At 40.5% G+C, this 188,221-nt stretch carries 149 protein-coding genes, 1 tRNA gene and 2 pseudogenes; 83 read left to right on the top strand and 69 right to left on the bottom strand.

The annotated features are described in order from the left end of the window. The first annotated feature begins 215 nt into the window (after window positions 1–215). Together H6G18_RS06525 and H6G18_RS06520 are read left to right on the top strand one after the other, a co-directional pair. Window positions 216–1,202, top strand: coding sequence for an McrB family protein (locus H6G18_RS06525; RefSeq protein ID WP_190406277.1), 987 nt, complete (start codon window positions 216–218; stop codon window positions 1,200–1,202). Continuing rightward, on the top strand, window positions 1,180–2,784 hold the full coding sequence (locus H6G18_RS06520; RefSeq protein ID WP_190406276.1) for a DUF2357 domain-containing protein: 1,605 nt from the start codon (window positions 1,180–1,182) through the stop codon (window positions 2,782–2,784). The genes H6G18_RS06525 and H6G18_RS06520 overlap by 23 nt, the downstream gene beginning before the upstream one ends. 90 nt (window positions 2,785–2,874) lie before the next feature. Here the strand turns inward: H6G18_RS06520 and bchH are convergent, their stop codons facing one another. Beyond that, the gene (gene bchH, locus H6G18_RS06515) at window positions 2,875–6,588 is read right to left on the bottom strand and encodes a magnesium chelatase subunit H (RefSeq protein ID WP_190406275.1); all 3,714 of its coding nucleotides are present in this window, start codon (window positions 6,586–6,588) and stop codon (window positions 2,875–2,877) included. 326 nt (window positions 6,589–6,914) lie between these two features. Here bchH and H6G18_RS06510 point away from each other — a divergent pair, with 326 nt between their 5' ends. The 3 genes from H6G18_RS06510 to H6G18_RS06500 all read left to right on the top strand — a co-directional run bounded on the left by H6G18_RS06510 (window position 6,915) and on the right by H6G18_RS06500 (window position 12,494). Further along, window positions 6,915–8,651: an ABC transporter ATP-binding protein gene (locus tag H6G18_RS06510; RefSeq protein ID WP_190406284.1), complete on the top strand. Its 1,737-nt coding sequence runs from the start codon at window positions 6,915–6,917 to the stop codon at window positions 8,649–8,651. A 221-nt stretch (window positions 8,652–8,872) separates the two neighbouring features. After that, window positions 8,873–10,657 carry an ABC transporter ATP-binding protein gene (locus tag H6G18_RS06505; RefSeq protein ID WP_190406274.1) on the top strand — a complete coding sequence of 595 codons (1,785 nt, stop codon included), beginning with the start codon at window positions 8,873–8,875 and terminating at the stop codon, window positions 10,655–10,657. Between the two features lie 1,126 nt (window positions 10,658–11,783). After that, on the top strand, window positions 11,784–12,494 hold the full coding sequence (locus H6G18_RS06500; protein ID WP_190406273.1) for a LabA-like NYN domain-containing protein: 711 nt from the start codon (window positions 11,784–11,786) through the stop codon (window positions 12,492–12,494). Between the two features lie 331 nt (window positions 12,495–12,825). On the opposite strand, the gene H6G18_RS06495 is transcribed toward H6G18_RS06500, so the two are convergent. The 8 genes from H6G18_RS06495 to H6G18_RS06465 all read right to left on the bottom strand — a co-directional run bounded on the left by H6G18_RS06495 (window position 12,826) and on the right by H6G18_RS06465 (window position 18,987). Beyond that, the gene (locus H6G18_RS06495) at window positions 12,826–14,427 is read right to left on the bottom strand and encodes an FHA domain-containing protein (RefSeq protein WP_190406272.1); all 1,602 of its coding nucleotides are present in this window, start codon (window positions 14,425–14,427) and stop codon (window positions 12,826–12,828) included. Next, entirely contained in the window at window positions 14,424–14,552 is a 129-nt protein-coding gene (locus tag H6G18_RS25180; RefSeq protein ID WP_313954422.1) for a DUF6760 family protein, read from the bottom strand. The genes H6G18_RS06495 and H6G18_RS25180 overlap by 4 nt, the downstream gene beginning before the upstream one ends. Before the next feature lie 5 nt (window positions 14,553–14,557). Then, complete coding sequence (locus tag H6G18_RS06490; RefSeq protein ID WP_190406271.1) at window positions 14,558–14,950, bottom strand: phage tail assembly protein; 393 nt, start codon at window positions 14,948–14,950, stop codon at window positions 14,558–14,560. 22 nt (window positions 14,951–14,972) lie between these two features. Beyond that, complete coding sequence (locus H6G18_RS06485; protein WP_190406270.1) at window positions 14,973–15,320, bottom strand: hypothetical protein; 348 nt, start codon at window positions 15,318–15,320, stop codon at window positions 14,973–14,975. A gap of 13 nt (window positions 15,321–15,333) precedes the next feature. After that, complete coding sequence (locus H6G18_RS06480; protein WP_190406269.1) at window positions 15,334–15,828, bottom strand: phage tail protein; 495 nt, start codon at window positions 15,826–15,828, stop codon at window positions 15,334–15,336. Window positions 15,829–15,848: 20 nt separating this feature from the next. Beyond that, window positions 15,849–16,313 carry a phage tail protein gene (locus tag H6G18_RS06475; RefSeq protein ID WP_190406268.1) on the bottom strand — a complete coding sequence of 155 codons (465 nt, stop codon included), beginning with the start codon at window positions 16,311–16,313 and terminating at the stop codon, window positions 15,849–15,851. Between the two features lie 133 nt (window positions 16,314–16,446). Beyond that, window positions 16,447–18,114 carry a phage tail sheath family protein gene (locus tag H6G18_RS06470; RefSeq protein ID WP_190406267.1) on the bottom strand — a complete coding sequence of 556 codons (1,668 nt, stop codon included), beginning with the start codon at window positions 18,112–18,114 and terminating at the stop codon, window positions 16,447–16,449. 30 nt (window positions 18,115–18,144) lie between these two features. Further along, a complete protein-coding gene (locus H6G18_RS06465; RefSeq protein ID WP_190406266.1) occupies window positions 18,145–18,987 on the bottom strand; it encodes a Pvc16 family protein in 843 nt (280 codons plus the stop codon). Window positions 18,988–19,764: 777 nt separating this feature from the next. Here H6G18_RS06465 and H6G18_RS06460 point away from each other — a divergent pair. From H6G18_RS06460 to H6G18_RS06375, 18 genes are all read left to right on the top strand, one after another. Further along, entirely contained in the window at window positions 19,765–20,877 is a 1,113-nt protein-coding gene (locus H6G18_RS06460; RefSeq protein WP_190406265.1) for a sensor histidine kinase, read from the top strand. Between the two features lie 19 nt (window positions 20,878–20,896). Further along, window positions 20,897–21,574 carry a LuxR C-terminal-related transcriptional regulator gene (locus H6G18_RS06455; protein ID WP_190406264.1) on the top strand — a complete coding sequence of 226 codons (678 nt, stop codon included), beginning with the start codon at window positions 20,897–20,899 and terminating at the stop codon, window positions 21,572–21,574. A gap of 43 nt (window positions 21,575–21,617) precedes the next feature. After that, a complete protein-coding gene (locus tag H6G18_RS06450) occupies window positions 21,618–23,774 on the top strand; it encodes a substrate-binding domain-containing protein (protein WP_190406263.1) in 2,157 nt (718 codons plus the stop codon). Continuing rightward, complete coding sequence (locus H6G18_RS06445; RefSeq protein ID WP_190406262.1) at window positions 23,752–24,339, top strand: FHA domain-containing protein; 588 nt, start codon at window positions 23,752–23,754, stop codon at window positions 24,337–24,339. The genes H6G18_RS06450 and H6G18_RS06445 overlap by 23 nt, the downstream gene beginning before the upstream one ends. Before the next feature lie 219 nt (window positions 24,340–24,558). Beyond that, window positions 24,559–24,798, top strand: a complete 240-nt coding sequence (locus H6G18_RS06440) for a hypothetical protein (RefSeq protein ID WP_190406261.1) — start codon at window positions 24,559–24,561, stop codon at window positions 24,796–24,798. Then, entirely contained in the window at window positions 24,798–25,322 is a 525-nt protein-coding gene (locus tag H6G18_RS06435) for a phage tail protein (protein ID WP_190406260.1), read from the top strand. Before H6G18_RS06440 ends, H6G18_RS06435 begins: the two co-directional genes overlap by 1 nt. Window positions 25,323–25,345: 23 nt before the next feature. Further along, complete coding sequence (locus H6G18_RS06430) at window positions 25,346–30,346, top strand: beta strand repeat-containing protein (RefSeq protein WP_190406259.1); 5,001 nt, start codon at window positions 25,346–25,348, stop codon at window positions 30,344–30,346. Between the two features lie 42 nt (window positions 30,347–30,388). Then, the gene (locus H6G18_RS06425; protein ID WP_190406258.1) at window positions 30,389–30,928 is read left to right on the top strand and encodes a CIS tube protein; all 540 of its coding nucleotides are present in this window, start codon (window positions 30,389–30,391) and stop codon (window positions 30,926–30,928) included. Window positions 30,929–30,998: 70 nt separating this feature from the next. Further along, entirely contained in the window at window positions 30,999–32,738 is a 1,740-nt protein-coding gene (locus H6G18_RS06420; RefSeq protein ID WP_190406257.1) for a VgrG-related protein, read from the top strand. A 47-nt stretch (window positions 32,739–32,785) separates the two neighbouring features. Further along, entirely contained in the window at window positions 32,786–33,304 is a 519-nt protein-coding gene (locus H6G18_RS06415; protein ID WP_190406256.1) for a PAAR domain-containing protein, read from the top strand. Between the two features lie 109 nt (window positions 33,305–33,413). Next, on the top strand, window positions 33,414–33,821 hold the full coding sequence (locus H6G18_RS06410; RefSeq protein WP_190406255.1) for a GPW/gp25 family protein: 408 nt from the start codon (window positions 33,414–33,416) through the stop codon (window positions 33,819–33,821). Between the two features lie 113 nt (window positions 33,822–33,934). Then, on the top strand, window positions 33,935–36,136 hold the full coding sequence (locus H6G18_RS06405) for a putative baseplate assembly protein (RefSeq protein WP_190406254.1): 2,202 nt from the start codon (window positions 33,935–33,937) through the stop codon (window positions 36,134–36,136). 47 nt (window positions 36,137–36,183) lie between these two features. Beyond that, window positions 36,184–37,215, top strand: coding sequence for a phage tail protein (locus H6G18_RS06400; RefSeq protein WP_190406253.1), 1,032 nt, complete (start codon window positions 36,184–36,186; stop codon window positions 37,213–37,215). A 45-nt stretch (window positions 37,216–37,260) separates the two neighbouring features. After that, a complete protein-coding gene (locus tag H6G18_RS06395) occupies window positions 37,261–38,460 on the top strand; it encodes a DUF4159 domain-containing protein (RefSeq protein ID WP_190406252.1) in 1,200 nt (399 codons plus the stop codon). 3 nt (window positions 38,461–38,463) lie between these two features. Continuing rightward, window positions 38,464–40,467, top strand: a complete 2,004-nt coding sequence (locus H6G18_RS06390; RefSeq protein WP_190406251.1) for an ATP-binding protein — start codon at window positions 38,464–38,466, stop codon at window positions 40,465–40,467. Between the two features lie 93 nt (window positions 40,468–40,560). Continuing rightward, window positions 40,561–41,532, top strand: a complete 972-nt coding sequence (locus tag H6G18_RS06385; RefSeq protein ID WP_190406250.1) for a hypothetical protein — start codon at window positions 40,561–40,563, stop codon at window positions 41,530–41,532. Between the two features lie 145 nt (window positions 41,533–41,677). Next, the gene (locus H6G18_RS06380; protein ID WP_190406249.1) at window positions 41,678–42,445 is read left to right on the top strand and encodes a hypothetical protein; all 768 of its coding nucleotides are present in this window, start codon (window positions 41,678–41,680) and stop codon (window positions 42,443–42,445) included. 113 nt (window positions 42,446–42,558) lie between these two features. Beyond that, a complete protein-coding gene (locus H6G18_RS06375) occupies window positions 42,559–43,551 on the top strand; it encodes a hypothetical protein (protein ID WP_190406248.1) in 993 nt (330 codons plus the stop codon). A gap of 35 nt (window positions 43,552–43,586) precedes the next feature. Here H6G18_RS06375 and H6G18_RS06370 read toward each other — a convergent pair whose 3' ends face one another. Further along, the gene (locus H6G18_RS06370) at window positions 43,587–44,537 is read right to left on the bottom strand and encodes a hypothetical protein (protein WP_190406247.1); all 951 of its coding nucleotides are present in this window, start codon (window positions 44,535–44,537) and stop codon (window positions 43,587–43,589) included. A gap of 371 nt (window positions 44,538–44,908) precedes the next feature. On the opposite strand from H6G18_RS06370, the gene H6G18_RS24530 reads away from it, so the two are divergent. Then, window positions 44,909–45,940, top strand: coding sequence for an eCIS core domain-containing protein (locus tag H6G18_RS24530; RefSeq protein ID WP_199311570.1), 1,032 nt, complete (start codon window positions 44,909–44,911; stop codon window positions 45,938–45,940). A 257-nt stretch (window positions 45,941–46,197) separates the two neighbouring features. On the opposite strand, the gene H6G18_RS06360 is transcribed toward H6G18_RS24530, so the two are convergent. After that, on the bottom strand, window positions 46,198–47,472 hold the full coding sequence (locus tag H6G18_RS06360) for a DUF4255 domain-containing protein (RefSeq protein WP_190406246.1): 1,275 nt from the start codon (window positions 47,470–47,472) through the stop codon (window positions 46,198–46,200). A gap of 403 nt (window positions 47,473–47,875) precedes the next feature. On the opposite strand from H6G18_RS06360, the gene H6G18_RS06355 reads away from it, so the two are divergent. From H6G18_RS06355 to H6G18_RS06335, 6 genes are all read left to right on the top strand, one after another. After that, window positions 47,876–49,927, top strand: a complete 2,052-nt coding sequence (locus tag H6G18_RS06355; RefSeq protein ID WP_190406245.1) for a serine/threonine-protein kinase — start codon at window positions 47,876–47,878, stop codon at window positions 49,925–49,927. A gap of 263 nt (window positions 49,928–50,190) precedes the next feature. Continuing rightward, window positions 50,191–52,428, top strand: coding sequence for a hypothetical protein (locus H6G18_RS06350; protein ID WP_190406244.1), 2,238 nt, complete (start codon window positions 50,191–50,193; stop codon window positions 52,426–52,428). A 13-nt stretch (window positions 52,429–52,441) separates the two neighbouring features. Continuing rightward, window positions 52,442–54,721: a COG1470 family protein gene (locus H6G18_RS06345; RefSeq protein WP_190406243.1), complete on the top strand. Its 2,280-nt coding sequence runs from the start codon at window positions 52,442–52,444 to the stop codon at window positions 54,719–54,721. A gap of 429 nt (window positions 54,722–55,150) precedes the next feature. After that, window positions 55,151–56,443, top strand: a complete 1,293-nt coding sequence (locus H6G18_RS06340) for a glycoside hydrolase family 10 protein (RefSeq protein ID WP_190406242.1) — start codon at window positions 55,151–55,153, stop codon at window positions 56,441–56,443. After that, window positions 56,427–56,555: a hypothetical protein gene (locus H6G18_RS24995; protein WP_277875572.1), complete on the top strand. Its 129-nt coding sequence runs from the start codon at window positions 56,427–56,429 to the stop codon at window positions 56,553–56,555. The genes H6G18_RS06340 and H6G18_RS24995 overlap by 17 nt, the downstream gene beginning before the upstream one ends. Window positions 56,556–56,599: 44 nt before the next feature. After that, complete coding sequence (locus tag H6G18_RS06335) at window positions 56,600–58,252, top strand: RluA family pseudouridine synthase (protein ID WP_190406241.1); 1,653 nt, start codon at window positions 56,600–56,602, stop codon at window positions 58,250–58,252. A gap of 62 nt (window positions 58,253–58,314) precedes the next feature. Here the strand turns inward: H6G18_RS06335 and H6G18_RS06330 are convergent, their stop codons facing one another. Further along, window positions 58,315–58,806, bottom strand: coding sequence for a hypothetical protein (locus H6G18_RS06330; RefSeq protein ID WP_190406240.1), 492 nt, complete (start codon window positions 58,804–58,806; stop codon window positions 58,315–58,317). 261 nt (window positions 58,807–59,067) lie between these two features. Between H6G18_RS06330 and H6G18_RS06325 the strand changes: the two genes are divergently transcribed. From H6G18_RS06325 to H6G18_RS06305, 5 genes are all read left to right on the top strand, one after another. Continuing rightward, the gene (locus H6G18_RS06325; RefSeq protein WP_190406239.1) at window positions 59,068–60,561 is read left to right on the top strand and encodes an FAD-dependent oxidoreductase; all 1,494 of its coding nucleotides are present in this window, start codon (window positions 59,068–59,070) and stop codon (window positions 60,559–60,561) included. Window positions 60,562–60,825: 264 nt separating this feature from the next. Then, window positions 60,826–61,866 (top strand): agmatinase SpeB, encoded by a 1,041-nt coding sequence (speB, locus tag H6G18_RS06320; RefSeq protein ID WP_190406238.1) that lies wholly within the window; start codon window positions 60,826–60,828, stop codon window positions 61,864–61,866. Window positions 61,867–62,341: 475 nt separating this feature from the next. After that, window positions 62,342–62,656, top strand: a complete 315-nt coding sequence (locus H6G18_RS06315) for an RNA recognition motif domain-containing protein (RefSeq protein ID WP_190406237.1) — start codon at window positions 62,342–62,344, stop codon at window positions 62,654–62,656. A gap of 223 nt (window positions 62,657–62,879) precedes the next feature. Next, window positions 62,880–64,469 carry a M48 family metallopeptidase gene (locus H6G18_RS06310; protein WP_190406236.1) on the top strand — a complete coding sequence of 530 codons (1,590 nt, stop codon included), beginning with the start codon at window positions 62,880–62,882 and terminating at the stop codon, window positions 64,467–64,469. 166 nt (window positions 64,470–64,635) lie between these two features. Further along, on the top strand, window positions 64,636–65,418 hold the full coding sequence (locus H6G18_RS06305; RefSeq protein ID WP_190406235.1) for a COP23 domain-containing protein: 783 nt from the start codon (window positions 64,636–64,638) through the stop codon (window positions 65,416–65,418). Between the two features lie 109 nt (window positions 65,419–65,527). Here H6G18_RS06305 and H6G18_RS06300 read toward each other — a convergent pair whose 3' ends face one another. The 3 genes from H6G18_RS06300 to H6G18_RS06290 all read right to left on the bottom strand — a co-directional run bounded on the left by H6G18_RS06300 (window position 65,528) and on the right by H6G18_RS06290 (window position 68,398). Continuing rightward, the gene (locus tag H6G18_RS06300) at window positions 65,528–66,337 is read right to left on the bottom strand and encodes an EndoU domain-containing protein (RefSeq protein ID WP_190406234.1); all 810 of its coding nucleotides are present in this window, start codon (window positions 66,335–66,337) and stop codon (window positions 65,528–65,530) included. 104 nt (window positions 66,338–66,441) lie between these two features. Next, window positions 66,442–67,437: a ketol-acid reductoisomerase gene (ilvC, locus tag H6G18_RS06295; RefSeq protein WP_190406233.1), complete on the bottom strand. Its 996-nt coding sequence runs from the start codon at window positions 67,435–67,437 to the stop codon at window positions 66,442–66,444. A gap of 106 nt (window positions 67,438–67,543) precedes the next feature. After that, window positions 67,544–68,398, bottom strand: coding sequence for an aldo/keto reductase (locus tag H6G18_RS06290; RefSeq protein WP_190406232.1), 855 nt, complete (start codon window positions 68,396–68,398; stop codon window positions 67,544–67,546). A 177-nt stretch (window positions 68,399–68,575) separates the two neighbouring features. Between H6G18_RS06290 and H6G18_RS06285 the strand changes: the two genes are divergently transcribed. The 4 genes from H6G18_RS06285 (at window position 68,576) to H6G18_RS06270 (ending at window position 76,068) form a co-directional block, all read left to right on the top strand. After that, window positions 68,576–69,472, top strand: coding sequence for a DUF4349 domain-containing protein (locus H6G18_RS06285; protein ID WP_190406231.1), 897 nt, complete (start codon window positions 68,576–68,578; stop codon window positions 69,470–69,472). Between the two features lie 155 nt (window positions 69,473–69,627). Then, window positions 69,628–71,160 carry a SagB/ThcOx family dehydrogenase gene (locus H6G18_RS06280; protein WP_190406230.1) on the top strand — a complete coding sequence of 511 codons (1,533 nt, stop codon included), beginning with the start codon at window positions 69,628–69,630 and terminating at the stop codon, window positions 71,158–71,160. 591 nt (window positions 71,161–71,751) lie between these two features. Beyond that, the gene (locus H6G18_RS06275) at window positions 71,752–74,565 is read left to right on the top strand and encodes a PAS domain S-box protein (protein ID WP_190406229.1); all 2,814 of its coding nucleotides are present in this window, start codon (window positions 71,752–71,754) and stop codon (window positions 74,563–74,565) included. A 6-nt stretch (window positions 74,566–74,571) separates the two neighbouring features. Next, window positions 74,572–76,068 carry a hybrid sensor histidine kinase/response regulator gene (locus H6G18_RS06270; protein ID WP_190406228.1) on the top strand — a complete coding sequence of 499 codons (1,497 nt, stop codon included), beginning with the start codon at window positions 74,572–74,574 and terminating at the stop codon, window positions 76,066–76,068. 37 nt (window positions 76,069–76,105) lie between these two features. On the opposite strand, the gene H6G18_RS06265 is transcribed toward H6G18_RS06270, so the two are convergent. The 4 genes from H6G18_RS06265 to H6G18_RS24990 all read right to left on the bottom strand — a co-directional run bounded on the left by H6G18_RS06265 (window position 76,106) and on the right by H6G18_RS24990 (window position 80,968). After that, entirely contained in the window at window positions 76,106–78,652 is a 2,547-nt protein-coding gene (locus H6G18_RS06265; protein WP_190406227.1) for a DUF3769 domain-containing protein, read from the bottom strand. A gap of 177 nt (window positions 78,653–78,829) precedes the next feature. After that, the gene (locus H6G18_RS06260) at window positions 78,830–78,946 is read right to left on the bottom strand and encodes a photosystem II reaction center protein I (RefSeq protein WP_190406226.1); all 117 of its coding nucleotides are present in this window, start codon (window positions 78,944–78,946) and stop codon (window positions 78,830–78,832) included. A 559-nt stretch (window positions 78,947–79,505) separates the two neighbouring features. Further along, entirely contained in the window at window positions 79,506–80,201 is a 696-nt protein-coding gene (locus tag H6G18_RS06255) for an acyltransferase (protein WP_190406225.1), read from the bottom strand. 638 nt (window positions 80,202–80,839) lie between these two features. Next, window positions 80,840–80,968, bottom strand: a complete 129-nt coding sequence (locus H6G18_RS24990) for a hypothetical protein (RefSeq protein ID WP_277875571.1) — start codon at window positions 80,966–80,968, stop codon at window positions 80,840–80,842. A 794-nt stretch (window positions 80,969–81,762) separates the two neighbouring features. Between H6G18_RS24990 and glgP the strand changes: the two genes are divergently transcribed. Next, a complete protein-coding gene (glgP, locus tag H6G18_RS06250; protein WP_190406224.1) occupies window positions 81,763–84,327 on the top strand; it encodes an alpha-glucan family phosphorylase in 2,565 nt (854 codons plus the stop codon). A gap of 86 nt (window positions 84,328–84,413) precedes the next feature. On the opposite strand, the gene H6G18_RS06245 is transcribed toward glgP, so the two are convergent. Next, entirely contained in the window at window positions 84,414–85,151 is a 738-nt protein-coding gene (locus H6G18_RS06245) for a DUF429 domain-containing protein (RefSeq protein WP_190406283.1), read from the bottom strand. A 116-nt stretch (window positions 85,152–85,267) separates the two neighbouring features. Here H6G18_RS06245 and H6G18_RS06240 point away from each other — a divergent pair, with 116 nt between their 5' ends. Together H6G18_RS06240 and H6G18_RS06235 are read left to right on the top strand one after the other, a co-directional pair. Next, window positions 85,268–85,516, top strand: a complete 249-nt coding sequence (locus tag H6G18_RS06240; protein WP_190406223.1) for a helix-turn-helix domain-containing protein — start codon at window positions 85,268–85,270, stop codon at window positions 85,514–85,516. Further along, on the top strand, window positions 85,513–86,247 hold the full coding sequence (locus H6G18_RS06235; protein WP_190406222.1) for a restriction endonuclease: 735 nt from the start codon (window positions 85,513–85,515) through the stop codon (window positions 86,245–86,247). The genes H6G18_RS06240 and H6G18_RS06235 overlap by 4 nt, the downstream gene beginning before the upstream one ends. On the opposite strand, the gene H6G18_RS06230 is transcribed toward H6G18_RS06235, so the two are convergent. Next, window positions 86,210–87,403, bottom strand: a complete 1,194-nt coding sequence (locus H6G18_RS06230; RefSeq protein ID WP_190406221.1) for a DNA cytosine methyltransferase — start codon at window positions 87,401–87,403, stop codon at window positions 86,210–86,212. The genes H6G18_RS06235 and H6G18_RS06230 overlap by 38 nt on opposite strands. 53 nt (window positions 87,404–87,456) lie before the next feature. Beyond that, window positions 87,457–88,395 (bottom strand): prolyl aminopeptidase, encoded by a 939-nt coding sequence (gene pip / locus H6G18_RS06225; protein ID WP_190406220.1) that lies wholly within the window; start codon window positions 88,393–88,395, stop codon window positions 87,457–87,459. Window positions 88,396–88,570: 175 nt separating this feature from the next. On the opposite strand from pip, the gene trpS reads away from it, so the two are divergent. From trpS to H6G18_RS06195, 6 genes are all read left to right on the top strand, one after another. Further along, entirely contained in the window at window positions 88,571–89,578 is a 1,008-nt protein-coding gene (gene trpS / locus H6G18_RS06220; protein ID WP_190406219.1) for a tryptophan--tRNA ligase, read from the top strand. A 107-nt stretch (window positions 89,579–89,685) separates the two neighbouring features. Continuing rightward, window positions 89,686–90,615 (top strand): methylenetetrahydrofolate reductase, encoded by a 930-nt coding sequence (locus tag H6G18_RS06215; protein ID WP_190406218.1) that lies wholly within the window; start codon window positions 89,686–89,688, stop codon window positions 90,613–90,615. Between the two features lie 168 nt (window positions 90,616–90,783). Next, window positions 90,784–91,917 carry a DUF262 domain-containing protein gene (locus tag H6G18_RS06210; RefSeq protein WP_190406217.1) on the top strand — a complete coding sequence of 378 codons (1,134 nt, stop codon included), beginning with the start codon at window positions 90,784–90,786 and terminating at the stop codon, window positions 91,915–91,917. Next, the gene (locus H6G18_RS06205) at window positions 91,914–93,032 is read left to right on the top strand and encodes an AAA family ATPase (RefSeq protein ID WP_190406216.1); all 1,119 of its coding nucleotides are present in this window, start codon (window positions 91,914–91,916) and stop codon (window positions 93,030–93,032) included. The genes H6G18_RS06210 and H6G18_RS06205 overlap by 4 nt, the downstream gene beginning before the upstream one ends. A gap of 3 nt (window positions 93,033–93,035) precedes the next feature. Further along, window positions 93,036–93,995: a hypothetical protein gene (locus H6G18_RS06200; protein ID WP_190406215.1), complete on the top strand. Its 960-nt coding sequence runs from the start codon at window positions 93,036–93,038 to the stop codon at window positions 93,993–93,995. 150 nt (window positions 93,996–94,145) lie between these two features. Further along, window positions 94,146–94,868, top strand: a complete 723-nt coding sequence (locus H6G18_RS06195) for a Uma2 family endonuclease (protein ID WP_190406214.1) — start codon at window positions 94,146–94,148, stop codon at window positions 94,866–94,868. A gap of 6 nt (window positions 94,869–94,874) precedes the next feature. On the opposite strand, the gene H6G18_RS06190 is transcribed toward H6G18_RS06195, so the two are convergent. From H6G18_RS06190 to H6G18_RS06175, 4 genes are all read right to left on the bottom strand, one after another. Beyond that, window positions 94,875–95,726 carry an oxygenase MpaB family protein gene (locus H6G18_RS06190; protein ID WP_190406213.1) on the bottom strand — a complete coding sequence of 284 codons (852 nt, stop codon included), beginning with the start codon at window positions 95,724–95,726 and terminating at the stop codon, window positions 94,875–94,877. A gap of 42 nt (window positions 95,727–95,768) precedes the next feature. Next, entirely contained in the window at window positions 95,769–96,899 is a 1,131-nt protein-coding gene (locus tag H6G18_RS06185; protein WP_190406212.1) for a CO2 hydration protein, read from the bottom strand. A 116-nt stretch (window positions 96,900–97,015) separates the two neighbouring features. Further along, window positions 97,016–98,518 (bottom strand): NADH-quinone oxidoreductase subunit M, encoded by a 1,503-nt coding sequence (locus H6G18_RS06180; RefSeq protein ID WP_190406211.1) that lies wholly within the window; start codon window positions 98,516–98,518, stop codon window positions 97,016–97,018. A 121-nt stretch (window positions 98,519–98,639) separates the two neighbouring features. Next, the gene (locus tag H6G18_RS06175; protein ID WP_190406210.1) at window positions 98,640–100,496 is read right to left on the bottom strand and encodes an NAD(P)H-quinone oxidoreductase subunit F; all 1,857 of its coding nucleotides are present in this window, start codon (window positions 100,494–100,496) and stop codon (window positions 98,640–98,642) included. Between the two features lie 658 nt (window positions 100,497–101,154). On the opposite strand from H6G18_RS06175, the gene H6G18_RS06170 reads away from it, so the two are divergent. The 10 genes from H6G18_RS06170 (at window position 101,155) to rpsU (ending at window position 110,146) form a co-directional block, all read left to right on the top strand. Continuing rightward, the gene (locus H6G18_RS06170) at window positions 101,155–101,463 is read left to right on the top strand and encodes a carbon dioxide-concentrating mechanism protein CcmK (protein ID WP_010995042.1); all 309 of its coding nucleotides are present in this window, start codon (window positions 101,155–101,157) and stop codon (window positions 101,461–101,463) included. Between the two features lie 216 nt (window positions 101,464–101,679). Beyond that, complete coding sequence (locus H6G18_RS06165; RefSeq protein WP_039748664.1) at window positions 101,680–102,024, top strand: carbon dioxide-concentrating mechanism protein CcmK; 345 nt, start codon at window positions 101,680–101,682, stop codon at window positions 102,022–102,024. A 6-nt stretch (window positions 102,025–102,030) separates the two neighbouring features. Beyond that, entirely contained in the window at window positions 102,031–102,336 is a 306-nt protein-coding gene (locus H6G18_RS06160; protein WP_010995040.1) for a EutN/CcmL family microcompartment protein, read from the top strand. 132 nt (window positions 102,337–102,468) lie between these two features. Beyond that, entirely contained in the window at window positions 102,469–104,130 is a 1,662-nt protein-coding gene (locus tag H6G18_RS06155) for a ribulose bisphosphate carboxylase small subunit (protein ID WP_190406209.1), read from the top strand. A 135-nt stretch (window positions 104,131–104,265) separates the two neighbouring features. Next, a complete protein-coding gene (locus H6G18_RS06150) occupies window positions 104,266–105,030 on the top strand; it encodes a transferase (protein ID WP_190406208.1) in 765 nt (254 codons plus the stop codon). Between the two features lie 46 nt (window positions 105,031–105,076). Continuing rightward, a complete protein-coding gene (locus H6G18_RS06145) occupies window positions 105,077–105,859 on the top strand; it encodes a carbon dioxide-concentrating mechanism protein CcmK (RefSeq protein WP_190406207.1) in 783 nt (260 codons plus the stop codon). A gap of 420 nt (window positions 105,860–106,279) precedes the next feature. Further along, window positions 106,280–107,236, top strand: a complete 957-nt coding sequence (locus tag H6G18_RS06140) for a LysR family transcriptional regulator (RefSeq protein ID WP_190406206.1) — start codon at window positions 106,280–106,282, stop codon at window positions 107,234–107,236. 132 nt (window positions 107,237–107,368) lie between these two features. Beyond that, window positions 107,369–109,027 carry a mucoidy inhibitor MuiA family protein gene (locus H6G18_RS06135; RefSeq protein WP_190406205.1) on the top strand — a complete coding sequence of 553 codons (1,659 nt, stop codon included), beginning with the start codon at window positions 107,369–107,371 and terminating at the stop codon, window positions 109,025–109,027. A gap of 336 nt (window positions 109,028–109,363) precedes the next feature. Then, window positions 109,364–109,708: a hypothetical protein gene (locus H6G18_RS06130; protein WP_190406204.1), complete on the top strand. Its 345-nt coding sequence runs from the start codon at window positions 109,364–109,366 to the stop codon at window positions 109,706–109,708. A 261-nt stretch (window positions 109,709–109,969) separates the two neighbouring features. Further along, the gene (gene rpsU / locus H6G18_RS06125; protein ID WP_190406203.1) at window positions 109,970–110,146 is read left to right on the top strand and encodes a 30S ribosomal protein S21; all 177 of its coding nucleotides are present in this window, start codon (window positions 109,970–109,972) and stop codon (window positions 110,144–110,146) included. Window positions 110,147–110,410: 264 nt separating this feature from the next. Here rpsU and pth read toward each other — a convergent pair whose 3' ends face one another. The 3 genes from pth to psbH form a co-directional block, all read right to left on the bottom strand. Further along, entirely contained in the window at window positions 110,411–111,052 is a 642-nt protein-coding gene (pth, locus tag H6G18_RS06120) for an aminoacyl-tRNA hydrolase (protein ID WP_190406202.1), read from the bottom strand. Window positions 111,053–111,088: 36 nt separating this feature from the next. Next, window positions 111,089–111,364 (bottom strand): TatA/E family twin arginine-targeting protein translocase, encoded by a 276-nt coding sequence (locus H6G18_RS06115; protein WP_190406201.1) that lies wholly within the window; start codon window positions 111,362–111,364, stop codon window positions 111,089–111,091. A gap of 414 nt (window positions 111,365–111,778) precedes the next feature. Next, window positions 111,779–111,967 carry a photosystem II reaction center phosphoprotein PsbH gene (gene psbH / locus H6G18_RS06110; protein WP_190406200.1) on the bottom strand — a complete coding sequence of 63 codons (189 nt, stop codon included), beginning with the start codon at window positions 111,965–111,967 and terminating at the stop codon, window positions 111,779–111,781. An 85-nt stretch (window positions 111,968–112,052) separates the two neighbouring features. Between psbH and psbN the strand changes: the two genes are divergently transcribed. Further along, window positions 112,053–112,184, top strand: a complete 132-nt coding sequence (gene psbN, locus H6G18_RS06105) for a photosystem II reaction center protein PsbN (protein ID WP_190406199.1) — start codon at window positions 112,053–112,055, stop codon at window positions 112,182–112,184. Window positions 112,185–112,375: 191 nt separating this feature from the next. Here psbN and H6G18_RS06100 read toward each other — a convergent pair whose 3' ends face one another. Beyond that, complete coding sequence (locus H6G18_RS06100) at window positions 112,376–115,537, bottom strand: alpha-mannosidase (protein WP_190406198.1); 3,162 nt, start codon at window positions 115,535–115,537, stop codon at window positions 112,376–112,378. Window positions 115,538–115,805: 268 nt separating this feature from the next. Here H6G18_RS06100 and H6G18_RS06095 point away from each other — a divergent pair, with 268 nt between their 5' ends. After that, on the top strand, window positions 115,806–117,347 hold the full coding sequence (locus tag H6G18_RS06095; protein WP_190406197.1) for a hypothetical protein: 1,542 nt from the start codon (window positions 115,806–115,808) through the stop codon (window positions 117,345–117,347). 70 nt (window positions 117,348–117,417) lie between these two features. Then, on the top strand, window positions 117,418–117,714 hold the full coding sequence (locus tag H6G18_RS06090) for a hypothetical protein (protein ID WP_190406196.1): 297 nt from the start codon (window positions 117,418–117,420) through the stop codon (window positions 117,712–117,714). A gap of 5 nt (window positions 117,715–117,719) precedes the next feature. On the opposite strand, the gene H6G18_RS06085 is transcribed toward H6G18_RS06090, so the two are convergent. Further along, the gene (locus tag H6G18_RS06085) at window positions 117,720–118,664 is read right to left on the bottom strand and encodes a lysophospholipid acyltransferase family protein (RefSeq protein ID WP_190406195.1); all 945 of its coding nucleotides are present in this window, start codon (window positions 118,662–118,664) and stop codon (window positions 117,720–117,722) included. A 160-nt stretch (window positions 118,665–118,824) separates the two neighbouring features. Here H6G18_RS06085 and H6G18_RS06080 point away from each other — a divergent pair, with 160 nt between their 5' ends. The 3 genes from H6G18_RS06080 to H6G18_RS06070 all read left to right on the top strand — a co-directional run bounded on the left by H6G18_RS06080 (window position 118,825) and on the right by H6G18_RS06070 (window position 121,505). After that, window positions 118,825–119,667 (top strand): alpha/beta hydrolase, encoded by an 843-nt coding sequence (locus H6G18_RS06080; RefSeq protein WP_190406194.1) that lies wholly within the window; start codon window positions 118,825–118,827, stop codon window positions 119,665–119,667. A 31-nt stretch (window positions 119,668–119,698) separates the two neighbouring features. After that, complete coding sequence (locus tag H6G18_RS06075; RefSeq protein ID WP_190406193.1) at window positions 119,699–120,529, top strand: metallophosphoesterase; 831 nt, start codon at window positions 119,699–119,701, stop codon at window positions 120,527–120,529. Window positions 120,530–120,677: 148 nt separating this feature from the next. Beyond that, the gene (locus H6G18_RS06070; protein WP_190406192.1) at window positions 120,678–121,505 is read left to right on the top strand and encodes a metallophosphoesterase; all 828 of its coding nucleotides are present in this window, start codon (window positions 120,678–120,680) and stop codon (window positions 121,503–121,505) included. A 559-nt stretch (window positions 121,506–122,064) separates the two neighbouring features. Here H6G18_RS06070 and H6G18_RS06065 read toward each other — a convergent pair. Both H6G18_RS06065 and H6G18_RS06060 read right to left on the bottom strand, forming a co-directional pair. Then, complete coding sequence (locus H6G18_RS06065; protein WP_313954420.1) at window positions 122,065–122,733, bottom strand: hypothetical protein; 669 nt, start codon at window positions 122,731–122,733, stop codon at window positions 122,065–122,067. Window positions 122,734–123,167: 434 nt separating this feature from the next. Beyond that, on the bottom strand, window positions 123,168–123,779 hold the full coding sequence (locus H6G18_RS06060) for a J domain-containing protein (protein ID WP_190406190.1): 612 nt from the start codon (window positions 123,777–123,779) through the stop codon (window positions 123,168–123,170). 208 nt (window positions 123,780–123,987) lie between these two features. On the opposite strand from H6G18_RS06060, the gene H6G18_RS06055 reads away from it, so the two are divergent. The 3 genes from H6G18_RS06055 (at window position 123,988) to H6G18_RS06045 (ending at window position 125,960) form a co-directional block, all read left to right on the top strand. Beyond that, window positions 123,988–125,064 carry a tocopherol cyclase family protein gene (locus H6G18_RS06055; RefSeq protein ID WP_190406189.1) on the top strand — a complete coding sequence of 359 codons (1,077 nt, stop codon included), beginning with the start codon at window positions 123,988–123,990 and terminating at the stop codon, window positions 125,062–125,064. Between the two features lie 33 nt (window positions 125,065–125,097). Beyond that, window positions 125,098–125,171 (top strand) — tRNA-Arg (locus tag H6G18_RS06050). Window positions 125,172–125,453: 282 nt separating this feature from the next. Continuing rightward, on the top strand, window positions 125,454–125,960 hold the full coding sequence (locus H6G18_RS06045) for a YdcF family protein (RefSeq protein ID WP_190406282.1): 507 nt from the start codon (window positions 125,454–125,456) through the stop codon (window positions 125,958–125,960). Window positions 125,961–126,069: 109 nt separating this feature from the next. Here the strand turns inward: H6G18_RS06045 and H6G18_RS06040 are convergent, their stop codons facing one another. The 7 genes from H6G18_RS06040 to H6G18_RS06010 all read right to left on the bottom strand — a co-directional run bounded on the left by H6G18_RS06040 (window position 126,070) and on the right by H6G18_RS06010 (window position 133,391). After that, complete coding sequence (locus H6G18_RS06040) at window positions 126,070–126,363, bottom strand: DUF2288 domain-containing protein (protein WP_190406188.1); 294 nt, start codon at window positions 126,361–126,363, stop codon at window positions 126,070–126,072. A 120-nt stretch (window positions 126,364–126,483) separates the two neighbouring features. Then, window positions 126,484–127,521: an AI-2E family transporter gene (locus H6G18_RS06035; RefSeq protein WP_190406187.1), complete on the bottom strand. Its 1,038-nt coding sequence runs from the start codon at window positions 127,519–127,521 to the stop codon at window positions 126,484–126,486. Window positions 127,522–127,615: 94 nt separating this feature from the next. Further along, window positions 127,616–128,254, bottom strand: coding sequence for a lysophospholipid acyltransferase family protein (locus tag H6G18_RS06030; protein WP_190406186.1), 639 nt, complete (start codon window positions 128,252–128,254; stop codon window positions 127,616–127,618). 250 nt (window positions 128,255–128,504) lie between these two features. Continuing rightward, the gene (gene fabD / locus H6G18_RS06025) at window positions 128,505–129,386 is read right to left on the bottom strand and encodes an ACP S-malonyltransferase (RefSeq protein WP_190406185.1); all 882 of its coding nucleotides are present in this window, start codon (window positions 129,384–129,386) and stop codon (window positions 128,505–128,507) included. A 101-nt stretch (window positions 129,387–129,487) separates the two neighbouring features. Beyond that, a complete protein-coding gene (locus H6G18_RS06020) occupies window positions 129,488–130,480 on the bottom strand; it encodes a beta-ketoacyl-ACP synthase 3 (protein ID WP_190406184.1) in 993 nt (330 codons plus the stop codon). 197 nt (window positions 130,481–130,677) lie between these two features. After that, on the bottom strand, window positions 130,678–131,703 hold the full coding sequence (plsX, locus tag H6G18_RS06015; RefSeq protein ID WP_190406183.1) for a phosphate acyltransferase PlsX: 1,026 nt from the start codon (window positions 131,701–131,703) through the stop codon (window positions 130,678–130,680). A gap of 212 nt (window positions 131,704–131,915) precedes the next feature. Next, window positions 131,916–133,391 (bottom strand): leucyl aminopeptidase, encoded by a 1,476-nt coding sequence (locus H6G18_RS06010; protein ID WP_190406182.1) that lies wholly within the window; start codon window positions 133,389–133,391, stop codon window positions 131,916–131,918. A 531-nt stretch (window positions 133,392–133,922) separates the two neighbouring features. Here H6G18_RS06010 and H6G18_RS06005 point away from each other — a divergent pair. Both H6G18_RS06005 and H6G18_RS06000 read left to right on the top strand, forming a co-directional pair. Then, window positions 133,923–134,213 (top strand): DUF5132 domain-containing protein, encoded by a 291-nt coding sequence (locus H6G18_RS06005; RefSeq protein ID WP_190406181.1) that lies wholly within the window; start codon window positions 133,923–133,925, stop codon window positions 134,211–134,213. A gap of 348 nt (window positions 134,214–134,561) precedes the next feature. Then, entirely contained in the window at window positions 134,562–135,740 is a 1,179-nt protein-coding gene (locus H6G18_RS06000) for a Na/Pi cotransporter family protein (protein WP_190406180.1), read from the top strand. Between the two features lie 161 nt (window positions 135,741–135,901). On the opposite strand, the gene H6G18_RS05995 is transcribed toward H6G18_RS06000, so the two are convergent. From H6G18_RS05995 to H6G18_RS05985, 3 genes are all read right to left on the bottom strand, one after another. After that, a complete protein-coding gene (locus H6G18_RS05995; protein ID WP_190406179.1) occupies window positions 135,902–136,948 on the bottom strand; it encodes a hypothetical protein in 1,047 nt (348 codons plus the stop codon). 159 nt (window positions 136,949–137,107) lie between these two features. After that, window positions 137,108–137,938, bottom strand: coding sequence for an alpha/beta fold hydrolase (locus H6G18_RS05990; RefSeq protein ID WP_190406178.1), 831 nt, complete (start codon window positions 137,936–137,938; stop codon window positions 137,108–137,110). A gap of 366 nt (window positions 137,939–138,304) precedes the next feature. Next, window positions 138,305–139,030: a lysophospholipid acyltransferase family protein gene (locus H6G18_RS05985; protein ID WP_190406177.1), complete on the bottom strand. Its 726-nt coding sequence runs from the start codon at window positions 139,028–139,030 to the stop codon at window positions 138,305–138,307. A gap of 380 nt (window positions 139,031–139,410) precedes the next feature. Here H6G18_RS05985 and metG point away from each other — a divergent pair, with 380 nt between their 5' ends. The 3 genes from metG to lptC all read left to right on the top strand — a co-directional run bounded on the left by metG (window position 139,411) and on the right by lptC (window position 143,122). Next, window positions 139,411–141,003 (top strand): methionine--tRNA ligase, encoded by a 1,593-nt coding sequence (metG, locus tag H6G18_RS05980; RefSeq protein ID WP_190406176.1) that lies wholly within the window; start codon window positions 139,411–139,413, stop codon window positions 141,001–141,003. 175 nt (window positions 141,004–141,178) lie between these two features. After that, entirely contained in the window at window positions 141,179–141,808 is a 630-nt protein-coding gene (locus H6G18_RS05975; RefSeq protein WP_190406175.1) for a LabA-like NYN domain-containing protein, read from the top strand. 156 nt (window positions 141,809–141,964) lie between these two features. After that, complete coding sequence (gene lptC / locus H6G18_RS05970; protein ID WP_190406174.1) at window positions 141,965–143,122, top strand: LPS export ABC transporter periplasmic protein LptC; 1,158 nt, start codon at window positions 141,965–141,967, stop codon at window positions 143,120–143,122. On the opposite strand, the gene H6G18_RS05965 is transcribed toward lptC, so the two are convergent. The 8 genes and pseudogenes from H6G18_RS05965 to H6G18_RS05930 all read right to left on the bottom strand — a co-directional run bounded on the left by H6G18_RS05965 (window position 143,091) and on the right by H6G18_RS05930 (window position 154,775). After that, the gene (locus tag H6G18_RS05965) at window positions 143,091–143,432 is read right to left on the bottom strand and encodes a hypothetical protein (protein WP_190406173.1); all 342 of its coding nucleotides are present in this window, start codon (window positions 143,430–143,432) and stop codon (window positions 143,091–143,093) included. The genes lptC and H6G18_RS05965 overlap by 32 nt on opposite strands. Before the next feature lie 81 nt (window positions 143,433–143,513). After that, complete coding sequence (locus H6G18_RS05960) at window positions 143,514–147,404, bottom strand: AAA-like domain-containing protein (protein ID WP_190406172.1); 3,891 nt, start codon at window positions 147,402–147,404, stop codon at window positions 143,514–143,516. A gap of 70 nt (window positions 147,405–147,474) precedes the next feature. After that, on the bottom strand, window positions 147,475–148,101 hold the full coding sequence (locus H6G18_RS05955) for a type I restriction endonuclease (protein WP_190406171.1): 627 nt from the start codon (window positions 148,099–148,101) through the stop codon (window positions 147,475–147,477). 87 nt (window positions 148,102–148,188) lie between these two features. Continuing rightward, a complete protein-coding gene (locus H6G18_RS05950; RefSeq protein ID WP_190406170.1) occupies window positions 148,189–149,811 on the bottom strand; it encodes an AAA-like domain-containing protein in 1,623 nt (540 codons plus the stop codon). A gap of 108 nt (window positions 149,812–149,919) precedes the next feature. Next, window positions 149,920–151,239 carry a D-alanyl-D-alanine carboxypeptidase/D-alanyl-D-alanine-endopeptidase gene (locus H6G18_RS05945; protein WP_190406169.1) on the bottom strand — a complete coding sequence of 440 codons (1,320 nt, stop codon included), beginning with the start codon at window positions 151,237–151,239 and terminating at the stop codon, window positions 149,920–149,922. Between the two features lie 216 nt (window positions 151,240–151,455). After that, complete coding sequence (locus H6G18_RS05940; RefSeq protein WP_190406168.1) at window positions 151,456–152,526, bottom strand: LOG family protein; 1,071 nt, start codon at window positions 152,524–152,526, stop codon at window positions 151,456–151,458. Between the two features lie 402 nt (window positions 152,527–152,928). Then, a pseudogene (trxA, locus tag H6G18_RS05935) lies at window positions 152,929–153,276 on the bottom strand (thioredoxin); the annotation flags it as partial. A gap of 335 nt (window positions 153,277–153,611) precedes the next feature. Next, window positions 153,612–154,775 (bottom strand): GuaB3 family IMP dehydrogenase-related protein, encoded by a 1,164-nt coding sequence (locus H6G18_RS05930; RefSeq protein ID WP_190406166.1) that lies wholly within the window; start codon window positions 154,773–154,775, stop codon window positions 153,612–153,614. Window positions 154,776–155,063: 288 nt separating this feature from the next. On the opposite strand from H6G18_RS05930, the gene H6G18_RS24590 reads away from it, so the two are divergent. The 5 genes from H6G18_RS24590 to H6G18_RS05910 all read left to right on the top strand — a co-directional run bounded on the left by H6G18_RS24590 (window position 155,064) and on the right by H6G18_RS05910 (window position 161,313). Further along, window positions 155,064–155,237, top strand: coding sequence for a hypothetical protein (locus H6G18_RS24590; RefSeq protein WP_206757208.1), 174 nt, complete (start codon window positions 155,064–155,066; stop codon window positions 155,235–155,237). A 148-nt stretch (window positions 155,238–155,385) separates the two neighbouring features. Then, window positions 155,386–157,800: an endonuclease MutS2 gene (locus H6G18_RS05925; protein WP_190406165.1), complete on the top strand. Its 2,415-nt coding sequence runs from the start codon at window positions 155,386–155,388 to the stop codon at window positions 157,798–157,800. 672 nt (window positions 157,801–158,472) lie between these two features. Continuing rightward, complete coding sequence (locus tag H6G18_RS05920; protein ID WP_190406164.1) at window positions 158,473–159,078, top strand: DUF3038 domain-containing protein; 606 nt, start codon at window positions 158,473–158,475, stop codon at window positions 159,076–159,078. A gap of 25 nt (window positions 159,079–159,103) precedes the next feature. Continuing rightward, complete coding sequence (locus H6G18_RS05915) at window positions 159,104–160,759, top strand: DUF4335 domain-containing protein (protein WP_190406163.1); 1,656 nt, start codon at window positions 159,104–159,106, stop codon at window positions 160,757–160,759. 269 nt (window positions 160,760–161,028) lie between these two features. Then, window positions 161,029–161,313: a YiaA/YiaB family inner membrane protein gene (locus tag H6G18_RS05910; protein WP_190406162.1), complete on the top strand. Its 285-nt coding sequence runs from the start codon at window positions 161,029–161,031 to the stop codon at window positions 161,311–161,313. A 108-nt stretch (window positions 161,314–161,421) separates the two neighbouring features. On the opposite strand, the gene H6G18_RS05905 is transcribed toward H6G18_RS05910, so the two are convergent. The 3 genes from H6G18_RS05905 to H6G18_RS05895 are packed head-to-tail and all read right to left on the bottom strand — an operon-like array spanning window position 161,422 to window position 162,518. Beyond that, entirely contained in the window at window positions 161,422–161,883 is a 462-nt protein-coding gene (locus tag H6G18_RS05905) for a ferredoxin (protein ID WP_190406161.1), read from the bottom strand. Then, window positions 161,883–162,269 carry a DUF1257 domain-containing protein gene (locus H6G18_RS05900; protein ID WP_190406160.1) on the bottom strand — a complete coding sequence of 129 codons (387 nt, stop codon included), beginning with the start codon at window positions 162,267–162,269 and terminating at the stop codon, window positions 161,883–161,885. Before H6G18_RS05900 ends, H6G18_RS05905 begins: the two co-directional genes overlap by 1 nt. A 39-nt stretch (window positions 162,270–162,308) precedes the next feature. Then, on the bottom strand, window positions 162,309–162,518 hold the full coding sequence (locus tag H6G18_RS05895; RefSeq protein ID WP_190406159.1) for a DUF2997 domain-containing protein: 210 nt from the start codon (window positions 162,516–162,518) through the stop codon (window positions 162,309–162,311). Window positions 162,519–162,987: 469 nt separating this feature from the next. On the opposite strand from H6G18_RS05895, the gene H6G18_RS05890 reads away from it, so the two are divergent. Beyond that, window positions 162,988–165,039 carry a hypothetical protein gene (locus tag H6G18_RS05890; RefSeq protein WP_190406158.1) on the top strand — a complete coding sequence of 684 codons (2,052 nt, stop codon included), beginning with the start codon at window positions 162,988–162,990 and terminating at the stop codon, window positions 165,037–165,039. 24 nt (window positions 165,040–165,063) lie between these two features. On the opposite strand, the gene H6G18_RS05885 is transcribed toward H6G18_RS05890, so the two are convergent. Next, the gene (locus tag H6G18_RS05885) at window positions 165,064–165,939 is read right to left on the bottom strand and encodes an alpha/beta fold hydrolase (protein ID WP_190406157.1); all 876 of its coding nucleotides are present in this window, start codon (window positions 165,937–165,939) and stop codon (window positions 165,064–165,066) included. A gap of 145 nt (window positions 165,940–166,084) precedes the next feature. Then, window positions 166,085–167,164, bottom strand: a complete 1,080-nt coding sequence (gene rfbB, locus H6G18_RS05880; protein ID WP_190406281.1) for a dTDP-glucose 4,6-dehydratase — start codon at window positions 167,162–167,164, stop codon at window positions 166,085–166,087. A 584-nt stretch (window positions 167,165–167,748) separates the two neighbouring features. On the opposite strand from rfbB, the gene H6G18_RS05875 reads away from it, so the two are divergent. From H6G18_RS05875 to H6G18_RS05865, 3 genes are all read left to right on the top strand, one after another. Next, complete coding sequence (locus H6G18_RS05875; protein ID WP_190406156.1) at window positions 167,749–167,886, top strand: hypothetical protein; 138 nt, start codon at window positions 167,749–167,751, stop codon at window positions 167,884–167,886. A gap of 174 nt (window positions 167,887–168,060) precedes the next feature. Beyond that, a complete protein-coding gene (locus H6G18_RS05870) occupies window positions 168,061–168,507 on the top strand; it encodes a tellurite resistance TerB family protein (protein WP_190406280.1) in 447 nt (148 codons plus the stop codon). Window positions 168,508–168,753: 246 nt separating this feature from the next. Next, window positions 168,754–170,109 carry a UDP-N-acetylmuramoyl-tripeptide--D-alanyl-D-alanine ligase gene (locus H6G18_RS05865; protein WP_190406279.1) on the top strand — a complete coding sequence of 452 codons (1,356 nt, stop codon included), beginning with the start codon at window positions 168,754–168,756 and terminating at the stop codon, window positions 170,107–170,109. Window positions 170,110–170,283: 174 nt separating this feature from the next. Here the strand turns inward: H6G18_RS05865 and H6G18_RS05860 are convergent, their stop codons facing one another. Genes H6G18_RS05860 through menA form a run of 3 tightly spaced genes read right to left on the bottom strand, consistent with a single transcriptional unit; the run spans window position 170,284 to window position 173,682 of the window. Beyond that, window positions 170,284–171,759 (bottom strand): 2-succinylbenzoate--CoA ligase, encoded by a 1,476-nt coding sequence (locus tag H6G18_RS05860; RefSeq protein ID WP_190406155.1) that lies wholly within the window; start codon window positions 171,757–171,759, stop codon window positions 170,284–170,286. 40 nt (window positions 171,760–171,799) lie between these two features. Further along, window positions 171,800–172,768 carry an o-succinylbenzoate synthase gene (locus H6G18_RS05855; protein WP_190406154.1) on the bottom strand — a complete coding sequence of 323 codons (969 nt, stop codon included), beginning with the start codon at window positions 172,766–172,768 and terminating at the stop codon, window positions 171,800–171,802. Window positions 172,769–172,776: 8 nt separating this feature from the next. Then, complete coding sequence (gene menA, locus H6G18_RS05850) at window positions 172,777–173,682, bottom strand: 2-carboxy-1,4-naphthoquinone phytyltransferase (protein WP_190406278.1); 906 nt, start codon at window positions 173,680–173,682, stop codon at window positions 172,777–172,779. A 345-nt stretch (window positions 173,683–174,027) separates the two neighbouring features. On the opposite strand from menA, the gene H6G18_RS05845 reads away from it, so the two are divergent. Next, entirely contained in the window at window positions 174,028–175,443 is a 1,416-nt protein-coding gene (locus H6G18_RS05845; protein WP_190406153.1) for an isochorismate synthase, read from the top strand. A gap of 82 nt (window positions 175,444–175,525) precedes the next feature. Here H6G18_RS05845 and glgA read toward each other — a convergent pair whose 3' ends face one another. The 3 genes from glgA to H6G18_RS24985 form a co-directional block, all read right to left on the bottom strand. Next, window positions 175,526–177,004: a glycogen synthase GlgA gene (gene glgA / locus H6G18_RS05840; protein WP_190406152.1), complete on the bottom strand. Its 1,479-nt coding sequence runs from the start codon at window positions 177,002–177,004 to the stop codon at window positions 175,526–175,528. 202 nt (window positions 177,005–177,206) lie between these two features. Next, a complete protein-coding gene (locus H6G18_RS05835; protein WP_190406151.1) occupies window positions 177,207–178,979 on the bottom strand; it encodes a B12-binding domain-containing radical SAM protein in 1,773 nt (590 codons plus the stop codon). 226 nt (window positions 178,980–179,205) lie between these two features. Next, window positions 179,206–179,340 (bottom strand): hypothetical protein, encoded by a 135-nt coding sequence (locus H6G18_RS24985; protein ID WP_277875569.1) that lies wholly within the window; start codon window positions 179,338–179,340, stop codon window positions 179,206–179,208. A 229-nt stretch (window positions 179,341–179,569) separates the two neighbouring features. Here H6G18_RS24985 and H6G18_RS05825 point away from each other — a divergent pair, with 229 nt between their 5' ends. Next, complete coding sequence (locus H6G18_RS05825) at window positions 179,570–180,010, top strand: SRPBCC family protein (RefSeq protein ID WP_190406150.1); 441 nt, start codon at window positions 179,570–179,572, stop codon at window positions 180,008–180,010. A gap of 25 nt (window positions 180,011–180,035) precedes the next feature. Here H6G18_RS05825 and H6G18_RS05820 read toward each other — a convergent pair whose 3' ends face one another. The 7 genes and pseudogenes from H6G18_RS05820 to H6G18_RS05790 all read right to left on the bottom strand — a co-directional run bounded on the left by H6G18_RS05820 (window position 180,036) and on the right by H6G18_RS05790 (window position 187,515). Continuing rightward, a complete protein-coding gene (locus H6G18_RS05820) occupies window positions 180,036–180,854 on the bottom strand; it encodes a SirB1 family protein (protein WP_190406149.1) in 819 nt (272 codons plus the stop codon). Window positions 180,855–181,044: 190 nt separating this feature from the next. Then, window positions 181,045–181,251 carry a phycobilisome linker polypeptide gene (locus H6G18_RS05815; RefSeq protein WP_067765577.1) on the bottom strand — a complete coding sequence of 69 codons (207 nt, stop codon included), beginning with the start codon at window positions 181,249–181,251 and terminating at the stop codon, window positions 181,045–181,047. Window positions 181,252–181,463: 212 nt separating this feature from the next. Further along, complete coding sequence (apcB, locus tag H6G18_RS05810; RefSeq protein WP_190406148.1) at window positions 181,464–181,952, bottom strand: allophycocyanin subunit beta; 489 nt, start codon at window positions 181,950–181,952, stop codon at window positions 181,464–181,466. A gap of 65 nt (window positions 181,953–182,017) precedes the next feature. Further along, window positions 182,018–182,503: an allophycocyanin subunit alpha gene (apcA, locus tag H6G18_RS05805; RefSeq protein ID WP_190406147.1), complete on the bottom strand. Its 486-nt coding sequence runs from the start codon at window positions 182,501–182,503 to the stop codon at window positions 182,018–182,020. A 421-nt stretch (window positions 182,504–182,924) separates the two neighbouring features. Continuing rightward, window positions 182,925–186,323 (bottom strand): phycobilisome rod-core linker polypeptide, encoded by a 3,399-nt coding sequence (locus H6G18_RS05800; RefSeq protein WP_190406146.1) that lies wholly within the window; start codon window positions 186,321–186,323, stop codon window positions 182,925–182,927. Window positions 186,324–186,792: 469 nt separating this feature from the next. Then, a pseudogene (vapC, locus tag H6G18_RS05795) lies at window positions 186,793–187,208 on the bottom strand (type II toxin-antitoxin system tRNA(fMet)-specific endonuclease VapC). Beyond that, window positions 187,198–187,515 carry a hypothetical protein gene (locus tag H6G18_RS05790; protein WP_190406145.1) on the bottom strand — a complete coding sequence of 106 codons (318 nt, stop codon included), beginning with the start codon at window positions 187,513–187,515 and terminating at the stop codon, window positions 187,198–187,200. Before H6G18_RS05790 ends, vapC begins: the two are co-directional and overlap by 11 nt. Between the last annotated feature and the right edge of the window lie 706 nt (window positions 187,516–188,221).

The following is a 188,221-nucleotide window of genomic DNA, read 5'->3' as shown; positions in this document are numbered from 1 at the left end:
AATGAATTTATAATCACTGTTAAACTAAAATATTTTAATCCTTCGCCCAAAATCTAACATATTTTGGGCTATTTTTATTGGCTTTTTCTTAACATTCAACACTTCTGGGAATTAAGATATTACCTCTAATTGTTGTATTTCAAAAATGTGATGCTACACAAACAGTAATTGAAGATTTACGAATTGCAATAAATTTATTTGAGAAGGAAAATGATGTGGAAAATTATGAAGAAGCGCAGGGTCGTCTCAATACTGTTCATCCAGGCTATTCAGAACCGGAATTTACGGTAATTTACCAAGATATTTTGTCTAAAAAACTACAGATATCTGAAAATATCCTCCGCCGTTATCATTTGGCTCTCAAAACAAGAAAATTTGTCATTCTGTCTGGAATCAGTGGAACAGGAAAAACTTGGTTAACTAAAGCCTATGCTGATGCTATTAATGCTAAACATAGTTTAGTCGCTGTAGCTCCCAATTGGAATACTAACGAAGACTTATTAGGATATTTCAGTACTATAGATAAAACATATCACTATACAGAATTTACTGAATTTTTAGAGGAGGCAAATAAAGAATATGAAAAAGCCAAAGCTAATAAACACACACCCAGACCTTACCATCTCGTTTTAGATGAAATGAACCTAGCGCGAGTAGAGTATTACTTTGCAAAGTTTCTCTCAGCTATGGAAGTACGTATGCGAGAGGGAGTAGCTGAGATTGAACTTGCAGTTAATAAAAAATTATTATTACCTCCTAACTTTTATTTGATTGGCACAGTTAATGTAGATGAAACTACTCATAGCTTTGCTGATAAAATCTATGACCGAGCGCAAATGATTGAACTTGAGATTTATCGAGATGATTTAGAAAAGTATTTGAGTGACGTGGATTATCGAGATATTTTGATGCAAATTTGGGATAATATACACGAAGTTGCGCCTTTTGCTTATCGGACTATTGACGAAATTAAGACCTATGTAAAAGAGGCAGCAGTATTAGGCGTATCTAAGGAAGAAGCTTTAGACGAACAGTTGTTACAGAAGATACTACCAAAAATAAAAGGTGCAGATGACAGAGTAGAAAAAGCACTTAAAGCATTTGTGAAAACTGCTGAAGAAAATAAGTTTAATCTCAGCCTTGCTAAAGCTAATAAAATGCTTGCCACATTTGAACAATATGGATTTACATCATACTTCTAAACTTGTTTTTCTCAACCATGACGGTAAAAAGATAAAAGCTCCTTTAGAATGGCAACCAGCTTATTTAGAAGTTCTCATACCTTTAGAAAATCGGCGAGAGGTGCAGGTTTACTTACAAGGACAAAAACTCCCATTGTATCTAATGGAATTAGCTGGACAAGACCGAGTATTAGCTGATTGGAAACGTTCAAACCCTGGCTATTATAAAATCCAGCTTGAGTATCAGAATGATATTAAAGAAAAAATTATCACAGTTCTGCCTCAGAAAATTAGCAGTGAAGCTTTTGCTCAAATGTTAGAAGACCTTGATACTCGTCTTCCAACTTCAGTTGCAATAGGCTTACAAAAAGCAGGTGCTTTAGCTGGGTTAAAACTACCACAACTGCATGAACATACTTTAGCTCAAGAAATGGTGATTTTACGCCGAGCTATTAAAGGTACAATAAATAGACCAGGGTTAACTAAAATTTTATCTAGCCTTGCGAAAGATCATCATAAAGTTCTAAAAACTAATCAAGTCTGGGTAAGAAAAGAGCAAGTTCGTAAACCATCAAGCAGTAATCTTATTCACGCTTTTTCTAAAGGTCATAACTTAGATAAAAATGGGCAACCTATTCGTCTACTTGATACAAGAGTTGAACACAGTGTAGATGTTTACGAAAACCAATTAGTGAAGTTATTTTTTGAATTAGTAAGTTTAAGACTAAGAAGAGTAAAAAATGCTTGCGAAGCCAATGATAATCATTTGCTTTTAGATGAAGCAACCACTTTAACGTCTGAACTTAAAAAAGCTAGACATAAAGCTTTGTTTCTCAATGAAGTTAGCCAACTTAAATATTTACCTACTCAAATAACAATGGTTCTACTAAAAGTTCCTGCTTATCATGCTGCTTTGGAAGGATACCTGGAATTTATTAGAAGCCCAGCAGTATATTTAGATAATCCCGACTTAAATACACCTTTGGAAAACCTGGACAAACTTTATCAGATTTGGGGAACTTTATGGGTAATTGTCATACTGTTGGAAGTTGCCGAACAAACAGGATACAACATAGAAGAACAACGTTTAGTAGGTAAAGATAAAACGGGAATTTTTGTTAGAGTTTTTCCCAATGGTCAACCAGTCCTTGTGTTAACTCATCCACAACATAAAACTATAGTTAAACTAATTCCTGAACGAACATATAGTACAAGTGGCGAACTCTACAGTTCTAGCTACACAAAACGTCCTGATATAGCTTTAGAAATACAGCTTTCAGATGGTTCACATTTTGTTTATATATTTGATCCCAAATATAAATTTGAAAGCGAAAATCCAGACAATATAAGTAGAGAAAGCAAGCCAACAAGACAGGATATCGACAAAATGCACGCTTACAGCCATGCAATTCGAGATAGAGACGGTCGGCAAGTTGTAAATTATGCTGCTATTCTTTACCCTGGTTTTTATATGCCTTACCCTGAAGCAAAAATTGAGGCTTTACCAGCTTATCCAGGTAATGAAGATGAACTTAGAACACATTTGCATCGGATTTTAACTCAAGCTTTGATTGGCGTTGCTGAATCAAGTTATGAATTTTGATGTATTCAAATCTTAAACTCCTTAATGTCTCTGCGCCTCTGTGTGAGATAAATCATGCCATTAATCAGCAACGCCTTTTCTCAAACTGAACTAAACTGTCACGCCTTCTAATTGTTCATCAGTCAATTCATACAACTGACGCAACTTATCTAACTTATCTTTGTCGGCTTCCCAAAAACCACGCCCGGATGCTTCCAACATTCGGCTGAGAATATTACGAAAAGCTTCTGGGTTGGCTTGGCGTAATTTTTCTGCCATTTCTGGGTCTAAAGCATAAGTATCAGCAGCTTGGTCATAAACCCAATCATCTTGAAAATCAGCAGTACCACCCCAACCAATTAAGGCTGTCATGCGTTGGGAAATTTCATAAGCACCACCAGAACCCTGACTCGCCATTGCTTGCGCCCATTTGGGATTTAGTAACTTAGTCCGGTATTCCATCCGCAATAAATCCTCTAAGTTACGGGGTGTGGTGTCTTTAGAGAAACTTTCCACAAAGCTAGTAGTAACTTTCTTACCGCGTTGTTTTTCGGCTGCTTTTTTCAAACCGCCCGTATTGGCGTAATATTCCTGTATATCGGTTAAACCATATTCTACCGAATCTATTTCTTGAACGATGCGATCGCTCGTCTTCAACAACTGCTGTAATACTTCTGGTCTAGCTTGTCCTTTATCTTGTCTGCCATAGCTAAACACATTGCGACTTTGCCAAGTATTACCTAACTCTTCCCCAGAGTCCCAGTTACCATCCACAACTCTATCATTTACCAAAGAACCAAAATCACCCGCAGGGTTAGAAAATAATCTCGCGGAAACATTTTCTACACCTTGGGCTTTTAAAGCTAAGGCGTGTTTTTTAATAAAATTCTGGTCTTCTGGTTCATCTGCATCAGTAGCCCTTTGAAATAAATCATCTAATAATTCGATGATGTTGACGAAACTATCCCTAAAAATTCCCGACAGATTTCCTAAAACATCAATGCGCGGATGTCCGACCTCTGCTAAAGGCTTCAATTCATAACGCACAATCCGACCTGTTCCTTCTTTCACAGGTTCAGCACCGACTAATTCTAAGAGAATCCCTAAAGATTCGCCTTTAGTTTTAATCGCATCCAATCCCCACAATAAAACTGCTACTGTTTCCGGATATGTATGATGTTCTTGTAAATGCTGGGCGATGATTTTTTGAGCAATTTCTCGACCCCGTTCATAAGCTGCGGGGGATGGCATTCTATAGGGGTCTAACGCGTGAATATTTCTCCCTGTAGGTAACACACCAGCACCATCTCGTAATAAATCACCTCCCGGTGCTGGGGGAATATATTCACCATTTAATCCGCGTAATAAATTAGTTAATTCATCTGTTGTTTGCATTAACAAATCGGTGATTAACTTTTCCATTTCTGGGTTTTTGGCTTGTTCTTCACCAAAATAAGCTTCGAGATAAGATGCTAATTCTTCTTGATTTGGTGCTTCACCTAATGTATGCAAACCAGAGGAAAATAACCGAGTTTCTAAAACTTGCAAATACTCATATAATTTCACCAGATAATCATCAAAAGCATGAGCGCTAAACATCCTGATATTTTCAGGAGTGAAGGGAATACCCAAACGTTTGGCATCTTCAAATGGGCAATCTGCATCTAAACCAGTATCAACAATCTTTTTACAAATCGCTTCTTTGAGAACATAATTCTTTTTGGGGTCTTCTCGATATTCCGCAATTAAATCGCGCAGTGTAATTAATTCTTTATATAAACCAGCGCGACCATAGGGCGGTACATTGTGAGAGATTAATACCCCATAACCGCGACGCTTGGCCAAAATTGACTCAGAAGGATTATTCGCCGCATATATATATAGATTGGGCAAATCTCCCAACAAAATATCCGACCACGAATAACCAGTATTACCCAAAGGAGAGCCGGGTAACCATTCTACAGTACCGTGCATTCCAAAATGGACTACAGCATCAGCTTGTAGGTCATTTTGCAACCATTTGTAAAAAGCTGCATATTGGGGATGGGGTGTTAAATCACGTTCAAACATTAACCGCATAGGGTCGCCTTGTATTCCCAAAGGTGGCTGGACACCTATCCACACATTTCCTAACTGCACACCGCCAACATGGAGTTCATCACCGTAGGTTTTAATTCCGCTACCTGTCAAAGACTTCCATTGTTTTTCGATACGGGAAGTGCGGAGATATCCCAACCATTTTTCTAATTTACGGGAATTAACAGTGTTAGCTGAGGAGGGAAAAGGCTTATTTTTTTCCCATCGTTCCATCTCCTCATCCGTTTCCTTCACCAGACGAATTAAGTCTTCCCCATCTTCTGGAATATCACCGACGTTATAACCTTGGTCTTTGAGGGCGTGGAGTAATTTAATCAGACTGCGGGGAACATTTAATAATGCAGCCGTACCCGTAGCACCATAACCAGGGGGAAAGCCATATAAGATGATGGCAATTTTACGTTCTGCTGGGGGTGTTTGACGTAAAGAAATCCAGGTTTTGACTCTACCAATGAGACGCTGTACCCGTTCAGGAACTAAATAAATATCTTCACCCACCAACCCACCAAGGGGAATGGTATCAATTGCACCGTCTAATTCTGGTAAGGCGTATAACACGACGCTTTGCAAACCACCCACACCTTGACGTGTCCAGGAGTGGATATCTTGAATTAATAAAGGTGCAGCGACGATGTAAGGGACGTTTTTAGCAGTCAGGATGCGCTTGGCTACTTCTACCTGGCGACCAGCTTCCATTGAACCAGCCGGGCCACCGACAAGGGGAAAGCCAATGGTGGAAACAATTGCATCAACTTTGACGGCTTCTGGAGATAGTGAGGGTGTGGCGATATTACCTATTTGTCGTTGCTGAAATTCGTAGTCGGTCGTCATCCAATCCCGTACTGCAACGTGTCCTTCAACACCGTTGATGAATATGGGTAAGGGGATTAAACCTGCATCTTCAAAACGGCGAATCAGTTGGGGAATATATGGTTGTTTGGTGATGACGTGTTTACGGTAAAGAAGAATACCAACAACTGTATTTTTTTCCCCTCTGCCCCCTGCCCCCTGCACCCCTGCCTCTTCCCCTGCCCCCTGCACCCTGCCCCCTTGCCTCTTTTGATACCATGCCAAATATTCACGGGGGGATTCAAAAAACCCTGGATAATCGGGATGTAATAAACCTATGTTGGGGGTTTCGATTGGTGGGGGAATGTCGCCAATTTTTAAATCTAAATATTTTTCCGCCAGTGTCCAAAATAGGGATGCAACATTTTCAGTCCCGCCAGCGTTCCAGTAACCATAGATAATTAACCAGTTGCGTAAGTCTTGGACTTTCTGCACTGGGACAAACTTGAGGAGTTTGGGGCCGATTTTTAAAAAACTAATATAACCAGCAAGTTTGTCTTCTTCCCGCCCATTGCTGAATTTGTCAAGAATAAATTTAACAGGTTTGGGCATACCTTTGGGTTTATCACCAATGGCGAAAGCACCCAGTTTAGTTAAACTCATCAATTCTAAAGCTGACTCAAATACTAGACGGATAGGAATTTGGGAAATGCGATCGCGCAACCACACAACTTGGTCATAATCAAATAACAGGCTACCAAAAAACACATCCGCGCCTTGTAATGCTGCTTCCACTTCCTGACGCTTGCTGGTAATATCGCGATCGCTAAATACGCGAATATCCAAATCAGCACAGCGAGAATTAGCCAAGGAAGCTGCTTTTCTGTACAAGTCAGCGTTAAATGATTCAAATCCAGCAATCAAGACGATGCGTTTCATTCCCGTAAGCCAAGAAATATTTCTTTACTTAAAATTTTACATAAAGCTATTGACAATTGGACACGTCGCTTATCCACGAATTCAAAATTCTAAAATAATGACTTAAGACTCAGCACTCTCCAAGTTTTGGCATTTTGGCACACTTGGTAATTATCAGATTGGTATTGTGAGATTCACAAATGTCTTTGTGCGACCATACAGACTTGCAGAATCCCTCGGTTAATCACCGGGGTCTTTTTTTTTAACCTTTGTAGGAGATAATTTTTAAAATATATCAGGGATAAATTCCAGTGGTTCCACAATCAGAACTTCAGGAAAATTCATCAATGCAAGCCATCCAGCGTGTATTGGGGAGTTTGCGGAATTATAGATTGATTTCTCTGGGGGCTTTGTTGAGTCTTTTGCTGTTGACAGTAGCAAATGCGCTTACCCCCCAATTATTTCGCTGGGGAATCGATCAGGGCATTGTCCAAAAAGACTTACAGATAGTATTTTACAGCGCCGCCTGGATGGTAGTTGCAGCGATCGCTCGCGGTGTGTTTAATTTTGGTCAAAGCTATTTGGCGGAGGCTGCTTCCCAAGGTGTAGCTTATGACCTGCGAAACAAGATTTTCAGCAAGATTCAAAATCTCAGTTTTAGCTATCATGACCAGTCACAGACTTCTCAACTCCTAACCCGTGTCACCAATGACATTGAACAAATTCGCACCTTTATCGGTACTAGCTTGATTCAGGTCATTGGCGGAGTGGTGACATTGGTGACTATTGCGGTAGTTTTGCTGGTGATGAATTGGGAGTTAGCACTAATTACCTTAACAGTAGTACCAATTTCTGCATGGTTGATGGCGCGATTCCTCTCCATCAATAACCGAATATTCCGGCAAGTACAAGAACAGCTAAGTGACCTGAATACTGTATTACAAGAAAACCTGATTGGAATCAGAGTAGTAAAAGCCTTCGTGCGGGAGTCGTCGGAAAGGGCGCGTTACACCAGCCTCAATGATGACTTGGTTACAGCTAACATGAAGACTATCCGTGCCATCCGTAATACCTTCCCGTTTATATTTTTACTAAGTAATTTAGTGACGCTGGCGGTGTTTGGCTATGGTGGGGCGCAGGTAATTGGCAACAGGTTTTCCATTGGCGAACTAGTGGCGTTTAACTCCTATCTAGTATTGATTCTGCAACCGATTTTACTGATTGGCTTCGCTGCACCTGCGATCGCCCAAGCGGCTGCTTCTGCTGAACGAATCTACGAAGTGGTAGATGCAGCAGTTGATATCCGCGATCGCGCTGATGCCGTCCCATTTGAAACTTGTGGTGGTAGAATCACCTTTGAAAATGTCTCTTTTCGCTACCCTGGTGCCACAACTGAAGCACTTAAGGGTGTCTCTTTTGAAACCAAGCCTAAAGAGTTAATCGCCATTTTGGGCATGACAGGTTCTGGCAAAAGTACAGTTATGAACCTAATTCCCCGCTTTTATGATGTCACTAGGGGCGCAATTCGCATTGATGGGCGAGATGTGCGAGATTTTACCCTGAAAAGCCTCAGAACCCACATTGGCATTGTATTTCAAGAAACTACCCTATTTTCAGGAACCATCCGCGAGAATATCGCCTACGCCAAACCCAAAGCGCCATTAGAACAGGTGATTGAGGTCGCAAAAACTGCCCAAATTCATGATTTTATTACTAGTCTGCCCGATGGCTACGAAACCATTGTAGGTGAACGGGGTGTTGGTTTATCTGGTGGACAAAAACAACGAATAGCGATCGCCCGCACCTTACTAACCGATTACAGTATCCTGATTTTGGATGATAGTACCTCTGCTGTCGATGCCAAAACTGCCGCCGAAATTCAAGCCGCCCTCGATGACATGATGCGGCAAAAAGCTTGTGTAACTTTTGTTGTCGCTCAACGCATCAGTACTGTGAAGAATGCTGATCGTATTTTTCTCATAGATAAAGGACGATTAGCAGCCCAAGGTACTCACGAAGAATTGATGCAAACAAGCCCACTCTATGGCGCGATTTTGGAATCTCAAGTCAAGAAGAGGGTGTAGGGGGGTAGGGGAGGCAGGGGAGGCAGGGGAGGCAGGGGAGGCAGGGGAGGCAGGGGGAGATATAAGAAGTAGTAATTGTTTACTCATTACTCATTACTCATTACTCATTACTCATTACTCATTACTCATTACACATTACACATTACTCATTACTCATTACTCACTACTCATTACACATTACACATTACTCATTACTCCTAACTCATTACTCATTACTCCCTATGAGAACAACTACTCCAGTTATTGCACCTGAGCAACCAGCGACTAAGCAATTATCTACCTTACGGCGCTTTTTACGATACCTGCGACCTTTCCGCAAAGAAGTTCCCATTGCTTTGAGTTTAGTATCAATTGGCGCTGCTACCCAGGCGATCGGGCCGTTTTTACTTGGCTGGTCAGTTGATAACCTAATTATCAAAGGGGATTTACAAGGGTTACTACTGCTATTAGTACTACTAGGACTGACTTACGGCTTTGGTATCTGGGCAATCCGTGGTCAAATTATTCGCGTCGGCTGGATTATGCAGCGATTGCTGGCTCAACTGCGGCAAGATATTTTTATTAAAATCCAAAGTTTGCCAATGAGCTTTTTTGACCGTAGTGAAGCCGGCGATTTGATGAGTCGTCTGCTAAATGATGTTAACACCGTTAATCAAGCGTTTGGACAAACTGTCGCCCAAATGTTAGGTAATACCTTCAGTTTGGTCGGCATTGTGATTGCTATGCTTTCGATCAACTTACAACTCGGCTTGTTGAGTAACCTAGTTGTCCCTCTGATGATTTTTACCACTAGCTTATTTGCCCGGTGGGCTAGGACTAAATTTCGCGTCACAAGGCAAACAATCGGGGAACTTTCCGCCAAGTTGGAAGAAGATATTGGCAGTGTGCGAGAAGCACAAGCGTTTAATCGTGTGCATATCAACATTGCAGAATTTGATGTTCTCAACGCCGCTAATCGTGATGCCAACGTTGAAGCTGTAGCAATTACGGCAGCATTTTTACCATCGATTGATTTTCTCAACACCTTAGCTACAGGAGGTGTCCTGGCCTATGGTGGCTATCTCGCTGTTACGGGAGCAGCAACAGTCGGTGTAGTGACATCCTTTTTACTTTACGTCCAGCAATTCTTTCGCCCCATTCAAATCCTCAGTCAGTTTTACACCCAAGCTCAGTCTGCTTTTGCCGGATTAGAGAGAATTTTTCTTTTGTTAGATGAACCTTCGCAACTTCAAGATGCACCCGATGCCATGCAAATGCCGCCTATTCAAGGTGAAGTGACATTCGAGGATGTCAAGTTTGGTTATAACCCAGAACAACTGGTTCTCAAAGGAGTAGATTTACACGCTAATCCAGGACAAATGGTGGCATTAGTAGGGGCAACTGGTTCTGGTAAAACTACAATCATTAACCTGATATTGCGTTTCTATGATGTGTCCGACGGTGCAGTCAAAATTGATGGTATTGATGTGCGTAGTGTGACGCAAGCCAGCCTACGCCGTCAGATTGGAATTGTTCTACAAGATAATATTTTGTTTAGTGGTACTGTGGCTGAAAATATTGCTTTTGGCGCTCCTTATGCGACTCAAGCCGAGATTGAAGCGGCTGCACAAATGGCGAATGTGCATGAGTTCATTACCTCGTTACCACAAGGTTATACAACTAAGTTGGGTGAACGGGGTGCGCCTCTCAGCCAAGGACAAAGACAACTGATTAGTATTGCTCGTGCAGTGTTAATTAACCCCCGCATCCTGATCCTTGACGAAGCAACCAGCAGTATAGACACCCGTACAGAAGCACTAGTACAAGATGCGATCGCCCGTTTATTACAAGGTCGTACCAGCTTTGTTATTGCCCACCGTCTCAGCACCGTCACCCAAGCTAATCAAGTATTAGTGATTCAGCAAGGTCAAATTGTCGAACGGGGTACTCACGCAGAACTTGTTAGCCAACAAGGGGTTTATGCTAATCTCTATGCTCTGCAATTGGGTGCGACAACAACACAATGACAAAAATACAAGTTTATCTGCATTATTTATCATGTGAAACATCAAAAAAATAACCTCTGGGTTATACACCGCAGAGGAGATTAGCAAAGACATCTAATTGTGGACTAGTCTGCATATATATTTAACTCTTTAATTCCATATCTCTCCTCCATCTGGGGGAGCAAACAAAGTTAAGTTGATTAGTGATGAGCAGTACAAAACTTAGAATACTGGTATTACATTAATTTAGGCGATCGCTTAATATGTAAGAGATTATTTATAAAGCCAAAATAAAATTTCTGTAGGGTGTATTAGAGGATGTTTGAAACGTCATGATTGATGTATCAAATATTTTTTACCCCACCCTAACCCTTTCCCAGGAAAGGAGAGGGAACTAGTAGTTCACCAACCTAAAATTGCTAGGCTAAGGCAAGCAGGGGGAGCAGGGGAAGTAGAGGGAGCAGGGGGAGAAAGAGATTTTTTTGCTGCTATTGACCTTGCAAAGTTAACTTGGCAGACTACTAGATTTTCCGGGGGATTAAGGGGGGTAAGAGTTCCATTAAAATCACAGCTAACCACTTTTCAAACAGCCTCTAAGCTCCCAAATTATTATTAAAAAAATCTAAATAAGCTGAAAAAGAAGTAAATACCTATTGCTTTTTCCAGGAATCTCACAGGAAAACTATCTAAGTTGCATTAAAAAATATAGCAATATATTGTATATTATCAAAGCTTAAATAGTAATTTATTTTTGTCAATGAATCAACATAAAGATGTAAAGATTACTTTAATGTAAGCCTTTTTTAAGAGAGAGGTACAATAAGAAGAGATGCCAATGGCTTATGCCTTGGTTGACCATGATAGCTAACTATTCACCCCCAATTGCTTGCACTTTGTGGCAAGTTGATGTGCTGTAGTGGTAGGAGATGGGCAGCATATCTATGGTCAAAGGGGATATCTCGTAAAACTTGTCCTGAAAAGAGTTTAATACTCTGGGTCATTAAACTTTGGAATCTACACATTTAGCCCGATTTGAGTGTAGTTCAAGTGACTGAATATCATTTATTCTTTTGCTGATTAATCAGCACAGATGGTCTATTGCCAATTGCCTCAAAAGCTTCGCCAGATTTAAAATCCAGAGGACTCAATGACTAACTCTAGTTTTACGAAAGGAAAAAATTCATATAACCACCAAGCGGAAGAACCGCATTTACCGACAAAAATACACATAAAAAATGGTAGCAAAAATGAAGTTTCTAGGCAGCGAGAACCTAGAAATGATGTGTCTATCACCAATGACTTGAATCGTGGTCGAGTCGCTATTTTTATTGATGGTACCAACTTATTTCATGCCGCTTTACAACTCGGTATTGAAATTGATTACCTCAAATTACTTTGTCGTCTAACTGCGGGTTCCAGATTATTAAGGGCATTTTTCTACACTGGAGTTGATATATCTCGACCAACTCCTACACGTCAACGCACCAATGATAAACAACAGGGTTTTCTCTTTTGGATGCGTCGCAATGGCTATCGTGTTGTCACCAAAGAACTCCAAGCCACAGACAACACCAAAAAACCTAATTTGAATGTAGAAATTGCTGTAGATATGATCACCTTAGCTCCTCACTACGATACAGCTGTCTTAGTTAGTGGTGATGGAGATTTAACCTATGCAGTCAATGCGGTCAGCAGTACAGGGGTTCGGGTAGAAGTTGTAAGTCTGCGAACCATGACTAACGACTGTTTAATTGATGTTGCTGACTATTTTATTGACCTCGATAGCATTAAACAATATATCCAGAAGGATTCTCATCTAGGATATGGCTATCGGACGTTATCTAATTCGAATCTTTAGGCTTTAAAACAGAATTTAGGAGTCAGAATTATTGCGTATAGGTGCAAATGCTATGCGTATCCATGAGGAAAATCAGTAGTGGATTGGTATTGTTTCCCGTGGTCAATCACTACTGACTAATTTTGACTTCTAAATTTTTCTTCAATTATTTATGCCAAAGCTTCAGGTAAATGGAATTGATTTGTTTTATGGCAACAATAATCTCTGATTTGCTGAGAACGTACACAAACTGCTTTTATTTTTCCACATTCCACCTAACTTTTTACGGAATGTGGATTATTAGGCATTAAATCCACCACAATAAACGAATGGGTGGATTTTTTCTTTTATCTTAATCCTTCATATTTTTAATATAATGTAAAATTGCCTCTGCTGTTGGAACGTTAGTTGCTAGTAAAATCTGGTTAATATTACATATTCTCAAGAGAGCTTCTTCATTGCTCTGACCAGGTTGAGGAACGATAAAATCTCTGATGAAAATAACGGCTAAGATATCCCCTGAGTTAACTAATGAATTAATGGTTTGATATCCTCCAGAAGTCGCTGGAGGGATTTCTTGAGTAATTTTTACACCCGCTTCTTGCTCTAAGACTTTACTGACAGATGGCCACGTAATTGTCAGACAATGGGATAAAAATTCTTGATGTTGAGCTACTAAATCAGCAAGTTCTGATTTCTTTGTTTCGTGAGCTACTAAGACTATTTGCTTTTCATTGATAATTTGGGGTAGGTTAAAAATTTCTTCTTTTGAAGCCTCTTCTGGCTGAAATTCTGGCTCTGGGAATTCTTCTAGAGACTCATTAACAGATTCCACCGCTTCACTTATTAGCTCAGATGTCAAAATAGAATCCTCTTCAGACACAACACTTTCTTCTAATTCTTCTGCTAAAGATGACTCCAATTGTACATTTTCGTCGCTGATAATCGCTTCATTTTCAGTAACAGCTTCTGGAGTTTCTATTTCACTAATATCTTCAGCAACAGCTTCTGGAGTTTCTATTTCACTAATATCTTCAGCAACAGCTTCTGGAGTTTCTATTTCACTAATATCTTCAGTAACAGCTTCTGGAGTTTCTATTTCACTAATATCTTCAGCAACGGCTTCTGGAGCTTCTATTTCACTAATATCTTCAGTAACAGCTTCTGGAGTTTCTATTTCACTCCCCGACTCCTGATTAAAAATATCTCGTGGCTGAACTATAGTATATTCTGGAGTTTCTTCGCTAGTTTCTGAAACTTCTATTTCACTTGTATCTGTAGCCACTTCTTCCGCAACTGGTGTATCTATATCTAGAGCTTCATCATTATCCTCATCCTCTCTGACTATTTCTGGAGATCGAATTGCACTTTCTGGTGTACTTATATCCTCAGCCTGAATGAAAGTAGGTTCTTGAGCTAATTCTAATTCGTCTTCAATTTGACTAATTTCTTCAGCTATAGCAATTGGAGAATCAACAGATATATTACTAACTTCTGGAACTTCTAAAGAAACTTCACTGACTACTTCTGCTCTTTCATCTTTCACAGAAGAACTGACAGCATTTTCATTAGCTCGCCAGTTAGAAAACATTGAAGGATTGATAATTCTTACTACCGTCTCTGCGGACTGTGGTAGAGGAGCATCTTCTTTAATCACTAAAACAAAATCTCCGATGCGGATAATATCCCCATCCTTCAAAATGTATGATTGATTTTTCTCGGTCAACTTTCCATTAACTATGGAACCGTTTCTACTACCGAGGTCGCAGAAGTAGTAATTTCCTGCTTGTGAAAAGAATTTAGCGTGTAGACGACTGACATCAGAGCTATCAAGAATTAAATCAGCATCAGTAGAACGACCTATTAAGTATTCCTTACCTCGTTTAGTTACTAAAACAAGGTCAATTTCTTCAAATTCGCTTTGTGTTGGAGAACTAGAGATTTGAATTTTCATATCAATTTTTGGTTAATTTTATTAATCTCTGTGAGCCATCGCTGACGAGCGCTATGCTCTAAACTCAAAATATCATTTTGTGACCAATGAAAATGATACGCAATAAAAGCTACCTCCTCATATATGATGTCTAAGGGGTAGCTAATGACTCCCCCGCTAATTCCAAGCTCACTGAAAACTCACTATTACAATAGGGACACTGAGTCGGGATGTGTGGTTTTCCTAGCTGATTAATGCGGTTATAAAATTCTCTCAGATAAGAAATATCACGTAATAGTAGACCTTCTAGTAATTCTGGACTAACAGAGTTGAAACTACCTAAGCGGGAAATTACCTGTGAGAGCATGACTAAAAAGCCGTAAGCAGGATTCTCCCGAACTTTAGGTTCTTGTTGCACTAAAATCTCATCTTTTGCAGTGGCTAAACGCATTATTCCATGACGATGTACTCGATTTTGAGTATCTGTGAATCCACGTGGAAGAGTGAAGGTAAATTCAGTGCAGAGTGTTGTCTTACGACCCATAAGTAATTATCGTGAATTTTTGCTAGTTATGAACAAGTAATTCTGAGGAATTTGCAGTTTCTTCTGGCTGGTAAGTTACATTTTCTAAGCCATTAATTTGGCGATAAAAATCTTGTAGATAACTTAAATCCTGACTAAAAAAGTTTTCTACTATTGCAGGACTAACTTCCGATAAAGCGCCTAAGCAACTAATCACCCGCGACAAAATAATAATTGTTGCATAAGCCGGATTAGCTTTAACACGGGGATCACGCAAAGGAGAAATTTCATCTATTGCTGTTGATAAACGCATAACGCCTTGGCGATGGAGATTACCTTCAGAGTCTAGATATCCCTTAGGCAGTGTAAATTCAAACTCTGTTGCAAACATATTATTCTCCAAATTATTTCACCCGTTTAAATTCCTCGAAAGCAACCTCTAATTCTTCAATTTCTATTTCACTGCTACGGGCGTTGACATCAGCAATTTTATAACCACAAGGCCAAGCACCTTCTAACTCAAATCTGGCTAATTCTTCATTGCCTTGGCTGTAAATAGATAAAGAAAGTAGTTTTCTTTTGTTAGACCATTGACCATTTTGTACATCTTCAAACCACTTCCAAAAATCAGTAGAGTTGATCATTCCTCTACGAAGAGTGAGGTTGCCACTTTTGACATTGCCAGGAATTTTGGTTGTTACTACCATACCTTTATTTTGTCCAGTGGCTCCCCACTTTTGAGAAGTGACCTGGGTGACTTCAATGACATTCTGCGTTCTTTTAAAGCCTTGACATTCTAAAAAGAAAGCATCAGCATCTCTTTGTCCGTCTAGTTTTAGCTCTAAGTAGAAACGATGAGCTGTCAGAATTTCAGAAATATTGTCAGAGCCGTTAGCCACTTTTTTAAATTTTTGAAAATTTATTGTACGCGTTCAATACCTTCATGAACTAACTCCAGGGTTTCTGTAGCCATTTCTCCACTAGAAGCTGTTAAGGTGGGGCCTGTATATTTGACTGGATAGCAGTATTTAATTGCCCAATGGGCAGCTATCTGATTCTGCTGATCATAGGCGTATATATTACCTTCTTTACGATTGTCTCTCCACTGACGAGCATCGCCCATATCTTCATTGCACTGTTTGTACCAGGTATAAAGTTGTATGTCTTTAGTTGCAACCAACTTAATTGTAATGTTAGTGAATTTTACAACTGTTGGAGTAGCTTGACGAACTAAAGCAGACCGATTTCCAGAACCATGAATTTCTTGAGCAGGGGTATTTTCCACACCTAAACCGCTAAGTTCTTTAATGAATTTATCCTGAATTCCCTGGGCTTGAAAATAAAACTTACAAGCGGTTAATAATTCACCAGTATTAGGTGCCATATTGATTCTCCTGATTAATGGCTAATTGTTGGGTCAATTTGAATGATTCGTTGCGATACCAATTTGTAAGCAAGTTAAGTAATTAAGAAAGTCGGGTGGCTTTCTGATAACAAATTGGTATTAGAGGTTTGTCTTAGGATTGGTCGTCTTCTATGCCATTCCATTGACTGATGCGTAAGATGACAAATTCAGCAGGTCTGACTGGACAAACACCGACTTCAATATACAAACGACCAAGTATTCTGGTTTCTGGTGGGTTTAATTCTTCATCACATTTGACATAAAATGCTTGTTCTGGAGTAGATCCAAACAAAGCTCCTTCACGCCAAATCCGCTCTAAGAAGTTGCTAACGGTACGTCTGACCCTAGCCCACAAATCTTCGTCGTTGGGTTCAAAAACTACCCACTGAGTACCCAATTCTAAGGATTTTTCAATATAGCTAATCAGTCGGCGAACGCTAATGTAGCGCCATTCTGTTTTATCTGGCTCAACTAGTGTTCTGGCTCCCCAAATCCGAATACCTCGATTGGGGAATCTGCGAATGCAATTGATTCCCAGGGGGTTCAAGAGTTCTTGCTCACGGAAGTTAGTATCATAGGCTAGACCAATGACACCTCTTGGTACTTCATTTGCAGGTGCTTTGTAAACGCCTCTGGTTTCGTCAGTGCGTGACCAAACACCCATAACATGACCGCAAGGAGGGATAAAAATGGGATTACCACGATCGCGGGGATTAGGTACTTTAATCCAGGGATAATAAAGCGCTGCAAACATCGAACGACGGTTAAAGCGATTTTGCAACCACTCCACTACTTGTTGAGGTTTGACAAATTCAGAAGGTGGATCAATGATGACCATGCGGTTAGGGGGATTGGGAATATCACCATTAGCAGAACCTTCGCACATACTAATCATGAGTTCCATGATCCCGTGGACTTGATCCAAGTTCATCACCTGCGCTTCATAGGCCCGCATCAAATCAGGACAGGCCAGCATTGTGATTTCATCAATTTCAAAAATACCGCGTACCCCTGTGCGGTCGTCGCGTATCCCCTCTAAGTCACTGGAAAACCTATCTGGTGGGGTAGCAACAATTGGTGGTGCTATTTCGTATTGACCGTTCCCAGGACGACGAGCTAGGGGCTGTCCGCTTTGAGAAATGTCTTCCACAACAACATACATGGAGTTTCTCAAAGCGGCGATCGCATAGGTGGCGATCGCTCCATTAGGGTCGCGGTTCATTGTCAAGTGATCATATTCTTCGAGGGTTTCATTCCCTCGTCGAATCTGCACTTTAAAATATTCACCTGTATTTGGTGGTGGGCTACCTTCCGTACCTTCCGGTAAGGCACGAGGCACACCATCACTAATTAAAATAGTGATTGTTCCCCCGGCTATTTGCTCTGGGCGCAGGCTAAAGCGCAAGCATGGTCGATTACCTCGACCTGTGATTCGCAGGCTGGTAGGTTGGGGTTCTGGGGGTTTGCTCGCTCCTGGTAACTGCGTACCGATACTTGTAACCCAACAGCGCCCACCACCATTCATAAAATAGCCGTATACTGCAAAGGGCAAATAGGCATTGAAATCGGTGAAGCCATCAGAATTAGCACGGGCAAAGTAGTTGAGATATTGCGTCCAATTGGTAATCAGCATGGGCTTAAATAACTCAGCCCCACCACGTATGTCTTCTGTAAAGCCAACAAAACCAGCTACAGCCGTACTGACACCCTCAATTGGCCTGCTACCTCTGTCTATTTCTTCTATATAGACACCAGGAGCAAAGTAATCAAGTCTAGCCATGCGAATATCTCCAAGTGTGTGAAAAGCTAATTAAGCAGGAGTTAGTGAGATTTCTTTGAAAGTACAACTTGGACTATCCACCAATACATTGACGTTTTGGGGTAGATATCCTGGGCAATTAAGCGCCAAAACATAGTTACCAAAACGCAAATTTTCAAAATAAAACAGCCCTTCTTTATTGGTGGTTGTGGATTTTTGTGTTCCCGTCACCTTAACTTCTGTTTCTAAAAGTGGCAGATGGGTAACTGCACTTTTGACTGCTCCGGCGATCATTACCTGTCTAGCGATCGTCTCAATACTGCCGTTTTCAGTTCCAAATTCATTATGCAGTCGAATAATTCGCTCCCACACTAAAGGTACTGAAGCAGCTTGTGGCTCAACAGGTACGGATACCATCAAATACAACGCTGGACGTAGAGGTATGGTAAGAGCGCTCCATAAAGACCCAGCCTCTATTTGTGGTTCTAGGGAAACAGTCATATTCAAATTGCCGTAACCGCGCAATTCTGGAACCAAAAACTCTTCTCTGAGCGCACGATGGCGCAGCAGCAAAGTCAAAGCTTCACTCAGCAGCTGATGCTCGCCTAAAGCTGTTCTATCCCAAGCTGTTAGTAGCAATGAGATATCAAACCAACTAGGAGACCAATTCACAGATGCAGATTGTAAAGCTCTTGTCAGCTTGCGTTCCACTTGTTTTCCTGAATGTTGGAATTGCTTACTCTCACGAATGTCATAAATATACAAGTTGAGAGTCGGCCCTCCAGTCTCTTCCTTGCGATTGCTAGGATGACTAAACTCAATTTGCTCTGTGCTGACGAGCGAGGTTCCTCCGGCTAAAATTTCTGCTAAGGTTTGAAGAACAAAAATAAGCATAGAGCTGTTCTCCTGTTAGCTAACCTCAATTGTTAACTAACTTAGATGTACTTAGACTATCTAGATCAACCTACGGAAGTTAATTAGACTTTTGTCGATATTTTTTGCGGACGTTGACTAGACTTTGGTCGATATTTGCCACTTTACAAAGAAACACTTGAGGTTTTGACAACCCCCATTAGGGCGCTTCCCACTAAAAATGTGCGATCGCTGTGTAAGCTAAGAGATGAGGAGGAACAATGTTAAGACTCAGGCAAACGTCCGTGTCGCGGTTCTGGGATGGTGCTTGCCTTGTTGATGATGATGATTGACAAACAATATAGCAATTCCCAATTACATGGGTTAAATTACACCCTAAACTCAATAAGATGACCTCACTAAAATGAGAAACGCTATATTTGTTTTTTATACGGAAATAGAAAATTGTAATTTATAAAAAAATACAGATTTATGTCAAAAGACTGTATGATTTTAATTTAAATATAATTACCTAAACTAAATTTTACCTAATATCTTTATAAATCCTTAAGCAAACACGAAAATCTCAGAAAAAAATTACTATAAAATGTTGGGTATAGTGAAAATGCTATTATTACTCGCGTACTTCCAGTAATAGTAATTTTCTTGATATCGTGTTCTGCAAACGTTAAGTAATAGGAGGGCAGTAAAATTTTATAAAAAATGTTTCTAATTTTCTTGATTTTGCATAATTTTCTGTACATCATCGACAAGTAAAGGAAGACAGTAAACTTTTTATTGTAAAGAGCAAGTGGAGCTATGACTTTAAGCTTTTCTCTTCAGAAGCTAGAAGGTAATTCAGGTAATTTACATCAATTAAACATCCAAAATTTTTGTCAATTACAAGCAGAACAGCTAACCAGTCATTATCCAATTTTATGTATTCGTATTGTCTACTACAATTCATTATTAAAGACACATCAAGAAGTTATTAGCTATAACAAAGACCAGCTAATTTTCCCTCCTAAAAAATTAGCTTATTTGAGGTCAGAGTCATGGATGAAAACACTTCCACACACTTTGGAATTAGAAGAATTTGAATTACCAGATTTACCTGAGTTTATTTCTTATGTCTGCCCCATAGGATATAAAAATCAAAAACCAGAATATATTCAAATCATAGCCCATGAAAGTCTATCTTTAAATTTACAAAAATACGTTATTAATGCAGCTATTCTCTTAAATAGATATGCTGATATTTGTCAAGAAAATGAAAGACAAAAATTGGAAATCAAATTATTAGAAAATGTCTTGCAGAAAATTGGTCATCAAGTACGTAATTCTTTGTCGTTAATTGGGCTATATGCACATAATTTATACTTAGGTTTAGAAGAAATTTGTTGGCAAGAACAAGCGAAAATTATTTGCAAAAGTATAGAAGATTTAGATACTAATCTCACCGATTTAATTTCTTGCGGTCAAAGTGCAAACTTAAGTATAGCACCTCAAGATTTAAGAAGTTTAGTAGTTGAAACCATTAAATACTTGCAACCTTTGATTGCTCAAAAAAATTTAACAATTAGCATTCCAGAAACATCTACTATGCTGTTGCTAGATCGCTTACAAATGAAACAAGTATTCGACAATATTATTAGCAATGCAATTCAATATAGTCCTAGTTTGGCAACTATTAATTGTAATTGGCAGATTTTCAATGAAGAAGTCTTAATTAAAATTTCTGATCAGGGAGCAGGAATATCTCAAGAGGATATACCAAAAATATTTAATCCTTTTTATTCTCGTCGTCAAGGAGGTACAGGGTTAGGTTTAACTATTGCTAAGAAAATTGTTTTAGATCATCACGGCCACCTTTGGGCGCAAAATTTACCAGGAGGAGGAGCAGTATTTTCCATAATTCTGCCCCGAAAATAATGTTAAGGAAGTGCTGAAGATGGCTCAAGAAAAAAAACTTTCGATTTTACTTGTGGATGACGAAGAACTGTTTCGTCAAGGGTTGCGTATTCTCCTGAGTTTTTATAATACTGGTGGTGCTTTAGCTGTAGAAATTGTAGGTGAAGCAAATTCTGTAGAGCAAGCTTTAAAACTGACAATTCAGAAAAATCCAGATTTAATTTTACTAGATTTAGAACTGGGTGTAAGTGATGGAATTGCAGCCATGATAAGTCTTAAGGAAATTGCTTATAGTGGCAAGATTTTAGTATTATCTGCACATCAAGAAGATGACTGGATTTTCCAAGCTATGCAGAAAGGAGCCGCAGGTTATGTATTTAAAAATCAGGTAGCAAGTCAATTGTGTGAGGCGATTAAGACTGTAATTAGGTCTGAAATTTACTTACCTTCAGATGTAGCCAGTGGTTTTTTCCGTCGTTTTCAGGCTTATGCTGATTCTTCTTTAAAAGTCTGTCATCAGTTGCATTTAACAGAACGGGAACAAGAAGTTTTACACTGGTTAACTCAAGGTGCTTCTAATGAAGAAATAGCTAAAAACTTATATGTGACTGCTGCTACTGTTAAGTCTCATCTTACAAGTATTTTTGAAAAATTAAAAGTTACTAGTCGGACTCAAGCTATTATAGTCGCTCTCAAGTTAGGTCTAGTTCAAGCTTAATATCCAAGTCAGCAATTATCGTTGTTTACTCAACACGTTTTACATGGCTGTAATTGAATCTTTTTACCGAGAATATCCCTGTTCCTACAATGCTCCGTTAAATTGCGATCGCCCCTTACAAACGGCGCAGCAAATACAGGGTGCTAAATTTTGTTTAGAATGTGGTTTTCCGGCGACTTTACCCCAGGAAGCAGAGATTAAAGGAAGTCGCGGTAGTTATCAAATAACTCAGTTTTTAAGTGTACGGGGTCGAGGACGTTTATACTCGGCGATCCAACTTAAAGACAAACAGCCTGTAATCATTAAAGAATACTTGCTACCCAATCGTTGTTTTAATCAAGAGGAGACAACGCAGCGTCAAGAAACCTTCAAACGCATAGGGGGGGTAAATTTAGCTGATGGGAGAATTCAGAACTTTCGTTTAGTACAAACTTGGGAAGCGATCGCTGATGAAAAAGGAGAACGTTGCTATTTAATTACCAAAGATACAAAAGCCAGTCAAACCTTAAAACAATACTTAACAGAAAATGGGGCAATGACACCATCTCAGATGCGTGAATTTCTCAATCAAGCCCTACAAACTCTGGTGTTTTTACATACTCAAAAACTCCGCTTTCCTTCCAATCAAATACAACAAGGATTAACACATGGCAATATTAATTTAGATAGCATACTAATTAAAATAGAAAAAAATCAACAATTTTATATATATTTTTGTGATTTAGCTATTTGGGAAAATTTATTTATTCCATCCGCAATTACTTTCCCAGATACCAAAAAACCAGAACAAGATTTAGAAGCACTAGGATTAGTAGGTTTTTATCTATGGGTAGGAAGAACCACAAATTATTCTTCTGGTCAACTTCTCGACCCGAAAGAATCACAAATATGTCCCAACAATGATAATTACTTAAAACAATTTCTCTATCGCTTAATGGGACTAGATCAGCCTTTTGAAAATGCTGAATCTGCTCGCCAAGCTTTACTAAAACTTCCCCAAGCAAATGATATTAATAATTTACAACAATCATCTGCACATCAAGAAACAGAAAACTCTTTTCGTTCACGGATAATTTGGTTAATAATTCTGGCTTTATTGTTATTAGCAGGAGGAATTTGGTATTACTTCTGGCAACGTCAGCCATCAGATGAAAATAAGTATTTAGCATGGAATTCATTAATAGATACCTTCTCTGATGTTAGTAATGTTCCGCCAGGGAAATTTACTTACACGGGAGAAATCAATGGTACGTGGAGTTCCATTTTAAAAGAAAGACCAAGTAGCGAGAGACGCTTACAAGATTTATTAACAAAGCCAAAACCAGAAGTAGAAGCAACATTTAACTATCAAGAAGTCCAATCCAAAAATTTGCCAGATCGGAGTCAACCCATAGAAGAAGTCCGAAATGGACAAAAGTATTTTGCAATTACAAGTTTGGCAGATCAAATAACAGATGACCTAGATAGAAAGCAAGTCTCCTATGATGGTTTATTGGTATTTGTGGCTTTTAATAAGAAAAACTTTAATCTTCCTCAAGCTTTGGATGGAAACATTACTCTTGAGCAATTGCGTCAAATATACACAGGTAAGATTACTAATTGGCGACAAATAAATACTAATCTTCCCAATCTTGTAATACAACCTTACGTACCAAATGAACCAGAAGCAATACACCAATTTCAAAGAATAGTTATCGGAAAAAACGCTCAAGACATAGCTTTATTTGCAGAGATAATTAAAAAAATACCTCCTGAGAGTACAGAAACAACTCAGAACCGAATTCGCACCGCAAGAGGACAAGCTACAGGTATCATCGGTTTTGGTGTATTAAGTAAAACTTGGAACCAGTGTTCAGGCTATCCCCTAGCAATAGTAGATAGTAATAACCAAACCAGTCAGCCTCTATTTCGGTTACGCGAGAATCGTCCAATTAAACCTTCTGATGACTTGTGCGATAAAGCAAATTATTTTGATGTTGAAACCTTTCAAATAGGTAAAACTTCTACCTATCCTTTGGGCTACCCCCTTTATGTGGTGTACCCTAAAGATGACAGTCGCCGTGCTGCGGGTTCTACTTTTGCTGATCTGTTAAAAACACGTCAGGGGCAATGTTTACTAAATAAAGTAGGTATTGTGCCTTTACAACCTATGCCAGATTATATAATAAGAAACTCTTATGCCTGCAAATCGTTGCCCTAATCCAAGTTGTGAATACTTCAACCGTGCTTTACCCAATAATGCGAGGGTTTGCCCTTGGTGTTCCACTCCCTTGGGTAACGTAATTCCCTCCACGCCTAGCCAACCACCTGTTCAACCAACACCACCTGTCCCAGAACAACCACCATACCAAACTCCTCCTAGCTATTCCACTCAATATCAGCAACGGTCTTATATTCCACCAACATCCCCAGTTTATAACCCACCACCGCAGACACTACCCCTTTTAAAGCTGGTTCACCCTACAGGAAGAGAATTTCGCTTATCAGGAGAAGGGGGTTACATTGGTCGTTGCAGTCAAAGTATGCCTATTCCACCAGAAATTGACCTGACCGGAATTCCTAACGAAGAGATAGTTTCTCGTCGTCATGCAAGGGTTTTTTGGGATTGGTCACAAAATGCCTACATGATTGTTGACATGAGTACAAATGGTATTTATTTGAATGGTAATCCCCTTAATCCTGGTGTTGCATACCGCCTACTCAATGGAGATTATTTGCAACTAGGTCAAAACAATCTAGTAAATTTTACAGTGGCTTTGATGTAAAAAATTTGTTTAAATTCTTTACAGAATTGGCTTGTGGTGATATTTTCAACCTCACTTCTCGACACGTAGAGGTGAGGTTTTTCGTGACTTCATAGCTTTGTTGAAGAAGAAAGTTCGACTTTTGTCTAGTTTATTGTGCAAATCAAGTTCGACTTTTGTCTACTTTTGATTATCAAGCAGTAGCTTTAGCCTAGATTTGAGGAAAACTTATATCTAGCTATGAAATCAGAAGACAGCTTAACTTTTTTTCAGCCTATTGCAGACGTAGGTGGAACAACAGGATACGCAGGTATTTCCGCCATCTCTGATCCTAGCAAAGTGGCTAAAGTAGCAAGTAAATACCTGGCAGATTCATTGTTATTGAACAAACTCACCAAGCGTGTTCACGAACTCTTGTTAGAAGATATGCGATATCAGAGGGAGAGGGTAAATAATTATGGACAGCACAGGTGGTTGTGATGGCTGGAAACGGTACTAATAATGGCAATATTGCTCACGAGTTAAATTATGTTACTACAAATCGGTTTTATGTGGAGATAGATAGTGCGATCGCTGCATCTTTTACCGAATGCTCAGGATTTAACGTTCAAATTCAAAAAAAGATTCTTCACGAAGGAGGAGTTAACGACCAACAAAGAGTTTATTTGGGATATGCAGAATTTTCCGATGTCACATTGAAACGCGGTGTTACTGACCACCCAGGCTTTTGGAATTGGATTAACGAAGTATTTGATGAAAAAAGTGCAACATCTAGACGCAACGTTAATATTCTGGTTTTCAATCAGGCTGGTGAAACCATGATGAGTTGGACATTAATAGGTGCTGTACCCATAGCTTGGAAAACACCAACATTACAAGCCGATGGAAATGCAGCTGCGCTGGAAGAATTAACTTTAGCTTATGAAGGATTAAAAGTAGGAAAAAATAAAGGTGGAGGTAATCCGACAACACGATTAACTTCAGGATTTTTTCAATCTCAGTAATTCACTATTTTCCAACAATCACTATGCAAATTATTCAACCTATGTTGGGAACACAAGTGAATAGACTTGGCTTAGGAGAATACTTATCTCAACCTAATAAACTTATTTGGCATGAGCAAAGTAGTTTTAATAAACTCATTGCAATTCATTCGCCTTTGGTCATATATTCCAATTTTTTACTACCTCGTAAATACGTATCACTACCAAATACAATAGTACATTGGAATAATTGGAATCATCAAACTAGCGAACCAGAAATGCCCTTATTTGATGAACCGGAACCCTTTAATACAGATTCACAAGAAAATACTGAATTAATTAAAAATAATATTAATAATATATTACAAATAGAACCCAAAAACGACAGTGATATTTCTAGCCAAATTGCAACAGAAATAAATTATCAATCTCAATTGCCAGATAAGCAACACAAAAAAGAGCAGCCAAAACCACAGAAAAAAAATCAATCTAAATCAAAATATTCAACTAAAAAATCAAGTAAATCATCTTTACCTAGCAAGCATAAATTTTCTGATATCATCACACCAAACACCAAAAGTATTCAACCAGAATTTCCAGAATTCATATCTGTACAAGATTCCAATATCACCACACCAAACACCACAATCATTCAACCAGCATTTTCAGAATCAGCAGCATCAATCACCGAAGAAGTTACCACAGATAACTTAGCAGTAACATCCTCTGACAATTCTGATATCGCCACACCAACCTCCACAGTCATTCAACCAGCATTTCCAGAATCAGCAGCATCAATCACCGAAGAAGTTACCACAGATAACTTAGCAGTAACATCCTCTGACAATTCTGATATCGCCACACCAACCTCCACAGTAACATCAACTGACAATTCTGATATCGCCACACCAAACGCCACAATCATTCAACCAGCATTTCCAGAATTCACATCTGACAATTCTGATATCACCACACCAAACTCAACAGTCATTCAATCAGCATTTCCAGAATCAGCAGTATCAACAACTAGAGCAGTTACCAAAGAGACCTTAGCAGTAACATCAACTGACAATTCTGATATCGCCACACCAAAATCCACAGTCATTCAACCAGCATTTCCAGAATTCACATCTGTACAAGATTCCGATGTCAGCACACCAAACGCCACAATCATTCAACCAGCATTTCCAGAATCAGCAGCACCAATCACCGAAGAATTTACCACATATAACTTAGCAATAACATCATCTAACAATTCTGATATCGCCACACCAAACGCAACAGTCATTCAACCAGCATTTCCAGAATCAGCAGCATCAATAACCGAAGAAGTTACCACAGATAACTTAGCAACAACATCATCTAACAATTCTGATATCGCCACACCAAACTCAACAATCATTCAACCAGCATTTTCAGAATTCATATCTGTACCAGATTCCGATATCACCACACCAAACTCAACAGTCATTCAACCAGCATTTCCAGAATCAGCAGCATCAATAACCGAAGAAGTTACCACAGATAACTTAGCAGTAACATCATCTGAGAATTCTGATATCGCCACACCAAAATCCACAGTCATTCAACCAGCATTTCCAGAATTCACATCTGTACAAAATTCCAATATCGCCACACCAAACTCCACAATCATTCAACCAGCATTTCCAGAATCAGCAGCACCAACAACTGGAGAATTTACCAAAGATAACTTAGCAGTAACATCATCTGACAATTCCGATATCGCCACACCAAACGCCACAATCATTCAATCAGCATTTCCAGAATCAGCAGCACCAACAACTGGAGAATTTACCAAAGATAACTTAGCAGTAACATCATCTGACAATTCCGATATCGCCACACCAAACGCCACAATCATTCAACCAGCATTTCCAGAATTCACATCTGTACAAGATTCCAATGTCGCCACACCAAACTCCACAATCATTCAACCAGCATTTCCAGAATCAGCAGCACCAACAACTGGAGAATTTACTACAGATAACTTAGCAGAAATACCGTCTAACAACTCTGATATCACCACACCAAACGCCACAATCATTCAACCAGCATTTCCAGAATCAGCAGCACCAATAACTGGAGAATTTACTACAGATAACTTAGCAGAAATACCGTCTAACAACTCTGATATCACCACACCAAACGCCACAATCATTCAACCAGCATTTCCAGAATCAGCAGCACCAATAACCGAAGAAGTTACCACAGATACCTTAGCAGTAACATCCTCTGACAATTCTGATATCGCCACACCAAACACCACAATCATTCAACCAGCATTTTCAGAATCAGCAGCATCAATAACCGAAGAAGTTACCACAGATAACTTAGCAGTAACATCATCTGATAATTCTGATATCGCCACACCAAAATCCACAGTCATTCAACCAGCATTTCCAGAATTCACATCTGTACAAGATTCCAATATCGCCACACCAAACTCCACAATCATTCAACCAGCATTTCCAGAATCAGCAACATCAATAACTAGGGAAGTTACCACAAATCACTTAGCAGTAACATCATCTGATAATTCTGATATCGCTACACCAAACTCCACAATCATTCAACCAGTATTTCCAGAATCAGCAACATCAATAACTAGGGAAGTTACCACAAATCACTTAGCAGTAACATCATTTGATAATTCTGATATCGCCACACCAAACTCAACAGTCATTCAACCAGCATTTCCAGAATCAGCAGCATCAACAACCGAAGAAGTTACCAAAGATACCTTAGCAGTAACATCGTCTGATAATTCCAACATCGCCATATCAAACTCAACAGTCATTAAACCAGCATTTCCAGAATTCACATCTGACAATTCTGATATCACTACACCAAACTCAACAGTGATTCAACCAGCATTTTCAGAATCAGCAGCATCAACAACTAGAGAATTTACCACAGATAACTTAGCAGAAATACCGTCTAACAACTCTGATATCGCCACACCAAACTCAACAATCATTCAATCAGCATTTACAGAATTCACATCTGGCAATTCTGATATCACCACGCCGAAATCAACAGTCATTCAATCAGCATTTCCAGAATCAGCAGCACCAACAACTGGAGAATTTACCAAAGATAACTTAGCAGTAATATCGTCTGACAATTCCGATATCACCACACCAAACTCAACAGTCATTCAACCAGCATTTCCAGAATCAGCAGCATCAACAACCGAAGAAGTTACCAAAGATACCTTAGCAGTAACATCGTCTGATAATTCCAACATCGCCACATCAAACTCAACAGTCATTAAACCAGCATTTCCAGAATTCACATCTGACAATTCTGATATCACTACACCAAACTCAACAGTGATTCAACCAGCATTTTCAGAATCAGCAGCATCAATCACCGAAGAATTTACCACAAATAACTTAGCAGTAACATCCTCTGACAATTCCGATATCACCACACCAAACTCAACAATCATTCAACCAGCATTTCCACAATCAGCAGTACCAATCACCGAAGAATTTACCACAGATAACTTAGCAGAAATACCGTCTAACAACTCTGATATCGCCACACCAAACGCCACAATTATTCAACCAGCATTTCCAGAATTCACCTCTGTACAAAATTTCGATATCACCAAACCAAACTCAACAATTATTCAATCAGTATTTCCAGAATTCACCTCTGTACAAGATTCCGATATCACCACACCAAACTCCACAGTCATTCAACCAGCATTTCCAGAATCAACCTCACCAATAACCGAAGAATTTACCACAAATAACTTAGCAGTAATATCATCTGACAATTCTGATATCGCCACACCAAACGCCACAATTATTCAACCAGCATTTCCAGAATTAGCAGCACCAATCACCGAAGAATTTACCACAAATAACTTAGCAGTAACATCCTTTGACAATTCCGATATCGCCACACCAAACTCCACAGTCATTCAACCAGCATTTCCAGAATTAGCAGCACCAATCACCGAAGAATTTACCACAAATAACTTAGCAGTAACATCCTCTGACAATTCCGATATCGCCACACCAAACTCCACAGTCATTCAACCAGAATTTTCAGAATCAACATTACCGAACAATAATGTTTTTAAGAATTTACCAGCACCTCAAGGTTTTGCTACAGGTGGACAGGTAACACAGTTAAATCTTGAAAATAATCAACGGATAGCACCTTCGGATACTGTAGCTGCTATGCTCACACCTGGAGAGTTTGTAATTAATGCAAGGGATGCACAAAGCAACCTTCCTCTTTTACACCATATTAATCAAGGTGGTAAAGCGGAGAATATCCTTCCCAACCTACAAACATCTACATCTAATTTTCAAAAAAAAGAAGAAACAAAATCTTTAGAAACATCACACAAACATGATTCTGTTTCAGAAATAAAATTACCACAAAAAAATGATGATAATCACTTATCTGATGTTGCTACTTCTTTCATTCCTTCTTCCTTGGGTCTGGATATTACAAAGCAAAGGTCTTCTATACTTAGTTCTCCATCTTTAAATAGGTTTGAAAATAAATCTACGGGTATAAGTAAACAATCTTCGCTGAATTACTCATCTTCTCCCATGATTTTCCGCAAAGCCAACTCTAGTTCTACTAGTAATACACCTCATGAAATACCTAATCAGTGGTCGAATATTGAAGAATTATTAAATGCCAATAATAAGGAATTTACTACTTTAAACTTTAGCAATGGAGAATCAAGTTTACAAAAGCCAGAATCTTCTTATTCCGTCAATTCTCAAGTTTCAAACTTAGTATCAGATTCTAAAATAGTTCCTACAAAAAACCTTCCATCACCTAAAGGCTTTGTTGCTGGTGGAGAAGTGAAAGCACCGGACATATCTACGGAAACCGCAGCAATAACTAAAACTATCAAAAGGCCTACTAATTCTGTAGATGATGATGAAAATGCCTTAGAAGCTTTAGCTCATGAAATTTATTTTCGGTTGAGACAAAAATTAGAAATTGAACGAGAACGTGAAGGCATTTATCTAGGTCGCTTACCTTGGTAAATATTAAATAAATCATGTTATTTTTTTAGGAGCAAATATTAAATGACAGTCCCAGCATTTTTTATTCCTCAAAAGCTACAACCACAACTTGAGAAAGCAAAACTTGTAGCTTACAATGGCGAAGCTGATGATATTGAGTTAATGTTTAATCCTACGGAAATTACTTTTTCTCGAACTGTTACTTGGCAGAAACATCGAGGTAATAGAGGAGAGAGTTTATTGCCTAAAGTCAATTTCTCAGGTGTAGAACCTTATCAGTTCACATTGAAGCAATTGCTTTTTGATACTTATGAAACTAAAGAATCAGTAATGAAATATATCAATATTATTAAGCAAGGTGTAGAACCTATTGATCAGTTAAAGGATGAACGTCCTCCTGTTTATATATTTACTTGGAAAGATGAATATTTTTATTGTGTAATGAATAGCCTATCTTACACCTTAACAATGTTTTTGACTGATGGTACACCAGTCAGAGCAATGGTAGATATTTCCTTAGAGGAAGTAGATCCTAATCATGTTACCAACGACAAACCACCTGCTCCCACTGGTAGTAATCGCCAGCAAGATGCTCGGATTTAATGAGCTAAAGAATATTTTCATTCTTCACAGACTCAGAGTTTGATATGTTGTAGTAGTTTGGTTTTAATGTATGTCCAAAAGTCTCTATTTATGTATACCAAAAGTAGAATTAGGGGGAACCCCTGCTTCTCCTGAGCTAATCAAAGATTTATTGCAAATTACTGTGGAAGAAAGTCTTCATCTACCAGCTATGTTTACCTTAGTAGTACACAATAGCTATCTTCCTACAAAAGAGGATGCGAATTATAAACCTTGGCGACATGAGAATTTATTTGAGATTGGTAAAAAGATCAAATTAGGTTTTATTTCTAGTACTACTCAAGCCGAAAAATTCAACAAAGAAAAAGAAGATTTTTTGATTGAAGGTGAAATTACAGCAATTGAAGTTCATTTTAATGAAAAATCTGAAGCACCGATTATTGTTCGTGGTTATGATATGTCCCATCGTCTTCACAGAGGTCGTCATAATCGGTCTTTTTTGAATGTCACAGATGATGATATTGTACGTAAAATTGCTCAAGAAGTAAGTATACAAGAAGGAAAAATAGACTCTACTGGTGAAGTACATGAGTATGTCTTCCAAGGAAACCAAACTAATATGGAGTTTTTGCGAGAGAGGGCTGCTCGTATTGGCTTTGAACTGTTTATTAAAGAAAATAAAATAAATTTTTGCAAACCAGAAGCTAAAGACGAAGAGGAAGTTCTAGAACTAAAATGGCTAGATAAAATCAGTAGCTTTAGTACTCGTGTTACCAGCGCAGAACAAGTAAGTGCTGTAGAAGTGCGTAGCTGGGACTATACTCAAAAAAAATTAATTACTTCGACAGCCACATCAGAAAGAGTGATTACTAATACAGGTAATCAGCTAGGAAGTAATAGTTGTAATAAATTTAATCTCTCACAACCACCTAAAATGACTGTTGTGGATAAACCAGTGTTCTGTGCTAAACAAGCTGAGACAATGGCCCAAGCTTTGTGCGATGAATTGGGTGGAGAATTTGTTTATGCAGATGCGAAAGCTGAGGGTAATCCCAAAATTCGCCCAGGAAAAACTGTGACCTTGGAAAATATGGGCGATCGCTTTACCGGTAAGTACTATATTACAGCAACACGCCATTTCTATACCCAGCGAGTTTACACCACAGATTTCAGTGTCCGGGGACTGCGCTCTAGTAATTTATTTACTACTGTTTCCTCACAAACACGCTTACAACCTGGTCAGACCTTTTTGGTAGGAATAGTCACCAATAATCAAGACCCCCAAGGATTGGGTCGAGTTAAAGTCAAATTTCCTACCCTCACAGAGGAACATGAAAGTTATTGGGCGAGAGTTGTCGCTTTAGGCGCAGCAAATCAACGAGGATTCGACTGTTTACCAGAAATAAATGATGAAGTTTTAGTTGGTTTTGAACATGGTGATATTCATCGACCTTATATTATTGGCGGTGTTTGGAATGGTCAAGACTCTCCACCGGAAAACGTCAAAGACACAGTAATGGGAGGGAAAGTCAGGCTACGAACTTTTAAAACACGTGTAGGACATAGTTTGCAATTTGTCGAAGAAGATAAAGCCAGTAGCAAAACAGGTATTTGTATCAAAACTAAAAATGGACACAAAATATATCTTAATGACAGCGAATCCTTTATAGAAATTATGACTGATGGCGGTCATAAAATTAAAATGAACGATACAGATAACTCTGTGTCAATGACATCTACAGGAAGTTTATCAATAGATGCTGTGGCAAATATTAATATTACAGCCGGGGGAGAAATTAACATTAACGGGCGTTTGATTCGTCTTAACTAGAAATTTAATTTGTATTCATCCTGATAACTGCAAGCAAGGAGATTGTTATGTCTCAAGGTAAACCAGCAGCAAGAATTACTGACTTTGTAGCCCACCCTTTACCACCAGTATTAACAGGAGGTCCAGGTAGCATGAATGTCTTGATTGGGTCTTTACCAGCATGGCGAGGTATACCCATAACAGCCGCAACAACTTTGCGGACAGCAAAAACAACTTCTGATGCCCTTGTTAAAGCTGCTGAAGCTGCATCAAAAGCTGCCTCCGGTACACCTGCTGCACCTGCTGCGATAGCGGCTGAACAAGCTACAAAAGCAACAGCCTCTATCACCATGAGTACTGCTATCAATGCTGCGGCAGCATCTCTTCCACCTAGTATGGCTGATATTCATATCTGTGCTACACCTTTGCCCGTACCGCCTCATGGGCCTGGTGTTGTCATTGACGGTAGCAAAACTGTACTCATTAACAACCTGCCTGCTTGTCGTGTGGGAGACAAAATTCTCGAAGCGTTAGGGCCGATGAATAGAATTACTAGAGGAGATTCTACTGTTTTAATTGGAGGTTAAAAATTATTAATGGTTACGCGAAGTGTAGTAAATTGAGGAATTTTTGAGATTGTTAATTGAGATTTTCTGGATGTGAATTCATAGTTTTAAGTAGCAAGGACTGCTGGAAATGTCAGATACTCAACAGAATGCTTATTTAGGGAAAGGTTGGGCTTTTCCACTGCAATTAAATTTGCAAGGGGGCATAAATTTTAGTAATGAAGAGCAGAAAGTTAAAGAGTCAATTTGGATTATCCTCCGCACTGGCGTTGGTGAACGAGTCTATCGACCTGATTTTGGTTCACGGTTATCAGAACTGGCATTTGCACCTTTAAATAGTGATACACTGCTGCGAATTCGTATTTATGTTTTAGAAGCATTAGAGAGTTGGGAACCAAGGATTATTATCAATGAAGTTCTCACAGAACCCGACCCGATTCGTGGCAGAGTTGACATTAATATCAAGTATCGGCTGAAGAAGTATTCTGATATTCATAATTTTGTTTATCCTTTTTATTTGCTAGCACCTGGAGAATAATTTGTAATTTGTAACTAGCATAGATTGGCAAAAATTTAATTCCAATTTTCTCAAACAGGATTATAGATTTAAACTCGTGTTTCTTAATTTTTAATTTGTCTATTGGTGTAACTGTGAACTTCGATTTTTTACCTAAATTACCTACTTCCAACTTAGACGATCGCACCTTTGATGATCTGGTGGAAGAGTGTATTATGCGTATCCCGCGCTACTGCCCAGAATGGACAGACCATAACCTCAGTGACCCAGGAATTACCCTAATTGAATTATTTGCTTGGTTAACTGACCAGATGTTACTGAGATTTAACCAAGTACCGCGTAAAAATTATGTTGCTTTTCTAGAATTATTAGGTATTCGTCTCCAACCCCCCGCCCCAGCACACACAGAATTAACTTTTTATTTAAGTTCCGATTTACCAGAAACTTACACAATTCCCGTAGGTATCGAAGTCTCTACTGTGCGAACAGAGACTACACAAGCTATTACTTTTAGTACAGACCGCCCTTTAATTATCAGCAAACCCCGTCTTCAGTACATCTTAAATGCTCAATCTGTGGAAGAAATTCCCCAATCTCTGAGAGAAAGATTCACAAGTACTTGGGATCGTCAGTCTGATGGCTACTGGGAAGGTAGCGAACAATCAGTATTTGAGGAAGAACCCCAGCCTGGTAACTGTTTTTACTTAGTGATCAATTCTAGTGATCCTCTTGATGGCAATGTTATTGAAATCATCTTCCAAGGAGCTACGGCTACCCCTACTGGTATTAACCCCAATCAGCCACCACGACATTGGGAAGCCTGGGACGGAGAATGTTGGCAACCAGTTTTATACCAAGAAGTAGACGATAAAACACGGGGCTTCAGCTTTTATGAAATCGCCCAACAAGGAGGAAATCCCGCCCAAGGAGCAGAAGTCCGCCTACATTTACCTCAAATTTGGCCGGAAACAAATTTTACTGCTTATCGTGGGCGTTGGCTGCGTTGCGTCTTGACACCCTTAGATAACAATCAATCAGGTTACAACCGTCCACCACGCATTACTGGTTTAGGTGTGCGGTCAGTTGGCGGTACAGTACGGGCTAGTCAGAGTAGCCTAATTCAAGATGAACGTTTGGGAATCAGTAATGGTAAGCCAGGACAGACCTTCCAATTACAGCAATCACCGATTTTAGAACGCCGAGAAAATGAGTACATCATCGTCATTCCCCCTGGTGGTTTACCGCAAAGATGGCAAGAGGTGAGAGATTTTGCCGACTCTGGGGCGCAAAACCTACATTACACCATCGATTCCATCACAGGTACAGTCCAATTTGGCCCCCTAACTCGTGAACCCAGCCAACTCAAACGCGAAACACTAATTCGCTCCCAAATACAGCAAGCCAGATATGAACAAACTTTTGTGCAAGTTAGCGATTTAGAAAATCAGACTTTAGAACATCAATACGGCGCAGTTCCCCCTCGTGGTTCAGAAATTAGAATGGTTACTTATCGTACAGGGGGAGGTAGACAGGGTAATGTTCAAAGCGGCGCACTCCAGTTTTTGAAATCTGCGGTTCCCTATGTAGCTAACGTCATCAATCATAAATCAGCGATTAATGGTGCAGATGCTGAGTCACTAGAACAAGCAGCTATCAAAGCTCCCAGGATTTTACGCACCCGTGACCGCGCAGTTACAGCCGAAGACTTTGAAATTTTAACTCAACAAGGTGGTGCAGGTGCGATCGCTCGCGTTCGTTGTTTACCTGCAAATACCAACAGACAAGCTGGTACAGTTGGTTTACTCATCGTTCCTCAAGCCAATACAGATGCAATTACCCAAGGACAAGGTATAGCCCCAGAACAGTTTGCCCTCAGCCCTGCTCTCCAAGAGCAAGTTCTCCACTACTTAGACGAAAGACGGTTGTTAGGTGTACAAATACAATTGCAAGAACCAGAATACGTAGGTGTGTCTGTACAGACCGAAATAGCCCTAGAACCTGCCTATGATAATCCTTTTGCCCAGCAAGAAATCCTGCTTAATTTAAGAGTTGCCCTGTATAAATATTTAAATCCCTTAACGGGAGGCACAGATGGTAAAGGCTGGCCTTTTGGGCGACCAGTTTACACATCAGATATTGTGGCATTATTGCAACAAGCTCCGGGTGTACGTTTTCTCGGTGCAGTCCTCCTATTTCCTATCCGCAAACAAGGCGATACATGGAGACGGCAATCTTCACCAGAACCCCTAATTGACCCAGGAATCGAAGGATTAGTCTGTTCTTGGTCTGATAATAATCTGCGTTCCGGTCATGTAATCAATATTGTCAATCGATAAAAAGGGAGGGTTCTCCCCTGGCTCTTACTTAAAAAAGGTATCGTGCTATGGTTCAAAGTCGTTCTACCCCTGCTGTCAAAATTGATTTAACTCCCATGCAAATACCGGAGGCAGTACCAGAAGCAGGTTTGGCAGCATTTACAATGGCGGAAGGCGTAAATGTCACTGGACACAGTTTACTATTACATCCTGGGCAGCCAAGCGAGATGGTAGTGCAGATCAAAAATTTGCAACAACGTCCCTTGCGGTTGAATTTGAGAGTTGAAGGAGATTTTCCGGCTGAATGGTATCGAATTGGGACAGAAGGTAACGAAATTGCCCCTGGAGAACAGATGCAGGCCGTGGTTTATTTCCAAATACCTGTAACATTTTTTGAAGATCAGCAAGCGATCGCCCCAGGAAAAAAAGATAAATTAACTCTTAACTACCACAACTTTATTGTCATACATCTAGACCCAGGTACAGACGACGAACACATTGAGAAAAGCGACCCATTTGGCTTATATATCCGCCCTTGGTCTGTTTACATGGAATTTCTGCCCATCCTCTATCGAGAAGTAGACTTTATTGGTCGCTTCATGAAAATATTTGAGCAGACCTATCAACCAGTCGTAGACAGTTTCAATATCATGTGGGCTAACCTAGACCCCTTAACAGCACCACAAGCCCTATTACCATTCTTAGCTCATTGGGTAGCTTGGCCAATAGATTCTGGGTGGGATTTAAACCAACAGCGTCGTTTAATTCGCCGTGCAGTAGAACTCTATCGCTGGCGAGGAACCCGTAAAGGATTACGTCTTTATTTACATCTTTATACAGGATTACCTTTAGACGAAAATTTACCCAACGAAGCAGATAAACACATCAGTATCACAGAACCTTTTGGCAAAAGTTTTATCATCGGTGAAGCTGAACTAGGCAATGCAGTCCTAGCAGGTGGAAAAGCATACCACTTCGTCGTGCGCTTACGACCAGAAGTTCCTAATACCATACACGAGCAATTAATTAGACGCATCATAGAACAAGAAAAACCAGCCTTTTGTACTTATGAATTAACTATAGAAAATCCTCACAGCTAAAACCTAGCCCAAATTACGAATTATAAATTTCTCTTACAAAAAATAATGTCCCACCCATTCCCCCCACCAGAAATTAAACCATTTGAACGCCTACAAGCCTCCGATGGCTTATTAATAAATGCTGAACGCTGGAGTAAGGCCCATGATTACCATCGGTTGCGGCAAAATACCCATTATCAATGTTTAAATCAACCAGGAATTGTTTGCGGTTTAGGCGTTAGAGATATTCCTGCACCCAGTAAAGTTGAAGCCAAATATAGAGATGGGCGCTGGGTACAAATTCAGCCAGGAATTGCTATTGATTTAGCTGGAAATCTCATTGTTGTACCCACAGCTTATGATTTTCCCATTGATTTAGAAGTAGCCAGTTCTGAGCCAATTATGGTCTATTTAGTAGTGAGCTATATAGACCCAGATGAATTGCGACGTACACAGCAAAGAGATATCGTTCAAGAAGCTTATCGGTTTGACCAAAGGAACTCTACACCTAATATCTCAGAAATAGAAATTTGCCGCATTCTTCTACAACCAGGACAGAAAACAATTGCCCAACCTGCTGATGTTTTTTTTCCTGGTTATAACAATATAGATTTACGTTATCGTCGTCAGGCACAAGCACGCCCCCAAGCAATTGTGAGGATAGCGCAAGTAAATCATAGCGATGCCGAATGCGCCCGGAATTTTTTCAATCTTTCCTATTTGTTGCAATCGGTAGAACCTTTATACCTTTATTTGCGCGGTAATGATGAACCAGGACAGGTTAGTTTAGCCGAAAATATTCAAGAATATGATTTACTTTATCTGACTGGACAGCAGGCATTATCTTTAAATAGTCTCGAACTTGATTATTTGAAAAAATATTTAAATACTGGAGGAATACTTTTAGTTGATGCCCCAGCAGACGCTAATGGATTAATAGATAGTACTCGTGCTTTAGCAGAACAGTTAGAAAATCCCTTAAAACCTTTAGGAGAGTTACGCCGTGACCATCCTTTAAGAACAAGACCTTTTCTATTTGCTGCCTTACCAATAGTTAATCAACGACAAATAGAAATATTAACTGGTGGAGGAATTATTTTAATAATTGGAGATTTAGCAACAGCTTGGGGATTAGATAGAGAACTAACCTTACCCAGACTAGTGATTCGTACAGCCCAAGAATTAGGAATTAATATTCTTTCCTTTGCGTGGAGAAGAAGACAGTTAATCGGTTTGCAACAAGAGGATAACACTGGGCAGTGGTAAACCATGAACGCAACAACTAACAATGGTGAGGCTAACAATCTTACCTATTTAATCACAGCGATCGCTAAAATCCGCAAGACTTTGTTGCAACACGCCGACCCAAGTTTACTGGAGGATTTTATCGATGAAGAAATCCCAACTTCCGAAAATCCATTAGAAAGTTTAGATTCATCTCCTGAAGCAAACCGCTTAGAACGGCTTTGCACCATTTTTCAGTTAAGTGAATTTGAAAGCAATCTACTATTGCTGTGTGCAGGTGTAGAACTAGATGCCAGTTTTGGCGTGCTTTGTGCTGCGGCTTGTGGAAATGAACAACGCACTTATGCCACCTTTGGCTTGGCGATGACATTGCTAGACGGTCTGCATTGGAGTGCCTTTACTCCTGCCGGTTCTCTGCGGCGGTGGCGGTTAATTGAAGTCGGTTCCGGTAGTGAACTCATGACCAGCCCACTACGAATAGATGAGCGCATCTTGCATTATTTAAATGGTGTGCAGCATCTTGATGAACGTCTGTTAGGCATAGTAGAACCTGTGGCAGTTACAGATAAATTGGTAACATCTCAATGGCAGTTAATGGAAAAAATGGTTGCTGCTTGGTGGGTGGAAATCCATGATTTTTTAAAGTTACCAATACTACAACTATGTGGGAATGAAGTAGCTAGTAAACGACCAATAGCTGCTGTAGCTTGCCAGTACTTAGGGTTGAACCTATATACAATTGCTGCCCACAACATACCCACAAACCCCGCAGATTTAAATAAGTTTAAGCTACTTTGGGAACGGGAAGTGGCATTAACAAGTAGCGTGCTGTTGATTGATTGTGATGACTTGGAGACAGCAGACACCGCCAGAGAAGGAGCCATTACCTACCTGTGCGAATTCCTCCGTTCTCCTGTAATTATTGCTACTATAGAACGCAAGCGATCGCGTTTACGACCCCTGTTAGTTTTTGATATTGAACGCCCGACAACCAAAGAACAGTACACTCTTTGGGAGACAGCTTTGGGAACCACTACCGAATCGATGAATGTTCAGATTGATCATTTAGTCTCACAATTTAACCTCAGTGTACCCGTAATTCAGGCTGCTTGTTCCCAAGTCCGCGTTCAATGGCAACAAGTACAGGAAACTCAAATAGAAGCCAAATTTCATGATCTTCTTTGGGATAGTTGCCGCGCCCAAGCCCGCCCCAAATTGGATGATTTAGCACAAAGAATCGATTCCATCGCTGACTGGGGAGATTTAGTTTTACCAGAGGCGCAAATTCAAGTTTTGAGAGATGTTGCCACCCATGTCAAGCAACGGGCTAAAGTCTACGACCTCTGGGGTTTTGGCAGCAAAAGTAACCGAGGACTAGGTATTAGTGCTTTATTTGCTGGTTTAAGCGGTACGGGTAAGACAATGGCAGCAGAAGTGTTAGCCCAGGAGTTACGCCTAGATTTATACCGTATTGATTTAAGTGCGGTGGTGAGTAAGTATATCGGGGAGACAGAAAAGAATCTAGGACGGGTATTTGATGCCGCAGAATTGGGGGGAGTAATATTACTATTTGATGAAGCCGATGCTTTATTTGGTAAGCGTACCGAAGTCAAAGATTCCCATGACCGCCATGCCAATGTGGAGGTCAGTTATCTATTGCAACGCATGGAAAGTTATCGCGGACTTTCGGTACTGACAACTAACTTAAAGAGTTCCTTAGATCAAGCTTTTCTGCGCCGTATCCGCTTTGTTGTCCAGTTCCCGTTCCCAGACTCTATTCAACGAGCAGAAATTTGGCGCCGGATTTTCCCCAAAGCAACACCCACACAAGGTTTAGAGCCGCAGAAGTTGGGACAGTTGAATGTTGCGGGTGGAAATATTCGCAGTATTGCCTTAAATGCAGCGTTTTTGGCGGCTGATGCCGGGGAAGTGGTGATGATGCAGCATCTCTTGCAAGCAGCTAAGAGTGAGTATATCAAGTTAGAACGCACACTTACGGATACTGAGATTAAAGGCTGGGTTGAGTAGATGGTGTGCATTTTAATAGATAATTTGAGTTATGTAGCTTCCGTTTAATGTGGAAATAAAAGATTATTTTTTAACTCCAATCAAGGTAGTCCTATGATTAGCCGCCCCCGCATTCCCAATCGTACTGCCAGAAAAGAAACTCTAGATTCATCAAGCGCTTCAACTCAGGGAATGTTTGAGCCGCGATCGTTTGTGGTGCAGGCACAAAGGGAAAAAAATTCACAACAACCTGATATTAAGACATCATTAGTACAGGCTGAACGTTATGGGCATCACATCAGTAAAATACCGCCTACAGGCTGTTCAGCTTCAACAGTAATACAGCAGCAGCCTAATCTCATGGCATCTGACAAGCGGGCAGAGCAATATGGTCATTCTACAGATGTTTTAGTTGAGCCAGTACCAATGGCAGCCATCAAAGCACCAGTTCAATTGACAAAGCCCAAAACATTAAGACGAGAAGACGATTTTTTAACTGAACATCAGTTTCAGAAAAATGGCAAAACAAATAAGAAATCCTACATATCTATGGAAGAAAATGATAGAGGAAGCATTATACCAGCCAATTTAACAGGAAATGCAAGTATTTACGACCATATACAAGGAGGTATAGACCAAAAAGCGAAAAGTCCATTTACATCTTTCTCTCCTGGCGAACACAAAGGTGCAAAACCTTATGGAAAGTACGAAGTAGAAGTCAATTTAGATACTTTAAAAAAAGATGCAGATAAATTAGGTGTTAAAGTTCATGATAATTCTCAAATTCAAAAACATATTCAAGAGGATATACACAAACGGACTAAGCATAAAGTAGAAGGTGTCATACCACATAAAGACATTGATAGTTATGTACAAGGGCAAAAATTAAGTAAAAACAAGCAAAAACCATTAACAAATAGGTTGCAAGCTCTTGCCAATACACATAGAGACCAAGAAGTACTAGTAGAGGGAAAGATACCTAGTCAATATGTCCGTAGAATTGGTCTAAGAATGGATGAATATTCTAAATTAAAACAAGAATTGGCACAGAAGGTGGAAGGCAGAAATAAGAGACTTAAAAATTAGAAAATAATCTAATATATCCTGTTGTATATGTATCTTGCAGGCATAAACTCTTCTAAACGGCCATTTGATGCACAAAACCTTTCTGGTAAGCAAGGTACTAAAAAACAAAAAATCTAAAGTATCCACTGCTATTCAGGGTATTTCTATGCAAAGCCGGCTCAACACCCCAAATAAGAAATTACAAAAAGAAACATCTGCTTTCTCAACTAATCCAAATCAGGGAATGTTTGAGTCGCGCTCTTTTGTGGTGCAGTCGAAAGAGTCTATGAGTAATCAACCTGACTTGAAGACATCTTTGATGCAGGCAAAAAAATATGGACATAACCTCGGTCAAATAGTATTTACAAACGTTTCCAACCCGGAAGTAATTCAGCAAAAGTGTGCCAGGGAAATACCGGAAAATAAGACATCATCCATAGAACCAATACAAGCAGCAAATCCTGATAAGAGAAAAAACAGAAGAATAGATTATCCTACCTGGAGTCTAGATCAAATGGCGGAAAAAGCACACAACGAAAATCGAACTCCAAAGTATGCCAGACATTCTACAACTGCGGTGGGTATCCCTATTACGCATACAGGCTTCGGCGTACCTACCATATCTCAACAGCGCGGTAATAATAAAACAGTTAATGATTTAAAGGAACAGTTCAGTGAAAGAGGTTTACAAGAACCCCAGATTGTAACTAACCTGGATAGCGGACAACACGCAGATCCATTTGCAGTTTATAATGCCTTTGCTGGCGATTTTGAAAATACTGATGACTTAGCACTATCTGTGCTGCTTGGTGTAAGCAAAGGTCGCTGTAATGATTGCAATGATGCTATTAGCGATTTCCCAATAGTGATGGATAAGGACTATACCCTTGGAAAATCAACTAAGAAATGGAAACACGGGAGGCGAGAAGATTAACTATTTCTGTTAATTATTTATATTTTGTAAAATAAAATACTCATCACCTTATTTTGCAACAGTCTCTGAATCTAAATAAATTAACTTTTTTATGTCCAAGTGAGGATATTCCTATGCCAAGCCGACTCTATACAGAAACAAAAAATACTAGGAAATATCCATCGGCTTTCTCCCATGCTTCTTCGCGTAGGGAAATATTTCAGTCGCGTCCATTTGTGGTGCAATCAAAACAAACTAAATTAAACCAACCGAATTTAAAAACATCTTTGATGCAGGCAGAAAAATACGGGCATCACCTCAATCAGACACACCCTACTAATTTTGTAGATACGACAGTAGTACAGCAAAAAAAAGCTTTTGGCAGTAATAATAGTCCCATAATTCAAATGGCTAGTCCAAAAGCTGATGCCGCAGCCAAGCAGAAATTAGGACCTGTCCCTGGCACATTTTCCCTTCCTGATAAACCCAGTAGCTATCCTGGTACTTATGCAGGACAATTTAATCGTCATAAACTAACACCCAGTGGTCAATCTGTAGAGGTGGATCACATGACACCAGATTCTTTACATCAACCTTTGGGACAAGGACGTAAAACTAGTCCAGGGACTAAGTTGTCAAGACGCTTACCCACAGCCGCCATATCTAAATTGCTACACCGCCGTAAGAATACCACTGATTCTGGAAAGGAAGTAGAACATCAACGAGCATATCTGTTACACGCACATCATGGTATGGTTCCTTTTGCTGGGCGGATGGAATCACAGCAGGACTATTATGGTGCAGCAATGGAACTTGATTTGCGCCACACTTTTGGCAGGCGTGCAGTATTCGGTGAACCCAGTCTCCATGATCCTAGACCAGTAAAACCAACTCAGCAAGGCGTAGTACCATTTGGAGATTTAAGTTGGTCAGTAGAGAGAATGAATGAAATGTATGCTGAAGCAGCACGCCAAGGTCGTATTCAGCCTGAAAACGCAAAACATTTACAATCAGTAGCCCAAGAAGAATTACAGACAGTCAAAGGTCAATACCCAAAATCTGATGTGAGACCTGATAAGCCTTCATTGCCCAATAATCCAAAACCAGCAAACCGCCAACGACGTTGATCAACTAAACATTATTAGAATAATTGCTGATCAAACTACTGCGCCTCTTGTAAAATCAAACGTTCTCCACCTTGTTTAGCAACAATATCAGGGTCTAAATTAAATGTCCCTCTTACCTGTTCTAGTACTTGTTTATCACCATCAATTACTTGCTCTCGAAGCATTTCTGCGGCATTTTTCAACTTAGTTCGCTGCTTATTATCTTCCATCTTTCCATTTTCTGATTTAGCAGATTTGCCTCCATCAACCTTGGTCACAGCACGTTGAATAGTCACAAAGGATTTGCTATCACTCAAGGTATTCATCGCCTCTTTCTTGGCTAAATATTGATTACGTTCTCCTAATTTCTTTCTGGCAACATTTTTATCGTCATAAGCAGAAGGAGGAGGAATCAGGTTTTTTTGTGCTGGGATTTGAGCAGATGTTGAATCTTTTTGAGTCTGCTGATTTTTTGTCAACATTCTCTCAACTTCTGGGTCGGGAGGCTCTAATGGTTCTGCTTCTTCTGTTGCTTCTGTTCCTGATAATTTAATGGCTGGGGGTGATGTCAAACGTTCATGTGAACTTTGTTTCTTATCTTTATCTGTTGATATTGAAGTTTTTGCTTCACTATTAGTTCTATTTCTCTGGTTTTCAGCACGGTCCTTTTCTGACTGCTGATTTTGATGATTACTCTTGAGCCTATTTATAACACTGGCAACTAGATTAATATTTAAATTTATATCCGGGTTTAATTTATCTTTTTCCTCTTCTTCTGCGGATAGCATTTGCACAGGAGTTGTATTTACAAGACATCCAGGTTGAATTTGATCGATGTGATGACCGTAACGTTCTGCACGGCTGAGAGAAGTTCTTAAATCTGGCTGCTGTAAATTTCTTGCCATTTGTGCTTGTAAAACAAATGGACGCGACTGCAACATTCCCCAATCTGGAGTGTTTGAGGAATTCCATGTTTTTTTATTTTTATTTTTGTTTTGTGCGTACACTCTTCTAGGCATAGAAATACTTTAAATTCGTTAAGAAAAATTAATAACTAAATAAAAAATTGGCCTGTGGGATGGGTGTCCGTACCTGTTCAATATTCTCTGTCGGCGAAAATTACACCAGACAAATTAGTAATTTTATTTTTGAAAATTCCTTTAAACTTATAGCACTTACGTTAATAAACAAGTCTAGACAAAATAACTTTTAAACTCAATCAAAGTTATAATTTTAACATTTGATTCAAAACTACTGTATACCATCTATCGTTATATTTTTCACAATTCCACACTTGGTAGATAAGTATCTACAGTTGCAGAAATTATACTGCCTATTATCCATTAAATTAGTTTCCAACTATACGGAGCATTGAGCCATGAATACACAAACACGCATTCAGAAAAAGTCTCAAGCAGCCAAGCACTCTTTGGATTCAGGCGATCGCTTTGAAAGTCGTGATTTCTCAGTGCAAGCCAAGTCAGACAGTCAAAAGTCAGACTTAAAGACTCAACTAAAGCAGGCAAAACGCTTTGGTCACGATATTAGTCAAATGAAGTCAGAGCAAACCTCTCAAGGCTCAAAATCAGGCGACTCTAGTCAAAAAACAGCATCCTCAGGCTCTAAAAACTCCTTGCCTGCACCAGTTAAGGCAAAAATGGAAAACTCTTTCGGCACTAGCTTTGCTGATGTCAACATTCATACTGACAGTGTGCAAGCTAAATCGATGGGAGCTTTAGCCTTTACCCAAGGAAATAATGTTCACTTTGCACCAGGACAATATAATCCCCAAAATTCATCAGGACAAGCCCTATTAGGACACGAGCTAACCCATGTGGTACAGCAACGAGCCGGAAGAGTGCCAGTACCACAGCAAAGTAAGGGCGCTCCTATCAATGCTGATACCAATTTAGAAGCAGAGGCAGATCAAATCGGAGCGCAGGCAGCCAGAGGTGAGCAAGTTCAAGTTCCTGGTTCAGGCAGTAACTTGATGGCAAATAGTGCGCCACCGGTTCAGAACAGCACCGAACCCGTTCAATGCTTCTTGCCATTGTTAATGGGCGGATTGGGAATGTTAGGTAGTCTCGGTGGCGGCGGTGGCGGCGGTGGCGGCGGCGGTGGTTTATCCGATATAGGTGGGGCAGTAGGCTCTGCCTTTGGCCCTCTTGGAGGAATGGCTGGTGGCTTAATCGGTGGCGTGGCTGACAGTTTCTTGGGCGGTGGTCAAGAAGAAGCTGGTGCTGGTGGCGGTATGGGTTCAGCCTTAGGTCCTCTTGGAGAAGTGGCTGGTGGCTTAATGGGTGGTATGGCTGGTGGCTTAATGGGTGGTGGACAACAGCCAGGTGCTGCTCCTGGGGGCGGACAACAGCCAGGTGCTGCTCCTGGGGGCGGACGTAAGCGCAAACCATAACTTTTAGATAAGATTGCTATGGTTCAGCACAATCTATCGTTACCTCAATATAGGAATCCTATTTGATTATTGAAAAAATCTCAGTATTTGTAGGGTGAATATTGCCCAGCAAAACCATGATACGGTGGGCAATCCCCAACGCCACTTGCTACCCTGCGGGAACGCTAAGAGCGAATAAGTCGGGAAACCCTTCCAAGGCAGTGGCTCCCCTACGTTTATTTCAGAAATCAAGTATGAGTCCTATAGTAGATTGTTAATTACTGAATTAATACCTGGGGAGAATCATACTCTCCAGTTTGATTTCTATACAACAAACTTTCTGCTCCATCTACTCGCACCCTTACTAGATAGCTTCCTGGCTTCACTTTTTTGATAGGAATCATGATATTGTTGGTATCCTCATTACGATTTTCAACAGCAAACGAGTATGTTGCTGGATTATCTTTTGATATTTCATTCAACAATAAAATTACTCGTTGCTCCTTACCAACTTTGGGATTACATTGAACGCTGATTGCTGCTGAACATAAATTATCCTCATCTTTTTGTAATTGAGCAACTGAGGCTGTAATTTTTGGATGTAGCACAAAAGGCACTACATTTGATTCCTGTAGATTTTGAATTTGTCCTGTGCTTTCGATCATCAAATGTACAACTTGCACACTCTGCACGCCAGAGAGCAAGTCAGGCGGTACTAGCAAGCTTACTTGGATTTCTTGAACATCAAAAGGGGCAAATAATTTTTCTGTGTTACCCAGGCGGATCTTTGTAAAATCACCGCGCAACCCTTGACCCCGAATTATTAATGTACTGCCTACAATAATTTTTTGTTCTAGTTCTGCTGGAGCTATAACTTCCTTAATATGTGGTTGAAATAAAGGTATTAAGTAAGAACTTTTAGATGGATAAAATTCGTTACCATCAATTAATACCATTGAAACTTCATAGGTAGCAGAAGGTCGATAGTTTGTTTGTAAAGCAGACCAGATTTTAGATGTCTCTTCCAATTTAAATAATTCTGGACTAATTTTGATTTGACCAATTTGCTCTGCTAAATCCGATATGGGGACACCCGCCAGAGCTTGGGAAAAAACGTTAGCAGTACTCGTTCCCAAGGAATTTTTCAAAGCATTTTCAATAATTGCTGATGTAATTATTGGTGATTTATGCAATAGTTGCATCGCATAACCCAGCAAAATTTCCGCTTGAAAATCTTTTGGCCCGTAGGCTGTAAGTAAGTAGTGAAGATTTAAAGCTAGTGGGGGATTTGTAGAAGATGGATGGGGATTTATGCGTGAGAATCGATTGCGAGATTCTTGAGATATCCAATCAACATTACGGTTTTGTGTAAATTGATACAAAAAAAGATTGAGTTGAGCGCGTTCGTCTGTTCCAACTTGAATTTTATCTGGGGGAAGTGCAGTAACCAGCACATCGCCAATACTAGAGGCGATCGCATCACTAACTAGACCATTCTCCAGTAAATACTTAATCACTGCTGTAACGGCGGCTATAGAAAGCGCATTACTCATCCTCATTCCTCATCGCACTAGCAAAATTAATTATTGATGCCACGTCCCTTTTGCCAAATATTTGGCAAAATTTAAGAATTATCTGGTTTTTTAGCCACTGTAAATTATCAGCTTCGACTGCATAAAAATAGAAAAATATAATGTCAACTATCTATTGATAGATTAAAGTTTCGATAAAAAACAAATATTAATCACTATCTGGTAAATTATGAAGCAATTATTTCTGATTACAAGCATTACTGCAATTAATTCTTATATCATGGTTTGGAGGATTAACAAAATATGATCGTGTATAAATAATACAATTTATTTTCAGTGTTACGCAATTAAAGAAAATTTGTCATATTAGTAATTGAGATTCAAAATCACACAAGTACTTAAGTAATAAAATAGTTTCTGCCAAATGAGCCACCCACCTTCGTCAAACTCTTGGATTGGTTGCTTTGTTGGTGATAACCAACGATACCGTTTAGACAAACGTTTAGGCGGTGGTGGTATGGGAGATGTATTCTTAGCCACCGATACTCGTGTCGGTCAGCAGGTAGCCCTAAAACTTCTCAAAGATAAACTAGTAGCCTCAGCCGAAATGATCAAGCGGTTTGAGAGAGAAATCGCCATTTCTGCGGCTCTACAAAGCGACCACATCATTAAAATTAGCGACTGCGGTGTTACTCCAGAAGGATATCCATTTTATGTAATGGAGTATCTGCGCGGGCAAACACTGCGACAGTTAATACAACGGGAAAAGCAAGTATCTGTAGAGGAAACGGTAAAGATTATGGCGCAAGTTTGTAAGGGTTTACAGCTTGCCCATCAAGGGGTAACTTTACAGCGAGATGGGGGCAAAAATACCCAACATATTAAGGTTGTCCATCGTGACCTAAAACCAGACAATATATTTTTAGTACCTACAGAATTGGGCGACTGGGTAAAGATTTTAGATTTTGGCATTGCCAAAATCCGTAAGCAATCGTCAGAAATGTCACTGATAACCCATGCCTTCATCGGGACATTTCGCTATTCATCACCCGAACAGATCCAAAACGATAACAATATAGACGGAAGAGCAGATATTTATAGCTTGGGAATCATTCTTTATGAAATGCTGAGTGGAGCAGACCCGTTTAGTTTAAACATTAAAGGTAAAAATGTCAGTGAAGCCTCGTGGTTGATCGCTCATAGCTATGAAGCACCCAAGGAATTGCGATCGCAGCCTGGTTGTGAGCATTTATCTGTGCAGTTAGAAGCTGTGGTGATGAAATGTCTCCACAAAAAAGCAAGCGATCGCTTCGCTTCCACAGAAGAACTGCATCAAGCTTTGTTAGCTGCGCTTCAACCAGCAACAACCCCAGCTTACCGACTCAGACAAACTATTATCTCATCTCAACAACCAACATCTATAAGTTCTGACAACGAAACAGTTTTCAAAACATTGCAACCTGTAGAGGAAATCCAACCTCAAGTTAGTAGCGATGACGAAACAGTTTTCAAACCATTGCAACCTGTGGAGGAAAGCCAACCTCAAGTCAGTAGCGATGACGAAACAGTTTTCAAACCATTGCAACCTGTGGAGGAAAGCCAACCTCAATTCAATGGCGATGACAAAAAAGTTTTCAAACCACTACAACCTGTGGAGGAAAGCCAACCTGAAATAGCAAATGTTCAGCAGCAAAATTTGCCTAATCAAGACTTAAGTCAAAACGTTTCTATTACTTCACAATCGAACCATTTCCCAGAAAGCAGACAGAAAATCATACTGTCTCCCCAGCAGCCAGTCCCCCAGCAATCTGGACAAAACAACCCAGAGGGGACAATTATGCAGCCACGTCCCCCTGTCGTTCATCCACAAAACAACCCAGAGGGGACAATTATGCAACCACGTCCCCCTGTCGCTCATCCACAAAACAACCCAGAGGGGACAATTATGCAGCCGCGTCCCCCTGTCGTTCATCCACAAAACAACCCAGAGGGGACAATTATGCAGCCACGTCCCCCTGTTGTTGGTGCTAGTAGACAACAGACACCACCGGATAAAACTTTATATCAACCGCTACCAAAAGCTATTTCTAGAGACAAACAAATTCCTGATCGTACAATTATGCAAAAGCGTCAGCCTACTACTACTAGTAGCAAAACGCCTGAGCAAAGCATCTTTCAAAGGCTAACCGCTTTTAATCAAAACAGACCGCAAATACAGGAAGATACAATTTATCAACCAAAGAAAGAAGATAGACAATCTCAAAAATCATCTTTCAAAATCTTACAAATCTTGAGTATAGTCTTAGCAACAGGAATGATACTAGGTGTTACTTATCACATTTGGCGTTCTCAAGAAAGAAACTCCGTTCCGGCGAGGGAACAAGGAAATCAAAAATTACTGCCTTATTCCCACTCACTCATAACTTTCTATTTTTCAGACAACCAATCACAGGAGAAATCCCATAAGCATATATAAAAATCTCACATCTCTAGTTATTTTTTAAAAATATTCAAAATTATTACCTATTCAAAATCGTTCACAAAATTACTCGCCATCATTAGCGCCAAAGGTTACTGTTCTGTTTTATACTTTTTTAGTCCCTGTTGCTCAAATCTGCAACGTGATTTTCTAATAAGCTGTTGATTGTATAAATTTTCTACCGAATGGTTTATAAAAAGTGAACCTTTTAGGCTTAACAGCTTACTGCTTATTAGTAAAGCAAAAATCCCATCATACATATGCGACAAAATGATATTTTTGCCAGTCTTTCTACACAAAATTTAATATTTCGTCCAGGTGAGCCGCCAGTTTACTTTGAAGTTACTGTCAATAATGACAGCGATCGCTTTGCTAATTTTCAACTAGAAATTACAGCTGCCGGAGAAAATCGCCATCCCGAATATCGCTGGTATCGACTCGAACCAGAAGTTGCAGCAGCACAACCACACGGTAGCAGCACAAAATTTCAAATTTTTATCTTTAATACACCCATCCCTGGGTTTGTCGGTACAGTCAACTTAACGGTGAGAATTTTTTCGCCTCAGCTAGGACAAGAACGCAGACTTTTACTACGCTTAAAAATTGAGTCTGACAATAAACCCACTCTTTTAAGTGTGGAATTGCCAGTGCGAGAATTTCAAATTTATCCCCGCAACACTGTAGATATACCCGTACGTGTACGCAACTTGGGTCAACAACTAACAAATGTTTTATTGCATTTTACAGGTGTTGATCCTTCATGGATGAAAGGTAGTGCCGAACGAAGACTAACTATAGACCCAGGAGGAACGGCAGAAGTATCCTTCCAATGTCAACCCCCATCTGTAGTTCAAGCACTCAGTCAAAATTATCCTTTTAATGTAGAAGCTACCAGCAATAATGGTTATCCAGCCAACGCAGAAGGTCACTTAGAAGTCTTACCTGTGGGTTTTATTAAGTTTAGTACCCCAGAAAAACAGCAAAAAATTCCTCACAAACGCCGTTGGTGGCCTGACTGGAAATCTGATACGGCTTCCTATGAATTGTTATTTCAAAATTCTAGCAACCTCCAGCAAGAAATTAACCTGCAAATTCAGGGTAGAGATTGGCAAAAATGCAAATTTAGAAAATATCCTGAAACAGCCAATTTGAGTCTAGGAGAGACAGCTAAAATTATTTTAGACGTGACCACAAAACGTCCTTGGATAGGGTTAAGAAAAACTTTACTATTAGAAGTAAAAGCAGAATTATCAGACCAACGTTTAGGAAGTACAGACCCTGCTACCCAAACCCTAGAATTATTAGTCTTCCCAATTATTCCCCTGTGGTTACAGTTAGCTATTCTTGCCCTAATAGCAGCATTATTAGCATTATTCTTAAACCAAGAACCAATTCAGCATTTAGGCTCTGTTAACTCAGTTCGCGTCAGTGGTATTGGTACAGATGTGATTAGCGGTTCAGATGATTGTACGCTTAGAATTTGGAGAATTAGCACCAATAAATTAGAACCTCTAGAAACAGTAGAATTTCCTGGACAGCCTCTAGCCTGTGGTATCAATCATCAGCCTAAAGGTTTGTTAACAATCACTAAAGATAGTGTTCGAGTCCTGCGTTTTGAGCCTGTAGAAAATAAAAGTGTGGCAGTAGGTTTAGATAGTGGCGTAATTGAACTTAGGGATGTACCTACAGGAAAACTGACAAGCCAACTGCAAGACCCAAACCTTCCTGGAGGCGATAGAGTATTTGACATCATCTTTACCACAAATTCGTTGTACCTATTTAGTGGTTATGGCAGTGGTAGGGTGAGAGTTTGGTCAAGACCATCAATTAATAGTCAATTTATAGCAGAGCCAAAAGTTATTGACCTGAAAAATCAATTAAAACTCTCAGATTTTCAAGCGCGAACTTTAGCCATCAGTCCAGATGATACAAGAATAGTTATTGCTGGCAACTTTAACCGTTTTTTGGTGCTACCTTGGAATATTAATCAACCCGATTATCAATTTAAAGGTTTATCACAAAAGAAACTAGGGACTATCGACTCAAGAGGTGGACGTGAGGATTACGTTTGGGGGTTAGCTTTTGCACCTATTTCTCCTAATTCTTCTAATAAAATTTTAGCAACTTCTGATTCGGCTGGATTTATCACCATTTGGGATTTAAATAAATGCGAAATTCCGCAAAATTCCAATTCCCAACTAGAAATCAACGAATTAAATTGTACCCATCTTGACCGTTGGCAAGATGAATCAAAACTTGCCATACGTACTCTAGCATTTAGTGATAATAGTAAATTGCTAGTAACTGGTGGCGATGATGGACGAGTAGTTCTTTGGAACTTAAATGACGACTATACACTTGATAAAACAAAATCACCAAAAGGTAAAACCATTTACAGAAGTTCTAAAAAAATTAATAGTATTCACTTCAGAAGTAGCCAGGGAATTGTTGTCAGTGGAAGTGAAGATTTTCAAGTAAAACTACACCGCATCAATTAAGAGAGTAGCTGCTATGGAATTCCAATCTCATCCACTACAAGTCATTATCAACCCACCTGGTATACAATCTGGAATGCCAGGAGACACGGTTGAACTGAATGTGGTTGTCATCAACCTTGGAGAACAAAGTGCTGTTATCAACTTCTTTTTGGCTTTTGATGAGACTTTTCAAAAAATAACTGGATGGTTGACTTCTCCCAGAGAAAGCCGAGCAATAGCCCCCCAACAAAGTAGCGACGAAGTTACATTTAAGTTTGACATTCCAGTTGATGCCCTTCCAGGGACTTATGACTATACCTTAGTCATAGACTCACCTGAGCATTATCCCCAAGAAACACCCATCAACTTCCCAAATCAAATCAAAGTACTACTCAAAGAACAAACTGTAATTCGGGCAAACGACCCGACTTTTTCCATTCACCCAGCTAGTAACCCCGATAAGCAGTTAATTTACAAACCTGATGAGCCTTTGCAAGTAGTAGTGAAAATTGAAAATCGCTCCTTGCGTGTAGACAGATTCCGTTTAACTTGTCCTGATTTAGATGAAGAATGGTTAAGAATTTCTTACCCTACAACTGGGTTTGAGGGTCAAGGTTTATCTGATGTGACAGCACTAGAACTTAACCCTGGTTCTCTTGGTCAAATATTATTAGAATTTCGTCCACCTACTAATACTCTTGCTGGTAACTATTCTCCTACAATTCGCTTACATTCTGAAAATTATCTAGACTTAGTTTTACTGGATTTAGTCTATATTCAAATTTCACCAAACTATACCCTAGATACCCAAATAAATACTATTTTAGGAAGAGTTGGTCGCCATTCTGGTAAATATCAATTGTTATTTTTTAATAAAGGTAATGTTGTACGTGAATTTACTTTTAGTGCCAAAAATCAAGAAGAAGAAGAACTGTTAATTTATAAATTTGACCCAGCAGAAATCAAATTATTACCTACTAAAAATACAGAAGTAAATCTGGCAATTAAACCTCGTCATTGGTGGCGAAGACCTTGGTTTGGCGCACCTTTAGAGATGAATTTCCAAGTAAATATTATTGATAAACAAAATCTTCCTTTAAAAGATAGTTCACTTCCGGGAATTTTAATATGGAAAGCACGTCCTTGGTGGCAATTTCTGTTATTAATATTAATAATATTGGGTTTATTAGCAGGGGGAGGATTTGTTATTTGGCGAATTTTAAACCCTGATCCTTTAAAAGTGAAGACCTTTAGCAGTGACAGCCGTAAAATAACTGAAGGTGAAGATGAAGTAAGGTTAAATTGGGAAATTTCCAATTACAAGCAGTTACGGAATTTCGTTGTAACAATAAAAGAGCCAGCAACAAATGAGCCATTATTCAATAATGATAAATTGCCAGAGTTGCTTAAGAGTGAAAATAATGAATCTTCTCCATGTCGAGTAACACCACAGCAAGAGTTAATTTGCAATCGGGTGAGAACTGGAATTAAAACTAAAGGTAAATATGTTTTTGAACTGAAAGCTTCTTATCAACAAGGTATATCATTCTTTTCTCGAAGACCGTTGCAAACAGATATTCAAAATACTGAGGTAGAAATTATCGAGAAACCAATAGCAGAAATAACTGAATTGAAGGCAGATAAGCAACAATATATTAAAGGAAATAGCATAGTTTTAAGTTTGGGAATTACTCGCCCAGAATTGCTTGCAAAGCTAGAGATTGTCGGTAGGTCAGAGGATAAAATCCAAGCTGGACAACCTGTTAGTTATAGATTGAATAATGGTGTTATTGATAATCCGCAATTAAAAAGCGCTTGTAAAGAACAAAATAAAGTTTTGAGATGTAGTATTCCTGTTATCGCTTCTCAAGTCGGTAACTTTATCTATGAAATAAAAGCTTTTTCTAATAATGGCAGTAATAGAATAAATATTAAACAGACTGAAAATAAAATTGAGATATTACCTCCAGAGTTTCAGATAGAATCTTTTAGAATTAACAACAGCGAACAGTTAAACTTAGTTTTAAATGAAGGCGATAATGCTCTGATTACCTGGAAAGTAAAGGGAGAAGATATTCAAGTAGAGTTGCTTGGTAGCACCCGTTTACCATCAGGGGAAATACGACTTCCAGTAAATCAAGCCTTTCCATCTGAAATTACACTTAGAGTAAGTGATAAATTCGGTAAACGACCACCGCAACAAAAAACCTTTTTTATTGCAGTCAAAAAAATCGAGCCTACTCCTGCTCCTATCCCCCCTGTTTCTTTACCCAACGATAACCCATTTATAGAACCTCCTTTACCTCCACGCTAAGAGGCTAGGTTAATACCTCATCTAGATGAAAATTGCTGTAAATCTGAAAATAATCTTAAATTACATGGTTATAAGTGTTCTTCCTCAATAACTGCATTCATCACCCAATCGACGTTACAGCCCATATTCGTACATTCACACAGAAAAATTTCAGTTTGAAATTCTATTATAAAGTTATAATTATAACATTTTAGTTAAGTAATAATATTGTTGTAAATTGAGTATTTAATCTGATCAACATATTGCCAATATTGCTTCTCATGTACTTTTTGAGCTACAAAGACTAGGCACTAATTAGAAAAAAACACGTCAACTATACTTACTGTGCTAAGTATGCTTCAATTTTGTTGAGGCAGAAATTTCGATGCGCCGCATTGAATAACTACTAATAAACCAATTGTTTAGTAAGCAATAAAGCTTGTAGACTGTATGGCTAGTAATTTCCATCACAAATTCATGTTGTGGCGCGTGTGGGTAGCTAACGCATCGTTCAAATCGATGATTTTGAGTTTCCTTCGTCACAACTGGTTGCGTAGACACTCAGATACTGGTCGGCGGACTTTGCTCAAGGGTCTTTTCCCTATTCTAGTTTTGATATCCTTTGTCACAGCATTACTGGTAAATAATTTCATCCCTGCTGTTGCTCAACTACCCCGGCAAGAAATTCGTGGGGTGTGGATGACCAATAATGATTTTGATATCCTCAAGGATCGACTGAAAGTGCGGGATGCTATGAGTAAACTGCGGCAGATGAATTTCAATACAGCCTATCCTGTCGTGTGGAATTCTGGCTATGTCATGTATCCCAGCGCTGTAGCACAAAGGGCGGGTATCCAACCCTTTGTATTTCGCGGCTCAGATGGACATGATATTCTAGCAGATATCATTAACCAAGCACATCGCCAGGGTTTACTGGCTATTCCTTGGTTTGAGTTTGGTTTCATGGCTCCTCCAACCTCAGAATTAGCTATGAACCATCCAGAGTGGTTGACACAAAAGCGTGATGGTGGTCAAACTTCAATTAGTGCTGCTGGTGAGGTGGTGTGGCTTAATCCTTTCCACCCGCAGGTTCAACGTTTGATTTCTGATCTTGTGCTGGAAATTGTCACCCAGTATGATGTCGATGGTATTCAGTTTGACGACCACATGAGTTTGCCTCATGAATTTGGTTACGATAAATATACAGTTTCTCTATACACCCAGGAAACTAAAAATCCACCGCCGGCTAATCATCAAGATGCCGCATGGGTGCGGTGGCGAGCTGATAAAATCACGGCATTTATGGTACGGCTAAACCAAGCTGTAAAGACGAGAAAACCTCAGGTGATGTTCTCGGTATCTCCCAACTATTACGATTTTGCTTACAAATTTCAACTACAAGACTGGCTTGCTTGGATACGCTTAAAGATTGTAGATGAGCTAATTGTGCAAGTCTATCGTCCCAATCTGCAAAGTTTCATCTCTACTATTTCCCGTCCAGAAATTCAAGAAGCACAAAGAGTTATACCTACTGGGATTGGGATTATGACAGGATTACGCAATAACCCTGTTCCCATGTCACAAATTAAATCACAGGTGAGGACTACGCGAGAACGTGGACTGGGTGTAGTATTTTTCTATTTCAGTAGCCTTTGGGGTTATACTCCAGACAGTTTAAGCGAACGGCAAGCGGGATTCCAATCTTTTTTCCCTAGCCCGGCACTCCGTGCCAGAGTTGAATAATTTTCTCGATAAATACACTGAGGTAATTGGTGAGGCGAGTAAGGAAAAAACTGCTTCTCATCACCTCACCACACTTTCAACACAAATAACCGATCGCTCCAGTACACCGTAAAATAGGAAATCATCGTAGGCAAAGAGTTGGCTAGATTTGTCATCATGTCTTTCACAGACGTTCTGCACCAGTTATCAGATTTTATTGAATGTAATTTGACTGGTGATAACTCATCAGCTAACTATTGGTATGAAGGGTATTGTCGGCAATCTGGTGATTTTTTGAGGCTACCTCGTACTGATTTAGCAGAGGCGATCGCTCATAGTTTAATGCAACACCTTGCCACTGATGAGCTTTATTCTCGTGAAGGTAAAATGTATGGCATATTACTAGTGGAAACACTGTCTGGTGAAAGACGAGTAATTAAAGCTTTCTCTGGCTTGCTTAATGGTCAAAGTGTAGTTGATAGTTGGGTTCCAGCAATTCCAGGGAGAGAACAAGTTGCCCTAGAAGAAGCGCGGACTTTAGCTGAGTTAGATGCTATTAAGCAGGAATTAATTACTCTCAATCAACAGCCAGAAAAACAACAGTACGCAACTCTTGCTCGTGAGTTTGAGCAGCAGTTGCAAGCAATGAGCGATCGCCATCGTGATCGTAAATACCAACGACAACAAAAACGCCAACTACTATGGGAAACTCTTTCTCAAGCAGCATTGACTATTGCACTGGAAGAGCTTGACGAAGAAAGCCGTCAGGATGGAATTGAACGACGGCGACTCAAGCAACAACGAGATAGGATATTGCAACCATTAGAGGAAGCGATCGCCTCAAGAAATCTCAGGATACAGCAACTCAAGCAAAAGCGGAAAGCCCTATCTCGACAATTGCAAGCGCAAATGCACGCTGCTTACTCTCTAATGAATTTTTTAGGGCAATCTTTATCATTACAGCAATTAATGCCTGGTGGCTCCATACCTACAGGAACAGGAGATTGTTGTGCGCCAAAACTACTGCACTATGCAGCAACACATCAACTCAAACCCTTAACAATGGCTGAATTCTGGTGGGGTTCATCTTCTGAAGATAAAATACAGGGTGAATTTTATGGCGCTTGTGTGGAACGTTGTCAGCCGTTGATGGGATTTTTGTTGTCGGGAATAAAACCTAAAACTCTCGGTAGTCAAGAAGAAATTAGTATTATTTACAAGGACAAATGGCTGATTGCGGTGAATAAACCGGCTGGGTTATTATCGGTTCCTGGTCGTTATTTTCACACCCAAGATAGTGTTCTGAGCCGTTTGCGTCATCTGTTACCGGAGGGAATGATGTTGGCGGCTGTGCATCGCTTGGATCAAGATACATCCGGTATTCTTTTATTGGCGCGAGACAGCCAAACCTACCGTCAAATTAATCGTCAGTTTCAACAGCGACAAGTCCACAAGGTTTACGAAGCCATACTTGCTGGAACTGTCAGCATAGATGCAGGAATAATTGATTTGCCATTGTGGGGAAACCCCCACAATCGACCCTATCAGCAAGTTGACTGGCAACATGGTAAACCCAGTGTGACACATTTTCGGGCGATCGCCAGGGAAGGCGACTACACTCGTGTAGAGTTTGTACCACTCACAGGACGCACCCATCAATTGAGAGTTCATGCGTCCGATGCGCGAGGATTGGGGGTTGTTATTTTAGGCGATCGCTTTTATGGTTGCACAGCTGAAGCAACTCGGTTACACTTACACGCCAAAGAACTCCGCTTCCAGCATCCGCACTCAGGAGACACTCTTCATTTACAAGTAGAAACACCATTTTAACAAGAAGGAACCAAGAGTTTCAGGTGCTGCCAAATACAACTGTTCCCCTTACTCGTTTTTGTCTAGCTTTTGTATATTTTGATTAGTGGTGTCAACTTCGGCTGATGGGGATTGCTGAGATTTAATTTATAAAAAGCTCGGAATATATTTTCATTTTTATCACCTTTGACGGTAATTATATACGTAGCTGCTTGATCGGAAAGTTTTTCCACTTTTTCGATCTGCTTATCTTGAATAAGTTGAACTTTGGTTATTTTCCTATTTTTTTGATAGTTAGAACTAAATAAACAAAAAACACCTGTAGCATTAGGAAGCTTTAGCACTTGTAAAAAATATTTTTGTTTGTTTGCCTGAAATCCAGATGTGAAATATATAGTTGCCCGATTTTGTGGAGGAATTTTTCTAAAGGTTTCTGGCGTTCTCTGATGATAGCGACACTTGCTATCAATAATTGGTTCACCAGCAGCTACAGGATTTGTAGCTATTGCTATATAACTGCAACATAAACTAAAATTTGTTAAATTTAATACAATATTTTTTGCTAAATCAGGCATAAATTAAACTCCTCACATTATCTATGATGATGGAGTTAACTGGTAAGAAGTTCCTGTTTTTTAATCAGCTAAATGATAAGCGATCGCTCTATTAAATAAATGGTATAAAAAGATATCAATCAGTGTTTCGTTAGTAGCTATTGAGAAAATTAAATTATTAAAAAATATTGTATTTTACAACACTTTCAATCAGGGCGATCACCAGTGGTTTATGATGTTTTCTATTCCTAACTTCCTATTAAAAAGACATTTGTAGTAAGTATGCCAGAACATAAATCAACTCATGATCTAACTACAAACAACTCTGCCTTAACCCCATCTGATTTTCTCACTTCTTATGACGTTCTGGTAGTTGGTGCTGGGCCTGTTGGTTTAGCTACAGCTATCGGTTTACGTAAACGGGGTATTGAAAAAATTCTTGTATTAGACCAAACCCGCGCTTTTCGTCAGGTTGGTCAAGGGTTGGATCTTCTCCCTAATGGATTACAATCTCTCAGATATTTAGATTATGATGCTTACGAAGCAGTAAAAAAAGCCAGTATTACTTTTTCTAATTCTCAGCCAGCAAATCAAGCCCAAAAACCTCCTGATACTTTGCAAAAATGGCATTACAGAAATTTGCAAGGAGAGATAATTCGCTCAATTTCTCTCAGTTTTGATGATTGGTTTCAAGATTATGGCGAAGGTCGAGTATCAATTTCTTGGTACAATTTACAAACAGCTTTAAGAAATTTACTACCTCAAGATCAAGTTAAAGTTAATCACCGTTGTATCAATATTACAGATGAACCAGAAAATGGATGTGTGCGAATAGATTGTGTATCTGATACAACCCTAGAAGCCAATCCCTATGCTTATTGGAATGATCCAAATTCGGAAAAATCAGAGGCTGATTCCCCACAATCTATTAGTAAATCATTCCGAGCTAAAATAATTGTTGCCGCAGACGGCATCAACTCAACAATTCGTCAAGTTCTTTACAAGGATAGCCATAATCAAAACTTTGCCATACCTGAATATTCTGGGTTTGTGGCAATATCTTGTCGGGCAATTGTTGATATCCCCAAGGAAGTGCAAACAGAACTGGAAGAAAAATTTCTGCACGGCTCACCGATTGTCACCATCTGTCATAATGAGATGTCTAGAACGGCGGTTGGTGACACACAAGATACAAGGATATTATTATTTAGCAGAGTTAGTGGTCAATTTGGCTATGTCATACATTTACCTGTAGCTTTGGAATCTATCCAAAATAAGTCTGGTAGTTCTTGGATTGAATTAGCTCTACAAACGTTTGAACAAGCAGAATTTCCCCATGCACTCAAGGAATTAGTGCGTTTATCTCCGCTTGAAAATATGGAGCAGCGTCCGTATTACGTTCATCGTGTGACCAGTACAAATGAATCCCCTCAAATTCAACCAAATTGGAGTGCTGGAAGAGTGGTATTAGTTGGTGATGCAGCACATGGAATGCCACCATTCATGGCTCAAGGTGCGAACCAAGGATTGGAAGATGCTTTAATAGTAGCTACATTAATCGCTAAAATTGCCAAAGACAATCATTGGCAAGATAGACAAGCTATAGAGACAGCCTTCCAAAAATATGAATCGTTACGTCGTCCATTAATGGCGTATGTGCAGCAGGCTACATTAAGACGATTACCGTACTCTTCAGACAAAGACTGGGAAGAATATGGTCAACAGCTTTATAGACGCAATTTTGACCAAACACTTGAGAGCCTATTTATAAAGTAAATCTTAAGTAGGGTGTGTTAAGGCGTTAGCCTAACGCACCCCTAAATAATGGTGTGCGTTAGGCGCTTAATTTATTCTTGGAGTGAGACATCATCTCCGAATGTGTGCCTAACACACCCTACAGTAATTTTATTTTTACTTTATAAATAACCTCTGAGACATTGTTGTTGAATTGATAGTCATTGGGACTGGACGTAAAATGTGAATTAGAATACAGATGTTCAACCGGTGGCATATTTTCTACCCAGGTAAATCAGGTAATCGATGATTAATCAACTCCAAGACTATAACCCTAGCGGCGTAGGAGAAATCAATGGTAATCTCTTAGGCTTGCCATGCGATTACAATTCTGCAAACTTAATTGTCTTCGCTGTACCTTGGGAAGTAACTGTTTCCTATGGTGCAGGTACAGCTAACGGCCCACAAAGAATTCTTGATGCTTCAGTTCAACTAGATTTATTCGATTTTGATAACCCTGATGGCTGGAAACAAGGAATTTTCTTAGTAGAAATTCCCCAACAAATTATAGATAAGAACAATTATTATCGGGATTTAGCAGCACAAATTATTGAACGGCTAGCACAAGGTAAATTACTGACAGACACACCAGATTTAACACCTGTAATTACAGAAATTAATCAGGCTTCTCAACAGGTAAATCAATGGCTATTTGCACAGTGTCAAGCAGCAATGAATCAAGGTAAGCAAGTTGCAGTGATTGGAGGAGATCACAGTTCACCCTTGGGTTACTTCCAAGCATTAGCAGCTAAATACTCCAACTTTGGGATTCTGCACATTGATGCACACGCAGATTTACGCGACGCTTATGAAGGGTTTGAATTTTCTCATGCGTCGATCATGTTTAATGGGTTGAAATTACCGCAAATTTCTAAATTAGTGCAAGTTGGCTTGCGTGATATTAGTCATGATGAAGTGCAGATGATTGACGAATCGCATGGTCGCATTGTGGCATACTACGACCCAATTATTAAACAAAAGCTTTATGCTGGTACAACGTGGATTGAACTAAGCCGAGAAATCGTCAATCATTTGCCCGAATACGTTCACATTAGTTTTGATGTAGATGGTTTAGATCCGAAACTTTGTCCACATACTGGTACACCTGTTCCTGGTGGGTTGGAATTGGAGCAAGTTTTTTGTTTATTCCGTGAATTGGTGAATAGCGGGAGAAAAATTATTGGCTTCGATGTCTGCGAAGTCGGCGATGGTGAGTGGGATGGTAATGTAGGGGCGAGGATTGTTTATAAATTAGCGAATTTAATGGACTTATCGCACCGAAAATAAGCTTTGCTTTTCCAGCAAGCGATCGCCTCCTCTACCAAATGCTAAATTTACCCTGGGGCGATCGCTCAATTTGGAACATAGCTTATTGCATCAAAAAACCTACACCAAGTTAATGATTCATACAATCTATCCTGAGTATAGTTATTAAGATAAAAATCAGAAATAATATCACTAATATTTATGAAACAAAATTGTAATTTTGAACTGTAATATTTGGAAACATCTAAAATTTAAGATGTCAAAAGCCTTGTATGACAATATTTTTAGCTTTAATTGTCAATTTTATTTTTTGCATAATTTCCATTATTACCGCATTTACTCATGCAGGTAATTAACTTTTATGCCATCATAGACAGTGAGAATTAAATCGGTGATAGTCTTTGTTTTTAGTATTAACAGGCTTTTCCTTTTGGTATTTACGGACTCCTCTCCGAAATTTAAATCTCTACACAGCCATGATTTTGGAGAGAAAAGAATGTCAATTTACGTAGGGAACCTCTCTTACGACGTTACGCAAGAGGATATCAGCACTGTTTTTGCAGAATACGGTTCTGTAAAACGGGTTGTGCTACCTACTGACCGGGAAACAGGTCGACTGCGCGGTTTTGCTTTTGTAGAAATGAGTTCAGATGCAGAAGAAGCTCTGGCCATCGAGGGACTTGATGGTGCTGAGTGGATGGGTCGTGATTTAAAAGTGAATAAAGCCAAGCCTAAAGAAGATAGAGGTTCCTTTGGTGGAAACCGAGGAGGAGGATACGGCGGCGGTGGCGGTGGACGTTCCCGCTACTAAGGTTTCAAACGAAGAATTTATCTAAATTCTGAAGGTCAGACAATTTGTCTGCCTTTTTTTTTCTCTTTTTTCTAATTAAGTAAAAAAATATCCCATAGCTTTTACGGCAGAGTCTCTTTTCAAGAGTGTAGTTACTGTAAAGCAAGAGCGATCGCTCTAGTCGGATTAGCTTGATTGCTCATACCCTTAATATAAGAGCCTTTTGTATTAGGTGGAACTCAGCATGAAGCGGATCAGTAAGTCTGTGCTGCGAGCCTTGAACTGGGTCTTGTTGTCAGTTGGTACAACGCTTTTAATTATTCTCATCCAACCGATAGCACCCGTCCCAGCCCAAGAACCTCCAGCCCCCACTGAACAAACCAACACACCCAACCCAGAAAACCCAAATGACCAAAAGCTCAGGGATGCACTAAAACGCCCGTCCCCATCGGCGGAACCTCAATTAACTCCAGAAGAACTTGTCCGTCAACAAAAACTCACAGAAGCAGATAACCTTTATCTTGCAGGACAAATCACCGAAGCAGAAAAAATTTACCGTGAAGTAAAAGCACCTTTTACTCAGACAGGTATACCCCAAGAACGGAAACCAGCAATCCTTGATGCTAAAAAATTATCACCAGCAGGTAAGGTATATTGGCGAGAAGCAGAGGCGGGGATAGCCAAGAAACTACAGACGCGAACTTTAGTACCTCTGCAATTATTGGTTGAACAGCATCCCGAATTTATCCCTGGTCATATTCGCTATGCTGAAGTTCTCACCCAATACGATCGCAGCAAAGAAGCACTAGACATTTTAGAACGAGCATCATCCCTTTATCCCAATCAACCAGAAATAACTAAAGCCAGAGTTACCGCCTTGGCTGGAGCGGAAAAATGGATGGAAGCGTCTTTAGCTGCAAGACAATTTGCTATTCTCAACCCTAACAACCCCCAAGCCGCAGAATTTTCTCAATTAGCCGAAGATAATCTCAAACGTTATCAATCTCGTATTCGCTCGGAAATTAGAGGTAATGTCATTAGCAACGTGATTACAGGTGCTTTGGGTTATGCAGTTACAGGTAGTTTATTAGGGCCATTTTCTGCCCTTGACTCCACCATTTTGCTACTACAAGGTGAACAATCTATCGGTGAATCCGTAGCTAAACAGGCAAAAAAACAGTTACCTTTAGTCATAGACGATGATATCTTAGCCTACGTCAATGATATTGGGCAGAAACTAGCGAAAGTCGCTGGTAGAAATGAATTTAAATATGAATTTTTTGTCATTCCCGAAGAAGAACTTAACGCTTTTGCTTTGCCGGGAGGAAAAATTTTTGTGAATGCAGGCGCGATCGCCAAAACAACATCCGAAGCAGAACTAGCTGGATTAATTGGACACGAATTATCTCATGTTGTCTTATCCCACGGCTTTCAATTAGTTACTCAAGGAAACCTCATCTCTAACGTTACTCAATATCTGCCCTTTGGTGGCACAATTGGGCAACTTTTTGCACTCGATTACAGCCGTGAGATGGAACGACAAGCAGATATTCTCGGCACACGCCTAATTGTTGCTAGTGGCTATGCTGCCGATGGCTTGCGGAATTTAATGGTGACATTAGACAAACAAAAAAAATATGACATTCCCAGTTGGTTATCTTCCCACCCAGGTGGAAATGAGCGCGTTAGTTATCTAGAAAACTTAATTTCTCGCAGCAGTTATAATCGCTACGCCTACGAAGGTGTACAACGCCATGCAGAAATTAAGGTTAAAGTAAACAAACTCCTCAAAGATAGAAAAGAACAAAAAGAAAAAAAGCAGACTACCGAATGAACTAAAAGTAAAATTTTGCGTCAACTAAATTAGGACTAAAGCTACATATCATAAATTTCTTGTTGGGATAGTCAATAGTCCACAGTCCAAAGCAATAAAATAATGACTATTGACTGCTGACTAATGACTATTGACTAATTACTGTTTTGTCACTGGAGGAGCATTCATGTTATCTAAAAGCTGGAAATTTGCTTTGTTGGGCAGTCTAGGTTTATCTTTTTTCCTGGGTAATTCAGTAGCATTAGCACAATTTAATGATGATGTTGTGGTGCCAACTGTACCATCAGGTTCATCAACACCTACAAATACACCCTATCCCTATCCCACAGATACATCAACAAATACATATCCTTCCACAAATATTGACGGTACAGTTAGGTTTAGCTGCCAGGTGATCAACGGACAACACACAGTAGTCTATCAACCCCAAAGCCAACCAGGACAATACTTTCCTTGGGCAGCACCCAGAACTTTAGGCGGTGGTTGGGATACCCAAAGCCGATGTCAAGCGATCGCTAGCCGCTTAGAATCCTACCGTCCAGATGGCTTACAAGAACTCCAGGTATCTGTAGAAAATAACGAAAATGTTGTTTGTGTCACAACCGACGCAAACCAACGCTGTCGGATTGTACTGACTGTACCGCGCAACCAAGACCCCTACACAGTGCGTAATAACGTCTTCCAAAACTTAGTTACTGCTGATAGCGGACAGCAAACTGCGGCTGTCAACACTTATAGAGGAAACAACAACGATCTTTATAACTTGGGTAACACCCTTTTAGGTAATGGTAGTAATCGAGTAAGTTCATCCAGACGCGGGATAAATTTGAAGCCTTACCTCGACACCAGAGATGGGGGAACAGCTAGAAGCCTGAGAAATGGGGTAGCCATTCGTCGTCAATCTCCAAACCAAGCCCCTGCACGCCTTAATCCTGATAGATTCCGTTAATCTCCGTCGTTATTTTTCTATATGTTTATTAGTCATAGAGTGAGCTTGTGGCTCACTCTATTTATTATGATTTTGGATCTTGATCCATAGGTCTATCACAAATTACGAATTATTTTCTACACCTTGTCCCTTGGGGAGTAGCATCAGGATAAAAAGTAATAATTGCCTTGTCTTTCCTCACAAAAACTGTGGGAAAAGTTTTACCTGTTTCTTGGTCACGTACATTATAAATACAAGCGCCTTCTTTATTGCCTTGTTTTTTAAATGCTTGAGTTGCATCTATGAGCATTTCTTCGGCGTTGCTGAGATAGCCATAACCTTTAATGACATCTGTAACTCTCCGATTTCCTTGTTGCAATACAACACCTAATGTATAAATCACACCAGGAACAACTTCTTCCCGCCTTTGATTATTTGGTAAACGTCCGCCAATACCTTCTTTTTGTAATTGTAAATATCTGCCGTGAAAATGTAAGCCCCCAATATCATTGGCGTTATATATTTCACCACAAAAGATGTGTTCAAAACCCTTACGTTGAAACCAAATATTAGTTAAGTCTTCGAGAAATTGAGCCTTTTTTTGGCGCCCCGGACGTAGTTCACCACCACTAACTTTTTGCAGCCTTTGTAAGATATTGGGATAGGTAGATAATAACTGTTTAAATTTATTAGGGCTAACTTTCGTACCGATAGGGCCACAGGTTTTTATTACAGCTTGATCAAAGGAATTTAACTGTGGTGGTGGTGGTGTGATATCTACCTGCTGTCCTCTAGGAAAACCTACAGGAACAGGATTATTTTCATTATCAAAGAAGGGTAAAAGTCTTTGTTGTGGCTGTGCTTGCGCTTGAGTAAGTGGATAAGTCAATAGTAAAACAGCAAGTATACTCAGCACTGGTTGAAACTTATGGTTTGCCATAAATTTAAATTTAGTATTTTGCTGACAATTTAACACCAAAAAAACAAAGACGCAAAGCAGTTTTGGTTGCTGTTGCGTCTTGATTAGCAATTTAAAAGAATGTTTTAAACTTTCTTCAACCAACTAAACATTGCTCGTAAGTCTTTACCAACTTCTTCAATTGGGTGTTCAGCTTCTTGACGGCGCATAGCAGTAAATCCGGGTTTACCAGATTGGTTTTCTAACACAAATTCCCGCGCAAATTGCCCTGATTGAATTTCGCTGAGAATCTTCCGCATTTCGGCTTTAGTTTGTTCGTTAACAATCCGAGGCCCACGGGTGTAATCACCATATTCAGCAGTATTGGAAATGCTGTCACGCATTTTAGCTAAACCGCCTTCTACCACTAAGTCAACAATTAACTTAACTTCGTGCAGACATTCAAAATAAGCTAGTTCTGGTTGATAACCTGCTTCTACCAAAGTTTCAAAACCGGCTTTGATTAAAGCACTCAAACCACCGCACAATACAGCTTGTTCGCCGAACAAATCGGTTTCAGTTTCTTCGCGGAAAGTTGTTTCCAAAACACCGCCACGAGTACCACCGATACCTTTAGCATAGGATAATGCGCGATCGCGTGCCTTGCCACTAGCATCTTGATAAACCGCAAACAGCGCTGGTACACCTTGTCCTTGTTCATAAGTCCGTCGTACCAAATGCCCAGGGCCTTTTGGCGCTACCATCACTACATCTACATCCGCAGGTGGTACAACTTGCCCAAAGTGAATATTGAAACCGTGGGCGAAAGCTAACACATTTCCTGCTTGCAGGTTGGGTTCAATTTCGTTTTTGTAAACTGTTTTCTGCACTTCATCGGGTAACAAAATCATGATGAAGTCAGCAACGTTAGCAGCATCAGCCACACTTTTCACCGTTAAACCAGCTGCTTGGGCTTTTTCTGCTGACTTGCTACCCGGATATAGCCCCACAATCACATTCAATCCACTATCTTTTAAATTTAAAGCGTGGGCATGACCTTGAGAACCATAGCCGATAATTGCAATGGTTTTTCCAGCCAAAAGGTCTAAATTGGCATCTTCGTCATAATACATCCGGGCCATACAAGCATCTCCTGTCAGCAAGCATCATTTATTGGCAAGTCTTTGATTTTACCCCAAATTGTGTTACCAGGGGTACAAGTAGTTGATAAGGTCTTTGGACTATGGACTAAATATTCTGTACCTCTTCGTCAGTTAGTTTGACATTAATGGCGCTGACTGAATCTTCGATGCTGGATATTTTACTGGCGCCGGGGATGGGCAAAATTGCGGGGGATTTGGCACGTAACCAGGCTAATACAATAGAGTATACCGATACGCCTTTGGTTTTGGCTAACTCCGCGATCGCTGGAATATCTTGTAAATCTTGATGGCGACGACGACCACCAAACGGACTCCAAGGTAAAAATGTCAAGCCTTCCTGTTCACAATACTGTAAAACTCCGTCTTTTTCTGGCTGTCTTTCCCAAGGGCTGTATTGATTCTGCACTGAGACAATATCCACCACATCCCGCGCTCGTTTAATTTGTTCTACAGAAAAGTTGGAAACTCCTACAAATCTAACCAAACCTTCCTGCACAGCTTCTTTTGCCGGCGCAAGTGATGCTTCGATAGTATATTCCGGATCTGGGGAGTGGTATTGCCAAACATCAATAGGTTTTTCACCGCCCAAAGCCTCAAAACTAACACGAATGGTTTGACGCAGATGTTCTGGATTTCCGTTGCGTGTCCAGCTTTCATTAGGACGCATTAAACCGCCTTTGGTCGCCACAATCACTTGGCTAACATCACCATGATAACTGGCTAGTGCTTTGTGAATTAGCCGTTCATTGTGGTGCTTGTCTGACTCATCCTTGCAATAAGAATCGGCGGTGTCAATGAATGTAATCCCTAAATCTAAAGCTCGGTGGATAACTTGAATGGAATCTGATTCTGGGGGTCGATTATATATCGACATTGGCATTCCACCCAAACCAATTGCACTGACAGATACACCTGTTTTTCCTAGCTGTTTAGTTTCCATGCTTTTCGCTTTATTTCATAGCACCACTAACTATCTATTAGCTGGTTAGAGAGGTTTTGACAATTCATCTAGGAGATATATTTTTTCCTTATGTGTTACATAAATTGCAACAATCCCTAGTTTAGATTTTGCTTTCAGTAATACTGATGGTTAATTCCAACTATCTAGGAATAGATTATGCAAACTTTCACTCTTTTACCACGTCAATCAACTTTATTTGTCAGTGCTTTGTTGGGAGGAGTAATTTTTACAAGTTGCTCGTCTATTCCTGTACCGTCCAATCAAGCATTACCTCCAGGTAATGTAACCAATCAAGCTGCATCTTTACCCGCTTCTAGGCTTGCTGATAATGTGGTACAAAAGGCGGAAGCTGCACCCGTACCCCGTTCCCGTCCGCAACTCATTAAAAAAGCGGCGATAACTGTGATTGTCAACTCTGTAGATAAAAGTATTGATACAGTCACGCAAATTCTTACTCACCAGCAGGGAGACTTAATCGGTTTAAAGGAACAACAACCTACAAAAGAAAATGCCCGTCATACCGCCACGATACAGCTAAGAGTGCCGCAGAATTTACTAGAACCAACATTAGCAGATTTAGCTAAATTAGGCACAGTTGAAAACCGTAATATCACTGTGGAAGATGTAGGGAATCAATTGGTAGATTTCCAAGCCAGATTAATTAATTTACGCAAAACTGAAGCCAACTTGCAAAAAATTATGGATCGGGCAGGTTCTGTCAGAGATGTACTCACTGTTGCTCAAGAACTCAGTAATGTTAGACAATCAATTGAACAAATCGATGCTCAATTGAAAAACTTACAAAATCAAGTCGCCTATTCCACTATTACTCTAAATCTCAAAGCAGCCGTCTCTAGTACTAGTCCTCAACGTGCGGTAACTTTGCAGATACAAGAAACTTGGAATAAATCTACTTCTTCCCTGGGGAATTTCACTGTCAGCTTACTCAAGTTGGGTATTTGGTTAATGGTCTACAGTCCCTATTTGTTGATTTTAGCTGCTGGAGTCTATGGCTTTTACCGTTGGCGGCGTAATCATCTAATTAGTCATTAGTCATTGGTCATTGGTCATGGGTCAGTTTTATTTTCCCCTGCTCCCTGTCTCTTTACACAATCGGATTTCCGAGGAATGTACTAATTAACACGAAATAATGGGACTGATGAATGCCAAGATCAAAATGAGGATGTCATAAGGGTATTGAAAGTACTATGCCAGAAATACACCAATCAATTGCTCAACATTATCACGAACGTACTAAATACGACCCTGAGACTATTGCTTCCAAAAGTCAGAGGTTAGATTGGACTAAACAGCCAGTGCCTTTTAAAGAGTATAAAATCGGTTCTGCTATTGACCTCAAACCCTACTTGCAAGAAACACCAGAGGCATTTATCAATGACCCTCATAGTCAATGGTGGCAAAGGCTATCGCGGTTACTGTTTCGTAGTTATGGGCTAACTGCCAGAATGCCTTCGATGGGAAGTACGGTGTATTTACGTGCTGCACCCAGTGCGGGGGGGTTGTATCCGGCAGAGATGTATGTAGTATCCCGTGGTACACCACTATTACCACCAGGGCTATATAACTACCAATGTCGGACTCATTCCCTGATGCACTATTGGGAAAGCGATGTTTGGCAAGGTTTACAAGAGGCTTGTTTTTGGCATCATGCTTTAGAAAATACTCAATTGGCAATTATTATCACGGCGGTTTTTTATCGTTCGACGTGGCGATATGAAGACCGGGCTTATCGTCGAATTTGCCTAGATACGGGACATCTTTTGGGTAATATCGAATTAGCGGCTGCTATCACTGATTATCGTCCTCACTTGATTGGTGGTTTTATCGATGAGGCTGTCAATGATTTACTATATATCGATCCGTTACAGGAGGGAGCGATCGCTGTGTTACCTCTGGCAGATTTATTAGATATTAAGCAAAATCTATCACCAGGATGTACAGCCCTTCCCTCAGCTACAGAAACTAATTATCCTCAGATTCCTGATGGTGAACTGCTGAAATATTTTCATCGCCATACTCAAATTTCGGCTGGTATTACCGGCAAGCTAAATTTACCAACAGTTACACAAGAAAGATCCTTGGAGGACAAATACAATTTTCCTTTCTGCCTGAAGATTCCTACCGCCTCTACACCTATATATTGGGGAGAAAAGCTGTCAGATTTGGAAATCACCATACACAAGCGACGTTCTACCCGTGCTTATAATGGTGACGAGCTGACCTTCGATGAACTCAAAGCTTTACTCGATTTTACCTATCAACCCCAAAATTATATCGACCAAAGTCTAGATAATTCCCCAGACTATTTTGATTTAAATTTAATCGAAACCTTTATTGCTGTCTGCGGAGTCCAAGGACTGGAAGCTGGTTGTTATTATTACGCACCCAAAGCCCAAGAATTAAGGCAAATCCGGTTTAAGAACTTCCGTCGAGAGTTACACTTCCTCTGTTTAGGACAGGAACTTGGGCGAGATGCCGCCGCAGTACTTTTTCATACAGCCGATTTAAAATCAGCAATCACTCAATATGGCGATCGTGTTTATCGCTACTTACACATGGATGCCGGACATTTAGGACAACGCTTGAATTTAGCCGCGATTCAACTGAATTTAGGTGTCAGTGGTATTGGTGGCTTCTTCGATGACCAAGTAAATGAAGTATTAGGTATTCCTGATGATGAAGCAGTTCTTTACATCACAACTTTAGGACGACCAAGATGAGATGAAGGGATAGAGTTTTAGTTCTAAAATTACACAAGCGCTAAAGAGGAAGGGATTCCCAAAACTACGTGATATGACAAATTAAATCCCTCTTTAGCGCAGCTACGCGCCATTCACTAAAACCATGATACGGTAGGCAATGTTCACCCTACTCATATTTAAAAAATCAAATACTAATCCTATAAATCATTTACTTATAGTCAAGGAAAAGGATAATATCCATTATTTATTTAAATAAACATTATATATAATCCTCATGTATATAAAATTTCTAACAAGAGTAATTATTTTCCTTGCAAGTACCGACTTTATTCTGATAGAAGTACTGGTAAATAATGATTTTTTTAGTAATAAAACATTTTGACTAACTCCAATCATCCATTGACATAGGTTTAATTTTTGCGATAAGCTCACTCCATAGTTGACGATCGCAACATTAATATTTTTCACCAAAATAACTGGGTCACAGTATTAGATGACTAAGTTATGTGTGGAATAATTTAAAATAATTTTATAAATTAATTCAATACTAATCTGTGATTGCTTGTTAGCGACACATTATATCACAAATTATTAATAATAAAAGTAATAATGTTGTTACCAGACAGTGAAGGCCAACGCTTAGAAGCGCTCTATCAATATCAGATTTTAGATACACCACCAGAAGAAGTGTTTGACGATCTGGTAAGTATTGCTGCTGACACTTGTAATACACCAATTGCTCTGATAGGTCTTTTAGATTCCGAAAGGGAATGGTTTAAATCAAAAGTAGGAATTAATGAATTAGAAATACCACGTAATATCTGTTTTGGCATTCATACAATTCTGCATAATGACATATTGATTATTCCAGATACTTGGCAAGATGAACGATTTACAGAAAATTCTCTTGTGCAATGGTCTACGAACGACAGTAGTTCATCGCCAAAGCCACACTATTTTCGGTTTTATGCAGGAGTTCCCTTAATTAACTCCGATGGTTTTGCTTTGGGTTGTCTAGCGGTGATAGATTTCACTCCTCGTAACTTGAGTTTGCGGGAAGAAGAAATATTAAAGCGATTAGCACGTCAAATAATGAGACAATTAGAGTTTCACCGCCAGCAAATTACTAATAAAAGCCCCTTAGATGCTCATCTCTTATTTAAGAATAATCCCCGTCCAATGTGGATATGTGAGCGGCAGACTCTGCAAATTTTAGAAGTGAATCAAGCTGCTATTCTACAATATGGTTACTCGCAGGAAGAGTTTTTACAAATACAGATAACTAAAGTTTTTCCGCCAGAATTTGTATCTAATTTAATTAAAAATATAGAACAAATAAGTGTTGAATTTCCATGTGTGATGAGATGTCAGCATCACTTAAAAAATGGACAGAATATTGATGTTAAAATAGCTATAAATAATATACAATACGCAGATGATGCAGCCTTTTTAGTTGATGTCAGAAATATTACTGAACATATCCAAATAGAACGAAATCTGCAAGAAAGTGAAAATAGATTCAGAACAATTCTAGAAGCAATTCCTGTACCATTAGTCATTTCTCGCGTTTATGATGGCTTAATTTTATATACTAATTCAGAATTTTTGCAAACATTCCAGTTATCTACAAAAGATGTAGTCAATCGAAATGTTTCAGAATTGTATCAACATCCAGAACATCAACAGCAAGTTTTAAAAGCTCTAAGCCAAAATGGTTCACTCCAGAATTATGATATTAAATTCAAAAGATATGATGGAACTTCATTTTGGGCGATCGCTTCGATTCAATACTTAAATTTCAACAATGAATATGCAATTTTAACTGTCCTCTACGACATCACAGAACGCAAAAATGTCGAAGCTAAACTGCAAGAACAAAATGCGCTCTTACAAAGTATTTTTACTGGTATACCCTTGATGATTGCACTCATGAGTCCTGAAGGTCAGGTGCAATGGGTAAATCAAGAATTAGAGCGTCTTTTAGGTTGGAGTTTAAGAGATTATCAAACTCTTGATATTTTCACAGAGTTATATCCTCAACCTGAATATCGTCAATTTGTCATCAATTTTATTCATTCTGCGGAACGTGTTTGGAGCGATTTTAGAACTCACGGACGAGATGGGCGGTTGCTAGATACCTCTTGGACAAATGTGAAACTTCCCAACGGTCAAATCATTAGTATCGGCAAAGAAATTACCGCTAGGAAGCAAACTGAGCAGGCTTTGAAAGGGCAAATCGAGCGAGAACGATTAATGCGTGCGGTTGCTCAAAGGATTCGTCAATCGTTGAATTTGCAAGATATTCTTGATGCTACAGTCAAAGAAATCAAAGACTTGCTTGGGGTTGATCGGGTTGTGGTTTATCAATTTGCCCCAAATATGAGCGGTGAAATTGTAGCAGAATCAGTAAATCCTGGCTGGATAGTTGCTCTAGGCTCAGAGATTGAAGATAATTGTTTCCAGACAGGAGCAGGAGTGGATTATCGCCAAGGACGCAAAAGGGCGATCGCTAACATACATAAAGCAGGACTCACTAATTGTCATCTGAATTTATTAGAAAAGTTTCAGGTTAAAGCTAACTTAGTTGTACCCATTCTGTTAGAAGTTAGTGGAGGTAATACTGTAACTCAGCTTTGGGGTTTGTTAATAGCGCATCAATGTTCGGCTCCAAGGGAATGGGAAGAACAAGAACTAGACTTACTTGATCAACTTTCCGTCCCTATTGCGATCGCTATCCAACAATCGAGCATATTTCAGCAAGCCCAAAATGAATTGGCTGAACGTCAAAAAGCAGAAGTTCGCTTAAGAAGCGCCTTAGCGGAAAAAGAAGTTTTACTCAAAGAAGTTCATCATCGAGTTAAAAATAATTTGCAAATAGTTTCTGGACTATTACTACTTCATTCCCAAACACTCAAAGACCCTGAATTAATTAGAACTCTGCGAGAAAGCCAAAACCGGGTTGAGTCAATCTCCATGATTCACAAAAATTTATATACTTCTCCCAATATTGGACAACTTGATGTTGTTGAGTATATCAATAATTTAGCCACTAGCATTTTAATATCCTATCAAGTAGAACCAGGAAAAATAAGTTTAGAAACTAATCTTAGTCCGATTAATTTGAGCGTTGATCAAGCTATTGCCTGTGGCTTAATTATCAATGAACTACTGTCGAATTGCCTCAAGCACGCTTTTCCTCGAAAAGAAACAGGCAAGATAAAAATTGATTTACAAAAGGTAGATAAAAACATTGAGATGACTATTAAAGACAATGGTATCGGTTTACCAGATAATTTAGATTGGCGTTATACAGATTCTTTAGGTCTTTCGTTAGTTTATGATTTAGCAACAGAACAACTAGAAGGTACTGTGAGCATCGAACGTCAACCCGGAACTACATTTAAAATTCAATTTCCGCATTAATTCACAATGGAGCAAGTCAAAATTTTAGTTGTTGAAGATGAAGTGATTGTAGCTAGAACTATTGCTAGTCAACTTAATCAATTAGGTTACATTGTTACAGGTACAGCGTCTTCTGGGAAAGCGGCGATCGCTAAAGCAATAGATACTAAACCAGAATTAGTTTTCATGGATATTATCCTCAAAGGTGACATGGATGGTATCACTACTGCTAGTTATATTCGTGAGCATTTAGATATTCCTGTTATCTTCCTAACTGCTTACGGTGATGACAATACCTTGCAAAGAGCGAAAATTACCCAACCATTTGGATATATTTTAAAACCATTTAACTCCAAAGATTTACGTATTGCTATTGAAATAGGTTTGCTAAAACATCGCTTAGAACGTGACATACGAGAAAATCGCGATCGGTTAGCAACGCTTTTAAATTCGATTAGTGATGCTGTTATCGCCACCGATGAGCGTGGAAATGTCACATTTATGAATCCAGCCGCCGAAGTGCTGACTGGTTGGCATCAAACAGATGCTTTAGGAAATGACGTATCCAACATTTTTAATATTGTTGACGAAGTTACAGAAACGGTTTTAGAAAACCCAGTCACGAGAGTTATCAGAGAACAAAAAGTTGTTTATTTAGAAGAGTTTACATCTTTAATTACTAAAGATGGTAGAAGAGTACCAATTGGGGATAGTGCTTCACCCATTATGGGAGTACCTAACCAACTAAATGGTGTGGTAATTGTTTTTTGGGATCTCAGCGAACGACGACAAACAGAATTACTAGAGAAAGCATTGCAAAAAGAACGCGAACTAAATAATCTTAAATCTTTGTTCATTTCCACGGTTTCTCATGAATTTCGCAATCCCTTAAGTGTAATTCAAACAGCAATAGAGCTTATAGAATTGCAAGGGCAAAATTTAACAGAAAATAAGAAAAATACATATATTAAAAGAATTAAAGGTGCTGTGCAATCCATGAAATTACTAATGGAAGATGTACTATTCATGGGTAAATCTGAAGCAGGAAAAGTTGAATGTAACCTGGAAAAATTGAATTTGAAAGAATTTTGTCAAGAATTAATAGAAGAATTTACAACCGTAGAGATTAGTGGACATGAAATAATTTTTACGTGTCACGGTGACTCTACAGATGCGTGCATGGATGAAAGACTATTACATTACATATTTGTGAATTTACTTTCTAACGCCGTCAAGTATTCTCCCCAAAATGAAACTATTAGGTTTGAGTTAACTTGTGATCAAACTGGAGGTGTAGCAATTTTTCGGATTCAAGACGAAGGTATTGGTATTCCCATAGCAGACCAAGCTCATCTATTTGAATCATTTTATCGAGCTTCCAATTCTCAGTCAATTCAGGGTACTGGGCTAGGTTTAGTAATAGTAAAAAAATGCGTCGAAGCCCACAATGGCAGAATTAATATTAGCTCTCAAGAAGGTATTGGTACTACATTTACAATTACTTTACCTTTAAATAGTCAATAGTTAGTTGTCAGTGGTTTATCAAAAAAGGTAGTCTTCATTACTGACGTACACCACCGACAACAGGTCTAACTTCGCCATCAGAAAATGGATTTGTGCCACCAGTCCAGTTAAAGTCACTAATGCGGATGCTAAATGCACCTAATTCTAGTACTGGATTGTAGCGCAGGGTAATTCCGTAGGTGCGTCGGCTATATTCAGCAATGTAGTCGGTACTACTTTCCCTACCCGTGTCTAAGTTAATTGATGTTTGAAAACCCAAGCGCCAAGGGCCGTAAATTTGCTGCGAAATGCCGGCACTTAGTACTTTGTCATCAACATAGCGGTCAAACAAAAAGGGTGATAGACCACTAGTTAAACCTTGGGAGTAGCGGATATTAAAAGCGGTGTAGTCTAGGAAGGGGCGAGAAAAGTGACCAAGTTGCCCTACTAAACCAACTGTACCAATTAGGGTGCTTTGGTTGTCGCCATTAGTGTAGTAACTCGTAGTACCCGTAACACCAGCGATCGCCTGTAAATAAGGAACGACAGGAGTAGGTGTATATCTTAAACCTTCTGTGGCTGTGGGTGGTAGTGGTTTTCCTTGCCACAGCAAAAATCCTGTGCTGAGGGCGGCGCTACCTTGTAAACGACCAAGAGAAATCCGATCATTGGTACGGATTGGGTCTAGCAAGTCTAAGCGGTCGGTATTGGCGTTGATATACTGTGCGCCTGCTTGATAGCTAAGATTAATCCCAGATTTTCCCAGAGGAATAACTGGAGAAGTAATTACACCACCCAAACTACTTTGGACTGTTTGAAAACCAAGTGTACCGTTGTAGAGGCGATCACGGTAGCTATATTCCCAATTCACTACGTGAGGATTGCTATCGGCTAAAGCTTGGCGTAAACGCACACTCGCCTTTAAATTCTCATCTAGCTCATCAAAGTTAAAACTAGTGAGTTCTCCAATCCCTTCCACTACAGACCGTGAACTTAATACAGAATTTAATCTAGCTTTGACACCAAATAACTCTGCTACATTAGCATCTCCTTGTATCGCTTTTTGTACAAAGAATTGGGGTGTAATTTGCAAGCTAGTATTGTCTGTATTAATGGGTGTAAAACCACGCTCAATAAACACACCACCCCGCCTATCGCCATCGTAGCCAGGAGAGACAATAAATGGTGTTGCATCTCGTTCTCGACGGTCAATTTTCTGCTGATCTATGGGAATTGGTAGAGTCAAACCTTGGTCAAAGACTAGGCGCTGTCGTTGTGTAGTCACACGATCAATTAAGGGAGCCTCCCGCGTTACGGTGACTGTATCTGCCCGTAATTCCAATTCTGGGGGCGAAAATGGATCATTTGTGAGTCGCACATTTCGGGCTTGCCAACCACGGGGATAGAACTCAATTTGGCTGGCTTCAAACCTGATGCGCTTCACCTCACCCCCAGTTTTTGGGGGAGGGAGATTGCTAGCATCGCTTCCACCCCCGACTGTAAATTCAATACCACCAGGACTACTGACATTAGTCAGAGGTTGGTCAGTCCGAATGCGATCGCCTGGTGGTTGTTGTGGCACTCCACCAGCTGTAATATCCGTGGGTAAGAAAGCAAAATCTTGTGATGCTGAGGGTACGTTGATTTCCCCACTACCGTTTTCTAATTCCCCACTGTCTTGGACAAAATTATAGGTAAAGCGTTGTCCCCGTAATACCTGATCGCCTCTTGTTAAGACTACATCCCCTTCCCCGGCGGCAATTAAGTTATCCAAGTTGACTTGTACGCGATCGGCATCCAGCACTGCTCCATCAAATCGCACTAATACATTCCCCTCAGCAGTGATGATGCGTCTTTGCTCATCGTACTCCTGCCTATCTGAAGTCACTTCTACAATTCTCTGGCGGGCTGGTAGTGTATTGTTGGGGATAGGAGATGGTTGATTTGGTGTTGGTAACTGTGCTTGTGGGCTAATAGATGGTGATGTGACAGTTTGTATTGAAAGCTTATTTACTGAGTTACGAGACTTAAACTCAATTACATTTTGAATTGGTTGATTAGTAACTACCTGATCAGCAGCAGATACAGAGATATTAATTTTGTCCCCAGTCTGTTGAACAGTAACTTGGTCTTTCTGTTCTTGCTTAGTCAATGCCGATGCTATTGGCGCTTTTTGAGGGGATAAATTCTGGGGCTTTGTTGCTGTAGGAAAAACTTGCGAATTAGAATCTATCTCGTTCTGAACAGAATAACCAATTCCCTGGGGTTGACCCAAATTAACAGCACTATTAGAAGCGGTTAGAGGAGTAAATTCTGGGGTAAAAGTTTCTGGTGTACTGGGTTTTGTTAGAACGGGATCTGTGATTAAATTATCTGTCGTATTACTAGTAGAACTAGGAAACTGCAAAGAATCTTCTGTTTTCTCTACAGTTGAGCTTTGGCTCTGTTTTTTTGGCGATTTGGCAGTTTCTTGCGTGTTTTGGCTGCTGGGATCAATTTCACTAACTAAATGAAATTGACTTTCACTAGCAGATGGAGTGGAATTTGCAGGTTGTATGGATTCAACAAGAGGAGGCGGTGCAGGCGGCAGAACTGGATGAAGCATATTGGGACACAATCAACCTAACAAATAGCCAATTAATAGCCGGAATGAATTCACCTTCGGCTTACTAACCTCCCCGGAGGGAGACACTACACTGCAAAAGAAAAATCGTTGGCAGGTAGTGTTTGTTCAGTCTGATGTTTTCTAACTTCCGGCGGTCACGGATCAATTGTCTGGCTTTTACTCTAAATCCCGACGACCGGGGTTACGAGCTGGGTCATTAGACAAGAATCCGAAGACAAAGATAGCCACAAAGAAACCAACAACAATATAAACAGCGATTTTTAAAGTGAGCATCTGCGATATCTCCAAAAGGTAGAGCTTTGTCCTCAGTATCTGCCATGCAGAAAAGGTAGTTCCTTTATATTACCCGCATCTCGTTACTTTTTGAGAGGGCTACAGTGAGGCTTAAGACCATGTTCAGCTGCATCTCTTTAGGCGTGAGATAGTTTGGCTTTCTGGCTGATGCTCAGTTTTTATAACTTTGTAGATGACCTTCGCTAAATATAGTTGTTGACCGTGCCAATTTTAGATTTTGGATTAGTTTTTGGTACTCATACGGAGAAGCAAGCTACAAGCCCCGTCCCGCAGAATTTTAAATTTTGGATTAGAAGATGATTCACTCCAAAATCGGTAATCCAAGGTCGAAAATCGATTGTCCCTTGTGGTCGGGGTCAATCCAACAATCGCAAATTTAAAATCCAAAATTGATTGACTAGTTCATCTTGTGACGTTTTCTTCAGACAGAGGTTTCCCGTCTGGAAGATAAACTACTAAAGGTTAATGGATAGAGGTTCGCAAATGCACCCTCAACTCACCTAATACCCAATCTCCAATTACCAATCCCCAGTTCCTACTAATCACCGGATGTCACTAAATCTTGGGCAATACGGCTTTTGATCACTCGTGCAGGCGCACCTACAGCCACGGATAATGGAGGAATATCTTTGGTAACTACTGCGCCTGCACCAATCACACTTCCCTTACCAATAGTTACGCCATCTAATACTACTACTCCATGTCCTAACCAACAATCATCTTCAATCACAATACCTTTGCGAGTCACACCTTGGTATTTGATCGGCAATATCGGATCTGTGAAATTGTGATTGTTCGCATATATACCTGAATGGGCGGCAATCATGCAACGCTTACCAATTTTGATATCTCCTGGCCCAGCAATACAGACATTAGAACCAATGAAGGTTTCCACATCAATGTGAATACAAGTATTGTCTAAACACCCTATATCAACGTTGCGCTCAATTGCTACTCCATCCGCTAAACAAATTTTATTATTGGAGTCTCCCTTAGCATCAAGACGTACGCCTTTAAATAGATGTACACCATTGCCAATTTCAATATTACGGGCGCTGATAAATTCCACTCCATGTTGAATATTTACTGAGCTACCCATGTGAGCAAAAATAGTTCGATATACGATATTTCTTAATTTTGTTCCTAGTAGCAGTGTGGGGATATTCCCGAATGCAGTGATTGCCAAAAGTTCTTGGAATCGCTGGAATTTTGCAGAATATCTCTGATTATTCATAATTAATTTATCCGATGAATGGTGTGAAGAATTTTGCTGATGTGTTGGATATGTATCTTTTTTTGTAGTGCTAATTATCCTGATATTTATCCAGTATTAAATCTAATGGGTATTGATACATAATAAATATACCCACCAATTTGGATATGCTTCCAAGTATTTTGGAGCCAAGCTATAGGTTTATGACATCAGTAATTTTTGCAGGAAATACCAAAAACAATATGCAGTTTTCCAGCATCTCAATTTTGTCAGATGTCTTGTTTATGACAAGACATATTAACAGTATTTACCTATCAATTTGAGCTATGATATTGCTGTTTCTGTTTCCATCAATACCAAAGCTAATACTCAAGTCATTACAGTGTCTAACCTCAAACTATTCAATTGTAAGTTTGGATATTTGAGTGCGACTAATTGAACTGTTATTAGTTAATAGGAACAGATTGCCGTATTACTTTTTAGCCTGGCATCTGCTTCATATTCAGCCAATTATTTTTTCATAAACCAATTTAACAAGCTTTTGTCAACTGAACTACATTCTGCACAGACTAATTAAAATTTTGTCAAAAAAATTGCCTATATATCAAAATGTAATTTGTGTTGAATGTTACTTGGTCTTTTATCTCAATAGAACCAAGTTATGGTGGATTATCTCCAACTTCAGCCATCACATTAAAATTTACCATCGGTGCAAACAAGTAAGCGCTTCCCCGATTGCTATGACGACTCTCCGGCAACGAATTTTTAGAGTATGCTGCTTTCATCATGTTGCACACTGATGATTTACAAACCAATCTAATCAAGAGTATGGTTAAATGAATGGATTTTGACAATAATAATTGCTCACCAGCATAACACATTTTATTTTCAGTGTCTCACCCTCAAGAAATAGTTTATTTAATATTGTTTATGTCTGATAAATTTGATGTGTTGCTCATCACAAAAATGGGTTTTTATGTAAATATGGCTACATATTGCTGAATTAATTTTTCACAGATTATTTATTGACTAAATACAAGTATATATTTAATTGAAATTTCAGGAAGTTATCAACGTCATTTAGGTATCAGATCAGACTTATCAGAGCTATTATGAAAAATTAGACTTACAATTTTTCTAAATACTTTAAAACCGCAAAATAGGATAAATTTTTACTAACAAATAAATAAGTAGATGGTAGTATGAACCATGTTCAGCAATGTCAAATAACTGTAGTTGAATTCGTAGTATTCGCAGAGCTTTTGTCTACGACAATACACTACATGAATATTACAAACCTTGAATTATTAACGTCGCTTTACTTAATTCACACAAGCAACTCACTACTGACAATTAAATAATTCTTAAGAAAATCTTTAAATTTTCTGAGTTTAGGTATCAGGATCTACAGCCAGAGGCCCAGGAAAAACACCTTCACCACAAAGGATACAAACTGTAGACGGGAATATTTCCATTCCTTAACAAAGTCATGGCAATTTTACAAACATAGTATAAAGAATTGGCAACATTGGGGAAAGACAGTGAACAATATCCATAGCTAAACTAGGAGCTTTGCTAACCTATGCAGCCGATTCGCACATTCAACGTTTCTCCTTCTTTGCCTCCGCGACTTGAACCATTGCGGCGACTGGCGTATAATTTACACTGGGATTGGAATGTTGAGACCAAAGATTTATTTCGACGCTTAGACCCAGATTTGTGGGAATCTAGCCATCACAACCCCGTATTAATGCTGGGTACAATCAGTCAAGGTCGGCTTTTGGAAGTCGTGGAAGATGAAGGGTTCCTGGCACAGCTAGATCGTGCCAACCGTCAATTAGAGGACTATTTACAAGAGCGCAGCTGGTATCAAAAGCAGCGCAGTCAGAAGCCAAAAGAATGTTACGCCTATTTTTCGGCTGAATTTGGACTGGTAGATTGTCTACCGGTTTATTCTGGTGGTTTGGGCGTTCTGGCAGGAGATCACCTGAAATCAGCTAGTGATTTAGGGCTACCTTTGGTCGGTGTGGGTTTACTGTACCAGCAAGGCTACTTTGCCCAGTATCTCAATGCCGACGGCTGGCAGCAAGAACGTTATCCGATTAACGATTTCTACAATATGCCATTGCACCTAGAACGCAATCCCGACGGTTCCGAACTGCGGATTGCGGTAGATTACCCAGGACGCAAGGTATATGCCAGAGTTTGGCGGGTACAGGTGGGAACAGTACCCCTGTATATGCTGGACACAAATATTGAGCCTAATAACCCATACGACCACGACATCACAGATCAACTCTATGGTGGCGACATCGATATGCGTATCCACCAAGAAATTATGTTGGGTATTGGTGGTGTACAAATGTTGAAAGCCTTGGGTTATCAAGTCACGGCTTACCACATGAATGAAGGTCATGCTGCTTTCTCGGCCCTAGAACGCATCAGTTTGTTGATTCAACAAGAGGGATTGAGTTATGCGGAAGCTAAACAAGTAGTTAGCTCTAGCAATATCTTTACTACCCATACACCTGTACCGGCAGGAATTGACCTGTTCCCTCCGGACAAAATTATGTATTACCTTGGTTACTATGCAGACATCTTTGGCTTACCCAAAGAGCAATTTTTAGGACTGGGGCGAGAAAATACAGGTGATTTATCTGGGCCGTTCAGTATGGCGGTGCTGGCGTTGAAAATGGCGACATTTTCTAATGGTGTAGCCCAGTTACACGGTGTGGTTTCCCGGCAAATGTTCCAAGGTTTGTGGAAAAAGGTTCCTGTTGAGGAAGTACCTATTGCGGCAATTACTAACGGTGTTCATGCCCGTAGTTGCGTTGCTAAATCAACTCAGGAATTATACGATCGCTACCTGGGGCCAAATTGGTCATCAGCACCACCAGATAGCCCATTATGGGAACGGATGGAGGCAATTCCCGATGAGGAATTATGGCGCAATCACGAGCGTTGCCGCTTGGACATGATACTGTATGTGCGTGACCATTTGGTCAAACATCTACGCGATCGCGGTGCTTCGGCCTCCGAAATTGTCCAAGCCCAAGAAGTTCTCGACCCTAATGCCTTGACTATAGGCTTTGCCCGCCGCTTTGCCACTTACAAACGCGCTACCCTGTGGATGCGCGACATTGAACGCATTAAACGCATTTTACTAAGCAACAAAGACCGCAAAGTACAATTTGTCATTGCTGGTAAAGCCCACCCCAAAGATATTCCGGGGAAAGAACTTATCCGCGAAATTAATCACTTTATCCATGAACAACACTTAGAAAAACAAATAGTGTTTGTTCCCAACTACGACATTCATATTTCTCGGCTGATGGTTGCTGGTTGTGATATCTGGTTAAACACACCCCGCCGTCCCAGAGAAGCATCCGGTACTAGCGGTATGAAAGCCGCCATGAATGGCTTACCTAACTTGAGTGTGTTAGATGGTTGGTGGGATGAAGCCGATTACGTGCGCACCGGTTGGGCAATTGGACATGGGGAAAATTACGACGATCCCAACTACCAGGATGAAGTAGAAGCCAATGCTCTCTACGATTTACTGGAAAAAGAAGTCGTACCCTTATTTTACGACCACCGCGATATTGATGGTTTACCCAGACCTTGGGTTGCCAAAATGAAAGACGCTATCCGGTTAAACTGTCCGTTTTTTAATACAGCGCGGATGGTGCGAGAATATGCACAACGGGCTTACTTCCCCGCAAGCGATCGCTATCACACGGTAACATCTGATAATTATGCCCCAGCTAAGGAATTAGCCGATTGGAAAGCAAAACTTAGTGACCACTGGTTTAATATCAAAATCAAAGATATCGATGTATCCGCAGGTGCAGATATTGAAGTTAATCAAACCGTTGCAGTCAAAGCCAAAGTAGATTTGACAACATTAAACAATGATGATGTCCAAGTCGAATTATATCAAGGTTCCATTGATGCCAATGGTGATATTGTCAACGCTGTACCTGTCGTCATGGATTATCAAGGACAAGATACTAATGGATTAAGTGTTTATACTGCCAATATTCTGTATACCACCTCTGGTTTACAAGGCTTGTCTTTGCGCGTATTGCCAAAACACCCACACCTGTCTAGTCCTTATGAACCCAGATTGATTGCTTGGGCTGAGTAAAGGAGCAGGGAAGCAGGGCGCAGGGAGCAAGGGCGAGAGCTTTCGCCTTTTCCCCCTGCACCCTGCCCCGATTCCTAGTTCTTCTCCTACTCCCCACTCCCAATGTTTCTGGGGATGACAATGTAACCAGTAGTGCGATCGCCTAATACTAGGTTACGTTGTTCTCCCCAATACCACCAATGAGCAGCTACGTAAGCACAAATTAAGCTATCTAGTTTATCTTCGGCAGCTTTCAGTTCTGCACCTGTGTGGGGAATTTCACCAAGAGACAACTTTTTTACACACAAAGCAGGCTCAAGGTTGGGGAGGATATCCACAATATATTGATAAAGTTTAATTAATTCTAAGCGGCGCTCACTGATGCGCCCTTTTTTATATTTAAGGATACGATCTAAACTGAATAGCTGAACTATTGCCGGATGGGGAAAGACTTCTATTTGATATCTGCCTAATTTTTGCGCTTCTATTGTGGGTGCATGGACAAAACCACGAGACTCCAATTCTAAACCAAAATTTATAGTCCGTTCTGCAAAGGCTAGACCTTGGTTGGCTGGGTAACAACCGGCGTGATATTTACCGAAATACTTATGGGTGAGTTTGTCAGGGAGACGACTTCCCGTCAAGTTAGGTATGAGGGTGGGTGCATCTACACCAATGATGGCTGATTCTTCTGGTTGCACCCAGGTATCAATCCAGGCGAAAATATGAGCGATCGCATCTTGACGATCTAAATCAACTATCTCTAACTTACCCTCAGTTAATTGCAGACAACATAAACCACTCGGTTGAGACTTCCAACCTAAATCAACACCAATAAATTTCATGGCGATAAATTTTGAAGTCTGCTCATTCTCCCATTTTTTCTGGATAGCTAGGTAATACATTGCAATGTGACACATCGTCCGTAGACGGATAGTCCATAGACACTGAGAATCTGCACATGGATGAACCGAAACAAAAGATTCTCAGTGCTTTAGGTTATCTTGTGAGACAACACAGAATAGAGAGGGGAATTTCACAAGAGGAATTAGGACTACGCGCCAACTTAGACCGTACATACATATCTGGTGTAGAACGCGGAGTCAGAAATCCGTCCCTAACTGCTCTTGTTAGCCTTGCTAATGGTTTAGGCATAAGTGTTTCTGTTCTTCTAGAAAATCTAGAAATAGAAGTTGATAGAAGACAGTGAATGAAGAACAAAATCTAGTAGAGATAATTCAGCGCCAGTTCAGACAAAACTCAACTCAACTACAAGTCTTTAACCTCTTATCAGATGAAAAATGGCATTGTAGGGAATGTGAAGGTAAGAAAATAGGCTCAAATCAGTACGCTGGTGGTGGAGGTATTCAGGGGTTACAACGTGGGACAAGGAGTCGTCCAGGTCTTGTAATTGAAACGACCAAAAATTACTGTCCAATTTGTCAGCAAGTACGCTTAGGAGATCAATGGACAGGAGAGATTAAATCAGCTAATTCCGCATCAAATATACCAGCGTCTTTAGTTGAGAGAATTTTACAAGTTTATTCCTATACAGATGTAATAGAACAAAGACAGAGAGAAAAACATGAATTGGTAATTGATCATCGATTCCCGATGGAACGTTGGGGAGCTAGTGAGCCTCCACACTTAACTTCTATGAGTGATGATGAAATTAAGCAAAAGTTTCAATTGTTAAAAAAAGACACATCAGGTAATCACAATCTTTTAAAATCGAGAAGTTGTGAGCGCTGTATCAAAACTGGTAAAAGAGGTACACCTATAGGCATCCATTTTTGGTATCAAGGTGGAGAAGATTGGCCTTCTCTACATCAACGTGGTGCTGAAGCAGAAGAAGGTTGTGTTGGATGTGGTTGGTATAATTTTGAAGTATGGCGTAACGCTATTAATCAAACACTAACTCAGTCTGATCAATACAAATAACATCAACTTTATTCTTAGTATTAAGCGCAATCTTATTTAAATAAGGTATTAGTGCATAGCCGATACATTCTGCTAAACGTGGCGGTACAGCATTACCAATTTGCCACATTGCTTTTTTCATAGTCCCTTCAAAAATGAATGAATCTGGAAATGTTTGTAATCTTGCCATCTCACGAGCTGAAATTACTCTATTTAAATATGGGTGAATATGAGTACCGCCATGATTTTCTTTAACAGTCATGCTTGGCTTACCAGGATATTGACGCTTAAAGGCATCAACATATTTTTGATACAAAGAACCGCCAGGGGGTACTTGAGCAATACGTTCCATATACTCTGGTGAATGCCTAGTCCATTGATGATTTATTTCTGGTATCGGAGTATATTCTGGTAAGTCAGAAATAGCTGATTCAATAGGTTTATATTCTTCAGGTGATAACTGAGCCTTGGGATAAGGGTTTGGCATTCCAAATCTATTAGCAATAAAAATTGCTCTTGGTCTAATTTGTGGTATTCCATAATCAGCAGATTCTAAAATTGCTACAGATATATTGGGATAACCAATAGACTCAAAAGCCTCGATAATTGCTTGCTTGACATTTCCATTTTGGATAGTTAGTATTCCTGGTACATTTTCCATAACTACATACCACGGGCGTATTTCTGATACTACCCGGACAAATTCATAAAATAGACGATTACGCGGATCTTTAGGGTCACGTTTACCTGCAACCGAAAACCCTTGACAAGGAGGCCCACCAACAACAAGATGTATTTCAGGAGAGCCAATTTGTTTCAACCAATTCTCTGGAGAAAATTGTTCAATATCTCCACAAAAATGATGACAATGAGGAAAATTTCTTTGATGTGTAGCAGAAGCAATTGAACTAGTTTCTACACTAGCTAAAGCTTGGAATCCAGCCTGTATTAGTCCTTGGGTAATTCCTCCTGCTCCACAAAATAGATCCACAAAATTATATTGAGATGTTGCTATTAGTGGGGTATTGACATCAATAAATTTCTTGTAAGGATCTATGTCATTGTTTTCTAGTTCACGTTTTATCCGTTCATAACGTCCTAATTTTGGTTTTTTTTGCTTTTTAGTAGATTGATTCTCCTCTTCATTAGGAAAAAAAGAAAGTTGTGTGCTTTGCATTCGATGCTTAATTATTGATAGCTGTTTACATGGAACTTATCGTCTACAATATATCAAAACTTATCCGTCGCCTCAATCAAAGCACTACGAATCCCCGCTTCACTCATCGAATGACCAGCATCAGGAACCACAATAAATTCTGCTTCCGTCCAAGCCCGATGTAATTCCCAAGCTGATACCATAGGACAAACCACATCATAACGCCCCTGGACAATCACCGATGGAATATGGCGGATACGATGAACATTTAATAGTAATTGATCTTCAGAATTGAAGAATCCTTGATTAATAAAGTAATGACATTCAATTCGAGCAAAAGCATCAGCAAAATTATCTGCACCAAAAGCTTGCTTTAGCTGCGTATCAGGAAATAACCTACTAGTACTAGCTTCCCAAATTGACCAAGCACGAGCCGCTTCTCGTCTAACTTGTGAATCTGGACTAGTTAAACGTTGGTAATAAGCTGTGAGTAAATCGTCTCGTTCATTTACAGGAATTGGTTGCAGATATTCCTCCCAAGCATCAGGAAAAATATAACTAGCACCTTCTTGATAAAACCAGCGTAGCTCTTTTTGTCTGAGTAAAAATATCCCGCGTAAAATTAAGCCTAAACAACGCTCAGGGTGAGTTTGACTATAAGCTAATGATAAAGTACTGCCCCAACTCCCACCAAAAACCACCCACTTTTCTATTCCTAAATGCTCTCGTAGTTTTTCAATATCACTAACTAAATCCCAAGTTGTATTTTCTCTCAATTCTGCATGGGGTTGGCTTTTACCGCAGCCACGTTGATCAAACATCACCAATCGCCATTTTTCGGGGTGGAAATATTGCCGATAAACTGGAGGACAGCCACCACCAGGGCCACCATGCAATAAAACTATGGGTTTACCTTGGGGGTTTCCTGATTCTTCAAAATGAATAGTGTGTAATTGGGAAACTCGTAACTTACCTTGTTTGTAAGGTTCGATGGGTGGGTAAAGTTCACGCATTTTGATACTTGAGGAGTGGTTCAGTAATCATATAATAGACAGCGCTGAGTATAAGCGATCGCACAACTGGTTAGATTATCATCTCCCCACACCAGACTAGAAAATGTCAAAATGATATGTGTTTTGCCATCGCCACTTTACACGGTGGGAATTTGAGATAACTAAACTAGGATTTATGGGTAAGCAGCGCGTTCTGTCGGGAGTTCAACCAACTGGTAATCTACATTTGGGTAACTATTTAGGGGCGATTCGCAACTGGGTAGAAATTCAAGACCAGTACGATAATTTCTTTTGTGTAGTGGATTTACACGCAATTACTGTACCGCATAATCCAGCTACATTGGCGGCAGACACCTATGCGATCGCTGCACTTTATTTAGCCTGTGGTATTGATTTAAAATACTCAAATATCTTTGTCCAATCCCACGTCTCAGCCCACAGTGAACTCGCTTGGTTACTCAACTGCATCACCCCCCTGAACTGGCTGCAAGACATGATTCAGTTTAAGGAAAAAGCAGTCAAGCAAGGGGAAAATGTCGGTGCAGGCTTGTTAATTTATCCAGTGTTGATGGCGGCTGATATCTTGCTTTACCAAGCCGACAAAGTACCCGTAGGTGAAGACCAAAAGCAACACTTGGAACTGACACGGGATATTGTCAACAGATTTAATCACCAATTCGCCAAAGATAAACCTGTACTGAAATTACCAGACCCTTTAATCCGCAAGGAAGGTGCAAGGGTGATGAGTCTCACCGATGGGACACGCAAAATGTCTAAATCCGACCCCTCAGAGTTAAGCCGTATTAATGTTTTAGACCCACCAGACCAGATTGCTAATAAGATTAAACGTTGTAAAACTGACCCAGTAAAAGGTTTAAGTTTTGACGATCCAGAACGCCCAGAGTGCAACAACTTGTTAACGTTATATATGTTGCTGTCTGGTAAAAAGAAAGAAGAAGTAGCCGCAGAATGTCAAGACATGGGCTGGGGACAGTTCAAGCCCTTGCTAACGGAAACAGCAATCAACGCCCTCAAACCCATCCAAGAAAAATATCAAGAAATCACTGCTGATAAAGGCTATTTAGAGTCTGTATTGCGTGACGGCCGAGAAAAAGCAGAAGCCGTTGCTAACCAAACCTTAGCAGATGTAAAAGCAGCTTTAGGGTATTCTCTACCCGTTTAATTTGTAATTAGGGAGTGCTGGGTGAATTATATTTCATCCTTCCCTAATCCCTTGTTCTTTCAGGTGTAATTCGTTATACCCTAAAAAAGAACAGACATCATCACGTTATGGACGATAACCATAGCCATACTGCTTTGAACTATTTCAGTAAAGCCGCGCAAGCGGGGGAATTTTTAGTTACCGCCGAGGTAGCACCACCAAAAGGGGGAAATCCTACTCACATGATTGAAATGGCGGCGACTCTTAAGGGGAGAGTTCATGCTGTCAATATTACCGATGGTAGCCGTGCGGTATTGCGGATGTCTTCATTGGTAGCATCAGCAATTTTGTTGCAACAGGGTATTGAACCAATTTGTCAGATGGCTTGCCGCGATCGCAACCGTATTGCATTACAAGCCGACCTCATGGGCGCTCATGCTTTAGGTATTCGTAATATCTTAGCTTTGACTGGCGACCCTGTGAAAGCAGGCGACCATCCAGAAGCCAAAGCCGTCTTTGATTTAGAAGCAGTACGACTATTGCAACTAATTCGGAAAATGAATCAAGGTGTCGATTGCAACGATAAACCCTTGACCGATGGTGCAACAGATTTATTTGCAGGTGCAGCCGTAGACCCGCAGTGTGCGAGTTGGTCTGGTTTGCAAAGTCGCTTTGAACGCAAAATTGAAGCCGGGGCGCAATTTTTTCAAAGTCAATTAATCACTGATTTTGAAAGGCTAGAAAAGTTCATGGATAAGATAGCTTCTGTCCATAAAAAACCAATTTTGGCAGGAATTTTTCTGTTGAAATCCGCCAAAAATGCTCAATTTATTAATAGGTGCGTTCCCGGTGTAAATATACCTGAACACATTATTGATAGATTAGCCAAAGCCAAAGACCCACTAGAAGAAGGTGTCAAAATTGCTGCCGAGCAAGTACAGGTAGCAAGGCAATTGTGTCATGGTGTCCATGTCATGGCTGTGAAGCGGGAAGATTTGATTCCGAAGATTTTGGATTTGGCGGGTGTGAAGCCTGTTGACTTAGTTGTAGCGAAGTAAATAAATAATGGATTAGCTATATAGAGGCGCGAAATTTCGCGTCTCTATCATTTGGGGAGATAGTAAGATTGAAATACACCAGTTCACAAGCCTCGTTTGCTGATGTAGTAACACCAAACATCAACAATAACTGAATAAATAGGTGTTAATACTAAAGGAGTAAGCAAAGTGACAAATTTAAAGAACTACAACGCAGAAGTCGCTGATGAAGCAAGTTTAGATGAAGAAGACAACGATGAAGAACAATATGAAAAAGTTACTTTTCAATATGATCCTGAAAAAATTAACATAGTTACTAGGGAACCGACTATTGAGCAATTACTAAGGCGAATTGATGAGGCAGCACTAGATTTAGCACCTGATTTTCAGCGCCAGGCAAATATATGGAATTCAGGTGCTAAAAGCCGACTTATTGAATCCATTCTTATTCGCATTCCACTACCTGCTTTTTACATAGATGCTACCAATGATGATAAATGGGTAGTTGTAGATGGATTACAACGACTATCTACTCTCAAGGAATTTGTCACTGATAAAAAGTGGATATTAAGTGAGCTAGAGTACCTAACAAATTTAGTGGGTAAAACTTATGACCAACTAGAACCACGATACCAACGGAGAATCCTTGAAACTCAACCTACAGTCTACTTAATTGAAAAAGGAACCCCTACAGAAGTAAAATATAATATATTTAAACGGATCAATACAGGTGGTGTACGTCTCTCAAATCAAGAACTACGTCATGCTCTCAACCCAGGTAAAGCAAATAAATTCTTACGAAAACTTGCAGATTGTCCAGAATTTAAACAGGTCATTGATCTCAGCGAATCTAAGAGAAAGCGAATGGATGACCGGGAATTTATACTTGGTTATTTGGCATTCATGCTCACTTCTTATAAAGATTATAAAGAGAACACTAGAGATTTATTTTTAAGTGAAGCTTTAACGAAAATAAATAACTTAACTGATGAAGAATTAACAAAGATCGAACAAACTTTTAAAAAAGCTATGTTAGCGGCTTTTGATATTTTGGGAGAGAATGCTTTTCGTAAAATTTCTCAAAAAAATAATAGAAAATTTCCAGTTAATAAATCCCTGTTTGAAACTTGGTCAGTATATTTGAGTCAGCTTAATAACGAAGATATCAATCAGCTAGAGAAGTCTAAACAAAAACTAATTGACACCTTTATTAATGAGATAGATAATAATAAAGATTTTCTTTCATCCATATCCCAGGCGGCTAAAAAAGTTGAATGTAGATTTGAAACTATTGAAAAAATTGTTCAGGGAGTCCTTTCATGATTCGTTTTATTCGTTTAATTAACTTCAAGCGTTTTGAGAATCAGTTACTTGAGTTTAGACCTCTAACACTAATTTCCGGTCTTAACAGCACTGGAAAATCTACTGTGCTTCAATCACTACTACTGCTACGTCAATCTTATCAACAGGATTTATTGCCAAAAACTGGCTTGGCTCTAAATGGTGACTTGGTAAGTATTGGTACAGCACAAGATGCTCTTTATGAAAGTGCGAAGGAGAACCATATAAGCTTTGAAATTTGTTGGGAAAACTATGAAGCTACATGGAATTTTAATTACAATCCAGATGAGAAAGAAGAAGATGTTTTAAATGTAATTTCAGAACCAGATAATACTGAAATATATAAATCAAACATTTTTAGTCAAAATTTTCACTACCTTCAAGCTGAAAGAATTGGCCCTCGTTCATTTAATGAAATGTCTGATTATCAAGTTAGACGACTGAGACAAATTGGTACTAGAGGAGAATATACAGCTCATTTTCTTTATATTTATGGACGTAAAGCAATACCCATCGTAAATCTAAGTTATCCACAAGCAAAATCAATGGATCTCATAGATCAAGTGGAAGCATGGATGAGAGAGGTTAGTCCTGGTATCCGGATCGAAATAGAAGCTAACTCAGCAATGGGTTTAGTAAATATTAAATATTTCTATGGAGACAGTAATCGTTACCGCGCGACCAATGTTGGTTTTGGGATTACTTACACTTTATCAATCATTGTCGCTATACTTTCATCACCTCCTGGTACACTAATATTAGTTGAAAACCCAGAAGCTCATCTCCATCCCAGAGGACAAGCAAAAATGGGAGAACTATTAGCACTTGCTGCTAGTTATGGTATCCAGGTTGTGATAGAAACTCATAGCGATCATATTTTAAACGGTATTCGTCTTGCTGTTCATGGCGGTATTATTACCCCACATTATGTCCAATTGCATTACTTTCAGCAACAAGAAAAACAAAGACAGGCTGACACAAAAGTAGTGTCACCTCACATTGATCGGGATGGTAGAATCGACCGATGGCCAGATGGATTTTTTGATGAATGGGAAAAAAGTTTGGACATTTTGTTAGAACCTGCTGTGGGAGATTAAGGTGTGGAGCTTGATTTAATATTAAATGAGCTATCTCTGCAAAATATAGCTCCAAATGAGCGAATAGCACAACAATGGATGTCTGAGTTAATTAAAACTATTAAAGCTTTTACTGCACAGGGTATTAAGGTTAATCTTCGCTCTCAAGAAAAGTTTAATACAATCATGCTTGCACCTAATTATCCAGTTGGTCGTTGGTTTAATGATGCAGATCAAAGGGAAAGAGGTTTTATAAAAGCCCTTGCAACGAAAGCTCCCTTATCGATAGATTTAGGCAATTCGGATATTCAAGATATTGAAAATAATACTGGCTTATCTGAATTCTATTATGAGGGAAAACTAGCAATTGGACTTGGTATTGCTCATTTGCTTGATACCATAGCAGTAAGTTTTAACTCAGATGAATGCTGGAATTGTAGCAATATAGAAATCGATACAATACAACTTAATGAAGATGAGGAAATAGTTCATGAAATTTTAGAGATTCTGCACTCTAGCTACGGTTATCATGTCAATGAACATAAGGAATGGATACAAAAGCGTATTCATGAAATAGTTATTGATGGAGAAGATATATGGAATCGGAAAGAAGAATTATTTCCAAATCTAGATTTTTGTGAAGTTGTTTATAAGCAGTTAAAAAATATCCGCACAAGACAGTTAGAACTTCAGCCTGTATTGAAAGTATTACGTGAACTCCAGCAATGTACAGAAAACTGGAAAACTGGACTATTCGATGTAAAAAGCCATGCTCTTGATGAGTCGAGAGAAAGTGAACCGACTCTTAATAAATATAAAAATGAGAGAATGTTTCTCTGTCCTGATGGTGAAAAGCGTTTGTTTGATAGGCATATTAAATTAAGGTTTTGTAACTGGCGAATTCACTTCTTTCCAAAAGAACCAGGAAAAGTCATCATTGGTTATATTGGTCGTCATCTTCCTACTGTGAAATATAAAACTTAGCAAAAGCACTGTGATCGCTCCTCCTCCCTCTTCCACTTATCCGCCATAAGCCTTTAGTTTTGCCCTCAGGCAAAAGCACTGCGATCGCCCTCCCCCCACCTTCTCACTGCTATACTAAAAAACAACCCTTACCTCTGCAAAGGTAGCCTTATGACCTCTGCAACCAATCTAGACACTGACCTCACGCCATTTCCTGACCATACGCAGCTACCAGAGTCCGATGGCACTTTTGTGAAAAACTTTCAGGAACATCCCCAAAGCATTCTACTCACCGACTCGATTAAACCTGTATTACAAAAACGCCATCCTGATGGACAATACTGCATAGGTCAAGATAGCGGTATCTATTGGCGGATGACTGACCCCCCAGAAAAAGGCGCGGAAGCACCAGATTGGTTTTATGTACCGAATGTACCGCCCTTGCTGGATGGGCAAACCCGCAGGTCTTATGTGTTGTGGCGCGAGTTTATTGCACCATTGATTGCATTAGAGTTTGTGTCTGGTGATGGTACGGAAGAACGAGACAAAACCCCTTGGAAGGGTAAATTTTGGGTTTATGAGCAGGTGATACGTCCGCCATTTTATGGCATTTATGAGGTAAATAAAGCCAGTATAGAAGTTTATCACCTAATTGAGGGGCAGTATCAATTATTAGCAGCCAATGAACGCGGACATTATCCCATACATCCATTAGGTGTGGAGTTAGGTATCTGTCCGGACTCATATCAGAATATGGAATTACCGTGGCTACGCTGGTGGGATGCGAACGGTAATTTGTTGCTGACTGGTGAAGAGAGAGCCGAACAGGAACGCCAAAGGAACGATCGCCTGATTGCTCAATTACGCTCTCTTGGTGTTGAACCAGATGTATAATACCAGCTACTTGCTTTCTGCTGGCCCTAACTTCTCTATCTCATAACCATTGGGATAGGTGCGGATGGGAGAGTCAATATAAAAGTTTGGCTGAGTCCGTGGTGGTAATAACCGCAAGAATCTGGCGCGTAATTTCAAAATATTGGCTACAAGGGAACGGAGTAAGGGAGAAGAATGGGGAAAACCGAAAGCATCAAGGATTGTATCATCTAGTAAAGCATATATGATTGGTGTTAAGAGCGATCGCATCCACCAAGGATACCAACTCAAAAATAAATCGCGGGTTGCTTCTCCGACACGGCGATTTGTATCAGAATAGTGAAAGTTTTGTTTTTCGTAATCTAAGTTATAGCGTTCAAACTCTGCGAAGCTTTCGGGGATATCTTGAATTTCCATCCGCTTACCTACTTCCCGCCAGAAGTAAAACGCGGCTAATTTTTCTTGTTCACACATGAGTCGCCAACCAAAACGAGCATTCCACCGAATCGGCTCGTAAATGAATGTCGAAAGCACATAGAGGAAATCAGCATTATCAATCCTGAAGCGGCGATGGATTGCATTCATGCGTTCCCAGGCTTGTTTGCCGCGATCGCTATCATAACCCCACTTGGCAATCTCAACTACAATTATGGATGTATCATCGTAGCGTTTTTGGGGACGATGAATAAATTCTCCTGTTTGATTCAGTAACTTGGAAATGCTGGGAATACAGTAAGTCCGCATCAGTGCAACTTCCAAAGAACGCGTCATATCCCAGGAGAACTCATAGCCATTAATTAAATGATAAATCTGGCAGTGATCATGTACTGGGTCTAGTTGCTGAATTAGATGAAGATTTTTATAGCGATCGCCTAACATTTGCTATGTTTGTGTTGACGGATTTTCCAAAATTATAATTGTTTATGTGTTAACCTCAACCAATCTTGATGTGACAAATCTATCCATCCATTTTTCTAGATAGACTTGATTTGCTTCCTGTTCTGATGGTTCATTGGTATCCAAAGGAAAAGGCATCAGTCCCAAAATAGCGGCTGTGGTGACGCAAAACATTGATTTTTGAAAAGTAATACAAATTTGCACTCGCAAATCATCCTCACCCCTAATACTACGGCGATAAACTTCATGTAAATACTCTGGCAAATAATGACGCATATCTTGCATTAGTAAGGTGGGAGGAATACCTGCTCCACCAATGGGCAAAGGATCGGCGTATAATGCACCGTATTGAAATCGAGCTTGATCAGGGGGAATTTGATAGGCTTGGGCATTATAAGAAACTGTTCCTAAAAAGGGAGTCCCTCTAAAGAATACTGCTTCTACGTAAGGTACTGCTGTGTCTGCTAAGAAAGTCAAACCTAAACTTTTGGGGATAATTTCATAGACTTTATCTTGTATTTTCACCTCGTAAGTAATCGGCTTGGTGGCATCTGCAACTAAACCAGCTTTAATATGTTCTACAACTTGAGGAATTGTCTTGATTTCACCACGGTCATAACGGTCTGATAAGCTCAGGAACATATCAGCCATAACTCGCCAAAATTGACCCAACCCGCTATAGTAAGCAGACACCCTTAACTGTTCAGTTAAAAAATCTGGAAACAGTTGATTCAAACTTTTAATCAAGGGATTTTTAGCAAATTTTGCTTGAATAACTGCTTCTGCTTTCTCCTGAAATTCTGGAGTATCTAAGTATGCGTCTAAGCCACCGCCACCGTGCCACATCATGGCTTTCATGCAATACTCGGCATATTCAAAATTGATTCTGTCATGCCACCAATGACGTAGTAATTTCTTCCAAGAAACATCCCCATTAAAATATTTAAAAAATGGGAAAAATATTAAAAATTGATGATCAGCTATATAAATCAGGTTTTTGGAATAAGCATCTAGAACTACACCATAGCTTTTGAGGATTCCCACTACTTCCAATACATTTTGGGGACTATCTACAAGTAGTGCATCTCCTTTTTTCAGGCGTTCAATATATTCAGCTAAAGGTTTATTAACTGGCTTATTTTTAATATTTACCATGATTATTTCTCCCTAATAAATAAAAATATTGTTTTTCTTTGCAGATTTATATTATTCTTTGGGGTTAGTAATAGGTAATAGATAAAATTTAATTACCCATTACCAATTACCAACCGTTAACTTTTGCCCTTTACTTTATCTAGACTGACTGTTGCTACTGTATTTTCGACACTAAACATAGCTGTGATAGTGGGTTCAGTCCAACGGGCTAACCAAGATGGTTGGATACCAAAAAGCACAATCAGCCCTGCTAAGATAAAAGCAGGAATGCGATCGCCCCAATAAATTCGTGGTAAGTTCAGAACCTGTGCCGACAAGCGCCCGAAAAATGCTTTATTTACGAGAATTAAAAAGTAAACCGCCGTTAAACCTGTACCAATCATTGATATCAGTGTTTGCACTGGAAAAACCGCAAATGCTCCCCGAAATATAATAAACTCGGAAATAAAACCTACCATTCCCGGAGTTCCCGCGCTGGCCATAACACCGACAATCATCAAGCTACCAATGACAGGCATACCTCGTTCTGGGTTCAGCAATCCCCGGATCACATCTAAATCGCGGCTACCTGCTTTTTTATACACAACCCCCACCAGCAAAAATAGCAGTGCCGAAATTAACCCGTGGCTAATCATCTGCATGACAGCGCCTAAAGTACTTAAAGGTGTCGCCGCCGCCGCCGCTAACAGTATGTAGCCCATATGTCCTATAGAACTATAGGCTACCATTTTTTTCATGTCTGTTTGGGCGATCGCACATGATGAACCATACAATACACTCACCACTGCCCAAACTGCCAACCAAGGCGCTACATAAGCCCAGGCTTCTGGCAACAAGTTCATCCCAAACCGTAATAAACCATAAGTTCCCAATTTCAAAAGTACGCCAGCCAGCAACACGGAAATCGGTGTAGAAGCTTCAACGTGAGCATCTGGCAACCAAGTATGAAAGGGAACTAACGGCATTTTGATGCCAAAACCTACTAAAATTCCTGCTAATAGTAGGAGTTGAGTTGCTAAGGGTAGAGACTTAGCATCTAAGCTAGATAGTGCAAAACTTCCAGATCCACTCAACCAAACCAAGCCGAGGAAACTGGCTAGAATGACAATTCCCGAAAAAGCAGTGTAGATCAAGAATTTTGTCGCTGCATAACCCCGTCTTGAACCACCCCAAATCGCAATTAATAGATATAGGGGAATGAGTTCCAGTTCATAAAACAAGAAAAACAACAATAAGTCTTGAGCCAGAAAGGCTCCAGCTACCCCAGTACTCAATATCAGTATCAAGGAGTAATAAAATTTAGGACGCTGTAAGGATTCATCGCTGCTGTAAATGGCTATGCCTGTTAATAATCCATTCAACACCAGCAACGGCAAAGATAGACCATCCACACCCAGATTATAACTCAATCCCAAGGAATCTATCCAAGGTAGAAACTCACTAAACTGTTGGTTAACTTCTCCTGGTTGAAACTGGCTTGCCAGTATTACTGACCACAAGAAAGTCAAACTTGCAAAAATCAATGCCACATTCCGGGAATTTCTCCCGTTCATGCCAGAAGGGAGTATACCAATTAGAAGCGCACCCAATAATGGGGCGAAGATTAAGACACTAAGCATAGGTAAACATCAGGAAATGAGGTTTTGGGGCAGGGGGCAGGGGGCAGAAGAAATAAAACAATTAATTTCTTCACTCAGCACGGGCTGAACGCCCCGCTACCTCTAACAGCACTCAGCACTCTTAAAAAGGCAATTTATCGAGTAAGCCCAATGACCAGCTAATAAAAAAGCCTAAGGCGCTGACTACTGCGAGGATGGTCAACATATATCCTTGGGATTGACCGGAAATGCTATATTTCAAACCTTGTCCACCGAAAATAGTGGCAAAGCCAACTAAATTAACCAAACCATCAACTAAATAGCGATCGCTCCACGCAGAAATCTTCGACAATGAAGCTACTGCACTTACGACTGTCAAGCGATAAATGCGGTCAATGTAGAAGTCATAACCCAATAAATCCTGGACAAATCTCCAACTCAACACTGTTGAACGTGACCAAGCTTTGTGGAGATGAATTGTTGCTCCAATCACCACACCAGCTACAGTAGAAGACACCAATATTAAAACTATGTACCAGTCAATACTTTCCCACGCTGGTAATAAGTACCATTGCTGTAGCATCAGGGGTAATAATAAACTCAATATCGTCAGTGTCACCATTGGTAAAGCCATTGTCCAGCCGACTTCTGGCGCGCGGCGGGTTTTTTGTTGCGCTTTCCCCCAAAATGCCAGTCTAAATACCCGCGTCAAGTTTAAGGCTGTCAAACCATTGACTAATATCAACACTCCAATTACCCAAGGGCTAACTCTTACCAATCCATCAGCCCAAGCCAACATCGCCCAAAAGCTACCTAGTGGTAGTAGTGTCACCATTCCTGCGGAACCAACTACAAAGGCTGTAGTAGTAGCTGGCATCCTTGACCACAAACCACCCATTTCTGTCAAGTCTTGACTGTGGGTAGTATATATGATGGAACCAGAACTCATAAATAGTAGTGCCTTGGCGATCGCATGGGTTAACAACAGCATCAGCGCTACACCACCCTGTTCTAAACCCACTGCCAAAAACACCAGTCCCATATATGCACTAGTGGAATGAGATAATGAGCGCTTAATATCAGTTTGAGCAATAGAAACCAACGTTGCACCAACTGCTGTCACCCCACCAATGATAATTAAGGCATTCAATGCCACTGGTGACAGAACTAAGATTGGTTGAAGTTTGTACAGTACATAAGCACCGCCAGCTACCACCAGTGAGTTCCGCATCACAGACGCTGGGTTCGGCCCTTCCATCGCCTCATCTAACCACAGATGTAAGGGAAATTGAGCGCATTTACCAGCCGGCCCAGCAATTAAAGCCAATCCCAACAATGCTGAAGTTACTGGGTCTAAATTCGCTGTTTGTACCCACTCATACAAGTCAGAAAAGTTCAAACTCCCTGCCAAGTTAGAAAGGGTAACAACAGCCATCAACAGCAACAAGTCACCCACGCGCTTTGTCCAAAAGGCATCCCTTGCAGCTGTCGCCACTAGCGGTTGAGCATACCAAAACCCTACGAGCAGGTAAGTAGAAAGCGTTAATATTTCTAATAGTGCATAGCTGAGAAACAAGGAATCGCTGATAGCTAAACCACTCAGTGCTGCTTCAAAAAAGCCGACCAGTCCAAAAAAACGTGCTAGTGACCAGTCTTTTTCCATGTAACCCAAGGCATAAATTTGAGCCAAAAGACTCAGCCCAGTAATTAAAACTGTAGCCCCGATACTAACTGGTGAGAGTTCCAACGCAAAGGACAAGTTTAAATCCGCAGCTTGAAACCAAGTAATCACTAGATTTTCTTGTTCTATGCTCCAGATATCCTTAAATACTAATAGGCTATGAGCAAAGCTCAAAAGGGTGGTCAACAAGTTAAAATACGCCGCAGGTCTTGGCCCGGTACGTCGAACTATTCCTATTCCCCAAGGTAATGTCAAAAGTGCGCCCATCAAGCTGTAAAAAGGTACACACCAACTTGTTGTAAATAGAAACTGATTCATTTAGATTTTCCTTGAAGACTCAGCCTTAACTTTTTGCAAACTCTTAAAACAATGATTTACTAAAAAAAATAAATCTTCCCAAAAACTATGGTTTTTTTAACTTTTTTTTCACTAAACTTAAATAACTATTTTGTATTTATACTCCCCTAATAAGGTTTAATTGACTGTAAGTTTATTTCTGCAAGAATGCCGACTTTTATTACATCTTTATTTTTGTTTCCTAGCTACTGTTTTTGCTTTCAGAAAATTAGTTTATAGAATATATAAATAAAATTTATGTGTTTTTTAGAAAATTTTGATCTTTAGCAAAAAATAGAGGAAAGACAGAAACAGTAAAACATACAGCCTCTGAACACTCCTCACCAGACAAGCTTAGTCTTGGTTATCAATGTCTTATTGTGAATGACATAAAAAAATTATAAAGCATAAGTGGTTGCGCTAGGAATTAAAGAACTTTGATGACAAGCAACCAGGCTATAAATTTTCGTTAAGTTTTTTTAAACTTTTTTATCATAAACTATTATACTAATTTATATTGCCAGAAACGCCAAGCTTTTCTATGCTTAGTTTGGAAGTGTTTTGATAGCTCAAGATGAGCTTCCCCGTCCAAAATTTCAAACCACAGTACTGATTGGATTAATTTTTTAGGAGTTCTGCGATGCCAATTGCAGTTGGAATGATTGAGACTAAAGGCTTTCCCGCAGTAGTAGAAGCTGCTGATGCGATGGTGAAAGCTGCCCGCGTAACTTTGGTAGGATATGAAAAAATTGGTAGTGCTAGAGTCACAGTAATTGTGCGGGGAGATGTCTCTGAGGTACAAGCCTCTGTAGCTGCTGGCATTGAAGCCGCTAGAAGGGTAAACGGTGGTGAAGTGGTATCTACCCACATCATTGCTCGTCCCCACGAAAACCTGGAATATGTCTTACCGATTCGTTATACAGAAGCCGTAGAACAGTTCCGTACCTAAGTATTGCTGCGCGCAATTCAAGGTACTTTTCTAAAAGCGCAAAGCGATACAAAATTTAAAAAGCTGCTGTACTAAGCGTTTCGTTAATTTTGAATGGTGGTTTGATTGACGCTACGCCGTACTAAAAGCTAATTCACGAAAAAGTAATTAACGGGGTTGCTGTCTTGAGTATCACTGGAATCCAGAGCTAGAAACTTTATTTGGGAATCAAAACTAATGTCTATTGCAGTAGGAATGGTAGAAACGTTAGGCTTTCCAGCAGTTGTGGAAGCTGCTGACGCGATGGTGAAAGCTGCTCGTGTCACCTTGGTGGGCTACGAAAAAATTGGTAGCGGTCGGGTAACAGTAATCGTCAGAGGGGATGTCTCTGAGGTACAAGCATCTGTAGGTGCAGGTGTTGAATCAGTTAAGCGCGTTAATGGTGGACAAGTATTATCTACACACATCATTGCTCGCCCCCATGAAAACTTGGAATACGTCCTACCAATTCGTTATACCGAAGATGTAGAACAGTTTCGGGAAAATGTGAACGCAATTCGTCCTTTCGGCAGAAGACCGTAATTAGTAATGCAAATTGCTAAAGTTCGCGGCACAGTAGTTAGCACCCAAAAAGATCCAAGTCTTAGAGGTGTCAAACTACTGTTGTTGCAATTAGTAGATGAAGAAGGAAACCTCCTACAAAAATACGAGGTAGCCGCAGATAATAGCGTCGGTGCGGGATTTGACGAATGGGTATTGATCAGCCGTGGTAGCGCGGCGCGTCAATTACTTGGCAACGAGCAACGTCCTGTAGATGCCGCCGTAGTGGCGATAATTGATACTATTCACGTTGAAGATCGTCTCATTTACAGCAAAAAAGACCAATATAGATAGTCATAGTCATTAGTCAGTAACAAGACAACTGACAACCGACAACTGACCTTTCAGGGTCGTCAGTTGCTCATGGGAAAAAACCCCAAGAACGCACTGGCTCACAACTGACAAATTTTTAGGAGGAATCTCGCAATGGCAGTCCGCAGCACGGCGGCACCCCCAACCCCGTGGTCGAGGAGTTTAGCTGAAGCCCAAATCCATGAAACCGCATTTGTACATCCGTTTTGTAACATTATTGGGGATGTGCGGATCGGTGCAAATGTCATCATTGCTCCAGGGACTTCAATTAGAGCCGATGAAGGTACACCCTTTCATATTGGTGAAAATACCAATATTCAAGACGGTGTAGTTATTCACGGATTGGAGCAAGGTCGAGTAGTTGGCGATGACAATCAAGAATACTCGGTCTGGGTGGGTAGCAGCGCGTCCTTGACACACATGGCGCTGATTCATGGCCCTGCTTACGTTGGGGATAATTCTTTCATTGGTTTTCGCTCTACGGTATTTAATGCCAGAGTAGGAGCAGGCTGTATCGTCATGATGCACGCCCTAATTAAGGATGTAGAAGTTCCCCCTGGTAAGTATGTTCCCTCAGGAGCGATCATTACTAACCAAAAGCAAGCCGATCGCTTGCCAGATGTGCAACCTCAAGACAGAGATTTTGCCCATCACGTAATTGGGATTAATCAAGCATTGCGAGCTGGATACCTTTGTGCTGCGGATAGCAAGTGTATTGCCCCCCTTCGCAATGAACAAGTTAAATCTTATGCAAGTAATAAAGTTATTGGTTTAGAAAGGAGTAGTGAAGTGGCAAGCAACAGCTTGGGTGCAGAAACCGTAGAACAGGTACGCTATTTACTAGAGCAAGGCTATAAAATTGGTTCAGAACACGTAGATCAAAGAAGATTTCGTACAGGTTCTTGGACTAGCTGTCAGCCGATTGAAGCTAGATCCGTAGGTGATGCTTTAGCAGCTTTAGAGGCTTGTTTGGCTGACCACAGTGGTGAGTATGTGCGTTTATTTGGCATTGACCCCAAAGGTAAGCGACGAGTTTTAGAAACAATTATTCAACGTCCCGATGGTGTAGTAGCAGGTTCTACCAGCTTCAAAGCTCCTGCTACTAATACAAACGGTAGCTACAACGGCAATAGCAACGGCAACGGTTATAGTAACGGTGCAACCAGTGGGAAAATTAGTGGTGAAACCGTAGACCAAATTCGCCAGTTATTGGCTGGTGGTTACAAGATTGGAACAGAACACGTAGATGAGCGTCGTTTCCGTACAGGTTCTTGGAATAGCTGTAAGCCAATAGAAGCAACTTCGGCCAGTGAAGTTGTTTCTGCTTTGGAAGAGTGTATAGACAGCCATCAAGGTGAGTATGTACGCCTCATTGGTATTGATCCGAAGGCAAAACGGCGCGTACTAGAAAGTATTATCCAACGTCCCAACGGTCAAGTAGCTCCATCTGGCAGCCAAAGAACCGTAGTGAGTGCCTCATCGACGTCATCGACAACCGCAACTGCTACCGCAACTCGCTTGAGTTCTGAGGTAGTAGACCAGGTACGACAAATCTTGGGTGGTGGGTATAAACTCAGCATTGAACACGTAGATAAAAGAAGATTCCGTACAGGTTCTTGGAGTAGTACCGGGCCAATACAAGCCACTTCTGAAAGAGAAGCGATCGCCGCCGTAGAAGCCTCCCTATCGGAATTTGCCGGAGAATACGTCCGCTTAATTGGTATAGACCCCAAAGCCAAGCGGCGTGTGCTGGAAACAATTATTCAGCGTCCATAGTAGAAGAGGCAGGGGAGCAGGGGAGTAGGGGAGCAGGGGAAACGAGGAAAAATTTTTTCTCATCCTCAATTCTCAATTTCCAATCCCCAGTCTCCAATCCTCAATTGATATTCGGCTTCTGAGGTTAAAATTTCCATGTCTGTGCCGCCACTGCGCCTCCACAACAATCTTGAGTCCTACATTAGTGGCGAGGTGACAATTCATCCGAGTGCCGTAATTGCACCAGGGGTGATACTCCAAGCGGCTGCAAACAGCAAAATCATCATCGGGGCAGGGGTATGTATTGGCATGGGGTCTATTCTCCAAGTGAACGAGGGAAGCATAGAAGTAGAAGCGGGCGCAAGCTTGGGAGCCGGTTTTTTGATGGTTGGTCAAGGCAAAATTGGCATGAATGCTTGTGTTGGCGCAGCCACAACATTGTTTAACTGTTCCATTGCTCCAGGGTTAGTAGTACCACCAGGTTCGATTGTCGGTGATACCACTCGACAGATTGATACAACTGAAATGCCTGAATCATCTACCAATCACAATACTCCTACCAATACCCAACAGCCCAAAGAGAATGAAACTAAGGTAATTACTTCAACTACCTTATCGGCATCAGCTTTTGTGGAGTTTAAACAACATTCTGTTTCAGAAACAGCACCCCCAGCACCACCAGAGAATCAGTCTGCTACTGTAGAGCAAAACACTACTAATGGCACTGAGCCTAATGTGACACCAATCAGCCCAGAAGATTCAGAATCCGGTGAATCTGCCACCGAATCCTCTAACACCTTCGGGACTCAAATTTATGGACAAGGGAGCATCCAAAGACTTTTAGTGACATTATTTCCCCATAGACAAGCCCTCAATAACCCAGTCTCTGACGATGGTGTTCCGCCCAGAGAGCGTAGCTGATCGCTCTGAGTAAGTGTTAAGTTGTGAGTATCTCGGAGAATTCACGATGTATAATCAGCAATCTACTAGCACAAGCCAGACATATCGTCGTCAAGACGACCTCAGGGATACAGCCTTGGGCTTAGTTTCGACTCTCAGTTTTCCTGCGATCGTGGGGACGGCGGACATGATGTTGAAATCGGCTGGGGTTCACCTAGTTGGTTATGAAAAAATTGGTAGTGGTCATTGTACAGCGATCGTCCGGGGTGGTATTGCTGATGTTCGACTGGCCGTTGAAGCTGGTGTGCAAACTGCTGAACAGTTTGGACAACTAGTTTCTAGTTTGGTAATTCCCCGTCCCTTTCCTAACCTTGATGTAGTATTGCCTATTACTAACCGCCTGAGTCAGTTAATGGAAGAGGGTACATACAGCCGCTTGAGTAACCAAGCCATTGGTCTAGTAGAAACACGAGGCTTTCCAGCAATGGTAGGTGCTTGTGATGCTATGCTCAAATCGGCTGATGTCCAGCTAGCATCCTACGAAAAAATTGGTGCAGGCTTGTGTACAGCCATTATTCGTGGCTCTGTGGCTAACGTTGCAGTCGCAGTGGAAGCAGGAATGTTTGAGGCGGAACGGATCGGAGAACTCAATGCCGTGATGGTGATTCCTCGACCCTTAGATGAGTTAGAGCAAACCTTGCCCATCGCAAGTTGCTGGATCGAACATCATCAACCGTTAAGGCTACCAGTAAATATCAGAGAGCAAGTTGCAGAAAGGGAAGTGTTACAGTTGCCAGACTTAGCCACCTTACCTGTAAAAATCACAGAAGAAGTATGGAATGATGAATGATGAATTGCTAAGTAAAGAATAATGAACTGAATAAAAATCGTCATTCAAGATTCAGCATTCAACATTCATCTTGCAGCTGGAAGGCATCTTACGCTTTGATTGTTTTTTTGATAATAACTTCTCAAGACCATAATTAAAAGAACTTTATCCTAATAGAGAGAATAGATTTTTGTCTATACAAAAATAGATTTTCTAGACCATATCTAAGCAATATTTCTCGTATTGAAAGTAGAATTTTATATATTCAGAAGAGCAAATTATCCCATCTATACTATAGGTAAATCAATTCTCTTTTCATGGCGACAATAGATTTTTATCTATAATAAACTCAGAACTTTCGTATGAGTGAACTTATATGATTTGCAAGTGTTCAGTAATACTAGTGTTATATATATAAATCGCTATTAGAGGAGAATCACCTTGAACCAAGCAACGTTACACCAGTTGAAGGTGTTCGAGGCTGCGGCACGGCACGGTAGCTTTACTCGTGCTGCTGAGGAATTATTTCTCACCCAACCTACCGTTTCCATGCAAATCAAGCAACTGACAAAATCGGTAGGTTTACCACTGTTTGAGCAAGTGGGTAAGCGTCTATATTTGACCGAAGCCGGAAGAGAATTATTCGCTACCTGTCGACAAATTTTTGAAACTATAGCCCAATTTGAAATGAAAGTGGCTGATTTAAAAGGGCTAAAACAGGGGCAATTGCGTTTAGCTGTAATTACCACTGCCAAATATTTTGTTCCGCGATTGTTGGGACCTTTTTGCCAACTTTATCCGGGGATTGACATTTCGCTGCAAGTAACCAACCACGAACGCATCCTAGAACGGATGATTAGCAACATGGACGACTTGTATATTATGAGTCAAGTTCCAGAACATTTGGATGTTACTTGTCACCCGTTTTTAGATAATCCTTTAGTGGTAGTTGCCCCGGCAAATCATCCACTAGCAAAAGAAAAAAATATTCCTATAGAACGCTTGTCTAATGAACCGTTTATTATGAGGGAACCAGGTTCGGGAACACGTCGGACTGTGCAGAAACTGCTGGAAGAACAAGGTGTTTCAGTAAAAGTAAAGCTGGAATTAGGCAGCAATGAGGCAATTAAACAAGCGATCGCTGGTGGACTCGGTATTTCTGTTCTCTCTCGCCATACCCTATTATCTGATGCACCAGAATTTAGCATTCTAGACGTGCAGCACTTCCCCATTAAGCGGACATGGTACATGGTTTACCCTGCTGGCAAACAGTTGTCTATTGTAGCTCGTACTTACTATGAGTATCTGTTAGATGCAGCCAAAAAGTTTGTAGGGCAAACAGAGCCAGTTTCTGGTTCTGTGGATATACCTGAATATAGTGCTAGTGCGGTTGAGTGAAAGTAGGAACAGGGAAAGAAATCTACTTCTTCAGCACTCATTTTCTCAATTCGTCTGAAATTGCTTGACGGGTAGAGCAGGAAAATTTCAAAATGAACCAACAGGGTCATTTAACATAGGGAAAAACTGGCAGTGGTTAACCCGGAAACACCATCTTGGCGAAAAACAGTAGAGAGTCAGATTGTAGCTGTAACAGCCTACAGTGACAAAGCCTTAGTTACACGAAAAGGTAAGATTTCCTTATCAGGAACAGAACGAGAATTAGTGATTACTACACTGCCAGTAACACTAGAAACTGAGTCTGTTCGAGTTGGTGGTACAGGTACGGTAGGGGTGCGCTTGTTAGGAATAAACTGCGATCGCATCTACACCACTGAACCTGTAGCTGAACGATCTGCACAGCTAACAAGGCAAATTCAGCAATTAGAAACAGAAAAACGCCATCTCCAAGCCCAGGTAGATGCTTTAACTTTACAGGCTAAGTTTATCGAAGGTTTAAGCGAAAAGACGGAAGAACCATTTGCTCAAAGCCTATCACGGAAAAATCTCAGCCTGAGTGAAACTCTAGATTTTTTGAATTTTTTAGGTAGTCAGTATAGTGAATATGCGATCGCCTCTGGGGAATGTAAAAACCAACAGCAAGAATTAGATAAACAACTACAAGCACTCCACAACTCGTTGCAAGTTATCCAAACACCTCATCCCCAAGAAAGCATAAGTTTGGTTGCACTAATTGAAGCGACAGGAGAAGGTGAGTTTGAGTTAGAGGTGTCTTACATAGTGAATTATGCTAGTTGGACTCCCTTATATGACTTGCGCTTGAATAGTACAAATAAGACCGTAAATTTGAACTATCTTGCCGAAGTCACCCAAAATACAGGTGAAGATTGGTTAGATATAGAGCTTACCTTATCCACCGCCAAACCAGGATTAGGTACAATCCCGCCTAAACTGCAACCTTGGTATATTGACGCACCAACGCCTCAAGTATGGCGATCGCTTACGGCGGGGCGTAGCCCATCTCGACGACAACTAGCCACCAGCCCTTCCCTACCTGCTATATCAGCTACTGCTGTTCCATCTGCGGCAGGAATTCCATTAGAAGAAGAAGCAGAACTTACCGAGGATAGTTTAATTGCGGCAGAAAACGTAGGCTCAGAAATATCCAAAGAAGGGAGTATCGTCACTTTTAAACTTAATGGCGGTGGTAAAATTCCTAGCGATGGCACACCACACAAAATCACTATTTTTAATGATGATTACCCATGTAATCTTGATTATGTAGCAATGCCAAGATTAGTTAGCTTTGCCTATCTGGAAGCTAATGTTAAAAACAGTTCTGATGGTGTGACTTTATTACCTGGTAAAGCGAGTATTTTTCGTGATGATATATTTATTGGGACAACTCAACTAGAAAATGTTGCCCCAGGACAAGAATTTAAACTCAACTTAGGAATTGACGAAGGGTTAAAAATCGAGCGTGATTTAGTTGAGCGCCAAGTAGATAAAAAACTTATTGGTAATCAACGCCGCACTACCTATACTTATCGGTTGGTGATTACTAATTTGCTTAATCAAGAGACTCAGTTGAAATTAACTGAACAATTACCCATAAGCCGCAACGAGCAAATTAAAGTCCGCCTCAACCGCAGCAACCCGCCAATTCAACTAGGTGAAATGGGAATTTTAGAATGGACAATAACTATCCCAGCCCAAAGAAAACAAGAAGTAGATTATCAATTTACTGTTGAGCATCCACCAGAATTAACAGTAATTGGATTAAATATTTAGGGACTTCCAGATAAAAAATATCCAAGTAGGTTGGGTGCGTCAGTGCGAGAAAACTTAGCTGTACCTAGAAATTATTCATACTGACGCACCCTACTAACTGTCAATTTGGAATAATTTATTTTTTGGTGTTCCCTTAATAGTCATTAGTAATTTTTAAGTATTGAGTAAATTAATAAATATTCGGTACTTTTATAGCCAGTATATACTCTTGGCTGATTACAGAAAAAACAAATACTTTCAAATAAGTATTTTCACTAATAAAAGTCGGACAAAAGGCGAGTAAAATTAATAATCAAAATAAACAATCAACTCAAGCATGAGCAATGTAGAAAAATTATGAGCAGGCTGTTAAATAAATTTATAGGTTTAATTCTAATTTTTATTAGTATCTATTTTTTGGGACAAAATATTATATTTGTGAGTGGTTATTATTCATTTTTCTCCCGTAGTCTACCTGCTACCACTTCTGTCTTAGCAGTTATGGCTGGTGTTTTTTTATTAATATTTTTTCGTAGAGAAACTGGTAACCTGGGCATTGTTTTGTTAGGAGTTGGTATTGTACTAGTTTTTTTAAGTGGGGGAGTTTTCTTAAAACCAACGAGTCTGTGGAATTTCTTAGCGGCTTTCACTGCATTAGCAGCAGGATACAAATTATTAGATAGAGGCAGAATTAACTTTTAAGTCAAGTACCAAGATGAGACTATACCCAAACTTATGAGTAAATCAGATTAAATTTTATACAAGAAACTCTGATTTTTAGCTTGGAAACGTAACCACAATCATGAAATTCATCAGGGTTGGAGTGTAGTTGATTATGTTCTGAAAACACCCCTATAAGCTGATTCAATTGGATAAATTACTATTATTCTTTTCACCTCAATAAGTTTGGCTAAGTTTGAGGCTACTATTACAATGTAGATTATTAATCAATGAGGAAAACGAATGACCCAAGTGGTTTTAGGAGAAAACGAAGGCATCGATTCAGCTCTACGTCGGTTCAAGCGCCAAGTTTCTAAGGCTGGTATATTAGCTGATGTTAAGTATCATCGACACTTTGAAACACCGTTAGAAAAACGCAAACGCAAGGCAGTGGCATCTAGACGTAAACGCCGTTTTTAAATAAACCTATTTACTTTGGATAGGTGGCTTTGCTTTAGGAAATGACCTAAGAACAAGGAACATTAAGTTGCCACTATTTTGAAAATTATAAAGCAAGATGTACCGCACCCCATTTAGGGGTGTGAGTATATCATTTCGCTGATAAATAAGTCTTATAAAAGGTGTAACTCTGGTTGGATGGAACAAGCTATAGTTGTTGACCACCAACCAAGGTTGAACACCCAAAAACTAGCGATGGCGTTCTGCCCAGTGTAGCTGATAGCTCTAAGATTTAGGAGCCTCGACAGTATAACTATTACAACGATTCATCGCCTTTTCTACTCCCTGTTTGAGACTTAGCTCTACACATTCAACTACGAACTGCAAAACAAAGGAAATAAGTTTAGTCTCGGCGGCGGAAAATTTTCCTAAAACATGAGAAACCGTCTCGGAGTTATCGCCATTAACAGCATTTTTAGGTTTACTTATACCGATACGTAAGCGGGGAAAATTTTGCGTGCTAAGATGAGCGATCGCACTTTTCATTCCATTGTGTCCACCCGCCGAACCAGATAACCGCAGGCGAGTTTTACCCAAAGGTAAATCCAAATCATCATAAATCACTAACACAGACTCGCTTGGCAATTTATACCAGCTCGTTACTGCTTGTATTGATTGTCCTGAGCGATTCATATAGGTTAGTGGCTTAAGCAAGCGAATTTTTACACCTCCAGGGGCGATACCTTCACCGTATTCACCCTGGAACTTGCGATTTTCTGCCAAAGGAATCTGCCAAGCACGAGCAAGCGCATCCACAGCCGCAAAGCCAATATTATGGCGTGTTTGGTCATATTTAGGCTCTGGGTTCCCCAACCCAACAATTAGCTGGGGAATCACCAAAGCATTTTGTGTTACAGGTTCTGTCATCTATCTTGTTTACAATCAACCATTCGCTGCACTTTCTCAGGTAGCAGGGGAAGAAGAACCAGCTCCCTCTTGCTCCGATTTAACAGATTCGATTTGTTTGGGTTCAAGTTCAGCAGTAGTTTTCACAACCTGCTCCAACTGTTCAGCTTCGCGTTTGAACTCGCTTTGAAACTCATTGGAAGCTTCTTGAAAACCGCGAATTGCTTTTCCTACACTCCGTCCAATTTCTGGTAGTTTCTTTGGGCCAAAGATTAATAGCGCTACTACCATAATTACAGCCATTTCCGGTAGACCAATACCAAATATATTCACGCGGTTTCTCCTTTGAAGTTTAGAGGATTAGGGACTGGGCCTTCGCAGTGAGCGTCAGCCGAACGGGACTAAGAATTTTAAATTTGAGATTTTGAATTTTAGATTAATTTTTAATCCAAAATTGCATTGCTTCCTACTCCCCACTTTTCAGAGAGGATATTCAAAAACCTATGATCATTCCTATTTAAGAGTAGCGTTTTCAGTATGCTACCCACAAATACAACTTATGCAATTGGAACATTAAAACAAGGTGTAATAATTGTCAACACTTAATGCTTTAATCCTCAAAAATATATTTTTTGGATGAATGATTAACATAGAGACATGATATGTCTCTAAAATAATGACAAAAAAACCCGGACAAGCCGGGTGCAGATTCGCTAATTAGTTAGCTTGGTTATTGCGTATCAATAGCTACCAGCCAACCCTTACATCTTGAATCAAAATTGACTTGTTGTAAAGTTGCAGAATAATTAGCAGAAAAACGAAAAACAGGCCCATAAAAACAGCCATTAAAGGGGTTGTCCCCCAGCCTGGAGCCACTTTACCATACTCGGAATTTAAAGGTCGCAGGATATCTCCCAACCTAGTGCGTTGTGCCATAGTTCACCTAAGATTAGTTGCCAAAGCTTTTTTTAATCTTCTGTAATATTCTATAAGAATAACATTCATCATCTATAACTCACTTATGGAACCCGCAATAGTTCTTATCATTTCTGTCGGTGCTGCCCTCGTTGCTGTCACCGGCTATGGAATCTATACCTCTTTTGGCCCTCCTAGCCGGGAATTAGGAGATCCTTTTGAAGATCACGAAGACTAAAGGGGAAATGGGGAATAGGGAGTGGGGAGTGAGAAAGGCGTTGCAGAACAGGGGGATGAATTTAGGCAGGCAGGGGAAGCAGGGGAAGCAGGGGGAGAAATTTTATAACTTGCTAAATCATCCCGCATTTATGCAACGCCGTGAGAAATAGTTACTCTAATTTCTTAAATCTCTCATCTCCTTCCTAGCCTCTAGCCTCCATTCCATACCTGAAAAGTGGCAATTTTCCAAGGTTGAATTGTGGAGATTTGTTGCTGAGATGAGAATTCACTAGTAGAGCGCTCTAATAAATCTACTGGAGTACCTAAAGTAAACTGTAAATCACTCTGTAAAGATAACTCTGCTGTGACACCGTGAGATTCATAACACCGGAGAATTAATTTTTGCTGGTCTTCTTCTGATGGTTTTAAAGCCATCAAGACTAGGTTTTCGGCTGGTAAGTTTAAAAAACTTACTTTATCTCTATTGGGTAGTGGAGAGTGGGGACAGTGGGGAGTAGGATTTAACATCACTTGCAGGGGAATGTTTAATTCATATCCCCTATGTACTGTATGGGCTGATTCCCAGCTATCAGCGTGAGAATAGACGGCGTAGGTAAATTCGTGTACGCCTCGGTCGGCTTCTGGGTCAGGCCAAGTGGGGCTACGTAGTAGTGTTAGCCGTAGTTGCTGGGGTTGGCTATCGTAACCATATTTACAATCATTTAGGATGCTAACACCGTAAATACCTTGATCTGTATTTCCTGTTAAATCAGCCCAACGTAACGCGGGAACTTCCCATTTTGCTTTATCTTGTGGGATTTGGGGTTGAGTTGGGCGGCGAATTGCACCGCAGGGAATTTCATAGGTAGCAAAGTCGGATGTAATGCTGAGGGGAAAAGCTGCTTTTACTAAAACGTGGTTTTCTCGCCAGTTAACTCTAGAGGTAATTTTTAATAACGATGAACCAGCTTGCAAAATATAGTCTTGGGAAAATTCCGACTCACCCAATTGACGCACTACTCGGAGACGGCTTTGCACAGCACCTTGTTCTAACCACTGGATAGATTTGAGATGGGTGGCTGGTAGGGGATGGTGGTTATAGTTGGGGTCGATATTCCAAGCATCCCAATATTGCCCACTGTCTTTAAAGCCTTGTAGTTGATTACCCGCGCCAGACAATATTTCTCTTTGATGAATTTTGTCATAGATACTTGATAAATCTCCAGTGTCGGGGTCTACGATAACCCGGAGGTGTTGATTTTCGAGAACATAGTCTGGGGATGTGGGGGGTGTGGGAAATGTGGAGGATGAGGGAGACAGCCAAAAGAGACGATAGCCTATAGGGGGAATTTCGCTGGCGAGAAATAGTATGGTTGATGGTTCAGTTAATTGGGAAATGATTTGTTCGCCACTGGTATCGTAGATTCCCCATTTTTGGTGAGATGTGGCTGGCGTGGGTAAGGTGACAGAGACGACTTCAGAGCGTTGCCAATTGAGAGAATTAAAGACGAAAATTGGTAAACTATCGGCTTGTGGTGGTTCTGGTAAGGTAAAGTGAGAAGCGATCGCCTGTAATGATTCCTCTAATATCTTGGTTCCTACTTGTTCTACTTGCTGCCATTCGGGCAAGGCATCTACATATACTTGGGTGATGGAAGAACCAGGTAAAATATCGTGGAACTGGTTAAATAATACTTGCTTCCAAGCTGTTTCTATTTCTGTTTTGGGATATGTCACGCCACAGATAAAATTTGCCAAGGTAGCAAAGAGTTCGGCTTGATATAGTAAGTTTTCAGAATACCGATTCCAGCGTTTTTGGTCTGCGTGGGTAGTATAACAACCGCGATGAAATTCTAAGTATAATTCGTCATCCCAAGTGGGGAGTGGGGAGGAGGATGAGGTGGCTAAAAATGCTTCTCTATCTTCCCCGACTCCCCCTACCGTAATTTGCTGGAGATATTTTTCGGCGGTGATAAATTCTAAGTCTGGGAAGAAAGGCGAAGTTTCCCAGCGTTGGGCAATTTCCAACATATCACGGGTGGGGCCGCCGCCGTGGTCGCCGACACCAGGAAGCCACAAGGATTGAGTTAAGTTGCTTTGGGTTTGCCATTCTAGAGAATAGGCTGCCATTTTTATGGGGTCAATACCTTCGCCTATGGGTGCAGACATGACACTTAATACTTGACTACCGTCTGGCGATCGCCACCAAAAAGCGCCATAATCAAATTTATTAGTGTCATTCCAGCGTAATTTTTGGGTGACGAAATACTCAATGCCTGCATTAACGAAAAACTGCGGTAAAGTAGCACAAAAACCAAAGGTGTCTGGAACCCAAACTACAGTCGTCAGTTTGCCGAACTTTTCTTGGAAGTAGCGTTGACCATACAATAGCTGACGGACTATAGATTCTCCGGCTATTAAATTGAGTTCAGGTTCTACCCAAAAGCCGCCGATAATTTCCCATTTTTCAGCAGCTACGGCTTGTTGAATTGCTGTAAATAAATCTGGGCGGTGTTCTTCAATCCAAGCATATAGGGCTGGGGTGGAATGGCAAAAGATTAAATCAGGAAAATCTTGTTGTAGTTTGAGGACTGATTCAAAGGTGTTTTGGGCTGCATTCCAGGTTTCACTTACAGGCCATAGCCATGCTAAATCTAAGTGAGCGTGTCCTAATAAATATATTTTAAATTTTGAGTCGTCGATAGATAGATGATTTATCAAGTGTTGGCGTAGAGTAATCAGCGATTCTGGGTTGGGGGTATTAATATCTTGGATTGCTTGTGCAAGTATATTTAATTTTTCTGGTGCAAACTTTTCTAAATAAAGTTGTAATATTGCTAACTCATCGGCAATAAAGCCGGGATCGGGATGATGATAATCTGTGGACTCGTAGATCAGGAGCGATCGCACTAAAGCACCATCACAATGACCAGGACTGACTAGTCGCAAAGCCACAAAAAATTCTTCCCCTGGTATCACTCCTTGACTGAGTAAAACTCTGGGAGAGCAATCAAATAAATCCCCCTCTAGAACCAATTCCCCATTTACGTAAATTTTCGCAGAGTCTGCCCACCAAAGCAGCCCTAGCCGCAATGACAACCCCGCTAACGGATAACTCTGTAAATCTTGGGGAACTACGAATTTTTGGACTAGCCACAGTACTTTTTGTCCACCAGTCCAAACAATGTTACTTTTGCTGTTTAACTCTACAGGTTGCCAAGCGGATAAATTAGATGCAGCAACATCAGTAATTTCCCTGTCCGAGTCCTGGTATAACCAAGTAGACTGAACATTAACTTGGCAACAACTGCGTAATCGCTCAATTGCATCTGAGATTAAATTTGTCTGGGATTGAGATACGGTCGGGGTCATATTTTCGCTAAAATCAAAGCACTTACGAGAATTATTTAGATAGTAGTCAAAAGTCAGAATTCAGAATAAAGTTGTGTAAAACTGTTGGAAGGCTAGATTTTCCTACTTTATCCCTGATGAGAAAAGTCAAGCTTAGAATTTTCTGCTTTTCCATCTCCAGTACTTAGTATGTCTATTCTGAATCCTGTATTCTGAATCCTGAATACTCTATATATTGTTTGGCGGGAGTCTCACAAATCAAAAAGGCTCAAACTCATTAATTACTACCATGTCATCTGGTTCTTCTGGTCGTTATCAAAGCAGATTCCTTAACTTTGTCAACCAGCAATCTCGGCGGTTGACAGAACATTGGGAAAGTACCTTCCGAAATTTCCAAGTTACTACTAAGTGGGGTGTGGAAGCACTACTTTATCCTGTATATCTGTTTTTGCAATCAGCTGATTCATCTGTTAAAAGGCTATACAGCAAGGAACCACCTTCTCGGAAAAGGTTACAGCCTCATAATACTGATTTATTTTCACAAACTCCCCTGGCTACTGATAGACCTATTCAGCGTGTACTAGAGTCAGTTCAGTATCTACCATCTCAAGAAACAACTATCACAGTCTCAAGAAAGTCCAAATTTTTCCATGTTTTGGGGTTCTTGCGTCCGAAATTTCTGGCTCATCGTCCAAATCAGCTAAATTCTTCTCAATCCTTAACTATTCCAGATAAAGCGCTAGCAAGTGTTAACCCGTCCCTTCAACAAGACACTCTCAAGCTTAATTTACCGATAGTTAGAGGAATTGCTTCAAATTTGGTGAATCGTCAGTTGGTGCTGGTCAACGCTGAAAACCAAATTCTAGATATTTTGACACCACAGCAACAAGCAAAGTTAACAGACAGAATTATCAATGAAGTTGGTGAATATTGGCATGATTGGCAGTTAACTCAAGCAAAAGAACAAGCGCATTTATTACCAGAAATTAATCAGATATTATCAAGGTTGACAGGCGAAAATACCAGCAAAACGGCTGTTATTACTGACGAAAGCGTAAAAAACATCCTCAACACAGGTAAAATAGTATCTCTGTTAGATGCAGCGATCGCTCAGTTGGAAAAAACTGCTATATTACCTGCACAACAACGCAGTCTGGAAATAATGCGAGTTGCCCAAACTCAATTCAACATTTTTCTTTATGGCAAAGAACAGCTAAACTCTAGAGGAGAAATAGTCAAAAATGCTGAAAATTTGCCAACCAACAAACACAATTTTTCGGCATTAATTGAAGCAGCACTGAACTACTTTTTTGGTGTATCCAAAAATAATCTGTTAGAATCTGGTTTTTATGAGCAGCAACTACTTGACAGTAGCCATCAGTCACCACATGAGTATTTCACAAACGATCCTTGGTTAGATTGGCATGATTTGTATGATGATTCCAAAAATATTACGGAAAAAATTAGGCAGTCATCATCAAGAATTAAGCCTAGTATTACTTCTAGTAAACCATCTGGGTTACTTGGTCGAAAAAAACCGACTGCACCACAACAAAAACCTTCATCTAGTCTAGTCCGGAAGAAAAAAACAACATCTAGGAAAGTGACTTCTGCAAAACAACTTGAAACTCCTATTTCCCAACGACACATTTATCCGGAAAACCACGTAGAAGCCCAACCAGACTGGATAGAAACGACAGCGACTGTACTCGGCTATGAAAAGCATCTGTTGGAATATATTCTGGAATGGTTAGATCGTGTTATTCTTGGGCTAGAACAAATTTTGGCAAATATTTTTTACTTTTTGCAAGGTTTGCTGCAAGGTAAATAAAATAGGAAAATAGTGTTTTGTAGAAGAATTCTTAATGGGGAATTTTGAATTCTATTTGGTGGTTCTCTGCGTGAAAATTATTGTTTACTGTAAATACTTCAATTTTAAAAATCCATTAGATAAACCTAAAATGGAAAGTTTTGTGGTGAATTTACCACAAATTCCCAGAGTTGGTGAAACAATTGTTGTTGAAAGAATTTCAACTCAAAAACAGTTTGTGATTATTTTTGAGTATATAGTCACCGCAGTACAGTTGAATGCTTCGAGAGAATCTACTGATGCTGCTGATGCTCAAGTGAACGCTTGTTTAAACCACTGTTGGGAAGGAACATCAAATTTCAAAGTGACGAACTTTTTGGAAAAATAAATCCTTTACCACAGCATATGGTTGAGAAAATACCGCAGCAGCTTTATATCCGTGGGTTCTTGATAATCTTTGGGTAACAAAGCCTCCATCGCCGCCTGCAACTTCTCTAATGCTATATCTACCTCTTGGCGATTTGGTCTAGTAGTTTGGGCAAAATGCAACGGTTCACCAATGCGGAGGGTCAATTCTTTTCGCAAATATAAGTCATGAGTGCCGATTAAAGCTACTGGTACTATGGGTACGCCAGCCCTTAAGGCATAAATCACAGTCCCTCGTTTCAGGGGAAGATGTAACTGTCCTTCCGTATCCCCCAGTCTTCCTTCGGGAAAGAGAATCATTCCGTCCCCCTGGGCTAAAATGCCTAAGACAATACGGTCTATTTGTCGCAGTGTGGGTATATCTCCCCCAGTGGGGACAGTGCTTTCGATAGTTTGGGCTAATTCTGAGAGGTCTTGTCTTCCCGCTTTGGCTGCTTGAACTACGGCGACTTCTTCTTTCCATATCCGCGCCAAGGGAATTACGCCTCCAGCAAAACTCAAGATGAAACGCTTCCACCATTTGTTGTAAAGGGTGCGGGCATCACCCACTATGTAGTAGTGGGGTTTTGTGGATATTTCAGCCAGCAGCAGCAAAGGATCGATGTGGTGGAGATGATTAGCGGCGAGAATAGCCGATGTTTGAGGGATTTTTTCCGAGTTTTCCACCCGTACTCGAAAGATAGCATGAATGAGCGATCGCAATACAAAACGACGTATCCCCGCATTGACTCTTGGTTCAATCAGCCCTTCATGCCTAGCTTCCAACCCAGTTAGAGTTTTAGCAATTATCTCACGTACCGAGCGATCGCCTGCCGCCGCCACACCTTCTTGCACTCGCTTAATAGTTGCAGTGGTTAAGGCTGGCAAGGTTTCTGTTAGTGTACTACTTTCTGGCTGGTCGTTGGATTTCACTTCATTTATGCCTGACTGAGCAGATTTGTGAAAAAAACGTTTAAACAGCTAATAATTATTTAAATTGTATAGAGTTGGTAAATAAAATACTGACTTAGCTTGTATTTCTTAATTGTGAATTATTTTCTCAAGCCTAGCTTGTTCTGAATAATAATTATTTATGATTTACCATAACGAAGGTGTATTTAAAAGTGTCGATGGTCTTGAGCTTTATTATCAAAATTGGTACCCAGAAGGTAAAGCAAAAGCAATCTTGGCGATTGTACATGGACTTGGAGGACACAGTAATAAGTACGGTAATATAGTTAACCATCTGACCGCCAAGCAATATGCTGTCTATGCCTTAGATTTGCGTGGTCATGGGCGATCGCCTGGACAGCGTGGTCACATCAACGCTTGGGCTGAATTTCGGGAAGATTTGGGCGCGTTTCTGGAGTTAATTCAACACCAACAGCCACAATGTCCAATTTTTTTGCTAGGTCATAGCTTAGGTGCAGTGGTTGTCTGCGACTACATTTTACGCCATCCCAAAGAAGCATCAACATTGCAAGGTGCGATCGCTTTAGCACCAGCTATAGGTGAGGTCGGTGTGTCGAAATTTCGGATATTCTTGGGTAATCTCCTCTCACAAGTCTGGCCACGTTTCTCCTTAACCACAGGACTTGACCTGAATGCTGCTTCACGAGATGAGAAAGTGATCGCTGCTTACACCCAAGATACTCTCCGCCATAGCCTTGGTAGCGCTCGTTTAGCAACAGAATACTTTACCACAGTCGCCTGGATTCATGCTCATGCACCAGAGTGGCAAACACCACTGTTAATTCTTCATGGTAGTGCAGATCGAGTAGCCTTACCGGAAGGCGGAGAAATATTTTACCAGCGTGTACCTTGCGAAGATAAATTACGCATCGAATACCCAGGAGCCTATCATGACCTACAAGCAGACCTCAATTATCAACAAGTCCTGGCAGATTTAGAAAATTGGCTAGAAAATCATTTGTAAAATATAGATAAGTAACCCTAATCCCCATACTATGCACAGTTTTTTATCTGGGCCGTTGACTGTAGAACAATTGACGGTAAAGATTGCAGGCTTATCTGCATCGCTACAAGGTAAGAAGTTGGTGCATCTATCCGATTTTCATTATGATGGTTTGCGACTGTCGGACGCAATGTTAGAAGAAGCGATCGCAGTTAGCAACCAAATACAACCAGATTTAGTCTTACTCACTGGTGATTATGTCACTACTACCCCAAAACCTATTCACCAACTGGCGCTGCGGCTACAAAAACTTCAAAGTCATGCTGGTATCTATGCCATACTAGGCAACCACGATTTATATCACAAAAATTCCCAGACAGAAATCACGCAAGCATTGACTCAAGTCGGAATCCATGTTCTGTGGAATGAAATCGCCTATCCCTTAGGAAAGCAATTACCCATAGTCGGACTTGTTGATTCTTACCATCGAGAATTTAATCCGGCGTTGATTTTTCATCAACTAGACCCCGCCACACCACGCATAATTTTATGCCATAACCCAGACACAGCAGCTATGTTACAAACTTGGCGAGTAGACTTACAATTATCTGGCCATACCCACGGAGGGCAAATTGTTATTCCTGGCTTTGGGGCTGTGTTACCTTATCACAAAAAAATCGTCCGCAAAACACCAATAAAAGTCCGGCGACTTTTTCCGTTTCTATTCAAAGAGTATTTTATAGTACGCCATTCTGAATGGTTACAAGGGTTACATCGCATCGGAAAAAATCAGCTATACGTAAATCGTGGTTTGGGAACCTATTTACCAGGACGCTTATTTTGTCCTCCTGAATTAACAGTAATTACCCTAGAATGTGGCTAGTTGTAATTATAGACTCCCGATTCTTTCAAAAGTCGGGAATCTGCTTTCTGAGATTAAATGAGAGTTATTGTAAGGTTTTTTAAGTTTTAAGTTATTACCTTGATTTTTGATAAGCTGTAAGCGCTGGTATGAGGAGTTCTAGCATATTATGCACTGGTTGTTTACAGGACGTTTAAGCGTAGATAAAATAACGGTTAAGATTGCGGAGCTTTCACCAAGTTTACAAGGTATAAAGTTGGTGCAGTTGTCGGATTTTCATTATGATGGTTTGCGACTATCAGAAGAAATGTTAGAAGAAGCGATCGCAGTTACTAACGAAGCTGAACCAGATTTAATAGTATTAACTGGCGACTATGTGACGGATGATCCTACACCAATTCACCAACTGGCATTAAGACTTAAATATCTACAAAGTCGCTATGGTATTTTTGCTGTACTTGGTAACCACGATATTCACTACAGTCACTCCCAAGCCGAAGTAACAACCGCTTTAACCAGTATCGGCGTTAACGTCTTGTGGAATGAAATTGCTTATCCCTTAGGAAATGAATTACCAATAGTAGGATTAGCCGATTATTGGTCAAAGGAATTTTATCCTGCATCCGTGATGAACAAACTCAATCCAGCTACACCCAGGATTGTTTTATCTCATAACCCAGATACTGCCAAAATATTGGAACAATGGCGAGTTGATTTGCAACTATCTGGTCATACCCACGGCGGACATATTGTATTACCAGGTCTTGGCCCCGTAGTCTACCATTATAAAAAACTGTTAAAACAAGTCCCTAAAAAACTGCGGCGTTGGGTTCCTTTTCTACTAGGAGACTGTTCAAAAGTAGTGCGATATTGGGAATGGGCCCAGGGATTTCATCAAGTAGCAAACAACCAACTATATGTTAACCGTGGCTTAGGTACTTATCGACCCGGACGTTTATTTTGCCCACCCGAAGTTACTGTAATTACTTTGAGTTAGTCTAGGAAAATGGCATTACTAACAACATTAACCGCCATCAGCTAAGAGCGAAAATCTCATTAGCAAATGGCGGTTTGGTAAATATGCGATCGTTAGAGAAGATAGGAAAAACAGAATTAAACAACTCAACTAAGGTGGACAACATTCGCAATCAACACCACTAGAATCTTGCATCCTTGATTCCAATAGGCAGGCATTTCTGGCTGTAAGTTCAACACCTCCATAAAAATCAATAAACTCAAGGCGAAAACAATTTGACGGAGGATGCTACCAACGAGTTTAGGATTGCGAAGACTTAAAATCTTAGAGCAAGGAGGTACAGACTCTAAATTTCAAGGTTCTTTTTAATGAAGTTTTAACCTTTTTGTACCTTGCTCTTAATGTAGCATCATTTTTTTTCAGTGGTATGGTTATTTACCAAACTTAAATACCATTTATTTACTGCAACATTTTAGAAATCTTTCTTAAAATTCATCCATGACATTACAGTCAAGAGGACACAGCAATACTGTGTCCTCCTTCCTTGTAATTAAGGTGCTAAATAAGGATCATCAGGTTGTTATTGACCAGAATTGTTGTTTTGATTAACATCATCAGCACTAGAAGAACCGCTATCTCCTTGTGACTGATCTCCAGTTTGGGGTGTAATCGTTGGAGAAGGACTAGCTTGTGTATCCGTAGTAGGCGCAGTAGTTTGAGTTGGCTGAGGAGTATCGGTTATAACAGGTGCTGTCTCTCTCACAGATGGCTGGGGTGGAACAGTAACATTAACCTGTGGCTGAGAATTTGTAGCTGGTGGAACTTCCTGTTGAGGAATGACAACAGGTACTTCTCTGGTTCTTTCAATAATTGTTGTTTGTTGTGGTTGCGGCGATAAGTTAGGACTAGCGTTAACAGGTAAAGGAGTTTCTACAGGTGCAGTACTATCAACAGCATTGTTGTTCTGATTAAAGTACCACAATGCACCAGCAGTCAAACCTACCAAGGAAGTTAACACAATACCAAAAATCAACCCAGTAGCTGTATTTTCGTTAGCACGATCAGCTTGATAGTTACGTTCAAGATTGCGACCATTGACATAACCATTACGGTAAGAATTATTTGGTGTTTCAGTCGTTCTGGTTACGTGAGTTTGGGTATTACCGTTACTATCGGTGTAGGATTTTTGGCTAACTTCTCGGTTATAAGTTTCGCGTTCATTAGGATTATTCATAATTTTCGATTTCATTCCTCATTTTGATCTCGACAACATTAAGCCTTGTAAACACAAAAGATTTTTACTAGTTGATAGATATTGTGTTTAATTTGTAACCCTGTTTTAAATATCTATCAGAATAACCTCTATATTCTGGGTAACGGCTCTATCTTGAGGAGAAAGTCAAATACATCAAAAGAAAGAATATCGACGGATTTTTTCGAGATTTTTCCTGTTATCTCAGATAAAAACGTAGAAAAGTTTCCGCATAAGTGAGTTTTGTTGATGAGAGGCTATGTTTAGATCAATCGACAAAATAGTTAAAGTTCGAGCCAAGTTTTCCTCTTTTGTAGTAGGAAATACCTGGGGGAGTTGTGGCGATCGCCTTTTCTTCAAATCACAGCAGAATCAGACCAGCCCTCATTTATATGGCAATAATCAGTATCTTAACTTTCCGCTAATCGTCTTTAATATCTATTTAGCTTCAGCAGTCTTTTAATTTTCTGGCATAATCTGGCTATCAAAGATTTAGGCTTGGACTTATATTTTGGTGACGAGGTATAAGCAGTCTTTGGAATTTTCCCTTCTAACTGTGCAGCTTTATTTAAGTCTGAAGCGGCTCTGTATTCGTATCCCAACTGAGAACAGACTAACCCACGATATTTATACGCTTCAACATAGCCAGGATTGAGGCGAATTGCTTGGGTAAAGTAGGCGATCGCTTCCTGATATTCTTCTTTCTCTACACTCTCTACTCCCCAGTTGTAGAAAGTTTCTGCACCCCAATGATTTACAGATACTTTTGCTGCTTTTCTGCGGGGAGGCGAAGCTGAAGCTGGTTTCTCAGCCGTTGGTGTCACTGACTTGACTGTATTGTAAGCGACGTTGATTTGTTTGATTTTTTCTTCAGCTTGCTGTTTTTGCTGCTCATTAACGAAGCGATCGGGATGCCAAATTTTCACTAACTTGCGATAAGCTTGCTTTATCTCTACCTGTGATACGCCAGGTTTTAAACCGAGAATTTCATAAGCATGATTGATATCAAGTTGTAAACCATCTCGCGGCTTGTCGTAAGACATCGCACATACTAAAAAAATAACTATCTAAATCCATCTTAACTAAACTCTCACGAGGTTTTATGAGCTAAAATCTCTAAAATCATTCGGAAATAACTAGATTCCTGAATTTTAGGAAAAATCAGGAATCTGAGCATAAGAGCGATGGTCTACGCCCCGCCACAGGCGATGGCGTTCCGCCCACAGTAAGCGATCGCATTCAAAAATCATAATGTTCAAAACTTTGCAAACACCCCATAGCGGCTACCATTGGGACGGTAGTAGTCGCCGTTTTTTTGAAGGTTGGTATTACCGCGTCACCTTACCAAGTTGTGGACAAACCTTTGCTTTCATGTATTCCATCGAAGACCCCATTGGCGGTAAATCCTACAGTGGTGGTGCGGCTCAAGTCCTCGGTGCTGATGATGAATATATCTGTCGGACTTTCCCTAATGTCAACAAATTTTGGGCTAGTCCAGATGTTCTCGCTTTGGGTCACTGGGGCGAAACAAACCTCAACACCAAACCTATTTACCTATTACCTCAAGAGTTTGAACGCCATGTGCAGCAAGGCTATCAATCTACAACTACCCTCAATCAAGGCATAATTAGTGACCCTGCTACAGGTAATTATTGCCGTTGGCAGTACGAAATTCAACCGATATACGGTTGGGGAAATCAAGATAGTATTCAACAATCAACGGCTGGCTGGCTATCATTTTTACAGATTTTTGAACCCGGATGGCAAATTTTGATGGCTCACGGTTTGGCTACTGGTTGGATTGACTGGAATGGCAAAATCTATGAATTTCAGAATGCGCCATCTTACGGTGAGAAAAATTGGGGTGGTGCTTTTCCCGAAAAATGGTTTTGGCTTAACTGTAATAGCTTTGATGGCGAACCTGACTTGGCGTTAACTGCTGGCGGTGGTAGACGTGGTGTGTTGTGGTGGATGGAATCTGTCGCAATGATTGGTTTACACTATCAAGGCAAATTTTATGAATTTGTTCCCTGGAACTCAAAAGTGGAGTGGAATATTCAGCCCTGGGGTAGATGGCAAATGAAAGCAACCAATCTAAATTATGAGGTTGAATTGACCGGAACTACGCATCTACCGGGTACACCCCTGCGTGCGCCGACCGCACAAGGTCTACAATTCTGTTGTCGGGATACTATGCAAGGACAGCTCGATTTAGAGTTACGGCAAATTAGGGGGAAAAACCCACTAGTAATCCTGAAAGCACACAGTTATCTTTGTGGTTTAGAAATAGGTGGCGGTTCTTGGAACAATTCCTGGCAGTCTAGCTAAAACTACTGCTATCATTGTATATGCTTCGTAGTTGGGGCTGTAGCTCAGCTGGATAGAGCGAGCGCCTCCTAAGCGCTAGGTCGCCGGTTCGAACCTGGCCAGTCCCGTCACCAACAAATAGTTAAATAAAGCAATTAGTCAGAAATCCTGTACATAGGATGATGACTTGATATGTGAAAAAATTGTGCTATGGCATATCCAGTTTTGCATTAGCATGACGGTATTCTTGCCAGGGTAAATTTTGCCAAAATCTGCTAACCTACATAGATATTTTTCTTATTTTGAGAGAAAATTCCGTCCTCAACAGATAAACTTATAGAGCCTTGAAGAATAATCTATTGTTTAGAGGTAAATCATTTCAATTTGCGGTGCTTGTTTTACCGCTATTAATGTGGTTGGGATACAAGGAAGCTAAAATTAGCTACACACAACCCCAAGCCGTTATAGTTTTGGGTGGATCTACGAGGAATTTAGAAAGAGAAAAATTTACTGCTAAGTTTGCCCGTCAGCATCCTAATTTACCAATTTGGATTTCTGGAGGTAGTCCACCTCTATATACTAAAAAAGTATTTGCCAAAGCTGGTATTGATCCCAGACGCTTATATTTAGACTATGAGGCAGTGGATACAGTCACAAATTTTACTACATTAGTAGATGAGCTAGAATCTCGTGGAATTAAAAGTGTTTATTTAATTACGTCAGATTTTCATATGCGCCGCGCTTCTGTAATTGGTGAGATAGTTTTGGGTAGTCGAGGAATTAATTTCCAACCCATATCAGTACCCTCAAGCCAGTCACCAGAACCCATTGAAAAATCTTTTCGTGATGGGGCTAGAGCTTTAATTTGGGTAGCCACTGGTTATACAGGTGCGGATGAAAAATACAAGCGTTATTAGTCAATATATCAACTGGTGCGTAATGTCAAGAATTTCAGTAGGTTCGCAGTAAGGACTTGAGTCCTTACGACAAAACCTGAAAATTAAGTTGACAAAATACGAGAGTTGCTTAAACTGCTATTTCTTGCACCAAAACATAGGGCTGTATTATCAGGGTGTTAAATCTTTTTTGGCGATCGCCATTCCATTCTCCCACTTGATCGACTGAAGGTTTGGTAATTAATTGCTGATCAATCCACTGTTGGACTGAGGAAATATTATCACTAGCGATCGCCTCTCCCACATCCAACAAATTTAAGTCTAGTGATATCAAAATCACCGCATCTCTTTGTACATGAGGAATTAACCATTCCCACTCTGCTTCATCTATGGTTTCTGACAACTCTGCTCTTAAATCGGACATAATTCTCCATTTTTTATCCTCACCTTCCGATTTTACATTAAATGAAATAGGGTAATAGAGAGTGGGGAGTAGTGGAGCAAGGGGAGATATAGCTTGAGAATAATAACTAATGACTATTATCTAAATTTCTGCTTTCATCTCATCAATTTCAAATAAAGACACAATCACGCCCGTAATAGGAATCGAGATAAAAACACCTAATAATCCTGCAACTCTAGCACCTACTAATAAAGCAAAAAATACCACTACTGGATTTAGATTCAGCGCTCCTTGCATAATGCGAGGGGCAATTAAATTGTCTTGTATTTGTTGGAGAACTATACAAGCTAATAAGACTTTTAATGCTAACCAAACATTTTGAGATAATAAAATTAGAGTAATTATTCCAACTCCTAAAGTTGCACCTATGCCCGGAATAATATCTAGTATTCCCACAATGACAGATAAAATTAAAGCAAAAGGTACTTGCAATAATAAGAAAACGAGGAATGTTGAGCTTGTCAGAAACAAGCATAATAATAATTGACCACGAAAAAATCCTAAAAAACTACGGCGGATGATATTAGTAAATCGAATACGGCGTTGCTGAGGGATGATCTTCAGAATGAAATTCCAAAGTTTTTCCCCATCAAGCAACATAAAAAAAGCCACTACTGCAATTAATATAAAAGTCACAAAATTAGTTAGAAACTGTTGCACGATAGCCAAGCTCGTGACTAATGTTGATACAGCCTGAGTCCGCAATTGTTCTTGAATGATACTTAAATCTATTTGCAGATTGCGCTTAAGTAAAATTTCTTCTATTCTTTCTAAAAAAGGTAACAAAGAAGATAAAAAAGCAGATATACTATCAGTCAATTGTTGACCCTGGGATAAAACCGCTACGCCAACAGTAATAAGTAGTCCTCCCAAAATGACAATGCTGATGAGGAAAACTACAACAACTGCTAAACCGTGGGGGAGAAAATGCCGCAGCCACTGTACAGGATAGCTGAGTAAAAAAGCCAAAATGGCTGCAAATGTGAAAATTATAATTACTGTCTCAAAGTAAGCTAGAAGTTGTACGATAGCCCATCCAGCCGCAACGAACAGTAAAAAGCGGACTAGAGCCAAATTATTTAATCGATGCCACAAATTTCTGGCTTCAATGCCGCTCATATACTGTATAAAAAGTTGACTAATTAATTTTCAACATACAACAATCAAGTAGCGATCGCCACTTTCTTTGAGGATATATTCCCGAAGTATATGATCAACGCCCCAAATCGTGCATCTGATTAATAACTGTGGCACACTTTTGTGTTACAGCTTCTAATTCCTCTTTGTTTGTGGAACTAGGAGTCTCAATTAAATCACCGATTCTCACAGTCAGAGGAACTGCACGAGGTAAAGAGGAACCTTTTTGTAAAATATTCTCCGAACCCCATAAACATACTGGTAATATCGGCGCTTTTGCCTTGGCTGCTAGTAGTGCTGCACCCCTTTTGGGGTCACTAATGCGACCATCTGGGGTGCGAGTACCTTCCATAAACACACCAACAGCCCAGCCATTTTGTAAATACTCTAAAGCTGCACGAATGGCATTGCGATCGGCACTTCCCCTACTGACTGGGTAAGCACCATACAATTTAATCGCCTGCGCTAAAACAGGGACTTCAAATAATTCTTGCTTTGCCATGTATGCTACTGGACGACGCACACAGTTAGAGACAATGGGCGGATCAAAATAACTAGCATGATTACTTACAACTACCACAGGGCCTGATTGGGGGACATTTTCCACACCATAAATCCGACCCCGAAAGTAACCATGCAGCATGGGACTGACAACCGACCACTTAAAAGCATGGTAAAGCGCTAGACTAATCAACGGTTCGCGGGTTCGAGACATAAGAGATTGGGGGAGTAATGAGTAGGGAGTAATGAGTAGGGAGTAATGAGTAATGAGTAATGAGTAATGAGTAAATACTCCTTACTTATTACCTATTACTTTAAAGCCGTCGTAAAACGACGGGGTTTCAAACCCATTTTTCTGATGAGAGTGGAATGCTGTTAGGGGTAGCGGGGTGTTCAGCCTGTGCTGAGTGCTGAGTTGCGAATTACTCTCCCCCTGCTCCCTTGCTCCCTGCCTTCCCCACTCCCTAATTTGGTAATTCCGCAGCGTTGCGGATGTTTTTTAAAATTAAATCAGGAGTGGTGCGTTTAATCAAACCTGTGAGTACGTTACCTGGGCCGATTTCCACTACTTTTTCAATACTATTAGCTGGTAGTGCTAAAGAAATTTCTCGCCAGCGTACTGAACCTGTTATTTGTTGGCTGAGGCGTTGTTTTAAAATTTTGGCATCAACTGCTGGCACTGGATCAACGTTGGATAATACGGGTACAGTAGCCGATTGAAATTTTACAGTTTCTAGAATTTCTTGGAACTCAGCCGCAGCTTTCGCCATGAGATGTGAATGAAATGCTCCCGACACCTTCAACGGAATAGCACGCTTGGCTTTCACTTGAGACATGACCATTTGCACAGCCTCTGGAGTACCAGAAATTACAACCTGTGCTGGACTATTATCATTTGCCAGCACCACATCAGGAATCTGGGCAATTATTGTTTCTAACTGTTCACGATCAAAATTCATCAGAGCCACCATCATTCCACCTACGGCGCTATCCATGATTTCAGCTCGTCGCTTCACCAAATTTAATCCAGCCGACCAGTCAAAAACGCCAGCAACATAAAGGGCGATGTATTCTCCTAAGCTATGACCAGCAACTAAATCTGGCTGATGTCCCCGTTCTCGTGTGAGGTCTGCAAGGATACTCTCTACTACATAAAGACAAGGCTGGGTGTAGAGTGTCTGTGATAACTTTTCTTCTTGATTTTGGCAGATTTCAGTTACAGACCAGCCTAATATTGCCTCAGCTTGGTCAAATTTTTCTTTAGCACCTGGTATATCTAATAAGTCTGTTCCCATTCCCAGTGCTTGAGAACCTTGTCCGGGGAACACCCATGCAGTTTTTGTCATTTGTTAGTGGTCAGTTGTCAGTGGTCAGTTGTCAGTGGTCAGTTGTCCAGAGTCAATGATTATTACTTTTGACTCTGGACTATGGACTATTGACTAAATATTTACCTTCCCCATTGGAAAATTGCAGCACCCCAGGTTAGACCTGCTCCAAAGCCGGATGTAGCAATGATGTCATTAGGTTTAATTTTGCCTTGCCGCACGGCTTCATCTAAGGCTAGGGGTATGGAAGCGGCGGAGGTATTACCGTAATTAGCGAGATTACTAATTACTTTGTGTGGGGGAATATTCAGGCGTTGGGCTACAGTATCAAGGATTCTTTGGTTTGCTTGATGCAGTAGTAGCCAATCAATTTGATCAACAGTAAGTTTAGCTTCAAATAAGGCTTTATCGATGATTTCTGGCACTTTTTGGGCAGCAAAGCGGTAAACTTCTTTGCCGTTCATTGTTACGGGTTGATATGTGCCTTGAGTGATGTTGACGTTGGGGATAATTTCTTGAGCAGTGCCTTGATAAGCTAGGTTGAGATAGTGGTTTTGAGTACCATCACTCTTGAGGGCAAATCCTAATAAGCGATCGCTTTCATTTGACTGTAAGACAACTGCCCCAGCACCATCACCAAATAATACGCACGTGCGCCTATCTTGCCAATCTACCCAACGGGAGAGGATATCAGCCCCGATCAACAGTACATTCTGATATACACCAGTTCTGATAAATTGGGCTGCTGTCACGAGACCGAACACAAAGCCAGAACAGGCTGCTGTCAAATCAAAGGCTACGGCTTTTGTCGCTCCCAACTCGGCTTGAATTTTACAGGCAGTACCAAACAAATCATCGGGGGTGGAAGTCGCCAGCAAAATCAAATCTATGTCAGATGCTGTGATTCCAGCCGAGGCGATCGCTTGCTTACTAGCCGCCGCCGCCAGCCTGCTTAATGATTCAGTGGGTAGCGCTAACCGCCGTTGACGAATTCCTGTTCTTGTGCTTATCCACTCGTCTGTTGTTTCTACAAGTTGGGTTAGTTCTTGGTTGTGAAGGGAAGTTTCTGGTACTGCTGAACCACTTCCTGTAATTGCGATGCCTAAGTTTTGCACTCCTAGTCTCCCAAGCTATCAGTTATTAGTCATTAGTCATTAGTGAGCTAGCACGGTATTTTCCCAAAGGGAGAGGCTACGCCAAGGGGGTTTTCCCATCAGCGACTAGCGCTGGCGGAGCGTATCCGCAGAATTCACCCGTAAGGGTCATTAGTCATTAGTCATTTACGCCTGACTAACAACCCGTAGAACTAATGCTAATCGCTGGTACTGTGTAAAATTTCATATTGGGATTGCAGTTGTTGCATCACCTGATTGTCTACAGCTTCTTTTGCCATGCGAATGGCATTAAATACTGAAGGTGCTTGAGAGCTACCGTGACCGATTAAACAAACACCTGATACCCCCAACAGCAAAGCACCGCCGTGTTCTGCATGATCCATGCGCTGTTTAATTCGCTTCAGGTTAGGTTTTAAGATAGCTGTTCCGATTTGACCGTGTAAGCCTTGGGGTAATTCTTCTCGCAAAATTTGCAGAATTACACCGCCTATCGCCTCAGCAAATTTTAGTAAAATATTGCCGACAAAGCCATCGCACACAATTACATCAAACTCGCCGGAAAGCACATCTCGTCCTTCGGCATTACCAATAAATCTTATGTGGGTATTTTCCTTTAACAGTTGGTGGGTACGCAGGGCTAACTCATTGCCTTTAGTATCTTCCTCACCGATATTTAACAAACCCACTTTAGGTTCGCCTGTACCTAAGACGTACTGACTATAAATCGACCCGATCACAGCAAACTGCTCTAAAAACTTAGGACGGCAGTCTACGTTGGCACCCACATCTAGTATTAGTACAGGTTTGCCAGCTTTGATTGTGGGAAACACAGTCCCTATTGCTGGACGGTCAACTCCTGGCAATCGTCCTAATCGCAGTAAAGCTGATGCCATTGCTGCACCAGAATGACCAGCCGAGAATATTGCATCGGCCTGCTGCTGCTTAACTAAATCCATAGCCACATTAATAGAAGCCTTGCGCTTGCGTCTTACCGCGTTCAAAGGCTCCTCATCCATTGCGATCGCTTCCTCAGCAGGAACGATCTCCACCCGCTCCAAATTAGTTTTTGGTGGCAAGGCAGATGCAATTGTTTGGGGATCACCCACCAGCAATACTTTTACACCCAATTCCTCGCTTGCTCGCACTGCGCCAGCTACGATTTCATTGGGTGCGTGATCCCCTCCCATTGCGTCAATTGCTATCCGTACGCAAGTCGATCTCATTGCTCAAAGCTTCTAGAAACCTTACAAATTTTACCAGATGGCTTGGCTGAAAAATCTTAACTTTCTCACCACCACATCACTCTTGTGACTATTGCAACAAGTTTCAGGGGCAAGCCCAAGATAGCACATAGTTAAGGGAGTAAGGGTATGAGGGTGTGAGGGTGTAAGGGAAAAGAAATTTATCTTTATTCTTTCCCTATACCCTTATACCTCTACTCACTCAGTACCCAATCAACCAACAGCCTCACGCCATAGCCGGTTGCACCTGGCCCGTTGTAGCCGTTTTCTTTATCTGCCCAAACTGGCCCGGCGATATCTAAGTGCGCCCAAGGGGTGTCTTTGACAAACTGCTTGAGGAATAAGGCAGCCGTGATTGAACCACCAGGACGCGGCCCGGTGTTTTTCATGTCGGCGATACCTGATTTGAGTCCTTCAAAGTATTTTTCTTCTAATGGCATCCGCCATAACTTTTCCCCTGAGTCCGCAGCCGCTTGTTCTATCTGCCCAGCTAAAGCATCATCGGGAGTATATAACCCGGCGATATCATCCCCTAAAGCAATGACGTTTGCACCGGTTAATGTTGCCAAATCAACGATCGCATCTAAGCCTAATTTGTCGGTATACACTAGGGCATCGGCTAGGGTTAAACGCCCTTCAGCATCGGTGTTGTTCACTTCGATGGTTTTGCCGTTAGATGCTGTCAGGATATCTCCTGGGTGCATGGCGTGACCGCTAATCATGTTTTCCGTCACGGCTGAGATGAAGTGAACTTCGGTATCTGGTTTAATTTGGGCAATGGCTTTAGCCGCGCCTAAGGTAGCGGCTGCACCGCCCATATCAATTTTCATGGTTTCGATACCGCTACCAGCGCCTTTAATGTTGAGTCCACCGGAATCGAAGGTTAAACCTTTGCCGACAATTGCGAGTTTACGTTTGGGTGTGCCTTCTGGTTTATAAGTCAAGTGAATGAATTTTGGTGGCAAATCGGAAGCTTGGGCAACTCCTAAAAATGCACCCATGCCTAGCTTTTCACAATCTTCCTGCTCTAATATTTGTATTTGCAAACCATGATCTTTGGCAATTTGTTCAGCAGTTTCTGCCAAAGTGATTGGTGTGAGGCTATTGGCGGGCGCAGCTACTAACTGGCGAGCCAAAATTACTCCAGACACAATTTGATTTGCTTTGTTAATTGCCGCTTCTTGTCCGGCAAAACCCAGTAATTCTACTGTTTCGACTTGGGAAGCTTTCTCTTCTGGATCTGATTTAAAGCGATTATCTTGGTAAAGCGCTAATTGCACACCTTCGGCAATTGCTTGGGCTGAGGCCGTGGGATCATTGTTCCACAAAGGAAAACTCAAGCCCAAAACTTTGCTTTTTTGTTTTTTAGCTATTCTACCTACAGCCGCCGCCGCACGTCTAAGGGTTTCTACTTTGAAGGCTTCGTTTTTGCCTAAACCTACCAAAATTATTTTACGTACTGGGCTATTTGCACTGACACGGGCAAAAACTGTGCTGTTGACTTTGCCTGTAAATTCTTCTTCGGTAATTAGTTCTTTTAAAATACCGGCAAACTTTTCATCTAAACTCGCCAGTTCGCCAGTTAACTCGACTGCATCTTCAAATAATGCGATCGCTAAACTATCGCCCGCCCATTCTAGTAGAGGCTGATCACTCAATTGAATTGCCATGTTGGGATTTTGTCTATGTATATATGCTTTCTTGTACCAGTATTGCTCAAAAATTTTGTTTCAGGATGAGGGGATTGGGAAGTAGGGAGTAGGGGGAGAATCACAACTGACAATTTTTTGAATCGCTTAAGCGTTCCAAACAGCAACTGAGAATTGGCGAAAATCCCTGAGAAAGCAATGCCAAAGACTAAAACTTCAAGTCAGTATCAGATACGCAACTTAATACCTAGTAGGAGTGAAAATAGCTGTAGCAATGCGTCAATCAACGATATTTTGTGATTGACAATTTTTAAAATTAGTTTCTGATATCAAATTGTTATTGATAATATTATTGGCTCGAAAACTAGTCTAGAAGCTAAGTTAATTCCAAAGAAAGCTGGATTTTGTAAGTAGGTATAAAATTGAGTAATTTATTTAGATTGTCAGAAAATCATGATGTAAAGATTGATGAAATTATAAGCAATATCTTGTTTTTAATTTAATCAAGACTAGTACGATTAAGGCGTAGGAATCTAGAAGTTAAAAATCCTCATGGCTCTTAAAATAATACCTGAGTTAGACGAAATAGTTGAAGGTCTTGGTATCCCTGGTATTGCTGCAATAGTTCTTCTACCTGTGATTATTCCTGCGGTAGGAGGTATGGGTAAATCCTTAACCAAGGCAACTATCAAAAGTGGAATTGTCATCTACGAAAAAGGTAAGGGAGTAATTGCAGAAGTTGGTGAAAATTTTGAAGATATCCTTGCTGAAGCCAAGGCTGAATTAGCTGAACAACATACAAATAATATAGAACCTAGCATAAAAGAAGGGGAGGCTAGCTAGTTTTGCCGCTAATAAATATCTTGAGGGATGGGTAAAATATCCGTCCCTTTTCTGTAATAAATCACTGAAATTATGCCTAATATGAATTAAGCAGGATGAGATGGGAATCTAAGAACATTAATGCCAAAAAAATTACGAAGCAATAAAGTTGGTGTAGAAGATGCGATTTTGGCAGCAATATAGACACAAAAGCCATCAATAGTTTTATTGAATAAGTATTTCGGATTACATCCGGTGTTTTGAATTTTTTGGAAAAACTATAACCTGATCCAATCTAAGTGAAATGCTTTTTAGATTTTCTTTACTAATCAACTCCCATATTTATTATTCAATTTTTGGGTGGTAAAAATGTTTTTCAAGAAAATTATTATCAAATTTATATTTTTACTGATTTTGTCTTTATTTCTATTTATTGGTATCTTCAATTTAAAAAATGATTTCTATGCTGCTGGAACAGAATCTTCAATCATCAGACAGCAAGTAACAGCAATCAGTGTTAAAAAGATTGAAAATCAGCAACAATTCCAGAAGACCGAAACTATAGGCGTAGTTAATCAGCTAAAAGCACAGGAAGAATTAAATATTTTTCATATTGTTATGGGTGTAATGGCTGGTTTGGTGCTGTTTTTGTATGGTGTAGCCAAAATGGCGGAAGGGATGGAAACACTAGCCGGCGATCGCGTCCGAAATATCCTTCGCAAGTTCACTACCAATCCCTTAGGAGGAGTGATTACTGGTTCAATCGTCACAACAATTTTAGATTCATCATCGGTAACAATCATCATTGTCATTGCGATGGTCAGTGCAGGTTTATTAACTTATTTAGAATCTCTGGGTGTAGTTTTAGGTTCTAATATTGGTACAGCCTTCGGAGTGCAAGTTGTTGCTTTTAATATTGACGAATATGCACCCATAGCATTGTTCATGGGTTTTTTATTATCTTTGCTGGGGAAAAATGAACGTCTCAAACAAATTGGCTTAATTGTACTTGGTATTGGCTTACTCTTTTTTGGTCTTGGTTACATTGAAAATGCCACAGCACCATTTAGAGATTACCCACAGTTTATTAATTGGATGGAGAATTTAGGACACAACACCTTACAGGGTGCTTTAGTAGGAGGATTGTTTACAGTTTTGATTCAATCGTCCTCTGCGACTGTTGCCATTGTCGTTACTTTGGCTAGCCAAGGTTTGATTTCATTACCCACAGGTATTGCCCTAATGCTAGGTGCTGAAATTGGCACTTGTGCTGATACCTTAGTTGCTACCATTGGGCGTAAGCCTCCAGCCATCAGAACGGGGTTGTTTCACTTTTTATTTAATTTTGCTTCCGTCACTGTGGGACTTTTGTTTGCCAGCCAATTGGCAGCATTATCTCTATGGGTTTCTACCTTAGCAGGGGCAGGGGATAATGTGGCACGACAGATTGCTAATGCACAGTTGATATTCAATTTGCTAGGAGTATTGTTAGTGCTAGGATTTTTACCCTGGATTGCCCGTGGATTGGAACGACTGATACCGGATTAATCAGCCATAATATGACAATATAATTAAGAGTATCCTCAAACCAACAGACAGAAGTGTTCTATCCCAGTTCTGATGGTGAACCTGTGGCAGAACGACAAATAGAGCAATTAAAGCAGCGATTACGATCGCTCTGTATTGATCCAGAGGAAAATAACTATTGATTATTGACTAATATCAAATTTATTGGCGATCGCCGTGATTATTTCTTGCTCTAATGGTGTAGTCTGGTGATCAATTTGGGCAATTTTGCGACAACGGGCGAGTAAGGGAACGGCAAAATCACGATTTAATTGGTTAAGCAACTGTTCTAATGGTTGGGGTGATTTGATATTTTGCTTGATGGCTGCTAAGGATGTGGGGCTGAGGTTGGCAGTTTGCAAGTCTGGTAGGATTTGTTCCCAAGTCTTTTCTGGATGGCTGGCTAGGATCATGTGAACTAAGATTTGATCCATGACGGCTTCTTGAGCGATCGCTGTTTCTAAATATCTCTCACTCTGGGCTTTTAAGTTTGCCAGTGTCTCTGGGGAATTTATGGGAGTTGCAGCGTCTAACTTAGCTTCATAAAATCGACAAGCTGCATATCCTAAAGAATAACTGAGTGTGGCATTGGAACTGGCAGCGATCGCCGCACCAGCAAAGGGTATATTTCTCAGTAAGGCTAACCCTGCTGCCTTCAAGAGGCGACCTCCACCCAAGCCTAAACCAAAAATTGTCAAAAGTTCCCCTTTCCGTGCAGAGTCTTTTAAATCTAGCCCATAAGCAGCCGCAATCTCATAAAGCATTTCTGTCTGCAATTTCAATGTTGCAGCTAAATCTACCGCTAATAAAGCGGCGGCGACTCCAGGTAAAATGCTACTAGCTAGACCCACTCCACCAGATTTAGCAGCTTTATCCATCATGATGCGGTGGGAAATTTGGCTGGGTGATTCCTGGGGATATTTTTGTTTGAGTTTGTTAACTGATGCGGCTACTTTTTCTACATCTACATTATCACTCGCACCAATTAGCCAATTAAGATTTAAAAAGCCTGATATTTTTCTGATCAGCCAATTTTCGCTCAGATGATTAATGACTGTACCTGTTAACTGAGTTCCTTGCTCAAATAATTGTTGTGTTTGTTTAAATGTTGCTTGTCCAACTTTAGCAAAAGTATCTATTAAAGATGGTTTTGTAGTTTTTTCTATGTTTGCTGGTGATTTGTCTGCCATTTGTGATCATTACCCTCATCAGACCCTCTATCTTTTCTTTGTAGCCAATAAGTTAAGGGTTTGACATCTACCAATCAGGGCAATTTTCTATATTAATTCTCTGTGCCTCTGTGGTTCAATATTTTTACCATAGAGACATAGAGAGAAAAGTTACAAATATCAAATTTTTTGTTGTGGAACTTTGAGATGGGTAATTTGAGGACTTTTAATCTCTAAAAAATTATTAATTTGCATAATTTCATAGAGATTAACATCTTGCTCTAGTAAGCAAGCGTGTCCACTGTTAGGTAGAATTAATGTCTTGGTATTGGGGATGATATTCCCTATGCGTTTAACTTCAATGACAGATGGTAACAAGCGATCGCTTCCACCCGCAATTAAAAATGTTGTTTGAGTGAGAGAGCGCAATTGCTCATCACTGACATCAAATTCTCGCAGTAAAGATAACCGCCAATTTACTGTTTCTGAGGGTACAGAACGCATTGTTTTTAACAATTCGTGGCGCACACTCCGACAGATGCGTGGTAAAGATACTAAAAATGGCAGTAGCCCCAATGCGCCCACATCATAGAAGCATTCTGGAACCAAGTAAGTCAATTGAGAAAACCCACTTAACCAAGGACGTAGCTTAAAGGCTGAAGCGGGGTTAATCAGAATTAGGCGTTTAAATAATTTGGGTGCTTGAGTCGCTACTTTCATCGCCAAACAACCCCCAAAAGATTCACCACACAAGTAGACTGGCCTCTGGGAACTATTTTCTAATTCTGCATGGATTAAGTCTAAGACGTTATTTGTGAGGACATCCCAGCTAGTGAGGTCTTGGCGGGGGATCGCCAAACAACGGACATCAAAGCCAATTTCTAAACCCGCAGTTTGCGATCGCAATAATTGACCAGTTCCATCCATTCCTGGCAAATAGACAAACAACGGATACTCAGGTTGTACTCGTCTAGGAGTCAGGAAACACGGTTTTAGTTCAACTTCTGCCATTGTCAAATTTAAATTCTATTTGCTGTTTTGATAAACTCTACCCTATGACAACCCCATACTTTGTATCAATGGACAATACAAGGGTGAAGCGTGATAGTTCAGTTCAAATCATAACTTGGGCTGTATAAGTCTTTTTTAAAGATACTTTGATGAGTGCCGTGTTATGTTAAATCATGCTTTCTTAATTATTGATGATTATCCTAGAAGTTAATCTAGAAATCTCAAGAAAATTTATCTCATATTAGTGATGGCATAGGGGTCGCCTGAGAGACTATGACAACAAATATTTATCAAATACAGATATCAAGAGACTTTCAAGCTTATAACCTTTTCTCTGTCACCTGTTTTCCACTAAGATTTTTAATCTTAATAACAACCTTGTAGGAGTAATTTAGCAATTTCATCATGACAGTGTGTGGTCAGTTCAGCCACAACATTTTTCGCTTGTTTGCCGTGATATTGGTTGTGATGTTGGGATGTAATCCAGTAAGGACGACCGATTAATACAGCAACCCGATGATAGATGACCAGAGGATGCCAACCAGACTGATTAAATAAGGGTTCTGAAGGGTCAAACAAAGTCAACAATTTTAGGGGAAAAGCCGCAGTATTGCTTTCTTCTAGGGAAGCGATCGCCACTGGTAAAACTGCCAAATCCTTCACTTGTGATCGTAACGCCAGATGAGAAAAGCCCCGGCGAAATTCTCCTACTTTATTTGCTGGAGTATATTTCACCATCGGATCAGCCCCTTCAGGAAACACTCCTACCATCTGTTTCGATTGTAGTAGCTTTTGTGACTGGACAAAAAAACTTTGCTGACGGTGTTGATTTTCTTCTAACGGAAAGCAACCCAATTGTCCTGTGACAATCTCCCGCAATATTGGCACTTGTCCCATATAGTGATGGCAAGCAAAGCGGACTGGACTCGATAAAGCCGACATTAAAACCATTGCATCCATAAAACTGCGATGATTGCTCACTATTAACAAACTGGCATCTTGGGGAATGCGATTCTCGTAATAGAGAAACATTTTAGTAGAAAGTGTTGTTAAGAATGTCTGAGAAATGTCTAGGGGGTTGTTTACACTCATACCTGATCAATATGTTTTTTTTGGAAAATATCGCAGTTTATCTTGATTTAATTTTTACATTTCTTTACCCATCCGATGGCTGTCTTAAGGTAGAAATGTCTTATTCACAAAAGCCAACAAATTGTAGATATCTGGGATTTTGTATTCTATATCACTATAAATAGAATGAAAGTATTCACTCAGATTATTAGTAGTTAGTTTCAGTCTTTTGCTGAGAGATTAGCTGGATTGATAGATAGGACAAAATAATTTTTGAGGTAGGAAATTTGCTAATATTAAAGCGTGATTTGAGAAAAAAGGGTTATTATTATATGATTGCGTGATTTTCTTGATAGAAGTTAAGATATAAAACGTTTTTATAAGCTAATTTTTTATTTTGCATGAATCTAGTGAATAAAGCAGAAAAAACATTTGCACTGACAACGCCTCTGTATTATGTAAATGATGTTCCGCACATTGGTAGTGCTTACACAACAATGGCAGCAGACGCAGTAGCGCGGTTTCAGAAGCTATTAGGGCGTGATGTGCTGTTAATAACAGGTACCGATGAACACGGACAAAAAATTCAGCGTTCAGCTGAGAGTTTAGGCAAAGCACCACAAGAGTTTTGTGATGAAATTGTCCCCAGCTTTGTTAGTTTGTGGGAATTGTTGAATATTCAATACGATCGCTTTAGTCGAACTACGGCTGATCGTCACAAAGCAATTGTAAACGAATTTTTTGGGCGAGTGTGGGAAGCTGGTGACATCTACCAAGGGCAGCAAAAAGGCTGGTATTGTGTATCCTGTGAAGAGTTTAAAGAAGAAAGGGAACTGCTAGAAGGCAATCGTTGCCCTATTCATACTAATAAAGAAGTTGAGTGGCGAGATGAACAAAATTACTTTTTTCGTCTCTCGAAATATCAAACTCAATTAGAAGAATTTTATCAGTCTCATCCTGATTTTATCCAGCCAGAAAGTCGACGCAATGAAGTTCTGAACTTTGTCAAGCAAGGGTTGCAAGATTTTTCGATTTCGCGGGTAAATCTAGATTGGGGCTTTCCTGTACCCACAGACCCTAAGCATACCTTATATGTTTGGTTCGATGCACTGCTGGCTTACGTCACAGCATTATTAGATCCCCAAGACGAACCAACCTTGGAAAATGCCTTAGCAAAATGGTGGCCGATAAACCTACATCTAATTGGTAAAGATATCCTGCGGTTCCATGCTGTTTATTGGCCTGCAATGCTTTTGTCTGCTGGCTTACCTTTACCAGACAGAGTTTTTGGACATGGATTTTTGACCAAAGATGGTCAAAAAATGGGCAAAAGCTTAGGGAATACAGTAGATCCTATAGGTCTAGTCGAGCAGTATGGTAATGATGCAGTTCGTTATTACTTCCTTAAGGAAATCGAATTTGGCAAAGATGGCGACTTTAATGAAGTTAGATTCATCAATGTGCTGAATGCAGATTTAGCGAATGATTTAGGTAATTTGCTCAATCGCACCTTGAACATGGTGAAAAAATACTGCGCTGACTATGCGCTATCCATTACCAATGAAGATATTCCTGCGGAAAATACTTTGAAAGCACTGGGTGTAAATTTAGGGGAAAAAGTCAAACAAGCTTATGAAGTGTTAGCTTTTAATCAAGCTTGTGAGGCTGTGTTGTCATTGGTACAAGCCAGCAATAAGTTTATTGATGAACAAGCCCCTTGGACATTATATAAACAAGGACGACAACAGGAAGTAGAAACGGTACTGTACACTGTTTTAGAATCTGTTAGACTGGCCGCTTATTTGCTTTCCCCGGTAATTCCAAATATCAGTAGCAATATTTATCAGCAACTGGGTTTTGGAATTAACTTTAACGAACAAACAGATATCCCTCCTTTTGCGACTCATTCACAATGGGGGTTGTTATCTAATAAACAACAGTTGCGTCAACCCCAACCCATTTTTAAGCGCATAGAACAACCAAAAAACGTTTAATTGCTTTTAATTTTTGCTTAAAGTCAATCCAGTTGAATTTCTTAATTCTTTTGTCGAAAAATCACCGGGGCTGAACTGTATATTAGCCCCGAAACATTATCATAAGCCGATCTTACAAATCAAAATTGATAATTAGTATCAAAAATAACAAGGATAAAATTGAGGTATGACATCAATGTTGAATAACCTGGAAAATGATTCGATATTTACGCCAGAACAGGTTTTAGAAAATCGAGGACGGGTTGCCATTTTTATTGATGGGTCAAATCTATTCTACGCTGCTTTGCAATTAGGAATTGAAATAGATTACACGAAATTGCTATGTCGTTTGACTGGTGGTTCTCGATTGTTGCGGGCTTTTTTCTACACTGGTGTAGACAGAACCAATGAAAAGCAGCAAGGGTTTTTGTTGTGGATGCGGCGTAATGGCTACCGTGTCATAGCCAAAGATTTAGTGCAGTTACCTGATGGCTCAAAAAAAGCTAACTTAGATGTAGAAATAGCCGTAGATATGATGGCTTTAGTAGATTCCTATGATACAGCTGTGTTAGTCAGTGGTGACGGGGATCTAGCTTATGCAGTCAATTCTGTCAGTTATCGTGGCGTTAGGGTAGAAGTCGTGAGTTTACGCTCCATGACTAGTGATAGCTTAATTAATGTCAGCGATCGCTATATTGATTTAGAGGCTATCAAAGAAGATATTCAAAAAACCCCACGCCAAAGCTATCCCTATCGACCCTTATCCAGTATGGGATTTTTGGATGATCCCAGAGATAGTGAAGGACGCTTAGAAATTCAGGATTAATCACCTATTGACAAAACAAGCAGAAAAAACGCAATTTTAAACAAACAGGGGGGAATCCAAAAAGCTTCCCCCCGCTTTTGTGTATTCTCAAAGTTGTCTTTGTTATTAATTACCAATGACCAACATCAATAAATGATATTAAATATTTAAGTAGACATGATATTCAAAACAATAAATTGGCATCATCTACCTTTAACTGTTTTATTAATCATTGGCTTAGTAGCTTGTGGGGGTACACCTCCAACAAATACTCAAGCAAATAATACTGATACAGAGAAGCGAGATAGTAATTTGACCTTCTTTGATGTCACCTTAGAACAAGCAGATGAAGTAGGTAGACCTGTTTGGAGAGTTAAAGCGAAACAGGCGCAATATACCAAAGAAAAACAAATAGGTGAAGCCGAAAGCCCCTATGGTGAACTCTATCAAGATGGGCAAATAGTTTACCAAGTCACAGCCGAAAAAGCTGATATCGAACAAGATGGAAAACAACTATTTCTCAAAGGAAAAATAGTTGCAACAGACCCGAAAAACGGTATTGTCTTACGCGGTAATGAGTTGGAATGGCGACCGCAGGAAGATTTATTGATTGTTCGCAATAAAATTAATGGAACTCACAAACAACTGCAAGCAGTAGCACAGGAAGCTAGGGTAAAAACCCGCGAACAACGGATGGAATTTTCTGGTGGAGTGGTGGCAAACTCTGCTGATCCCCAAATGCAAATGAGGACAGAACATTTGATTTGGCAAATTCAAGAACAGAAATTAATCGGCGATCGCCCCATTGAAATTGACCGCTACAAAAACAATCAAATCAGCGATCGCGGTCGGGGTAATTCGGCAGAAGTCAACTTGAAAACCAAGATTGCTACAGTTAATCAAAATGCCCAAATAGATTTACTAGATCCGCCAGCACAAATCACTAGTAACTCGATGAATTGGAATATGAACACAGAGATAGTCACAACCAATTCACCCATCCGCATATTTCAAAAAGTAGAAAACTTAACTGTCACCGCCAATCAAGGAGAAATGAGGATACCGCAAAAAACGGCTTATTTAACTGGGAATGTCAGTGCTGTTGGTCAACGTCGCCAGACCCTCAATTCGCAAAAACTGACTTGGTATCTTGACAGAAAACTAGTGGAAGCCCAGGGAAATGTAGTATATAAGCAAGTTGAGCCAGCCCTAACTTTTAAAGGTGACACAGCCGTTGGTAATCTAGACACAGAAAATATAGTAGTTAGAGGCGGTAATTCAGGAGATCGCGTAGTTACAGAAATTATTCCCCTAGAAGCCAACACGAGCAATTAGAGCGATCGCCTGTCACCATACAATTATGATGATTTGAGTGAGAAGCGATCGCCATAAAACCCGAACGTTTGAGCTTTGAAGGAGAATCGCCGGGGTTTAAACGAGAACGTTTTAGTTTTAAACGAGAACCGTCAAGGTTGAAACGAGAACGTTTTAGTTTCAAATGAGAACCGTCAGGGTTGAAACGAGAACGTTTTAGTTTTAAATGAGAACCGTCAGGGTTTAAATGAGAACGTTTTAGTTTTAAATGAGAACCGTCAGGGTTGAAACGAGAACGATGGTGTTTATTGTTTGAGCGATCGCCTGTCACAATACATTTATCATGGGTTGGGTAAGGTGCGATGCCTGCGGCGGGCTACGCCAACGTATATTGACCCAAAATTCCATCCCCCTACCTCCCGCAAATCCTCGGCGCATTAGGACGATTACTCAAATAACCCTCCAGCCAACTGCAACCCTGCGCCAGTAAATCATCCAGATCCAAATTCCACAGTTTGATGGTCTTGTCACGACTGGCGGATGCCAATATTTTGCCGTCGGGGCTGAACACCACACTAAAAATCGGTTCGTCATGACCTTCTAGGGTAGAAATCAGTTTACCAGTCTGTCGGTGCCACAGTTTGATTGTCTTGTCACGACTGGCGGAAGCTAAGGTTTTGCCATCGGGGCTGAACACCACACTATTAACCCATTCGCTATGACCTTCTAGGGTAGAAATCAGTTTACCAGTCTGTCGGTGCCACAGTTTGATTGTCTTGTCACGACTGGCGGAGGCTAAGGTTTTGCCATCAGGGCTGAACACCACACTATAGACCCATTCGCTATGACCTTCTAGGGTGGAAATCAGTTTACCAGTCTGCCGATTCCACAGTTTGATTGTCTTGTCATTACTGGCGGAGGCCAGTGTTTTGCCGTCGGGGCTGAACACCACACTATTAACCCATTCGCCATGACCTTCTAGGATGGAGATGAGTTTACCTGTGTCCCGATTCCACAGTTTGATTGTCTTGTCAAAACTGGCCGAAGCTAAGGTTTTGCCGTCGGGGCTGAACACCACACTCGTGACCCAATCGCCATGACCTTCGTTCGCGTAGCGTTCCGAAGGAAGGTTAGAAATCAGTTTACCAGTCTGCCGATTCCACAGTTTGATCGTCTTGTCAGCACTGGCGGAGGCTAAGGTTTTGCCGTCGGGGCTGAACACTACACTTGTGACCAATTCGCCATGACCTTCTAGGGTGGAAATCAGTTTACCAGTCTGCCGATGCCACAGTTTGATGGTGTTGTCCCAACTGGCGGAGGCTAAGTTTTTGCCGTCGGGGCTGAACACTACACTCCAGACTAATTCGCCATGACCTTCTATGGTGGAAATCAGTTTACCAGTCTGCCGATGCCACAGTTTGATCGTCTTGTCAGCACTGGCGGAGGCTAAGGTTTTGCCGTCGGGGCTAAACACTACACTTGTGACCAATTCGCCATGACCTTCTAGGGTGGAAATCAGTTTACCAGTCTGCCGATGCCACAGTTTGATCGTCTGGTCAGCACTGGCGGAGGCTAAGGTTTTGCCGTCGGGGCTGAACACTACACTCCAGACTAATTCGCCATGACCTTCTAGGGTGGAAATCAGTTTACCAGTCTGCCGATGCCACAGTTTGATCGTCTGGTCAGCACTGGCGGAAGCCAAGGTTTTGCCATCGGGGCTGAACACCACACTAATCACCGAATTGCTATGACCTTCTAAGGTAGAGATGAGTTTACCAGTGTCCCTATCCCACAGTTTGATGGTCTTGTCAAGACTGGCGGAAGCCAAGGTTTTGCCATCGGGGCTGAACACTACACTTGTGACCAATGCGCCATGACCTTCTAGGGTGGAAATCAGTTTACCAGTCTGCCGATTCCACAGTTTGATCGTCTGGTCAGCACTGGCGGAGGCTAAGGTTTTGCTGTCGGGGCTGAACACTACACTCCTGACCCATTCGCCATGACCTTCTAAGGTGGAGATAACTTCGCCTGTGTCCCGATTCCACAGTTTGATCGTCTTGTCATTACTGGCGGAGGCTAAGGTTTTGCCATCGGGGCTGAACACCACACTATAGACCCAATCGCTATGACCTTCTAGGATGGAGATGAGTTTACCTGTGTCCCGATTCCACAGTTTGATTGTCTTGTCAAAACTGGCCGAAGCTAAGGTTTTGCCGTCGGGGCTGAACACCACACTATAGACCCATTCGCTATGACCTTCTAGACGATTTATTTCCCGAATATCGAGCAAAATACTCTGTAAACTAAACAAAGGGCTATAGGCAGGATAATCCGCTAAAAATGTTTTATCCTTGACTAAAGTTTTGAGTTTTTCCCCACTCTGCACTGCTAACAGCAATCCCTCAATTTCTCTAAAACGTCTAAATTCTCGCAAGGCATTTGTTCCTTCTTGTTCCGATTGCGTAGCTATGAGGGCATCTTTCCGCGCTATTTCTGCTTGTTGCAGTTCCCTTTTAGCTTGCTGTTGTGCTGTCTGAGCCAGTTTCAAGCCCGTAACGGCATTTTGACGCTGCTTTTCTGCGCTGTCACGTTGCTGTTGAGCAGTTAGCGTCTGTTGTTGTGCCGCCTGCTGCTGAGAAATTGCTTGCTGTGCCTGTGTCCGTGCTTGTTTGTACTGTAAATTAGCTGCTGCTACTTGCTTATTTGCTTTATCTAAAGTTTTCTCTGCTTGTTTTACCTTGCCATCGGCTGCTTTGCGTCTGTCTTCAGCAATTTTCAAATTCTTGTCTGCTTGCAATTTATCTCGCTTAGTAGCTTCAGTCTCCTTCGTCGCTCGTGTCAAATCTGCCCTAGCTGTTCGCGCCTCGCCTAATTGATATTGAGCAAATAATAAAGCTGCAACCGCCCCCACCACAGCCACACCCAAAACCAAAGAACCAACACGAATCCTTTGATAAGCTTTGCGGTTCGCCTCTGCTAAAACCTGCTTTGCCTGTTCCTCAGCTTCCAGGCTTTTTTGCAGATTGCGCTTTTGTAATTCCTGACTAGCATCTAAAAATCGGTCATCTACATCAGTTAAACTTTTCCCAATGCGCCAAGCCAAAGCCTCTTGTAATGTTTGCCCAGTCAACAACCGCGATTCATCTTGGTAACCAGAAGCCACCCAAGCACCAAGCGCCACAGAATAAGGACGCAACTTAGCCAGAATATTCTCACACCACTCCTGCTGAAATACCTCTAAATAGATGCGGTTATAAATCCGCAACTTGCCATCCCGCCGCACCACCAACCCCGACAGCCGCAATTCCGTCTGTTCTCCACTGTCATCAGCCGCAATCTCTCCCTGCTGGACAATTTGCTGACACAACCCCAACAATCGCCCAGTCCGTTGCTCCCCACTCCGCATGATTCTGTCACGAATCGTCTTTAAATGCTCCGGTTCGTCTTCTCCTTCCCAATTTTCAATAATCCGCCTTCTGACTACCTCTGCAACCAAATTCTCTGGAGACGCAATGTCTTGTGTCTTTACATTATTAATATTGGCAACCAACAAATTACAAACCTTCTGGGTTAAAAACGGTTGTCCCCCCGTCCACGCCAACACCGCCGCCATAATTTCTCGAGGATTCCCCACCACCGCCAAACCCTGCGCCAAAGGTTCAGCCTCATCTAACTCAAAACCCGTTAAATCAATCGCCCGTCCAATATTAAAAGGCGTGCGTCCTTTATCTTGAATCAAATCTGAGGGAGTAGACACGCCAATTAAGGCAAAAGTGATGCGATAATATTCAGGATGATCCGCCCGTCGGTTATAACAATCCCGAATCACTGCAAAAAAATCATCCAGATTAAAACCCAGACTCAAAACACTATCGATTTCGTCAATAAAAATTACAATTCTGCCACTAATCTTTTTTAATAAAACAGTTTCAATAAACTTACTCAAACGCTGCAAAGGTGAAAGTAACCCGTTCTCATTCCACCAAGTTTCTAAATCAAAATCAGTATATAAATTAAAATCTCCCACCAACGTATCTATTACCCCCGCATACCATTGTTCCGGCGTAATCTCAGCCGTCCCAATAGCAGTAATATCCACAGATGCACAAGCAAGCCCCTCCTCCTGCAATCGCCTCATCACCTGCACCCGCAAGCTAGATTTCCCCATCTGGCGCGAATTGAGAACATAACAAAAATCCCCAGCCTTTAAGCCTGTGTATAGATCATCATCAGCTTTTCGTCTCACATAAGTCGGTGCATTTGCGGGTAGACTACCCCCGACTTGGTATTGATAGTTAGTCATGTTTTGGGGATTGGGGATTAGGAAACATGGGGGAGAATAACTAATAACTAATGGCTAATAATTAAGTAAATTACGTATTATTTTTAGCTAAATGAGCAAGACGTTTTAATATTTTTAAGACAGTATAAATATCATCATCACGTTCTAGAGATAATATGTAAGATAAGCCGTATTTTGGTATATCTTGTTTTGTTAACTTAATAAATTGAAATTCTTGACCATTGGTAACAAATCCAAATGCTGGTTTGTCCAATGAGTTACTCAACATATAAGCTAAAGCTTGAGGAATTGCTGGCACTAGCGAATATTCGGCACGCTTTGCTTCAACGACGAGAACCCAAAATGGAGGATGAAATACTAAAATGTCGATGCGCCCTCTGATGACTGTGCCTTCATCCTCAGAAGAAATTCTGACCTCTTGTTCTGAAGCAATGTAGAAAGGTGGTTGATAAAAACCTGCTAGACGTAATAGGGGAGATAGCACCACCATCTTGACTACAGGTTCTAAAATTGGGTAACGAGATAAATGTCGGTATTCATTTTTAATTTGCTCAAGATTTTGCTGTTCTGAGTTATTAAGTTCTAATAAATCTTCTTGCCACTCATAAAAAAAGTTGGGATCATCGGCACGTTGCAAAGCAAATTCCTCAATTAACTGATTGAGAGTAACATCTTTTCCCTGAGTAACTTGCACCATTTGCTTCTACCTTTTAGCCATAATTATTTCTATTTTTATCATCCATAATGGGGTAGGCAATGCCCAGCAAAGCCATGATAGGGTGGGTTAGTCCCTAGTCCCCCATACCTTCAAGCGATCGCCTAAATATTGCCGATACAATTGACACAATGGCATAATCTTATTCCCCTGGAATTTCACCAAACCCATACTACGGAGTTTGAACGCTTCTATAGTTCCCACATCTAGGGGTTGTTCTGCCTTTACCACTTCTTTAATAGCTGCTAATAATTCAGAATCATCTTGTAAATTCAACAAATGGCGGCGTAAATGGTCACTGTAGGGGCCTGCTTCCGTGGGCGCAACTTGTTCTAACTCTTCTAAGGTCATCCTACCCCGCGCAATGTGATACAGTGCCACCCTGACCAAATAAGGATGTCCACCCACCAACACCATTAACTGTTCTACCTGAGATTTAGACCAACTCAACCCGTGACGCTGCACCAAATCTATCATTTGGCTTTGGCTCAACTCCGGTAACTCCACAGGTAAACCCACATTAAAGGGCGACTGATTAATATTCAGAGGAATGTACACTTCTTTAGAATGGACAATTACTAGCCTGAGTTTTTGCCATATAGAGTCATTTTTAGCTCGTTCATGCCAAGCACGCAGTAACCCAAAAAAATCAGTAGCAATTAAAGGATGTTTAAATATTTCATCCACTTCATCCAAGCCAACAACAATCGGTGTCTCAATCTGCTTCAATAAATACCTCTGGAAGTAATTACTGGCTTTGCTTTTACTGCCCAAAATACCCTTCCAGTAGTCTTCTAGCTGATTTGGCAGATTCAATTCATCGGTAATACTAGCGCAGAACCACTGCAAAAACAGATCCAAGTTACCCAGAAATTCTGCGTCTGCTTCTTCAAAGTTCAGATAAGCAGTTTGATAACCTTGTTGGCGTGCATGGTGCAAAATTCTTGACATTAAGGAGCTTTTACCCATTTGTCGGGGTGCTTTGATGCGAACTAAAGCACCAGGATTAAGAATTGCTTCATAACAGTCGGTTTCAATTGGCGGACGTGCAACATAGAAAGCCGAATCCAAGGCAACTTGTCCTTCTGGATTTTCTAAGGATAAGGCTGGTGTTGTCTGGGTTTTCTGATTTTCTATCTTTCTGCTTTTCAGTACAGGAATCGCTGACTCTGGTATGCTTTGCAGGTCGATCGCATTACAACCAAATTCATAAGCATCCTCGTATGACCGATTAGCACCGAGCGCATCATAAAAAGCGATCGCAAATTCTCTAGCTGCTACATCTCCAATAGCATCATTCATCCCGATCACACAGTCAATGTGTTGATAAATTGCCTCAGCTTGTACCTCGCTATAGCAGGAATTTAAAAATACACACTGAATTGATTCTTTACATAGTTCAAATAGCTTGGCTAGTGCTTTTGTACTGACTACCTGGCCTTTACCTACTTCATCTTCTAAAACTAAACCTGCCTCACCTGCACCATGTCCCGAAAACTGCACAATCTGAGGCTCTTTATCTAACAGCGCCCGCCGTAAATCCTGAGTCCGTACAGCCCATTTAGAAATAACTTGAAATTGATCTCGATTTTTAGCGCGTTCTAATCCAGCCTCAATATCCCGTACTTCTTGATTTAAACGCAGAGGTTTAGCGTTGATGGGATGAGCTGACAAAATCAGAATAGTTTTCACTGGGCTACAAATTAGGAAGATGCAGGCTGATTACTTAGATGTAGTCTACAACAGCAAGCTCCGAAAAAATACTGTCAACTCCTAATTTGTAATTTATACGACTATTGACTAACCGCCATAGACAATTTCACTACGTTTAGTATTACCAAGGTCGGGTAAGGATTTAGGTGAATGAGGGGTGACGGCTGTAGGTGTGGTGGGTGCTACTTGTAACTGCTGTACGAGACTTTGTAAAAGTTTGTCTTGTTGTTGGCGAAAAGCGCCAATTTGGGGGCCTCGATTGATGATTGCAAACCAAACCAAACCGCGATCGCGTGTAGGTACAACACCAGCTAAAGCACTCACATCCCGTAGAGTTCCAGTTTTCATCACAGTAGCCTGGGGCATCCGTCGATACTGCATTGTACCTCGTTGATCAAATCCAGAGGTAGGAAACAAGTCAGCTAAGTTAAGTTGATAAGCTCCAGCTTCCTGTTGTAGTGCCATTAACATTGCACAAGCAGCCCTGGGAGAAATGCGATTTTCTTGACCCAATCCTGAACCATTAATTAATTGAATTTCTGCTTCTGGTACTCTGGCAAATCTGGCAGCTTTGGCTTGGACTACACCATGACCGCCTACCGATTCTGCCAACATTTGGGCAATTTCGTTGTTACTATAAACGTTCATTTCCTTGATTACCTGTTTCAAGGGCAAAGAACGGTGACGCACTAATAAAGTTTGTTTGGGGTTAGGCTGGGCTGTATATTTGATTGTGCCGTTAATTGCTACTTGGGGCTTTGCTGTTCCCTTCGGCATGATTGAATGTATATAAACTGCCGGACGAGTCCAGGTTTTAGAATTTAGTGCTTGTTTGAGCATTTGCCCAGCCAATAGGGGATGGCGCTGGAAATTCATAGCAAAATTGCCAGTAATGAGCAAATTTCCCTTTACTTGCTTGATTCCCATTTTATTGAGTGTATTACCCAGTGCGATCGCTTCTTCCCAAACAAACATGGGATCGCCGCCGCCATTAATGACTAAATCACCTTGTAATACACCATTAATAACTGAACCATTTGTGGCGATCGTGGTTTCAAATTGATGTTCTGTCCCTAAAGTTTTCAAAGCCACTAAGGAAGTAGCAATTTTAGTCAGGGAAGCAGCCGGTAGAGGTGTAGTTCCTTGATGATTTGCCATCAGCATCGGCCCTGACTGCAACCAAATTCCTTGGCTTGCTGCCAAATTTTGGTCTATTAATTTCGATGTTACTAAGTTTTTCAGATACTCTTTGACTGTATTAACTCCTGCTGGATTGGGATCAGGTGCAATCACCAAGCCAGGACTACTTTGCCAAGTAACTGCATCTAAAGCATCCGCAGGCTTGATTTTTACTCCAGCCATTTCCAGCCAAATAGAAACCAAACCCGAACTCAACAATTCCAGCATGATTCACTCCCCTCTTAAAATTTAATATATTGTTTCCTGTGCTAAATATACGCGCTTTACGCTGTTAATCAGCACTGAGTCATCATAACTGGTGTTTTTCTCATCTGAAAGTAAGTTAGATTACATAGGCACTGGAGAGATAAATTCACAATTAAACAACTTCGGGAACTAGGGACTGAAAACTAAAAACCAGGAAGAGTAACTAATGACTAATGACTATTTTCGCTCTGGATGCTGTTGCTCTTTTGTAGAAGTAATCCCCATGTGATTAATTACAGCAATCATCTGGTATAAGCGCCCCAAATCCCGTTGATTGAAGTACAAAACTAGGCGGGGTAGTCCAAATGTTTCATCTTGGCTTTCTTGGGGCAAAGATGCGCTTTTTTCAATCTTACCTTTGACTAAAATATTGCTAAATTCAGTATTTAGTTGCTCAACTTCAGCATCTGATAATTCTTGGGTTAAGCGAATTACCAACTTATCACCTACATATCGACAGGAATGATAAACCTGATAAAAGCGGGTAATGGCATTACAAGCCACTTCCAGATTATCTGTCACTGTGTACAAGCTGGGGTCTTCAGGATTTACTAAACCTGTTTTCACTAGATGCTGATTAATATATTCGCTCCAAGACTGCCAATAATCACCACCAGGATGGTCAATTAAAACTACTGGTACAGGGCCAAACTTACCTGTCTGGCTCAATGTCATGCACTCAAACGCCTCGTCTTGAGTACCAAAACCACCAGGGAATAAAGCTATAGCATCGCTTTCTTTGAGGAGAAACAACTTGCGGGTAAAGAAATATTTAAAATGAATCAGCTTAGGATCACCGTCAATAACTGGGTTCGCCTGCTGTTCAAAAGGTAGGTGAATGTTTAAACCAAAAGAATTTTCTCGCCCAGCGCCTTCATGACCGGCCTGCATAATCCCACCACCACCTCCTGTCATCACCATAAATCCTAATTGAGTCACAGCACGGGAAAATGCCACCGCCATTTGGTACTCTGGGGCTTGTGGCAATAAACGAGCCGAACCGAAGATAGTTACTTTGCGGACGTGTCGGTAATCATAAAATAATTGAAAGCCTCGCTCCATGTCTGCTAGAGCAGCAGACAATATCTTCCAATCAAGACGTTCAATATCACTGTCAGCTAGGCGGACTATAGTTGCCAAAGCATGATGAATAAATTGCCGATTTTTTAAGGTCGGTAGGCGATCGATTAATTCAGCGATATCCGCTTGGAGAGACTCGAATGTATCAAACGACGCAGATGAGGTCATGAGAATTGCCACCACAATGGCATTACATTTTACCTAATTTTGATGTGCAATTTATCAACTACTTGCAAGGTTGAAAAAATTTAATGCTCAAGGATAAATTCAAGAATCAGAATTTATTATCTAAACTCTATCTAAAGATACTTAAGTTTTTTCTGTGAGTGTGTCTCTAATTTCTATCACATAGCATAAAAGCGTATTCTATTTTTTAGATAAGCAATTTTCCATACAATATTCAATTTTTCTTGATGATTCTATCTGAAGCTAATATGGGACTTCTACTTGATTTTTTCACAAGAAATTTTATGAGGCGCAGACTTTAGCGCCTCACAAAGCAAAGAAAAAATATTTACCTAAACTTAATAACAATAGATTACTCAACAAGAGTTTACTACTGATTGAGTTTCAGAGATGTTTTTCCAGGGTTTGAGACAATGTGGTTTTAGGCACCGCACCAACTACCATATCGACTTTCTGCCCATCTTTAAAAATCATCAGTGTGGGAATACTGCGGATGCCGTACTGACTTGCGACTTGAGGATTCTCATCAGTGTTGACTTTCACCACTTTTATTTTACCTTCGTACTGTTGAGCTATTTCATCGACAACAGGAGCGACCATTCTGCAAGGACCACACCAAGGGGCCCAAAAATCAACCAAAACTGGTACATCGCTGTCGAGTACTTCTTGCTTAAAAGTAGAATCTGTAACTTGTGCGGCTGCTGACATGCCTAAAAACCTTTGCCAATTATATTTCTGACTTTCGTGAAAATTCTACCATAGCAAAAACAACTGCCAAAAACAGAAGGATGTACATTTGCAAAGAAGCTAAAGAATTTATGTATATACAAAAGGAACCGCCCGAACAGTAGTCCGGGCGGAGTGTGGTGTGAGGAGTGAACGGAAACATGCGTCTCCGCTATATCTATTGTAGGCGACATATGTGATTTTTCCAGTGGTTGTTTAAGAGTCTGGAAAAAATTTCTGAATAATTTAAAGTTGTCATAGGTGATAGGGTATGAGGCATAGTCCAAAATTTATTTCTAGTTAATTATTCCCTATTCTCTATTCCCTAATCCCTATTCCCTTTATTTACCCATACCTAATTGTTGAGCTTTTTGGTACACTTTGCCTTCGGTTAACAAAGAAGGAGCAATAACAACTTCAACTTGCTGCATTTCTTTAATATCTTTTGCTCCCAAAGTACCCATACTAGTTTTTAAGGCTCCCAAGAGGTTATGAGTACCATCATCTAATCCGGCTGGCCCAGTTAATATTTGTTCGAGAGTACCTGTAGTACCAACGCGAATCCGAGTCCCACGGGGCAGTACTGGGCTAGGGGTTGCCATACCCCAATGGTAGCCTCTTCCTGGGGCTTCGGCGGCTCTAGCAAAGGGAGAACCAATCATTACGCCGTCAGCACCACAAGCAATACATTTACAAATGTCACCACCAGTAATTAAACCGCCATCAGCAATGATGGGGATATAATTACCACTTTCTTGATAGTAATCATCTCGTGCGGCGGCACAATCTGCGATCGCTGTTGCTTGGGGTATTCCCACACCCAACACGCCACGGGAGGTGCAAGCAGCTCCAGGGCCAATCCCCACCAATACCGCAGCCGCTCCGGCTTTTAACAAATTCAAGGTGACTTCGTAAGTCACACAGTTACCCAAAATCACAGGGATGGGCATAGAACGGCAAAATTCAGCCAAATCCAGTGGCACTACAGATTCTGGTGACAAGTGGGCAGTAGAAACTACCGTAGCTTGAATAAAAAATAAATCTGCCCCGGCTTTAGCTACTATCTCACCATATTTGCTAGCTCCTACTGGAGTAGCACTAACGGCCGCAATCCCACCTTGTTCTTTAATTTCTTGAATACGTTTGGTAATTAATTCTGGTTTGATGGGTTCGGCATAGAGTTCTTGCATCAAGGAGACAAATTCTTCTTTGCCTACAGACGCAATCCGATCTAAAATCGGGTCTGGATCAGCATAACGAGTTTGAATGCCTTCCAAGTTGAGAACGCCTAATGCCCCTAACTGCGATAAACGTACAGCCATCTTGACATCAACAACGCCATCCATTGCACTGGCAATAATTGGGATTTGTCGCTCAATATTGCCAATTTTCCATCCAGTATCGGCTAAACTCGGATCGAGTGTTCTGTTACCGGGTACTAGAGCAATTTCATCAATGCCATAAGCTCTACGAGCTGTCTTTCCCCGCCCAATTTGAATTTCCACGCTGTTAACTTTTCTCAATTCTGTTCTAGCTAGGGTATCAAATTGTGAGGGAGTTTGCAGCGATTTTTTGGAATTGATGGCTAATTTGTAAAGGTTGCACAATTAAGGACGGGTGGTGACAATCCCATAATTCCTGCTTTTTTTTAACGCAAAGGGAGACGGAGGTGAGCGCAGAGAGGCGCAAAGTATTTTTTAGTCTATTCACTAGGAATTTTCAGACTCCCGTATAAAAGTTCTTCTAGCAACCTATTGATGAATAGCCTTCATGAGTGCCAGCACAGAAGTTTGATGGCGAAATTCACTGTTGCTAGGGGTTTTATGAAAATGCTAGTCAGAAATTATAGTCAGTTTACAGGTTTAGCGATCGCTGGATGGTTATTGTCAAGTTTTTCCACTGTTGCAACTGCTGTTAACAACTCCCAAATTGTAGGGACTGCTAGTACCAAATCATATTGCTGTTAATCAAGTTAATGGTAGTTGGAAAATAGTTGAGGGTGGCAATCATTGGATGTTTGATTTTAATACTATGAACAAAATTCTACCTTTAAGAATTGCCTAGATAAAGGCTAGAATTGTTACGATCACTCCAGCCTGTTTTGATGTTGCAGCCTTGATTCAATCGGAAACTTTAGAACTACTAGAATGGCATCGCCTTTGTCAGCATCTTTCTACATTTGCGGCAACTAAGCTTGGGGCGATCGCATCACTTAATCTGCAAATCCCTGCATCTCAGGCAGCAAGTGAGCATTTGTTAGAGCAGACCAAGGAAGTCTATCAACTGGAAAGTCGTCTGGCAAGCGGTCTATCTTTTGAGGGCATCCAAGATATTGGTGATTCGCTAGAAAGGTCAGAACTGCAAGGGATTCTGGCAGGGGATGAACTTTTGGCGATCGCTACTACTCTCTCAGGTACGAGAAATTTAAGACGTATCATCGATAACCAAGAAGATATACCAATTTTAACTGAGTTGGTTGCTGAGTTACGGACTTACCCCGAACTGGAACAAGAAATACATCGCTGTATTGATGAGCGGGGACAGGTGACAGACCGCGCCAGCACCAAATTAGGAGACATTCGTACAGAATTGCGTAAGTTACGCAGTCAAATTACCCAAAAACTGCAAAATATTTTACAAGTAAAGTCTAATGCAGTTCAGGAACAAATCATTACCCAAAGGGGCGATCGCTTTGTCATCCCCGTCAAAGCACCACAAAAAGATGCCGTTCCTGGTATTGTTCATGACACCTCAACCAGTGGCGCAACACTATATATAGAACCTAATTCCGTTGTGCCGATGGGCAACCAACTGCGGCAGACAATCAGAAGAGAACAAGCAGAAGAAGAAGCAATTCGCCGCGCCCTGACAGAACGAGTAGCAGCAGTCAAACCTGATTTGGAAAGGTTATTAGCCATTGTCACTACTTTAGATATGGCAACGGCTAGAGCTAGATATAGTTTATGGCTCAAAGCCAACCCCCCCAGATTTATTAACCGTCAGGAACAAGAAATAATTACCTTGCGGCAGTTACGCCATCCCTTATTAGAGTGGCAATATCATCACGAACAAGGTCATGCTGTCATTCCAGTCGATTTGTTAATCAGTCACCATATCCGAGTAGTCACGATTACCGGGCCAAACACTGGCGGTAAAACGGTGACATTAAAAACCCTGGGATTGGCAGCCTTAATGGCTAAAGTGGGTTTATTCGTTCCCGCCCGTGAACCAGTAGAAATGCCTTGGTTTGACCAAGTATTAGCAGATATCGGGGATGAACAATCCCTGCAACAAAGTTTATCGACTTTTTCAGGGCATATTCGCCGGATTAGTCGCATTTTAAATGCTTTAGGGAATGAAGCCGTGGAGAGAGATCAGGAAGAAGCATCTTTCCTATCCCCCTCATCCCTAGTCTTACTGGACGAAGTTGGCGCGGGTACAGATCCGGTTGAAGGTAGTGCTTTAGCGATCGCACTTTTACAATATCTAGCCAGTCATGCCCAGCTAACCATTGCGACAACTCACTTTGGGGAATTAAAAGCCCTGAAATATGAAGATCAGCGTTTTGAAAATGCCTCTGTAGAGTTTGATGAGGCTACTTTGTCGCCTACTTATCGTCTGCTTTGGGGTATCCCCGGACGTTCCAACGCTTTGGCGATCGCCCTACGTCTGGGTTTGAAGCCAGAAGTGATAGAACAAGCCAAAACCCAAGTGGGAGAATCAACGGACGAAGTTAACCTAGTAATTGCTGGGCTAGAAGCACAACGACGCAGCCAGGAAACTAAAGCTGCTCAGGCGCAACAATTATTACAACAAGCAGAACGCTTGTATAAAGAAGTATCCGACAAAGCGTCAGCATTGCAGGAGAGAGAACAATCTCTGCGGGCTTCTCAGGAAGTGGCTGTACAACAAGCTATCACCCAAGCCAAAGGGGAAATTGCTAAAGTGATTCGCCGCTTGCAGCAAGGTACAGCCACAGCCCAAGATGCCCAGCAAGCAACTAACACTCTCAATCAAATTGGTCAAAAATATCAACCCGCAGCACCAGCAAAACCAAAACTGGGGTTTGTTCCCAAAGTAGGCGATCGCATCCGGATTTCCCAATTTGGGCAAACAGCAGATGTGTTAACTGCTCCCGATGAAGATGGTGAATTAACAGTCCGCTTTGGCATCATGAAAATGACGATGAAATTAGGAGACATCGAATCTCTTGATGGTCAAAAAGCTGAACCAATCACCAAAGCCAAGCCAGCCCCAGCAACTCCACCACCACCTCAACCTGTCCTAGCAATTCGTACCTCCAAAAATACTGTGGATTTACGCGGTAAGCGGGTAGCTGATGCCGAATACATTTTAGACAAAGCTATTTCCGAAGCCACCGGCCCAATCTGGATCATCCACGGACACGGGACTGGTAAACTGCGTCAAGGAGTCCAAGCCTTTTTACAACAACATCCTAGAATCAGCCACTACGAACCCGCAGAACCATCTGATGGTGGTAGTGGAGTGACGATTGCTCATGTTTCTTGAAGGTAGGGGGCAGAGGGTCAGGGAGCATGGGAGAGAACCTACTCAAATACTCTTGCCCTTTCCCCCAGCCCCACATCCCAATTAAAAGGAAGGTAGAAGATGATCCTGGTTTCTACCTTTCTTGAAGATTTTTAATTTAAAAAAATAGCAGCAATAAATGTTACTAAATTCAGAAGTTCATTACCAATATTGATTTATTTATTGCTTGATCAAGCTTGTAGTTAATAATCAAATATTAGATTTTTTAATTATATTTATTTATACTTAAGTACTTAAATATCGCATAATAATAAGTATATTTTACTATAAAAACTCACTTTCTACACTGTTGAAAATTTATTTTCATCTAGTAGAGTAAGACAGTGACAATTGCTGTTTAACAAAGTTAAGAAAAGATAGTGCAGTGGGATAGAGAGAATCGAGGAGTTAAGAATCCAGCAAAGGCTCATACTGAAACTTTTTCACATTCTGACTTAAAGAAAAGAGTAGGGGGTGAGCAAATAATTAAGCATTGGGGCTGAGAGAAAAAGTAGAGTCTTTGAGTAAATTCTCCACCCTGCCCCCTCCCCCTATCCCCTATCCCCTGCCTCTTGCACAGGAAACCAACTCTAATTATTCAGAGTCTGGTTTCAAAATGGGTAACAGCAACAGCCCCTACCAGCCTGATCACCTATGCTAAAAGTTATGCACTCGGCCGCTGATCCAGTCACTCCCAATTCCCAATGGGAGGACTTAATTAAACTCCCAACCCCAAATGTAGTTGAATGGGACAACATCAAAACTCAGTTAGACTTGGTGCTGTTGGCTCTGGAAACCTTCACTGGCATTGGTTCTGAGGCTATGCTCTCAGCAGCAACCAGTTTAAATTTAGAGTCGAGAGTGCCAGACCGCGTAGCTTTATGGCGCTTACGTCAATCAAATCCCCTACGCAAAGGTCAAGGAGGGAGGAAAAAGCTGGATATAGAAGAAGCGCGATCGCTTGTTTTGATCATCTGCTACCTCGCCAAACAGCACCAGGAATTAATTCGTCGTGCGGTGAGTCTACTAGAACAAATGGCGGAAAAAAATCGGGAACCTCATCAGGCTGCTTTACTTGGGGATTACATAGATGCTTTCTGCAACACCTACCAAGAGCGGATGGAAGAGGACGAGCAAATCTCGACGGATTTATTAACTCATCTGGCGCTAAAACTGCTTGTAGATTTGCTGTTTTATAGCGCCCCTGGTGGACACCGCCGTCTTTGGCTAGCACTCATAGACCGTTCCGCAAAATTTTGAAAACATCTTCTTTGCAGTTCCTGCCATGCCTCTATCTAATTCTGTCATTCGTCGCTACACACCACCTACCTGTACGCTAGAAGTATTGGCGCAAAACTCCCCTTTGTCTCGTTGGATGGGTAAACCAGTACTTAAGCAATTAACCTTTGAGTTACGCTTTGAAGACCCACAATTACCAGAAGAACATAGAGTGCCAATTCGAGGCGATCGCGACCAACTCGAAGCCTTATGTGATGCTGTCACCTCCTACGTACAGCAGTTTCTTCAACAGCCCCCAGAAAGCTTTTGTTTTAATTTTTCGGGTCTCCAAGATTCAACTAAAGTCTCTACTGAAGAATTCACAGATTTTCATCAAGCTTCTCTCTTATCTAAAACATCAAAATCTTTTATACCCCAAATATCAGGGACAAAAATCTACTTAGAAGCCAGCAGTTATTTAACACACAATTTATTTCTTGGTTCTTTAGCTAATCAACCATCTGTCCATGTTATTGAACTAAGTTTGCTGCAATTATTTGATTTAGCGACAGCTTTAGATGAATACTCAATGGACGTGGTGGCATTACCCGCCCTCAGTAATACCAGTTCTGTGGTGCGCTTCCCTACTTGGGCTTCTGTTGCTGCCGTATTAGTATTGGCTCTAGGTTTAACGCCGTTAACTTGGCAATATGCTAACAATACCAAGCAAAAAGACCAACAAACAGCTACAACAAATAGTTCCAACGACGAACAAATCGCCTTACAACCAGCGCCATTCCCTAACTTTCCCGCGCCTCAATCTGAACTAGCCTCTCCCAATAATTTGTCATCATTGCCTTTAGGTTCGACTCCACCACCGCCTCCGAATACTAATTTACCTACAACACCCCTCACATCTCCTAACACCAGTTTTTCTGCTAATTCTCCTACAACCGCTTCTGCTTTACCTCCCAGTTCTATCACCTCAAGAGAGGCATTGAATCTACCGCAGACAAGTATTCCACCCCTTTCCAGCAATCCTGCAATTACCATACCAGGGCAACAAGTCGGGACTCAACCCAATTCCACAAGGTCAATTAATTCAGGAGGAATTACTCTGAAGCGGAATTTGCCCCCCAGATTATCTACCTCTACAAGCAGTACTTCATCTGGTATCACGCCAGTACCCCCACCACTAGCTACTATACCTAGTGGCAGTCCTAATAATACAATTCCTCAAATACCTAGTGGCAGTCCTAATAATACAATTCCTCAAACCTACTCACCAGTCACTTCACAACAAGCACGAGTTAGTGGCAATTCCCCAGTAAATACTTCCCCCCAGTTAACTGACACTAATTCATTAATAGAAAGATTGAGGGGTGAATCGAATACTAGCTCGCCTACAGAAGTTGCTACAGGTAACATCGGTACACTGTTTGATACACCCCAGGTAGCAGAAGCCAGAGAATTTTTCCAAAAACGTTGGCGACCACCCACAGGATTCGCGCAGACCTTAGAGTATAGCGTCATGCTAGGGGTTGATGGCTCAATTGAGCGAATTTTACCTTTAGGAAAGGCGGCTAGAGATCACGTTGATATTGTGGGAATGCCTATCATTGGTGAACCATTTGTTTCTGCCAATCAATCTGGGCAAATGATGCGGCTTCGAGTTGTTCTCAGTCCAGATGGTAAGGTACAAACTTTTCCAGAATCTGAATGAATGGTCAATAGTCAATAGTCATTAGTCATTAGTTGGAGGCTAAAGATGAAGATTTTGGACTATGGACTATTGACTGGGTATTATGAATTACCTTTTAAGTTAATGACAGTTATAAAACTGGTATAGAAACTGTACCAGTTTTCACTTGATTTTATTACCTGTAAACTTCTTTTTTGAGTCCAGTTAATAAAGTGGTTTTACTTTTGATACTAGTAAGTTTAGTAATTAATATAATCACAACTAAAGCAATCTAATCAAAAGTAAATAATATGCAAACGATTGGACATCAAAAAGATAGTGCAGCTTGGGTTATTCAAACATGGGCTGCTTTTGTACTTTCTGTTTCTATGACAAGTTTTGGAATTGTGAATTTACCTGTGGATAACTGGGTAAAAGGCTTTATGAGTATGGGTTTAGCCTTTTCTTTGGGGTCAACTTTTACCTTAGCTAAAACCACTAGAGATTTACACGAAACGAAAAAACTAACTGCTCGTATTGATGAGGCTAAGGTGGAAAAATTGCTGTCACAGCATGACCCTTTGAATTTTAAATAAAATTTCAACTCATACTATTTTGAATTGGTTCTAAATTGAATCTTAAGTAAATAAAAAAAAGGACGGGTTTTACCAGTCCTTTTCTTTTTATAAAGTTGATTTTTTATCTTAATAACGGGATTTTTTATTTTTTGATTTCTGCTTTTTCCGCCGCCGTTCAGTAGTAGCAACTGCATGATCTACTGGGTAGCCAACCACAGGAATTACCTGAAATTTGCGCTCTTCTTCTAATTTTTTCAAATCGGTGTAATCAACCCAATGAATGCAATCGACCGGACAAGTGTCAATTGCTTCTTGAATAACTTCTTCCGCGTCCCCATCTTGACGAATTACACGCGATCGCCCATAATCAGGCTCAATGTAGAATGTGCTACGGGCAACGTGAGCGCAGTGCTTGCAGCCAATACAGGTGATTTCGTCAACATAAACACCTTTTTGTCGCAGCATACCGCCCAATTCTGGCTCAAATCCAGAACGCTCTGGGGCTTCCCGCAACAAGCCCCCCAGTTCTGGTTCCAAACCTGAACGATTATCTTCTTGTTCTTCTGGCGACGGCAGAAAATCAGCCATTACGCACTCCAGCGTTGTACAACTAAGCGAATTGAACCATCTTCATTCTTTTGCTGTTCGCTGACTTGAAAACCTACACGAGTGGTTTCCTTGACGACTGTTTGATAAGCATAACGTTGCGTAACTTGGCGTAAGAAACCATCAACTGATAAATTTTGCTGCCAATATTGCAAGTCAGCTACTAGTTCGTATTCTTTGCCATTCCATCTAAAGCCGATGTCATAGCCATTCTCCTGCTCAATTGTGATTTCCGCAGGATGGGTTTGACCACGATAGCCGCGTACTTCTCGTGGGCCTGGTTTCCAGTCTATGCCTAAATCAGTGAGCGCATCTTGTAAAGATTCAAGGTTACGGATCTGAGTCTTAATTTGGCTAAAGTGTGACATGGTGGTTGTAAATCAACGACAATGAACTATTGTGAACACTTACCATTCGCTGTAAGTAGCTTGCGTATTTGCCACACTAGATTGCTGCACCTGTGTGGCGAAAAATTCTGAGGTTGGCTGCTGAGTGAGTACTAGCCCCAGCTGTGCTTCTATTGCTGCTGTAACTTCAGAGCAAGAAGCACCCACAATACCAGTGACTTTTTCTTGTACCCGACCGTCTGGATAGATGATGAACTCTAATGTCTCCATACTCTTGGCCAACCACGATAAGTACGCTTAAATTTTACTGCCCTAGCAGCAAGCTATATGTATAGCTCTAGAAACATTGTTACTTAGGCACAAACTTGCCATTTTTCAACTAATGTTCCATTTCTTAAAATAAATATCTCAGAAACTTTACAAAACTTATTGATTTTATAAGTCTACACATCTGTTACTAGTTAGTCTCTCTTAACCTAATCCATAAGTCAAGGTTAATATTTATCTGGCAATTTTAGAGGGTAAAAGGCTGAAGAATTAGTACTAGGGGTAGTATAGCTAGCTGTGTGAGCGTCTAAAATATCAAATTTATTGAAAATCTTTATCATTATCATTGAAAAAACTCGGTTCTACTCAAACATCATTGTTCCTCGTTATCAGAGTGCCTATTGCCTATTAGCTGCCTAAGCAAGTAAATTCAGAAATCAAATCGGATTTTTATATATCCCGGTTAAGCTCCATGAGAAATAATGCTTTAGACTCATTTTTCAGTGCGATCGCTCCTATAGTATCTTCTAAAAGATTTGCGGTAATTTTTATTTCAGTTTTTTCCATAGGTCTGATTTTATACTGTCTTACGACCAATCCCATTAGACAAGGCGATGGCTATGAGTATGCTTTGATTCTGCAAAGTTTTTTCAATCATTTCAGTCCAGATATTCGAGAAGCTGATATCACCAGTTTGATGAAGATTGTGGAAACTCAACCGAGTTCTTACGATGTTAAGGTTTTGCAAGGAACCTTGGAAGCCTTGAGAAATGGCGAAAATGAAATTTACTTAGGAATTTTAAAATCTAGTCAAGGAGAGTATTTTGGTTATCACTTCTGGCTTTATCCCTTGATCAATCTTCCAGCTAAAGCATTTCTCGCTGTCTTTGGACTCAATGAACTCAAAGCATTCCAATTAACCAACGGAATTTTGATTAGCTTAACGCTAGTGTATGTATTGCTGTTTTCCCGCCAATCTCCTTTCGTGCGATGTGCGATCGCATTATTATATTTAGCAGGGTGTGTGTTCTTTTATCTAAGATGGCCTCATCCAGAAGTTTTTATTGCTGCATCTATTTTAATTTCAGGATGTGCCTTTATTGATCAACGGATTTATGTTGCAGCCATAGCCGCAACTTTAGCAACTTTACAAAACCCGTCTGTAGTTTTCCTTTTAGCATCAATACTACTATTTTTTATAGTACAAAACTTTAAATCACATATATTAAAAGAACCTTTAGAATTTCTCAAAAAGCACATTTGGTTGGCTTTGATAGCTGCTTTGTCGCTCTTTCCCTATGTTTTTTATTATTATCACTACCAAATCCCTAATTTGATTGCCAAGCGAGGGTTTGTTAACCCAAGCTTAATTAGCTGGGAACGGTTTACCTCTACAGTTTTTGATTTGAATCAGGGACTAATTGTTGGTTTTCCAGGGCTGATGATTGGTGTTTTCACTATTTTGATATATCGTTTAATTTTGGTTTTATTTAAGAAAAAACAGCCAGCATTTAACCAGAATGACATATTATTAATAGCATTTTTCTTGATGCTCCAGCCAACTCTAGCCCAAACAAACTGGAATCATGGACAGGAAATATTCAGCCGATATGCTTTCTGGTCAGCGATGGCTTTAATTGTTTGGGTGGCTGCGAATATGAAAGATTTAAAAGGCTTACTCAAATATTCTTTGCTACCTTTCATGTTAATTTTACAGCTTTTTCCCAATGAACTTTTCTTCAATCGTCCTTGGGATGGGCATTATTTAAAAATGAAATCTCAAGCTGCTTGGGTTTTATCCAACTTCTCCACTTGGTACAATCCAGAACCAGAAATTTTTGCGGAACGTGTGCGAGAATATGAGCGATTTGGTGAAGCGATCGCACCTAATCAAATAGACTCTCCTTTTATCTATTTCGATACAACTGGTAATATTAAGAAAATTCTGGTCTATCAAGATTTTGTCAAACAAACAGAAGAACGTCTTTGTGGTGTTAACGGAAAGTTGATTAGTAGTAACCCACAAGATTCAATGGAAAAATTACTGGCAAATATATCTTTTAATCGTCAAGGTTGGGGATATCTCAATGGTAATTTTCGCTGTGCGATACCGTTGAGTATAAATTTTGGAGAAAATGGTAACTTTCCTAATTTTACTCGTAAAGGTTGGGGAAAACCAGAAGGCAATGGTAGCTTAATCAAATCTCAGGAAGCTGTCTTTATTTTACCTATTGATACCCAGAAATTAGATAATGTGAGGTTGCTCGCCAAAATAGAGAATCTGTCATTGGATCAAAATGCACCAACTGATTTGGAGATTATTGTTAATAATCGTCCCGTAACTCAATGGACTTTAAATATGTCAAATCAGATTACTGAATATGAGGTGGTGATTCCTCAAAAAATATTAAATTCTCGTCCTTTAGTGTCTGTTAGTTTTCGGGTGGTTGGTGCATCCAAAAAATTGGATCAATCTCTACAACTTAAAGTCATCTCTGTGAAAATAGAGCCATTACTTTTTTAAAAAAGGTTTCTGTAACAACTTGCGTTAATAGTTAACCAAAAATTTATAAATAGCCTGATAAGTTTCCTCTGGTGCTTCTTCAGGAAGGAAATGACCGCAAGATATAGAATGACCGCGCACATCAATTGCTCGTTCTCGCCAAGTTTCTAAAACATTGTATTTGCGTCCAATGATTCCCTTTTCACCCCACAGCACCAGTAATGGACATGGAATTTTTTGTTCCATATCCAGTTCATCATGTGTTAAATCAATCGTCGCCGCAGCTCTATAATCTTCACAGGTCGCATGAATCACAGCAGGCTGACAAAAGCAACGTATGTACTCGGCTAAAGCTTGAGGATGAAAAGCGGAAAAATCCTTGCCCCATTTTTCTAAACACTTACGTAAGTAATATTCAGGATTGGCTCCGATGAGGGTTTCTGGTAAGTTATCGGGTTGAATTAGAAAAAACCAATGATAATAAGCTGTGGCAAACTCTTTATCTGTAGTCTCATACATTTTATGGGTGGGTGCAATATCTAGTAAGGCCAGTTTTTTTACACAATGGAGATGATCTAACACCAGACGATGAGCAACTCGCGCTCCTCGGTCATGACCAACAAGATAAAATTCTTCATACCCTAACTTTGACATAACCTCGACTTGATCTTGCGCCATCACCCGTTTGGAATAATTAAGGTGATGGGGAATGCTTGTAGGTTTGGAACTGTCGCCATATCCCCTCAAGTCTGTTGCTACTACGGTAAAATTTTCAGCCAAGCGAGGCGCTATTTTATGCCACATTACATGAGTTTGGGGATAACCGTGTAATAAAAGTAGCGCCGGGCCATGACCACCTTTGACTAAATTGATTTGAGCTTCAGTTGTCTCAACTATGGTGTGTTCAAAGTCAATGAACATAATTTTTCTAAGGGACTTCCAGAAAATAAAATATTCAATGGGTAAGAGCAAATATTATCGTTGGATTTTTCCTCCCCTGCTTCCTCTGCTTCCCCTGCCTCCCCTGCTCACCAAAGCAGTGGTATATTTTTTTAGTTGGAAGTCCCTAACTCTTGATGGCTGCTTGTGGTAGAAGTGCTTCCCACCAATGGCGATGAGTTAGATACCACTCGATAGTTTGGCGTAATCCGGTTGAGATGGTCTGTTGGGGTTCCCAGCCTAATTCTGTTTTAATTTTTGTTGCATCGATCGCATAACGGCGATCATGTCCAGGGCGGTCTTTGACAAAGGTAATGAGTTTACTGGCAGGAGAAACGGGTAAATTAGGGGCTAATTCGTCCATTAACTCACATATCATTTGAACTAGGTCAATATTTTTGATTTCGTTATTACCGCCGATGTTATAGGTTTCTCCTGGCTTACCTTGATTAATTACAACATCCAAAGCACGGCAATGATCCTGAACATAGAGCCAATCGCGGATATTTAGCCCATCGCCATATATAGGTAGAGGCTTACCTAAGAGGATGTTGATACAGATTAAGGGAATTAATTTTTCGGGGAAGTGATAAGGGCCGTAGTTATTGGAACAGTTTGTGATGATGGTTGGTAAGCCGTAGGTGTGGTAATAAGCTCGTGCTAGGTGATCACTACCAGCTTTGGAGGCGGAATAGGGACTGTTGGGGGCGTAAGGAGTGGTTTCTGTAAAAGCTGGGTCTTCTAGGTCAAGACTGCCGTAAACTTCATCTGTGGAGACGTGCAGGAAGCGGTAATTTGCAGGTTGACCTTGTTTTACCCAATGATGACGAAAAGCCTCTAGTAAGGTGAATGTACCAACTACATTTGTTTGGATAAAGGCATCTGGTGCGACAATTGAACGATCAACGTGAGATTCAGCCGCAAAGTGAGCGATCGCTCCAATCCCTTCTTCTTCTAATAGCTGATCAACTAGGGCGCGATCGCCTATGTCTCCCTTGACAAATCTTAAATTGGCTTTGCTTTCTATATCTGCTAAATTCTGGCGATTCCCCGCATAAGTAAGAGCATCTAGAACTATGATGCGATCGCTTGGGTACTGCTCATACCAGTGATGGATGAAATTGGAGCCAATAAAGCCTGCGCCACCTGTAATCAGAATAGGTGCAGCTAAAGAAGTAGATGAATCATCAGTAATATTTTTTGTCATTACTTGGGGATCAATGTTTATCATAAATTTTATTTTTGCTTTAGTTTTTGGAAAAATACTGCATAATTCACCAGAAACAATATCAATAAAGCTTACCTTTGACAAAATCTTCTGTCTTGGGGCTGAAAATATATAATTTTTGTAAAGAAATTTTTAATTCTTTCTCATAATTCACTTTCTGTAAAAGCAAATATGTCTAAGTACTGTTTTCTCAGTAAATTTCCTCAAAATATTTGCTGCATATTTTAGCGATTTAGAGATTAAAAATGAAAATTTGATGATTTATGAACTGTTTATTAGTTTGCAGATTCATTAAAGAATATTAGTGTGTTATTTAACCTGTAGTTAACTAAATCGACGGTAATTGAAAGGCAAATATTTCTCATAAAAAATTTTTCAGTACTCTACGTAACAAAATATGAGCTAATTTCATCGAATCTTCAGAAAGAAATATTTTTTTTTATAAACTGAAAGAGCTAAAGTTTTGTTAAGATGCAATTGCTAGCACTTTCTCAACGGAATTCCTGACTCAGCAGGTGGAGAAATAAAAAGTACTAGCTACACAGAGTTCAAAAGGTGAAGGAATGACCACCTACATTTTCTTTGATGAAGCCCTTCGGATTCTAACCAATGCCTTTCTGCTATCAGCCGTACTGTTAATTGCAGCTTCTGGTATAGGTTTGGCGGTTATTGAAACAATTGAGAAGACTGAACAACGCTAAATTTACCCTTAACGCTGTAGTTTTAGTTGTAACCCATTGAGTACTAGTGTTTGCTATGCAAAAATCCTGGGAACACTAAGTTATACAAGTCTCACGGCGATGCAGACTTATCTGCAAGTCCAAAACCAACGGGTAACTGCACCGCTATTGAGACCCCCACCAGGAGCGACTATCATGAATTTATTAGACATATTCCTGGGCAGAGAAAACCAAGCCCCAGAAGTACTCAGTTCGGCAGAAGCTTTTGTTGCTATTGTTTTACTGGCAACAGCGTCAGATGGTTACTTATCTCATGAGCAAGAGCATTCTATTTCTTATGAACTATCTCGTTCAAAGCTTTTGAGGAATTACACCACAGACGCGATCGCCCAATTGTGTGACAAAATATTCATCATTCTCCGGCAAGATGGTTTCAATGCCCTATTTAATTTGGCTAAAGAATCTCTATCTACAGACTTACGAGAAGCCGCTTTCGCTGTAGCCAGTGATTTGGTTTTGAGTGCAAGTCTGATTACAGAAGAAGAAATACATTTTTTAAATGATTTATCTCAAGCTTTGGGTATTTCTCCTGATATAGCAATACAAATTTTACAAACAATGTCACTGAAAAATCAAATTTAGGCTGGTAAGAAAATTATTTTTGGCAATTATCAATTCAGAATTACCAAATAGCTTATATACTAAATGTGCCAAAGGGGTTTTGCTTCTTTGGCACATTTGGCTTTAAGTACTGAGGACTTAATTAAATAAATTATAAGTAATCCCATTTGATTCTTGTTGGCGTAGCCTGCGCTTGTACTTAAAAATCTAAGTAGGGTGGGCAATGCCCACCTTACCAAAGAAATTATTTTGAATTTTGAATTTTATATGCCTTTGTCTGCTACTTTAAATCAACTAATTGAAGTTCTTTTAGCCAGTCCTGTAAATTTAGGTGAAGCTGCTTTAGCACAAGTCAGCAGTGGTATCCAAACAGATACACGGAGTTTAAAACCTGGGGAAGTTTTTCTGGCTTTCCGGGGGGAAAAGTTTGATGGACATGAGTTTGTCTCTACAGCGATCGCTAATGGTGCGATCTCTGCTATTGTTGATTGTGAATATGACAACCCAGAATTACCTATATTACAAGTACGCAACACTTTAGAAGCTTATCAAAAACTGGGTAGATGGTGGCGCGATCGCTCCGATATACCAGTGATTGGGGTTACAGGTTCGGTAGGTAAAACAACTACCAAAGAACTAATCGCCGCAGTGTTGGGGACAAAAGGCAATGTCCACAAAACTTATGGCAATTACAACAACGAAATCGGTGTACCAAAAACTCTTCTAGAACTGAATGCAGAACACGACTACGCCGTAATTGAAATGGCGATGCGGGGTAGGGGACAAATTGCCGAACTTACACAAATAGCCAATCCCACAATCGGGGTGATTACCAACGTCGGAACGGCACATATTGAGTTATTGGGTTCAGAAGTGGCGATCGCTGAGGCAAAATGTGAGTTATTAGCCGAAATGCCTAAGGATAGTGTGGCTATTCTCAACTACGATAATCCTCTATTGATGGCGACGGCGGCGAAATTTTGGTCAGGGGAAGTATTAACTTATGGTTTGACTGGTGGAGATATTCAAGGTGCGCTAGTGGATAACGCCATCATAGAAGTAGCAGGATTACGGCTACCTTTACCTTTACCCGGTCGTCACAACGCTACCAATTATTTAGCGGCTTTGGCTGTGGCTAAGGTGTTGGGGATTGAATGGTCGAGCTTGCAAGACGGTGTAACAGTGAATATGCCGACGGGGCGATCGCAGCGTTTTAATTTGCCTAATGATGTATTAATCTTAGATGAGACTTACAATGCTGCACCAGAAGCTATGATAGCAGCGTTACAATTATTGGCTGATACACCAGGAAAACGTAGAATTGCGGTGTTAGGGGCAATGAAAGAATTGGGAGAGCGATCGCCACAACTACACCAACGGGTAGGGGAAGCAGTACGAAACTTAAAGTTAGATGGCTTGTTGGTGTTGGTGGATGGTGAAGATGCGGAAGCGATAGTTAAGAGTGCGGAAGGAATCCCATCAGAGTGCTTTGCAACCCATGCTGATTTAGTTTCTCGATTGAAAACATTCGTGCAGACAGGCGATCGTTTGTTGTTTAAGGCGGCTCATTCGGTAGGATTGGATCGGGTTGTGAGTCAGTTTCGGGCGGAGTTTCCTAATTAAGTGGGGTTTTTGGAAACGCAGAGGGGCGCGGAGTTTTTTTACTTAGTCCCCATGTTCAATAATGTGAGTTTGATAAATTCGGAAGAACCCCTCTCCATAGCGCGGAGCGCTTCTCGTAGAGTACCTCTCTCCGACGCGGGGAGAGGCTTAAAAACCTAATTCTTTGGTACTCAGTTATATATTTTTAGCCCCTTCCCTTGTAGGGAAGGGGTTGGGGTTAGGTTCCGTCGAACTCAAGTTCAATATGGCTATTTTTTGTAGTTCTTGGCGATTGATTTTGCCTTGGGAATTACGGGGTAAGTTATCTATGGAAATCCAATGTTTAGGGATTTTAAATTTGCTGAGTTGATGGGAGAGTGCGGTTTTAATTTCACTGACAGATACATTAGTATCTTGGGGAATATAAATTGCTGTTAATGCTTGTCCCCATTGTTTGTCTGGTATGCCAATGACGCAAACATCAGCAACCATTTGTGTAGCGCGGATGGCTGATTCTACTTCTATTGGGTAGATATTTTCTCCACCGGTGATAATTTTATCGCTGTTTCTGCCAACAATAGTTAAATAACCTTGCTCATCTAAAAAACCTATGTCATCTACTTGTAAATAATTTTTAGTTTGGCAAATTTGGGGATAATAACCAAGGAATAAAGATTGAGCCTGAATGGTGATATTGCCGATTTGATTTGCTGGTAAAACCTCCCCTTGATGATTACAAATCTTTACTTGGGTATGGGGAAGAATTTGACCACTATTAATTTTACCATTTAAAAAATCATCTGGTTTGAGTGTGGCAATTTGCGAGGCAGTTTCTGTCATTCCATAAGTTGGCGCTAATCTAATATTGTGGAATTTGGCTTTTTCTAATAATTCATCCCAAGCAGGCGCACCACCTAAAAGCACAGTTTGAAATTGGGATAACCATGTAATTAATTCTAAGTTTTGAAATAGACGTTGTAATTGTGTTGGGACTAAAGATATAAAAAAATCTCTAGGATTAATTTGATACGTTTCACCTATTTCTAATGATTTGAATGGCAAAATTGCTAGTTTTCCACCAGTGCTAAAAGAACGCATAAACTGCATTAAACCACTGACATGATATAACGGTAAAACACAAAATGAATTAACTTGTTTTAACTGAAAATATTCGGTAAATCCTTCCACAGATGCCATGAGGGTTTCCCAACTGTGGATGGTAAATTTGATTTTTCCCGATGAACCACCTGTAGGAATCATTATGAATGGGGAGTGGGGAATTACTTCGATTGCACTCAATAAACTGGGGAGTCGGGAGTGGGTAGAGTTGGGACTGGGGGGAAATAGAGAGAAGTTTTTTAATTTTGAATTGATTTGTCCAAAAATAATATCTGGTTGTACTAAATCGAATACTTGATGCCATTCTTGTTCGCCCCAATCTGGGTTACAGAGAAAGATTTGGCAATTAGCAGCACAGGCGGCGATAAAACTAGCTAGAAATTGAATTGGTTCACGTTCGGCTAAGATAATTTTTGGTGATGTGTCACACGCTGATAATTGTGTAAGTTGGAAGTATAAAACTTTAGCTTTTTGATGAAATTCACTGCTGTCGTAACCTATCAACCAATCATGGTGAGTTCGGTGATTAAGATAGGCTAAGGGTTGTTCCATAAAATAATTCGTAATTCGTAATTTTTAATTGGGTGAATATTTATTCTGTTTGGTGAAATGAGAAATTATCTTGCCAGTTTTCTTCTTCTTCCTTAAACAAGTGGTTAACACCAAAACCAACAGCCCTGTTGTAGCGAGATAATTCTGTTGCTAGTTTTAATGCGGCTTGTCTGGCGATCGCAGTTTCAAATACTGATGAGAATACCGCGTCAATTTCATGCTGTTGGCAAAATTTTCTCAGACGAGAGGGTGAACCTGCGATCGCCGGTTTAATGACAAAGACTTCCCGCCAACCTTGTGCATAACAAGCAGCCAGTTGTTTGAGGGTAGCTACAGATTCATCTAATGCGATCGCTGTAGTGTAAGCTTCACTCAATTCCAGCATTTGGGAAAATTGCTCAACAGGTAGCGGTTGTTCCATAAATTCGATTGCTATGGGTGAATTATCACAAGCCTGTAGCCATGAATTAGCTTCTTGATAGCTAAGTCCACCGTTGGCATCTAATCGCAGTTTGGCTGATGCAGGTAAACTTTTTATCAGTGAGTCAAAAATTTTCAGTTCTTGGGCTATTTCACCCACGCCAATTTTCCATTTAAACGTGCGGTATCCCTCCTCCCACAAGCCTCTCCATTGATGTAATGCGGCTTCTCCGGCTGGTAACAAGGCGCTAAATTGAGCATTAGTTATTGTTACATCTTCCCCACTCCCCATTTCTTCCAACGCCGACTCAAAGCCAAATTGACACGCTGGTAAATCATCGGGAATTGAGAAAATCCTTTCTTCTGTGATTGTCTTCGGTAGTTGGCGACAAAAATCTAAAGCCTCTTCTAAAGTCTCAGAACCAAACCAGCTAATCGGTGCAATTTCTCCCCAGCCAGTTTTACCTGTGGTGTCAGTCAGGCGGAGAATAATTGCTTCCCGGACTTCCCAAACACCATAACTGGTGACAAGCGATCGCGCAAATTTTCGGGCTATGGGACGAAAACTTAATTCGTAATTGGACAACACAATAAGTATCAAATACCTGCAATGACAAATCCCAAACCTAGTAGTAAGCAACTCCAAAAATGCACAGCTACGGCGATAAATTTACAATTGCTGATTTTTTCTGGCTGGTTGTGGTTTTGCTGGACGTGGCGACACAGTTTGAACGCATAAGGTAAACTTAGCCAACTCAACAACGTCCACACAGGGAAAAATCCCAAAATGACAAACAGCAAGCTGAAGGGGTAAATGCTGACTGTAAACCAAATGAGAACTTTTGCACCGCTGGCTGTTCCTAAACGGACAATAGGCGATCGCTTACCTGCGGCGATGTCATCATTAACTTGGTGGAAGTGTGAGCAAAACAAAATTAAACTTGTGACAATACCGACAATTACTGAAGCGGCTAAACTTGTGATTGACCAAGTTTGGGTTTGGCTGTAGTACCCTGCTGATACACCCAAGGGGCCGAAAGCAAAGAAGCAAAGAATTTCACCTAAGCCTTGGTATCCTAAACGAAAGGGAGGCCCTTGGTACATATAGCCCAAACCGCAGCATAACAGGATGATGCTAATAACTGTTGGGTCTTGTTGCCAAGTAGCGATGGCTAATATCCCCAGCAACCCAGAAATTAAACACAAGTTTCCTAACCAAAATACTAAGGTCTTCTTACCAGTTAAATTCACCAGAGAATGGTGTTTATTTATATCAATCCCTGTTTCTGAATCGAATACATCATTACTGATATTTTCCCAAGCCAGAATTAAAATTGCGGCGACGATAAAAGTAGAAAATACTGCTACATTAAAAACTTTATTTTCAGCAAATGCAACTGCTCCTCCAACCCAAATGGGCATGATAGCAACACTATACATCGGCGGTTTAATTGCCGCCATCCATAACTTAATTTTAGGACGGGAAATCTGGTTTGTAGTCATCACCTGTGGTTAGCAATTAAAAATTCAAAATACTCTACTGTAAGCGCAAGCAATACAAAATTCAAATTAAATAAAGTACTTCTATCCAGCTTTTTAGCAGCTATTTAGGTATGAGATGAAGGCTGTTTTTCTTTTCATTTCAATACTGAACCTCCCTATGGCAATTTTTACACTATCGGCTGATCGCACATAACCAGTCATGACTTGTGAGATCCTGGGAACACAATCAATAAGGCAAACCATACTCTGGTGAAATGGTAACTGAATATGTTACCTGTAGAAATACGACCATGATTAATTACACTTTGGAAGATAACTTAAAAAAAATTTACTATTTTTAGATCCATGACAGTTTCACCATGTCGTCGTAGCTTGTTTGTCGAACACAAAGACCTCTATCAATTTTTGTTAGCTGTGCAAGAAAATTGCCTCAAAAATCATTGTAGGCAGATTGTGAGTATTTCTCTAAAAATTGATTGGGTTGACCCTTTAGCCGTATTAGATAAATTATCGCAAGCAAATGCAATAAATTTTTACTTTGAGAACAGAAGCAAAGGGGAAGCGATCGTCGGCATTGATGCAGTCATAAAATTACAAATTAATGGAGAGGAGCGTTTCAACAAAGCCGAATATTTTATTAAATCTAATTTAGAGAATATAATTAATTTTGGTAACAATAACCAACCTTTTGCTGGCCCTCACTTTTTTTGTTACTTTAGCTTCTTTTCTGAAAATAACAAATTAGATTATCCCTTTCCCTCGGCTACAGTTTTCCTACCTCGTTGGCAAATAGCTGTAAAAAATCAGTGTTGTACATTGGTGATGAATACAGTTATTAATTCTAGTGTAAACATTGAAATATTATTAGAAAGTTTACGCAATAAAATAGAAGTTATAAATTCTCTGAAACCTTATTCTCCTAATCTTGATTATTTTCAAGCTAATCTAAGGAAAAAAATTGTTAATAATGGAGAACAATATAAACAATCAGTTGTATCTGCACTAGAGAAAATCCAATCTAGTGAATTAAGTAAAGTAGTACTGGCAGATATTTTAGATGTGAGTTCTAATCAGCAGTTTAATTTATTCAATTCACTACATAATCTGCGGAAAGTTCACCCTAATTGTTATATATTTTCCACTAGCAATGGCAAAGGACAAAATTTTATTGGTGCAAGTCCAGAAAGACTAATTACTATTCATAACCAACAGTTAATTACTGATGCTTTGGCTGGTTCTGCACCACGAGGGAAAACACCTGCTGAAGATGCAGCTAATGCCAATCGCTTACTCAATAGCGAAAAAGAAAGACATGAACATCTATTAGTAATGGACTTCATTACTCAACGCCTCACCCAGCTAGGTTTGTTACCCCAGGTATTACCACCACGTCTGCGACAATTATCTAACATTCAGCACCTATGGACACCAATCAATGCCATAGTTCCGGCTAACGTCCACCCATTAAAAATTATTGCCCAACTGCATCCGACACCAGCCGTAGCAGGTGCAGCCAGAGATATAGCCTGTGCAGAAATTCGCCGCTACGAAACCTTTGAGAGGGGTTTATATGCTGCACCTCTTGGTTGGATAGACTCTCAAGGTAACTGTGAATTTATTGTAGGGATTCGTTCAGCTCTAATAGATGGCGATCGCGCTAGACTTTACGCAGGTGCGGGTATTGTCGCTGGTTCAGATCCCAACAGAGAATTTGCCGAAGTCCAACTCAAACTACAAGCCTTACTCAAAGCCTTGGTTTAATTAATTCCTCATATTCAGATCCCCGACTTCTTTAAGAAGTCGGGGATCTAGCTCATCTCGATATTTTAAGATTAAAAATCCCTTACCACTTATATTTAATCCAGTCGTAAATATCTAAATATTCCGCCCCTGGATTATTCCATGAGTAGTCATATCTCATCCCCTGAATAGCCAATTGTTGGAACTTTTCAGGAGACTGATACCACAAATCAATTGCCCGCTCCATTGCTGACTCTAAAGCTTGGTAATCGGATTGATAAAAGACGTAACCATTACGTTTTTCTGGTGGTAAATTTTGGTCGTAATCTATATCAAAGACTGTATTTACTAACCCACCAACACCACGCACAATGGGAACAGTACCGTACTTCAAACCAATCATTTGAGTCAAGCCACAGGGTTCATAATTGCTAGGAACAACAATCATATCTGCCCCTGCATAAATCAGGTGTGATAGTTCTTCATTAAAACCCAGTTCTAAATGTACATCTGGATTGCTATTTAAAAATTGTTTTTCATGACGGAAATGAGCGTTAATTCCTGGTTCTGTTGCTGAACCTAATAAAACAAATTGCGCTCCTTTATTCAAGGCATGATAAATGGCGTGATGGACAAGGTGGACACCTTTTTGAGCATCTAAACGCCCAATATAGGCGATGATTGGTTTGTCAGCAGCTTGTAGTAACAAGCGATCGCGTAAAGCTTTTTTGTTATATAGTTTTTGTTCAAAGTCGTCTTGGCTGTAGTTATGGGGAATGTAATTATCGATTTCTGGATTCCAAAAATCGTAATCAATCCCGTTGAGAACACCACTAAATTTATCTTTGTGTAGATACAAAGTGTGTCCCAAGCCACAACCAACATCTGTATATTGAGCTTCTAGAGCGTGATTTGGTGAAACCGTGGTGACAGCATTGGCGTAAACAATACCCCCCTTCATGTAGTTAATGGCAAAGGGGTTAAAGTTATCCTTGAGCTTGTCATCTTGGAAGTAATAAGCTTCCCGATTTAACCCAGTAGCCCAGAGAGTTTTAGCACCACCAATTCCCTGATGCTTAAAGTTATGGATGGTGTAGCAAACCCGTTGCGTATCCATGCCATGATACTTGTAAATCTCATAGAGCATCACAGGAATTAAGCCTGTCTGCCAATCATGACAATGGATAATATCTGGACGCTTATTGCTTTGATGGAGAAATTCTAAAGCAGCCTTGCTAAAGAAAGCAAAGCGCATATCATCATCATCACAACCGTAATAGCAACCCCGATTAAAGAAATTGTCCTCGGAATGGGGTTCGATGAAGAAACACACCCGCCCATGTACCCAGCCACAGTAAACAGTGCAATGAATAGCTGCACCAAACCAAGGAACCCACAGGTTTAAGTAAGCCTCATGTAGTCCCCAAATATGGTCGTAGCGCATACAATCATACTTGGGCAGAATTAGCTCGACGCAATTGCCCCGAATTTCTAATTCTCGACTCAATCCGTAAACGACATCCCCCAAACCCCCTGCCTTAATTACAGGAGCGCATTCCGAGGCAATCTGTACAATGTACATCCGTAGTCCTCGCTTCACAAAAATTTATCTTTACTATACTAATCCGTACATGAAATATGTACTCATTGACAAGTGACTAAGGGAATGCAGTTTACAGATTTTTGCTCAAAACCTCAATTTAGAGAACATCTATTCAAGATTTCGTAACTTTAGAAGGGGTAAGGGTGTGAGGGAAGAATTGGGACGCTACTTTCCCCCTAGCCTATATCCTGGCAAAATCTTCTAAGGGTGCGATCGCATATCTCCCCTGTTCATCCTGACTAACTAAACCTAAAGCTAGTAAATCTCTGTCAATAAATAATTTAGTGGGTTTACCGCCTGCGTCAATTTTGGCATTAATCAATTGCATGGCGTAGCAAATAGTGTCATAAACTCGTTGGGGATTTATTGCCGTGGTTATGGGCTGATACCTACCCACCGACTCACACAGTCGATAAACTCCATGTGTTGGAGACTGGGGATAGCCATAATATTGCACAGCACGTTGTAAGAAATAGCCGGCGGTAATTGGCTGTTCTCCAGAAGGACGTACACAAGAGTAGCTGCAATCACCTGGTGTATCAGCCGCAAAACTGCCTGGCATAAATCGTAGAATATTAAAGTTTAAAAAGTCAGGATGGCATTCTTCTAAACCAAAGCGAATTGCACTCAGATCATCTTCTAAAGTTGTTGGCTCATAACCGATAATTTCGGTCTTATCTTGATTTAGCTTGGCTTTTGGTAGCCCGAAAATCAAAAAATAACTGCTGGGTAATCCAGCTTGATTCATATCTTGAAATGCTTTTTTTATTTTAATTGGGTAATCAAATGCTTGCTTGATTTGACTTTGAATCGAGCCGTTAAACTTATGATTAGCCAAGGATACTTCTGGTAATATATGCTCAACTCCAAAGAACATATAGACACAGTTATGCTCTACTAAATAGCACATCTGTTCGTAGTCAATTTTGTCAACTCTAGTATTTGAACCCCACAGAAAACCTTCCTGTTTAAGAATTTCGGCTTCCCTGTTAGCGGCCATTTCATGGGCGGTAAAAGTATCAACATCTAGATAAATCGCTTCATAACCACGCTGCTTTAATTGCCGCAACTGCTTACGGAAAGATATTTCACTTAATCTAACAATATGATTATTTTCCTGACTTTGATTACAGCAATCACAACCCCAATAGCAAACCCTTTGAGTAAACATTTGGGCTGTTTTTAATTGTCTACCATCTTGAGTTTTAAAGATGTCCATATTATGAATTTGGGGAATATGGATTAACCCCAAATTTTGATCTATGTCATCAAAGTTATCAACTCTAGGTGCAATAGAATGATGAAACTTATTACGCTGGCTATAGTCAGAAGCAAGGCGATAAAATTCCCTATCTTGATTTATGAAACACAATCCTGGTAGATATTTCATGTTTCTGTGGAAGGTTCCTTTGGCAACGGCATGGGCAATTTCTACGATTGACTCTTCACCCTCACCATCACAAAATGCAGTTATCCAAGGAGTAATTCGGGCAATATCTTCAACGCTTTTGGTAGCATAACCACCAACTAAAATAGGGACGTTTTCTCTGCTAAATTTTTTTAGTTCTGTAAATACTTTCTTGCTATGTTCATCAATTTCTTGCCATTGGGTAGCTAAGCAACCAGCAAAGATAACTAAATCAGCGTTTCTCACTTCATATAAAACATGGTCAATAGTCAAATCAGGACGCTCTAAATCTAGCTGGACAACTCGGCTAAACCCAGCATTCACTAAACTAGAAGCGAGTACAGGTAAAGCTTTGTTAGCTCCATTGAATGTTCGGTATTTAATATATTCGCCAATCAGCACAATTTTTGATAACTTCCAACGATTATCAATTGGTTGCCATATTGATGATGGTAGTGATAAAAATTTTTCTGTGTCTACCATATCTTGTACAAAGCCAAAGACTTTTGTAAATATATTTTGCCGATTGATTAAAGGTAAAAACACTGTTCCCCACCTACTTTGATAGATTTTTATCGGTGGTGATGCACTCCTGTATAAAGGTCTAAGTTTTTCTTCTTTAAGCAAGATGACTCAGACAATTAGGTTTATCAATGAATAACAAACCAAAAATATACACCGATATACATATATCTCTAGAGGTATTTATGAAGCAGTTTTTGTTCACCAATGTAATCTTTTTAAGAAGTCGGGAATCTTGTTTTTCGTGAATTTAACTTTCTTCAACTGCACCTAACATTTTCAAAGAAGCTTTTTCCGCGTCTGTGATACCTGTGATACTTGTGATGTCCATATTTTCGTACAAGCGAGGAAATTTGAGCGATCGCCAACGGCTACAATTCTGCACATCCCAAAGTTGAATGACATTCTTGATTACTCAGCTTCCAGAGTCCGATAGTATGGTCATCACAACTACTGGCAAGAATCTGACTATCGGGACTTAAGTTAATCTAAGTAGTACAGCAACAAAATTAAGCATATTGGAAAAAAATGTCTTGTCTCACTCCGTCGGGTAAAGTATTAGAAACGCCTCATGCCAAGAATTTTTCTATATGCCTTAATTACGAATTACGATCATGTCCCAGGTTTTAGAACAATCAATTCAAATTAACGCTACAGCTAGTACCGTAGAAAGGTGTATTACGGATTTAACCCTGATGCACCGTTGGCTGAACCCTGTACTACGTTGTGAACCTGTGGGGGAAACGTGGAGTACTGATGTCGGTAGTAAAAGCCGCTTCATAATTCAAATTCCCCTACTTCAACCTACTTTGAACACCGTTGTTGCAGAACGCCAACCAGGGTTAGTAGTTTGGGCATTTCAAGGATTTTTTCAAGGACGCGATCGCTGGGAATGTCAACCTCTAGAACAGGGAACTCTGCTACTCAACCGCTTTGAATTTGACATCCCTAATCCCCTTGTTAGTTGGGGCTTCAACACCTTCGCCGCCACTTGGACAAAACAAGATATGCAAGCCCAACTCCGTCGCCTCAAGCGCGTAGCAGAAAGTCAATAGTCAATAGTTTTCTCTCCCTGCTCCCTCATCTTCCCAACTCCCCCAACAACCGCTTAATAGTGGCTGCATCTTCAGCGTTGGGAACATTCGCCAAGTACATTTCTAAGTCATTAGTAGCCTGCGGATAATAACCTAGTTGGTAGTAGAGTAAACCGCGATCGCGCAATTCGGAGGTTGCATCAGGAAACAGCAGTAAAATCCTTTCAACCACACCCAAGCTTTTTTCTAATTGTTGCTGTCTCAGATAAATATATTTCAGATTAGTCAGCATTCTTGCCAAAAATTGCCGCTTACTGACTCTAGCTAAAAATTCTGGTCGCAAACTCACCGATTCCCGAAACATTTGATTCAGCTTATCTTGACAATCTTGAGCAAACATCACCTCACCACGATTAAACGCATCCACAAAAATTTCCATATCAGAAATCGCTGGACGGATGAGGAAATGTCCGGGTAATCCCACCCCTTCCATTGGAAAATCAATCCTTCGAGCAACTTCCAGATAAACCAAAGCTAAAGTAATGGGAATACCGACTCGACGATCAATTACATCATTTAAAAAGCTGTTACGCGGGTCATAATAGTCTTGCTGATTTCCCGCAAACCCCAAATCATCGTAGAGATACTGATTAATACCCTGAATCACCCTTAACGGGTACCTTGAAGATGGCAAACGTTCCTCAAGCTCACCAGCCATCGTATCCAGAGCATTTACATACTCCTCCATATCCAATCGAGGATATTCTTCCTGGGCAATATACAAAGCTGCCCTAGCCAAATCAATATCCTCCTCAGATTGCTGAATCTCCAGATAAAAATACTGTCTTGCTGAAGAGAAATTCATAGGCCAAGCCTCGCTTAATTAAGTTAAACCTCAGCGTCCCTCTGCGCTAACCTCAGCGTCCCTCTGTCTTGAAAAGTTCAGATCGCCGGAAACCGGCGCTCCGACTTTTCGCTGCGTTTAAAAACATAAAAAAGAGGTCTAAACAGACCCCTCTCATAACTTAACTATAATAATTTCCGACCTATAGAAATTATGACAACCCAGCATTAGTGCCTTGTTTACCAGTTGCCAATTCCACTTTGATAATTTTACCGCCTGCTTTTTGGATGCGCTGTTGTTCGCGGAACCAGTTTTCATAAGGAACTAGCTTAGTGAAGTAGGTATTTTGTAGTTCGCGTTGAGTACGAGTTCTGCTGAGGCTAGGAACCAGCGCTGTAATTTTAAACAAACGGGACATAATTCGGATTCTCCTATCAGTGTTTTGGAAAAAACTCTTTATCTCAAAAACTTTGAGCATTAATTATTAATTAATCGTTCCAAGGCTGGAAATCAAGCATCAATACCAGACCGCTAATACTCATGATTATAAGCAATAGAACGTCCTAGCACTCACAATTGATTTCCAGACCTTAATCAAGCCGCACCTAATAACTAAGTGCGAAAAAGCTCCTAGCTCAAGCCAGAGGAGATATAGTCTAGGTAAACACCCATTTCTTTACCAGCATCAGCACCAACTAAGCTAGCGGTTACTTCTTTGATAGCTTGGATAGCTTGTACGGTAGCGCCCACGGGTACACCCAAGGAGTTGTAGGTTTCTTTCAAACCGTTCAATACACGCTCATCTAGGATGGAAGGATCGCCAGCTAGCATAGCGTAGGTAGCGTAACGTAGGTAGTAATCCAAGTCACGGATACAAGCAGCGTAGCGACGGGTGGTGTACATATTACCACCGGGACGGGTGATGTCAGAGTACAACAAAGATTTAGCTACAGCTTCTTTAACGATCGCAGCAGCGTTAGCACTGATTGTTGTAGCAGCACGTACACGCAGTTCGCCAGTGGAGAAGTAAGCTTTGAGCTTTTCTAAAGCTGCGGTATCGAGGTACTTACCTTGCACGTCAGCAGAGTTAATGACGGCGGTGATTGCATCTTGAGCCATGTTGTTAATTCCTTATTTCCAACCTTATTGCAATATTCCAGTTCCAGCAGGGAAACAGCTGCACCCTACTGCAACGCACCTACTACGTAGTCAAAGTAAGAGCCTGCTTCAGCAGAATCTTCAGCAGACAGAAGGCTGGAAGCAGCATTTTTCAATGCACGTACACCTTCACCAACTGCTTCGATAGGAGTACCGAGAGACTTGTACATCTCACGAACACCGATTACGCCGATTTCTTCAATAGGAGTAACGTCGCCAGCAACGATTCCGTAGGTAACAAGACGGAGGTAGTAGTCTAGGTCACGCAGACAGGTAGCTGTCAATTCTTGACCGTAAGCGTTACCACCAGGAGAAACAACATCAGGGCGCTTTTGGAACAATTGATCGCCAGCTTGCTTAACCAAACGTTCGCGGTTGTCTGTCAAAGCTTGGGCGATGCGGAGACGTTGTTGACCACCAGCAACGAAGCTCTTGATCCGATCTAGTTCGCCAGGGCTGAGGTAGCGGGCTTCTGCATCAGCATTCACGATGGACTTCGTGACGATACTCATTAATGGATTCCTCCAGTACGAAATGAAACCAGAATTTGATTAAACTGGTGCGATTTTAAATTTGGGTGACTGAGATTAGCTCTCGTCTTGTAGACACAGCAGTAAAAGAAGTGACTGCCATAGTGATTACATTACAAGTTTGCTTGAGTTAATACAACTACACAAGCTTTAAAACTCAGTGACCTTCCGCAAAATATTCTCCGGCATTCTGTTGAGCATTTATGACTGCTCTTAACACTTTGTAATATTTGTTTCAGATTTACTGCTATCCCAGCAATAGTCATAGCAAAGCCAGGGATGGAAAATCGTAATTTTAGATTTTAGATTTTGGATTTTAGATTGAAGTCCAATCCAAAATCGCAAATCCAAAATCCAAAATGGAATTCTCCAGTCCCTAGTTTCTAGCCCCCAGCGTCACGAATTAGCGATCGCCTGGTCTACCTGTGAGGGTGGATGGCGACAAGCTAGACCAAGATTGTTTCACCAAATCAGCTGCTGCTTGGACGCTACCGAGGTAGTTACCTGCTGGTAGTGATGGGAAGCGTGGGTAAGGAACCACATCTTCGCCAAAGTAGCGGCTATATTCTGGGCTATCGACAATTGCTTCCACAGCAGCACGCAAACCACTATCAGCTAACAGCTTGTTATACTGACGAATTTCGCCTTGAGTTGCTGGCGCACGTCCCAACAGGTGACGGAATAAATATTCAATTACCTTGGTGTTGGGATAAGGTGTGTAGAAACGCTTGCGATAGATTTCGGAACTAGCCAATTCCCGCACAAATTCCCGGACAGAAATTTCGCCATTCCGCAGTTTGCTATCTAGTTCAGTCCGGCGGTAGTAGTCTGGTACTTGTCCGCTAAATACATCCAATACCTGACGGTAGATGGCGTTAATGACCAGTTGTTTTTCTGCTTGGCCGATACCATCGGTCAGGCGGTAAATACGTGCAGGTTTACGGCGGGTTGTACCCACACCCACTTCTACAGACTGTCCACGACCATCGTTGAAGGAACGACCCAATTCGATGAACAAGGGCTTAGTCTTGTCCATTTGTCGGGCTTGGGCTGCTAAATCTGCGATCGCCTTCGCTAGAATTGGTGTCTTGGTAGACTCCATCCGCGCTTGTACTGGCTTAAAGCTAGGGATAACCACATCGTTATTTTGCTTAGTCAGTTGGTTATACAGCTTCTGGGTATTCGGGAAGTTCGCCGCAGGTAAAGTCGGGAAGCGTCTGTAAGGTACTGTATCTTCCCCAAACACCTCACTGTACTCCTGGCTATTTACCAAAGCATTAATAAAAGCCCGAATTCCTTGAGTAGCCAAAATTTGGTTATACTTGCGGATCTCTGCTTGGTCAATAGGTGCGCGTCCGAGGAAGTGCTTGGTTCCCAACTCAATTACTTTGGTGTTGGGGTATGGTGTGTAGAATTCCTTCAGATAGAGGTTAGAGTAACCCAAACCTTCAATGAATTCCTTAACAGTGATTTCGCCGTTACCCAGTTTGCTTTCCCAAGCGGAAAACTCATTTTGAGCAATATAAGGTGCAATATCGCGCTCAAAAATTTGCCGATAAGCAGCATTAATTAAAGTTTTGACAGCAGCTTTATCGTTTTTACCAGCTACCTGCTTGAACACCTTGGTTTGTTCACGCTGCTTGGTAACACCTTGGTTGATGCGGAAATCGATATCTGGTTGAGTCCGGTTTTCCTTGACTGTACCCAGTTCTACAAAACGTGGCGTTTCTTGTTTTTCAACATTCGCCACATCTTCACGAATACTACCAACCCGTAACTGTCTGAGTGATACACCAGCAGGAGTCAAATACCGTTCGTAAGGTACTGTATCTTCGCCAAAAGCTTCGTTGTACTCTACGCTGTCTAGAATTGCATCAACTACCGCGTACAAGCCTTTCTTAGAGGCGATATCGAAGTACTTGTTATTTTCTTGACGACCGTAGGTAGGACGACCTAATAAGCGACGGTGGATATATTCAATCGCCTTACAAACATAGAATGGTGTCCAGTAAAGCTTCCGGAATAGATCCGACTTAGCCAATGCTCTAACAAAGTCCCGTACCGAAATTTCGCCGTTTTCTAGCTTGATTTCTTGGACTTTCAGCCGTTGACCTTCGTAGACATCCCGACCGAAAACTTGCAAGTAAGTTGCTCTAATTACTGCTTGGGTCGAGCTTTCCGAGAACTTGACACTTGCTCCCTTAGCTGCTTTTCTGCCGATAGTCCCTGGTAGTTGATCCAACTTGAACACTTTAGGCCCAAGGGAACCAGGAGCTAGACCCCGTGCGCCAGGGTTACTAACTTGGTTATTAATACCAGGCCCTTGGTGAATTAAGATCCGTCTGGTATCTTTACCAAAAGGTGCTGGACTGGTGCTGGGATTGCGAGTTTCTTTCGGGAAAATCGCTCCAAATTGAATTTCTAATGGGTCGTTACCAGAACCGTATGGGTGTTGATCTGGTAGTGGGCGATCGTAAGCCGCAAATGTCGTAATAAACTGAGGTACTTTACGGAAAGGCGCACTGTAGTTAAACAGGTCTTGCTGTGGTCCCCAGTTACGGCATTCTTGAGCTTCTTGACCTAAACCGCGCAGGTAAGGTACAGTTTCTTCCCCAAAGTAGTCGCTGTATTCCGCAGAATCTACCAAAGCATCTACTAAAGCTGGTAGACCGCCGTTAGAAATGATAGAGAAATATTTTTGAACTTCTTCACGGCTACTTGGCCCCCGTCCCAAAATGTGACGGAAAGCTAGTTCAATAACGCGACTGTTAATAAAAGGTTGGTAAAACTGTTTTTGGTAAAGGGGAGATTTTGCCAAACGACGGACGAACTCCTTCATGGAGATATCGCCGTTCTTAACTTTGGATTCTAGGTCAGAGATTGACAAGCTGTAAGCACGGGTAATATCGCGCTCAAAGATTTGCCGATAGGCTGCTTTTACTACCTCATTCTTTTCAGTAGCTGACAACCCAGTCTTCATGACAAACTTGGGTCTTCTTTCAGCCGCACTGAAGTAAATTTGAGGCAATTGCAACCCTTGTTGGTCGCCAGAGGGACGTTGACGCAGCTTATTAGAAGGTGTGGGTGCTTTGAATTCTGTGATCAAAACATCCATGTATTGAGACACAATTTCTGTGGCTTCAGGATCTTTGCGGAAATAGGAAAGTGAGGCTGATTTGATTTCCTGCAAAGCGACAATGGTTGCTTCACCAGAGCAAGCATTTTCAATAATTTCTCGCAAACCCCGTGTATTCACAACGATGATGTTGGGGTCGCCAGCGACGATCGCATAAGTAGCATAGCGCAAGAACCAGGATAAATCCCGCAAGCTCTTGGCCATGTTGCTTGGGCCATAACGAGCAATGTTAATTGGTCTAAACCCTGGAGGGGTTGGACCACTGGGAGATGTATTAAAGATAGAGCGCAAGTTTTCTAGGAATCCACCACGTGTTTCCACATAGGTGACAGTCCCCAGCTTCATGCTTTCTCTGACATCTCCACCACCACCAACAGTAGCCATTGCTAGTTCTGGTTCCCTTGGCTTTTCTAAGAAAGCCATTGGCGAACCACCTACAAAAATCCGGTTAGCAGCACGAGAAACAATAATCTCGGAATTTTCTGTGAGAAGTTGGGCAATTTCTAGACGTTTTGCACCAGATGCAAAATAGCTTGCTAGTTCATCTAGTTCACCCCTACCCAAAAAGCGGTCTTGTTGCTCCGCTTGGGTGATTGTTGCCACTGCTAGAGTTTGATATAGTTGCGGGCGCGCAACCGAGCTTCCACCACTCGCCTTAACACTCATCGGATTTGTAAAACTCCCATCATAACTATCTTATGTGTTAAGTCTGGGTTGCTTTGAGGCTTGACACATGGGTGTACTTATGATTTATAAATAACGCCTTCAAAACTACCAGTAAAATTAACCCAGTCAGTTTTTAGATTAGAACGTTTTGCGTTGACGCTGGTGATTTATTAAGAAGTGTGTAGATTTTTTTGGCTCTAACCTCGTATTTCCAGATGTACACCCGCTTTTCAGTCTGAGACAAAATCTAAGTTTTGTTACATTTTTTAACAAATTAGCCCGGAGAGTGTCAAAACAGCAATCAAACTCAGACTGTTCTTAAATCATGAGAGCGATCGCCCAAAACAATATCCAAGTTCGTAGTAAGCACTAAACTGCTACTCCGAGGGCTAAAGCCCTTACTACGAACTAATATCAATGTATAATTTAATTAAAAATAAAAATAAAAATATTGAGTCAAATTTTCATATTACCCTTCCCAATCTTCAATTTGTAACCCTTTAACTCGACTAAATTCCCTAACGTTGTGAGTAACTAGAATTAACTTGTTCGCTAAAGCAATAGAAGCAATTTGTATATCATTTGAACTTATAGGAGTTCCAATCTTTGCTAAATCAGCCCGAATATTGCCATAAATTTCAGCACAGCCATCATCAAAAGTTAAAAAAAAAACTGTTCTACAAACATCTTTTGCAGAGTTACAGCTTTTTGAGGATTGTTACTACGCATAGAACCATAAAATAACTCAGCCTTGACTACTGAACAAACCGCAATTTTTTCAGGTTCTAAACTATCAAGATGATGATTAATACTAGGAGATTTTCCCTTGAGATAGATGATACATACATTAGTATCTAGTAAATAGATTAAAGAACTATTCATCAAAGACACCAATTAAATCATCATCTGTTTCGGGAGAAATACCTAATTCATCCGTTGCAAAATCAATATCAGCACAAGTACCATACAAATTAAGTAAGCCTGCCGAATGCAGAATATTTTTTTGTTTCAAAAAATCCTTAAGTTCAGTATCAGAAGCAAAATTTAGTAACTCATTTAGTTCATCAAAATTAATCAATCCTTCTCGAAATGCTTCTAATACAAGATTATTGATAATTGTTTGCGGTAAATTACCCCATTTATTGATAATTTTCTCTGTTAACTTATCTGGTAAATCAATTGTCACTTGCATAACTTTCAAAACTCCTGAGTATACTTTGTTAACTATGTTATTCTCGATTAGTGGTGTTCAATGTTAATTATTGTTTATTTTTTATGATTTATCAGTTTTTTGCATATCTATTTACTAACAAAAATTGTTGGAAAATATGATACTTAGGAAATATAAAAATCACTTTATTTATTGATAGCTAAAAGCTTGAAAAAAATATTATGAACTTCCCCATATTCTTTGGCTAAATTTAAAATATCTAATACTATTTGTTACTGTGTCGGGTCAGCTTGAGCAAAGATATCAGCATGATCATATAATATGACATATCTTTAGATAAATTAAAGTACAAATTTTCAGCAAAAACTTATGGTAAGGAATATCAAACTTGTTCCCTGTCACCTATACTCTTATCACATAAGTAAGCATTATCAGTAAACAAAGGTACACAATAATCCAGGCTAAGAAAACAAAAATAATACATTGAAAATAATCTTTAGCTATAGGAAGCAAATATTTTAATATCTTGCTTACGTGTTTATTATTTGTATTGTTTTTTGCAGAGATAGAATTTACTAAGAATGGTGATGAACTTGCGGCAATAGTAGGTAATTTCAGTAAGAGCTGATTCGTAAAGTAAATATTAAATAGACAATCGCCTAACCATGAGACGAAGTAAGGAACCATAAATCATGGCTTCACTTACCTCTGAATACACTTCATAATC

The organism is Anabaena subtropica FACHB-260 (genome assembly GCF_014697105.1).
GTDB classification, from domain to species: domain Bacteria; phylum Cyanobacteriota; class Cyanobacteriia; order Cyanobacteriales; family Nostocaceae; genus Trichormus; species Trichormus subtropicus.
This window is presented reverse-complemented; position numbering and strand designations above follow the sequence as displayed.

What these genes read in the sequence shown, in the direction of transcription:
- H6G18_RS06520 (WP_190406276.1), top strand. Translation starts at nt 1,180, where the DNA reads ATGGATTTACATCATACTTCTAAACTTGTTTTTCTCAACCATGACGGT.
- bchH (WP_190406275.1), bottom strand. Translation starts at nt 6,588, where the DNA reads ATGAAACGCATCGTCTTGATTGCTGGATTTGAATCATTTAACGCTGAC.
- H6G18_RS06510 (WP_190406284.1), top strand. Translation starts at nt 6,915, where the DNA reads ATGCAAGCCATCCAGCGTGTATTGGGGAGTTTGCGGAATTATAGATTG.
- H6G18_RS06505 (WP_190406274.1), top strand. Translation starts at nt 8,873, where the DNA reads ATGAGAACAACTACTCCAGTTATTGCACCTGAGCAACCAGCGACTAAG.
- H6G18_RS06500 (WP_190406273.1), top strand. Translation starts at nt 11,784, where the DNA reads ATGACTAACTCTAGTTTTACGAAAGGAAAAAATTCATATAACCACCAA.
- H6G18_RS06495 (WP_190406272.1), bottom strand. Translation starts at nt 14,427, where the DNA reads ATGAAAATTCAAATCTCTAGTTCTCCAACACAAAGCGAATTTGAAGAA.
- H6G18_RS06490 (WP_190406271.1), bottom strand. Translation starts at nt 14,950, where the DNA reads ATGGGTCGTAAGACAACACTCTGCACTGAATTTACCTTCACTCTTCCA.
- H6G18_RS06485 (WP_190406270.1), bottom strand. Translation starts at nt 15,320, where the DNA reads ATGTTTGCAACAGAGTTTGAATTTACACTGCCTAAGGGATATCTAGAC.
- H6G18_RS06475 (WP_190406268.1), bottom strand. Translation starts at nt 16,313, where the DNA reads ATGGCACCTAATACTGGTGAATTATTAACCGCTTGTAAGTTTTATTTT.
- H6G18_RS06470 (WP_190406267.1), bottom strand. Translation starts at nt 18,114, where the DNA reads ATGGCTAGACTTGATTACTTTGCTCCTGGTGTCTATATAGAAGAAATA.
- H6G18_RS06465 (WP_190406266.1), bottom strand. Translation starts at nt 18,987, where the DNA reads ATGCTTATTTTTGTTCTTCAAACCTTAGCAGAAATTTTAGCCGGAGGA.
- H6G18_RS06460 (WP_190406265.1), top strand. Translation starts at nt 19,765, where the DNA reads ATGACTTTAAGCTTTTCTCTTCAGAAGCTAGAAGGTAATTCAGGTAAT.
- H6G18_RS06455 (WP_190406264.1), top strand. Translation starts at nt 20,897, where the DNA reads ATGGCTCAAGAAAAAAAACTTTCGATTTTACTTGTGGATGACGAAGAA.
- H6G18_RS06450 (WP_190406263.1), top strand. Translation starts at nt 21,618, where the DNA reads ATGGCTGTAATTGAATCTTTTTACCGAGAATATCCCTGTTCCTACAAT.
- H6G18_RS06445 (WP_190406262.1), top strand. Translation starts at nt 23,752, where the DNA reads ATGCCTGCAAATCGTTGCCCTAATCCAAGTTGTGAATACTTCAACCGT.
- H6G18_RS06440 (WP_190406261.1), top strand. Translation starts at nt 24,559, where the DNA reads ATGAAATCAGAAGACAGCTTAACTTTTTTTCAGCCTATTGCAGACGTA.
- H6G18_RS06435 (WP_190406260.1), top strand. Translation starts at nt 24,798, where the DNA reads ATGGCTGGAAACGGTACTAATAATGGCAATATTGCTCACGAGTTAAAT.
- H6G18_RS06430 (WP_190406259.1), top strand. Translation starts at nt 25,346, where the DNA reads ATGCAAATTATTCAACCTATGTTGGGAACACAAGTGAATAGACTTGGC.
- H6G18_RS06425 (WP_190406258.1), top strand. Translation starts at nt 30,389, where the DNA reads ATGACAGTCCCAGCATTTTTTATTCCTCAAAAGCTACAACCACAACTT.
- H6G18_RS06420 (WP_190406257.1), top strand. Translation starts at nt 30,999, where the DNA reads ATGTCCAAAAGTCTCTATTTATGTATACCAAAAGTAGAATTAGGGGGA.
- H6G18_RS06415 (WP_190406256.1), top strand. Translation starts at nt 32,786, where the DNA reads ATGTCTCAAGGTAAACCAGCAGCAAGAATTACTGACTTTGTAGCCCAC.
- H6G18_RS06410 (WP_190406255.1), top strand. Translation starts at nt 33,414, where the DNA reads ATGTCAGATACTCAACAGAATGCTTATTTAGGGAAAGGTTGGGCTTTT.
- H6G18_RS06400 (WP_190406253.1), top strand. Translation starts at nt 36,184, where the DNA reads ATGGTTCAAAGTCGTTCTACCCCTGCTGTCAAAATTGATTTAACTCCC.
- H6G18_RS06395 (WP_190406252.1), top strand. Translation starts at nt 37,261, where the DNA reads ATGTCCCACCCATTCCCCCCACCAGAAATTAAACCATTTGAACGCCTA.
- H6G18_RS06390 (WP_190406251.1), top strand. Translation starts at nt 38,464, where the DNA reads ATGAACGCAACAACTAACAATGGTGAGGCTAACAATCTTACCTATTTA.
- H6G18_RS06385 (WP_190406250.1), top strand. Translation starts at nt 40,561, where the DNA reads ATGATTAGCCGCCCCCGCATTCCCAATCGTACTGCCAGAAAAGAAACT.
- H6G18_RS06380 (WP_190406249.1), top strand. Translation starts at nt 41,678, where the DNA reads ATGCAAAGCCGGCTCAACACCCCAAATAAGAAATTACAAAAAGAAACA.
- H6G18_RS06375 (WP_190406248.1), top strand. Translation starts at nt 42,559, where the DNA reads ATGCCAAGCCGACTCTATACAGAAACAAAAAATACTAGGAAATATCCA.
- H6G18_RS24530 (WP_199311570.1), top strand. Translation starts at nt 44,909, where the DNA reads ATGAATACACAAACACGCATTCAGAAAAAGTCTCAAGCAGCCAAGCAC.
- H6G18_RS06360 (WP_190406246.1), bottom strand. Translation starts at nt 47,472, where the DNA reads ATGAGTAATGCGCTTTCTATAGCCGCCGTTACAGCAGTGATTAAGTAT.
- H6G18_RS06355 (WP_190406245.1), top strand. Translation starts at nt 47,876, where the DNA reads ATGAGCCACCCACCTTCGTCAAACTCTTGGATTGGTTGCTTTGTTGGT.
- H6G18_RS06350 (WP_190406244.1), top strand. Translation starts at nt 50,191, where the DNA reads ATGCGACAAAATGATATTTTTGCCAGTCTTTCTACACAAAATTTAATA.
- H6G18_RS06345 (WP_190406243.1), top strand. Translation starts at nt 52,442, where the DNA reads ATGGAATTCCAATCTCATCCACTACAAGTCATTATCAACCCACCTGGT.
- H6G18_RS06340 (WP_190406242.1), top strand. Translation starts at nt 55,151, where the DNA reads ATGGCTAGTAATTTCCATCACAAATTCATGTTGTGGCGCGTGTGGGTA.
- H6G18_RS06335 (WP_190406241.1), top strand. Translation starts at nt 56,600, where the DNA reads ATGTCTTTCACAGACGTTCTGCACCAGTTATCAGATTTTATTGAATGT.
- H6G18_RS06330 (WP_190406240.1), bottom strand. Translation starts at nt 58,806, where the DNA reads ATGCCTGATTTAGCAAAAAATATTGTATTAAATTTAACAAATTTTAGT.
- H6G18_RS06325 (WP_190406239.1), top strand. Translation starts at nt 59,068, where the DNA reads ATGCCAGAACATAAATCAACTCATGATCTAACTACAAACAACTCTGCC.
- speB (WP_190406238.1), top strand. Translation starts at nt 60,826, where the DNA reads ATGATTAATCAACTCCAAGACTATAACCCTAGCGGCGTAGGAGAAATC.
- H6G18_RS06315 (WP_190406237.1), top strand. Translation starts at nt 62,342, where the DNA reads ATGTCAATTTACGTAGGGAACCTCTCTTACGACGTTACGCAAGAGGAT.
- H6G18_RS06310 (WP_190406236.1), top strand. Translation starts at nt 62,880, where the DNA reads ATGAAGCGGATCAGTAAGTCTGTGCTGCGAGCCTTGAACTGGGTCTTG.
- H6G18_RS06305 (WP_190406235.1), top strand. Translation starts at nt 64,636, where the DNA reads ATGTTATCTAAAAGCTGGAAATTTGCTTTGTTGGGCAGTCTAGGTTTA.
- H6G18_RS06300 (WP_190406234.1), bottom strand. Translation starts at nt 66,337, where the DNA reads ATGGCAAACCATAAGTTTCAACCAGTGCTGAGTATACTTGCTGTTTTA.
- ilvC (WP_190406233.1), bottom strand. Translation starts at nt 67,437, where the DNA reads ATGGCCCGGATGTATTATGACGAAGATGCCAATTTAGACCTTTTGGCT.
- H6G18_RS06290 (WP_190406232.1), bottom strand. Translation starts at nt 68,398, where the DNA reads ATGGAAACTAAACAGCTAGGAAAAACAGGTGTATCTGTCAGTGCAATT.
- H6G18_RS06285 (WP_190406231.1), top strand. Translation starts at nt 68,576, where the DNA reads ATGCAAACTTTCACTCTTTTACCACGTCAATCAACTTTATTTGTCAGT.
- H6G18_RS06280 (WP_190406230.1), top strand. Translation starts at nt 69,628, where the DNA reads ATGCCAGAAATACACCAATCAATTGCTCAACATTATCACGAACGTACT.
- H6G18_RS06275 (WP_190406229.1), top strand. Translation starts at nt 71,752, where the DNA reads ATGTTGTTACCAGACAGTGAAGGCCAACGCTTAGAAGCGCTCTATCAA.
- H6G18_RS06270 (WP_190406228.1), top strand. Translation starts at nt 74,572, where the DNA reads ATGGAGCAAGTCAAAATTTTAGTTGTTGAAGATGAAGTGATTGTAGCT.
- H6G18_RS06265 (WP_190406227.1), bottom strand. Translation starts at nt 78,652, where the DNA reads ATGCTTCATCCAGTTCTGCCGCCTGCACCGCCTCCTCTTGTTGAATCC.
- H6G18_RS06260 (WP_190406226.1), bottom strand. Translation starts at nt 78,946, where the DNA reads ATGCTCACTTTAAAAATCGCTGTTTATATTGTTGTTGGTTTCTTTGTG.
- H6G18_RS06255 (WP_190406225.1), bottom strand. Translation starts at nt 80,201, where the DNA reads ATGAATAATCAGAGATATTCTGCAAAATTCCAGCGATTCCAAGAACTT.
- H6G18_RS24990 (WP_277875571.1), bottom strand. Translation starts at nt 80,968, where the DNA reads ATGATGAAAGCAGCATACTCTAAAAATTCGTTGCCGGAGAGTCGTCAT.
- glgP (WP_190406224.1), top strand. Translation starts at nt 81,763, where the DNA reads ATGCAGCCGATTCGCACATTCAACGTTTCTCCTTCTTTGCCTCCGCGA.
- H6G18_RS06245 (WP_190406283.1), bottom strand. Translation starts at nt 85,151, where the DNA reads ATGAAATTTATTGGTGTTGATTTAGGTTGGAAGTCTCAACCGAGTGGT.
- H6G18_RS06240 (WP_190406223.1), top strand. Translation starts at nt 85,268, where the DNA reads ATGGATGAACCGAAACAAAAGATTCTCAGTGCTTTAGGTTATCTTGTG.
- H6G18_RS06230 (WP_190406221.1), bottom strand. Translation starts at nt 87,403, where the DNA reads ATGCAAAGCACACAACTTTCTTTTTTTCCTAATGAAGAGGAGAATCAA.
- pip (WP_190406220.1), bottom strand. Translation starts at nt 88,395, where the DNA reads ATGCGTGAACTTTACCCACCCATCGAACCTTACAAACAAGGTAAGTTA.
- trpS (WP_190406219.1), top strand. Translation starts at nt 88,571, where the DNA reads ATGGGTAAGCAGCGCGTTCTGTCGGGAGTTCAACCAACTGGTAATCTA.
- H6G18_RS06215 (WP_190406218.1), top strand. Translation starts at nt 89,686, where the DNA reads ATGGACGATAACCATAGCCATACTGCTTTGAACTATTTCAGTAAAGCC.
- H6G18_RS06205 (WP_190406216.1), top strand. Translation starts at nt 91,914, where the DNA reads ATGATTCGTTTTATTCGTTTAATTAACTTCAAGCGTTTTGAGAATCAG.
- H6G18_RS06195 (WP_190406214.1), top strand. Translation starts at nt 94,146, where the DNA reads ATGACCTCTGCAACCAATCTAGACACTGACCTCACGCCATTTCCTGAC.
- H6G18_RS06190 (WP_190406213.1), bottom strand. Translation starts at nt 95,726, where the DNA reads ATGTTAGGCGATCGCTATAAAAATCTTCATCTAATTCAGCAACTAGAC.
- H6G18_RS06185 (WP_190406212.1), bottom strand. Translation starts at nt 96,899, where the DNA reads ATGGTAAATATTAAAAATAAGCCAGTTAATAAACCTTTAGCTGAATAT.
- H6G18_RS06180 (WP_190406211.1), bottom strand. Translation starts at nt 98,518, where the DNA reads ATGCTTAGTGTCTTAATCTTCGCCCCATTATTGGGTGCGCTTCTAATT.
- H6G18_RS06175 (WP_190406210.1), bottom strand. Translation starts at nt 100,496, where the DNA reads ATGAATCAGTTTCTATTTACAACAAGTTGGTGTGTACCTTTTTACAGC.
- H6G18_RS06170 (WP_010995042.1), top strand. Translation starts at nt 101,155, where the DNA reads ATGCCAATTGCAGTTGGAATGATTGAGACTAAAGGCTTTCCCGCAGTA.
- H6G18_RS06165 (WP_039748664.1), top strand. Translation starts at nt 101,680, where the DNA reads ATGTCTATTGCAGTAGGAATGGTAGAAACGTTAGGCTTTCCAGCAGTT.
- H6G18_RS06160 (WP_010995040.1), top strand. Translation starts at nt 102,031, where the DNA reads ATGCAAATTGCTAAAGTTCGCGGCACAGTAGTTAGCACCCAAAAAGAT.
- H6G18_RS06155 (WP_190406209.1), top strand. Translation starts at nt 102,469, where the DNA reads ATGGCAGTCCGCAGCACGGCGGCACCCCCAACCCCGTGGTCGAGGAGT.
- H6G18_RS06150 (WP_190406208.1), top strand. Translation starts at nt 104,266, where the DNA reads ATGTCTGTGCCGCCACTGCGCCTCCACAACAATCTTGAGTCCTACATT.
- H6G18_RS06145 (WP_190406207.1), top strand. Translation starts at nt 105,077, where the DNA reads ATGTATAATCAGCAATCTACTAGCACAAGCCAGACATATCGTCGTCAA.
- H6G18_RS06130 (WP_190406204.1), top strand. Translation starts at nt 109,364, where the DNA reads ATGAGCAGGCTGTTAAATAAATTTATAGGTTTAATTCTAATTTTTATT.
- rpsU (WP_190406203.1), top strand. Translation starts at nt 109,970, where the DNA reads ATGACCCAAGTGGTTTTAGGAGAAAACGAAGGCATCGATTCAGCTCTA.
- pth (WP_190406202.1), bottom strand. Translation starts at nt 111,052, where the DNA reads ATGACAGAACCTGTAACACAAAATGCTTTGGTGATTCCCCAGCTAATT.
- psbH (WP_190406200.1), bottom strand. Translation starts at nt 111,967, where the DNA reads ATGGCACAACGCACTAGGTTGGGAGATATCCTGCGACCTTTAAATTCC.
- psbN (WP_190406199.1), top strand. Translation starts at nt 112,053, where the DNA reads ATGGAACCCGCAATAGTTCTTATCATTTCTGTCGGTGCTGCCCTCGTT.
- H6G18_RS06100 (WP_190406198.1), bottom strand. Translation starts at nt 115,537, where the DNA reads ATGACCCCGACCGTATCTCAATCCCAGACAAATTTAATCTCAGATGCA.
- H6G18_RS06095 (WP_190406197.1), top strand. Translation starts at nt 115,806, where the DNA reads ATGTCATCTGGTTCTTCTGGTCGTTATCAAAGCAGATTCCTTAACTTT.
- H6G18_RS06080 (WP_190406194.1), top strand. Translation starts at nt 118,825, where the DNA reads ATGATTTACCATAACGAAGGTGTATTTAAAAGTGTCGATGGTCTTGAG.
- H6G18_RS06075 (WP_190406193.1), top strand. Translation starts at nt 119,699, where the DNA reads ATGCACAGTTTTTTATCTGGGCCGTTGACTGTAGAACAATTGACGGTA.
- H6G18_RS06070 (WP_190406192.1), top strand. Translation starts at nt 120,678, where the DNA reads ATGCACTGGTTGTTTACAGGACGTTTAAGCGTAGATAAAATAACGGTT.
- H6G18_RS06065 (WP_313954420.1), bottom strand. Translation starts at nt 122,733, where the DNA reads ATGAAATCGAAAATTATGAATAATCCTAATGAACGCGAAACTTATAAC.
- H6G18_RS06060 (WP_190406190.1), bottom strand. Translation starts at nt 123,779, where the DNA reads ATGTCTTACGACAAGCCGCGAGATGGTTTACAACTTGATATCAATCAT.
- H6G18_RS06055 (WP_190406189.1), top strand. Translation starts at nt 123,988, where the DNA reads ATGTTCAAAACTTTGCAAACACCCCATAGCGGCTACCATTGGGACGGT.
- H6G18_RS06045 (WP_190406282.1), top strand. Translation starts at nt 125,454, where the DNA reads ATGTGGTTGGGATACAAGGAAGCTAAAATTAGCTACACACAACCCCAA.
- H6G18_RS06040 (WP_190406188.1), bottom strand. Translation starts at nt 126,363, where the DNA reads ATGTCCGATTTAAGAGCAGAGTTGTCAGAAACCATAGATGAAGCAGAG.
- H6G18_RS06035 (WP_190406187.1), bottom strand. Translation starts at nt 127,521, where the DNA reads ATGAGCGGCATTGAAGCCAGAAATTTGTGGCATCGATTAAATAATTTG.
- H6G18_RS06030 (WP_190406186.1), bottom strand. Translation starts at nt 128,254, where the DNA reads ATGTCTCGAACCCGCGAACCGTTGATTAGTCTAGCGCTTTACCATGCT.
- fabD (WP_190406185.1), bottom strand. Translation starts at nt 129,386, where the DNA reads ATGACAAAAACTGCATGGGTGTTCCCCGGACAAGGTTCTCAAGCACTG.
- plsX (WP_190406183.1), bottom strand. Translation starts at nt 131,703, where the DNA reads ATGAGATCGACTTGCGTACGGATAGCAATTGACGCAATGGGAGGGGAT.
- H6G18_RS06010 (WP_190406182.1), bottom strand. Translation starts at nt 133,391, where the DNA reads ATGGCAATTCAATTGAGTGATCAGCCTCTACTAGAATGGGCGGGCGAT.
- H6G18_RS06005 (WP_190406181.1), top strand. Translation starts at nt 133,923, where the DNA reads ATGGCTCTTAAAATAATACCTGAGTTAGACGAAATAGTTGAAGGTCTT.
- H6G18_RS06000 (WP_190406180.1), top strand. Translation starts at nt 134,562, where the DNA reads ATGTTTTTCAAGAAAATTATTATCAAATTTATATTTTTACTGATTTTG.
- H6G18_RS05995 (WP_190406179.1), bottom strand. Translation starts at nt 136,948, where the DNA reads ATGGCAGACAAATCACCAGCAAACATAGAAAAAACTACAAAACCATCT.
- H6G18_RS05990 (WP_190406178.1), bottom strand. Translation starts at nt 137,938, where the DNA reads ATGGCAGAAGTTGAACTAAAACCGTGTTTCCTGACTCCTAGACGAGTA.
- H6G18_RS05985 (WP_190406177.1), bottom strand. Translation starts at nt 139,030, where the DNA reads ATGAGTGTAAACAACCCCCTAGACATTTCTCAGACATTCTTAACAACA.
- metG (WP_190406176.1), top strand. Translation starts at nt 139,411, where the DNA reads ATGAATCTAGTGAATAAAGCAGAAAAAACATTTGCACTGACAACGCCT.
- H6G18_RS05975 (WP_190406175.1), top strand. Translation starts at nt 141,179, where the DNA reads ATGTTGAATAACCTGGAAAATGATTCGATATTTACGCCAGAACAGGTT.
- lptC (WP_190406174.1), top strand. Translation starts at nt 141,965, where the DNA reads ATGATATTCAAAACAATAAATTGGCATCATCTACCTTTAACTGTTTTA.
- H6G18_RS05960 (WP_190406172.1), bottom strand. Translation starts at nt 147,404, where the DNA reads ATGACTAACTATCAATACCAAGTCGGGGGTAGTCTACCCGCAAATGCA.
- H6G18_RS05955 (WP_190406171.1), bottom strand. Translation starts at nt 148,101, where the DNA reads ATGGTGCAAGTTACTCAGGGAAAAGATGTTACTCTCAATCAGTTAATT.
- H6G18_RS05945 (WP_190406169.1), bottom strand. Translation starts at nt 151,239, where the DNA reads ATGCTGGAATTGTTGAGTTCGGGTTTGGTTTCTATTTGGCTGGAAATG.
- H6G18_RS05940 (WP_190406168.1), bottom strand. Translation starts at nt 152,526, where the DNA reads ATGACCTCATCTGCGTCGTTTGATACATTCGAGTCTCTCCAAGCGGAT.
- H6G18_RS24590 (WP_206757208.1), top strand. Translation starts at nt 155,064, where the DNA reads ATGGCGAAATTCACTGTTGCTAGGGGTTTTATGAAAATGCTAGTCAGA.
- H6G18_RS05920 (WP_190406164.1), top strand. Translation starts at nt 158,473, where the DNA reads ATGCTAAAAGTTATGCACTCGGCCGCTGATCCAGTCACTCCCAATTCC.
- H6G18_RS05915 (WP_190406163.1), top strand. Translation starts at nt 159,104, where the DNA reads ATGCCTCTATCTAATTCTGTCATTCGTCGCTACACACCACCTACCTGT.
- H6G18_RS05910 (WP_190406162.1), top strand. Translation starts at nt 161,029, where the DNA reads ATGCAAACGATTGGACATCAAAAAGATAGTGCAGCTTGGGTTATTCAA.
- H6G18_RS05905 (WP_190406161.1), bottom strand. Translation starts at nt 161,883, where the DNA reads ATGGCTGATTTTCTGCCGTCGCCAGAAGAACAAGAAGATAATCGTTCA.
- H6G18_RS05900 (WP_190406160.1), bottom strand. Translation starts at nt 162,269, where the DNA reads ATGTCACACTTTAGCCAAATTAAGACTCAGATCCGTAACCTTGAATCT.
- H6G18_RS05895 (WP_190406159.1), bottom strand. Translation starts at nt 162,518, where the DNA reads ATGGAGACATTAGAGTTCATCATCTATCCAGACGGTCGGGTACAAGAA.
- H6G18_RS05890 (WP_190406158.1), top strand. Translation starts at nt 162,988, where the DNA reads ATGAGAAATAATGCTTTAGACTCATTTTTCAGTGCGATCGCTCCTATA.
- H6G18_RS05885 (WP_190406157.1), bottom strand. Translation starts at nt 165,939, where the DNA reads ATGTTCATTGACTTTGAACACACCATAGTTGAGACAACTGAAGCTCAA.
- rfbB (WP_190406281.1), bottom strand. Translation starts at nt 167,164, where the DNA reads ATGACAAAAAATATTACTGATGATTCATCTACTTCTTTAGCTGCACCT.
- H6G18_RS05875 (WP_190406156.1), top strand. Translation starts at nt 167,749, where the DNA reads ATGACCACCTACATTTTCTTTGATGAAGCCCTTCGGATTCTAACCAAT.
- H6G18_RS05870 (WP_190406280.1), top strand. Translation starts at nt 168,061, where the DNA reads ATGAATTTATTAGACATATTCCTGGGCAGAGAAAACCAAGCCCCAGAA.
- H6G18_RS05865 (WP_190406279.1), top strand. Translation starts at nt 168,754, where the DNA reads ATGCCTTTGTCTGCTACTTTAAATCAACTAATTGAAGTTCTTTTAGCC.
- H6G18_RS05860 (WP_190406155.1), bottom strand. Translation starts at nt 171,759, where the DNA reads ATGGAACAACCCTTAGCCTATCTTAATCACCGAACTCACCATGATTGG.
- menA (WP_190406278.1), bottom strand. Translation starts at nt 173,682, where the DNA reads ATGACTACAAACCAGATTTCCCGTCCTAAAATTAAGTTATGGATGGCG.
- H6G18_RS05845 (WP_190406153.1), top strand. Translation starts at nt 174,028, where the DNA reads ATGACAGTTTCACCATGTCGTCGTAGCTTGTTTGTCGAACACAAAGAC.
- glgA (WP_190406152.1), bottom strand. Translation starts at nt 177,004, where the DNA reads ATGTACATTGTACAGATTGCCTCGGAATGCGCTCCTGTAATTAAGGCA.
- H6G18_RS05825 (WP_190406150.1), top strand. Translation starts at nt 179,570, where the DNA reads ATGTCCCAGGTTTTAGAACAATCAATTCAAATTAACGCTACAGCTAGT.
- H6G18_RS05820 (WP_190406149.1), bottom strand. Translation starts at nt 180,854, where the DNA reads ATGAATTTCTCTTCAGCAAGACAGTATTTTTATCTGGAGATTCAGCAA.
- H6G18_RS05815 (WP_067765577.1), bottom strand. Translation starts at nt 181,251, where the DNA reads ATGTCCCGTTTGTTTAAAATTACAGCGCTGGTTCCTAGCCTCAGCAGA.
- apcB (WP_190406148.1), bottom strand. Translation starts at nt 181,952, where the DNA reads ATGGCTCAAGATGCAATCACCGCCGTCATTAACTCTGCTGACGTGCAA.
- apcA (WP_190406147.1), bottom strand. Translation starts at nt 182,503, where the DNA reads ATGAGTATCGTCACGAAGTCCATCGTGAATGCTGATGCAGAAGCCCGC.
- H6G18_RS05800 (WP_190406146.1), bottom strand. Translation starts at nt 186,323, where the DNA reads ATGAGTGTTAAGGCGAGTGGTGGAAGCTCGGTTGCGCGCCCGCAACTA.
- H6G18_RS05790 (WP_190406145.1), bottom strand. Translation starts at nt 187,515, where the DNA reads ATGCAAGTGACAATTGATTTACCAGATAAGTTAACAGAGAAAATTATC.